The following is a 225,915-nucleotide window of genomic DNA, read 5'->3' as shown; positions in this document are numbered from 1 at the left end:
GTGTACTTGATCAGCGGGCGGGTCGCCGGGGACAGCTGGAATTCGTCGTAGAAACTGCGCAGCAATTCGAGGATCTCCCAGTGTTCCGGGCTCAACTCGATGTCTTCTGCAGCGGCGAGGGCGGCGGCCACTTCGGCAGACCAGTCACTCAGTTCGACCAGGAAACCGTCCTTGTCCAGTTCAATGGCGCGGGCGCCGACCGTCAGGGATTTCATAGCCAACTGTTGACCTTGTCGTAGTGAATCGACAGTTCGACGAAGGCCGGGTAATCGATGGCCTTGGCCCAATCCGGGACTTCCAGAGCCCGAGCTTGAGCATCTTCGCCCAGCACGAACAGTTTCAGGCTGCGAGCCTGCAGCGTGGTGAATGGTGCGGTGCCTGGCTGCAAGGCATAAGCCGCATCGCCACTCAGCAGCAGCGCATCGTTGGCACCGATCACGCGCAGGCAACTGCTCAGGCGGTCGTTGCCGAAAGGGGAATGAGACAACACATGCAAAGTCGACATCAGAGGGTGATCACCTGGTCGTAACGGTCAATAAGGGCGGTGATTTCCTGGGCGGCCAACACCTGGGCTTCTTCAAGCGACAGACCTTTTGGGTCCAGACCACGGGCCGCGGCGCTTTCACCGCACACGAACAGGTCTTCGACACCAAACATCGGCAAGGCTTGCAGGTTGGCGCTCAGGTCTTTCTGTTGCAGCGCCTTGGCGTCCTGTTTCGCGGCGAGCTGGAACACGCCGTCATCGAGAAATAGCAGGCCGATCGGCAGATCGAAGGCACCGCCGGCCAGTACGATGTCCAACGCTTCCCGTGCATTCGGCCCGGACCACGGCGCCTGACGGCTGATAATCAGCAAGGATTTAGCCATCTCACGCACCTCCGAAACAGATCAAGCGGTCAGCGTCCTGCACCGCATCATGCAACTGGCCGAGGCCGGACAATTCCCATGGCGCGCCTACTGCTACCGCTTCACGCTGATAGCGCTGGGCTTCTTCCTCGTTCAACACCCCACGGCGCAGGGCGGCGGCGATGCAGACCACGCCATCGAGTTGATGCTCAGTGACAAAGTTGCGCCATTGCTTGGGCAAGTCCTGCTCATCCTGAGGCGTGACCACGCTGCCGGAGGCGTTGTAGACGCCATCCTGATAGAAAAACAGCCGGACAATCTCATGCCCGCCAGCCAGCGCGGCCTGGGCGAACAGCAAGGCACGGCGCGAGGAGGGCGCATGGGCGGCGGAAAACAGCGCAATGGCAAACTTCATGACGGACTCGATCAGCAAAACTGCGGCCATGATAAAGCTTTATCGGCGGGGCGGCGAAGGGCGTTTACTCGTAGACCGAGTCGCTGCCTTCGCGAGCAAGCCCGCTCCCACACTCGATGTCTGTCGATCACAAAATCGTGATCCGCCGCAGATCCAGTGTGGGAGCGGGCTTGCTCGCGAAGACGGACTTCCCGGCAACATAAATTCAGGATCTGATCACCTGATCAGCGTGGCATATACCCCAACTGCCAACGCCGCGGAATCTTCAACGACAGCAATCCCAGCACCCCCGCCAGCAGCCCGCTGACAAACAGCGCCCCGAGCCCAAGGTGATGTTCCAGCAAAGCCCCAATCACCGCGCCGGCAAACATCCCGGCCCACGGGATCAATTGCACCCGCCAGCCGTTGCGCCGTTCGCCAAGCATCCATCGCCCCAGACCACGGCCAAACCGCGACAACGCGCCGGTGACGTAAGTCAGCCCGACCGGCAGGCCATTCACTTCTTCCACGGCGGCATTGAGCATGCCCATGGCGATGATCGTCGCCAGCAGCGCCGGCAATTGCGTTTCGTAGGGCCAAGCCGCAGCGCCGCAGAGCAGGGTGGCGATGCACAGCAGCAACGGCAACGCCCGACGGCCACCGAAACGGCTGACGACAATGCCCAGGGCGTTGCCGGCGACGAATGTGGCCACGAGGATTACCAGGCGCAGGGTCAACCCGAGGTCGCCATCGCTGATCGCCACGGCCAGACGAGTGGTGTTGCCGCTCATGAAGGACACGAAGTCGCCGCTGGCCATGAAGCCGATGGCATCGGTCATGCCGGCGAGCACCGACAAACTGGCGACCATCGACAGGCCGATGCGTCCGCGCCATTTATGGGTATGCAAATGGCCCGGTGTGGCCCGGGTACTTAAGGGCGAAGGCAGCATCGACGAAAGCTTCCTTGAGCAGCGATGATTACTTGGTTAACCCATATAACTCGCAATACTCCAGCCAGTCCATGCCGGCCATCTCCGCGACTTCCTTGTGCACCTCCAGGCGTTGGGCCTGGTAATCCTCAGGTGTGGCGGCAGTCAGTTGCAGCGTCAGCTCCCAGGCAAACAAACCCAGGCGCTCAGCCTCGGCTTCGAACGCTTCATGCAAGCGCTCGTCGCGGTATTGCGCCACTGTCACGCCCTTGGCTTGGGCCAACAGTGGATTCAGGTTATCCAGTTCGATGCGCAATTCAGGACGCTCATCGAGAAACTTTTTCAGCGCCTGCTCGTGTTGCTGTTCGGTTGCCGCCATGGTCACTCCTTAGAAGACTGCTTTTTGCTCGCCTTGGCGGCCGCGGCCAGACACTCCAGAGCAAATTGCTCGGGGTAGGTCATCTGGATCGGCGTGGTTTCGCCTTTGACGGTTCTTTCGCCATCGAGAATGTAACGAATCCGCTTGTCGGTGACGCCAATACGTTTGGCGATCCAGGAAGGCGTCTGACCGATCTGGCTGATCAGCTTGTCGGCGTATTCAGCGGTCGGTTTGTAGTATTCGGCGTTGGGTGTCATGACCTTTCCAGAAAAATGCGCCCGGAAAAATGGGCGATGCGGCGTTAATGGCGCGACAGGGTGCGCGAATCGTTGCGCGGTGTCGCGGTATAAATGAAGTAAAGCAGAACGATACGCCGCGCCGCGGTGATACAGTCCGCTTTTTCTTGATGAGCGAACGCAATGCGAATTCTGATGGTGGCGCTGGCCGCAACCTTGCTGGCGGGCTGCGCCGGATCGGCGATGAATGACGCCCGCACCAAAACTCCGTACAAAACCCTGACCTCGGACAAACCGGAAAAAGTCGTCGCCCAGTGCGTGCAATTTGCCTGGCAGGACGAAGCGGTATTCGGTGTTGATGCGGGCGCGTATTTGCAGCCGGGCAAGAAGGGTGGCTCGACGGTCTACACCCGTTCGGCCGAGTCCTTCGTGGACGTGACCACCGACGCCTCGGGTACAGCATTGAGCTACTACGCGCAGCATGACGATTTTGTCGCCAAGCGCCGTTTGGCGGCGTTGGCGACCTGTCTCTGAGCAGTCTGCAGTTTGAGGCTCAATCCCCAGACGATCGGCCGAGGCCATTCCAATGTGGGAGCGGGCTTGCTCGCGAAGGGGCCTTCAGGGGCGCCAAAAGCTTCGCGAGCAAGCCCGCTCCCACAGGTTGCGCGTCTTAATCAGTGTTAATGAGGCGCTTCTGGAAAAAGAAGCGCTTGTGGCCCGGCGGATAATCGGCAATGTGCCCCAACTCGCTGTAGCCGTGCTTCTTGTAAAACTCCGGCGCCTGGAAGTCGAAGGTGTCCAGCCAGATCCCCACGCATTCCTTTTCCCGCGCCAGGTCTTCGGCCATCTGCATCAGCTTCGAGCCCATCCCTTGTCCTCGGGCCAGCTCCGGCACCGACAATAACTCAATGAAAAACCACTGGTAAAACACTCGGCCATAAAGCCCGCCGAGAATCTCGTCGCTGTCATTGCGTACCAGCAAAGCAATCTGTTCCGACACCGTGGCCCCGGCCTTTGCGGCGTTGTAGGTGCGCAGTGGTGTGAGGATCGCCTCGCGCTCCTCCGGAGTGGCATTTTTCGACAATTCGATTCGCAGAGTCATAGGCAACACATCCTTATGGCAGTGAACACGGAGCCTATCCCGGTTGCGGCGATTGTTCTATCCCCCCGAAGCCCAAGGAACCCCCGGGGCTCCGGGAATGTCTAGCGTGAACAGCATCGTTGTTGAAAGCAGTCATTGAGGGCAGCCCGTGAACATTTTTGAAGCCTTGCGCGAAAGCCACGACCGTCAGCGCCGCTATGCCGATGCACTGATTCAAACCAGTGGCGACACCCCGGAACGGGTCGAGGCTTACAAACGGCTCAAATCCGAGCTTCAGGCCCACGCAACCGCTGAAGAACGCCATTTCTACATGCCGCTGATGGAGTTCGACAACGGCGTGGATCTTAGCCGCCACGCTATCTCCGAACACCACGAAATGGACGAGATGATGGAAGCGCTGGATGCGACCGAAATGTCCAGTCCATCCTGGTTGGCAACGGCGAAAAAGCTCTCGGAGAAGGTCCATCACCACCTCAAAGAGGAGGAGCAGAAGTTCTTTCAGATGGCCGGCAAGTTACTGGACGAACAACAGAAAGAAACCCTCGCCGGGCAGTATCAGAAAGAATACAAGGCGCAACTTTCCTGAGGATGAAAGCGCCGCAATGCGGTTCACGCCGTGCGTGATGATGATAGGCATCTCCAAGCCGCTGACCCGGCAACAGGGCGATGCCCTCAATGCCCAACGCACCAAGGTCGCCAATCTTCGCTGCGCAAGTGGCTAGGGGTGACGCTGGTGGTGGCAGGCGCAATCGGCTGCGTTGCAGTGAGCCAGACCCAGTTGCTGGGCTTTGACTTGGGATTGATGTCGGTCCTTGCCGTGCCGGTGGGCGCGGGGCTGTTCGTGACCAGGCGGCGGTTCGAGCAGATTGGCTGAAGGTCAGGAAGGTGTGTTGACCGGGCGGATACCTTGCTCCCGCTTGAGTGCATAGCGCTCACAAAAATCGCAATGGTTGTCAGATTTTTGGGGCCGCTACGCAGCCCAGCGGGAGCAAGCTCCCTCGCCACAGGTTTCTCTGGCTCAAGGTTCTCTTGAGTGCACAGCATTACGACAGTCGCCGGGCTTTTCTGTTTTCGCCTAATATGGACGCTTTCTGACGAACATAAGGATGGATTGTCATGTCGAACACAGCCGAGCGGGTCAACATCATCGAGTCCCGGGTGCTGTCCCACGACTGGTATCTGCTGAAGAAAATCACCTTCGATTATTTGCGCAACAACGGCGACTGGCAGCGTCAGACTCGCGAGGTCTATGACCGCGGCAATGGCGCGGCGATTCTGCTGTTCAATCGCGAGAAGAAAACCGTCGTACTGACCCGCCAGTTCAGGCTGCCGGTGTTCGTCAACGGCCACGATGGTTTGCTGATTGAAGTGGCCGCCGGGCTGCTGGAAGGCGCTGCGCCCGAAGAGCGCATTCGTGCTGAGGCCGAAGAGGAAACCGGCTATCGCGTCCACCATGTGCAGAAGGTTTTCGAGGCTTACATGAGCCCCGGTTCAGTGACTGAAAAGCTGCATTTCTTCATCGCCGAGTACGACGCCTCTTCGAAGGTCAGTGATGGCGGCGGGCTGGAGGAAGAAACCGAAGAACTGGAAGTGCTGGAGTGGAAGTTCGACGACGCGCTGGCGGCGTTTTATCGTGGGGAGATCTGCGATGCCAAGACCATCATGCTGCTGCAGTATGCGGCGATGAAGGATGTCTTCGGAGCGGTTTGAGCTGCGGGCGGCGATTTAGGTTCCCTGTCTTTTTGTAGGGGCCGTCAGATAAACAAATCATCCATTCTGCCGGCTCCGCGACACTCGTACCCCTCCAGCGTCAGCAACTGCTCTTTCGCCTCAAGCCCACCGGCAAACCCCGTCAGTTTCCCTGACGCTCCGATCACCCGATGACACGGCGCGACAATCGAAATCGGATTCTTGCCATTAGCCGCCCCCACCGCACGAACCGCACTGGGATTGCCGATCTGCCGGGCAATCTCGCTGTAGCTGCGCGTCTCGCCAAACGGAATCGTAAGTAGCGCCTGCCACACCTTCTGCTGAAATTCCGTCCCGGCAAAATCCAGTTCCAGCTCGAAACGGTTACGCGTGCCGGCGAAGTATTCCTGCAGTTGCTGTGCGGTACTCACCAGGATCGGGTTGTCCGCTGCTTCAGTCATCGGCCCAAGCCTTACCCGACCCGGTTTGTCGTTTTCCCAGAGGATGGCCGCCAGTCGCGCGCCTTTCGCCACCAGTTTCAATTCGCCGACCGGAGACGCCAGGGTGGTGAAGGTATAGGACATGCCGGCGGACTCCGTAAAAGTACTGAACAGGGGGCCCAGCATACTGCCTCGTCGGGGAGGCGCAATACGCAATCCCAGCCATACTTGCCTACTGCTCTTGAACCGTTCCCTCTGTTTTTGAACAGAACCTAAAAACAAAAAGAGACCGACTCATGAAGTTCGAACCTTTTACCAAATCGCTCGTGGCAACCACATTGGCGCTGAGTTGCCTGACCGCCCATGCGGCCTCCGTCGCCCCGGTCGCGGCCGAAAACGGCATGGTCGTCACCGCCCAGCATCTGGCCAGCCACGTCGGCGTCGATGTGCTCAAGAATGGCGGCAACGCCGTCGATGCCGCCGTTGCGGTGGGTTATGCGCTGGCGGTGGTGTACCCCGCGGCGGGTAACTTGGGCGGCGGTGGTTTCATGACGATTCAATTGGCGGACGGGCGCAAGACCTTCCTCGACTTCCGTGAAAAAGCCCCGCTGGCCGCGACACCCGACATGTACCTCGACAAAGAGGGCAACGTCATCCCGGAGCTGAGCACCCGCGGCCACCTTGCCGTTGGCGTGCCGGGCACCGTTTCGGGCATGGAACTGGCTCTGAAGAAATACGGTACCAAACCCCGCAAGGAAGTGATCGCCCCGGCGATCAAGCTTGCCGAAGACGGTTTTGTGCTGGAGCAGGGCGATGTCGACTTGCTGGAGTACGCCACCGACGTCTTCAAGAAAGACATGCGCGACTCGGGCTCGATCTTCCTGAGCAATGGCGAGCCGATGCAGGTCGGCCAGAAACTCGTACAAAAAGACTTGAGCAAAACCCTGCGGGAAATTTCCGAGAAGGGCGCCGACGGTTTCTATAAAGGCTGGGTGGCCGACGCCATCGTCACCTCCAGTCAGGCCAACAAGGGCATCATCACCCAGGCTGACCTCGACAAATACCAGACCCGCGAACTGGCGCCGATCGAGTGCGATTACCGCGGCTATCACGTGGTCTCGGCGCCACCGCCAAGCTCCGGTGGCGTGGTGATCTGCGAGATCATGAACATCCTCGACGGCTACCCGATGAAAGACCTGGGCTTCCGCTCGGCTCAGGCGATGCACTACCAGATCGAAGCGATGCGCCACGCGTATGTGGACCGCAACAGCTACCTCGGCGACCCGGACTTCGTGAAAAATCCGATCGCTCATCTGCTGGATAAAAACTACGCGACCAAAATCCGCGAAGTCATCGATCCGCAGAAGGCCGGCGTATCCCGCGAGATCAAACCTGGCGTAGCGCCTCACGAAGGCAGCAACACCACCCATTACTCGATCGTCGACAAATGGGGCAATGCGGTGTCGGTGACTTACACCCTCAACGACTGGTTCGGCGCCGGCGTCATGGCGAGCAAAACCGGGGTCATCCTCAACGATGAAATGGACGACTTCACCTCGAAAATCGGCGTGCCGAACATGTACGGTCTGGTGCAGGGTGAAGCCAACGCCATCGCCCCCGGCAAAGCGCCGCTGTCGTCCATGAGCCCGACCATCGTCACCAAGGACGGCAAAGTCGTCATGGTTGTCGGCACTCCCGGTGGCAGCCGCATCATCACCGCAACCCTGCTGACCATCCTCAACGTGATCGACTACGGCATGAACATCCAGGAAGCGGTGGATGCGCCGCGTTTCCACCAGCAGTGGTTGCCGGAAGAAACCAACCTGGAGAACTTCGCCACCAGCCCGGACACCAAGAAGATGCTCGAAAGCTGGGGGCACAAATTTGCCGGGCCGCAGGACCCTAACCATATCGCAGCTATTCTGGTAGGTGCGCCTTCGCTGGAAGGCAAGCCAGTGGGCAAGAACCGCTTCTATGGAGCGAATGATCCACGGCGTAATACCGGGTTGTCACTCGGTTACTGAAACAGGCGATCAGCGGCCACCTGAACTCCCCGGGTGGCCCCGATCTCCGATCCTCGAACGCAGCCTCGACAGCTGCTACAGACCAGAAAGGGAGTTGTAATCCATCGTTTTACCGACCTATCTAAGGAAGGAAGCCATGAGCACCGCACTCCTGATCATTGATGTCCAACGCGCGCTGTGCACCGGCGAGTATGAATGCTTCGACATCAAGCGCGTCATCGACACCATCAACGATCTCAGCACCAAAGCCCGGGCCGCCGACATCCCGGTCATCCTGATCCAGCACGAAGAAGAGGGCGACCTTCTGCAATACGGCAGCGAAGGCTGGCAACTGGCCGATGGTCTGAAGACTTCACCCCAAGACCTGCGGCTGCGCAAAACCACCCCGGATTCGTTCTACCAGACCCGCTTGCATGAACATCTGCAAGAACTGGAAGCCGACCGCCTGATCATCTGCGGTCTGCAAACCGACTACTGCGTCAACGCCACCGTCCGCCAGGCGCATCAATTGGGCTACGACGTCGTGCTGGTGGCCGACGCCCATTCCACCATCGACAACGGCATGATGAGCGCCGAAGACATCATCGCCGAACACAATAAGGATCTGGCGCACCTGACCGGCTCCGTGGCGCGGATCGATGTTATGCCGGCCAGTGAAATCAAAGTCTGAAAACAATGCCAGTCCCGTGGCGAGCGAGCTTGCTCGCCTGGTGCTGGACGCAATCGCTGCGCCTATGGCATGGTCAAAAAAATAATACGCCATGCAGCGAACGGGATCAGAACGATGGAGGAGGGTGATGAGGTCGGCGCCAAGGCGTCGATGGCAACGCTGCAAGCGTTCAATCTTTGCGTATTGCACCTGGGGCGCCTTGCCCGAGATCGCGGCGCATCCCGGTTCATCACCGATGGCCTGCAGGCATTCAGTCAACTGGTGCCCTTCGCTTCGGCCTGGTGGGGGGAGATGTCTGCATTAGGTGTCGATGTTTCGCCCAGAAACTGGATGCACGGGCGAATCAACCTGCCCGAGTCGTTTGCCGCCGAGTGGCACACGTGTGCGCGCAACGACAAATTCTCCCATGACACCATGAGTCGACCCGGTGAGGTCGTGCGCGACAGTGGCTTCACCGACCCCAATGAAGAAGTGAACGCCTTCGCTCGGCGCCACGATCTCTACTACCTGATGTGCATCACCTTCGAGTTACCCGAAAGCGGTTTGATGTTCTTTGTCTGTCTCTACCGAGGCATTGATGCCTCGGCTTTCAACTACAGCGAGGCCGATCTGTTTTCGGCCTTCTGCGATCATCTGTTGCAGCTATGGCGATTTCAGGTGCAGGACATGATCCGCTTTGACACGGGCAACGGGGCGTCGGACTTTGGCGTCGCGCGCATGGACGGCAGCTTGCTGTACGTGGGGGCAACGCTGTGTGCCGCCATTGAGCGTGAGTTACCCGGCTGGAACGGTTCAATGCTTCCCACGCAGGTGATCGCGCAACTGCAAAAGGCACCCTGCGTTATGCGCCTGGGCCGCTGCGCCCTGACACTGAGCCCAAACGCCGAGCACGTCATCCTGTCGCTCGAAGCCCAGTCACGCGGGGCGATGCTTGCGCCACGCGAGCGAACGGCAGCCATGCTGTTCGCCGCCGGCCATTCCTACAAGGAAATTGCAAAAATCCTGGAGTTGAGTCCTGCGACAGTGCGCACCTATCTGCGCAACTGTTACTTGCAACTGGGTGTGAAGAGCAAGGTGGAACTGGGTTCGGTGCTGCGTTCAGCGATGCCAGTCAGTTGAGCGCAATCCCTGTGGGAGCGGGCTTGCTCGCGAAAGCGGTGGGTCAGGCAACATCAATGTTGACCGTGCCGCCGTCTTCGCGAGCAAGCCCTCTCCCACAGGTTCCGCGGCTTAACTGACTGGCATGGAGGCTTGCCCGCGAAGGCATCTTTATGGCGAAGGCTTATTAAGCCGCCCATCAAGGGCAAAAGGTTCTTGCAACACCAACTCGTACAACCCATTAGCCAATTGCGGGTTCATCAACAAATTCCAGCTATGCGGCGAAACACTAGAAGGGACCAACACAAAGGGGTACACACTTAACAGGTCCGCACCGAACTGTTGCTGGCTGCGACTTGGGGTGCCCGGTACCAGCCAATTAGAGTTTGCAATGCTGTCGGGCTGCACCACATAAATCCTGGACGGGTTCAGCACACGTGCCTGCGTAAGGCGATGGGGCTTGCAATCCAGCGCGTCGAAATTTTTATGCACCGCAACTTCAAGGATGGCCGTAGAGGCATCCAGGGCTGCATAAACCGTGGCCATACCTTTAGGGTTCCAGCGCCCACCGACTTTTTCAGCCCCTACGCCCGAATTCCAGGTGGGGGCATGCTCAGCAGGATCAAGGCGCCAGAAGTGAATCTCACTGCTCAAAGGGTCTTTAGCCATCAATAGACCCCGTACTCAATGCGAGTCAGAAAGTCAGTCACCAACTCATACCCGACCGAATTTGAAATCAGGTCGATGGGCACCTCACCATCCAGACCCCGAGCAGGTTTGACCATCCACTGCTCGGCAAGCTCACGCGAACCCAGCACATCCGTTGCCTTTTCCAAGACCTCTGCATAGTTGAGCGCTCGCGTGCTTTGCTCCGCGGTCAACGCTTCATTGGGCGTTTTCAACCGCCGCGCTAGCGTGCGATCAGATGCACCAACGATTTTCGACAGCACTCCGCGTTGCTTATACACCTCGCTGTTTTCGATCATGTCGAGCACCGACTGCAGCGGGAAACCGTTTTTAACGGCCCTGTAAATCTCCATACGATCATCGCTATTTTTTCCAGAAAGCAAGACCGCAACCATTGGGGGCACGCGACTCGAACCCGGCATTGCCACCTTCGCCGCACGCTCGCCATTACTCAAGACGGTTACGGCAACATTGGATTCGCGTGGTTTAACCTTTCTTTTTTGGCTGGCATCTTTGACAGCCTCGTCGACTACAACATCTTTTTTCTTGGCGCTCATGGCAGCCTCCGCTGCTTTGTCATCTGGCATAAACTATAGTGCCAAATGGCAGAAAAGACCTAATCCAGCTACAACGCACCCCTGTAGGATCGCCGCACCGCTCGCTCCTACAGAGGAATGGAGCTCACGTTTCTAAGGCGTATCGATTTTATCCAGCACCCGGTTCGCCGTGATCTCCGCCACCATGATGCTGTTTGAAATGCCCAGCAGGGCGTAGCGCGATTCACCCTCCAGATGATCCACCAACTGATGGACCATCACATCGACCGAGGCCAGCGTCTCGACCAAAAAAACCGCCAGGGTTTCGGCTGTGGCTTCTGGGTTCACGGAAAGCATAGTGCTGGGTGTACGCGCGGTAGCTTTGATGTCGGCATTCGACGGGAAGTGGAAGTTGAGGGCGCGTTCGGCGGCCTCGTTGAGCTTTTTTGAATCGAGAGATTCGTAGGGGGAGGCCGGGTCTGTGACCGGCGGGTTGGGTGTGACTTTGAACATAGATGAAAACTCCTTGTTGCAGATTTTAAGGAGCATCACCCTCGCTACCAAACGAAGAGTGGCGGCCATACGCGGGTTGGTAGACCGGCTGCAACAGGAAACCCGGCGCTCACAAAGGAGCCCCACGCATGACCACCATAAAAGCAGAGTCCCAAAAAAGAGACGGCATAAGGTGTTGCCATACGGCTGTTACAAGGCGGGCTACCAAACCCGATCACTGTTTTTCAGTGACAGGGAAACGATATAGCCCGCCCCATAGCCGCACAAGCCGGCGGATTCTGGTGCAGCCGTAGGCAACGGCGCAAGGTTTTGTAGCTTTCAGGAAGTAACTTAGAGGTCTTTTAAACAAGCCTCTTCGATCAATGTTGACTGTGCCGCCGCCTTCGCGAGCAAGCCCGCTCCCACAGGTTCCGCCGCTACACCCGATCGGACCCCTGTCATTTAATTACCTCACCCCTCCTCATTTGTAGAGGTCCATCCGACGCCCGCGCCCTATAGGGTATGCCCTGCATATCAGAGGCTTGCGGCCGTCTGTTCGGGCCACTTCCAAAACTATAAAAATAGAGGTGAGGCAGTTGAAATTTTCCAGGCTGTTTATCGCCGTTGCGTCGACAACGGCATTTTCCTGCATGGCGCTGGTGGGGTGTCAGACACAGGGGTCGACACCGGCTGACATGGTGATGCGCAACGGCTATGTCTACACCGTCGATGGCAAGAACTCGGTGCAGCAGGCGATCGCCGTCACGGGCGGGAAAATCGTCTATGTCGGCAGCGATGAAGGCGTTGCTTCGTACATCGGCACGCAGACCCAGCTGATCGATCTGGCGGGGCGCATGTTGATGCCCGGCTTCGTCGATGCGCACATGCATCCGGGGGACGGCGGTCGCGCCATGACGTTGTGCGACCTGAAATACCAGACGATGACCCGCAAGGTTTTCCAGGAAACCATTCAGGCGTGTCTGGATGCCGACAAGGGTAAGGGCCCGGATGTCTGGCTTGAAGTGGGCAGTTGGGACCGCATGGGCATGACCGGGCTCGACGGCGATCCCGACAAGTCGACGCTGGATGCGCTCAAGACCACTCGCCCGATTCAGGTCCGTTCCACCGACTTCCATACCGTGCTGACAAACTCTCGCGGCCTGGCGGTCGCGGGTATCAACAAGCACACGGCCAATCCGGGTGATGGCAAGTACGTGCGCGACAGCGCCGGCAACCCGACCGGTATCTGCGAAGACGGTGCCGCCGATGCCATGGCCGCCGTGGTGCCGCCGGCCAGCGACGCAGAAAAACTCAACCAGACCCGCGCGGCGCTCGACGCCATGCGCCAGCAAGGCATCACCAGTTTCTTCGATGCCTTGTCGGGGCCTGAAAATGGTAAAGCGTTTACCACCCTGCAACAGTCGGGTGAGTTGACCGCACGGGCCTTGCTGGCGATCAAACTCGACCCTGCTGCCGCTGCTGCAGACCCGGCGAAAACCATTGCCGAGGCCAAGGCATTGGCCAACACCTATGACCAGGGCGAAGCCAAAGTCGCGCCGGGTGTGAGCATGCGCCACGTCAAATTGTTCATGGATGGCATCATCAACGCGCCGGCGGATACCGGGGCAATGCTGACACCGTACTTGCGCAATGCCGGCACGGATGCCGCGCCCAAGTGGACGCCTGGCAAGAATACCGGTGAGCTGTACTTCCCGCCGCAAGTGCTCAATCCGCTGCTGTTGCAAGCGGTGCAGGCCGGCCTCGATCCGCACCTTCACGCCACCGGGGACCGAGCGGTGCGTGACTCGTTGAACGGTATCGAATACGTGCGCCAGCAACTGCCGGGCAACGGTTTTCGTCCGGCCATTACTCACGCTGAATCGGTAGACCCCGCCGACTATTCACGTTTTAAAGCGCTCGATGTGACCGCCAACATGTCGTTCCAGTGGGCCCAGCAGGCGCCGTCCACGGTCGACGGCACCAGCGATCATCTCGGGCCTGCACGTTTTGCCCGCATGGAGCCATCGGGCAGCATCAGCCGCGCTGGCGGCCGGGTTGCTTATGGCAGCGACTGGCCCGTCGACCCGCTCGATGAATTCCTGGCGCTGAAAATCGGTGTCACCCGCTCAGGCGATCCGCTGAACCCGCACAGCTATGGCCCCAAGTATGCGGGCAGGTTGAATGCCGACCCGGCGCTGTCGCGCACCGACGTGCTGCGCACCATCACCATGAACGCCGCCGAGCAACTGAAACTGGACGCTGTCGTCGGTTCGGTCGAGGTTGGAAAATTCGCCGACTTGATCGTATTGGATAAGAACTTCATGCAGGTCCCGGAGGATGAGCTGGGCCGAAACGAGGTGCTGCTGACGGTGGTCGGCGGCAAGGTCGTGTGGGCCAAGGCGCCGTTCGTTGGACTTGACCCGAAGGCGTTGTCACAAGCGTCCACATCCCGAATCGCCCAATAAAAACAAGAGAGTATTCCGATGCAACTATTCATACCCAACCTGTTGGCCGCAGCCCTGGCCCTTTCCTCGGTGCAGGCCATGGCCGCTGCTGATCTTGTGCTGTTCAACGGCAAGGTCTTTACCGCCGAACCCGGTCAAGGACTGGTTCAGGCAGTGGCGGTGCAAGACGGCAAGATTCTAAAAGTGGGCAGCGATGACGAGATCAACGCCCTGGCCGATGCCCAGACGCAACGAATCGATCTGGCGGGCAAAGTATTGATGCCTGGAATGATTGATACCCATAGTCACCCGGTCGTTGCGGCCTTCAACAGCCAGGGGGCCAATCTGCTGGATGAAGTAAAGCCATTGCCGGAACTCGAGCAATGGGTGATCGAGCAGGATGAAGCGGGGCGTGCACGGGCCGGTGACGTGATCAGTATTGCCGGGGTGAGTTCGGCCTATTGGGAGAAAAGCCGCGAGCTCGGTCAGCGCTTCAATCAGGGACGCTGGGCGGACCAACCGGTGGTCCTCAGCGGGATTGACGGGCATACCGGCTGGGCCAACAACGCGATGCTCAAGCGTCTGAAGATCGACGCGGCATTGGTAAAAGGTCTGTCGGAACAGGACCGCAGCTTCGTGGGGCACGCAGCGGACTTCACCCCCAATGGTTTGTTCGCCGAGTCGCGCTGGGACAAGGTACGCAGTCAGATTCCCGCGCCCGGCAACGAGGTCATGTTGAAGGCTGCCCGTGAGGCGGTGAAGGTCAATAATCAATATGGCGTTACCGCCTGGATGGACGCGGCAGCGAATGCCGGAAGTGGTGATTCGCTGTTCGATTTCCAGGCCACCGAGCAGAGTTACGGTGTTCTACCGCTTTACCGCGAACTCGCAGAGAAGGGCGAGCTCAACGCCCACGTCGCGGCTCTGCTGCTGGCCAACCCAAAAAGCCGGTCGGCCGATCTGGAAGTGCTGGCCAAGGTGATGAAGAAATTCGAGGGCGTGCCCAACCTGAGCTTCCCTGGCATCAAGGTCTTCGCTGACGGCGTTCTGGAGTTTCCGGGGCAGACGGCAGCGGTGATTGTTCCGTTCACCAACAGTCACAAAAACGGTCAGCTGCTGATCGACCCGGCACACTTTGGTGAATTGGTAGTCGCGGCGGAGAAGCGTGACTGGATTGTGCACACGCATGCGGTCGGCGACCGTGCCGTACGTGAGTCACTCAATGGCTTTGAATACGCACGCAAGCTCAACCCGACACCGATGGCCCACAGCATCACTCACCTGCAACTGGTCAATCCAAAGGAATTCCCGCGCTTCAAGCAGCTTGGCGTGCTCGCTTCCATGCAACTGCTGTGGGCTACCGGCGAGTCTTACACGGTGGAGTTGGTCAAACCGTATATCAGCGCGTTCGCTTACGGATATCAGTATCCCGCCAGGTCCCTGCATAACGCCGGAGCGGTCATCGCCGGTGGCAGTGACTGGCCGGTGTCCAGCCCCAACCCGTGGAATGCCATCGCTCAGGCCAGCACTCGCAAAGGGCCGCTGGGTGTGTTGAATGCCAATGAACGCATTGATCGCCAGACCATGTTCTACGCCTACACCCTCAATGCCGCCAAAGTCCTGCGGCTGGAACAACAGATTGGCTCGCTGGCGCCCGGCAAACAGGCCGATCTGATCATCCTCGACCGCGATGTGTTCAAGGTCAGCGACGACGAGCTGTTCGACACCAAAGTGCTGAAGACTTTCTTCGCCGGCAAGCAGGTTTACGCGCCCGCGTCCTGACGACCGACCATTCGCCGGCAGCAGCCAAAAAATGCTCTTGCTCCTCGTATTGCGAGGGGCAGGGCAACGCCATGCCCGAAATCACCCGCTGATCCATAAAAATAAGAGACTTGTATGAACGTACGCTCAGCATTGACCCTTGCCAGCCTTGTATTGGCTCCCCTAACCAGCCAGGCACTAACACTTAACGACAACTTCAGCCTGGACATGACCCTGGGCGTTGTCAGTGACTACCGCACCCGTGGCATTTCGCAAACCCTGGGGGATCCGGCGGTTCAGGCTGGCGCCACGCTGGTGCACAGCAGCGGCTTGTACATGGGCGCCTGGACCTCGAATGTCGATTTCGGCGGCCCCTACAAGACCCGGCAGGAACTCGAGTACTACGCGGGCTACTACTGGCAGGCGACCGAGGCAATCAGTCTCGATCTGGGGTACCTCAAGTACGACTATCCAAAGGAAGGCCAATTCAACATGAGTGAGGTCTACGCCATCCTTGACGTTTATGGCGTGAAGCTCGGCGCCAACTACTCAAACGATACGCCGAACTTCTTTGGCGAGGACCAGGACACCCTTTACACCTACCTCAGCTACACAATCGAATTGCCGGCCGAGTTCGGCCTGGACCTGCGCGTGGGTCGCAACGATGTCAAAGACCCGGCTTTCTGGTCCACCAACGGTGAAAGCCGTGATGCCTACACCGAGTGGGAAGCCAAACTGACCCGTGATTTCGTCGGCGTGACCTGGGGCCTCAGCTACATCGATACCGACCTGTCGAAAAGCGAATGCGCGAGCTGGTACGGCTATGACGATCTATGCAATGCCACCGTGGTAGCCAGTGCCAGCAAGGCCTTCTAAGCGGGCGCGCCAATAACTGCCTTGTGTTCAAGCGTCTCCTATACTGATCCGCGTTGACAGGTTCAACGCAGATCCTGAAGGCCGTTGGAACAGCAGTCAGCGGCTTCCCTACGACTCAACAGTAAGGAGAACGAACATGGCAATCCGTATTGGCGACGAAGCACCGGACTTTACCGTCGAAAGCACCGAAGGTCCGCTGCATTTCCACGAGTGGATCGGCGACAAGTGGGCGATCCTGTTTTCGCATCCCAAGGACTTCACCCCGGTGTGCACTACTGAGCTCGGCTACATGGCGGGGCTCAAGCCAGAGTTCGATAAACGCAACACCAAGATCGTCGGGCTCAGCGTCGACCCTGTCAGTAACCACCAGACCTGGGCCAAAGATATCGAAGAGACCCAGGGGCATGCGGTCAACTATCCGATGATCGGGGACGAGAACCTGGTGGTGGCGAAGCTCTACGACATGATTCATCCGAATGCCAGTGGCGGCGCACGGACTGCGGTGGACAACGCTACGGTGCGTTCAGTGTTCATCATCGGGCCGGACAAAAAGGTCAAGGCGATGCTGATCTACCCGATGAGTGCCGGACGCAACTTCGATGAAGTGCTGCGTCTGCTCGATTCTTTGCAATTGAATGCCAAGCACACCGTTGCCACCCCAGTGAACTGGCGTCCGGGCGAGGACGTGATCATTCCCACTTCGGTCTCCGACGAGGATGCCAGGAAGAAATATCCGGATGGCTTCAAAACGGTGAAACCTTATTTGCGCACGGTGGCGCAACCGAAGTAACCGATCCGTTGGGAGACCCAATGCCAGTCAATTAGGCGAAATCCATGTGGGAGCGGGCTTGCTCGCGAAAGCGGTGTGTCAGGCGACATCAATGTTGACTATGCCGCCGCTTTCGCGAGCAAGCCCGCTCCCACAACCCGCCTGCGGCGGGGCTACTCGCCCTCAAGCGCGAGTTCGCTCGGATCAGCCCCACACATCTGGGCCAACACCTGAACCACCAAAGCATGATCCTCACGCTGGGGCAGCCCTGAAACGGTGACGGCGCCAATGCACCCCACGCCCTTGACCGACACCGGGAAGCTGCCGCCATGGTCGGCGTAATCACGCAGCGGCAACCCCATCAAACCTTCGAGTGAATCGCCCTGAAGCTTAAAGGACAGGCCTACGCGGTATGAGCTGAGTTCCATCAGTTCTACGACATTTCGCTTGCGTCGTGCCCAGTCGGCATTGCTGGCGGAGGTTCCTGGCATCGAGTAGAAAAACACCGTGTCTCGCGCCAGCCTGACCTCAATCGTGGCGGACACGCCTTGCTCTTCGCAGGCGGTTTTCAAACGGGTGCCCAAGTCCCAGGCCGTCGCTTTGTCGAAGCGCTCAAACTTCAGGGTTTCTTCCTGGAGCGCGATACGTTGCAGGTCGGTTTTGATGTCCATGATTTCTCCCTCATCCCTTTCGGGCGGTCGTACTGTTACGCACGGTTAATGTGAACGGCAGCACCATATGGCGGTCCGGGATGGGCTTTTTTTCGATGAGGGCGATCAGCATTTCAACGGCCTTTTGGCCAAAGATTTCGGCGGGTTGTGCAATGGTCGTCAACGCCGGATCACAGTAGGCCGCGAACGGAATGTCATCGAAACCGACCAACGAAATATCGTCGGGTACCCGCAAACCCTGTTGTTTGATGCGCTTCAATGCACCGATCGCCATTTCATCGTTTTCGCAAAAGAACGCGGTCGGACGGTCGGCCAAATCCAGAAGTATTCCCGCGCCATCAAAACCGGCCTGCAACGTGAAGTCCCCGTGGCAGACCAATTGCGGATCCGACTCGATACCGGCCTGGTGCAATGCATCTTGATAACCGGCCACGCGGTCGCGTGTGAGCGGGCTGCTTTTCGGGCCTTTGATCAGGCCGATCCGGCGATGGCCCAGATCGATCAGATGCTCCGTCATGGCTTTGGCCGCTGCACGATTGTCGAGGCTGATCGTCGGATGCCGTCCGCCTTGAATCACCTCGCAGGCGTTGACCAGCGGCAGTGACTCGCCGTGGGGGAAGGGCGATTCAAAAGGGTCGTAGGCGCGCAACTGAATCACGCCGTCGGCTTGGTGGGCGTACACCAGCGCGGCAAATTCCCGTTCGATTTCCTCGCGGCCCTGGGTGTCGCACAGCAGCAGTCGATATCCGGCCGCCTGCGCGGCCTGTTGGGCACCGCTGATCACCCGGGCGAAAAACGTGTTGGCGATGGCCGGGACCAGAATCACCAGATTGCCGGTTCTGCGCGAACGAAACTGTACCGCCATGAGGTTCGGCCGATAGCCGGCCTGTTCCACGGCTGCGTTGACCTTGTCTCGGGTTTCGGGGAGTACGCGTTCGGGCGACTTCAACGTTCTGGACACGGTGGCCACCGAGACGCCGGCCAGCCGGGCTACTTCACGGATATTGGACAAGACGACCTCGTTATCGAACCGGCAGATGTAAACATGGCCGGCGAGCTTACCGCAGTCGGGCCGTGCGCTGAAATGACCTTCATTTTTAATCCCGGGTTTGACACCTGAACTAACTGAGCTTAAATTTCCGGCATGATGTAACCGGTTACATCATAGTCAAACCTGAGCGCTAATCCGCCCCGAACAAGAGAAAATTCGCGATGAACGTTGTAACGGCAAAAATAAGAATGGGGTTTGTCGGGGGCGGCGAGGGCGCTTTCATCGGCAAAGCCCACCGCCAGGCCGCCGGTCTCGATGGTCGTTTTGAACTGGTGTGCGGTGCATTCAGCCGAGACGCCCGCAACAATCAGGACACCGGTGCCACGCTGGGATTGTCCGCTTCACGCTGCTACAGCGACTGGCAGCAGATGCTGGACAGCGAGCGCGCACTGCCTGCCGATCAGCGCATGGAGCTGTTGGTCATTGTCACGCCCAATCACTTGCACGCGCCGATCGCCAGCCAGGCACTGAGCACGGGTTTTCATGTGTTCAGCGAAAAGCCCGCGGCACTGAATCTGTCCGAGCTGCTGGCGCTCAAGGCCGTGGTAAAAAGCAGCGACCGCCTCTATGGGCTGGCCCACACGTATCTGGGTTATCCGATGGTCTGGCAGGCGCGCAAGATGGTGCGTACCGGCGTGATCGGCGCTGTGCGCAAAGTCATCGTCGAATACCCACAGGGCTGGCTGAGCCGGGATGTGGCCAAGCAGGGCAACAAGCAGGCGAGTTGGCGCGATCAGCCTGAGCAGTCCGGGCTGGGCGGCTGCATCGGCGACATCGGCACCCATGCCTTTTCACTGGCCGAATTCGTCGCGGACCAACCCATCGAACAGGTGTGCGCAACCTTGGGTTCGCACATTGCCGGGCGGCAACTGGACGATGACGCGGCGATGCTGTTCAAGATGGCCGCCGGGGCCAGCGGGGTGTTGATCGCCAGCCAGGTCTGCGCTGGCGAAGAGAACCCGTTGAAGATCCGCGTCTATGGCGACAAGGGCGGGCTGGAGTGGCGTCAAGAAGAGCCCGCGAGCCTGATCCATCGCTCCCTCGATCAACCGTTGAGCATCCTTCGTTCCGGTGTCGGCCAGCCCTGGTTATGCGAGGCCGCCAGCCAGCGCATGCGTTTGCCTGCGGGGCATCCCGAAGGTTATCTCGAGGCCATGGCCAATCTCTATGGTGATTTCGCCACCGCGATCCGCAGCAACGTCGAAGGCAACGATGCCCCCGGCGTGCCGGGCATCGACGTCGGGTTGCGTGGCATGGCCTTTATCGAGGCAGTGATCGCCAATCATCGCGGCGACGCGAAGTGGACCGAACTGGTCTGCAACCCATGAATCCGGAGAACGCTCTCGTGAACCACACCTCCCCAACACCGGCAGGCCTGCGCGGCCCGGGTATTTTTCTCGCGCAGTTCATGTCCGGCGAAGCGCCCTTCGACACCCTCGCCAACATTGCTCATTGGGCCGCAGCGCAGGGTTACAAAGCCATTCAATTGCCGACCCTGGGTACGCAATACATCGACCTGGCGCGCGCCGCCGACAGTCAGGATTATTGTGATGAATTGAAAGCCGTCTGCGCCCAGGCAGGCGTCGAAATCAGCGAGCTGTCGACGCATCTGCAGGGCCAACTGGTGGCGGTGCATCCGGCGTTCGATACGTTGTTCGATGATTTCGCCCCTGCGCATTTGCGCGGCCAGCCTCAGGCACGAACCGAGTGGGCCATCGATCAGTTGAAGCTCGCCGCGCGCGCCAGCCAACGCTTGGGGCTGAAGGCGCACGCGACGTTTTCCGGGGCGCTGCTGTGGCCCTATGTCTACCCGTGGCCGCAACGCCCGAGCGGACTGGTCGAGCAGGGTTTTGCCGAGCTCGCCAAGCGCTGGTTGCCTATCCTTGACTGTTTCGAGCAAGCCGGTGTCGACCTCTGCTACGAGATCCATCCCGGCGAAGACCTGCACGACGGCGCCTCGTTCGAGCGTTTCCTTGAGGCCGTCGATCACCATCCGCGCGCCGCGATTCTCTACGACCCGAGCCATCTGCTGCTTCAGCAAATGGACTATCTGGGCTTCATCGATCGCTACCACGAGCGCATCCGCATGTTCCACGTCAAGGACGCCGAGTTCCGGCCCGATGCCCGCTCGGGTGTCTACGGTGGCTATCAAGGTTGGGTCGATCGGCCTGGCCGCTTCCGTTCCTTGGGCGATGGGCAGATCGATTTCAAATCGATTTTCAGCAAATTGACGCAGTACGACTTTGCCGGCTGGGCGGTTCTGGAATGGGAGTGTTGCCTGAAGGATTCGGAGCAGGGCGCCGCAGAAGGCGCGGCCTTCATCCGGCAGCACATGATCAGCAAAACCCAAAAGGCATTTGACGATTTCGCCAGCGTGGCGTCCGACGAGCGTTTCAATCGACGGCTATTGGGTTTGCCCGACGCCTGAAAAATCTGTTTGCCCCTCTTTCCAAAAAAAACAATAAGACGGTGACTGATATGACCACGATGACTGCGCGATTAAGCGTAATGATGTTCTTGCAGTTCTTTATCTGGGGCGGGTGGTTCGTGACCCTCGGCACCTTCCTCTCCAGTAATCTTGGGGCCAGTGGCGGGCAGATCGGCATGGCGTTCTCGACGCAGTCCTGGGGCGCGATCATCGCGCCCTTTGTGATCGGTCTGATTGCCGACCGCTACTTCAATGCCGAGCGCATTCTTGCGGTGTTGCATCTGATCGGCGCGGTGCTGCTGTTGCAACTCTATCGAGCGCCTGACTTCAGCACGTTTTACCCCTTTGTGCTGGCCTACATGATGATCTACATGCCGACGCTGGCGTTGGTGAATTCGGTGGCATTCCGGCAGATGCGCGACCCGGCCCTGGAGTTCTCGCGGATCAGAGTGTGGGGCACCATCGGCTGGATCGTGGCGGGTGTGGTGATCAGCTTTGTATTTGCCTGGGATTCGCAACAAGCGATCTCATCCGGTGGCTTGCGCAACACGTTTCTGATGTCGGCCATCGCCTCCCTCGTGCTCGGGATCTACAGCTTCAGCCTGCCGCGCACCGCGCCGCTCAAACCTGAGCCGGGCAGTGTCGGCTTAAAGCAAATACTGGGGCTGGACGCCTTGGGTTTGTTGAAGGACCGCAGTTACCTGGTGTTCTTCATCGCCTCTATTTTGATCTGCATTCCATTGGCGTTTTATTACCAGAATGCCAACCCGTTTCTGGCGGAAATCGGCGTGACCAATCCAACCGCCAAGATGGCGATCGGGCAAGTCTCGGAAGTGCTGTTCATGTTGCTCCTGCCGCTGTTCATTCAGCGTTTCGGCATCAAGATCGCGCTGTTGGTGGGGATGCTGGCGTGGGCGTTGCGCTACCTGTTGTTCGCCTACGGCAACAACGGGGACCTCGCCTTCATGTTGTTCACCGGCATCGCCTTGCACGGCATCTGCTACGACTTCTTCTTTGTTTCGGGGCAGATCTACACCGATGCCAAAGCGTCGGAGCGCTTCAGAAGCTCCGCGCAAGGATTGATCACGCTCGCGACGTACGGCTTGGGCATGCTGATTGGCTTTTGGGTGGCCGGGGCGGTCACCGATCACTATGCGTCGGCTGACGGCCATGACTGGCAAAGCATCTGGCTGTTCCCGGCAGGGTTCGCGTTGGCGATATTTTTCTGTTTTTCGCTGGCCTTCAAAGGGCGGCAAAGCGCGCCAGCGCCGTCGAGCATTTGAATTATGACCCCCAGTCTGAAGAACACCAGTGGAAACCTGTGGGAGCGGGCTTGCTCGCGAATACGGTGTGTCAGGCGACGCCAATGTTGACTGTGCCGCCGTCTTCGCGAGCAAGCCCGCTCCCACAGGATTTGCGATTAACCGACTGGCATTTTAGGGGTTATGGAACGCGCTTCATTCAAGGCGCGCCAAACAGCATCGTCCAATAAACACCCTCATCGCTGCGCGAATCGGCGGCATAGGCCGCGCCCACCTGGGTAAACATCGGGTTCATCAGGTTGGCGCAATGCCCGGGGCTGGCCAGCCAGCCGGCCATCGCCTTGCTCGGTGAGCTTTGCCCGGCGGCGATGTTCTCGCCGATCTGCCGGCCTCGGTAGCCGGCGGCTCTGGCCCTATCTGCCGGCATATCACCGTCGGGATCGCGGTGGGCGAAGTAATTGCCGTAGGCCATCGCCTTGCTGTGGCCTTGCGCGGCGGCGCCCAGGGCGGCATTCCAGGTCAACGGTCGTGCGGCGGCAAAGCGTTGGCGCCCGCACAAGCGTGGCCTGGCCCGCGCCGCATTGACCTCGGCCAACAATGCCTTGCCCGCTGCTCGCGAATCGCCGACACGTCCGTCGAGCACCGGTTGCGCCAGCACCACCTGCCATTCGCTACGGGAGCGAGTGACGCCGATATCGGCGAACTGGGTATCGAGCAGCGCCCCGCAATGGTCGCTCTCAAGCATGTCAAACGCTTCATCGGCATCTTGCGCGCCGACCACGCGAATGGTGCGCACCGTCACCGCTTGATAGCCTTTAGCTTTCAAGGCGTTGCGCAAACCTCCGCCATAGCCGACCGGCAACGCCAGGTTCGATTTCAGCGACAACGGCCGCAATGGCTTGACCGTACGCCCCGCACAACGATCGGGATCGGCGCGGTAGTCGTTGATGACCTCCACCAGCTGCCGCTCCCCACTGGCATGGGCGGGGCTGGCGAGTAGCGGGAGGAAAGGCATCAGGCACAGAGAGATAAAGCGACAGCGGCGGACGGTTGGGCGCATGAACGGACAGCTCTGATGAGATGACGACGATAGGGGCAGGAACGAACAATGACCGTAGGAGCGCTTCGTTGGATGAGCTTCCCTTACGGCACGGCTAAGACTGCGGGTCTGAAGACTGGTTCACGAGGGGAAGAGACAAATTTAACGGCGCCACCGTGGGGGCTGATTCAGGCATGCACAGGTCAGTCCGCCGGGGGACATTAGCCCCGCTGGCTGGTACCGTACCGACATCCTTCAGGGGGTACAGGGACATGACGAAAACCAAGGGTGACAAAGACTGGGTAAAGCGCTCGGCTCAGCCGTTGAAGATGGAGCGCATCGAAGCCTTTTTTGGCGGCCATGGGTTTACCCCGCATCGCCACGATACGTACGCCATCGGACGAACGCTGTCGGGTGTACAAAGCTTTCAGTACCGCAATACCAAGCGTCACAGCCTGCCCGGGAAAACCATCGTTTTGCATCCAGACGAGGTGCATGACGGTGAAGCCGGTACCGAAGCGGGTTTTCATTATCGGATGATCTACATCGAACCCGCTTTGATTCAGCAAGTATTAGGCGGCAAGCCCTTGCCCTTCATCGTGGGTGGTATATCCAGCGACCCACGGCTTTGTGCCGCGACCCAGGTGCTGTTGCAAAACCTCGACGCTTGCATCGAGCCCCTGGAGGAAGACGATGCCATTTACGATCTCGCGCAAGCGCTGGATGTGCTCTCGGGTCCACGCGGGCGACGCAAGTCGTTTGACTTTGTAGCGGCCGAACGCGCGCGCGCTGATTCATGAGTCGCTGGATCGAGTCATTACCCTAGAGGAGTTAGCGCAGGCCAGTGGTCGAGACCGCTGGAGCCTGAGCCGTGATTTTCGTGCGCTGTACGGTACGAGCCCCTATCGATACATGACTCAACGACGTCTCGATCTGGCAAGAGCACTGATGTTCGGGGGCCACTCGATGGCGGAGGCGGCCGTCTCCGCAGGCTTTTTCGATCAAAGCCACATGACGCGCCAGTTCGTCCAGACCTATGGCGTCTCACCCGGCCGGTGGATGAAAAGGCTTGGCCTTGTTTAAGGGCGTTCGACTTGCACAATCATGCAATACGCAGTGCTGATCCTCTCCTAAAGTCAGACCTCGATAACGTGGCTAGTGAGGGCGACTCAAATGCATTCCCAACCCGGCGTGACAACCTGCACCGCGATTAACTTTGCCGAAAAATTTGCGTTGTTCAGTGAGCAATGGGCGCCCAAGGTCGTTGCCGAAATGAACAACTACCAGTTCAAGGTGGTGAAAATCGAAGGCGACTTTATCTGGCATTCCCATGCCGACACCGATGAAACCTTTATCGTCCTCGAAGGCGAGCTTCGCATTGATCTTCCAGAGGGCGCTGTCGTGGTCAGGCAGGGAGAAATGTACGTCGTCCCCAAGGGCGTCGAACACAAGCCTTATGCTGAGCGAGAGGTGAAGATGTTACTGATCGAGCCGCGTGGCGTGCTGAATACCGGCGATCAGGAGGGAGAAAGAACCGCCATCAATGATGTCTGGATTTAGACGTCTTGGTAGTTTCTTCATCTCTGGGTGAGCAGGGCGCCTGAGAGCCTCGCGATAGCTCAGACACATCTATCGCTACATCTGCCAGCGATCATTCAGGAGCGCAGTGTCATTCTCTGAATCAACGAATTAGCGGCGTTTTCGTTGAAAAGGCTCGATGACAGGTGGCGAAGTGCCTCTCGTCGGAAGACAACGCGGCTATTCCGCGCTTTTCAGCTATTCTTGCGGCATCTGGACGGTGGCCATGACGTACTGGCACACGATGCGCAAGGAAGGGAAGACAAAATGGATGAGGTGCATTGCGTGCAAGTTATCGCTGTGACTGGCGGTAAAGGTGGCGTGGGCAAGACAACGGTGGCGGTTAACCTTTCGTTGGCGCTGGCAAAAATGGGGCGGCGCGTCGTATTGCTGGACGCCGATCTGGGCCTGGCGAATATCGATATTCTGTTGGGGCTGACGCCGCGCTACACATTGGCCGATGTCATCGAAGGGCGTTGCGAGCTGTCTGACGCGCTGTTGCCGGGGCCTGGAGGCATTCGTGTTGTCCCGGCCTCTTCGGGCTTGCAGAGCATGATTCATCTGGAGCCGGCGCAATACCGTGCGCTGATCCAGTCCTTTAGCGATATTGGCGATAAGCTGGATGTGCTGGTGATCGATACGGCCGCTGGTATTGGTGGCTCAGTGGTCAACTTCATCCGCGCGGCGCAGGAAGTGATGGTGGTCGTGTGCGATGAACCCACCTCAATCAGCGGCGCCTACGGGCTGATCAAACTGCTCAACCTGAACTACGGTCTGCATCGTTTTCGCATATTGGTCAACATGACGGGAAGTCCGGCAGAAGGCCGCAATCTGTTTGCCAAGCTGGAAAAGATTACCGACATGTTCCTGGATGTCTCGCTGCAATACGTCGGCGCGATACCCAACGACGAATGTGCGCACAAAGCCGTGCAGAAGGGGCGTGCGGTGTTTGAAGCCTTTCCCCGTTCCAAATGCGCTCAAGCCTTCCAGGCCCTGGCTCACAACGTGGACTCCTGGCCATTGCCGACTCATCCGAGAGGGCATGTGGAGTTTTTCGTTGAGCAACTTGTGCAGAATTCGGGTAGGTGAGGGGCAAAGCCCGCCTTGTGCGGGCTTTTCCGTTTACACAGACTCAAATCACAACTTGTAGCCGATCTGCCGCAACAGATTCTTGCGCCACAGAATGTCTTCATCACCTTCAATGTCTTTGGCACAGAAGCCATCCACCACGCCCAGAATCCCGCGTCCCTGTTCCGTCTCGGCAACAATCACTTCGGTGGGATTGGCCGTTGCACAAAAAATACGGCACACCTCTGGAACCAGTTTGACGGCGTTCAACACGTTCAACGGATAGAAACCGTCGCCGAGGAAAATGATGAAGCTATGGCCCGCGGCAATGGTTTGCGCATTTTTCTGTGCAAGTTCGATCATGGCGGTATCGGTGCCGGACCATCGCACCAGGCATTTGCCGGAGGCTTCACAAAAGGCCACGCCAAACTGGATACCTGGCACGGCGTTGACCAACGCTTCGTGGATGTCCTCGACGGACTTGATGAAGTGCGTCTGACCCAAAATGAAATTCGTTGCTTCCGGCTTGTCGATTTTCAACGTGATGAGTTGCATTTCAAACGCCTCCTTTCACGATGCTGCGAACCAGGGGCTGGCCTCTAATCAAGCCGGGACGGTGTCTTGCTCAGCGGGCGGTGTCTCTGTGTAGACGCGAACTTCACCCAGTTTTCTTATCGTCGACTTAGGCAAGGTCGGCGCATCAAGAAGAATCGAATCAATGCGCTTGCGGATGTCAAAAACGATTGGGCCCAGGATAGCCTCGTCCTTGCCGCTGGCGATTTCGTCCTGAATCTCACGAGATATCGCTCCGAGTTTCTCGGCGGTGTCTTTGTGCCCGGCAGCCCGGGTATCAAAGTTCAGGAAGGTCTGAACCGAACTCAACACCAGGGTCAGGAGTGATAGCACGCCGGCTACGTATTGAAGCCATACGGGCGAGGAGTCACTGATTGAGCCAAAGACACTGGCGCTGACGATCGCCGACAGAACAACGCAGGGGATACCCAGTTTCCAGCTGAATTTCTCGAAATCCCGGGCACTGATTTCGTGTTCAATCTGCAACCGAACGATCATGCGATTCCATTTGGTCAGTAGCTCTAGCCGGCTCATGGTTGCAGTCCTTGGCAGGGGATTCAGAGGAATATTAGCTTCTATTTGGCCGCCTGTTAGGGTTCGCAGACAGTATGACGCTGAGGCGCCAGGCATTCTTCCTCTCGGAGCTGGCGGCTCATGTCGTCGCAGCTCTGCGACCAGGTTGTCAGCCACGTCGACATCTCGGGTGACTGTTCAGCCAATCCCAGCTCCCGGACAAATTCGGCTGGTGAGACCGTGCCTTTGGCCGCACGGAACAGGCCCCGCATGATGACGACGCCAACTACCCGTCCTTTGCTCACGAAGCGGTGTTCCATAAAGCTCCACTTATCGTCCCAGCCGAGTATTCGGGTATGAATCTCAAACGATTCGAACAGCTTCAGCTCCCGCCGAAACTTGCCCCAGGTATCCCCAACAATCGGCACGGCTCTATGGCGCAGGGCCACTCGATAGGCACCGCTGCGCAGGACGAAGTCCATGCGGCCTATGTCGGCCATAGTGAAATAACGGCCATTGGTGACGTGCCGGTTGAGGTCAAGATCGAGCGGCCAGACGCGCATGCGGATGACGGTAGTGGCCAGCCCATCAACCGGCTTGCGCCAAGGGCGACGAAACAGCATCAGGAACAGTCGAAACCAGAGATTCATAAATACGCCGAGGGCTGAGTAGATCGGTGCACTTTAGGGCGGAGAATGTGAGCGAGATAGGTGCGCAAATGACTTTTTTCATGTGAAAAGCGCAATTGGATCATTTCACGCGCGATGTCAGCCATTTCAGGCACTGCCCGCCAACAGGTATTCCGCTCAGGAATGCCCCCATAAAAATCATGAATTTTCTTTATGGCATTGGATCTCGTAGCGTGTCTGCTCACCATATGGAGATGATCCCGTGAATGATTCCCGCCTGCGCCTGTACGTTGATGCTCAATTCACCAGCCCCTATGCCATGTCGGTTTTCGTGGCCCTTCGCGATAAGGGCATCGAATTCGAACTGAGCCCGCTGGACCTCGACGCGTTCGAAAACCAGTCAGAAGACTATGCCAGCCTCTCGCTGACCCAGCGCGTACCGACGCTGGTGCATGGCGATTTTGCCTTGTCTGAATCGTCGGCGATCACTGAGTACCTGGAAGACGTTTTCCCTCAGACGCCGGTCTACCCACAAGACCTGATGCAGCGCGCGAAGGCACGACAAGTCCAGGCGTGGCTGCGCAGCGACCTGCTGCCCATTCGGCAGGAACGATCCACACTGGTGGTGTTTTATGGCCTCAAATCCGCGCCCTTGTCGCCGGCTGCCGAGTCGGCCGCGCGCAAACTGATCAGTGCCGCACAAGCGCTGCTGGCTGACGGCCGCGAGTACTTGTTCGGCCAATGGTCGATCGCCGATGTGGACCTGGCCTTGATGCTCAACCGGCTGATACTCAACGGTGACGCCGTGCCATCCGCCCTGGTGGAATACGCGCAGCGTCAATGGCAGCGGCCTACGGTGCAGGAATGGGTCAAACTGCAGCGTCCTGCGCTGTAGCGGTGTGAAGTCAGGTCAACTGCGCTCAATAAATTGCACGATGACCTGATTGACGACCTCAGGATGGGTAATCGGCCCCATATGACCGAGCCCCTCGAGTTCCACCACTTCAACGTTCGGCAGTGCGCCGGTTAGCAGCCGCGCCACTGCCCGTGACGATGCCGGTGAGTCCTTGCCGACCATGAAAAGTACCGGCAGGTTGAGCGAGCGGAACGCGTGTAATGGCGTCGGCTCGTTCAACAGTGCGTGAGCCCAGCCCTGCACATTGGCCACCGCGGCGGCGATGGAGGGCTTGCGTTGTTCCGGGGTTTGCTCCCAGGCCCCGGCACCCATCCAGTAGTCAATGAAGTGCTGGGTCGCTGCATCCAGGTTACCCGCCTCAAGCGCGAGCCCGGCGTTTGCGACGACTTCACGGATGGCATCTGCCTCATTGGGTGGAGGTGATTCGGCGTCGAGCAGGGCAAATAATGTGGGCTCATATAAAACCAGGGCGCGCACCCGGCCGGGGTTCTGCAGCGCCGCGATCAACGCCACTGCCCCGCCATAAGAGTGACCGACCAGAATGAGTGGTTCGCCGGCGCGGGCGAGCACCGGCTCGGCGAAGCGCGCTTCTTCACTGAGGGTGGTGACGATTCGATCGGTGGGCCATGCCGGGCTCTTGCCGGCGCCAAACGAATCGAGCGCCAGAACCCGAAACTTTGCGGCCAGATGATCTTGCAGTCCACGCCACTGCACCGAGTGACTTGCATTGGCATGAAAGCAGACAATGCCCGGGCCCACGCCAGCGTCCCGATAAAAGGGTTCGACGGGTTTCATTCTGGCTCTCCTGCAACGACATTAAAGAGACGAAGAGAGTTATAGATTAACTTCAAGGCTTCGGTGTAGCAGCCAGTCATGATGAAATAGCCGCCCGTTTTTGCTGTCAGCAACACCTGATTTGGAGCATCACATGAAAAACGCCGCCATCCTTACCTTCGCCTTGATGCTCAATACGGGGTTATTCAGCATGCAAGCAGAAGCGGCGGGTGATGCTGAAGCCGGTCAGAAACTGTTTAACCGTATTTGCGGCGGCTGTCATCAAGTCGGGACTTCGGCACGGGGTTCTTTTGGTCCGCAACTCAATGCCATCTTCGGACGCCCTGCGGGAAGCACGACGGACTATCAGTACTCAAGCGCGATGAAATCATCAGGCCTCATCTGGACTCGCGAAACACTTACCGCCTACATCGAAGCGCCAAAAGAAGTGGTCCCCGGAACCCGGATGATTTTCTGGGGCCTCAGCGATCCGCAGAAGATTGAAAACCTGCTGGCCTACCTTCAGACCTTTCAGCCGCAATAATCTGTGCCTCATCAAAATGTTTGCCGTGTAAAGGCTGTACAGATGATATCAATGAGCCATTCCATCCGTTAAAGTATGCGCCGCCCGAGAGACGGATCCCGGGTATTTCTAATGGAGTGACACAGTGAATTATCTCAGCAAAGTTGTTGCCGTAGCCCTGTTCGGTCTGGTTCTGGCGGGTTGCACCGGCACCCCGATGAAGACTCAGCAGTACGACAGCAACCAGTACACCGTTGTCGGCCACAGTGAAGCGACCGCCACTGGCCTCCTGCTGTTTGGCCTCATTCCGATCCAGCAGAACAACCGTTTCATCCGCGCTCAGAACGCCGCGATCAAGGCCCGTGGCGGCGACGCCATGATCAACACCCAGGTTCAGGAAAACTGGTTCTGGGCTTGGGCTCTGACCGGTTACACCACCACAATCTCCGGTGATGTGATCAAGCTGAAAACCGTTCAGTAAGCGACAGGCTCTGCCTTTGTGGCGAGGGAGCAAGCTCCCTCGCCACAGGTTTCTCACTTATTGATCGCACCTCACCCCCAGGCTTTTCCGAGCTCATCCAGACCCGCGTCTTGCAGGTTCTGCGCACTCATGACCACTCGGAATTTGCAGTTGGCCTGGAAGTTGAGAAAGAAGGGTTCCGCATATCCGGGAATTTCGGAAGGGTCCTCAATATCGATCAGAAAAATCCCACTTCGCATTCCATCCTGCTCAGTGAAATAAGTCGCCTCCGGCTTAATGGTTTCCAGCACGCGGTTCATGATTTCGCCGATTTTCCCGGACCTGACATGCGCGTTGAAAGGCTCATGGGGAAACTCGACCATCAGTAGCATTTTCATTATTCGATACTCTGTTGAGGTGGCGTGCTCCTTACCCGGATCCTTACTCCTGACGATGATGCCGCAAGCCGTGCGTTCAGCCGTGCCAGCGGTGGTGTGTGGTTAAGAATAGCGAAGGGTGAGAGGCTGCCGGGGCAGAGTTACGGACGGTCATTCTGGATGATTCAGCGGCGAGGTCTGGCAGCGTCAGGGTGTCTGTTCTTTTGAAAAGGCTAGAGGGTGTCATCACGGTGTCATCGAACGAATGGCAAGCTCCTCGCAAACCGTCTTGAGCGCTCAGACGGAACTCCGTCTGCGGGCTGATGAATTTGCCAGGAATCCCCCTTATGAAAGGAGACGCCTCCCTGTTTGCGGCCATTGACTTGGGGTCCAATGCGTTTCGCATGATGATCGGCCAGTCAGTCAGGCGCAATCAGGGGTTCATGATCCAGGAAGTGAAAACCTTGCGAGAGCCTGTCCGTTTGACGGAGGGGTTTCAGGGCGGGGCGCTGGACGAGTTAGCGCTGGATCGGGGATGGCAAGCGCTCGCGCGATTTGGCAAAAAACTGCGCGGCTTTGAGGCCGGTCGTGTGCGGGCAGTGGCGACCAGTGCCGTCCGCGAAGCCGATAATGCCCAACTGTTTCTGGCCAGCGCGGAGCGGCACCTGGGCTTTCGTATAGATGTCATCTCTGGGCATGAAGAGGCGCGACTGGTGTACGCCGGTGTTGCCCATACGATACCCAGTACAGAAAGCATGCGCCTGGTCGTGGATATCGGCGGCGGCTCTACGGAATTGATTCTGGGGCAGGGCACTCAGCCTCTTTTGACCGAGAGCATTGCCATTGGCAGCGGCACTTTTGGCGCGCGTTACTTTCAGGGCGGCTGTATATCGGCGAAGGCGCTCCTGGAGGCCGAGCGCGTGGCCACTCTGCAGTTTGAAAAAGTTACCCGACGTTATCGCGCGCTGGGTTGGCAGCAGACTATTGGTTCTTCAGGTACTGCACGGATGCTGGCCAAAGTGCTCAAGGCCAATGGTTTGAATGACGATGGTCAAAGCGGTATCACCTACGGCGGTCTGTTGCGCTTGTCGTTGCGTCTGCTGGAAGTGGGGCATGTTAAACAACTCAAATTGGCGGGCTTACCACCCCATCGGCTGAATATCTTGCCCGGTGGCCTGGTGCTCATGCTGGCGGCGTTCAAGGTGTTCGGCATCTCGCACATGAGTCCTTCCGAGCCGGGTTTAAGGTTGGGTGTTCTTCATGGCCTTATGTCCAAACACTAAATGACGCCGCTGTTGTAAGAAAAGAATTGTTATTTAGATCAGAAAGAATGTGAGGACGTGATGGCTGAGAAACTCCGGGTTCTGTTCGTTTGCGCAAAAAATGACGTTCGCTCACTGATGGCGCAAGCGCTACTTCGGCACACTGATTCCGAACACTTCGAAGCCTTTAGCGCGGGTCTTGTGGCCAGTGAAGTTGACCCCCGCACGCTGGAGTCTCTCGATCACGTAGGTATCGACACCACGGGGTTGCGCAGTAAAGCCATCGATGAGTTTGAGGGGCAGCCGTTCCATTATGTGATTACGCTGTGTGACAAGTCGTCCGAAGAGGCTTCGCGGATGCCCACCGCCGGAGAAGTGATCGTGTGGAATTTCGAGGATCCCGTCACCAGTGAAAAACATGATCCGTTCCGTCATGCCATTCAGGAAATCCACGATCGCCTCAAAATGTTCATCACTGTGAAGACCCGGTAGTGATGCTCGAGTGCTAGCGCTGATCATCTTTGACGACCCAGTCGGGCACTAAAAACGCATGAAAAAACCCGGCTGATGAGGCCGGGTTTTTTGGTTGAGTGTTGCGGTAAAACCATTCATTCATGCCACACGATTCTGAATCAGACGATCCGAACCACCTTCAGCGACGCGGTTTTCGATCAGACGATCCGAACCACCTTCAGCCACACGATTCTCGATCAAACGATCCGAACCACCTTCAGCGACGCGGTTTTCGATCAGACGATCCGAACCACCTTCAGCAACGCGGTTTTCGATCAGACGATCCGAGCCACCTTCAGCAACGCGGTTTTCGATCAGACGATCCGAGCCACCTTCAGCGACGCGATTCTCGATCAGACGATCCGAACCACCTTCAGCGACGCGATTCTCGATCAGGCGATCCGAACCACCTTCAGCGACGCGGTTTTCGATCAGACGATCCGAACCACCTTCAGCCAAACGGCTTTCAATCAAACGATCCGAACCGCCTTCGGCGACGACCGGATGAGCAGAGGAAGCAGCGAAAGCGTTAACTGCAAAAACCGAGAAAGCGATGCTGAGGAGGATTTGGCGTTTCATGATGGTGTGCTCCGGGGTGTTATTGGTTGGGTATGGAGCGGATGTTACGCCGAGGATTTTTTATGAGAACTTCATTGACGTGATGGTGACTATCGATGCCAGCAATGGTTGAAACGTAGTGGGTAAATGCCGTGTATACGCGTCTTTCCCCTGGTTTACAGGAACAGGTCGTAGGACAGTTTGCCGATCAGGATCACCAGCAACACCAGGAACAGAGCCCGGACAAAGGGCACGCCTTTATGAACCGCCAGCCAAGTGCCGGTCAGCGCGCCCAGGATGTTGAATGCCGCCATGGGGATTGCAATCAGGTAGAGCACATTTCCCGTCGGAATGAAGAATATTAGCGCCGCTACGTTGGTCGCGATGTTCACCAGCTTGGCCGATGCCGAGGCATGAAGAAAGTCGAAGGCGAAGCAGCGGATAAACAGGAAGATCAGGAAGCTGCCAGTGCCGGGACCGAACAGTCCGTCGTAGAAACCGATCGCACCGCCGATGACGATCGCCAGCAGTTTTTCCTTGGTGCCGATGCGCATGGGCTTGTGCAGGGCGCCGAAGTCCTTTTTCCAGAAGGTGTAGATCGCCATCAGCACGATCAACACCAGCACCGCCGGCCGGATCATCGACTGGGGCACGAACGACACCGTGGCCGCTCCGAAGAACGCCATGACAAAGGCTGAACAGGCGGCGGGGATCACCAGACCCCAGTCGATCACCACCTTGCGCACGAAGGACCGGGCCGCGAATGCGGTGCCACAGGCTGCCGCGACCTTGTTGGTACCCAGCAGCGCCGCCGGTTGTGCCGTGGGCAGCACGTTGAACAACGCGGGTATCTGGATCAGTCCGCCGCCGCCCACCGCCGCATCGATCAGGCCGGCGGCGAAGGCGAACACGCAAAGGATGACAATATCGACCATAAAATCAGGCTCTGACGATGAAGGGTTGATGAGGGGCTGCGGATCTCCCGACTATTTCATCCAGCTTCGGGTTGAACGGGAGGTTAACGGACGGGCCTTTTTTGTGTTGCAATGCCACGTTGTGAAAAGTGCAATGAGGTGGTCCGTGGCATTGAATATGTTGGGGGAGCTTGAAGCCTTCGCGACGGTGGCTCGCAAGCGCAGCTTCATCGCGGCGGCACGTACTCTGGGGCGCTCCCCCAGCGCGCTGACCCGTGCCGTTCAAGCCCTGGAGGAAAGCATCGGGGTCAAGTTGTTCAATCGCTCGTCCAATGCCGTGAGCTTGACCGAGGCGGGTGAACGCTTGTTGCCTCACGCTTACAAAATGCTGGATCTGCAACGTGAGGCGGATGAAGACCTGGCCGGTCTCAGCGGCCTGGCCTACGGCTGGATCCGCTTTTCCGCCCCCGAGTTTCTCGGACACGGGGTATTGCCCCAGTTGATCGCGCAGTACAGCGAGCGCTATCCAGACGTGAACGTCGATGTGATTTTTACCGATGAGATCATCGACCCGGTCAAGAGCAAGCTGGACTTCTCGATTCGCGGGGCGTTTGCGCAATCCAGTGAGCTGATCGGCTATCCGCTCTGGAACTACTCACGTTATCTGTATGCCAGCCCCGGGTATCTGGAGCGGCGCGGGATGCCCGACTCCATCGAGGCGTTGGAATCGCACTCGCTGATCCTGCATACGGCGCCGCGGATTCTCAAGGAGTGGAATTTTCGCAGTGAAGAGCAAGCCATCAGCTTTCGGGTTCATCCAAAGTTTCGTTTCAGCTCCGGTTTGGCGGTGTTCCAGGCGGCCCTGGCGGGCGTCGGGATCGCCCGTCTGGCGGACTGGATGGCAGAGCCCGAAGTGCAAGCGGGGCGCCTGCTGCGGGTCTGTCCCGAGTACAAACTCACCTCCAGCAGCGGTGAAAGCCCACAGATGCACGCGGTATACCCCGCCGGGAATCTGCCGCTGCGGGTGAAATCGTTGTTGGAAGTGATCCGTGGCTTTGGCGACAGCCTTGGTCGAAAGCATGCGGTGACGCTTTAGGTGGCTGGACGTTGATCCTCAATCAGTGTGAGGCGACCTTAGGCTGAGTCACCAATGAGCGTTTGTTCGCAGTTTCGCAATCGCCTCGCGGCACAAGCCTTGGCTTTACGCACATCACTCACTGGTTGAATCAATCAGCCCCTTTTCGTCATTGCGATCTGTGGGCAGCACGGTAGTGGCTGCATTGTCCCACGTCAGCAATATCTGGGTGATGGCCGCATCAATGATCTCATACGGCGTGTTATCCCGAGCGAGGATGGAAATGCCCTGCAGGAAACTGTCGAACACCGTAGCCATCGCGGGCGGGTGAATATTGCCCGGCAACTGACCGGCACTGACACCTCGCTCAACACACGCAAAAATCCCCGCGCGAGTGTGGGCGCGAGATTGGGTCAGGGCGTCGACTACCCGCGCATTCTCCGGGCTGGGCGCGCTCATCACGCCGAGGGACACCATGCAGCCCTTGGGATGGCCGTCTTCACACTGCATGCGCGCTGACTGGCGCAGCGCGGTCTCGATGGCTTGGCGTGGCGGCAGGCTCTCGTCCCACAGGCATTCGGTGACTTGGGCGAACGTCGCCAGGTAACGTTGCACACACTCATCAAACAACGCTTCCTTGGAACCGAACGCCGCGTAAAAACTCGGCGCGGAAATTCCGCCACCCAGTCTGGCTTTCAACTGAGCGAGGGAGGTCGCGTCGTAGCCGTGTTGCCAGAACAGGTGCAAGGCCTGTTCCACCGCGTGGTCGCGGTCGAAAGTGCGAGGGCGGCCCATTTGCGCCATTTCAAAACTCCTCAGGATGACGAGATAAATACTAGTCGATACATAAGTCGTTGACAACGAGCACTGCCTACCCTCAACATTTATATCGATCGGTATTTAAGTCTGAAATCCTCACTCAAGGAGTCTTCCGTGACACCCTCAATCACCTTATCGGTAGCGCCCGACCGCCTGCCCATCGGAGCCTTGCTCGCCTTGGCCATGACCGGTTTTATCTGCATCGTCACCGAAACCCTGCCCGCCGGCCTGTTGCCGCTGATCAGCGCAGGGCTGAAGATTTCCCCTTCCATGGCTGGCCAGATGGTCACCGCCTACGCCCTGGGTTCGGTGCTGGCGGTCATCCCCATGACCATCGCCACCCGCGGCTGGCGCCGTCGTAACGTGCTGCTGCTGACCATCGTCGGTTTCCTGCTGTTCAACTCCATTACCGCACTGTCATCCCACTACGGCGTGATCCTGGTGGCGCGCTTCTTCGCCGGCGTCGCGGCGGGGCTTGCCTGGAGCCTGCTGGCCGGTTACGCCCGACGCATGGTCGCGCCTCATCAACAGGGCAAGGCGCTGGCGCTGGCCATGGTCGGCACACCGATTGCCCTGTCTCTGGGCGTGCCTCTTGGCACTTGGTTGGGCAGCCTGGTGGGTTGGCGCACCACCTTCGGCATCATGTCGGTCCTGACCCTGGTGCTGATCGCCTGGGTACTGGTGAAAGTCCCTGACTACCCACCCCAAGCCGCGCATCAGCGCATGTCGCTGCGCACAGTACTGACCACGCCGGGCGTGCGCCCTGTGCTGGCGGTGGTGATCAGCTGGATGCTGGCACACAACGTTCTCTACACCTACATCGCACCGTTCGTGGCGCCGGCGGGGTTGGGGGATCGGGTGGATTTGGTGTTGTTGGTGTTTGGCATTGCGGCGTTGGTAGGGATTTGGGTGACTGCCAAACTGGTTGAGCCGTTGTTGCGCAAGACTGTGTTGGTGAGCTTGGCGGCGTTTGCGGCGGTTTCCGTGGTGTTTGGCTTTTTGAGTAGCGTGCCTGAGGTGATCTACATCGGCATGCTGGTTTGGGGGTTGAGCTTCGGCGGGGCTGCGACGTTGCTGCAAACGGCTCTGGCGGACGCGGCGGGGGATGGGGCGGATGTGGCGTTGTCGTTGAATGTGGTGGCTTGGAATAGTGCGATTGCGGGGAGTGGGGTGTTGGGTGGGGTGCTGCTGGACAGGTGGGGCGTCGCCTCTTTTCCGTGGGCAATGGTGGTGTTGGTGGCGGTGGGGTTTGTGATTGTCTGGGGCGCTCAGGCCCACGGCTTCAAATCGGGCCCGCGTGCGGCTGGCAGGCCAGCGGTGGCGGGGCACTGAACCACAAAAAAGTCAAAAAATGGTTCTGGATGGGGGGCTCGGGCGATCCAGTTGATGCGTACCAAGGCGTTCACATTGGAGCTTTCAAAAAACGTTGCTCATGATCAGGATCAGGCAAAAGGCACGTGTTGTATTTTCCGAAGAGCCAATAGCGATTCAACGCAATGCGATCGTATGCCCAATCGCGAAGCTTGCGTGGGAAGCTGCGCAAAAGGTTCACGGGATGCCAAGGGGTGGGCAGCTGGGCGATGACTTCGAAAAATGCATCCGAACGCACCCAGTAGTGTCGGTCGCGGATCACGGCCATGGTGTCGAATTGGTGCAAGGGCAAACCTGCCCAAGCAAGCAGGGCCTGCCCCTCGGGCGACTGTACTGCCGCCAACCGGACGCGCCGATGGCGGTCATGGCGGATCAAGAACCTCGCCCAGCCATTGCACAGCTTACATACGCCGTCGAACAAGAGCACCGTCTCGCCTTGCTTGAGCAACGGCGCGGGTGAGGGGCGAATTTGGGATGCTGGCATAAACATGGGTCCAATGGGCCTCGTTATCCGGATCATACCCGCACGCTAGAGTTGAAGTCTGTTTATGGTCCAGAGTGTATAAAAACGGCCACCACCTTCTACGAGGATCCCACCATGCGCAACTACACCCTGGAATACCTGTTCAACGGCGAACCTCGCACACACATGTTCGAATTCGAGCAGCTTCAACTGCCTGTCCATGAGGCGGCGATGCACCTGCTACAGCTGCACTATGGGGATGGGGAGAACAGCCTGATCATGCCCACCGCGGACGCGACGCCAGCGGAGATTTTAGAGCAGGCTGAGCGGGTAGGGCTGACGCAGATAAAAGTCGTCGATTAACCCGGTGATGCAAGGGGCTGCGGTCAGCAACACGCGCCTCGGCATATTTGAAGGACCGTTGTTGACCGATTGTTGCCGGTCGTGAAGGTCTGTAATCAACTGTGGATTCAACCGGTCGATGCAACAGATTGGCTAAATCGCTCAGCGGGTGTTTCGTAGTTTGGTGTTTTCCCAGGACGGCAGCTATCTACACGATAGTGCCCCCGTTATTCGATTCGCGGATGCTGCTGCACGAGATGCTCACGTTTAGCTTTCAGCTCAGCGATTTCTGCGTCGATGTCCTCGATCTTCTGCTCGATATTGTCGTGATGTTCCTCCAACAGTTCTTGCGCTTCCTCAATGTCGGAAGCCGCCGGAGCTGCACCACGCAGCGGTTTGTTCGCTGTTTCTTTCATCGTCACGCCGGTAATCAGACCCACCACGGCAATCACCATCAGGTAGTAGGCCGGCATGTACAGATTTTGCGTGCTTTCCACCAGCCAGGCCACAGCGGCAGGGGTCAAACCCGCGATTAACACCGAGACGTTGAAGGCGCTGGCCAGGGCGCTGTAGCGGATGTGAGTGGGAAACATCGCCGGAAGGGTGGAAGCCATCACGCCGATGAAAAAGTTGAGCAGCACCGCCAGCATCAGCAAGCCGGAAAAGATCAGGCCGATCTTGCCGCTGTTGATCAGCATGAAGGCCGGGATGGCGAGGAAGAATAGACCGACGCTACCGCAGATAATGAAGGGGCGGCGCCCAATCTTGTCGCTGATGAGCCCGATCATCGGCTGGACGAATAACATGCCGACCATGATCGCGATGATGATCAACACGCCGTGATTCTCGCTGTAGTGCAAGTTGTGTGTCAGGTAGCTCGGCATGTAGGTAAGCAGCATGTAGTAGGTGACGTTGGTAGCTACCACTACGCCGATGCAGGTCATCAGACTGCGCCAGTGCTGGGTGGCCACCTCCTTGAAGGACACTTTCGGGCCCCTGGCAAGGCCTTCGCGATCACCCTGTTCCAGTTGCTCGACATGCTGTTGGAACGCCGGTGTTTCTTCCAGCGCGTGACGCAGATAGAGCCCGATCATGCCCAGGGGCAGGGCGAGGAAGAAGGGCAGGCGCCAGCCCCATGCCTCAAACTGCTCTTCGCCCAGAATGGTGGAGATCAGCACGACCAAGCCTGCGCCGAATACGAAGCCGGCAATCGAGCCGAAGTCCAGCCAGCTGCCAAGGAAACCGCGCTTGCGATCCGGGGCATATTCGGCGACGAAGATCGAGGCGCCGGTGTATTCACCGCCCACTGAAAAACCTTGGGCCATTTTAGCGAGCAGCAGGAGGATCGGCGCCCAGATGCCAATCGAGGCATACGACGGAATCAGCCCGATGGCGAAGGTGCTGAGCGACATGATCACAATGGTGGCCGCCAGGACTTTCTGTCGACCGTACTTATCGCCCAACGTACCAAAAAACAAACCGCCCAGAGGTCTGATCAGGAAGGGAACCGAGAAGGTGGCCAACGCGGCAATCATCTGCACACCGGGATCAGCGCCGGGGAAAAATACCTTGCCGAGAACATAGGCAACAAACCCATAGACGCCGAAATCGAACCACTCCATCGCGTTGCCGAGCGCAGCGGCCGTGATCGCCTTGCGCATTTTCGCGTCGTCGACAATGGTGATGTCTTCCAATCCGATCGGATTGACGGTTTTCTCAGGTGATTTCATGCGAGCCACTCTGTAACTGATCTGTCCTGATGCAAACTGCTGAGCTCCGGTGTGGCACAGCCCAGACGGGTTTGCCGGCCAGACCGATTCTTCTAAGCGCGTGTCTAAACCAGCGACTTTTGAATTTGATGATCAAATGTATCTAGAAAATCATGCATGCTGATTTCTCCGAGATCTACAGCTTTAGCGCCGCCGGCCGCAATAAAGGTGACATCAGTGATACCTAGGACGTTCAGGATCAGTTTCAAATATTGGGTCGCAATGTCACGGTCTTTAATCGGGGAGTCGTTGGTGTATACACCTCCGGAGGCGAGCAGCACCGTTGCCTTTTTACCGGTCACCAGCCCTTTACCATCAAAGCCCAAGGTCAGGCCTTTACGAACCACATGATCCACCCACGCCTTGAGCGCCGCAGGAACGTTATAATTGTAGACCGGCGTTGAAATAACCACGTGATCGGTTTCCAGCAACTCGGCCCCTAGCGCACCGCTCATCGAAAGCCTGCGCGCTATCCGTGAGGCTTTTCCACATCTGGCAGTGAGTTTTTCCACAGAAGGCTTAGGCGGCGCAGAGCGTCGATTGCGCAACGGCGATGCGGCACTGGTGCTTTGCACATTGATTCCGACAGTGCCCGACGATATCACCGCACTGCCGCTGCTCAGCGTCGACTTGAGGCCAGTAGTAGCCAGTGGGCATCCCCTGGCTATGTCAGGCCGTCGGGCAACAAGTGCAGACCTCAAGCCTTATGTACAACTGGTACTTTCCGATCCGGTTTCTCCCGACAGCCCTAGCTATGGGGTGACGGGCAGTCACCAGTGGCGGTTTGTAGATTTGGCACGGCGGCTGGATTTTTTTCTCGCCGGGTTCGGTTGGTGCCGAATGCCAGAGCATCTGATTGCGGATCATCTGGCTTCAGGACGCCTCCTACCGCTTGAATTAACTGCCGAACTTCAGCGCACACCAGACACACTTACGATCTACGCAGCGCACATGCAAAATTGCTCTTTAGGGAAAGCAGGCCGATGGCTTCTGAATGATCTGACCCGTCGTCTGTGCATGTGATGATACGAAGACGACTAACGTTAGCGGTTTGGTTATCCCGTTGGCCAAAGGGCTGATGCGCGCCATAGGGTTTGGCACCCCAACGATCAGTCTTAATATGTCGTTGTTTGCTCGGCGCGCATCACTCTTCATTTTGGATATAGACAGTTAGCTTTTGTCGATACTTTGTCTCTGGGTCGTATCGTAATCGAACGGTTTAGTTCCATAAAAAGAATGGATTTCTGTTGCCCAAGACTCATCGGCCATATTGGGCCAATTGTCCTTGTCAAAGCCTGGTGCATTTTCCAAGCGTTCTTTCTCTACGTTGAGTACGAAGCGCTTGTTTATTGTGTCGAGTGTCAATGCATTCCAGGGTACTGCAAACAGTTTTTCTCCCATGCCAAGAAAACCACCAAAAGAGAGAACCGCATAACTCACTCTACCGCTGCGAACATCCAGCATGATTTCCTTAATATCCCCCAAATCTTCGTCATTATGGTTATAAACATCATTTCCAATGAGGGTGTCTGCCCCCATCAGGTCAGGGCCAGGCCCCTGTTCCTCGGAGCCGGCATCTCGTATGAGGTTGGTTTTGTACATGCCATAGGTATCGCGATCTTCGTAGTTCATTACTCTCTCCTATCAGCAATCGTCAATCAATCAGAAAATTTACCCACCGCCTTGATGGCTGTATTAGTGGGAGTCACCCGCTTTCGGAAAGGTTGAATTTTTTTTCTGCATGACGACGAGTGGCACGTGGGAAGTAAAAGAAGTTAATCAGCTTTTAATTAGTGTGCTATTCATGTGTGATGTTTGTATTGTTTTATTGTGGATGTTCATTAGATCGATATCGTAGATGCTTGGATGAAGCGATTTTCCGTTATGGCAACTACGTCTCCGGCTTGCATGTGACTTCATAAATATGAAGATTAAATTTGGGCCGCTACCGGGACCGAACTTGTTTGAATGGTAGTCAATCTAGTAAGTGCCCTGGAAATGGCGGAACAGACGGCCGTCTGACCACCCACTGCAACGGTCGAGACTAGACCGTCGCAGTCTCTTACCAGGCTCGAGGTCGACCAATGCCCGGCGAGGCACCAATCGCTGCAGATCTTTCATCGTGACGTTCCAGCTTTCCAGGCGTCTATGACTTTGTAGCCAAGGTTGGCTCTCATCTTGGAAGAGGGAGAACTTTTATGATCATTAAACCGCGCGTTCGCGGCTTTGTCTGTGTGACTACCCACCCCACTGGCTGCGAAGCCAACGTCAAGAATCAGATCGATTACGTTACTACGAAAGGATTGATCACCGGAGGGCCAAAGAATGTACTCGTGATCGGTGCATCGACCGGATACGGACTTGCTGCGCGGATAACGGCAGCTTTTAGTTGTGGCGCCAGGACTCTCGGTGTGTTTTTCGAACGTGCAGGTGATGAAGGCAAGCTCGGCACCGCCGGCTGGTACAACACAGCGGCCTTTCACACGTTTGCCGAGTCCGACGGCCTCTACGCCAAGAGCATCAACGGCGATGCTTTTTCCGATGAGATCAAACAGAAGACTATCGACGTTATCAAGCGCGACTTCGGGAAGGTCGACCTGGTTGTTTACAGTCTTGCCGCACCGCGCCGGACACACCCCAAGACGGGTGAAGTATTCAGTTCTACCCTCAAACCGCTCGACAAGGCCGTGACCTTGCGGGGCCTTGATACTGATAAGGAAGTGGTCAAGGACACCAATCTACAACCCGCGACCCAAAGCGAAATCGATGGCACGGTGGCCGTGATGGGCGGCGAAGACTGGCAGATGTGGATCGATGCCCTGCACGAAGCAGGTGTTCTGGCTGAAGGGGCTAAAACGACCGCGTTCACTTACCTGGGCGAAAAGCTGACTCATGACATCTATTGGAATGGCTCCATCGGTGCGGCCAAGAAGGACCTGGATCAGAAAGTCCTTGGTATCCGTGAACGGTTGGCTGTTCTTGGGGGCGATGCGCGGGTCTCGGTATTGAAAGCGGTGGTTACCCAGGCAAGTTCAGCTATCCCGATCATGCCGCTGTATCTGTCATTGTTGTTTAAAGTCATGAAAGCGCAGGGCACACACGAGGGGTGTATCGAACAGGTCTATGCGCTCTACAAAGACAGCTTGTACGGCCATTCTCCAGTGATGGATGAAGAGGGCCGCCTGCGCGCGGACTACAAGGAGCTGGCTCCCGAAGTCCAGGACCGCGTCAGGCAACTTTGGGATCAGGTTAGCAACGATAACCTCTATGAACTAACTGACTTTGTCGGTTACAAAGCGGAGTTCCTGCGTCTCTTCGGTTTCGGGATCGAAGGGGTTGACTACGAGGCTGAGGTAGATCCAGACGTCAAGATCTCTAACCTGCTCCAGGCTTAGGTCGTAAGTATGGACAGCTGCCTCGATGCCCCATGCAGAGGCAGCGGCTGCCCAAGAGGGGTTGTGATTCCCTGCTATCTGTTGGCTAGCTGCACCAAGATGCTCTCTTGAACCTGCGCGACCACCTATAATTTCCTCGGAAATCATCGCAAGGCTCGCCTATGAAGCGCTTTATTCAAGGTGAACATCGAGGCCAAAGTACTTTACTTCCCGAGAGCCTCGATGACTATTTCAGCGATACCAATCCGGTGAAGATCTACATCTACGGCTATCTCAACCGCATTCAGTCGAGCCGGCGCCTGGAACGAGAAGCCCAACGCAACGTCGAGCTGATGTGGCTGACTGGGCGATTGATGCCTTATTTCAAGACCATTGCCAACTTCCGAAAAGACAACAGCAAGGCAATCCGAGGCGTCTGTCGTCAGTTCGTCGTGCTCTGTCAGCAGCTCGGATTGTTCGCAGAAAAAATGGTCTGTCACTTCCTGCGATTTTCCTGGGAACGCATAGTTCGGGACTACGCTAAAGCAATGCGAATCGTCGATCAATGGTGACCCACTGTTCGCGCTGCGTCCGTCCCTGGAGCGCCCAATGCCGCCCATCACCACGCGCCTGGTGGCGCTGTTTGTTCTTTGCCTGACGCTTGAAGTGCCAGCCCAGACCAGCGCCTGCCCAGATGGTGAGAAACAAGTGTGCCTGGACGGCTGCCTCTGCCTGCCAGACGTGGGACAGGTGCTCGGTCCCCTGCCTGATGGCATCTACCAGATCGCAGCACCTGCCCTGGCGCTGTGGCTGACCCAAGCCCGCGCTGAAGCAGCCAACACCGGCATCCAACCGATTCCACCGCACATCCGCGAGCAACTGCTGCGCTGGTATGACCCCAGTGTCCTCGATACCGCGCGCTACAAATATAGCGACAACGGCCAATTCAACGCCGCTACTGCCATGCTGCAAAACCCCGATGTCGGTGCCGTGACGCTGATCGACATCATCCTCTTCCGGGACGCTCAAACCGCAGAACAGGACATCGCGCTCTGGGCTCACGAGTTAAAGCATGTGCAGCAGTATCAGGAATGGGGGGTAGAAGGATTTGCCCAGCGGTATACACAAGATTTCAATGCTGTGGAGGCGCCGGCTTATGCCATACAGGCTGAGGTCAGATGGCGGGTGCGGGAAGGGACTTACTGAAAAGCTGCCGGTCGGGATGGTTCAATCAGTTTCGCAAGTCACCCGCTTTGATGAAGTCGATGAGCGCTTTCAAGGCCGGTGGCACATGGCGCCGGCTGGAGTAATAAAGAAAGAATCGGCTTGGCGGTGCTTTCCATTCCTGGAGTATTTCTCGGAGATGTCCGTTGCGGATTTCGTCACGCGCCAGCTCTTCGTAGACATAAGCAATACCAGCGCCATCTTTCGCCGCCTGGATCATCAGCGCATCGTCTTCCAGAATGAGCGGGCCTGTGACGGACAACCGTATCGGTTGACCGTCTGCTTGATACTCCCAGGCGTAAAGTTTGCCACTGGGAAAACGCCTGGCAATGCACGAATGCTCGAGCAAGTTGCGGGGGGCGTGGGCGATCCCCTTTGCGGCCAGATAGGTATCCGAAGCAACCGTCACGAACGATTGAGGTGCGCCGACAGGGACTGCGATCATGTCACCGGCCAGGCTTTCACCAAAACGGACTCCAGCGTCAAACCCGCCGTTCACGATATCGGTCAATCCATCATCGGTGATCAGGTCTAACTGAATACGTGGATACCTGGCCACGAAGGGCGCGAGCACTTTCGCAAACACGATACGAGCCGCCGGACGCGCCACGTTGAGGCGAAGTTTGCCAGCGGGCACTTCCTGCATCGAGGTCAATTGCGCCAATACATCAGCAACCTGGTGCAGCGTCGGGACCAGCGTCGCCAATAGCTGCTGGCCGGCCTCGGTCGGGGTCACGCTACGAGTGGTTCGGTTCAGCAGCCTGATGCCCAGGCGTGTCTCCAACGCTCGCATTGCGTGACTCAACGCGGAAGCCGACACGCCACGCTCGTCGGCTGCCTTGCGGAAGCTGCGATGGCGAGCGACGGCGGCAAAGGCATCGAGTTCAGAGAGATCGGGGTGATTACTCATGAATGTCGTTCAGTAGTTCAAATACGATTACCCATCTTATCGCCATCAGATCTCTCCCGGATACTTCTCACATCATTTGTGGAGAGGTCGCTATGCAAAAGAATCGTCTTGGATCATCGGATTTCCTGATTTCGCCTATTGGCTTGGGGACATGGGCAATCGCCGGCGCCGGCTGGGAATACAGTTGGGGAGCGCAGGATGACCAGGACAGCCTGAGTGCACTTGAATATGCCGTCGAACGCGGCGTGAACTGGATTGACACCGCTGCGGTTTATGGCTTGGGCCATGCGGAGCAATTGGTGGGGCAATTGCTGCGTCGGGTGCCGGTCTCGCGGCGTCCTTTGGTGTTCACCAAAGGCAGCCTTGTCTGGGACCCGGTCACGAAACAGATTTCGCACTCCCTGGTCCCCCAATCCTTGCTCGCCGAGATCGACGCAAGCTTGCGCAGGCTCCAAGTCGAGACTATCGATCTGTATCAGATCCACTGGCCAGCCTTTCCTGCCGACGCAAGCAGTGAAGGTATTGAAATGGCGCTTTCGGCTTTGGCAGCCGCGCGCGATCAAGGAAAAATTCGCGCTATTGGCGTATCGAATTTCGATGTCGCTCAACTCAAGCGGGCGCAGGCGGTGACAGAGATCGTTTCGCTCCAGCCGCCGTACTCCGCCTTGATGCGGGACATCGAGAAAGACGTCCTGCCATTCTGTGAGCAGGCCGGGTTGGGTGTCCTTGCCTATTCCACACTTCAATCGGGGCTACTGTCCGGCAGCATGACGCGCGAACGCATCTCGCAATTGCCCGAAGACGATTGGCGCAAGGCCCGAAGTGCTGATTTTCAGGAGCCCCGTTTGAGTGCGAACCTGGCATTGGTTGACGTCATGGCGCGTATTGGAGAAAGGCACGGGGTGAGCGCTGCGGCAGTCGCCATCTCTTGGGTACTTCGCCAACCGGTAGTGACGGGCGCCATTGTCGGAGCCCGCCGTCCCGCACAAGTAGACGGGCTGATTGCAGCCTCGGAGTTGCGTCTTGGCGCCGCGGAAATCGACGAAATTCGACCGTTCCTGCCCTCGGGCATGGGAACAAATGTCCCCGGCGTCGCCTGACTCTGTTGAACAGAGGGTGAGCGTTCGCCGACCAATCTTGTCGCTCATGAAACCGATCATCGGCTGGCCGAATAACGACCGGTCCGGGTGCTCACATCGACCCATACGGCTAACACCAGAATGCTGCCTTTGACAATCATCTGCCAGTAGCTGTCTACGTCGAGCATGGACATGCCGTTGTCCAGACTGGTGATGACCAACGCGCCGAGAAGGGCGCCATAGACCGTGCCGGAGCCGCCGCGCATAGAGGTGCCGCCGATGAAGCAGGCGGCGATGGCGTCGAGTTCGCCCATGCTGCCGGCCGAGGGTGAGCCGGCGGCCAGGCGGGCAGTGTTGACCACGCCGGCGAGGGCGCACATCACGCCCATGATCCCGAAAATCCACAGTTTCACAGCCTGTACGTTGATACCGGACAGGCGCGTGGCCTCCATGTTGCTGCCCACTGAATAGACGCGTCTTCCGAAGACGGTCTGGCTGGTCACGTAGCTGAACACGCCCAGCAGAATCAACAGAAGCAGCACTGGAACCGGAATCCCGTCGTAGCTGTTGAGGGTATAGACGAACCCGCCCAGTACCGCGCCGATCAACACCACGCGCAATACGTCACGCATCATCGAGTGTGCCGCCAGGCCGTGGAGAGCACGATTGCGGCGTTGTTTCCAGGTCAGCAAAAGTGTCAGCGCGAACAGCAGCACGCCCAAGCCGGTGCCTACCGCGTGCGGCAGATAACCCTGGCCAACGTAGACCAGCTCCGGCGATACCGGGGCGATGGTGGTGCCGCCGGTAATTCCCAGCAGGATGCCGCGAAAGGCCAACATGCCACCCAGCCCGACGATGAAAGACGGGATCCGCAGGTAGGCGGTCATGTAGCCGTTGGCCAAACCGATCATCAATCCGCACAGGGCGACCAGGCTCAGGTTCGCCAATAGCGGTATGTGATAGACCACGTCGAGAATTGCCGCCAGTCCACCCAGCAGGCCCAGCAATGAACCGACCGATAAATCGATCTCGCCGCTGATGATGACCAGCACCATGCCGCAGGCGAGAATCCCGGTGATGGACATCTGCCGCAGCAGATTGGAGAGGTTGCGCGGGGTCAGAAATCCGCCCTCGGTCTGCCAACTGAAGAACAGCCAGATAATCGCCACAGCAATCACTAGCGCGAGCATTTTGTAGCGGGTGAAGAGCTGTTTGATCTGATTCATCTACACGGATTTCCGATCATTATTGTGATGGCCAGCGGGGTGGCTGAGCGCGGCGGCGAGCACCTGTTCCTGGGTGAGTTCGTGGTTGACGAAATCGCCGCGCAATTGGCCTTCGCCGATCACCAGGACGCGGTCGGAGACGCCGAGCACCTCGGCCAGTTCCGAGGACACCATGATGATCGACACACCTTCAGCCGCCAGCCTCCCCATCAACTTGTAGATTTCATACTTGGCGCCGACATCCACACCTCGGGTGGGCTCATCGAGAATCAGTACCCGGGGTTTGGTCAAAAGCATTTTCGCCAGCACGGCTTTTTGTTGATTGCCGCCAGAGAGGCTGGTGATTGGCAGGAACGGGCTCGCGGTTTTGAGATGCATGCGCGAGATTTCCCGGTCGATGCTGCCCAGTTCGGCTTCGGCGTCGATGCGGGTCATTTTCGAGTAATTGTCCAGCACGGCCAGGGTGATGTTCTGGCCGACACCCAGATCCGGAATGATGCCCTGGCGCTTGCGGTCCTCGGGCACCATGCCCAGGCCGGCGCGGATTGATTTGCGCGGCGTGCGTGTGTCGATCGGTTTGCCGTCCAGCCAGACCTCGCCTTCGTGGCGACCGGGGTAAGCGCCGAACAGCGCCGACACCAGCTCCGTGCGTCCGGCGCCGACCAGACCGGCGATGCCGAGGATTTCACCGCGTTTGAGGACGAACGAAATGTCGTCGACCCGTTTGCGTTTCGGTGTATCGACGTCGTAGCAGGTGACGTGGCGCGCCTCGAAAATCACCTCGCCAATTTCGTGGGGCTCGGTGGGGTAGAGGTTGCTCATTTCCCGTCCGACCATTTGGGTGATGATCTTTGGAATGTCCATGTCCACCATGGCGGTCGTGGCGATGTGTTGGCCGTCACGGATCACCGAAATGGTGTCGCATACGGCGGCCACTTCATCAAGCTTGTGAGAGATGTAAACGCAGGCAACGCCCTTGGCCTTAAGGTCGCGGATGATATCCAGCAGCACCTCGATTTCCGAACGGGTCAGGGCCGATGAAGGCTCATCGAGGATCAGCAGACGCGCTTGCTTGTTCAGTGCCTTGGCGATTTCCACCAGTTGCTGGTAGCCACCGCCGTACTGCGAAACCGGTAGCGATACGTTCATGTCCGGTACTTTCAGTTCACGCATCAGGGCTTCGGCGCGGTGGATCATCGCCGGGTAATTCATGCGCCCGCCGGGCAGCATCAGCTCATGGCCCATGAAAATGTTTTCGGCCACCGACAGGTCGGGAACCAGCGTCAATTCCTGATGAATGATGACGATACCGGCGGCCTCGGTCTCGCTGATCGATTGCGCCCTGAGCGGCTGGCCGTCCCAGAGGATTTCACCGTCCCAGGTACCATAGGGGTAGACCGCCGACAGAATTTTCATCAGCGTGGATTTACCGGCGCCGTTCTCGCCGCACAATCCCACGCATTCACCGGGCTTGACCCTGATGTCGATGCCATTGAGGGCTTTGACACCGCCGAAGGTTTTGACGATGCCGTTCATTTGCAGCAGGTAGTCGGACATGGCGAGGGCTCACACAAAGGGCTCACACATAAGCAACAGACGGGAGGCCAACCCTGCGGGAACGGATTGGCTCGCCCCGCAGGATTGCACTCAAGCTTGCTCTCGAGTCTGTACCGCTCGATGGTTCACTGTCCGGCAATCTGCGCCTTGGTGTAGAACCCGTCCTGTTCCAGCAGGTCGATGTTGTCCTTGGTCAATGGGGTCGGGGTGAGCAAGATGGTGTCGACTTTTTTACTGCCATTGTCGTACTGCGAGCTGTAGGTGGGTTTCTCGTTACGCGCCAGTTGCACTGACAGCTTGGCAGCTTCGGAGGCGATGAGTTTCAGAGGCTTGTAGACGGTCATGGTCTGAGTGCCATTGATCACTCGCTTGACCGCTGCCAGGTCCGCGTCCTGGCCCGAAATTGGCACCTTGCCGGCCAGTTTCTGCGCGGCCAGAGCCTGGATCGCACCGCCTGCAGTGGCGTCGTTGGAGGCGACGATGCCATCGATTTTGTTGTCGTTGCGGGTCAGGGCATTTTCGACAATGCTCAGCGCTTCGGTGGGGTTCCATTCCTTCACCCACTGTTGGCCGACGATTTTGATATCACCCTTGTCGATGGCCGGTTGCAGCACTTTCATCTGACCTTCGCGCAGGACTTTTGCGTTGTTGTCGGTCGGCGCGCCACCGAGCAAAAAGTAATTGCCCTTGGGCGCTGCTTGCAGCACGCCGCTGGCCTGCATCTCGCCGACCTTTTCGTTATCGAAGGAAATGTAGGCGTCGATATCGGCGTTGAGAATCAGGCGGTCATAGGACACGACCTTGATTCCGGCCTTCTTGGCTTCGGCGACGGCATTGGTCAGTACGGTGGCGTTGAATGGCACGATGACGATCACATCGACGCCACGGGAGATGAGGTTTTCGATTTGCGAAATCTGCTTTTGCTCGTTGGCATCGGCCGATTGCACGAAGACCTTGGCGTCCATTTTTTCCGCCGCCGCGACGAAGTAGTCCCGGTCACGTGACCAACGTTCCAGCCGCAGGTCATCAATGGAGAAACCGATTTTCGGGTGGGCAGAATCGGCCATGACCGAAAGGGATAGCAAAGACAGGGCGCCGGCGAGTAGCGTGCGTTTTAGTTTCTTCATGATGGTGCGTCCTTTTATTGTTGTTTGAAAGACACTGCCTGACGATGAATATCGTGCCGGTAGAACTGTAGAGAGTCGCCAGGTGCCGCGGGCATAGATTTGTCGCGCGAATGTCACAGCGCCGCCAGCGGACGTTGTTGACCGTCAGTTGTAGATAAACCGGTTGACGACGTTTTCGAGCATCTCCTGCCTGCCGCTGACGGCCTGCGGATTCAGTTCGTTGGCGAAGGCATGTTCGGCCAGTGATTGGAGGCTTAACTCACCCGCCAGTACCGCTAGCCCCAAGGGCTGCTCCCAGCCGGCATAGCGTTGATCCTTGAATTGCTGGAGTCGGTCGTTCTGCACCATGGCCGCCGCGCGCTCCAGGGACAGGGCGAGGACGTCCATCGCGGCGACGTGGCCATGGAACAGATCGATCTCGTCGAGGCTTTGGCGGCGAACCTTGGAGTCGAAGTTGAACCCGCCATTCTTGAAACCACCGACTTTGAGAATTTCGTAGGTGGCCAGGGTCATCTCTTCGACGCTATTGGGAAACTGGTCGGTATCCCAGCCGTTCTGCGGATCACCACGGTTGGCGTCGATGCTGCCGAAGATCCCCAACGAGGCTGCCGTTGCGATTTCGTGATGGAAGCTATGACCCGCCAGGGTCGCATGGTTGGCCTCGATGTTGACCTTGATTTCGTTTTCCAGGCCGAACTGATGCAGAAAGCCAAAGACGGTGGCGCTGTCGTAATCGTATTGGTGCTTGGTCGGCTCCTGCGGCTTGGGTTCGATCAGCAGGTCACCTTTGAAACCGATCTTGTGCTTATGCTCGACTACCATGCGCATGAAACGACCCAGTTGTTCGCGTTCGCGTTTCAAGTCGGTGTTGAGCAGGGTTTCGTAGCCCTCGCGACCGCCCCACAACACGTAGTTGGACCCTTTGAGGCGCTGGGTAGCGTTCAAGGCGCTGAATACCTGAGCAGCGGCACAGGCGAACACTTGCGGGTCCGGGTTGCTGGCGGCGCCTGCGGCGAAGCGCGGGTTGCTGAAGCAGTTGGCAGTTCCCCACAGCAGCTTGATCCCGCTCTGTTCCTGATGGCGCTCCAGATGGTCGATCATCTGCGCGAAGTGGTTGCGGTAATCCTTTAGCGAACTGCCTTCCGGGGCGACATCCGTATCGTGGAAGCAGTAGTAGTCGATACCAAGTTTGGAGAAGAACTCGAATGCAGCATCCGCCTTGCCGATGGCCATCTCCATCGGATCTGCAGCTTGCTGCCACGGGCGCTTGAAGGTACCTGCACCGAACACATCGGAGCCCGGCCAGACGAAGGTGTGCCAATAGCAGACAGCCATGCGCAGGTGCTCGCGCATCGGTTTGCCGAGGATCAGCTTGTTGGCATCGTAGTGGCGAAAGGCGAGGGGAGAGTCGCTGGCGGGGCCTTCGTAGAGAATCTTGTCGACATCGGGAAAGTACGGCATTGGCAATGTCCTTGTTGTTCTTGGCGGTGTCTCGATACTAGCAACGGCCTTGTGGCTGCTGATTATGAAAGTCACCAACACAGGGTGCGATTTTGAGTATTGAGATTCGTCGTATGCACGCCTAGTCTGTGCCGACCGCCTCGGTGTTGACCGGCCCAGGATAAGAACAATGAAAACCGTACCGCCCGTTCACCGCATCGCACTGCTGTTCAATGGCAGCAAGATCTACGACCGCGGCATCATCAGTGGCATCGGCAACTACCTGAGCAGCACCCGCGCATCCTGGGACTTGTTTCTTGAGGAGGATTTCCTCTGCCGGTTGAAAGGGATCGAGCGCTGGCAGGGTGACGGGATCATTGCCGACTTCGACGACCCGTTGATTGGCGAGGCGCTGGCCGCAATCAAGTTGCCCGTGGTGGCGGTGGGCGGTTCTTATCAGGATGTGCGAGCCTATCCGAAAGGTATTCCGTACGTCGCCACCGACAATGCCGCGCTGATGACGCTGGCGTATGAGCACCTGATCGAAGCCGGGCTGACGCGTTTTGCCTGCTTCAGCCTGCCTGAAGCGCAAGCCAATCGTTGGGCTCAGGAACGGGAAAAAGCCTTTCGCCAGCTGATGCAACGCGATGGCCTGCACGCGGAGGTCTATCGCGGCATGGGCACCAGCGCGCCGCTCTGGGACAGCGCCGTCGAACAGCAGATCGCCTGGCTGCAGAGCCTGCCCAAACCCATCGGCATCATCGCCGTCAGTGACGCGCGCGCCCGGCAGCTACTGCAAGCCTGCCTTACCGCCGGGATCGCCGTGCCGGAGCAGGTGGCGTTGATTGGCATCGACAACGACCCGCTGACCCGCAGTCTGACCCGGGTGCCACTGAGCTCGGTCATCCAGGGCACCGAAACCATGGGGCGAACCGCTGCGCATCTGCTCCATCAGATGCTGCACGGCATGCCGTCCACAGGCACGCAAATACTGATTCCCCCTGATTCGATCAACGTGCAGGTATCAAGTCTGCATCAACCATTAGGTGACCCCTACGTCATGCAGGCGCTGCTGTTCATTCGTCAATATGCCTGCCAGGGCATCAAGACGGCGCAGGTGGCGGCTTATGTCGGCATATCGCGCTCGTCGCTGGAGTCGCACTTTCGCAAAGTGCGAGGCTGCAGCGTGCATGACGAGATCCTGCGCTTCAAACTGGCGGCCGCGACCAACGGGCTGGAGAACAGCGATTCAGCGATTGCAGACATTGCGTCCAGCTGCGGCTTCAAATCTGCGCAGTATCTGCACACTGTGTTCCGTCGCGAGTTTGGCTGTACGCCCCGTGAATACCAGCAGGGCGTCAGCGTCGCGATGCAGTGATCGTTGGGGTGAGTCATCGCCCTGGTCGTATAAATTTGAAATGTACGGCGTTGCTCTACAGAATCTCCCCCCCGATCCGGCCAAAGGTGCCGGACACTCGTGGTGAAAAGGAGCTGCAGTTGAACGAACAGACATTGTCCATACGCCTGGAGCGCGTGGCGGCGCATGTGCCACCAGGTGCGCGCCTGGCCGATATCGGCTCGGATCACGGCTACCTGCCGGTGGCGTTGATGCGCCGTGGCGCCATCGCGACGGCGGTGGCCGGCGAGGTGGCATTGACGCCGTTCCGCTCGGCCGAACGCACCGTGCGCGAGAACGGCCTGGACCAGCGGATCACCGTGCGCCTGGCCAATGGCCTGGCGGCGATCGAGCCGGGTGACGGGATCACGGCGATCAGCATCTGTGGCATGGGCGGCGAGACAATCCGCGACATCCTCGACAGCGGCAAGGCGCACCTGAGCGGCCAAGAGAGATTGATCCTGCAGCCCAACGGCGGCGAGCAGCCACTGCGCCAATGGCTGATGGAAAATGGCTACCGCATCCTCTGCGAGGAGCTGCTGCGGGAAAATCGCTTCTACTACGAGATCATTATCGCCGAGTGCGACGGGCCGGTGATGTACACCGCCGAGGAGCTGTACTTCGGCCCGCTGCAGATGCAGGCGCGCCGCCCGGCGTTCCTGTCCAAGTGGCAGCGCCTGTTGCGCCAGAAGCAGAAGACCCTGACCAACTTCGCCCAGGCGCGACAGGCCGTGCCCGAGGAGAAGGTGCAAGACACCGAACGGCAGGCCCGGTGGATCAGCGAGCTGCTGGCTTGAACTCACGGTGTTAGCCGCTTTAGAGCCCCCCGAAACCGATAAACCAGGGAAGCGTATCCCTGCCTCTATGCCCTTTATACTCCGATTTTCTTGCAAGCTGCTTTCGACAATAAAACAAACTGATCATGGCTGGGATTAAGAACAAGTTGAACAACCATTGAAACGCATCTGTTGATTTCAAGGTGATCGCCGCAAGTAAGTTGATTAGAACCAGACCAATGATTAAAAGGTTGTATCTAATATGTCGACGCTTGATTAAAGCAAAGCTTTCCCAGTCATAAATCAGCCATTCGTGGGAAAATTCGTCGCATTTAGGGCACTTATGGGTTGGCGGAAGTTTGTCTCCGATATAACCACAGCCAGGGCATCGAACTTTCATGGCGCTATCCACTATTAGGTGACATGCCATGTCGCGTTTCTTGTCGCGGTAAGTGCGGGGAAACATGACTGAGGTGACGGCAAGCCCGACTATGGTAAAGAGGGTAGCAGGACACCACCCGTTTGCCACCAGTCTGTCCACCGACTGCTTTGTGGTCGATTGCGGCCTGTCACGAAGGGCTGCAATCGACCTATAACTCCCTGTCGCAAAGGCGAATTCAATATTCCTGGCAGGAATGCATCTCATAAAATTAATGAATTTTTATTATTTAAGTATGTGGAGTAGCTTAATTCAAGGACATGGAGAACCGCCTTGAAATCATCACCTCTGAAAGCAATTGAAAAATTCGATACCTCTCGGGCCAATGAATATGGACGACAGAGCCGCATCGCATTAGCAGGGTATGACGCCTGCCACGATCTTACCGCGTGTATGTTGGCGGCAAGCCTTGGTAATACAAGCTCCGCGAGAATATTGGCAGTCGGCGCTGGTGGTACCGCCCAAGAGATTATTGCTATGGCAGCATTGGAGCCAAGTTGGCATTTCACTGCCATAGATCCGTCTGAGCCAATGTTGGAGGCTGCGGCACAGCAGTTGAAGGCAAACAAGTTGCTTGAAAGAACGAATATGCACCTTGGGCAAGTCGACGATCTGCCTGAAGATAAGTTATACGACGCGGGCACTTTGATAGGCGTACTCCATCATCTCGAGGGAGATGACGCCAAGCGAAAACTTTTGCAATCCATCCGGACTCGTCTAAAGCCGGGTGCGCCGCTGATTGTGGCAGGAAATCAATATGCTTATGCCAGCCAACCGTTGTTGCTTGATGCCTGGGGGCAACGGTGGCGGCAACATGGAGCCAGCCCGGATGAAGTGAAGGCCAAGTTAGGAAAAATTCTACAGGGAGCTGACCCGCCACATTCCGAGGCTGCGGTTCAACAATTGATGCATGACTCTGGATTCGGAGACGCTACTCGTTTCTTCAGTAGTCTGTTCTGGGGTGCCTGGCTAACGCGTAAGACCATTTAAAACGGAACCGTAGACTGCTCTGGCCGTTTTCTGCCTGCTACGACGCAGCTATCGGGCCAAGATCCAAAACGCTGTCAGCACAACGACTTCTGGTAATAGAACCCACACATCGACTCGGGAACGCTGACACACTGCTTGAAGAGAAACAGCTGGAGGCATTTATCAAGGATGCATTTGCCGAGGAACCTGCACAAATCTTCTAAACGTTCTTTTCCATTGCGCGGTAATTTAGTCGTCCGCACAGATCAACACTGAGCCATGACCCAGGGAGCCTTGCGTGGATAGACGCAACTGGATTGAGCTGTCCCAGGACGCCGATACCGGGATTGAATCGATTCGTGCCCATTTTCAGGGGCATGCCTACGATCCGCATTGGCATGACAGTTTTCTGGTCGGGGTCACCGAGCAGGGGGTGCAGCAGTTCAATTGCCGGCGCGTTCGCCACCTCAGTACGCCGGGCAAGGTATTCATGCTGGAGCCGGGGGAAATCCACGATGGGCATGCGCCGACCGAGGAGGGGTTTACTTATTCGATGCTCTACCTCGATCCGCACTGGCTGGAGCGGGAGTTGCACGCGTTGTTCGAGCACGCGCCGGCCAACAGTCAGCCGGGTTTTGCCGACACCCTGAGCCAGGATCCGCGCCTGGCCATTGCCATTTTTCAAGCCTTCCACGCGCTCCATGAGGGCGACTTGCGCATTGTGCGCCAGAGCGCCATCGACACCTTGTTGGGTTCGCTCACTTGCCACCTTGATTGGCGCAAGCGTCAGGCCTTTGATCCGCGCCTGCCGTGGGTGGCCCAGGTTGCACGTGACTATTTGCATGCCCATGTCTACGAAGACATCGGGCTGGATGATCTGGCCCAAGCCTGTGGTGTTGATCGCTTTCGTCTGACGCGGGCCTTCAAGGCGGCCTTTGGGCTGGCGCCTCATGCTTATTTGATCCAGCTGCGCCTGGCCAAGGCGAGACAGTTGCTGGCGCGGGGCGAGTCGCCGGCCCAGGTGGCCAGTGCGCTTGGGTTCGCCGATCAAAGCCATATGGGGCGCTGGTTCCGCCGTGCCTACCAGCTCACACCCGCGGATTACCGCAAGCGCTGCTCAAACCTTCCAGACTGAATCCCGCTGACCCGCGACCATGGTTTCCTAATTGATCAAGGAGTCCATGCCATGGAATCGTTGTTGCCTTTCCTGCTGTTTGCGTTCGTTGCCTCGATTACCCCGGGACCGACCAATATTCTGGTGTTGAGCCACAGTTCGCGGCGGGGGCTGGGTGCCACGCTGCCTATCATTTTTGGCGCATGCGTGGCGGCGGCGCTGATTGTGTTTGCAGTCGGGCTCGGCGTGGGTGAGACGCTGCTGCGGTTTCCCCGTGTGCAGCAGGCGATGGCTTGGGCCGGGGTGCTTTGGTTGAGTTGGCTGGCCTGGCAGATCTTTCAAAGCGCGCCGCCGTCCCTGGACCCGACCACCCCGCGCGATGAAGGGCTCAGCGTGTTCGGCGCCGCCACCCTGCAATTGGTCAACCCCAAGGTCTGGATGATGGCGATGGCGGTGGTCAGCGTATTTGTCGGTGGCGGCGACAAGACCCTGCGGCTGGTGGTGTTGTCGCTGATGTTTCTGTTGGTCTCTTTGCCGTGCATGACCCTGTGGGCGTTGCTCGGCGTGGGTAGTGCCCGGGCTTTTGGTTCGCCACAGGCGTTCAAACGCATGAACACGGCGCTGGCTTTTTTGCTGCTGGTGTCGGCCTGGTTGACGGTGCTGGTGTAGGTCGAACATTGCCTGGGCAGGGCGAAGCAAGTCACAGCTTGCTGTCACTCATCTATATCAAAAGGCTAAACCGATATTCGTGCTCTGTCCCTTCCTGCCCAGATATAGGTTCAATCAAGAAGCCGCACCGGTTGAGCACTTTTGCCGAGCCGATATTTGCAGCGTATACGTTGGCAACCAGTTGTTTAAGGTTCCAATGCAGCTGCGCCTCCTGGATCAGATGCTTCACCGCCAACGTTGCCAGACCCTGTCCGCAAGCGCTTTGAGCAATCCGATAGCCGACTTCAGCCGACCGTTCGGAGATGTCGATACCTTTCAGGTTCGCCCGACCCACTATTTTTCCGTCAGCATCTTCGATGACAAATGGGTGCCAGGTTCCGGCGGAAAAGTCAGATAAATAAGCCGCAATGTGGTCGGCGACGCCCTGCACCGAGTAAAAAGCAGCGTCGCGCGCGTCAATGAAACGCTCGAACCACTCGCGATTGTCCATTTCAAAGGTCAGCAACGCCTCAGCATCAGTACTTTGTAGGGTACGAATTCTGACGGGTTTCATAAGATCGCTTCCTTGGTAGAACCACTTGGTAATTGTGCAGTGGAACAACTGTCCGCTCTCGGCCGATTCTTACCTGCATCGGTCGGTTGAATCCACAACCCAAAGCGGACAGCCCGGACATCAGAATCAGGTTTCGGATTGATTAGCCGCCCAGTGTTTCATCTCTTCGGCAATGAAGTGGTTCACCAGGTCGCTGTACATCTTCTCGATTGCATCCGGGCTCAGGCCCTCGGCCTTAGCCCACTCGCGACGTGTCGCCAGCATCGCCTTGAAACGCTCCGGTGCACGCACCGAAGTCGCTGAGGTCTTGAACTTCGAGGCCGCCAGCACGTAATGAAAACGCTTGCCCAATAGCTTGATAACGGCCTGATCAAGGGCATCGATTTCGCGTCGGATGTCCTCCATGCCTGCACACTCTGCGGGCTGCAACTGATTGATGACTTCCATGTAAGTGACTCCGTTTGCTGAAAAAGATCGTGAGGTATCTCTTAAACACCGCCGTATTGATACACCGTCGCACTCCAATACTGGCTGCCGTTACGTTTTTGCCGAGTCCATCCATCTGCCACCAATTGTTTGGCAATCATTCGATTCATAAAGCCATGACCGAGCAGCAGAACCGGTCCTTCGCTGGCAAGGGACTGAAGTCGTTGAGCTGCCGTGCTGGCGCGCATCTTTGCAGTGGCGACGGATTCGACTCTGCGTGAGTAACCGCACAACCATAAGACTCGAAGGATAAATGCCCAGGTAAACGGTGATAGCCGTGGCAGTTTCCAGTGACCATAAGGCAGTTGCGCTTCACAGAAAAGCGCGTCGACGAGGGCGGGTTTCAGGCCAAGAGCCTGGACGGAAGTCAGCGCACGAGGCGCGTTGCTTGAGACAATCACCGTGGCGGATGCGGCGAGCTGCATGCTGGCGTCCGGGACGGGTTGGTTGGTGATTTCGGACCGGTTGTATTGTTCGATCCAGTCTTTCATATCGAGCGCTGACATTTTGTCGGTTGCGACCAACTTTGGCTGGCCGTGACGCATCAGGATTATTTTCCTACTCACAGTATGTTTACGTCCTTGTCCTGGTATGCGGTGAATGTGGGACTCGACGGTAATCTTATCTGTGAAAGTCAGTCGTCGGCCATGACGGATGTGCGTTTTTCCTGCGTTGGAGGCGCACTGTTTTCAAACCAATCGTGATCGCGGTACCACGCCACGGTGTCAGTGAGTGTCAGCTCCAGCGGCCGGAAACTCAGGCCAAGCTCTTGTTCACTCTTGCTGTGGTTGAAACAGGTGCGGTCCTTCTCTCGTACCAACAGGCGCAACGTGGCCATGCTCAGCAGAATGGGCTTGCCGGTAATACGCGCATAGATCTCCTGCACCGCCGCCAAGGTGTATAGAAAGGGCAGTGGTAGTTGTCGAACGGGTGTCTTGACGCCCGCTATACGTCCCAGAACAGGCACCAGCTCACGCATTGTCATATGCCGGCCCGCCGCGAGATAGCGCTCACCGCGCCGTCCATGTCTGGCAGCGGCAATTTGCGCCAACGCCACATCGCGAGCATCGACAACGGAGAAACTACCGGGGATCAGTCCGGGCAATTTGCCACGCACGACATCGTTAACCAACTGTCCCGAGGAGGTCGGGCCCATGTCGGCAGGGCCCCACATCCAGCCAGGCAGAACCATGCAGGCATGCATCTTGGGATGGCGTTCCAGGAACGACAAGACGACGCGGTCGGCGAGGATCTTGCTACGGTAGTAGTCATCCGCATCGGCGTCGGCCCGCAGGCAAGTTTCATCGATTGACGTGCCGGGTGCGCCGTCGAGCACGGCAATGGAAGACGTGTGGATGAAGCGTCGGATACCGGCGTTGTAGGCCTGGGCAAGCAGGCGCCGCGTACCCTCCACGTTAATCTTTTCGAGTTCCTTCCAGTGACTGCCGCCCTTGTAGTTGTCGCGAAAGAACGCGGCGGTGTGAAACACCGTATCGCAGCCTTGCAGCGCCGTTGCGAACGCGTCGACATCGGCCATGTCACCAACGACCAGTTCCACACCCTGCAAATGCTTGAATTGTTGTTCACCTTTGGCTCTTGAGCGAACCAGGGCTTTGACCGCGCAGCCTCGAGCGACCAGTTCTCGCACCAGGTTGTTGCCCAACAAGCCGGTCGCGCCAGTGACGAATGTACTATGCATAGGTCAACCCTCACTCTGATCGGCTAAAAAATGACATCAACACCGCACTGTCGAAGAAGGCCTCTTCACGGATGGCCAGCCCGTCTTTGAAGGTGAAGTGTGCGGCGTAGTACACGGCAATATGGCGGCCATGGGGTGGAATCACCCGGTCCGGCATCACTAATGGTGCGGTGAAGGTGCCGGTCAGGAAGGCGGTCAGTGCTAAACGATCGTTATCGACGGCAAATGGGCCGAAGGTCAGCTGGGCATCGGGGAAGGCTTCGAGTAATGCGGTTTCTCGTTTGCGCATGGATTCGCGACCGGTTTGCATCCCCATCCCATCGAAGTAGATGAAGTCTTCGCAAACCAGCGTCAGCATCGCTTCCACATCACGGCGATTGAAGGCGCTGGCGGCGCGTTCCGCAAAGTCGTTGGGGCCAGTAGTCATACAGTCCGTTCCATTCCATTCGTTTCGAGGGCTTGTAGATATACCTTTGAGGCCTCTGCCGAAAAACAGCGACTGCTGCATAATGGCTTTGCAAATTTGCAAATCAGGGAAGATATGAAGCATGGCTTTGCAAGCAAACTGGGACGATCTTCGTCTGCTGTTGGCAGTCTCGCGACGTGGCAGCTTTCTTCAGGCCGGCCAATTGCTGGGGATCGCGGCGTCTACTGTGTCGCGACGGCTGACCCAACTTGAAGGTGCACTTGGCGAGCCACTCGTCGAGCGGGGAGTTGAAGGATGCTGGTTGACCCCGCGAGGCCAATCCCTCGTGGACGTTGCCCTGGCTGCAGAAGCGGGCTTGAGGCGTCAAACCGTTACGGGCATGTCCGAGCTACACACAGCGCTATCTGGCACTGTCGTGGTCAGTGCAGGGGAGGGGTTCTCTTCTTGCGTGCTCGAGGCCGCGAGTCGCTTCACCTCTGTGCACCCGCGATGCTCGGTGGAATTGCTGATAACAGCCGACTTTCACAAGATTGTCCGCGGCGCCGCAGACATTGCAGTACGCACAGCTCATCTGGGCGAGCCGTCGCTGATTTATCGCCCCATAGGCAGGCTCGCTTACGGTGTCTTCGCCGATGCAGGTTATCTGAAGCGGTTTCCAGGAGTGACGCCGGCCACTGCGGTCAATATTGCCTTGCTTCCTCCGCTGGATATGTTGCCGCAAATGTGTGTGGCAAAGGCGGCGGGCCTGGAACGCATGCAGATCAGCGTGAACTCGTTCGCGGCTCAGCTCGAATCGGTGAAGCGAGGTATGGGCGTGGCAGTGCTGCCCTGTATTCTGGCGAAGGACCTGATCGAGCTATTCCCGGATATCCAGCTTCCAGATATGGAGGTCTATCTGGTGACCCGGCCGCAGGCGTTGAAACAGGCTCACATCAAATGTTTTTTTGTCATCCTGGAGCAGGTGCTGCTTGAAGCCATTTCCATAGAAAGTGTCGAAGATTACCCTTTGGGGGAGGTGCCCCGAAATGGGTGAATAAGGGTAAATACATCTTCTCAAATTCAGTGGTTTTGACATTGCAACCTGGTACGGGCACAGTCTGGCGCTACGTGAGGATGGATGCCTCGGTGAAGCTTAAGGAGAATGCCGTGTTTCCGATCAATATCTGGTTTGCCTATACTGCCGCGTGCTTGCTATTGGTACTCGCACCTGGCCCGGACAATCTGCTGGCCGTAGGCCGAGGACTCAGTCAGGGCAGGATAGCCGCTATCGTATCGGGCATGGCATCCGGGGCGGGAATTCTCTTTCATGTGGCAACCGCTTCACTCGGACTGACTTTGCTGATGCAGACGTCTGCAGTTGCCTTCTGGGTCGTCAAGCTCATCGGCGCCGGTTATCTACTTTGGCTTGGCATAAAAGTCCTGCGCTCTCGTAGCCTGATTAGCTTCCAGCCAGCGACTCGGCAATCACTGCCGAGCATTTTCCTCACCGGATTACTCTCGGCAGCACTCAATCCGAAGCCCGGGTTTTTCGTCCTTGCGTTCATCCCGCAGTTCGTCGACCCACAACGCGGCTCAGTGAGCGTGCAAATGCTGGTGTACGGCATATGGTTCGCCGCACTGACGGCAGTGGGATTCGCACTTATGGGCGTATTTGCCACTGCACTGTCCCGATTTTTGCGTCAGAGGCCACGACTGGTAAATGGCCTGAACGTAGGGGCAGGACTCACCTTCGTTGCTTCGGGAGTATCGATAGCGGCACTCAGCCAAAAATAGGATCAGTATATTGGCGTCGCGAGGCTAAGATTTCAGCCTCGCTGAGCCCCGGTAATTATGAAAGCTGACGATTTTAAGACATCCGGCTGTGATTCGCTCCACACGCCTGCCGACACAGCGAACGAGTGAGATCGGGCAACTGCTGTTGCATCAGTGAAGGGCGGCGCGTCGGTTGATCACACCTTGCTACGTTGGGCCTCCGGATAAAAATCGTTTGGTGATCATTGCCACTGCCTCCGCTGGAGATGTCAGGGCTGTGTCTATATTAAACGGGGCGTTATCCCACCCCTCATATTCATGATCCAATACAGACTGCCAGGTTGGTGGCGTCAGCCCGGGAATATCAATCTTTCTGGTTTCTACCCGTCTGCGGTGTTCATGTATATCAGAGCAAACCACCTGGATATTCACTAATGGAGCGCCAGAGCGTGTGGCTATTTCGCTCCATGCCTTTCGGCTTTCGATTACTGGGTTAACGCAGTCGACTATGACTGTGCTGCCAAAGCGAAGATTGCTCAGAGCAAGCTCATTAGCGACCATGTAACCGCTCCGCCCCACGTCTTGTGCCAGAGCACCGGAATTTCGGATAGCCTGCTCAATCGTATCGATCCGCAGATACACAGCACTTGTTCTGGTGGCAAGGTCACTTGCGATAGTCGTCTTTCCGGTACCCGGAAGGCCGCTGAAGACAATGAGCATTTTATGTCCTTCGGTTAGTGAGTTAACCCAGTCTAGGCGGTTGCCAGTTATGCGGCAGCAATAGCGGCCAGCGCTCTCCTGCCATGACCATCTGCCCCCGACCTTCATAGGGTCACCGACGATGCCTATGTGGCAGTAGCCCGGCAATTTCATTCGCTTGATACGTTGGCAGACGGGCCAATACATCCTTCACACACATTTGTGCCATCAAGCCCTTTTCTGTCGTTCATCCATTAAAAAAAGCCCCCCTTAGCCCCAGATAACATGATTTTTCACACGATCAAGCCTTCCATATAGTCATCGCAAGCCCAATCGGAACACATCTGTGTTTCATCGATGCGAGATAAATTTATGGATGACAAGATAAAACCCGGTCAGAGCCAGAATGCTGGTTTGGGGACGCGAGTGGTTTGGGGCGGGGAGCAAGTTCAACATCCCTACAACGCCACCCAGACTCCCATCGTAGTCAGCGCCGCCTACGGTTACCATGACATCGATGAATGGTATGACGTGGCATTGGGTAAAGAACCTGGCTTCATTTACAGCCGCATGGGTAACCCAACTGTCACTGTCCTGGAAGACAAACTTTGCGAGCTGGAAAGCGCTGAATCGGCTGTCGCTTTCAGTACCGGGATGGCTGCCATCAGTGGTGTGCTGCATACCTTCCTGTCCTGTGGTCAGCGTGTGGTTTCTACCCGCGACAGCTACGGTGGCACAAACAAAATCTTTGAAGAGTTTCTCCCTCGCATGGGAGTCGAGGTCATGCTTTGCGATACCCTCGATATAGAAGCTATCGAGCATGAGATCGCTAAAGGCTGCAATGTCCTCTACCTGGAAACCCCGACGAATCCAACACTCAAGGTTCTGGATATCCGACGTCTCGTGGCGACGGCGAAGCGTGTTGGGGCTTTGGTCATAGCAGACAATACGTTCGCGACGCCTTTGAATCAGAATCCCCTTGCTCTTGGGGTTGATGTGGTAGTGCACAGTGCTACCAAGTTCCTGTCCGGTCATGGCGATGTGCTTGGCGGTGTGGTCTGCGGCACCGAGCATCTCATGTCTCAAGTTCGTCATTACCGCGAAATCAATGGGGCCTCGCTGGACCCGTTCTCGGCTTATCTCATCATCCGGGGCATCAAGACTCTGGCTTTGCGTCTTCGCCAGCAACAGGCGAGCGCACAAGTATTGGCCGAGTACCTATGCACCGAGCCCTTGGTGGAATCTGTGAACTATCCGGGACTTCCTCAACATCGAGGTCATGTCATTGCCCGTTCGCAAATGCGCGGATTTGGCGCAATTGTCAGCTTTGTGCTGGTGGGGGGCATGGACACAGTGACTCGTTTGTTACCGCTGCTCAAATATGCACATCGTGCGGGCAACCTGGGAGCGGTTGAAACCATCTACGGGCCGGCACGGACAACCAGCCACGTGGAAAACACCTTGGAGGAACGGGAGGCACTTGGGATTTCCGAGGGCTTGGTCAGGGTCTCCGTGGGTATTGAAGATACGGCCGACTTGTTGGCTGACCTTAAACAAGCATTTGCGTTAGTTCGCAGTAAACAAGGTGATGCAATCCTCCATGCTGGCAAAACCGAGCGTTTCACCGAGGTGGGAACCTGAACTCGGTAAGACTTCCGATTTTATGATCGGATCGTCCTTCATGAATAGTGAAAACAATAACAACTAGCGACAATTTAATTGTGCTGCCTAATAGTCGGTTACAAGAAATATTTGTCCGTGCATTTCATGAGAACATAGCGATGACTATCCAAACAAAAAATGATCAGTCCGATCCAGCCTTAAATTTCAAGAAAGAAATGCAAACCCGCCACATTGTCATGTTGGCGTTGGGCGGTGTAATCGGTACGGGATTATTCCTTACCTCCGGCTACACCGTTAATCAGGCTGGGCCGCTCGGCGCAGTGATTGCTTACATCATCGGTGCGGTGATGGTGTATTTGGTAATGGTCTGTCTCGGTGAATTAGCGGTACAGATGCCAGAAACCGGATCTTTCAGTAGCTACGCAACTCGATACCTGGGCCCAGGTACGGGCTATACGGTGGCCTGGCTATATTGGCTCACTTGGGCAGTCGCTATTGGCTCTGAGTTTACGGCTGCGGGAATCCTGATGGTTCGGTGGTTCCCTGATACACCGGTCTGGATCTGGAGCGCTTTTTTTGCCATTGCAGTCTTTTTAAGCAACGTTGTATCTGTTCGTTTGTTTGCGGAGACTGAATTCTGGCTTTCGCTGATTAAAGTTCTGACTGTTATCACGTTTATCGTCATTGGTGGTGGGGCTATTTGCGGTCTCTTCCAAGTACAGCATTTGCAAGGTGCCGGGCTCTCGAACTTTACCCGTGAGGGGCTTTTCCCGACAGGGTTCTTACCCATTGCGATGACACTTCTAGCTGTCTCCTTTGCATTTTCCGGAACTGAGCTTATCGGGATTGCGGCAGGTGAAGCGCAAGATCCTCAGACCAGCGTACCCAAGGCGATACGGACGACGGTGGTACGTCTGGCGCTGTTCTTCGTGGGCACGATTTTCGTACTTGCTACCTTATTGCCCCGAGAGCAGGCGGGCGTTATAGAAAGTCCGTTCGTGATGGTGTTCGAGCTGATTGGCATCCCATATTCAGCTGACATTATGAACTTCGTCATTCTCACAGCCCTGATATCCGCCGCTAACTCGGGACTGTATGCGGCTTCGCGCATGCTTTGGACATTGAGTGATCAAGGGCACATGCCTAAGCGCTACGCCAGGCTTTCGCGCCAGGGCACACCGGTTAATGCGATCGTTTTGAGTATGGCGGGTGCGATGGCGTCACTGCTCAGCAGCGTGCTTGCCCCTGATACGGTTTACTTGGCTCTGGTGTCGATTTCGGGTCTCGCGGTGGTGATCGTCTGGATGAGCATCGCTGCGAGCCAAATCGCCTTCCGACGCCAATATGTCGCCAATGGCGGGCGAGTTGAGGATCTGCATTTCCGTGTGCGCGGCTACCCTTGGGTTCCTATTGGTGCTCTGTTGTGTTGCTTGCTGGCCTGTGTCGGCATTGCTTTTGATCCTGAGCAGCGAGTGGCGCTTTACTTCGGACTTCCGTTTATCGCGTGGTGTTACTTCGTTTATTGGATCACTCGCAAGAAGCGGGAAGAGCGGTTGGCATTAGCAGCGGCTGCACATCATTCTGCTGGTGCGGCGTGAGTAGCTCAGGCGATGATTGAGCAGAGATAAGTCCCAATGAGGTTGCGCCGATGAGTCAAAAATCACTACCGCCCTTGAATTGGCTGAGGGCATTCGAAGTATCGGCGCGGTATTTGAATTTCACCCATGCAGCGCTGGAGCTGCACCTGACTCAAGGTGCAGTAAGTCAGCAGATCCGTCAGTTGGAGGGCCACCTCGGGGTGGCGCTATTCAAGCGCCTGCCCCGAGGGCTTGGCTTGACTGAAGAAGGGCAGTCGTACCTGCCGGTAGTACAAGACGCGATCAGCCGTCTTGCAGTGGGTACAAACGAGATTTTTGGCCAGCACAATCGAAGGCATGTGAAGGTGCGTGGCAGCCTTTCCTTTCTTCACTATTGGTTGGCCCCGCGGCTCGCAGTTTTTTGTCGAGAGTATCCCCAAATCGACATCCGATATATCAGCAACATTTGGGTGAAGGAACCGGACGGAGAGGATGACCTGGAGATTCGCTGGGGATGCGGTGAGTGGTCGGGATTGCACTCTCAGCGATTAACGTGGGACATCCTCCAGCCCGTTTGCTCGCCTGAACTTATGACCCGTTCACCGATACGTGAGCCTCGCGATTTGATGAACCATTCTTTGCTGCATGTATTGGGGTACGAGGAAGGTTGGGGTTACTGGTTGAAGCGGGTTGGAGCAGACGATGTCGATTATTCCCGTGGTCTTCAGTTCGACACACTGATTTCCACAATCCGCATGGCAGAACTGGGTCAGGGCGTTGCCTTGGCGCGGTCTTCCGTCGTGGAAGATTTGCTGAAGAGTGGGCACCTGATTGCTCCATTCAGTCACCGAATCGAGGCCAGCGAGTCTTTTTATCTAGTGCGTGAGCAGGCCGAGATGCTTTCGCCTGATGCCGCGACTTTTTCTACTTGGTTGGTGGCTCAAGCCCACCGCCTTTTGTAATTCTGTTCTGGAGTCATCATGCATTACGTAAGCACACGCGGCGGTGACGTGCGGGCGGACTTTGGCAGTGTGGTTCTGTCGGGGCTTGCCGAAGATGGCGGTCTCTACGTCCCTGCAAGTTTGCCTGTCTTCACTGAGAAACAGATTACCAGTTGGTCGTGGTTACCTTTCGAGGAGCTGGTCTGGCGAGTGGTCTCACCCTACGTTGGCTCTTCCATGGACGAAAGCACCCTGCGTGCTTTGCTGAGCGACAGCTATCGAAACTTTAACCACCGCGCTATTACGCCGCTTGAGCAGATAGGCCATAACGAATGGATACTCCAGCTGTTTCATGGCCCGACCCATTCTTCCAAAGATTTCGCTGCGCAACTGCAATCGCGTTTGGTAGAACACTTTTTGGGGGAGGTCGGTGGAGAGGCGCTGATCGTCGGGGCGACTAATGGCGATACTGGGCTGGCTGCGCTCGAGGCGTTTTCCAACTGCGCTGGTACTCGCATGGCGATATTGTATCCGCGCAATGGGGTAGCGCCTGAGCAACTCTCTGCCTTGCAGGCGGCAGACCCTGATCGGGTTCAGCTTTTTCCAGTAGACGGCAATTTCGACGACTGCCAGACGTTGGTCTCTCGACTCTTGCGCGACTGGCCGTTAGACGGGGTAATACCGATCAGCTTCAACTCCACCAACTGGGTCGGCGTCCTCGCACAGATCGTTTTTTATTTCCACGCTGCCTTGCAGCTGGGTGGCGGGACACGTCCTGTAGGTTTCAGCGTTCCAGCAGCCAGCTCTGCTGAGATCTGCGCTGGCTACATGGCTCAGAAAATGGGATTACCCATCAACCAGGTGATCATTTCTACTAACAGTAATGATGCACTTCACCAATTTATTCATCGCAATCGCTACTCGACCCGAGTCAGTAATCGAACATTGTCTCCTGCGATGGATTTCTCCCTGTTCTCCAACTTGGAGCGGTTCATTTGGGAGCTGTATGGGCACGATGGGCGTTCAGTAAAGGCGCTAATGGAGCACTTTGAAGGCTGCGGCGAGTTAAGTATTGGCAACCAGCAATGGCTCCGGGCCCGCGTTCTGTTCGACTCCTATGCAGTAGACGAATCACAGGTTCGCGACGAAGTCGTCAAGTTGTTCCGTGAGACCGGGTCTGCAATCGATCCACATACCGCTGTGGGCGTACTGGCTGGCCGAATTCATCGACGCAGTCTGGGGGCTCCGATGGTGACCTTTGGGCAAATTGCTCCGGCCAGGTCTGCGGCCCTATTGTCCGAATTAGGTGTCTGGCAGGCAGAGGTGCCAACGACTCCTGACATTTTTGCTCAGCCACCGTACTTGGCCAAAGGCGATCTGGACGGTCTGTGCCAGGCCCTCTTGTTGGCGCAGCAGAGGCCTGTATGAAGCGCATTCTGGATCCGCTGGACGAGCGCATACTTGCCGAACTCACAGCGAATGCTCGAATCGCCCATGTTGAACTGGGCGCCAAGGTCAACCTGTCTCGCAATGCTGTGCGGCAGCGCATCGAGCGTCTTGAGCGAGACGGCGCCATCCAGGGTTATACGGTACGTCTCGGTGATTCCCGAGGACCTTCATCGCTGATCAGTGCGGTGATCTTTGTCTATCGCTACGACCGCATGCGTGGAGAGGAGGTACTTGCTGTGCTGCGCTCCATCCCCGAGGTGGTTCAGTGTGAAGTATTGAGCGGTGAATTCGATTTGATGCTTCGAGTCAATGCTGCCTCTCCCGAACGTGTCCACCTCGTTTGGAAGGAAATCTCTGCGATGCCCGGGGTGGAAAATACCGTCACTTCCTTCGTCCTTTCTGCCGTGTTCTGAGCACAAAAAAAGGGGCTTTCTGCCCCTGTATACCTCGTCTTTCTGTACGGGCAAAACGGCCAACAAATACAGCACTCTGCCATATTCAACTGCCAGAGCTCGACTCTTACGATCTTCCTATCGAACAACGTCTAAGAGGACTGCTTTCATGACTGAATACAAAATTGCCCTGGTGGGTTTTGGTGGCGTCAACCGTGGCCTGGCTCAACTGGTTGCAGATCGTAATGCCGAGTGGAAAGCCTCTCTGGGTTTTGGTATCAAAATCGTGGGTGTGACTGATCTTTTTCTCGGTTCCATCGTTGCTAAAGAGGGGCTGGATGCAAAGCAGTTGGTCGCTCTGCCTCTCGAGAAGGGGGCGCTCGCTCAGATGCCTGGAGGCACCGCTGAGGCGTTGAACGAAGCGGTCATTAAGCATTCTGGTGCGGACATGATTGCTGAAGCCACCTTTACCAACCCTGTCGATGGTGAGCCCGCTACTACGTTCTGCCGCTGGGCACTGGAAAGCGGCATCCATGTTGTGACCACCAACAAGGGGCCAATTGCGCTGCACGGCGCTGAGCTTAAGGATTTGGCCCGTCGTAAGGGAGTTGCCTTCGAGTACGAAGGTTCGGTTATGAGCGGTACGCCCGTGATTCGCCTGGCACGACAGGCTCTGGCAGGCGTGGAGGTTCAAGGCTTTGAAGGCATCCTGAACGGGACTTCCAATTATGTGCTGACCCGCATGAAGGACGGCCTGACTTTTAACGACGCAGTCGCTCAGGCTCAACAGCTCGGCTATGCCGAGGCCGATCCAACTGCCGATGTCGAGGGGTTTGACGTCCGCCTCAAGGTGGTGATTCTCGCCAACGAACTGCTCAACGCTCGATTGAGCGTCAGCGATGTGGCTTGTTCAGGGATTAGCAGCATCAGCCCAGAAGACGTCGCCCAGGCAAGTGCCAACGGTGCAAGTTGGAAGCTGATCGGTTGTGCAAATCGCGAAGCCAATGGCTCGGTTCGAGCGAGTGTGGAAGCTCGACTGTTGCCGAATGCGCATCCTCTTGCAGGTATTTCCGGCGCCACGAACGCGGTGTCGTTCAATACTTCACTGCTGGGTGCCGTCACTGTATCCGGCCCTGGAGCAGGTCGTATCGAGACTGCCTATGCGTTGCTGTCAGACATCATCGCCATCCATACCACCCACGGCAAGTAATAGGAGAGTAGTCATGAGCGTATCCAGCATGGCCAGCATCCAGCTTGTTGATGCCAAACAGATTGATGTGTTCAGTCCATTCGATGGTCGCCTGGTGGGAAGCGTACCTTGCCTCGATGCAACCGCTGTTCCTGGCTTGCTGGAGCGTGCGCGAATTGGCGTGCGTGAGAGTGCGGCAATGCCTCGTCACCTTCGTGCACGCATCCTTGAGGAAACGGCACGGCGTGTAGAGCTTGAGGCTGAAGCGTTTGCCAAACTCATTGTTGCAGAGGCGGGAAAGACGCTGCGACAAGCAGAGAAGGAAGTGAAACGTTGTGTGAACACGCTGAAGCTATCGGCGCAAGAGGCTCGTCGTAACGCCGGGGAAGTGATTCCATTCGAGGCTTATGAAGGCTCCGAATCGCGCCAAGGCTGGTTCACTCGTGAACCGTTGGGGCTTATCGTCGCGATCACCCCATACAACGATCCGCTGAACTTGGTCGCCCATAAATTGGGCCCGGCCATCGCCGGTGGCAATGCTGTGATCCTGAAACCCTCAGAGCTCGCACCGTTGTCGGCTCTCAAGCTGGTTGAGTGCCTGGTGGAAGCGGGTTTGCCTCCGTCCGTGGTAACCCTGGCGACCGGAGGCGTCGATCTGGGTAAAGCATTGGTGGAACTGCGCGAAGTGCGGATGATTTCCTTCACGGGTGGTTTTGCAACGGGAGAGTCCATTGCTCGTAGTGCAGGCTTGAAGAAGCTGGCCATGGATCTGGGAGGGAATGCACCGGTTCTCGTGCTCGAAGACTGTGATCTTGAACCAAGCGTAGAGTCTTGTGTATCGGGTGCCTTCTGGGCAGCAGGACAGAATTGCATCGGCACGCAGCGCATCCTCGTACACAGTTCAATCTACGAAGATTTCCGTGAGCGTTTTGTCAGCCAAACGCGTGCATTGGTGCTTGGCGATCCTGATCAGCGAGCAACGGATGTTGGCCCGATGATTACGGAGCAGGCGGCTCGTCGCACCGAACAATGGGTGAATGAAGCGCTGGCCGAGGGTGCTCTTCTTCTGTGCGGACACCATCGCCAAGCGGGAAGCTATGCCCCGACCGTACTGGAGCGTGTAAGCCATAACAGTCGGATTTGGCAGCAGGAAATCTTCGCGCCGGTGGTCATCCTGGAGCCTTTTGACCACCTGGATGACGCCGTTGCTCTGGCCAACGCGCCAGAATACAGCTTGCATGCGGGACTCTTCACCCGTGATCTTTCCAAGGCCCTGAAATTGGCGCGCCAAATTGAAGCCGGTGGCGTGATGATCAATGATTCTTCTGATTATCGTTTTGATGCCATGCCTTTCGGTGGCTCCAAGTACGGAAGTCTGGGGCGAGAAGGTGTTCGATTTGCCTACGAGGACATGACGCAACCCAAAGTGGTCTGCATCAACGAAATGGGTTGAGCGCTTAAGGCGATGGTGTCCATCTAATTTTTTTTAAGTGGACACCATTTTTAGCTGTGTAAAAGCGTAAGCAGTCGTTGAGATCTATTTGTTGTCACTTTATGTTATTCGTTTCCATGGAGGATTCTGACTGATGGCACGCGTGGGCTTGATACTGACACCCGGTTTTGCGGACTGGGAATACGCTTTTATTGCAGGAACCGCATCCCCGTTTTATGGGATCGACGTCAGGTTTTTCGCCCCTACTACGGGGCAGTTCCGCTCGCAGGGTGGATTGGCAGTAACTGTGGATAGCAGCTTGCAACAATGCCTGGACTGGAAGCCGGACGTTGTTGTCGTCATCGGTGGAATGATCTGGGAACGTGCAGATGCACCGGATATTCGGGACTTTCTGCTTGCGAGTCGTTCAAGTGGAGCGACAATTGCCGGTATCTGTGGGGGGACGCTGGCACTTGCGAGGGCCGGGCTTCTCAACACGGTTTCTCATACCTCGAACAGCGCTGACTTCTTACAACAGAATGCCGTAGGTTATGAAGGCGCCGCGCTTTATCGAAGCAGTCAAGTAGCTGTGGTTGCCGACCGCATCATCACGGCTCCAGGCCCTGCACCCGTTAGCTTTACCTGTGCAGTGTTTGAAGCTGCCGGACTCTCTTCAGAGAACGTTTCGCAGTTCAGGTCATTGTTGGCAGCGGAACACGTTTTTTGCCGGTCGCGCTGAAGAATTGTCTGGATCGAATCTAACCACTGAATCGTCAAGGAGCGCGCCCGAACGGAAGTTGATTTGCAGGACCAGGCCTGGCCGACGTACGGTCGGCCGCTCCCTGTCGATCAATTGCTCATGATTGGCGCCAGTGCGGTCTGGATCGTGGACATCTGTGCGGGTGTTGTCATGTGCGTAAGCAGCCGGCCAAAGTGTGGATGCTCCACGCCCGAGATTATGTATTTGGATTCCTCTGCTCTGAAACACCCTTTAGTCCGTTGCTTAAGGCAGCGGTACGATGAACGCAGAGTGTATTCATCGTACTGATTTTTTCAGCGATGAGGCTTACATCTGGCTTTGTTGCTCTAAAGCTGAGGTTTCGACGTTATATGAATGCAATTCACTCATTGCTGCACAAAAAGTGAGAACGTCCTCCTTGACGTTTAGCGGACTAAAAGAGACTCGTAGGGTGGAGCTCATTTGGGTGTGACTGAGCTTCATCGCGCTTAACACCCGGGAAGGTGTAGGAGACACACTGCTACAAGCTGAGCCTTTAGAGACGCAAATACCTCTTTGCGAGAGAAACTTGATCGCCCTGCTGGCATCGATACCGTTAAAGCAAATAGAGAGTATGTAACCTGAAGTTTCTCCATCCTGGGTATTGATCGAAAATGAGATGTCTGACTGCTCAAGAGTCTTTTGAAGGAGCAGGCTCAAGGCGCGAACGTGATTATGGTACTGGTCAGCGTTTTTTTGGTGATGTACGAGAGCTCTATATAAAGACTCTATGCCGTAGATGTTTTCCGTTCCTGGCCTGACGCCAGCCTCCTGCTCCCCTCCAAATAGCAAAGGGGAGAGTCGAAAACGATGGTTCAAATAAAAAAAACCGACCCCCATTGCCGCTCCGAGTTTGTGTCCAGAACCAATAAGGGCATCGATATACGTTAAGTCGGGAGAGGAGACTTTTGTCAGTGCCTGTACACCGTCACAAATGAAGGAGATTTCCGGATCTATGGCTTTTATTTTTTTAGCGATATCGTCGATAGGTTGGCGTGCCCCAGTTTCATTGTTAACGCCCATGACCAATACCATTGAAGTATGTTCATTGAGTAAATCATATATGAAAGAAGTCTCTATAATTCCTCGGTGATCAACTGGAACAATATGGACGATAAAGCCGGACTGCTGCATGTGTTTTACGGTATTGAATACAGCAGGGTGTTCAATGGCGCTGACAATTATTTCGTTTCTTGTCGAATTGGCCATCTTAAGAAAATGGCATCTTCCTTGAATAATCAAATTAGCAGCTTCGGTGGCGCCTGAGCAGAAATGATACTCGCTTGACCGCCCTCCGAACATCGCGCTCAGCAGCGATCTGGTTTTTTCAAGCACTGCGTTAGCTGCATAGCCTGCAGAATGAGCGCTTGAAGGGTTTCCAGGTTCAGGGGAGAAAGTCACAGCATCTTCAAAAGGTAATGCAGAGGCAGCGCTGTCAAGATAGATCATATATGTCCTTATATTATTCTCATGTTATTGTTGTGCAGCATATCTTGTATCTGGTTCGTAAACTCTATGCTGTCTGTGCTTGAACGGCCAATCAGATTTTTTTCAATGAAGGTGTACTCGATCAATTCTTCTTTGTTGATGATGATCTGCGCGCAATTTCTGGAAAAGTTTTCGATCAGTAAGTTGGCCGATATAACGCCGCGATACACCTTTTCTCCAATGAACTCGTCATCTGCTCTTGCGTAAATAGCGATATGATCCACGGAGTTGTCAAATTGACAAAGCAAGCCACCGTAGGTCGCAGGGCAAAGAACTCGTCCTCCTGTTTCGTAGAGATTGATCACCGGGTTCTTTTTCAAACGGGCCAAAGGGCAATTTTCCAGGTCGCTCTGTTTAATCTGGTTCTCGTTGTTCTTCCACCATGAACCTCCAAAATAGGAGTCCTCATCGTGTGTGTCGAACAGGTAGGGAGTGGTCAATGAGAATAGACCCTGATCTTCGTTAGAGAGGAATAGTGCGTTTGTTTTATTGAATACCTCGTGGATGTAGTTTTGACTGGTTGACTTGAGTTGTTCAATTTCGGAGCGAGTCCGACGCATGATTTTCCGGAAGTGATCGTTGCCTTTGGATTGCAAATGAATTGCTACTTTTTCTAAAGATATTTCACTTGCGGCGAGTAATTTTTGATAGGCGCTGGGGATATAAACGGCTTTCTCACGGTGTTGGATGTCTTGAGTGATTTTCCGTCGTTCATCATTCCCACCTTTGATGCCTATAAGGTCAGAAAGGTACAGGTTTATGGATACGTTTTTGTTATGACGCTTTAAGGCGTCATGTAATGCAATCCCCAGCTCGAATGTGCGAATCTCCGTCGGACTCGGTTCTCCTTGTATGCCAAATGAATAGCCGTCGTGAGATGAGAATATGGTCGTGTGACCGCAGTCGATTACAATGTTTTCTCTTAGATTTTTCTGTGAGGTGATGGTGTGAACTATTGAGTCAATATCCATTTTGTGTTCTCAGTTCAGGTTAAATAGTTTTTTTCTAATGAGTGCTCTATAGATTCCGTAAGGTCTGCCAACAAAACCTGCAATAATACAAAATATCAAGGCGGCCTTGATGGCTTGCATTAAGGTTGCACCGCTTATGCTCATGTTTATTATGTAGAGTGGTAACTCGAACGAGAGATAGGCCAAGGTATCGACAAGGTAAGGTTTTATACCTTTATCCCTGTCGGAAATCTTGAATTTTTTAAAGACATAGTCGCGCCATATACCGAAGGGGCGAGCAGTGCTGGTGATAATGAACAGCCCTACGAGTCTAGCACTTAGGTGTGTGCTAAGTGTCATCTGCGCAAAACCTAGTTCGATAGGTATGGAGATTAAGTAGCAAAACGTATTTAGCGCGAAGGTGTCGGCCCAAAAATTTTTTAGAGACTGGGTGTTTTGTTTTATAGATAAATCACTGTTGGTAGAAGGCATAGTTGAGCCTCGCTATAACGTCACCGGTTGAAATTACGTGCAGCAACAAGCAATGAACTGTTCCATTGGTCGCGGCGCTTAAAAGTCTATGTTCGCGGTCGAGTATTTAGATAGTCGAACCAGGAGGCTTGTTTTTAATTAGAGATCGTGCGCAATAGTGTCTGGCACCTAGACGCATGAGCGGAACGGAGTAAGGTTTTTTGGCGGGAGTTAAGACGTATACACATAAATGCCTCCATGGCAGCAATGCTCTCTGATACGACAGCACTCTAATCTATGGGCGATAGCGTCGTCTACCCCTCACTATCATTCTGCTACGTTCGGGCTTTGTTCTGGTGTTGATCACCACTGTTGCGGTATTTCGAAAGCCTAAATCGTTTAGTTTCAGCTCATTCTAAATTCTGTGCAGTTTGCCCCTGTTCCGCCTCGGCCCTTAGCGACAACCCCATATCGAATAGCACTCGCAGTTTACTTGGTTTGAGTTGAGATCAAGTATCGCGAGGCGCTTATAGTCCAAACGATGATACTTACCAAAAATCATAAAACTCACCAGGATTTTCAAAATAGCTTCTATTTTGTGGCGCAAATCACCCTCTAACGCCTGCAATTTGCAATTTTTTCACACTAAACTCTGATTCAAATCAGTTTTAATGCGGCGCAGGCGTGCCCGATTATCGCTCGGGAATACTGAAAATGACTTCCGGATTTGGTGCGCGCCACACACGAATTGAACGGAGAGCCCCTATGAAACACCTGGCCTTCGCATGCTGAGTGTGCCGACGAACGTAAGCAAAGCCGTCTGGACCGGAGATTCACAAGCATGTGCTGGCTGCGCGTAAACGCAGTGGCAAACATGCGGCGGCGATCATGAGTTTGATCCAGTCGGCGCGGCTCAATCGGCAGGGCAGACGCTCACGCCCTATCAGCTCCTTGTTACCGGAGTTACAAGCCCGACTCCCTTACGCCGCCTGCCGCCGCATGGTCAGGATAGCAGCACCGAAACCGATGAATGTCGACCCCACCACCCGGCTGACCCAACGGGACAGCGCAGGCCGGGTCAGCACACCCTTGGCCCGCGAGGCGAGCGCGGCATAGAGGCTCAGGGACGACACCGACAATGCCATGAAGATCGAGGTGAGGATCAGAAATTGCGGCAGCAATGCCGCACTCTGATCGATGAACTGCGGGAACAACGCGGTGAAAAACATCGTCGCCTTGGGGTTGGTCACCGCCGTCAGGAAGGCCGCTTTGTACAGTTTGGAACGAGTCGGCCGGCTTTCCTTCAAGTCGTCCTGAATTCCGTCCGGGAGCATCGGGCCCTTTTTGAACAATTGTCTGATGCCCAGGTAGAACAAATAACCGGCACCGATGAACTTCACTGCGTTGAACAGCCATTCGGAGCTGGCAAGTAGCGCCCCCAGCCCCAGCATGGCAGCGGACGACAGGCAGAACAGGCCACTGGCGTTGCCGAGCGATGACCATATGGCGCTGCGCTGCCCATGGGCCAGGCTATTGTTGATCGCCATCAAAGTCGCAGGCCCAGGGCTGGCAATAGCAATCGCGGCGACCAGTGTAAACGTCAGAATCGAGTGAGAATCCATTTTCAAAGCTCGTGGTGGTGGGGCTGGCATGTTACAGGAACGAGCGGGACAACAAGTTAAGTGGTACCCGTCTTCACCAGCGACCCATATTACTGCGGACTTGGCTTAGTCAAAAAAGTCGGGACTCAGGAGAGCATTCAGGGCGTTCCAGCGGCCGCTGCTTGGCGAAAGCAAACAATACTCATGCTCCCCAAATCCGCAAAATAGGAGCGCGTTATTCCCGGTTCCGTAGCGTAGAATTTCCCAAACGCCAGCCCCCACCCGAGACGGAACCTCAATGCAAACCCCCACCACCCAACACCCTCTCTGGCAAACCTACCTCCTATTCCTTGCCCCCATGGTCCTCTCCAATTTCCTCCAATCCATGTCGGGCACCATCAACAGCATCTACATCGGCCAAATGCTCGGCACCCAGGCTCTCGCGGCGGTATCGGGCATGTTCCCCGTGGTGTTCTTCTTCATCGCCCTGGTCATCGGCCTCGGCGCTGGCGCCGGGGTGTTGATCGGTCAAGCCTGGGGCGCTCGCGAGTTACATTTGGTGAAGGCGATTGCGGGTTCGACGTTGCTGTTGGGGGCGATGATCGGGTTGGCGGCGGCGGTGTTGGGCAGTGTGTTTGCCCGGCCGGCGTTGCAGGGTTTGGGCACGCCGGTGGATGTGCTGGACGATGCGGTGGCGTATGCGCATGTGATGATGTGGATCTTGCCGTCGCTATTGGTGTTTGTGTTGTTCACGCAGTTGCTGCGTGGGGTGAGCGATACGGTGTCGCCGTTGTTGGCGCTGGTGGTGTCGACGTGTGTTGGGCTGGCGCTGACGCCGGCGTTGATCCTCGGGTGGTTGGGGTTGCCGCCGATGGGGATTCAGAGTGCGGCGTGGGCGGGGTTGGCGGGTAACTTGTCGGCGATGGGGTGGCTGGCGTGGCGGTTGATTCGCAAGGGCCATCCGTTGGCGCCGGATCGGGAGATGTTTGCGGCTATGCGGCTGGATCTGGAGATCCTCGGCAAAGTGTTGCGCATCGGGCTACCGACCGGGCTGCAGATGGTGGTGCTGTCGTTATCGGAGCTGGTGATTCTGGCGCTGGTGAATCAGCACGGTTCTCAGGCGACGGCGGCGTACGGGGCGGTGACGCAGATCGTCAATTACGTGCAGTTCCCGGCGCTGTCGATTGCGATCACGGCGTCGATCCTCGGCGCGCAGGCCATCGGGGCGGGGCGCATCGAGCGCATGGGGCCGATTTTGCGCACGGGGCTGTTGATCAACGTGTGCCTGACCGGTGGCCTGGTGGTGTTGGGTTACCTGCTGTCGCACTGGTTGCTGGGGTTGTTCCTCACGGATGATTCCACGCGGGCGATGGCCGAACACCTGTTGCACATCATGCTCTGGAGCCTGTTGGTGTTTGGTTTTCAGGCGATTGTCGGCGGCATCATGCGCGCGAGCGGCACGGTGTTGGTGCCGGTGGCGGTTTCGATCGTTTGCGTGGTCGGGGTGCAGTTGCCGGTGGCGTATCTGCTGGATGCGCGTTTTGGATTGCAAGGTGTGTGGATGGCGTTTCCGGTGGCCTATCTGGGCATGCTGGTGCTGCAGACGCTGTATTACAAAATGGTCTGGCAGCATCAGAAGATCGAGCGGTTGGTGTAGGGCCTCGGTTTGAGTATCAAGCGCTGCTCTTGAGCCAGGTCTCGAAGCGCGTCGGCCCGATGATGGGGTGCTCTCCCGGCGTAAGCGAATGGTCATCGATGGGCGCACCGAAGTAGGGGACAGTGTCGTCCGCTTGGGCTTGGCGTGGGTCGTTGGTGTGTTGCAAAAACAGGCGCACGAACTCTACCAGCGGCCAGCGCTCTGGCCCGGCCACTTCCAGGGTCTGATTGCTCGGCGCTTGCACGGCGACCTTCGCCAACGCCATCGCGACATCGACTGCGGCAATCGGTTGCAGCTCGGCGGAGGTCAGGCGCACGGTATCGCCTTCCTGCACGCCCGAGTGCGAAATCGCCCCGATGAATTCGAAGAACTGCGTGGCCCGCAATATGGTGTAGGGGATGCCTGAGTTTTTGATGAGTTTTTCCTGCGCCATTTTCGCCCGGAAGTAACCGCTGTCGAGCATGCGCTCGGTGCCCACCACCGACAGGGCGACATGGTGTTTGACGCCGGCGGTTTTCTCGGCGGCGAGCAGGTTACGCCCGCAGGTTTCGAAGAATTCGAGCACGACAGCGTCTTCGAAGGAGGGCGAGTTGGCCACGTCGACCACCACATCGGAGCCTTGCAAAGCGGTTTGCAGTCCTTCGCCGGTGAGGGCGTTGACGCCGGTGCTGGGTGACGTGACCAGGGTTTCATGCCCCAGGCCTTGCAGGTTTTTGCAGAGGTGTCTGCCGATCAGCCCGGTACCGCCAATGACGACGATTTTCATGACGAGTCTCCCGATCCGTGCGCAGTGGGTTGCGGTGGCTTGGAATCCTGCAACCATTAAAGACCCGGAATGCGCGAGAGGGTGGCGGGGGCGACGATCGGGTTATCGGGAAAAAGCGCGGCTGGTTCACAAAAAGATCGGAAAACTGCACTGCTGGCAATGTTATATTGCCGGCCTCTGGCCTAATGCCAGTCAGTTAAGCGCAATCCATCCATGTGGGAGCGGGCTTGCTCGCGAAGACGGCAGCACAGTCAACATTGATGTCGCCTGATACACCGCTTTCGCGAGCAAGCCCGCTCCCACGTGGATTACGTTTAACTGACTGGCATTAGCGTCTGCACCATCATTTTTTTGAAGTTCGAAGGCTTGTTTGAGGCTACTCAAACGCCTTCCCAGCAGTCAGATCAAACACCGCGCCGAGGATCGGGCGCCAGGTTTCGTTATGCATGGCAGGAGGCGTTACATGCGTTGTGTTCTTTCACTGCTGATCACGCTGGTCTGCGCCCAGGTTGCATGGGCCGAGCCCACGGCTGAGTTGTCGGAACCGGTGGGCGGCTGGCGCTACCATGGCTTGCTGGATCGCAGTGAACATCCTCGAGTCGCTTATCCCACCCCACCCATCGACCGGGGCGTGCAGCGCAATCGCACGATGATCGAAGGCCAGCTCAAGGCCCTCCGCACGCTCCGACCGCCGCACAGCCTGGCGGTCAACGGCAATCCCCTGAATTTGTACACCGACGACCAAGGGCGTTTTGCCCGGCCGTATGCGTTCGGCGCCGGGTCCAACAGCGTCGAAGTGCGCAGTTCCGAGGGCAAGTCGCTCAAGCGCGTTCAATTCTATGAAGCCAACAACCTGCGCACGCCGGCGCGCATTCGCGTGGTGCTGGGGTGGGACGATCCCAAGGCCGAACTCGATCTGCACATCATTACCCCCGACGGCCAGCATGCGTTCTGGGCTCGCCCTGCGATGAGCAATGGCGGCGGCCTCGACCCGGACGGGGTCGATGGCCCCGGCCCGGAAATGTTCACCATGACCGCGCCGATGCATGGCACTTATCTGGTTTACGTGAACTATTGGGGCAACTTCGGCAGCGGCGGCTATAACTTCGATGAGACCAGCAACCAGAACGAGGTGATCACCTCGCAAATCAATCTGGTGCTCTACGAAAACACCGTCGACGAAAAACGCGAGACCTTCATCGTACCTTTGCGGGCGATCGGCGACCTGCTGCTGGTCAAGACTTTCAACTATTAAACATCCCGCACCACGGTTGAATTCAGCCTTGTGAAAATGAGCGTGAACATGAGCGATAACACTGTTTCCCCGGCCGCCGACGCACCTGCTGCCAACACTTCCCGTCGCTGGCCGGCGCTGCTGGTCGGGCTGTGCCTGGTGGCCGGCGTGGCAGGCGGGTTGGGGTGGTTCCTGAACAAACCCAAGGCTCCGCCTGCGGAACTGGCCAGTGACAAACTGGGCATGAGCCGGCCGGACGGTTTGCTCGAAACCCACTCCCTGAGCCAACTGCCAAAAGATCTGCTGGCGGTGCCGTTTCTCAAGGAAACCCTGACCGAAGATTTCGTCTTCTATTACGAAGCCCACGCCGACCGTCTCGGCTTGATCGGCAGTCTGCGGCGGATCATTTACGAGCATGACCTGAAGTTGCAGGACAGCCTGATCGAGCAGCTATTCGATCAACCGGCGGATGTGGCGCTGTGGCGCGGGGCGGATGGGCGTCTCAAGGATTTTCTGTTAGTGATGGATCGCGGCGGGCTGGCCAAGGTGCTGGAGCCGCTGGCGAAAGTAGCGCTGGGTGATACGCAGCTGAGCAAACTCAGCGAGGTGAAAGTCGGCACCGACGCCGTCACGCTGTATCAGCTCAACTACAACGCCAGCAAGTCATTGGTGTTCGCTTCCCATGGCGACAAACTGGTGGTGCTGTCCAATCCGGCCAAGCTCTACGATCCGGAAAACGGCGCATCAGAGGACACCGGCAGCGTTTCGACCAAGGCCATCGCCGCCTTGCTCAACGGCGACAAACTGTTCCCCGAAGCCTTCGGCCTGCCACCGCGTGCGCCCGAGGTAAAACAGCGTCTCTCGGTCAATTCCAGCGTTTTGGCCATGGGTTACCAGCGCTTCATCCCGAACTTCGCCGGCCTGCGTTTCGACATGGACGACAAGGGCTGGCACAGCTTCCTCGCCATGGACGAACTGGAAAATCAGCCAGACTTCGACTTCAAACCGATCTGGCAAGCCATGCCCATGGGCGCCAGTGCCTGCGTGGCCTTGCCACTGGCCGCCGAACAACAGAAACCGCTGCTGGTGAAGCTCGGTGCCGACGACGCCGTGGCCCAGGCTTTGACCGAACACATGGCCGGTGCCGCCGGCTTGTGCTGGTACGCCGATTCGCGGCTGTACACGCCGCTGCTGGTGGCCAGCCTGAATGACGATGACAGCGCCAAACTCGACGGCGATCTGGGCAACCTGTTCGGCTCGATGGTCGGCGCCTACGAAGGCAACGTCGCCGATCACGCGTTCCCGGTGGTCGAGAAACAGGAAGGTCAGACCCATCAGTGGCAGCGCCAGGTCAGCTCCAATTTCGGCCCCTATAAGGCCAAGGATGCCGAGCAACCGGACGCGATCACCGGCAAAGCCTTTATGCGCGTAAGCCTGGCTCGCCACGGTTCGACGCTGCTGTTCTCCCTCGACGACAAACTGGTCGACAAAGCCCTCGGCACTCTCGACAAACGCTTTCCACCGTTGGCTGACGTGCTGCCGAAAGACCTGCTGATGCCGATCTATTTCGGCCCGGATTCCATGGCGCAGCTGATGCAACAGGAAACCCTCGACAGCCTGCCGCAGGACATGGAACCGGTGTTCTACAACGCCGCGCAAACCTACCTGATTCCGAAACTGCGCACCCTCGGCGGCTATGGCAAATACGCCCTGACCTTGCCCAAAGGCAGCGAGCCCGACGGCCATTGGCAGTGGCTGCCGCTGGAGTGGAAAGCCCTGTGACCGCACTCATCCGAGGCCTCGGCCTGCTGGCGTTGTTGCTGGGGACCCGCACCTTTGCCAGCGAAGCTCCGGCGCTCGACCCGCAGCAATCCCAGGTATTCCGCGCCTGGTTCGTGCGCATCGCCCAGGAACAACTGACCCAAGGCCCGAGCCCGCGCTGGTATCAGCAGGACTGCGCCGGGCTGGTGCGGTTTGCCGCCAACGAAGCGCTGAAGGTTCATGACGACAAATGGCTGCGCAGCAACGGCCTGTCCAATCGCTACCTGCCGCCGGAACTGCAACTGAGCGACGCCCAACGCGGCCTCGCCCAGCAATGGCAGCAGGGTGGCGGCAAGGTCGGGCCTTACGTCAACGCGATCAAACTGATTCAGTTCAACAGTCATCTGATCGGCCGTGACCTGTCCCAGGCCCGGCCCGGCGACTTGATGTTTTTCGATCAGGGCGACGACCAGCACCTGATGATCTGGATGGGCCGCTTCATCGCCTATCACACCGGCACCACCACCCCCACTGACAACGGCATGCGCTCCGCAAGCCTGCAACAACTCATGACATGGAAGGACACCCGATGGATACCCGACGCAGCCAACCCCAACTTCATCGGCGTCTATCGACTGAACTTCCTCTCCCAATGATCGGTGCCCGCATGCTGCGCATTTGCTCAAAACTGCCTTTGTTGTTGGCCTTGTTCATGCCGCTGGCCGCGGTCAATGCTGAAGACACCGCCGAGCCAAGCGGCTATACGCCGGTGGCCGGTGAGAGTTTCTTCCTGCTGGCCGACAGCAGTTTCGCCAGCGACGAACAGGCGATGGTTCGTCTCGAAGCGCCGGGCCGCGATTACCGCCGGTTTCGCATGGAACCTTACGGCGGCGCGGACATTCGCGTGTATCGCATCGACAAGCCGCTGGATTTCCTCAAGCGCCAGAAGAACCTGCACCGCGTGGTCAGCGATGGCCAGTTCAAGGGCGAAGGCCTGTCGAACACCCTCGCGTATCTGTGGGACAACTGGTACCGCAAATCCCGTCGGGTGATGCAGCGGGCGTTTTCCTACGAGTCGCGCAAACAAGTCACCGAGGAAGTGCCGGAACTGAAGATGGGCACCGCCATCGCCGCGCCAACACCCTACGACGCTCAGCCGCAGTTCGCGTTGATTCCGGGCCTGCCGGTGGTCAGTCAATTCCGTTATCCGTTGTGGCAAGCCAAACCGATCCAGCCGCCTGAGGGCGTGAACCTGGCCGGTTCTTCCAGCGAGTTCGTCAGTGTCTCGCCGGGCAACGTGTACATCCCGTTGGGCAACCTGAAGCCGGGCCTGTATCTGGTGGAAGCGCTGATCGGCAAGTACCGCGCGACCACCATGGTCTTCGTCTCCAACACCGTGGCCGTGAGCAAAATTGCTGGCGATGAATTGCTGGTGTGGGCTGCGCGCAAACACGAAGGCAGTTCGGTGTCCAAGGTCAATGTGCTGTGGACCGACGGCCTGGGCGTGATGAGCAGTGGTGCTACCGATACCGATGGTTTGCTGCGTCTGAAACACGTCAGCCCGGAGCGTTCGTTCGTGATCGGCGAGGACGAAGAGGGCGGGGTGTTCGTCTCCGAAAACTTCTATTACGACAGCGAAATCTACGACACCAAACTTTATGCATTCACCGACCGACCGCTGTATCGGCCGGGGGATTGGGTGTCGCTGAAAATCGTTGGCCGCGAGTTCAAGAATGCGCGGGACTCCGTGGCACCGACCGCTGCCGACGTCAACGTTACCGTACTCGACGCCACTGGCACCGCGCTGCAATCGCTGGCGCTGAAGCTCGATTCCAAGGCTGGTACTCAGGGCCGTTTCCAGTTGCCGGACAACGCAGTAGCGGGCGGCTATGAGCTGCGTTTCAGCTACAAGGATCAGGCCTACAGCAGTGCCTTCCGTGTCGCTGAATACATCAAGCCGCACTTCGAAATCTCGCTGAACCTGACCAAGCAGGATTACCGCACCGGCGAACCGGTGAAGGGCAGTCTGGTGCTGCTGTACCCGGACGGCAAACCGGTGGCCAACGCCAAGTTGAGTCTGAGCCTGCGCGCCCAGCAACTGTCGATGGTCGATAACGAACTGCAATACCTCGGGCAATTCCCGGTGGAGCTGACCAGCGCCGAACTGACCACCGATTCCAAGGGCAACGCGAGCCTCGATCTGCCCGCCGCCGAGAAACCGAGCCGCTACATGCTCACCGTGTTCGCCAGCGACGGCGCGGCGTATCGGGTCAAGACCACCAAGGAAATCCTCATCGACCGTGGCGCCGCCAGTTTCCGCTTGAGCGCACCGCAGCGGTTCAGCGCGGTGGGCGGCAAGGTTGCATTCAGCTATGCCAACGAAGGTGGCAGCGAGCAGAGTAAAGCGGTCAACCCGAGCAGCTACAGCTGGGTGCGACTGGAGGATCAAACCACTGGCGAAGGTAAACTCGCCGCAAAAGATAAAGGCTTCACCCTGGCCTTCGACCGTCCGGGCACTTACAACCTGACGCTGAAGGATGACCATGGCCGCGTGCTTGGCGCGACCGGTCATTCGGTCACCGGCGACGGCGTCAAAGCCGTGCCTGGTACCGTGGAAATCGTCCTCGATAAACCCGAGTACAAGGCGGGCGACGAAGCCCTCGCGTTGATCACTTTCCCCGAGCCGATCATCGATGCGCTGTTGTCGCTTGAGCGTGACAAGGTCGAGGCCACGGCGTTGCTGTCCAAGGGCAGCGACTGGCTGAAGATGGAAAAACTCAGCGACACCCAATACCGCGCGCGCATCCTGGTGAAGGACAACTTCGCGCCGAACCTGACCTTTTCCGTGCTCTACACCAAGGGCGGTCAGTACAGTTTCCAGAACGCCGGCATCAAAGTGGTTGCGCCGCAAATCGACGTGGCAATCACCACTGACAAAGAGGCGTATCAGCCGGGCGATACCGTATCGGTTGACCTGACCACGCAGTTCGCCGGCAAGCCGATTCCGGCGCACCTGACGGTCAGTGTGGTCGATGAAATGGTCTACGCGCTGCAACCAGAAGTCGCGCCAACCATCGATCAGTTCTTCTATCACCCGCGCCGCAACAACGTGCGCACCAGCGCCAGTTTGTCGTTCATCAGCTACGACGTGGCATTGCCGGGCAGCCCAGGCGCGCCGGGCAAAGCCAACCGCAGCGAGCGTGGCGTGAAAGTGCTGGAGCGGCCACGTCGCGAAGACGTCGACACCGCTGCATGGCAGCCTGAATTGATCACCGATGCGAATGGCAAAACCCGCTTCACCTTCAAAATGCCGGACTCCTTGACCCGCTGGCGCATCACCGCCCGGGCCATCGCCGATGACGGCCAGGTCGGGCAGAAGAAGCAGTTCGTGCGCTCGGAAAAACCGCTGTACCTGAAGTGGAGCGGCCCGACCAAATTCCGCAACGGCGACAAACCGGATCTAGGTGTGTTCGCTTTCAGTCAGGCCGAGAAACCGGTCAAGGCTGAGCTGGTGATTCATTACGCGGGCGCCGAACAACGTGTGCCGGTCACTTTGAACAACGGCATCAACTACATCGCATTGCCGGCGTTCACAGTGGCCAATGGCGAGTGGACCGCCGAGCTGGTGCAGGACGGCAAAACCGCTGATGCCCTGGCGGTGCGCCTGACCGCGACCGGCGAAGGCTGGCAGGTGACTCAGAGCCAAAGTCTGGACGTGGCCAGCGGTGATACGCCGCTGACCTTGCCGGCAGACGCCACGGATATTCGCCTGCGTCTGGATGACAGCCCGCAAGCGCTGTTCCGTTCGGCGCTTGATGATCTGCTGAGCTATCCGTACGGCGGCGTCGAACAGACCGCCAGCCGTTTGCTGCCGCTGAGCATCGCTTATCCGACCTTGTCGTCGAACCCGCAGATCCGCGATCGTTTGCGTTTGATCATGCAGAACAGCCGCCTGCGCCTGGTGCAAATGGCCGGCCCGTCGGCGAGCTTCACCTGGTGGGGCTATGACGGTGAGCCGGATGCGTTCCTCACCGCGTACGCCTATTACGCCGACTGGCACGCCAGCAAAGCGCTGGAACTGAGCCTGCCGCCGGAGCATTGGCAGCGGGTGCTGGAGGTGTACGCCAAGCAGTCGCAGAACACGCCGCTGTTGCAGCGGGCGTTGATTCTGTCGTTTGCCAAGCAGATGCAATTGCCGGTGAACACGCTGCTCAGCGGTTTGATCGACGACTTGGTGAAAGCCGGCGAAGGCCATGCGGCGAGCATGATGGACGATGGCGAAGAAAGTCTGGTCATGAGCGATCCGGATTCGGCGTTGGGGCTGGCCAGCGCTCGAGTGCTGACCGCATCGATGGCGCGTCAGGCCAAGGTCAATCTGCCGTCGGCGTTCAATGGTCAATTGGAGGCTGCGCAACAACAAGTGGCCGCCAGCTCTCAACCGTTTGTCGAAGCGCTGAACCTGTCGCTGCAAGCCTTCGATCAGTCTCACGCTCAAGCGTTGTTGCAACGTTTGTTGCCACAGCAATCGACCCTGGAACGCGCCTTGGCGCTGACCTGGCTGCAACGCAGCATCGAGCAGGCCTCGCCGACCATCGCGCTGGCACCGGGTGAAGGCTGGAAGAAAGAGCACAGTGCTACCGGTGAGATGTATTGGACGTGGCAGGGTGCTGCGCCCGTGCCGACAGTGTTGTCGCTGACCGGGGAGCAAGAACGCCCGCTTCGCGCCGCGTTGAGCTTCCAGAGCAAGCAACCGCCAGTGGACCCGATGGCCGTGACCATCACTCGTCGTCTGTCGCGTCTGGTGCCGGGTGACGAAGCGTTTGAATTCAAACTCGAAGCCGTCGGCAGCAAACCGTTGTCCAGCGACAGCCTGTACCTGGACGAAGTGATCATCACCAGCAAAGCCGCAAAACCGCTGCGCTACGGCATGCTCGAAGTGCCGCTGCCACCGGGCGCGGACGTCGAGCGCACCACGTGGGGCATCAAGCTGATGGGCAAGGCCGGCACCGAGCCGACCTCGCTGGAGAAGGCCCGTTTCGAACCGGGGCAAATGGCCTACGCGATCCCGGTGGATGCCCTGAGCGGTGAATTGCGCCTGCGTCATCTGGTGCGTTTCTCGCAAAAGGGTCAGTTCAACTTGCCGCCGGTGCGTTTCACACAGGTCTACGCGCCACAGCATCAGGCCCAGGAACAGAAACCGGCGCTTGGTCAGGTCACGGTCCACTGACATGACCCGGCGCTTGGTCTGGTGGCTGCTGTGTTTGATGCCTGCGCTGGCGACAGCGCAGGACGAGCCGTTGCGGCTGGGCTTCAAGGGTGTGTTGCTTGCGTTGAGCCAGACGCAGGTGATTTCGCGTGAGCCATTGCCTGCTGATTTGCAGACGCCGCTGGGTAGTTTGTGGAAGCTGTTTGTCTACGGCTGGCTGGTGGATACCGGCGCGCGTGAACCGGCTTATGAGTGTCGCGGGCAATCGAAGGAAGAAGTGTATTGCTGCACGGCGGGCGGCAGGATTGAGCGCGACCAGGCATTGGTGAAGTCTTGCGGGTTGTATTTTGAGCCTGCGCGCCTGGGCATTGCTGGCGCTGATTGGCGCGAGTATTGGCAGGCGAGACAAGCGCCGAAGTGGTTGCTGGACTTGCCGTCGTTGCAACCGCAGACCCGGGTTTCGGTGGCTGAGTTGTTGAAGGCATTGGCCGTGATGCCGGCGCAGGATCAAGCCCGGCGAGTGTTGCTCGATGTGGTGCTGAATGCTGCTGACGGCAATGTCGTGGGCGAACTCGGTGGTCGGTTGCGGGTGAAAACCTGGAGCTGGTTGGGGGATCAGGATCCTTCGTCGCGTCAGGGCGGATTCGCGGGCTGGACGGCGGACGGCACACCAATCTGGGCCGGTGGGCGCGGCACCAGTCAAATGGTTTTGCGCAATTACGGTCAGGCACTGGCGACGGTGTTGCCCACGTCATGGCCCGCGGAGGCTGGGAAGTGCGTCGAGGTCGGCCTGTTCGCGCGTTATCCGCTGAAACGCGTGCTGTCGGGGGATCGCGTGTTAGCGACCGGGCCCTTGCAAGGCGACTATCGCGTCGAATTCGCCAACGGCAATCAACTCGATATCCACAGCGACGGTGAGTTGTTCTTGCTCAAAGACAAACTCGTCGCCCGCCTGGACCGCGAAGAATACGTCGCCCGCGTCCTGCAGCGCGAAGCCAGACCGGAACCTGCCGAAGCCGCCAAAGCCCTGAGCGTCGCGATCCGCACCTACCTGCTGCAAAACGCTACCCGCAACGGCGACTGCCTGAGCATCGATGACAGCAGCAGCCGACAGCGCGTTGCCCCGCGCCCGGCCGCGACCGAGTCGCGCAACATCGCCGCGTGGACCAGCGACCTGGTCCTTGCCGGCAGCAACGTCACCTATCACTCCGACCAACCGGGGCCGGACAAACTCTCCTGGCAGCAAGCCGTCGAACAGGCCAACGCCGGTCAACGCTACGACGCCATCCTGCTGCACGCTTATCCGCGCGCCAGCCTCAGCCGCTGGGACAATCCCGTCGCTTCCTGCGACGCATTGCCCGCCGCGCAAGACTGGCTGCAAAAGCAACGTCGCGGCTGGCGTCCACGGCTGGAAAGCGAAGTTGGCTACAACGAAGTCAACACCTTAGCCGTCTGCCGCCTGGCCTTTGGCCGTCCTTTTGTCGATCGCGAACGCCAGCGCATTTACGTGCGTGGCGTGCTGTCGCTGCAAGACCGCCTCGACCTGACTCACGAATACCTGCACCTGGCCTTCGAAGCACACCCCAACGGCCAGGATGAAACCTACATCGAAGGGCTCGCCCGCCACCTCTTGCTGGAATAGGCCATGAAACTCCGTTACCCACAGGTCCTCCTGTTCCTTTGTTCTTTTTGCGTATGGCCGACCACGTTCGCCACCGATAGCGCAGTCAAACTCGACACCCCCGTCGGTGGCTGGCGCACGGGCGCACCCGAAGGCGAAGGCGAAAGCTTTCGTCAGACGGTTAATTACCCGGCTTCGTCGGTCAACACACCGGTGGGGCAGGCCAACACCGCTCGCATTACTGGCCAGATCAAATCCGCGCCTAAGGGCAATGAGCCCGGCAAGCTGATCGTCAACGGCGTCAGCATGCCGCTGAAAATTGACCCCGCCGGTCGCTACGATCGCCCGTTCTCATTCCCCAACGGCAGCAACAGCGTTGAAGTCCGCAGCCCCGATGGCCAGCAGCGGCATCGCACCCAGTTCCTCAACACCAGCGGCGGTGCCACCCCGGCCAAGTTGCGAGTGCTGCTGGCCTGGGACAGCGACGGCACCGACCTCGACCTGCATGTCGTCACGCCTGACGGCGGCCACATCTGGTACGGCGACCGCGTCGCGGCCAACGGCGGCGCACTCGACGTCGACGTCACCACCGGCTACGGCCCGGAAATCTTCGCCATGCCCGCGCCGATCAAGGGGCAATATCTGGTGTACGTGAACTACTACGGTGGCGGGTATCGCAGTGATGAGGAGGGGCAGGAAGAGGCTGTTCAGGCCCTGACCACTGCGCACATCACGGTGATTACGGAGGAGGGGACGCCGAACGAGAAGATGGAAACGTTCCTGGTGCCGATGCGGGCGGTGGGGGAGTTGACGTTGGTTAAGGGGTTTAGTTATCCGTGAATGCAAATAGTCTCAGCAGTGCTGAGACTATTTGTTTGGCATTTGTCGCAGCGGTGCTGCGACAAATCAAAACTGGCAGCAGACTTTATTCAATCTGTAGCAGCTGCCGAGCCCGCGAGGCTGCGTTCGAGGACGAAGTCCTCGCAAATCGGTGTACACGGTCCTTCTGAAAGAACCGGTTACCTGATTTTACGACTGCTTCGCAGCCGAACGCAGGCTTCGCCAGCTGCTACAAGGGAGTGCGTCTGCTGTTAACTGGCTGGCAGAAGTGGTCGAGCCGGGAGCTCGAACGCCTGTTTGAGGGGGTTCTTGCGAGCCTCATCGCGAGCAGGCCGGCCTATCCACTACAAAACCCACAGTAAGACCGATAAACAAGCACTGTTTAATCGACATCTCCAGATACTCACTCAGGCTACACATCCTTTCTACCGCGAGCCGGTTTCAGCCCGACCAGCCTTTCGTCTCGCTCAAGGAGAAAGCTGCCGCAGATCGTTGTCGTATCACCTGCAGGCCCCACCGTTACGATCAGGGCGCTGATACGGTGGGCTGTGGGAAGTCCTGGCCTGTCACATAGTCTTTAATTGCAGAGGAAGTGAAATGAGCGCGAGACCCATGCTGGGCCTGTGGGTGGTGGCTGCGATGAGTTCAGTCATCTTGACGCCGGCGTCAGCGGATCACTGGCGAGGCGGGCGCGAGGGTGGCGAGTGGAAGGACGAGTACTGGGACGGGCCATGCAAGGTAAAGATCGAATCCAAAAACGATGAATACAAGGAAGAAATCAAATGCCCAAACGGCCGCGGTGCCAATTGGCGTCGTGGCGAGTGGAAAGACGAGTACCGGGAGCGTGGCTGCAAGGTCAAGATCGAAGCCAAGCGGGATGAGTACAAGAAAGAGGTCAAATGCGACGACGATTGATCGGTTGTTCGGGCTACGCTGTTCTCGCATGACTGATGTTAATCAATGACTGCAACAGGAGGACCGCATCATGAAAGCCTTGCTCAGGAGCATTGGACTGTCATCGCTGCTGGTGGCCACTGCGGCGTTCGCTCATCACGGCTGGAGTGAGTATGACTCCAGCAAATCCATGCAGTTGAACGGAACGATCGAGGAATCCGGCTATTCCCATCCACACGGGCTTCTGCGTCTCAAAACAGCCGACAAGACGTGGATCATCGTTCTGGCGCCGCCATCGCGCATGGAGAACCGTGGGCTGTCGAAGGACATGCTGAAGGTCGGTACGACGGCTACCGTGGTCGGCTACCCGAATCGAAACAAACCTGATGAACTGCGAGCAGAACGCATCATCATCGGCGATAAAACCACTGAGTTGCGCTGATGGACACCATAGGTGCCCGCGCGGGGACAGGTCCGGATAGCTGGCTGGACTGGTTGGATGACTCGCGACTTGGTCTGGCCATGCGAAGCGAGCTGTGGCTTTACCCGATAGTCGAGGTGGTTCACATCATTGGCTTCGTGTTGCTTGTCGGCTCAGTGGTCATGTTCGATCTGCGGGTGCTTGGCCTGTCCAAAGATATTCCGGTGACGGCGCTGGCTCGGCATCTGCTGAGATGGTCCGTTGCTGCCCTGGTGTTGATCGTACCGGCCGGCCTGATGATGTTTACAGCCCATTCCCATGACTTCGCCACCAACAACATTTTCATTTTAAAGTTGTGCCTGATCGCTACGGCGGGCATTAACGCAGGCCTTTTTCACGTCGGTGTTTACCGTTCAGTCGCCCGGTGGAACACAGGCATCGCGGCACCGGCAATTGCCAGAGTGCAGGCAGTGTTCTCGATGGGGTTATGGGGCACCGTGGTGTTGTGCGGCCGACTGTTGGCTTACACCTGATTCACAGCGCGGAACCCAGCAGTTTGAGGTACTGCGGGCTTTCGGATATCGAGTTGTGGCCCGAGCCCGGTATCACCTGCAGCGTGGCCACGCCCTTGGCGAAATTCGTGTAGAGCTTTTCCGTGCTTGAGCGCGGTATGACTTCGTCGTGCTCGGCGGCGATCAACAGCGTCGGTACGGTGATGTGAGCGGCGTATCTCCAGGATTCGAACCTGTCCCGAAGCAGCCACTTCACCGGGAACCAGCGGAACTGCCGGGCGGCGAGGTCTTCAAGGCTGTTGTAGGGCGTGATCAAAATCAGCCGAGAGGCCGGGCGTTGGCTGGCGAGGCGCAGGGCGACGCCCGAACCCAGGCTGCGTCCGACCACGGCGATAGTGGGATGGGTGTTGTAGACCATGTCGAACAAGGTCATGGCATCGCGCTGAATCGCTTCTTCGGACGGCGACCCGGAGCTGCCACCGTAGCCTCGGTAATGCAGCAAGTAGATCGCATGATCCGCAAAGGCCTGCGAAAAATCGGGCAGGCTGCGGGAAACGTCCTCGGCATTGCCGCCGAAGTAAATCAACGCCTTCGGTCCGTCGTGCGGCCTGACCGTCACCAACACCTGCGCATCGGCGACTTGCAGCGTGAGCAGCGTTTCGGGTGCGTCGATGGCGCGGGGTTGCGGGTAGTAGATGAGGGCGCGTTGAAACACGAACAGCGCGGCGCAAAGCACCAAGTACGCAACGACAAGGAATGCGAAGAGAGACATCAGGGTTCGCGACATTCGGCTAACTTTAGTGGACGACATGGACTGCTCTGGGCCTGACGACGGCTATCGCTTGAGCGCTGTCAGAGTGTAGTACATCGATATTTGCCGCACGGGAGCGCACCGATGTCCAAGGTTCGACGCTTGTATCCGATTGCTGCGCCATGACGGCCACCGGCGCGTTGAAATGGGTCAAGGTTCTGCCGTCTGAACGAACGGCCCTGATGCTGGGTTTCGCCTTCCATTTCTGCGTGCTCGCCAGTTATTACCTGGTGCGACCTTTGCGCGATGCCTTGGGCCTTGAGGGCGGTGCCGACAAGTTGCAATGGCTGTTCACCGCCACATTCGTGGTGATGCTGCTGATGGTGCCGCTGTTTGGCGCGCTGGTTTCGCGTCTGCCTGCCATGCGCTTCGTGCCGTTGATCTATCGCTTGATAGCCTTGTCGATGCTGGTGTTTGGCGTGTTAATCGCTCAGCGCATTGCGCCGGTGACAGTAGGGCGGGTGTTTTTCGTCTGGATCAGCATCTACAACCTGTTCATCGTTTCGATTTTCTGGAGTGTGCTGGTCGACCGCTTTTCCAGCGAGCAAGGGCGGCGACTGTTCGGTTTCATTGCGGCGGGTGGAACCCTGGGCACGTTTATCGGGCCATTGCTGGCCGCGACCATGGCCACAAATCTTGGGCCGGTAGCGTTGACCGTCGCGGCGGCCGTGCTGCTGGAGTGTGCGGTGCGTTGCTATCGGGCGCTGTTGTCGCGCACAGCGTCGCAGTCCGGCAGCCGTTGGCTGGATGAGCGGCGCATGGGCGGCAGCATGCTGGCCGGGGTCACGCTGATCCTGCGCTCGCGCTATCTGATGGGGCTGGTGCTGTTCATGCTGTTGCACACCAGTGCCGCGACCTTGCTGTATTTCGAACAGGGACGAATTGTCGCTGGCAGCTATGCTGATGTGGCCAGCAGGACGCAATTCTTCGCCGTCGTCGATTTGATCGTGTCGGCGCTGACCCTGCTATTTCAACTGTTGCTGACCGCGCCGTTGATCCGCCTGATCGGCATCGGCGGGGCGCTGGTGGCGTTGCCGTTGGCGACAATCATGGCGTTTAGCGCCATGGCCCTGGCACCCGTGCCGGCAACCGTCGCGCTGGCGCAAGGGCTGCGCCGCGCCGTCGAGTTCGCCATCGTGCGCCCGGCGCGAGAGGTGCTGTGGACGGTGGTGAGCCGCGAGGAAAAGTACAAGGCCAAGAATGTGATCGAAACCCTGGTGTATCGCGGCGGCGATGCCGCCAGTGGCTGGCTCTCCGCCGGGTTGACGGCGCTGGGCGCGGGGTTTGGGCTGGTAGCGGTAGTGATCATGCCGTTTGCCGGGCTGTGGGGCTGGTTATGTCTGTGGCTGGCCAGACGACAAGAGCAAAGGGCGAGCATGAATGAACAGCCAGGGGGAATTCCATGACAGATCCTGCTGTCTTCACGCGTAGAAGACTACTTACGTTGGCTGCCGGTGTTTCGGCGGTCTTCACCTTCGATCCGGCCTTTGCCGCATCGGCGCCGTCGACGGAAACAGGAGGCAAGAACATGCTGACCCGAGCCATTCCTTCCAGCAACGAGCCGTTACCCATGGTCGGGTTGGGCACGTATCGCGGCTTTGATGTCGCGCCTTCCGACGCAGCCTACAAGCAACTGCCCGCCGTGCTCATCGCGTTGTTTGAGAAGGGCGGCACAGTGATCGACAGCTCGCCCATGTACGGTCGCGCCGAGCAGACGACCGGGGAATTGCTGTCGATCCATCGGCCTCGTTCGCCTGCGTTTCTGGCCACCAAGGTCTGGACCCAGGGGCGCGAAGAAGGCATTGCGCAGATGGAGCAGTCGTTCAAGCTGTTGCAGACCGACCGTATCGATCTGATGCAGATTCACAACCTGCTGGATTGGAAAACCCACCTGCCCACCCTGCGCCAATGGAAGGCAGAAGGGCGCATCCGCTACATCGGCATCACCCATTACACGGCGTCGGCGTATGACGAAGTGGAGGCGGTGTTGAAAGCCGAGCCGATGGACTTTTTGCAGATCAACTATGCCCTGGACGACCGCGGCGTCGAGAAGCGAATCCTGCCGCTGTGTCGCGAGCGCGGTGTGGCGGTGATCTGCAATCGGCCTTTCGGCGGCGGTGGCTTGCTCGCTCGATTGAAAGGCAAACCGCTGCCGGGATGGGCCGCGCAAGTGGGGGTCAATAGCTGGGCGCAACTGGCGCTCAAGTTCTTGCTGGCTCATCCAGCGGTGACTTGCGTCATTCCCGGCACGAGCAACCCGCGCTACATGGCGGAAAACGCCGGTGCGGGTTTCGGCCCGATGCTCACGGATGCGCAGCGTCAACAGTTGATGGTCTTGGTGGGGTAGTCGTGTTGACGGGACGGCTAATGATAGTGAGTAAAACCACAATCCATGTGGGAGCGGGCTTGCTCGCGAAGGCGGTGTGTCAGGCAACATTAATGTCGACTGACACTCCCTCTTCGCGAGCAAGCCCGCTCCCACAGGTTCTGCGCTTAATTGACTGACATTCCAGCGGTCGGCAATACGTCAGCAGTCTCCAGCGGAATCTCCAGGGTGAAAACCGCTCCGTGGCCTGGTCCATCGCTATGGACGCGAAGATGCCCGTTCATCTCTACCGCCGCGAGCGCGCAACTGTGCAGGCCAAAACCATGACCTTCCTTGCGCGTGGTGAAGCCGTGATTAAAGATGCGGGTCATGTTCTCCGCAGCGATCCCTTCGCCCTGATCCTCCACGCTGAGGCGCAGCGTTGTGTTATCGATAATCTTGACGCCCAGCGTCATATGGCGCTGACGGTCGCTGACCTTGGTCATCGCATACTTGGCATTGCTGATCAGGTTGATCAGGATCAACAGCAGTCGGTGTTTGTCGCCGATGATCGTCGGCGTGTCCTGATAGTCCTTGGTGACTACGACATGGTGCCGACTCAAGGCGCCGGAATTCATGCGCAATGCATCTTCGAACAGATCGACGACGTTCAACGGTTCGACCAGCCTGGCGGCACCGGCATAGGCCTGTTGGGTGGAAACGATGTCCTTGATGTGATCGATGCTTTTGGTGAGTTGTGACAGTTCGTCAACGATGCTCGATTGCTCGGCCGCGATAGAGTCGACCAATTGATTGAGGTAAAGGGGAAGCAATTTGCCCTTTTCATCAAGCGTGATGAACTGCCCCAGGTCTTCGGCATGCTCGTTCATCATTTTCACCGCTTTACCCAGGCCCAGGGTTTTGCTGGCCGCCAATTTGCGGGTAATCAAGTCTGCCGAGACGTTAACGCTGTTCAGCACATTGCCGACGTTGTGCAGCACATTGGTCGCGATCTCCGCCATGCCGGCCATCCGCGCGGCTTCGACCAGTTCGCGCTCGGCTTCCAGCAGTTCGCGGGTACGTTCTTCTACGCGTTGCTCCAGTCGCTCGTTTGCCGTTTGCAACTCATTGTTCATCTTGTTGATCAGGGCATAACTGCGAATCAGGCGGGCGGCCAGGTACAACAACAGTAGTGCCATGATGCCGGCGCATATTCCGAGATACAGGTGATATTGGCGGTATGTCGCACCGGCGCGCCGTTGTGTCTCGTTCAATAACTCGTTGATGCTGTCCAGTTGCTGTGCGACTGGCATCACACTGATGCGATCAAGCAGGTCATTGACGATGGGCTGCTCTCGAACGATCGCGTTCACAGCGTCGACAAAGGCAGTGAAAGGCGGGCGCTGCTCCGGCGGCAGTTGATTGATGTATTCATTTAGATCGTTCAGATGTCCGGAGATTTCCTCGGCCCTTTCGGTGGAGACATAGAGGGCGTATTCGAGGGTGTCCAATGTAAGATCGAGCACCAGTGCGGCCGCTGCAAGATGCCCCTCCGGGTGTTTGTCGTTGAAATCTTCCCCCAGCGCCTGAATGTCATCTTCCAGCTCAGGCAGGGCATCCAGTGAAGTTCGCAACACCGTGTTGTGCTGTTTGAATTGCTCAACCAAGCGGGTTTTGTTTTCCACCGCATCCAGATAACCCTGCCGTCGAGATTGCCAAAGGGTCGAAAGCGGGCCGGTCGCGTTGAGGTTGTCGAGCTGCTCCCATCGCTGCTCTGCTTCAGGATGCGCCACCAGAAGCAAATTGTTGTTTATGCCGATTTTGGCTCGCAGAATCTTCACGTTCCAGTTGGCATCGAACTGCTTGAGTTGGCGAACGAAGTCGCGCGACTCGAAGTAGGTCGACGTGTCGTACGAGAAGGATTTGATCAGCAAAAATATCAGTACGCTGAAAAGGGTCAGCGCAATGGCGCCCAAGGCAGTCCATTTGTAATGATTGGAGAGCTTCATTGGCAATCCTCCCTTGGCCATCCTGGGGAAGAGAGACTGCCAACGGTTAATGAGTTCCATTTTTGCGCTCCCTGCAAAATGGCGATAATCACCACATTGTTTGTAAGCCTAGCGTTGTTGGCGAACAGTGTCGGAAAAAACACTGAACGGGGATCAGTGGCGTCACAGCCGCGGTAATGCCGGGGCTGGCTTTAACGGCAGCAGAGGCGGGAATTCCTCGGGGGTGAGGGTTTCCTTTTCCAGCAACAGGCGGGCGCCCTCATCCAGGTCGGCCCGGCGACTCTCCAGCAATGCCTTGGCCCGTTGGTAGGCTTCATCGAGCAGGGCACGAATACCCAGGTCGATTTCCCGGGCGGTCTGTTCCGAATAATCCTTCTCGCCCACCGTGGCCATGCGGTCTCCCAGGTACGTTGCGTTTTGCCGCTCCAGCACCGATTGCCCGAGTTCGGCGCTCATGCCGAACCGGGTGATCAATTGGCGGGCAATATCGGTCGCGCGGCCCAGATCATCGGCTGCCCCGGTGGAGATCTGGCCATAGACCAGATCTTCGGCGGCGCGCCCGGCCATCAGCACAACAATCCGGTCCTTGAGGGTCTGGCAACTGATCAGGAAGTGATCCTCGGTCGGTCGCTGCAGGGTATAGCCGAGCGAGCCGATGGCGCGGGGCACAATCGACACTTTATGCACCGGGTCCATCGCCGGCAGCGTGCTGGCGGCCAGGGCATGCCCCATTTCGTGATAGGCCACCACCCGGCGTTCGTCGGGATCGAGCAGGCTGCTCTTGCGTTCGAGCCCCGCGATGAGGCGTTCTACCGCCGCGGTGAAATCGTTCAGGCTGACCGCTTCGGCGCCGCGCCGGGTGGCGACGATGGCCGCTTCGTTAACCAGATTGGCCAGGTCGGCGCCGGTGAAACCGGTGGTGATCTCGGCGATACGCGCGCCATCGAGCCCCGGCTCCACGGTGATTTTCTGCATATGAACCTTGAGGATCGCCTCCCGCCCTTTGCGATCGGGGCGGTCGATCAGAATCTGCCGGTCGAAGCGCCCGGCCCGCAACAGCGCCGGGTCGAGGACCTCTGGCCGGTTGGTCGCGGCCAGCAACACGACGCCCTCACGGGGATCGAAGCCGTCCAGTTCGGCCAGCAACTGGTTGAGGGTCTGTTCTTTTTCGTCATTACCGCCCAGCGTACCGACGCCGCGCATCTTGCCCAGCGCGTCGAGTTCATCGATGAAGATGATGCAGGGCGCCGCTTGTCGTGCCTGTTCGAACAGGTCGCGCACCCGGGCCGCACCGACCCCGACGAACATCTCGACGAATTCGGACCCCGAGATCGAGAAAAACGGTACACCGGCTTCGCCAGCGATAGCTTTGGCCACCAGGGTCTTGCCGGTGCCTGGCGGGCCGACCAGCAAGGTGCCCTTGGGAATGTGCGCGCCCAGGCGTGCGTATCGCTCCTTGTCCTTGAGAAACGAGACGATTTCCACCAGCTCGGCCTTGGCTTCGTCAATGCCCGCGACATCAGCGAAGGTCACTCCGGTATCGCGTTCGACAAACACCTTGGCCCGGGATTTGCCGACATTCATCAGCCCGCCAAGGCCCTGTTTATCCGCCATCCCGCGAAACAGGAAATGCCAGAACACCATGATCATGATGAACGGCAACAACCAGCCCAGCAGGCTGTTCATAAAGGTATTTTCGGTGGTTCCGGTAAAACCGACGCCCGATTGAGAGAGTTCGGTTGCCAGTGCCGGATCGACCCGCACCGTGGAAAACCGCTCGCGTCCGTCGATGGGCTCTTGCAACTTGCCGCTGATCTGGTCCTTCTCGACCCGCAAATCACTGACTTTTTGCTCGCTCAACAGTTGCAGGAATTGGCTATACGGGAGGGGCTGCACGGCCTGGCGCTCGCCAAAGAATATCTGCATGAGGCTCAGCACGATAAAAGCGATCGCGAAGTAGGACAGGTTCCACTGGTCGTTCTTTTTCATGGCCTTGGCTCAGAGTGGGAACGCAGGGTCGTTTACAACGGGCCGCGACCGCGCGGTCAGGGTTGTTCCACGCCCAAGGGATGAAAAGTCGTTGAAAAACGACACCCTGTTTCTGCAGGCCAGCGGCCGACCCCTTTTATAAAGATAGCCTGCTTCAGCTTCTCCCTCGCGGGTGAAGCGCTACACCGTGCGCCCCCTGCCAATAGTGGGGTGACCGACTGTCGGTTGTTGGCCCGAATTGATAATTATCAACCTGTGCAGCAAGGAATCGGGTCCAAATTAAGTCTTGAAGTTCACGGTGTTTTCAATGCGCGCCGCTGCAAGAGGGGCGATTTGAAAACACGGCTTCGCGTGGGATTTTTATCCAAGTCATTTGTGAGGAAAAGACCATGGACAAGTATCAGCAAAGTCAAAAAAACAAGCTGTTCAAAACCTCGGCGCATGATCCGTATTGTTTGCCGCGAGTCGAAGGTTCTGCCATCTGCTCGGAGTGTGGAGCCGCTTATCAAGCGGGTAACTGGACCTGGAAGATTCCTGAAAACACGGTGATTCATGACGCGCAATCGATGATCTGCCCTGCCTGTCGGCGTACCAATGACAACAGGCCTGCCGGTACGCTGACGCTATCGGGCAGCTTCTTGCTCGATCATCTGAATGAAATCGTCAACCTGATCAAAAATACCGAGGAACAGGAAAAAGCAGAACATGCCCTGGAGCGCCTCATCAGCCTGACCGATTCAGAGGATGCGCTGATTGTGACCACCACCGGTATCCATCTCGCGAACCGCTTGGGCCATGCCCTTGAAGCGGCGTTCAAAGGACACTCCGATTATCAGTACAACGATGACGAGTACGGGCTGAGCGTCAGCTGGACGCGTGACGACTAGAACCAGGCAGCGAGTCAGCGGGCGGCGCCATGACGCAGCACTTCAATGCAAAACTCCATTTCGTAGGGGGGCACGTTGCATTCGACGATGTCATGGGCGGCCACTTGCAGGTGCACGCCGACAATATTGGCATGGATCGGCTGCTGGCAGACATGCCGGTCGACCAGGACTGCCGTGTAGACCCGACGAGCACCGAGTTGCGCCAGGTACGCGCAGGTGCGCAGGAGCGAATGGCCTTCAAACAGCACATCATCGACAACCAGCAGGGTGGTATTGGCAAGGTCCAGCGTGTTGAGAAGCGGATTCTCGGTCAGTGCAGTCTGTGCATGCAGCACCTTGAGGTCATCGGCATAGCGCTTGACCTTCAGGGGGTAGAGAGGCAGTTCTGGCTGGCCGGTCTGACGTGACAGATGTTGCCGTAAACGCTGTGCCAGCGGCTCACCGCGGCGCTGGATGCCAATCAGTGCCGCTTGAGCGGGCGGCAACAGGGTTGCGGCTTGGCGCGCCATCGCCTGCAGCACCGAATCGAGTTCATCGCTGTCGTACAAGCGCAACCGCTGACTCGCAGGCAGGTCAGGCATGGCAGTCTCCCGTCGAGGGCCGATGGGTGAATCATAGCGTAAGGGTTGTGTGGGGCATGGGCGTGGGAGGACCAGTGGACAGCCTTGTGCAGGGAGTTGATATAAATCAACCACAAAGGGACTTCAGGAGCGGAGTCTAAACTTGATTCAGTGAGGATCCGACGGCTGCCCACGGTCTGGAGAAGCCAGGGCACGGTGATACGAACCGACAGGCGTGATCGCCCGGGGAGGTTTCAAGTGATTCAGAGTCCTTCGTCACAAACCATCTTGCGCGACCGGGTTGATGCCGGTCGAAGACTGGTAGAACCGTTGCTCAAATACGCACATCGACCCGATGTCATCGTTCTCGCCTTACCCCGTGGCGGCGTTCCGGTCGCCTATGAAGTGGCCACAGCCCTGGAAGTTCGCCTTGACCTGATGCTGGTCCGCAAGCTCGGGGTGCCCTCTCACGAGGAGTTCGCCATGGGCGCCATTGCCAGTGGCGGCATACAAATCGTCAATGAAGAGGCGCTGCGGGCAAACCGTATCGATCAATGCACACTCGATAACGTGGTTGCACGGGAAACGCAGGAACTGTTGCGTCGCGAGCGTGCATACCGTGGGACGCGCACGCCGGTGCAACTCAAGGATCAGGTGGTGATTCTGGTCGACGACGGCCTGGCGACCGGGGCCTCGATGATGGCGGCGATACACGCGGTGCGCCTGCAATCACCGTCCCGCATCGTCGTTGCGGTGCCAGTGGCACCGCTTGATACGCTCGAAGCCCTGTATAGCGAAGTCGATGAGGTGATCTGCCCGCTCATTCCTGAGTGGATGATGTCGATCGGTTATTGGTACATGAACTTTTCCCAGACCTCGGACGATGAAGTCATCGATCTGTTGCAACGGGCCTGGCACAGAGAATCCGGCGGGAGCGTTCCCGGCCAGGAGGATTGAAATGATTGAAGCTCGCTATCGAAAGCTGGACCTGGGGGACGTGGCGCTGTCTGCCGACCTGCGTCTGCCCAAGAACGCTGTCGGCCTGGTGGTCTTCGTCCATGGCAGCGGCAGCAGTCGTTCAAGCCCGCGCAATCAACAAGTTGCCGAGTCGCTGGCCCGGCGAGGGCTGGGCACATTACTGTTCGATCTGCTCACGGAACCGGAGCAACGCCTGGACAATCAGACCCGGAAATTGCGTTTCGACATCGAGCTGCTTTCCGGACGGTTGGTGAAGGTGATCGACTGGATTGGCCAGGATGCCGAACTGCAACAGCTTCGGATCGGATTGTTCGGCGCCAGCACCGGTGCCGCTGCGGCGCTAATGGCAGCGGCCGAGCGTGCGGACGTGGTGCATGCCGTGGTGAGCCGAGGAGGGCGGACCGACCTGGCGGGGGCGGCGCTGGCCCGCGTGAAGGCACCGACCCTGCAGATTGTCGGTGAGCAGGATCCGGTGGTGCTCAGTCTTAATGCGCAAAGCAGTCATGCACTGCACTGTGAGAAACGTCTGGAAGTCGTGCCGGGCGCTACGCATCTTTTTGAAGAGTCAGGTGCGCTTGAAGCAGTCGCCAGGCTGGCTGGCGACTGGTTCGAGCGGTATTTGCACGGTCCGGGAACCGGCTGAGGCCAATCGCGACACTGAATGGCAGTTTGAGAGACGCAGTCAGCGATGCTCAGCTGGAGGCCTTCGAAGTGCTTGCCGAGCGCTACGGAATCGAGAAACAACAGCAACATTTACTGCCTGGGATCCCCCCTGAGGTGATCGCACATTTTGCGCAACGACATGCCTTCGACATGGTGGTATTGGGGACGACCTACCATCACGGGATCGATATTTTTATCGGCAGTACGGCCGAAAGTGTGTTGAACCGGGCGCCCTGCAGTTTGACGATCATCAAGCCATTGCCCCAGGTCGGCTGACTGGTCTCTTTCGCGAAACAACAAAAAGCCCCCGGCCGGTTTCCCGGTAAGGGGCTTTCTATTGCGTGAAGGGCGATTCAACTGGATTTGATTTGCACCTTTTTGTCCGCGTTCATGGCTTCGGGCTTCTTGGGCAGCGAAATACTCAGCACGCCTTTGCTGAAGTTCGCCTCGATCTTGTCGGCATCGACACCTTTGGGCAGGCTGAACGCCCGCTGGAAGGAGCCATAGTGACGCTCTGACAGGTGATAGCCCTTTCTTTTTTCTTCCTTATCCTCTTTCTTTTCACCCTTGATGATCAGATTGCCGTTGGATAATTTGATGTCGATATTTTCCTGATCCATGCCTGGCAATTCAGCGGTGATTTCGAAACTTTCCTCCTTCTCGGTAATGTCCACCGCAGGCAGGCTGCGACCGATAAACTCCCGACTCCAGAACGGTTCGACATCGAACAGCCCACGCCGGAAAGGCGTCAGCGCCGAGCCACGATTGAAGTCTTCGAACAGGTGATCGACCTGCTGGCGCAGTTTTTCCAGGGGGCGCCAAGGGTCTGTTGTCATCTGTTGCTGATCGGTTTTTTCGTCGTCGGTGTGCACCGGCATTTTCTTCTCGAAATTGGCCATTTTTCATTCCTCCTTTCCAGTACGGCGGTGGGCCGGGAACATCTCGGAGGCCGGTCCACCACAACAGATTCAGGCCTTACCTCAAAAGGTTAGTATTCCTGTGGCTCAGAGGCCGACCAACAGTCGGTTTCTGACCACGAGCCGTCTATTTCGAGAACTTGCGCGCACCGACCACGCAAAGGATCACCGCAATGGTCACACCCAACATGCCAAGGCTGACTTGCTCATGCAGCAGCGTGGCCGCCAGCGCCAGGCCAAAAAACGGCTGTAGCAACTGAAGCTGACCGACGGCGGCAATCCCGCCTTGGGCCAGCCCGCGGTACCAGAACACGAAGCCGAGAAACATGCTGAACAGCGAGACGTAAGCCAGGCTGAACCACGCGGTCGGGGTGATTCCCGAGAGTGAAGGCGGGGCCAGGAACCAGGTCAGCGGAATCATGACGGGCAACGACAGCACCAAGGCCCAGGAAATCACCTGCCAGCCACCCAGTGTTCTTGAAAGCTTCGCGCCTTCTGCGTAGCCCAATCCGCAGGCGAGGATGGCCAGCAATATCAGGATGTCCCCCGCAGGAGAAGCGGTCAGGCCTTGGGAAACGGCAAACCCCACCACCAGCACGCTTCCGAGCACCGAGAAAAACCAGAAAACCGGCCGCGGACGCTCGCCACCGCGCCAGACCCCGAAGGCTGCCGTGGCCAGTGGCAACAGGCCAACGAAGACGATGGAATGCGCAGACGTCATATATTGCAGCGCCAGCGCAGTCAGCAGCGGAAACCCGAATACAACGCCAAGAGCGACGATTGTCAGGGAGAAAAGCTGACTTTTGGCTGGCCGTTTTTCGTTGAAAAGCAGCAGCATGCACAGCGCCAAAAGGGCAGCGATGCTGGCCCGCGCAACCGTCAAAAAGACCGGGTCAAATTCCAGAACGGCCACCCGTGTCGCGGGCAGCGAGCCGCTGAAAATGAGCACGCCAATGAACCCGTTGAGCCAGCCGCTCGCGGTCTTTTCCGGGGTGTGGGTTTGCAGGTTCGATGTACGTTCCATTGAGGACTCCCTTTATGCAGGTTGCATGGGAGGCATCGTATGGACGAAACTCAATACAATCAAAATATTGTCATGGATACACTTGCGCATGCCTCGTTCACGCTACAAATCACTGGTGGATGAATTTGCCGCGGACATCCGCTCCGGACGACTGTTGCCGGGTACGCGCTTGCCGACCCACCGTCAGTTGGCCGTAACCGAAGGCCTGGCGCTCGTGACGGCCTCTAGGGTGTATGCGGAGCTGGAAGCCATGGGCCTGGTCAGCGGAGAGATGGGGCGGGGCACCTTCGTCAGAGAAACATCGTGGTCGCCAGGCCAGAACATCGACCAGCATAGCGTGGCGGCTGGCATGACGGACCTGAACTTCAATTACCCGGCGCTTCCCGGGCAGGCAGAATTATTGCGAAATGCCCTGCGCCAACTCGCCTCGGCCGGCGATCTGGAATCGCTGCTGCGCTATCAGCCACACGCGGGGCGCGCGCATGAACGCGCCGCTGTGGCACGCCATCTGCGCGTCCGAGGCTTGGCGGTTGAGGCGGAGCAGGTGCTGATCGTCACCGGTGCCCAGCAGGGGCTGGCCGTGACGATGATGGCGCTGTTGCAACCCGGTGACGTGATTGCAGCGGACGCGTTGACCTATTCGGGCTTCAAGGCCTTGGCCGACTCACTGCACCTTGAAATCGTGCCCATTCCGGTGCTCGATCACGGCCCGGATCTGGAAGCGCTGGAAAGTCTTTGCCGGCATCGGCGCGTGCGGGCCGTGTACACGATGCCGACCCTGCACAATCCGCTGGGATGGGTAATGAGTGCCGATCAACGCGACGATCTGGTGACGGTTGCGCGCCGTCATGGGCTGCTGATCATCGAGGATGCGGCTTACGCCTTCCTGGCGGAAAATCCCCCCGCGCCGCTGGCGGTCCTCGCCCCCGAGAGGACGGTCTACGTGTCAGGGCTCTCCAAGAGTGTGGCCACCGGCCTGCGCGTCGGCTTCGTCGTCGCCCCCCTCCAACACGTCCCCGCGCTGGAGCGCACGATCAAAGCGACCACCTGGAATACCCCGGGCGTGATGACGGCAATCGCCACTGCATGGCTCGACGACGGCACCGTCATGCAACTGGAAGCCGAAAAGCGCCAGGACGCGCAAGCGAGGCAAGTCGTGGCCGGCGAGGTACTGGCGGGGCTGCGCTGCATTCGCCATCCCTCGTCGTATTTTCTTTGGCTGCCGTTGTCGGAAGACGCAAGGGCCGACCAGATCGCCATGGCGTTGATGCGCGAAAATGTGTCGGTTTCAACTGCTGAACCGTTTGCCACCTCGGCCAATGTTCCGCACGCGTTTCGCCTGGCGCTGGGCTCGGTGGAGATGGGCGCATTGAGGGAGGCGCTGGAAAAGGTGAAGTGGATGATTGGGGCTTATTCGTAGCCAGCTCTACAGACGAATTCTTAAGTTGTAATGTAGAGCTCTCGTATGAAAAAAAACCAGGGAAGTCCTCAGTGCTGAAGACTTTCCGACGGCCAGTAAAGAGCCTTATTCCGACACCTAGCGCATGACAATCTCACTGAATTTGACGGTAAGCGCCTCATCATTCCCATCCCGAAACACCAACTTGATCGCAGGCGTTTTGCTCAGCTTGCTGTTGCTCTGCTGGAAGATCAGCGTAACGCGTGTCGGTACATTGCGAATCAGCGGGAAGCGTAGCCAGGCGTTGTCCTCGACCTGGCCTACCCGGATCGACTCGAACTTGAGTGGGCCGCCGGACTCGTCGAATAGCCGGGTGCCGTCGTCGAAGCGAAAGCTGCGATCTATATTCAGGTTGGTCAGTTCAAACGTACAGGTGGGCAAACGGCCGATATTTTCGCAGCCCTCCAGTTCGATGCGAACGTTATCCAGCACTTCCATACGCTTGCCGAGCAGGTTGTTGCCTTCGTTTTCGACGATCTTGGCTTGCAGTTTGGCGAATTCGAAAGAGGGCTTGGCGTATTCGGTGCCGAGGATAAAAAAGCCGAAAGACAAGCCGGCAACCATGAAGAACTGCAATGTGCCTCGGAGCATCGGCGTGAAGTTACGAATCTGCCAGCCGATTGAAACGGCTCCCAGAAACAGAAAGGTACTCACCAGCAATACCACGTTTTTCCAGCTGATGAAGCTGAAGCCGAACACGCTGGGGTCCGGCACCGCATAAGTGATCAACGCCCACATGGCGCCGAGCACGACGCTGAGGCCTGCCATGCCGCGGGTGATTAATGAGGTGATTTTCTGAGTGCGGGTAAGCGGTATTGCTGAATCTTGCGGGGATATCACAGTGCTGACTCCTTGTTCCATAGCCGATCGTCCATCCTTGAAGGCGACTGTCAGGCTGTAGCGATAGAAAACCTTGAGACATCAAGGTTCGGGCCTGATTGTGGCGGGGTGCCATTATCCAGTAATGGTGGGGCGGGTAAAGGCGTGCGGTATGGCTTCGCTGGAATAAACAGCGAATATTTGCTTAAGTCCAGCTATCGCAGCCACGTCGGTGAGGTACTTCAATCCCTGACGGGCGCTTCAACCGGAGAATCCCATGCCCCCTCGATTCCCGCGTTTCGCCGCATTGCTCGCCATCCTCACGGTCGGCACTTTGCCCTGCGCCCATGCCGTCGAATACACCCAGGTCAACACCACCGCCAGCAAAATCTCGTTCACCTATAACCAGTTCGGCACCAGGGCATACGGTACCTTCGGCAAGTTCGACGTCACGCTCGATTTCGACACCACGAACCCCACCGCGGCCCGCGCCTCGCTGACCATCGACCTTGCCAGCATCGAAGCCGGGGGCAGCGATGCCAACAGTGAGCTGCAAAAACCTGCCTGGTTCAACACGGCGAAGTATCCGGTGGCGACCTTTGAATCGACCGGGGTGGAAGCACTGGGCGACCACCGCTACTTGATCACCGGCAATCTCACGCTCAGGGGCATGACGCGCGAGTTGCAGGTCAAGGTGCTGTTGAAGCCGGAACATGCCATCGGGATCTTCGATGGCGACATCGTTGTGAAACGCAGCGACTTCAACATCGGGGAAGGAGAGTGGGGCGACAAGGTGGTCTCCAACGACATCAGCATCCGCTTCCGCATCGTCGCGCCCGAGCGGTGATTTTCCTGTGAGGGGCTCGATCTGTGACAATAGCGGGGCTGATGCTCAGTAAGCCTTAACCCGGAGTCAGAAACGCAATGCCCCAGCTCACCCACTTTGCCACCCCATGCCCAGAGCCCATCAACAGCCAGATCCTGCAGATGGTCGTCGACAACCTGACCGACATCAGCATGGTGGGCATCGCGCCGAGCAACCCGTTGTACAACGTCTATCAATACACGGTGGGCTATGAGGTTCATCTCTACCTCGAAGCGCTCAGCGGCGCCAAAGGCATTGCTGTCGAACTGATCGTGGCAACGGATGACGAAGACCCCGAGACAGTCATCGGCTTTCTGCTGTACCTGCCGGTCAAGGACGATCCCGAAGCGTGCGGCGTGGCGTATATGGCAGTGCAGGCCAGCCACCGGCGGCGGGGCGTCGCGCGGGCGATGCTGCAAGACATGCTCGCCCGCTATCCGCATGCCGAGTTGACCTGCACCGTTGCCAAGGTGCCCTGGTTCGAGTCGATGGGCTTCCAGGTGGTGGGCGTGCGCGGCACTCAGGTGCTGATGAACACCCGTGATCACGGCACCGAAGGCTTGATGGGCTTATTGGATGTCACTTCGATCTACAGTTCTTTGGAGGTGCGGCAGATACATACGTATCTGCTGCAGAAACACGGCAAGCGGGCGATGATCGATGCAGAGAAGCAGCGCGACCGGCATCTCGACCAGATGACGCGCAACGCCAAGGCGTTTGTGCTGGATCGTTTGAGCAAAGACGCCGATCACGGACCCCGTCCCGACTAGACTGATGAGTCCTTTCGGGCTCGCAGGCTGGCCGAGGCGTGATATTCTGTCGCATTAACTTGGTTTGACTTATTCGGTTCGTACGTCCACAGACGTCCGACAGAATCAATGTCGCTCAAAGTAGCTGAGCCAATAATGATAAAAATCAGTACGCGAGGGACATATAACTGAGGTCGATGGAGTCACGTCGGCCTTGTGTGCCCACCTTCAAATCCTTGTAAGTGCAGGAACCCACGGCACGCTGCCTGCGTATCCGTACTCTTGGGTTGCTCATGTTGAGGATTGGGGGCGGATGGCGTTTATCATAGGTGCTACAGATGTTTAAGAAACTGAACACAGCCCTGCTGGGGCTGGCTTTGTCGATGGGGATCACGTCCGCCTACGCGGAAGAGGCAAAGAAAGTCGATGTGCTGCTCATTGGCGGCGGCATCATGAGTGCAACGCTGGGTGTCTGGCTCAATGAGCTGGAACCTGGTCTGTCGATGGAAATGGTCGAGCGCCTCGACGGCGTCGCCCAGGAAAGCTCCAACGGCTGGAACAACGCCGGTACCGGTCACTCCGCCTTGGCCGAGTTGAACTACACCCCGGAAGACGACAAGGGCAATGTCCAGATCCCGAAAGCCGTTGAAATCAACGAAGCCTTCCAGATCTCCCGTCAGTTCTGGGCCTGGCAAGTTCAGCAAGGTGTGCTGAAGAACCCGCGTTCGTTCATCAACTCCACTCCGCACATGAGCTTTGTGTGGGGCGATGACAACATCAAGTTCCTGAAGAAGCGCTACGAAGCCCTGCAAGCGAGCCCGCTGTTCGCCGGCATGCAGTACTCCGAAGACCCGGCTGTGATCAAGAAGTGGGTTCCGCTGATGATGGAAGGGCGTGACCCGAACCAGAAAGTCGCGGCCACCTGGAGCCCGCTCGGTACCGACATGAACTTTGGCGAGATCACCCGCCAGTTCGTCGCACACCTGCAAACCACGCCGAAGTTCGACTTGAAACTGTCTAGCGAAGTGCAAGACATCACCAAGAACGAAGACGGCAGCTGGCGCGTCAGCTACAAAAACCTGAAAGACGGCACCAAAACCGAAACCGACGCCAAGTTCGTCTTCATCGGCGCGGGCGGCGGTGCACTGCACCTGCTGCAGAAGTCCGGCATTCCTGAAGCCAAGGAATACGCAGGCTTCCCGGTTGGCGGCTCGTTCCTCGTGACCGAAAACCCGACCCTGGCCGAACAACACCTGGCCAAGGCCTACGGCAAAGCCTCCGTTGGCGCACCGCCAATGTCGGTTCCGCACCTGGACACCCGTGTTCTGGACGGCAAGCGCGTCATCCTGTTTGGCCCATTCGCGACCTTCAGCACCAAGTTCCTGAAAGAAGGCTCCTACCTGGACCTGCTGACCACCACGACCACGCATAACGTGTGGCCAATGACCAAGGTCGGCATCAAGGAATACCCGCTGGTCGAGTACCTTGCAGGCCAACTGATGCTGTCTGACGAAGACCGCCTCAACGCCCTGAAAGAATACTTCCCGAACGCCAAAGCCGAAGACTGGCGCCTGTGGCAAGCCGGCCAACGCGTGCAAATCATCAAGCGTGATGAAGCTGCCGGTGGCGTGCTGAAACTGGGCACCGAAATCGTTGCTTCCGCAGACGGCACCATCGCTGGCCTGCTGGGCGCATCGCCAGGTGCTTCGACCGCTGCGCCGATCATGCTGACCGTGCTGCAGAAAGTGTTCAAGGACAAGGTTGCCTCGCCAGCCTGGCAGGAAAAGCTGCATCAGATCGTGCCGAGCTATGGCACTCAGCTGAACAGCAGCCCTGAGAAAGTGGCTCAAGAGTGGGCTTACACCGCCAAGGTGCTGGAGCTGACTCCGCCGCCGGCGATTGGTCAGGTGGCGGCTCCGGCTGCTGCTCCGGCTGCTCCGGCTAAGGCGCCGAAGGCTAATGCTGCGACGGATATGGCTTTGTAAGTAGAAGCGTAATCGGAAAGCCCACTGGATCGGTGACGGTCAGTGGGCTTTTTTGTGGGGGCGTGTTTTCTGCAAAGGAATATTCATTTCTGCTCACATGTCTGCTTTCGAATGCGGCCCTTCGCGACGGGCAGCAATCGGCCAAAAGCGGACCTTTGCGCATCTGTACTTGCGGCCATTAGCAGCCATTCGTGACCGGCAGCAGTCGGCCAAGACCGGTCCTTCGTGGCACCTAATCGCTACTGATGAAGACTCTCAACTGCCGCGACATATTCCTCGCTACCAATTCCGATCTACCCCCACACCTCACGTTCTTCTCCGCCTTGACGATCGTATTGTTCGTCGGCGTCCCAAAGTGTAAGAATTTGGTTCGGAAAACAGTATTCATACCGGTCGAACACATGCGGGCCGGAGTCGTCCGCAACAGCCATAAAAGAAAATAATTCTGTAGCGGTGGAAAAAACATCGATTCCATGGTTTTTATCCCAGGCGATGACTGATTCTGTGCGCCTCGATACTTAAAATTTTCATGTTCAAGGCTTCCAAAAGTGTGATTAGGAACGGTTAACCAACAACCCAGCGCGGTATGCGTTGAGATTGGAGACAGTGTGCCTTTTGTTTCACGCCTGGGGCTTCTGAATGTCTCGTATTTAGTGCAGAACGTCTTTATTCATCAACAGGTTTTGGAGGAGTGATCATTCGTATCTAGTTAACCAAGAAAAGCCTCCGCAAAAGGCGGAGGCGATTTCACGAAAAGGTAGTATCACTCTTTTGTCGAAAATAGACCTTTTGGCAACTCTTTACCATTTTCGTTGTAAGCGGCCTTGACGCTAATATAAGACTCCATTTCGTCGATATAGCCATCTTTATTAGTGTCTTTCTTTGCAAATACTGCTTGAGCGCCTGGTGCAACAACTAGGAACTCTGCAAGCGAGACTCGAGCATCATGATCGGTATCAATCGAATTGAAAATCGCGTCGCCACACTTGCCTTCACCGCATTTTCCTTCAGCGGTAGTTGCCTTCGAGGGCTTGGCGTTGGTTTCACTGGAACCGCATTTGCCCTCGCCACATTTACCTTCCGAGGTTTTATCTGCAGCGGCTAGTTGATAACCCTGAGGCAATGCTTCCACGGCAAAGGCGGCGGATGACGCTAAGCTAATGCCGGTCAGGGCGAGAGCTGCCAAGCCGAGGCTAGTTTTATTCGAGAACGAACGGGACATATTATTTCTCCGGATATTGTTGCGCGACCAAGCCGCGCAGGACATGCAAGAAAGGGAAAAACCTTATAGAAGGCAAAAGGCAAAGCGGATGAAACCAGAAATCTCTGGCGACATACGCGCAACCACTTTACTTCAACAGGCAGATCTCATTTGGGCGAAATCATTTAGCCGTAGCCGTGTATCCTTGATGTATCGGTAAAATGGGGATTTGTAAGTCAATGTTTAAAAATTTCTTCGGGATACAATAAAATACATATATATGATTCAATTCAGCAACAGATACTAAATTTTGAATTAGGGTTCTGGGTCTCTTCACCCAGTATGACCTTTTGCCTCTCATTTCATGGTTAGTACAGATGGCAGTGATCGGCTAACCGTTCAAAAATCCAATTACGCTGGGTTTGCATTGCACAGAGCAAACCACCGTGGTCAGACGGGTATTTGGCAGCAGGCAGAGAAGGCTCTGCTTCGGCTCGATTTATGTAAGGAGGTCCGCAGAGGAGAAAAAAGATAGTGAACAGCTCAATGACTGCGAAGCTGGCTTCGAGCACTTCAACAAGAGTTATTACTACCAACAGGCAGTAAGACTATTCAAATCTTGAATGACGTAGAACGCAACGTGCCGCACTTGCACACACGGTTGTGACTCCATAAAAAATCCGGAGTCTGATTAAGGCTCCGGATTTTTTTGTGAACTATTGGACACCATCGCAAGCAGCAGGCTTTATCGTGCGGGCCGAATGACCGAGCTGAATTGAACGCCACTGCTGAGCTTACTCCGCAAGTGTGGCCTTCGCAGTGGGCGCCTTGCGTGCGCGCATGACCCGGAAGGCTAAGAAACCGGCCACGGCGAAGGCGGCATTCAGAGCGACCATCGGCAAGGCCGAGTCGTCCTGAAGTCGACTGAGCAATAGGCCGGAAATAGTCGCGCCAGCCATCTGGGCAAAACCGATAAAGCCCGCCGCCAACCCTGCGCGAGTCGGGTTGGGAATCACCGCGCCAGCGACCGAACCCGGCAAGACCATGCCCGCGCCCAGAGTCAGCACCATCTGTGGCAGCATCAAGCCGAGCACTGATGGGCCGTTAAGTTCATGGAGCACTAGGACCAGGCTGGCGCCAACCGCAACTAGGCTGGTGCCGATACCCACGATTTTTTCCGGACCGAACTTCATGATCGTGCGGTTGGTAAAAATCGCACCAGCGATCATCCCCGAAACGATGCCGCCGAAAACCAGGCCATACTGGGTCGGGCTCAAGCCGAGTTGCCCAACGAACACCCGCGAGGAGCCGGCAATAAAGCAGAACATCGCGCCATAGGTGCAGGTAATGGCCATGGAAAAGCTGCGCAAGGATGAGCTTTTAAGTAACACAGCGTAGTTGCTTAAAAGCGTTTTCAACCGACCCGCCTGTGGGTCGCGTTGCAGATTGGTCTCCTTGAAGAACAGCGAGGCGATCAGCGCAAGTGCGCCAAACAATACAGTGGCGAACACAACCGTGCGCCAACCTCCAGCGTGGGTAGCGATCAGCCCGCCAAGCACCGGTGACAGCATGATCGCACTGAGCATGCCAATCACCGTGATGGCCATTATTGGGCCCGCTTTCTCTTTCCAAACATCGCGCACGATGCTCCGCGCCACTACCAACGCAGCGCAGGCACCCAACCCCTGAAGCGCTCGGCCACCGATGAACTCGGCCATATTCCCTGCAAACGCCATCCATAGAGAAGCAAGCACATAAATGGCGACCCCGACGAGCAGCAACGGCCGGCGACCGATGCGGTCGGATAGCGGGCCTAAGAAAAGTTGCCCGAGGCCAAAGACAGCGACAAACACTGATAAAGCCGCCAAGGAGGCACCCGGCGCGGCGTTAAGCCCCATCTCAAGGTCTCGCAGGCTAGGGATCAGCAGCTGGGTAGATATTTCACCTAGGCCGCAAAGCCCAATTAGGAGGGCAAGCAACACGCTGGAACGACTAGGATGTTTCATGGCGATTTCCAAGGTGACGTGAGGGAGGCACGCTCAATTTGTTGGGGTTTCTAGCTGGGGTTATGGCGCATTAACACGAGGTCGCAAGCGCAACAAACCCGCAGCATTATGATCATAATAATTTATTGCTGTAAATATGATGGTCGTAATTTTATTTGCCGTTTATCTCCTCAGGATCCCTTGGGCACCTTCGCATGCGGGACGCGTTAATAGCTTTCCGTAGAGACTGGCTTAAGCGCCCTGGATCACGACATTGAAAAAATGTGGGCTCAGTTGCCTAGAGGTGGTGGCTGGCTAAGTAAAGTTACGCTGCTACGCTTGAATGGTCGGAGCTGCCGACAAAAGACGACATGTTTCGGTCAGCCAAAGTGTCCCGAGTGATTCGGGATAGATCAACCAGCCTACCGTTAACAACTCTGTCGACACCTGTCCCCTACCGCCGATCGTGCCCAGCCGATTTAAGGCGCTTATGCACGAAACCAATGCATGTATTTACTCGCGAAGGAATCGAGCGAAGGGGCGTGAGTTTTAGCGCGCTTCAATTACTACGCAGGCTGCGCACCGCTCAAGCGGGGACCCGCATGCTTTTAGGCAAATCTCATGGAGATTCATATGAGAATTCAGTTGCTTACGGCTGCATTGATCTTCGTTTGTGCGGCGTCATCAGGTGCGGTACTCGCCGGTGACTCCCCCCTTAGTGCGGTTAAACAGGAAATCAAGCTCACGAAGGTCACACCCCAGTACTGGCGTGTCACGTTTCACAACCCTCCGTACAACATCTACGGGCCGGAAACCATGCCGCAGTTGAACGAGGTGGTGACGGCTATCGAGTCCGATCCGAAACTGGTGGTCGTGGTGTTCGACAGTGACGTGCCGGATTTCTTCCTGACCCACTATGACTTCGTGCCGCCGTTGACTGATACAACCAGCATGCCCAATGGGCCGACCGGCCTGCCACCGCTACCCGACATGCTGGTGCGATTGAGCAAGGCGCCAGTGGTCTCGATTGTGTCGATACGAGGCCGTGCGACTGGCGTCGGCAGCGAACTCGCCCTAGCCAGTGACATGCGTTTCGCCAGCCGAGAAAAAGCCATTTTGTCGCAATGGGAAATCGGCGCCGCGCTGGTTCCCGGAGGTGGCCCGATGGCTCGCTTGCCGCGGCTGATGGGACGAGGGCGGGCACTGGAAGTCCTTTTGACCGGCAATGACATCAATGGCGAGCTCGCCGAGCGTTATGGCTACGTCAATCGCGCGCTACCCGATGCCGAACTCGACACATTCGTCGACACCATGGCTCGCCGCATCGCCCGGTTCGACAAACAGTCAATTGCCGACATCAAGAGACTGGTCGACGCGGCCAGCCTTCCACCCAATGAAGCCATCGCCTCAGAATGGGAAGGTTTCATCGGTTCAGTGAAACGTCCGGCGGCGCAGACGCGGATCAAGCAATTGATGGAGCTTGGATTGCAGACGAAAGCCGACGTTGAGAAACGCCTAGCGCATTACACCGGCACCTTGGGTGAGGAATCGAAATAGTTTCCACGCTTTTTTGAAGGAGTCGAATGCAATGTTTGCATAGCTGAAAGCAGGGCTTCGCCTTGCAGATGTAGTTTTTGATTTTTCCAGAGGCTGAAAACGCAACGCCCCGAATCAAACGGGACTTTGTGTCGGCGCCCAAACTTCCTACCGGGCATCACAGCCAAAACCTTCTCCTAATTTGGAGGTATTCGATGAGTACTAGCACCGAACTCGACTCTTTCACCGGTTGGGCTGCTATGGCGGCCGGCGCTCCACTGGAGCTCTATAGCTATAATCCCGGTCCGTTGGGAGATGAAGAGGTAGAGGTCGCTATTGAGTATTGCGGCGTCTGCCACTCTGACCAGTCGATGATCGATAACGAATGGGGGCTGAGCCAATATCCTTTTATCCCCGGTCACGAAGTGGTCGGCAGCATCGTGCGAATGGGTACGCACGTGCGCGGGCTCGATGTAGGGCAACGCGTGGGGATTGGTTGGTACAAGGGCAGTTGCATGCATTGCTCCTCGTGTATCGGTGGCTCACACCACTTATGCAGTACCGTCAAACCCACCATCATTGGTAGCAACGGTGGCTTTGCGGATTACTTGCGTTCGCACTGGGCCTGGGCCGTTCCGTTACCGAAAGAACTCGACCCAGCCATGGCCGGGCCACTGTTCTGCGCTGGCTCGACGGTCTTCAATCCACTTCTGGAATTCGAAGTCAAACCCACTGACCGCGTCGGCGTAGTGGGCATTGGTGGCCTCGGTCATCTGGCACTTCGCTTCCTTAACGCCTGGGGGTGCGAAGTCACGGCCTTTACCTCGACCTTGAACAAAAAGGACGAAGCCAAGCGTCTGGGTGCACACAACGTGATTGCCTCGACCGATAGCAATGCACTGAGAGCCATTGCCGGCACCCTGGATTTTCTCTTAGTTAGCGCCAGCGCGGATCTCGACTGGCCGGCCATGCTAGAAACGCTGCGCGGCAAAGGCCGACTGCATTTTGTAGGTATCGTGCCGAGCGCTATTCCAGTACATGTTTTCAACCTGATACCACAACAAAAAAGCTTGTCCGGCTCACCGATCGGTTCGCCCAATAACACGGCAACCATGCTGGAATTTTGCGCACGTCATAATATCCTGCCGCAGGTAGAGATATTCCCCATGAGCAGAGTTAACGAAGCCATCGATCATTTGCGCAGTGGCAAGGCCCGATACCGCGTCGTGCTGGACGCGAACAAATGACAAACCGACGTGGCAAGTGCGCTACAAACGCACTATCAAATTCGCGCTTGCGATGTATTAACCGCGCGTCTTAAGTACTTGCCCGCCGCCATCTACCTGAGAGGACAATCTCATGCCTTCGATCTCGCTCAAATTGTCGGGTCCACGCAATCCCAACTTGGGTCAGCAAGCTATGGTTGTTATCAATCAGCTCACTGCCACGGTATTGGGCAAACAGCCTGAACTCATGGCAACGACCGTCGAATATATCGCCAATGAGGATTGGTTCATCGCGGGGAAACCGTTATCGCAGGCAGGGGGTAGCGCGTTCCATCTTGTTATCAGCATCACTGACGAGACTAATACAAAAAAAGAAAAAGCGCGTTTTCTCTTTGAGGTTCATTCCGCTATGAAAAAACTACTTCCAGACCTGCATGACATTTCCTACGTGTACCTCATCGATGCACGCGCAGCAGCCTATGGCTATGGCGGCCGCACGCAGGAATGGCGCCATCAGCAACCCGTCGTGTGAACAATCCCGTTTCCTAGTCGATTACCCGGATCGGCAGTTGATGGTTATGGGCATTGGCGATGTGAGACCGCTGGCTTTTGAAGGCATGTCATTTGCGACGCAATGTTGCCAGCCTGGCCGCGGTCTCCTCAACATTTTCAATTGTCACCATATGTTATTGGCATTCATGGAGGATTCTGACTGATGGCACGCGTGGGTTTGATACTGACACCCGGTTTTGCGGACTGGGAATACGCTTTTATTGCAGGAACCGCATCCCCGTTTTACGGGATCGACGTCAGGTTTTTCGCTTCTGCCACGGGGCAGTTCCGCTCGCAGGGGGGACTGGCTGTAACTGTGGATAGCAACTTGCAACAATGCCTGGACTGGAAGCCGGACGTTGTTGTCGTCATCGGTGGAATGATCTGGGAGCATGCAGATGCACCGGACATTCGGGACTTTCTTCATGCTAGTCGTTCAAGTGGAGCGACAATTGCCGGTATCTGTGGGGGAACGCTGGCACTTGCGAGGGCCGGGCTTCTCGACACGGTTCCTCATACCTCGAACAGCGCTGACTTCTTACAACAGAATGTCGTAGGTTATGAAGGGCGCACGCTTTATCGAAACAGTCCAGTCGCTGTGATTGCCGACCGCATCATAACTGCTCCAGGCCCTGCGCCCGTTAGCTTCACCTGCGCAGTGTTCGAAGCTGCCGGGCTATCTTCAGAGATCATTTCTCAGTTCAGGTCAATGTTGGCAGCGGAACACGGGTGAAGCGGGTGTTGGATCAGGTCGATCCGCAGGAGTAGGTGAGGGCGTTGTTTCAGCGTGATGTGTAGTAAGAAGCTCTGTCCCATTTAGGTGGGGCGGGGCTTTTTTGTTTTTCAGATCGGAAGATCAAAAGATCGCAGCCTTCGGCAGCTCCTACGGTCAGCCCTTCGCAGTTCACCGCACCGCAGTCACTCCGGCAACCCAACCAGCCGCAACCCATCAGCGATGTGTTGCAGGCGGTTGATCCCGTGGCGTCGCGCTAGCGACGATAGTAGCGGTGATCGTCTTCGTAGCGGTACCGCATGGCCCGATCTTGACGGCGTTCCCAATCACGATGGCGTTCTGCTTCTCGGCGGGCTTGCTCTCTACGCCAGTTATCTCTACGCCAGTCGTCTCGGCGCCAATGGTCTCTACGATCATGCCGACGGTGTTCATGCCAGTATCGGTCATCATGGGCAAGCAACGGCCCTGGCTGCTTGTCGGCCATACTGGCCAAGGTCGGCCAAGGGTTGCCGGCAGACTGGACCGGAACCTGAACTACTGCGACTTCAGTTGCGATAACAGGGGTTGAGGTCTTCATCTGCGTTGCTGATGCCGAGCCCACTGCCGCGAATGCGAACAGGCCGAAGAGCACCATCCGTGGGTCATGGAATTTCATGAGCGAAGGCAACCTCTGATTGATAACTGGGCGTGTGGCCATCTGACTGCGGGAGCCTGCGGGTTCGCGCTTACCGAGCGGATGTGCCTATCCAAATAGACCGATAAATAAGGAAAAGTTCTAGGGGGGCGCTGCTTAAATAGCCAAAGGCATTCTTCTTTGAAATTTGCTATCTCGATGTCCACTTTTGGCCGCTTTTTGCCCTGCGTGAAGTGCAGCTGATGCTGGTTGTGACGGCCGTTGCAGCAGGAACTTCAGGGTATTGGCCAGGTCAATAGCGGCCCTATATCGGGAATGCCGAGCAGCGCTGTGGTCTGTTTTACGGCAGTGCCTGCGAGTTCAGTCGAGTCCGCCCCCTGATGCCAACCAAGAGTTTTCTGCCCGGCCTCATCCTGGTGTTCTGCACCGTCGCGTCGTTTTGTTCTGTCGCTGCCGAGCGAAGAGCGCCCGCGCAAAGCAACAGCGCATCAACCGCCCTGATCGAAACAGCCTCGCGGCAGTATGAAAATGGCCAATTGGACCAGGCCGCCGCCACGCTGGAGCGTGCCCTGCATATCCAGCCGAACAATCCCGCGACTCTGCATTACCTCGGTGTGTTGCGTCTTCAGCAGGGGGAGTACCAGCAGGCTGAAACCTTGGCGGTGCGCTCGAACATGCGGGTTGGTCGCAACGTCGAGTTGCGCAACCGCAACTTCCAATTGATCCAGGCGGCGCAGCAGGCCCGGTCTTCGGGGACCCCACCCAATGCCAAAGAGGACCTGGTCGCGGTACAGAAGGGGCTGGAAGAGGAGACCCAAAGGCGCCGCGAAGTGGAAATGGCGGCTGTTGAGCAATCCACTCCGGACACTGGGCGCGACGCTGGCAACTTCGCTAGCGCAGAGACAGATCGGGTTTCGGATGCACCGACGGCTGGCAGAGCCGGGCCCGAAGGAAAATTGCAAATGGCTAATGTCGAGCCAGAGCGGGCATACGCTGAGGTTGAGATTCCCCGCGGCCATATGCCGCCTCCGGGCAAATGCCGAATCTGGTTTCCTGATCGTCCGCCGGGGCATCAGCCTGCACCCGGCAAATGCAAGAAGCTGCGATATCGAGTTCCCTCAGGAGCCTACCTGGTGCGCGGTTTCTGAATGTCCAAATCTGGCCGACCATTTGTCCCGAAACTTGCGCTTGCTCGGTGAGGTTCTAGACGGTATCTACGGTAGGGAATTCCCGCGTTGGTTTTAGCAAGCAATTCGCAGCTCACCGAACCGCAGTCACTCAGGCAACCCAGCCAGCCGCAACCCATCAGCAAACCGCGCAAAATCCTCAGGACGCTGGATTGGCAACCAGTCCTTCAGGTTGGAAACACGCAAAGACGGATCCAGCTCGTGCAAACGCTGCATCGCTTGCTTCGCTTTGTCCATGCGTCCGCTGAGTGCGTGACTGGCCGCGATCAGGGCAACCGATGCCAGGAGGCAGGGCAGGTTCCTCAGCGCCTTTTCCGCCCAATCAGAAGCGGCATCGAAGCGCCCGGCGACGAAGTGCGCGAGCGCCATCCCGACTTGCATCCTGAACATTTCCGGATCCAGCGGGCTCAAGCGAACGGCATGGGTCAGATGCTCAATGGCGGCGTCTGTTTCACCGCGCAGTGCGCGCAGGATACCGCCCAGGAACCAGGCGGGGGCGAGGTTGGGGTTGAGCAGGCGTGCCCTGTCGAGCAGGGCGATGCCGCCATCGACATCGCCGGCGAGATGGGCAAGTGCATGTCCGGCTCGCGTCAGCGCCACCGCATCATCCCGGCCGAGCTCCACCGCTAAACGCGCAAGTCGTGCGCCCTCGGCGATTTCTTGAGTCCGATCGGTCATCCAGCCATTCAACTTGCGCCAGAAGTGGCACCAGGCTGCCATGCCATAGGCCGATGCAAACTCCGGATCGAGCTCGATGGCTTTGTAGAACAACGGCAGCGCTTGCTCGATGGCTTCGCGGGTGCCGTTGTGCAGTTTGGCCATGCCGCGCAGGTAATAATCGTATGCGTCCAGGCTTTCCGTCGGTTTGCGCTTGGCGCGCTCGATTTCCGCCCGTTCCAGCTGCGGTGCTATGGCGCCGACGACGCTTTCGGCGATTTGATCCTGCAGCTCGAAGATGTCGTGGAGCATTCCTTCGAAGCGCTCCGCCCAGATATGCGTCCCGGTCGTCGCGTCGATGAGTTGCCCGGTGATGCGTATCTTGTTCCCGGACTTGCGCACGCTACCTTCCAACACGTAGCGCACGCCGAGCGTCTGGCCGACGCCCTGGACGTCCACGTCCCGACCCTTGTAGGTAAAGCTTGAATTGCGCGCGATGACGAACAGCCAGCGGATACGCGACAGGGCGGCGATGATGTCCTCCACCATGCCGTCGGCGAAATATTCCTGCTCCGGATCGCCGCTCAGGTTCTGGAAGGGCAGGACCGTAATGGAGGGTTTGTCCGGCAGGACGAGCGTGGGCGGAGGCGTTTGCTTCAGGTCCACGGGCGTGGGTTCTTCGATGTCAGGCTGTCGCGTTTCCCCGACCTCATCCACCTTGATCTCGCCGACGAAGCGATAGCCCTTACGGGGGACCGTGCGCACCAGGCGCTGCTCTTCGCCGGTATCGCCGATGGCCTTGCGCACCGCGTTGATGTGGCTGGTGATGGTCGATTCCGAGACGATCCGGCCGCTCCACACGGCGTTGAGCAGGTCGTCCTTGCTGACGACGCGATCGCGGTTGCTGACGAGTTGCAGCAATAGATCAAAGACCTGCGGCCCGACAGCAACCACGTGTCCGCGCAAGGTCAGTTCCCGGCGCTCTTGATCGAGCACGTAGTCTTCAAACACGAATGGCAAGGTGAGGATCCCCTGGTCGAGCGCCCCCGACTCCGTGTCCGAGCTGGCGATGGGTAAGTGGTATCGATAATACGGCAGCGCCCGCGGCAAGGGATACCCGTCGAATAACTGTTTTTCTGGACGAAAAACCAAGCTTCCTTGAAGGCAAACCCAAGGCCGGTACAAGGACTTCCCTGACACGCGCTGGCACTCTGAATCTACATCGACGGCAATGGTTGCAGTCGAGAAACGGAGAGAAACCATGAAGATCGTCGTCATTGGAGGCACCGGCCTCATCGGATCGAAACTTGTGAATATCCTCCGCGAGCGCGGCCATGACGCGCTCGCAGCCGCCCCCAGCACGGGCGTGAATAGCATCACCCGCGAGGGCCTGGCCCAAGCGATGGATGGCGCCGATGTCGTTGTCGATGTGGCGAACGCGCCTTCGTGGGAAGACCAGGCCGTTCTCGATTTCTTCGAAACGTCGAGTCGTAACCTGCTGGCTGCCGAAGCGGCTGCTGGCGTTCGCCATCACGTTGCCCTGTCGATCGTCGGCAGTGAACGGCTTCCCGAGAATGGCTATTTCCGGGCCAAGGTCGCGCAGGAAAACCTCATCAAGGCGTCCGGCATTCCTTACACCATCCTGCGCGCCACGCAGTTCTTCGAGTTTGTCGGCGGCATTGCGCAGGCAGCCACCGTTGGTGAAGAGATTTGCCTGGCGCCGGCGCTGATCCAGCCGATGGCGTCCGACGACGTGGTCGCGGCGCTCGCCGAGGTCACGCTGGCAACGCCGGTCAATGGCACGGTCGAAGTCGCCGGTCCCGAGGCCATGCCACTCGACGAACTGGTCAGGCGCTTTCTGCGGGCAACCCAGGACACGCGCAAGGTCGTGCCGGACGTGCATGCGCGCTACTTCGGTTCGGTGCTCGACGATCAATCGCTGACGCCCGGCAAGAACTCGCGCCTGGGCGCGATCCGCTTCGAGGACTGGCTCGGTCAGTCGACGGCTCGGTAACGCGCTCACCGTAAAAACATATCCACCAAGGAGCATTGCCATGTTTACCCGATATCTCTTGGCCGCTGTCTTCGCGGCGCTGTCGATCAGCGCAGCGTCGGCCGCCGAGCCGCCCGCAGGCAAGGTGACGGTCGTATTCGACCGGCCCATTCCCAACCTCCCTGGCAAGAGCATGAAGGGCGTGTTGGTCGAGTACGGGCCGGGCGCCGCGTCGCCGTCCCACACCCATCCGAAAACGGCCTTCATTTATGCAACGGTCCTGGAGGGCTCGTTTCGCATCAAAGTCAAAGGCGAGCCGGAAAAGATCTACAACGTCGGCGAAAACTTCGTAGAGGAGCCGGGCTCCGTGCACGAAGTCAGCGCGAACGCCAGCGACACGAAACCCGCACACCTGCTGGCCGTGTTCGTCCTCGACAGCAACGAAAAGGAGCTCGTCACACCCATCAAAAAGTGAGCCGATCAACGCGCTCATCGACGCGCGACAGCCGGGCGGCAGGTCACTGCCGTCCTGCGGTTGTTGTAGGTCCTTGGCATTGAACAGGAAACAAGAACATGAACTCGCTTCAGGACAAGGCCGCCATTGCCACCGGCGCAAGCGACGAGATTGTGGCGGCGCGGCATAGCAAGAAAAAGATGATCGGCATCCTGCTGTGCATCGGCGCCGTGGTGGTCTTGGCGGGCGGATGGGCCATGGCGTTTTCGAGCGGTTCGACCTCCACTGATAACGCTTATGTGCGCGGCGACCTCACCTCGATCGCCGCCAAGGTTGCCGGCTATGTCACGGCGGTAGAGGTCGAGGACAACCAGACCGTCCGGGCGGGGGATGTCCTGTTCCGGATTGACGATCGGGACTATCGCGCACGGCTCGCACAGGCGGTTGCCAATGTCGCCGCTGCCCAGGCTCGCCTGACCCATGTCGATGCCGAAACCCAGCTTCAGCGTAGCCTGATTCGACAGGCCGAAGCCCAGCGACGCTCGGCCTCCGCCGAGATGAATCTGGCAACCAAGACCCATGATCGCAGCCGCAAACTGATCGTCAGCAACGCAGTCAGCCAGGCCCTCGTCGATGAAACCGGCACGGCACAATCCAGAGCCGAGGCGACGGTCTCGGCGGCTTCGGCAACGGTCGAGGCTCAACAGCAACGCATCACCGTCCTTGTGGCCCAGCGAGAAGCTGCCGTTGCTGCTGTGGCGCAGGCACAGGCCGCGCGCGATCTCGCCCAGATCGATCTCGACAGCACCGTGGTACACGCGCCTGTTGATGGCGTTATCGGTAACCGTCAGGTCCGCGTCGGCCGGTTCGTTACGCCGGGCGTTTCGTTGCTCGATATCGTGCCGGTCAATGATGTGTGGGTCGTGGCGAATTTCAAGGAAACCCAGCTCGAACATATCCGCCCCGGTCAGCACGTACGCATTACGGTCGACGGCTACCCCAACAAGGTACTTGAAGGCGTGGTCGACAGCTTTGCACCGGGTAGCGGGTCGGCGTTTAGCTTGCTGCCCACAGACAATGCAACAGGAAACTTTGTGCGTGTTGTGCAGCGGGTTCCGGTAAAGATCCGCCTTGCCCATAACCCGTTGCCGGGTCGTATCGTCCCTGGCCTGTCCGCGCGTGTCGAGGTTGCGCAAGGGGAGGGCTCATGAGCACGGTTGCCAGCGCCACGCGGAGCAACGCCAGCGCTACGACCGGTGTCCTGCTCATGGCGGGCATCGTCCTTGCCACTCTGACGGAAGCGATCGCCAGCACCGTTCTGTCGCTCGGACGCAGCGACATCATCGGCGACACCTATGCAACGCCTGATGAGTTTGCCTGGCTGGATATCGGCTACATCGCGCTCAAGCTGATCGGGTTCATGACCGCCCCTTGGCTGCTGAAGCGTTTTAATCCGCGTCATGTGATGATCAGCTCAACCCTGGTCATGGGCCTGGCGTGCGGCATTGCCGCCATCACCGCTCGGCTGGATCTGCTGGTTGCACTTCGGGTGATTCAGGGCTTCGCTGGCGGCACCCTGCTGGTTGGGGGCCAGGCGATCATCTTTCGCGCTTTTCCACGGTCCCTTCAGCCAATCCTCCAGGCCCTGTTTGCCATGGGCTCCGTTGTTGCGCCCGCGACGCTCGCCCCGGCGCTTCAAGGGTGGTTGATCGATAGCCAATCCTGGACATGGATCTTCTTCAGCATTGTTCCGATTGCCTTGGCGGCTAGCGGACTTGTACTGATCGCAGGCAGCCCAATGCCTGCCAAGGTCCGGCGCCGTCCGTTTGACTGGATCGGCTTCTCGCTGATCTCCGCCACCCTGTTCTGTTTCACCTACGTTCTCAGCCAGGGCAGCCGATGGGACTGGTTCGAGGAGCCTCGCATCCTGTGGCTAACCGTGATCGGCGCAGCCGCTCTGCTGGCATTTCTCGGTCAACAAGTGTTGGCCAAAGGGCAGGGGCTGCTGGACTTCACCCTGTTCAAATCGAGCGATTTTTCCTTCGCTTTTATCGTCAGTTTTGTTGCCGGCGCCGCCTTGTTCGGCAGCGCGTTCCTGATCCCAGCGTTCGCCCTGTCGGTCCTCGGATTCACGCCTACCGATGCCGGTCAGCTGCTGTTGCCCAGTGGCGCGTTTTTTGTCGGCGCGCTTCTCATATCTGCTTGGCTCATGCAGGCCCGCCGCGTTGCGCCGTTCGCCACGGTGCCCTTTGGAATCCTGATGATCATGGTTGCGATGTGGATGCTGTCCGGTTCGACCAGCGAAAGCGGCGCGGACGACATGATGGTCGCCATCCTGTTGCGCGGCCTGGGGCTTGGCTTCCTGTTTCTATCGATCACGCTGATCGCTTTCAGCCACCTCAACAGCCGAAACCTCGCTAGCGGAATAGGCCTTTTCAATACGGGTCGCCAGCTAGGTGGCCTTATTGGAGTCGCAGGGCTGCAGACCCTGATCGACCATAACGTCGTCACCAATGCCGTGGTCCTCGGCGCCAACGTCACCCCAGGCGGGGCCGCGGTCATCGAACGGATGACGACCACGACAGCCATGCTGAACGCGAAAGGAATGGATGCAGTGGCCGCTGGCCGGGCAGCGACGAGCCTTCTGGGCCGGTTAGTGACAAGTCAGTCCACGGTGATTGCCTTCGACACTGCGTTCATCGCAGTGGCCCTGCTTTTTGTAATCGCCGCCCCCATTCTGGTCGGCATCAAGATCGGATTCTCGCGATACGAGAAAGTGCGCGCTTCGCGAGCAGTAGCGTGATACATCCCCGGCCCGAGCCTTCCACAGCTCCTACAGTCACCCGCTACCGTAGGGAATTCCGTACTTTTCAATGCAGTGCCTGGATGCGTCAGACTGCGGTCGGCTAATGCTCATGAATGACATTGATCGCCCTGCCAACTGTTTGGCAACCGACAGCAATCGGGCCAATAGAGCCATACCCATCACTTCACATAACCCTCAGAGCTACCTTTAAATGGCAGAATCCCCTTAACTTGATCGTTTCGGAGACCACCATGCTTCGCGCATTTGAACAAAGACTCGACCCCTTTCCGCCCGACGAGGTACCACCGCCACCCGAAGGCCTGGCTCGGTTTCTTTGGGCATGCACACGGGGCGCCCGCCGCTATATCCTTGCGTTTGCGCTGCTCAGTGCCGGTGTGTCTATCTACGAAGCCTGGTTGTTTTCTTTCCTTGGGCAGGTCGTGGATTTGCTCTCGACCTGGCAGGCAGGTGGTGATGCGGCCGCGCAGGAAAGTCGCGTGTTGTGGGGCATGGGCATCGTAATGGTGGCCAGCATCGGACTGGTAACGTTGCGTACCATGGTGCAGCACCAGATATTGGCGATCAATCTGCCGTTGCGGCTGCGTTGGGACTTCCACCGCCTGATGCTGCGGCAAAGCCTTTCGTTTTTTTCCGATGAGTTCTCCGGCCGGGTCACCACCAAGGTGATGCAGACTGCGCTGGCCGTGCGCGACGTGCTGTTCACCCTTATCGAAATCGCACCCGGGATCGGGGTGTATTTCATCGCAATCATTGCACTGGCCGGCGGCTTCGCACTGAAGCTGATGCTGCCTTTCGTAGCCTGGATCGTGTTGTTCGGGCTGGCCATGCTGTACTTCGTGCCTCGCTTGGGGGCAGTCGGGCAGGAACAGGCCAATGCGCGGTCGATGATGACCGGGCGTATTTCGGACGCCTACACCAACATCACTACGGTGAAGCTGTTCTCCCACTCCAATCGAGAAGCGCACTTTGCGCGTGCAGCGATGGAGGACTTTAAGCAAACCGGCTTCCGTCAGATGCGCCTGGTCAGCCAGTTCGAGATCGTCAACCAGGCATTGGTGGTGGCGTTGATCATGGCAGCAGGTGGTTATGCGCTGTGGCTATGGCACCAGGGTGAGGTCGGCGCCGGCGCCGTGGCGGCAGTTACCGCCATGGCGTTGCGTATCAATGGCATGTCGCACTGGATCATGTGGCAAATGACCTCGCTGTTCGAGAGCATCGGCACCGTACAGGATGGCATGGCGACGCTGACCCTGGGCGCCAAGGTACAGGATGCGCCGGGGGCGGGCATGCTAGTGACCTCTGGCGGCGCAGTAACCTTCGATAATGTGAGCTTCAATTACAATGGCGAACGCCAGGTGCTCAATGGCCTGAGCCTGAGCATCCGCCCGGGCGAAAAAATCGGCCTGGTTGGCCGCTCTGGCGCCGGCAAATCCACGCTCATCAACTTGCTGCTGCGCTTCTATGACGTCGACAGCGGGGAGATTCGCATCGACGGTCAAAACATCGCACAAGTGACGCAAGACAGCCTGCGCGCCGCCATCGGCATGGTCACCCAAGACACTTCCCTGCTGCACCGTTCCATTCGCGACAACATCGCCTACGGCCGTCCCGACGCGACCGACGCGCAAATCCGCAGCGCCGCGGCCAATGCTCAAGCTGATGGGTTCATCAGCCAACTGAGCGACCGGCAAGGTCATACCGGCTACGACACCCTGGTGGGCGAGCGCGGCATCAAGCTTTCGGGCGGTCAGCGCCAGCGCGTCGCGATTGCCCGAGTGATGCTCAAGAACGCCCCGATCCTGCTACTTGACGAGGCTACCAGCGCGCTGGATTCGGAAGTCGAAGTGGCCATTCAGGAATGCCTCGATGAAATGATGGAGGGCAAAACCGTCATCGCCATCGCCCATCGGCTGTCCACGATTGCGGCGATGGATCGACTTATTGTCATGGATGATGGACGCATCATCGAACAGGGCACCCATACCGAATTGCTCGCCAAGAATGGCATCTATGCACGGCTGTGGCACCACCAGAGTGGCGGATTCCTGGGTGAGGATCGGGGGGTGGCCGAGGTTATGGATCAAGAATGAGCGTGAACGGCCCGGGGGGATGATCTGCAAGCAGCTGCTTTGGGTCGCTTTTCTGGTCGTCGTGACAGGCGGCTATCGGCCTGGACGTTCGGCCTACATCCGCTTTTGATGCAAACCTGCCATTCGCTACGAGCTTGTGGCGAAGTAAGCATTGTTTCGATTGAGGAGTGGCTTCAACCATTTCTCGTTACTGCTCCAGCATCAAGCTACGCCAAATGATCATCGGCTTTTCTAGAGGTGCGACTTCCGGTTGCACCTGCTCCTGCGTGTGTCTGTTGTGCGGTGGCTGGTCCTCTGGTTCAGGCGCTGGAATGTGATACTTGGCGGCATGCACGTTATCTACGGACATTTTTTGTAGTGCGCTTATTGGATTGTTATGGTGACTTTGCCTTTTGATCTGCCCTGCTCGACGTACCGCAACGCCTCTGCAGTCGATTCAAAAGGGAAGGAACGATCGATGACCGGTTTGAGGACGCCAGCTTCGATAAGCGAGGTGATTTTTTGCAGTTGTACCCCGTCGGCACGCATAAACAAAAATGCATAGCTCACCCCATGCTTGCGGGCTTTTCTACGAATACCGCTGCTCAGCAGGCGCATGACTTGCCGTAGCATCCAGGACAAGCCTTGCTCTTGGGCAAATTCTGCTGTCGGTGGTCCGGAGAGGGAAATGAGCTGTCCGCCAGGCTTGAGAACCTTGACCGATTTCTCCAGTACATCGGCGCCGAGGCTGTTCAACACCACGTCGAAATCGCGCAACTCGTTTGCAAAATCCTGCTGTTTGTAATCGATGACCACATCCGCCCCGAGCGCCTTCACCCATTCGACATTCGCCGTACTGGTGGTCGTCGCAACGAAGGCGCCGAGGTGTTTGGCGAGCTGGATGGCAAACGTGCCGACACCGCCGGATCCGGCATGAATCAACACCTTCTGGCCTTTTTTCACCTGGGCGGTCTCAACCAGCACCTGCCAGGTCGTCAAGGCGGCCAAGGGGATGGAAGCCGCTTCGGCCATGTCGAGATTCGAGGGTTTCAGCGCGAGCGCGTTTTCGTTCACGGCGATCAGTTCGGCAAACGTCCCGATCCGATCCTCGGGAGGGCGTGCATAGACTTCATCTCCTGGCTTGAATCGCTTCACCGCCGAGCCCGTGCGAACGACCACACCCGCCAGGTCATTGCCCAATACCAATGGAAATGTATAGGGCAGGATCAGTTTGAATTCCCCGGTTCTGATCTTCGAGTCCAACGGGTTCACGCTCGTTGCATGCACCTGGATCAGAACGTCATGCTCACCGACCGCAGGGTCGGGCACTTCGCCAATCATTCCGTTCTGCTTGCCGTAGCGGTCGATAAAAAATGCCTTCATGTTGCAGCTGCTCTTATTGGTGGAATGAGAATAGGGCGCGGCCCCGGCAACGTTGATTCGATGAGACGTTCAGGCTGTCAGGCGTCGAGGAACGCCAAAGCCTTGGCCACGAAATCGGTATGGTGCTGGAAAATGCTGCCGTGCCCGGCGTCCTGGTAAATGATCAGTTGCGCGTTGGGGATTCGCTTTGCCAGCTCAAGCGAGTTGACAGTGGGCACCATGATGTCGTTGTCTCCGTTGGCTATCAGCGTCGGCATATGCAGGCGACCGAGTTCTTGCGGCGCCTGCTTGCCCCACGCAGTAATGGCTTTCAATTGCCGTAAAAACGCGCGGGGTGTCGGGCCTTTGTCCCGGTCTTGCCGGCGCTCTTTCAATCGTTGCAAATACTCGGACGCGGCGCGTTGTCCGTTGGCCGTGGTGGTAAAGAACAGGTAGAACTTGGGATCTCGTAGCGTCAGCAGACCCTTGATCATTAACGGCCAGGTCACCGAGCCGACGTTGTCGATACCTGTGCCGCCGGCCGGTCCGGTTCCGGTGAGGATCAGCCTGCGCACGCGTTCGGGTGCTTTCAGGGCGATGTCTTGAGCGACGAAGCCGCCGAGTGAAAAGCCGAGCAGGTCAACCTTGTCCAAACCCAACGCACGAATAAAGCCGATGGCATCGTCAGCCATCTCACCGACGGTCAATGGCGCGGCGCCGCCCGAGCCACCGATACCGCGGTAATCGGTGGTGATGACACGCCGGTTTTTTGCCAGACCATCAATGATCCAGGGGTCAAAGTTATCCAGCACTGCCCCCCAATGGTTGAACATGACCAGCGGGACCTGCGTTCTGGGTCCCAGATCACGATAGGCGAAAGGTATCCCGCCAACCAGAACCGACTGGTTCGCTGCGTTGATAAATGACGACTGCGAACCTGGATGATTGCTTCTAGCCAAAAGAGTCATGTTTATTGCGTCCGATTGCGGGGCGAGGCCGACCTGCTCGACAGGGTTCAGACTTGAGTCAAATAGCGTTGCGCCACGGCGGACTGTCTGATCTGCGACAAAAGACCCTGACGTGCGGTTTGCAGGGCATCCCAGCGCTCGCCTTCTTGCAATGGAGGAATGGTCACCGGTTCGCGGCGGTCGAAGCCGACCAGTGCGGCATCGACCAGATCATCCACTTCCATGATTTCGCTCAAGGTGTTGATGTCGATACCAGCGCGGTCCCAAATCTCCGTGCGGGTGGCGGCGGGCAGTACGGCTTGCACATAAACACCCTGAGGCGAAAGTTCCAGGCTCAGGCCTTGGGAAAGGAACAGCACAAACGCCTTGGTCGCCCCATAGACCGACATCCCGAACTCAGGCGCCAGACCCACCACCGAACCAATGTTGATGATCGCGCCTTCACCTGCTTTGGCCAGGCGTGGCGCGATGGCGCTGGCGAGTCGCACCAGCGCAGTGGTGTTGAGGGCCACCAGTTGCGCAACGCTGTCGGTGCTTTGCTCGATGAAGGTGCCTGACTGTGCGGCGCCGGCATTGTTGACGAGGATGCCGATGCGCGCGTCATCCCGCAGGCGCGCTTCGACAGTGTGCAGGTCGCTGAGTTGAGTCAGGTCGGCCTGAAGTACTTCAATGGCGACGTTGTGTTCGCCACGCAACTTTGCGGCGAGTGTTTCCAGGCGCGAGTGGTCGCGGGCGACCAACACCAGATCATGCCCACGTTGGGCGAAACGCTCGGCGTAAACCGCGCCGATGCCAGTGGAAGCGCCAGTGATGAGAACGGTAGGGCGAGTAGTCATGATGTCAGCTCTTTTTTCGGGAACATGAATGGGGATGGATGCACGATCAAAATCAGGCCCGAGCAGCTTGTGCCTGGTTCGCGACAGCGCTGGATTCGGCAAGCGTCGGGTAGTCGATGTATCCCGCCGCACCGCCGCCGTAGAGTGTGGAAGGGTCAAAGGCGGACAGTGGCGCACCGGTTTTGAGCCGCTCCACCAGATCAGGGTTGCCGATAAAAGGACGGCCAAAGGCGATCAGGTCGGCCTTGTCATGCGCAAGGCGTTCCGTGGCCAGGCCCAGGTCATAGCCATTGTTGGCGATGTAGGTGTTCTTGAAGCGCAGACGCAAGGCGCCGAAATCAAAGGGCGCCACGTCGCGTGGCCCACCGGTCGCGCCTTCGACGACGTGCAAATAAACGATGTCCAGGGCATTGAGTTGGTCGACGATGTAATCGAACTGAGCCTGTGGATCACTGCTTGATACACCATTGGCCGGCGAGACAGGCGAAAGGCGAATGCCCGTGCGATCAGCACCAATCTCGGCGGCCACGGCAGCCGTCACTTCCAGCAGCAGACGCGCACGGTTTGCGATCGAGCCGCCGTAGGCATCAGTACGCAGGTTGGAGCCGTCCTTGATGAACTGATCCAGCAAATAGCCGTTTGCGCCGTGGATTTCTACGCCATCGAAGCCTGCCGCAATGGCGTTTGCCGCCGCTTGGCGGAAATCGTTGACGATGCCCGGCAGTTCGTCAGCCTCCAGCGCTCGCGGCTCGGAAACGTCCTCGAAGCGGTTGTTGACGAACACCTTGGTCGCGGGACGAAGCGCGGAAGGGGCTACCGGCGCCGCACCTTGCTGTTGAAGATCGACGTGGGAAACACGGCCCACATGCCACAGTTGCAGGAAAATCCTCCCGCCCTTGGCGTGCACGGCATCGGTCACCTTGCGCCATCCCTCTATCTGAGCCGGTGTGTAAATGCCTGGCGTGTCCTGATAGCCCTGTCCCTGCTGTGAGATCTGCGAGGCTTCGGAAATCAGCAAGCCCGCGCTGGCTCGCTGGCTGTAATAGGCAGCAGCAAATTCACTCGGTACAAAGCCTTTTCCGGCGCGATTGCGCGTCAGCGGGGCGAGAACCACGCGGTTTGACAGTTTCAGTGTGCCAAGCGTGTAAGGGATAAACAGATTCTGGTCGCTCATGGGTGTTTGTTCCGTGCCCGTTGGTGATTGCTAGTATTTAGGATGATGATCGAAATCTAAACTGTCAACAATTTTGATTATGGGCAACATCTATGTATCATCAACCCATGAATTTCCAAGCGGTAACGAGGTATCGAACATGCGAGTGACCAAGGCCCAGGCCCAGGCAAATCGGGAACACATCGTCGAAACGGCCTCGGTCATGTTTCGCGAACGTGGTTTTGACGGTGTCGGCGTGGCCGACTTGATGGCCGCTGCTGGTTTCACCCATGGCGGTTTCTACAAACATTTCGGTTCGAAGGCCGACTTGATGGCTGAGGCCTCGGCCAACAGCCTTGCGCAATCGCTGATCAGCGTTGAAGCACTGAGCATCAAGGATTTCATCGATGTGTATGTGTCCAGGGATCATCGCGACGGGCGCGCCACGGGTTGCACCATGGCGGCGTTGTGCGGCGACGCTGCGCGTCAGTCCGGCGATTTGAAGTCAGCATTCGCTGAGGGCATTGAGCGCACGCTGCAAACTCTCGGCGAAAAATACCCCGCCGGGCCGGATGCGCCAGCGGGTGAGGCCAGGGAGAAAATGATCGACCTGCTGGCGCGCGCGGTCGGTGCGATCATGTTATCGCGCGCCTGTCCTGACGACTCGGCGCTGGCGGATGAAATTCTGGCGGTGTGTCACGCGAAGATGACCGCATCATTATCTATTCAATCGTAGGTTCATTTCGTATAGGGAATAGATGGTTGTCAGCACAGGACGTGCTGACTTGCTTCATTTCGTCTTTGGCCTACACGAATGAATGTCTACGTTTAGCCGATTTCTGCTTGTTGCCGCCGTCTGCTTTGGGGCGCGAGCGGCCCTTCATTACCGGCGGCTCTCGTTCCGAAGTGGTCATCAAACCTTGCGGCATCCATTTTGCCCTCTGTTTACTCCTTCAATCCCAACTTCAAGGACCGAACCTGTGATTGCATCCCCCGCCAAACTCCTCTTTCTGCCCGGAGCCTCAGGTAACACCCGGTTTTGGTATCCGGTTGCTGAGCGCCTGGCCCACCCGGCGCAGCAGGTCCATATCGGCTGGCCCGGCTTTGGAGACACTCCGCCCTTGCCTAGCGTGACCGGCATGGATGATCTGGTGACTCGCGTGCTGGCCGAGATCGACCGGCCCACAGCGCTGGTGGCGCAGTCCATGGGCGGTATAGTCGCTGTGCTTGCAGCGCTTGAACGCCCTGAGCTGATCACGCACCTGACGCTGACCGTCACCTCTGGCGGGGTGGATATGTCTGCTCTGGACGCGCATGACTGGCGCCCGGATTTTGCTGCCGCCAACCCGACACTGCCGAGGTGGTTTCTCGACGAACGCACCGACCTCACGCTCCGGTTGGTCGAGTTGCGCATGCCAGTCCTGCTCCTCTGGGGAGATTCTGATCTGATCAGCCCCGTTCGCGTCGGCCAGCGCCTTGCTCAACTGTTACCCCGCGCGGAACTACACGTTTTCCCTGGCGCCGATCACAGTCTGGGCTTTACTCACGCAGCCGAGGTGGCGAGGTTGATCGAGAGACATCTGGCCTGCTGGTGAGCGGAACACTTGTTGCCACCGCGTGGGACTGATTGTGGGGCCCCGTGCGTTTCAAGACATCTTGGATTGCGGACAGACAACCGGAAGGCCAAAAGCGGTCGATGACGAATGAGCCGATCACCCTTAGCCTATATGGTTGGTGCGGCCCATCGTGTTCATCCTTTGAGTGAATACTTGACAAGCAATCCACGCTCATCCGGGGGGCATTCTAGAGCAGGGCCTTTTGAATCGCCCCTGATTTCGTAGACACGCCACCGTCTGCTTTGTCGATTGCGGCCCTTGGTGACGGGCCGCAACCGGTCAAAAGAATCATCCTTTGGTATTCTTCATTCCGCTTTTTAGCTGCCTGAAGTAAGAAGTATGCCCATTACGGAATAATTAAAAATGGTCAAAAAGGTAACTAGCAATGCCAGATAACAGTGACAAATCATTCTACGATCGTGCAGACGCGCATATAAACCTATCAAACGAGCAGCTAAGGGAATTCGAAAACCTTGGCAAAGTAAGCGCATCGATGATGTTTGGCACCACACGATTCAATGCTTGGGTAAGCGCTCGGGGCTTCAAATCCGGCGCGGAGATGGCGCAGGCTCGCGAAGAGATGTTGAACTATTTCTGTGAGCAGTACCGGATGATGCTTGAGGATAATCTCGACGACCACATCAACAATTTCAGTAAGTACATGAACGCGACAAGCGCTTAATTATCCTGGTCCGTCGACCTCGGTGATCTCCCGCTTTGGGTCGATTTCGGCCAGTCATGACAGGCCGAAATCGGCCAGAGCGGTCGCTGGTGACGGGGGCTACGAGCTTGGCTGTCGGTGCCGGGCATAGAGTATTGAACCACCCACTCCCGACGTTCCTCTAGTTTGCAGTTCAAACGTATCCGGATATCCCTTGATCAACTCACTGAGCTTTTTATAACCATGGGTGCGAGGGTCGAACTCAGGTCTCAATTTGCTGATGTTGGTGCCCAGCGCACCCAAGTGAGCCCAGCCGTCCTCGTCGGCAATGTCATCCAGGATTTTTGCGATGAAACTTACTGGTGCCTTGGGTAGCTTTTTTACTTCGGGCGTACTGGCGACTTTGACGGCCTCGATTTCGGCGGGTGGCTCAGGTTCGGGTCGACCATGTCCATTGCTTGCAGTAACAAGCACTTCACCGCGCAGCAATTCGGTATAGATGAACTTGTCGCAGGCCGACACGAACGGTCTCGGGGTTTTTTCTTCACCAAACCCGTAGACCGTCAAACCTTCTTCTCGTAACCGCGAAGCGAGGCGGGTGAAGTCACTGTCGCTCGAAACCAGGCAGAAACCGTCGAAGCGTCGGGTGTACAGCAAGTCCATTGCGTCGATGATCAAGGCACTGTCTGTTGCGTTCTTACCTTTGGTGTACGCGAACTGTTGGATAGGTTGAATCGAATGGTCGAGTAGCACCTTTTTCCATCCACCCAACTGAGGGCCAGTCCAGTCGCCATAGATCCGCTTGACGTTGGCGACACCGTACTTGGCGATTTCTTCGAATAAACCTTCAACAATTGCTGCGGGGGCATTGTCGGCGTCGATTAACACTGCCAAGTGTTTTTGCGTGGGGGTGGGTGCGTGGATGGCCATGGGTCGTCCTTGAGTTGAGGACTTCAACATACCGTTAAATCACGGATGAACAAAGGGATCACCGCTTCGCGCTAGAGAGCGTGTTTTGCCAATGGCAACGGGTTTGCGGTGATGTGCAAAGCGGAACGATTAGCCAATGACTTTTAATCGACCGATAGCAGCCGCTGGACAGACTAGTGGCAAATAGTTAGCGTCGACCTTCTGCACTGAATCTTTACCGCAGCTGAGCTTGGCGTCTTCCATGTCCCGTTTCTCCTTGGGCTATGTCGCGTTTGCTGCAATTCCTCCAGGCTAGACAAGGGCTTGCAGGACGACAAGGAACGTTATACGACATCACTGTCGCGTTTAAACGCGACAGTGATGTCGCCAAATAGTAGTTAGGCGTATTAGTTGGAGGAGTTGCAATGACAACAATCGATGTGAAATCCCGATTCGAAGCAAAGCTTCTTCGTCCGGCAAAGCCTGGTAATGATACGTCGTGGGCGTTCGTAGTACTGCCAAGAGACGCGAGTGAACAGCTTCCGAGACGAGGAAGGACGACAGTTGAAGGTACAATCAATGGGCACCATTTCCAGGCAACCCTTGAGCCGGATGGTCAGCTGAGCCATTGGCTGCAGGTAAGTAGAGAGTTACACGAAGCCGCAGGCGCGGCCGTTGGGGATATCGTTACACTAGAGCTAACCCCTGTGAAGAAGGAACCCGAGCCTGACATCCCACCAGATTTTCAGGAGGCACTGGCAGCCACTCCTGAGGCTCGTAAAGTTTGGAACAATACGACGACCATCGCACGAGTAGACTGGATACACTGGATTACTTCAGCCAAGCAACTTAAGACGCGCGCAAAACGAATTGGTGATGCCTGCGATATGCTTGCATCCGGCAAGAAGCAGGTTTGCTGTTTCGACCCGTCTGGCTACTACAGTAAGGCCTTCCGTGCGCCCGAGGCAGAAAATTTTTAAATGGAACATTCCGTTGAATACGCCTAACAAGGCGCTCAACACCGCTCGCTTCGCTCACTGCACTCGCAAAAGCTACGCTTTTGCTCGCCTGTTAGCGAGCCCGATGTCCAGCCCTTTCCCGGCGCCTGCAGTGATACTGAATGCCTGCTCCTCCAGACGGGTTTGTATCAACGCAGCCAGTTGTCGGGTGGCAGGCGCCAGGTGTTCTGCTCCACGATAAAGCACATAGCCGAGGGTCGGCAGCGTGGGTAGGCCAGCAATGACAGCGAGATGTCCTGGCAGCCCCATGCGGGTTCGCAACGTGAGGCCCAAACCGGCAGCAACGGCCGCCCAGATTCCACCAACGCTGGGGCTGGTCAGCGCGATTCGCCAAGGGATCCGCGCCTCATCCAATGACTGGGTTGCCGCGCTGCGCAACACACAAGGGGCGTCGAACATGATCAAGGGCAGGGGAGAATCTATATCGCAGTTGAGCGGTGGCGTGTCACGAGACCCGATCCAGTGCATCTGCGTTTCACCCAGGCGCGTGGCATAAGGGGACTTGTGCCCTGTGTCCCACGTCAGGGCCAGGTCCAGGCCACCGCTGTCGATCAATGCAAGCAGTTCGGTATTACGCGCGATCCTGACTTCGAGGCTCACCTTCGGGTACATCTTGACGTAGCGTCGCAGGATGTCGCTGAGAAAGTGTTCGCCAAAGTCTTCCTGCAGCCCCAGACGTACCGTTGCGGCGGTCTGGCTTTCGTGCAGGGTCTGGAAAATGCTGTCGTTCATTTCAAGCAGTTGGCGGGCATGGCTGAGCAGGGATTCACCCACCGGCGTCAACACCAGCCCTCGACCGGATTTGGACAGCACTGGCGCGCCTATCTGTTCCTCAAGCTTCTTGAGTTGTGCGCTCACGGCAGACGTCGAGCGATTGAGCCGATCCGCCGCTTTGGCAAAGCTGTTGAACTCCACACCGGTCACGAAAGTACGCAGCACATCAAGATCGAAGGTCGGACGGCGCATCGAATCATCCACTCATTCAGGACTATGGTCGCCATTAAATCGGATATTCGGAATTATCGCGACTTGATAGTTTTCTCCTGTCAGTGGGTTTTTCAGGAGTAGACCGTTATGCCATTTGCACGTATTTCATTGCACCGGGGAAAGTCGGCCGAGTATTTACAGGCCCTCTCACAGGGGCTGCACGACGCGTTGGTAGAAAGCTTCGAAGTGCCGATGGCCGACCGGTTCCAGGTCATTCACCAACATGAAGTGGGCGAACTGATATTTGATCCCGGCTACCTGGGCGGTCCGCGCAGCCATGATTTTGTGCTGATCGCGATTACTGCCGGTCGCCCTCGAGACATCGAGACGAAACAGCGTTTCTATCGCACCTTGGTCGAGAGACTGAGTCGAGCGCCAGGCATCGACCCTGAGGACGTCATGGTGGTGATTACCACTACCGCGGCAGATGAATGGTCGTTTGGTGGCGGGCGGGGCAACTAGTTTTCTATCAGGTGGGCAACAGCACGAGGGGCACCGGTCGCTCACCACCATCGGTGCCGAAGTTGTTCATTCAAACAGGTGCCCTGCGCAGATATCGCCGATACAAAACAACACCCATAACAACCGAAAGCAACCCAACCCCTACATTACCCAAAAGCCAAATTGCAAAGTTCCGACTTTGGTCCGCATCACCCTCGTAGAACGGCCAAAAGTAGCTAGACACTGCCACGAATATCAAATTAAACGCCCCGATGGCCAAGGCAACGATAAGGATGACGAACAATGTCCCTTTAACAATTTTCATATGACCTTCCAAAACCAAATAACCCCTGACGGCTAGCCTAGCAGAGGGTTCATATTGGCCGAAGACCTCTCAGAGGCCCTTTGAAAAATCGGAAAGTTCCTACCCCACATGAAGACTACGCCGATCGGATAGTCGATACGGTAATGATCGATCTTTTGATTTTCAGCGGTTTCGCAGATGCCAATTATTTAGGGTCACGCCATCGACTTCGGGCATGGAGATAGGCAGTCAAATCGCTGTAGCCCAATTGAGCTGCAATCTCCGTCAACGACTCGCCTTGCAACTCAAGATGCAGTTCCAGTTCCGCCCGAATCTGATCGAGTAATTGCCTGAAGGTCGTGCCTTGTTCTTCCAGGCGTCTGCGTAATGTCCTGGGCGTCTGGTGCAGCGCCTTTGCCAGATCGTCCAGATTCGGAGTTTCACCTCTCGCCAGAGACCGTCGCGCACCTTCGGCAACCTTGGCTGACCAACCGTTGAAATTGCGATGCGCGGCAATCCGTCGATCCAGTTCCTGAGTCAATAACTCCAACATCCCGTGATGACGGGTTTGCATTGGCAGACTCAAGCTTTGCGCATGGAAATAGAAGCGGTTAACCGGGCAGTCAAACTCGATGCGGTCTCCAAACCACTGGGCATATTGCTTGTAATACGACGGACGCGAATGCATGAATTTTGCCAGAATTGGCTGCACATCCTGCCCCGTTCCACGTCGCAATTGCGCGATGGACATCACCCCATAATGTTCGATGACATACCGCGCCAACTCTCTTGGCGCATCGACGCACAACTCAATTCCGACGCCGTTTTCGTCATTCACCAACCTCACATTGTCGGTGTCCGATGCAAGCGGTGCGTATCGGGCCCAAAGCTGCATGGACGACAAAACGTCGGGGCTATACAGGCAAAGATAAGCCAGGACGTGCCAGTCCTGAGGCGTGAACAGCGCGAACAGTTTTAACCCGATCGCCGGATCAATGCGCGCCGCCTCGCGCCACAGCTGATCCAGCTCGATCAGGCTGTAATCCGTACTTTTTCGGGCAACCTGGCTGTCAAGAAAGCGCTCCAGCACTTGGCCCAGCCTGCCTCGATGAAAGCGCTGGGGCGGGCGATTGGCCGGTTCTAGCTCAATTCTGTCCATTTCGCGCATTGGGAGGGCTGACTCCTGGGTTTCTAATGACATGGCATTGCCCGCAAGGGCCTAAATCGAGAGTGCCATGAATACAATAATGCTCGCCAATAACCCTGCGTTGATAGTGGCCGGGATTTTCCTTGCCTTCATTTTGCTAGAGCTTGCCTGTTCCTCGTTTCGTCAGTCGTCAGGCGGCAAACGTGACGTACTCATTGAAGTCGTCGGCTCCGGCATACTGCTGGCGGTTACATTCCCTCTAGTCATGTGGCTAAGTGGCAAGATACTAAGTCAGGCTGTACCGGACATGAAGGACGCGTTGGCTGGAATCCCGTGGATTGCAGGATTTGTATTGTTTTTACTGCTCGATGACATGACCCAATACTGGTGGCATCGCCTGACTCACCGGGTTCCCGCACTTTACGCATTGCACCGAGCACATCATTCCGCGCCTTACATGAGTGTTCGAATTGTTTATCGAAATAACAGCTTTTACTACCTTCTGATGCCCGGGATCTGGCTGTCTGGCATGCTGATATATCTCGGTCTTGCTCCCATTTATTATGTTTATTTGATTGTAAAGATGACTGTAATTTTCGCAGCGCACAGCAGCGTTGCATGGGACGACAAACTTTATCGCATCCCCGCGTTACGCCCACTTGTTTGGGTTTTGGAGCGAACCTTCTCCACACCCTCCACTCACTCTGCGCATCACGGTTTGACTGCCGAGGATGGCGTTACCCATTACAAAGGCAATTTCGGCAACCTGTTATTTTTTTGGGACATCCTGTTCGGAACCGCAAAAATTACCCGTCGGCGCCCGCCAGCCTACGGAATCGAACACTTGTCACCGATAAGCTGGAAAGAAGAATTGTTCTGGCCCATCGTGCGTCCCCGCCGTTCCATACCCAAGGTAAACGCTAACCAGAAGGTGGCGCGATGAGTCGTCATATTGTTCTGCTGTCTGGATCGAACAGATCAAACAGTCAGTCAATCAAGGTCGCTAGGTATCTGCGCGACCGATTAGAGAAACTTGAGTTGTGTGACTCAAGCGAACTGATAGACCTGGCTTCCAGTCGGCTACCGCTTTGGCCAGAAGAAGACACCGACAGAGTCTGGAATGCCCAGCAATCCATTCTCAAAAAAGCGACGGCACTGATCGTGATCAGCCCTGAGTGGAATGGCATGGCTTGCCCGGCCCTGAAAAACTTCTTTTTGTACGCAGGGCTCAGCGAACTTGGACATAAGCCTGCGCTCTTGGTGGGCGTTTCGGCAGGACTTGGCGGGGCATATCCAATTGCTGAATTACGCGCATCGAGCTACAAAAATAGCCGGATCATGTATTTGCCTGAACAACTCGTCATTAGAAACGTAGAGTCGATGTTAAACAGCGAAAGGCCTGCAGACGAAAATGATCGTCGCATTCGGACGCGTGCCGACTGGGCTCTGCAGATACTTTGTCAATACGATGCAGCTTTACGCACCACACGACCTGCAATTGAACACCCGCCAGAGTTCTCTACCGGGATGTAAAGCCACGGATGCTGAAGATCAAAAGATCGCAGCCTTCGGCAGCTCCTCGTGGTGGGGGCTGCGTCGTTCTGATCCGTATTTTTTTGGGTTATCTGCATCTGTAATGGGATCAGCCTGCGGCTCACAATGACAGCACGGTCAGCAGTTGTGGTAGCCGCTGCACCGCAAACTCATAACGTAGGAGGCCCCATGGGCAAGATGGCATTTTTCCTGGGCGGATTTCTGGTGTTGACCATTTTGATTGGTGCGCTTGCCACGATTTCTCCGGTGTAAGGAGAAGGTGGGGTGCCCATATTCCAGTGAGTTGCGCAGTAAAAAGCCCCGTCCCATTTTTAGGTGGGTGGGGCTTTTTCTTTGAAGATCAAGCGCGGCCCGAGCCTGAAAATGACTGTTCCTGGCGTAAAAATACAACCATGCCGAAAAGCCCTGTATCGAATTATTATTTCGTTGTACGTTGAGTCCGCGGGCGGCCTTGATCTGAAAGACTGTCCCTGGGCACAACACTCGCAAGGAATGCAGATGATCGATGGTCCCGCCGTTTTGACAGTCTTTTTGGTTTACCTGGCCGGTGTCGTTATTCCAGGGCCAAATTTCGTTGCCGTAGTTCACAAAGCGGTGGCTGCTACGCGGTCAGAAGCTTTGGCCTTGGTAGCAGGCATCGTATTGGTCAATTTGTTCTGGGCCACCTGTGCAATCGCAGGTATCGGCGTTGTATTTGCTGCGTTCCCTTGGGCGGCGCTGATCGTAAAAGTTCTGGGGGCAGCCTACCTGATGTGGTTTGGATTCGGACTGCTGCTCAAGGCCGGGAAGAGCGCGCTTGCCCCCTGTAACAATGCAGTCGTCGGTAACTTTCGGCAGTCATTCATTCAGGGGGTTGTGACGAACATTGGCAACCCTAAATCCATGGCCTTCTATGCCGCTATTTTCTCAGCCGCAGCCCCCACCCACGTTGCACCAGGCACGTTTTTGTCGATGCTGGCAGTCGTAGTTGTGGTTTCGATGACTTGGTATGGAGTGGTCGCAATCGCTCTTTCGCAACCTGAGATCGCTTCAGCGTATCGACGGAGAAAAAAAGCTATTGATCGACTGTGCGGCGGTTTGATTTTGTCTCTGGGAATTCGGCAGCTGATTCAATAAGCCCACGATTGAGTGTCTATCCTGGCCGATAGATCAGCAAAAAGCCAAACGCCTCCACATAGGGAGGCGTTGCGGGTTTTCAGCAATATTGCTCAGTTCATCTCAAATCAAACCGATCCAGATTCATCACCTTGACCCAAGCCGCAACGAAGTCTTTCACAAACTTCTCCTTCGCGTCGTCGCAGGCATAGACCTCAGCCAGCGCCCTCAACTGCGCATTCGAGCCAAACACCAGATCGACACGCGTACCCGTCCATTTAAGGTCGCCGGTTTTCCGATCGCGTCCTTCAAACTCTTCATTGGCCTCCGACACTGGTTTCCATTCCACGCTCATATCGAGCAGGTTTTTGAAGAAGTCGTTGGTCAACGCTTCTGGCTGCTTCGTGAACACACCATGCTGGGTTTGCCCGACGTTGGTGTTCAACACGCGCAGGCCGCCGATGAGCGCGGTCATTTCTGGCGCGGTGAGTGTCAGCAGTTGCGCCTTGTCGATCAGTAAGGCCTCGGCCGGTACGCTGTAGCGGGATTTGAGGTAGTTACGGAAACCATCGGCGACGGGTTCGAGGAACCCGAAGGATTCAACGTCCGTTTGTTCTTGCGAGGCGTCCATCCGGCCCGGTGTGAAAGGTACCGTCACAGTCTGGCCAGCATTTTTCGCTGCTTGTTCGACGCCGGCACAACCAGCCAGCACGATCAGGTCTGCCAGCGAGATTTTCTTGCCGCCGCTGTTGAACTCGTTCTGGATGCTCTCGAGTTTCGCCAGTACGCTCGCCAGTTGTTCAGGTTGGTTGGCCTGCCAGAATTTTTGCGGAGCCAGACGCAGACGTCCGCCGTTGGCGCCGCCGCGTTTGTCGGAGCCACGGAAGGTGGAGGCCGCTGCCCAAGCGGTCGATACCAGTTGCGAGACCGACAGGCCGCAGGACTGGAGTTTACCTTTGAGAGCGGCGATGTCGCTGTCGTTGACCAGGGCATGGTCGACCTCCGGAATGGGGTCTTGCCACAGGAGTTCTTCGTTCGGCATTTCCGGGCCGAGGTAACGGGAGAGGGGGCCCATGTCGCGGTGGAGCAGCTTGAACCAGGCGCGGGCGAATGCGTCGGCCAACTGGTCCGGGTTCGCCAGGAAGCGCCGTGAAATCTGCTCATAAATCGGGTCGAATCGCAGGGACAGGTCCGTGGTCAGCATGGTCGGATTACGCCGCTTCGACGGGTCGTGAGCATCCGGAATAATGCCCGCGCCAGCACCGCCTTTCGCCGTCCACTGGTTGGCGCCCGCCGGGCTCTTGGTCAGTTCCCACTCGAAACCGAACAGGTTTTCCAGGTAGTTGTTGCTCCACTTGGTGGGCGTGGTGGTCCAGGTCACTTCCAGGCCGCTGGTGATGGTGTCGCCGCCCTTACCGCTGCCGAAGGTGCTCTTCCAGCCCAAGCCTTGAGCTTCGAGGCCAGCGGCTTCGGGCTCGGCGCCGACGTTGTCGGCAGGGCCGGCACCGTGGGTCTTGCCAAAGGCGTGGCCGCCGGCGATCAGCGCGACGGTTTCTTCGTCATTCATCGCCATGCGCCCGAAGGTCTCGCGGATGTCCACCGCAGCAGCGACCGGATCCGGGTTGCCTTCCGGGCCTTCCGGGTTGACGTAAATCAAGCCCATTTGCACCGCGGCGAGCGGGTTCTCCAGGTTGCGTCCTCCGTCGGTACGGCTGTCCTCATTTTCCCCCGGCTCAGCAACGAGTGGGCCTTCGCCGGGTTCTTGCATGGGTTCCTTTTTGTCTTTTTCATAGCGGGTGTCGCCGCCCAGCCACTTGTTTTCCGAGCCCCAGTAGACGGCCTCATCCGGTTCCCAAACGTCTGGCCGACCGCCGGAAAAGCCGAAGGTCTTGAAGCCCATGGATTCCAGCGCGACGTTACCGGTGAGCACGATCAGGTCGGCCCAGGAGATGTTGCGACCATACTTTTGCTTGATCGGCCAAAGCAGCCGGCGCGCCTTGTCGAGGCTGACGTTGTCCGGCCAACTGTTGAGTGGTGCGAAGCGCTGCTGACCGGAACCGGCACCGCCACGACCGTCACCGGTGCGGTACGTGCCGGCGCTATGCCAGGCCATGCGAATAAACAGCGGCCCATAGTGACCGAAGTCTGCCGGCCACCAGTCTTGTGAATCGGTCATCAGCGCGTTCAGGTCTTGCTTGAGCGCCTGAAAGTCCAGGTTTTTGAACGCTTCGGCGTAGTTGTAGCCCTCATCCGTGGGGTCGGACAGCCGCGAATTCTGGTGCAGGATCTTCAGGTTCAGTTGGTTCGGCCACCAATCGCGGTTCGTCGTGCCACCGCCCGCGGCGGCGTGATTGAACGGGCATTTCGATTCATTTGCCATGTGTGCGCTACCTTTGGTCGTATTCATCCGGCTATCCGGCCCGGGGTGGGCGCGCAATAGCGACGAGCGAAATCAATGACATAGGCTGCAGGGCCAGCAGTTCGATCAATTGATCGTCGTGGTCACACGGGAAATCTGGAGAACAGCAATCGAGTTGCCAGCACGGTGGCCCACGGCAAGCCTAGTACGCTTCTGACTCATTCGTATCTTTTATCAAGTCTCAACCGGCCAGCTCACGCCAGCGCTCCAATAAGGTTAGACGCCTATAAAGCAGTCAGCTAATAGGTGGAGTATTGGGGGGTGATAGGTATTTTCTTTTATCTGAGCCGTCGGGATGGAGCCGATCAAAAGATCGCAACCTTCGACAGCTCAGGTATGCATCGTTTACATGACCATGTTCCAACACAAAACCTGTGGGAGCGTGGCTTGCCCGCGATGACGGCGGCACAGACGCAGCAACTCTCGGATCAGCCCGAAATTCAGGTCCACCGTTATTCACTGAACGATATCGTATGATGAGCCCCTTCCATCGCCGCCCACCCAAGGACCCTTACCCGATGTCTTTAAGCAAACGCGATCAGGCCCACATCGAACGTCGCCTGGTCGCCACCCTGACCGAGGCGTGTGAAATCGCCAAATCGGAAATAGTCGGGTTCTGCTGGCTGACCCACGAAGTCGATTACGACGTCTTTCCTTCCAGCCTGCGGGTGGTCTGGGTCTTCGATACGCAGGCCAACAAGGATCAGGCGCTGGCGAGCGGGCAGGGCGAGCGCATGGTCGAACTGACGGCCGTGGCGTTAAGCGAAGCGGACGTTCTCGTCAGCCCGGTAGCGGCCCATGTGCAGTTTGATTCTGAAGAACAATGTCAGCGCGCCAATGCCGGCAACTGGCAGCAACGCCTGGCGCCCAAGCGCTCGACGCGGGGTTGAAACGTGGCCAAGGATATCGAAAATCCGTGTGTTTCTATTTGCCAGCTGAGCGGTGAACTGTGTGTCAGTTGTGGCCGCACTAAGGACGACATCAGAAAATGGAAACGCATGAAGCGCCCGGAAAAAATGGCGGCGGTGCAGCGGGCGAGTTTGCGGTTGAAGGGGCTGCAGAAAAAATGAAGCGGTCAGGTGTGAAACTCTAGGACTGCGCACAAACCTCTCGAACACATTCACGCAGCCACCGATGTGCAGAGTCGGCATCCATGCGTGGGTGCCAGAGCATCGAAATGGTGATCGGCGGCAGGTCGAACGGAAGGGCGAAACTGTGCAGGCCGGCGCGCAGGTTTCGGGTGTGTTGCGCAGGCACGGTGGCGATCAGGTCCGAGGCGCGAGCCAGCGCCAGCGCAACCGAAAAGCCGCCGACAACAGTAGTGATCTCGCGCTCCAGTCCTAGCCCTTCCAAGGCTTCATCCATCGGCCCTCTAGCGAGCCCGCGTCGCGAGACCAGGATGTGCCTGCCAGCGGCATAACGGGAGGCGGTGACCTCGCCCTGGCTCAGCGGATGCCCTGTGCGCACGACGCCGATGAAGCGATCTTCGAACAACGCACGGGTGCGCACTTCCGGGCTCGTTGTGCCGCCGACCACGCCGGTTTCCAGGTCGACGGAACCGTCGCGAAGCGCGGCGCTGTCCTTGTTCAGCTTCTGCACAAAGTGCAAGCGTACGCCGGGTGCTTCCTCACTGACGCGGGCTATCAGCGCCGGTCCGAAGTTTTCGACAAAACCGTCACTGGTGCGCAGCGTGAATGTACGCACCAGTTGCTTGAGGTCGAGCTGTTCGGCGGGGCGCAGAACAGCTCCGGCATCTTGCACCAATCGACTGACCTGTTCGCGCAGTTCCAGCGCTCGGGGCGTCGGCACCAGCCCGCGTCCGGCCCGGACCAGCAGCGGGTCGCCCGTCGTTTCGCGCAATCGCGCCAGCGCCCGGCTCATGGCCGACGGGCTCAGGCGCAGTCGTTGGGCGGCGCGTGCGACGCTGCCTTCGGCGAGCAGCACATCCAGGGTAATCAGCAAATTCAGGTCGGGAGTCGTCATGCCTCAACGTTAGCACGGCGTGCGGGTGACATGGCGTCAAGCGCATCTATAAAGTGCAAATGCTGCGCCTTCCGCCTTGTCACGCACGGGAATACGCTGCTGATCTACCTTTCAGATGTGGCCAAACCATGAAACTCATCACTCAATCAGGCTCGGTTCGCTGGGCGCTCGCGAGCCTTTCACTGTCGATGTTGATGCCCTCACTCGACACCAGCATCGCCAACGCGGGTTTGCCGATATTGGCCGAGGCATTCGATGCGTCCTTCCAGCAAGTGCAGTGGATTGTTCTGGCGTATCTGCTGGCGATCACCACGCTGATTGTCAGCGTCGGACGACTCGGTGACCTCGTCGGCCGTCGACGTTTGCTGCTGGCGGGCATCGGCATTTTTACCCTGTCATCGCTGGCGTGTGGTGTCGCGCCGTCGCTTGGGTGGCTGGTCGGTGCCCGGGCCGTGCAGGGGCTCGGGGCGGCGATCATGCTGGCGCTGACCGTGGCGTTTGTCGGTGAGACGGTGCCGAAAGCGCAGACCGGCAGCGCCATGGGATTGCTCGGCACGATGTCGGCGGTCGGCACCACGCTGGGACCGTCGCTCGGTGGGATGTTGATTGCAGGCGCGGGTTGGCAGGCGATTTTTCTGATCAACGTGCCGCTGGGTGTTCTGAATATCTGGCTCGCGTATCGCTATTTGCCGGCGGATCTTCAGCGGTCGAAATCGCAGCGGGTGGGTTTCGACAAGGCAGGCACGTTGCTGCTGGCGTTGACGCTCGGGGCGTATGCGCTGGCCATGACGATCGGCCAGGGTGAGCTGGGGCCTCTCACTATTGCGCTGCTGATGACGGCTGTTGTTGGCGTTGGGCTTTTCATAATCGTCGAGGCCAAGGTTGCCTCGCCATTGATTAAATTGGCGCTGTTCCGCGAGCCAGGATTGAGCGCAAGCCTGGCCATGAGCACGCTCGTTTCGACGGTGATGATGGCGACGCTGGTGGTCGGGCCGTTTTATCTTTCGGGTGCGCTTGGCCTAGGTACAGCGCTTGTCGGACTTGCCTTGTCGGTCGGCCCGTTGGTGGCGGCGCTGACCGGTGTGCCGGCCGGTCGCCTGGTGGACCGTTTTGGCACTCGGCGCATGACCCTCGTCGGGCTCGTCGCAATGACGCTCGGCACGGGGGGGTTATCCATGATGCCGGTGGGTTTCGGCATCCTCGGCTACCTCGCGCCCATCGCGGTGATCACGGCCAGCTATGCGTTGTTCCAGGCTGCCAACAACACCGCGATCATGACCGATATCCGTCCGGATCAGCGCGGCGTGATTGCCGGCCTGCTCAGCCTGTCGCGCAATCTCGGACTGATCACCGGGGCCTCGGTCATGGGCGCGGTGTTCGCCTTTGCCTCGGCGACGGCAGACATCACCACGGCATCTCCCGCAGTCATCGCCAACGGGATGCGGATAACGTTTGCCGTCGCTGTAGTCTTGATCGTTCTGGCCCTTGTTGTCGCGCTGACGCTGCGCGTTTCACACTGCTGCACCGTGTGCAGTAATGAACTGCAGTAAAGCTGTATTGTTCACTTTAAATCGAGTGCCGATACTTCCCGTACATTGCGCAGATGGGCTGCGCTGAAGTGAAGGAGTCAGGCATGGTTTCTGTCGTTCGTATCGCACACACCGGCGCACCCGAGGTGATGACCATCGAGCAGGTGCCGGCGCGTGAGCCGGGGCCGGGTGAAGTCTGGCTGGAGCAGGAGGCGATTGGCGTCAACTTCCTCGATGTGAGTCAGCGCAAGGGCGCCGTGCCGCTGCCATTGCCGTCGGGTCTGGGCCTTGAAGGGGCGGGCCGGGTTGCCGCCATCGGCGCGGGAGTGAACAACGTCAAGGTGGGTGATCGGGTGGCCTACGCAACGGGACCTGTTGGCGCTTACGCGAGGGCGCGGCTGTTTCCGGCCGAGCGGCTGGTGCCGATCCCCGATGGGTTGACGGCTGAAGAGGCCGCCGCGGTGTTGTTCAAAGGCATTACCGCGCAGTACCTGCTGAAGACGACTTATCCGGTCGGCCCCGGCACCACTCTGGTTCTGTATGGCGTAGCGGGCGGCCTCGGGCAGATCATGGCGACGTGGGCCAAACACCTGGGAGCCTTTGTCATCGGCATTGTGTCCCGGGCCGAGAGTATCGAGACAGCCAAGGCGTTGGGCTGCGATGCGGTGCTGGTGTTCAATGCACAGACACTGGCCGCGGATGTGGCGGAGATCACCCACGGCAAGAAAGCCGATGTGGTCTACGATCCCATCGGGCGGGTGTCGTTCGAAGCGTCGCTCGACTGCTTGCGACCGCGTGGGTTGATGGTGTCTTTCGGGGCATCCTCCGGGGCGCCGACAGCGGTCGAAGTGGGCACGCTCAATGCCAAGGGCTCGTTGTTCCTGACCCGTCCTTCACTCGCCGCGCACTCCACTGACATCGCTGAATACCAACAACGGGCCGAGGATGTACTGGCCGCGGTCGAGGCGGGCATAATCAAGCCCGGTATCTGGGGCCGCTATGCATTGGCCGATGTGGCCAAAGCTCATGCCGATCTGGAAGGCGGCCAATCTCGCGGAGCGATCGTCCTCAAACCCTGATCGTCTGTTATCTGAAAAAAGAGTGTTTTGTGAACCCACTGGACAGCCGCCACATCGATGAAATTGCAGCACTTCTTGCGGTCGCTTCGGCGCATTCGTTCGTGGCTGCCGGACGGTTGCTGCAACGCCATCCGACGGTGATTTCAAAGCGCCTGGCGACGATGGAAAAGCGCTTGGGCGTGCGGCTGATGGAGCGCACGACGCGCCAGGTGCGGTTGACTGATGCCGGCAGCCGCCTCGTCGAACGTCTGCGCTCTGCCACGGGGTTGATCATCGAGGCCGAACAGGAAGCGTCACTGGGCGCGGCGCAGGTTCGTGGCGTTTTGCGCCTGGCTTTTCCTGCCGCGATGGGGCGCTTGTGGCTGGCGTCGATGCTGCCGGAATTTCTGGCGGCTCATCCACTGGTCTCCGTCGAGGTGGATTACAGCGATCGCGTCGTCGACATTATTGGTGAAGGATTCGATGCGGCGATTCGTATTGGCGAATTGAACGACAACCGCCTGGTTGCGAAGAAGCTCAGTGATCATCGCCGCATTCTCTGCGCCTCACCGAGTTACATAGGACAGCATGGTTTACCGGCCAGCCCGAAAGAACTGACCGAGCACAACTGCCTGGGCTTTACCGGCCTTGCGGCGTTTCCTGAATGGCGTTTGTCGAAGGGTGATCGGCAGGAGAGGGTCATCACCAGGGGAACCTTGACCTCGAACGACGGCGAGGCGTTGCTCGCCGCGGCCAAGGCCGGCGTCGGTATTTTGGGCGCTGGCGAGTGGCTGATGAGCCGGGATATCGCCAACGGCCAGATGGTTCGCGTTCTGCCGGAGTGGGACCTGGATGCTCAGGGCGGGATCTATCTGGTGCGAGCATCCGCCGCGTTCACACCGGCAACGCTCATGGCCTTCAAGGAATGGCTGGAGGCCAGATTTGCGCAAGGGCCGCCTTGGCAAATGCCAGCCAGTTAAGATGCGATACCTGTGGGAGCGGGCTTGCTCGCGAAAGCGGTGTGTCAGGCGACATCAATGTTGACTGTGCCGCCGTCTTCGCGAGCAAGCCCGCTCCCACATGGATTGCGCTTGACTGACTGGCCATTACTCCCTTACATCAAGGTATTTTGCGGCAACCCCAGCAGGCCGGTCAGGGTGTTGATTATCGCTTGTTGCCGCGCACGGTCTGTCTGGTGCACGGCTTCTGCGGCGGCGACATCGGCATCGCAGTGAGGGCAAGTCACTTCGTGCGCATGGATGTACTGCAAGCAGCCGCGACACAGCGCCAGTTGCGGTGGAATGCGTCCTTCGTCCGGCGATTTCTGGCCCTGGTTCGCCCAGGCCAGTTTGATCACCTGGCCGCTGTCGCTGACGCTGCTGACCTTCTCGCCGGTGTCGATGCGTTCGGTGATCAGGTCAAAACGTCCAACGGCGAAGGAAGTCTTTGCCGCGTCTTCGAGTTTGACGATGCGCTCGCGCAGCCCGCGTTTTTGCAGATCCAGCGCGCGGTAATGGCAGTAGGGATTGTTGCCGGGTTTGCCGAGCAGGGAGTGCGACGTCCAGGTGCAGCCGCCACGGCAGACGTCGTTGTAGTAACAGCTTCGGCAGTAACCCCACAGGTCGTCGACGCCACGCAGTCGGCCAAAGTGCATGCCTTCGCTGTAGTGCCAGATATCGTGCAGGCTCATGGTGCGCACGTTGCCGCCCGAAAACCCCACCGTTGCCAATGACGGGCAACCTTTGACGGTGCCGTCGGCTTCCAGTGCCAGCACGGTCTGGCCGGCGGCGCAGCCGCTCCAGTGCACGCGCTCGTCACCGAAACCACGCCACATGTGTTCATAAGGACCGTAGTAACCAATGTTGTTGCCCACGTTCATCAGCAGGCCGCGATCGACGCCTTCGCGATACAGGCGCGCCAGCAATGGCATCACTTCCAGCAGTTGATAAGGCTGCAACAACAGCTCCGGGTGATCGACGGCATTGCCCATCGCGACCGTCAGCTGGATCTGCCAGTGAGTGGCGCCGAGGCCGATGATCAGGTCCATCAACTCGGGCAGATCGGGCAACGTGGCCGCGCCGATTTGGGTGTTGACGCTCACCGCAAGCCCGGACTGTTTGGCCCGTCGCAAGGTGTCTACCGCCTTGTCGAACGAGCCCGGAACATTGCGCACCGCGTCATGCAGCGGGGCCAATCCGTCCAGTGAAACACCGACGCCATTGAGCCCGGCATCCACCGCTGCCTGCATTTTTGCGGGCGTCAGGTTGCGTCCACCGGTTTGTATGGCGCAGTACATGCCGTGATCGTGGATGGCCTGGATCAGTTGCGTCCAGTCCTTGCGCAAATAGGCTTCACCACCAATCAGGGTGATCTCGCGAGTACCGAGGGCGGCCAGGGCATCGATGACGTCCAGGCATTCCCGGGTGTTCAATTCGTCGGGTCGTCGATGGCCGGCACGTGAGCCGCAGTGCAGGCATTTGAGGTCGCAGGCCAGGGTGATTTCCCAGACCACATGCACCGGCACGTAGCGTTTGAGGTCGGTTTCACTGAGGTAGCGGGCAGGGCGACTGTCTGACATGGGAAATCCTTGCGCACCAACGCGTGCGCGGCACGAATCCATCGAAGTGTTCGCGCCTTCCTTGGGCCAGTGGCGCGACCGGATTTACCTTTATGTTGTTGAAATGAACCGGGGCCAGTCAGTTAAGCGCGGAACTCTGTGGGAGCGGGCTTGCTCGCGAAAGCGGTGTGTCAGGCGACATCAATATTGACTGTGCTGCCGCCTTCGCGAGCAAGCCCGCTCCCACATGGATTGCGCGTAACTGACCCGTATTACCCGGGGTTAGCGAGCCTCCAGCCGAGCGATTTCAACGTTCAACTGATCCAGTGCATTGCGCAGCGCACCGCTGTGGGCCAGTTGCTGTTCACCCTGGCTGACCACGGCTTTCAGTTGTGCCAGGTCACCGCTGGCTTGCGCTTGCTGGACCGCGACGGCGTAGAGCGGTACCGCATGGTGCGGATGCTCTGGGCGCACAATAACGGGAGCCTGGCTGACAGCGGCGTGTTTCACGTAATGCCAATGGCCCTGTTCCTGGTATTTGTAGTCGGCATAACCGCTCGCCCAATCACCGCCCAAAATGCCCTTCAAACCGAAGGTCTGGGCGATCTGGCTGAGAGGGCCGCTCGGGCTGCCAGCCAGGGTGAGGATGATGTGGTTCTCGGCAGTCGGAACCAGTTTGGCCTCGGAGTACTCACCCCATACACGGGCACGGAAGTTGAGGGGTGGGTAGGTGCTTTGGAAAATACTCGCTATCCCGCTGACTTTTTTCTTTGCGGTATCCACCAGCAGATCGAGGGTTAAAACCGGTGCGCCCAGCTGGTGATTGCTGACGTTGAGGCGGGTATGAAAAAGTCCGATTGACATGGTGCTACTCCCTTATTTGTATTCAAGACAAGTCGGGCATATTTCGTGGTCGAGTCAGCGGCGTTCCTGGCGGCTGATTTCTTCCTTGGCCGTTTCAAGCGCACTCTGCAGTTGGGGTTGCTGATCCAGTTGCTGCTGGGCCAGGCGCGACAGGTTTTTCATCTGGGCCAGGTCACCACTGGCCATTGCACTTTGAATCGGTGCGGCGTACAGCGGCATGATGGGCGGATAAGATGACTCCGGCGGAATCACCGGGCCGGGCTCCAACGGCAACGGGGAGACGTGGGACGGCACCGCCTCAATGAGATGGGCGGGCGCATTGTTGACCTCGACCCACTGCTGCTGACCATTCAAGTACGAATAGTTGGCGACGCCTTCTTTCCAGTCGGTGCCCACCACCAGTTGCAACTTGAAATTCACGATGGAGTTCGAGCCTGAGCCGCCATGATTGCCTTGTGCGGTGATCAGGATTTTGCTGACGCCGGGTGACATGACCGTCAGGTAGGTGTACTCGCCCCAGACATCGGAATGCACATCCAGCGGCGGGTTGGTCGCCTGAGTGATTGCAGCGGTGCCGTTTACAGTCTCATCAGGGGTAAAGACCAGAAGATTGAGTGCCAGACTTTGTGCACCCGGCATCGAAGTACCAATTCGGTAGCCGAGCGGGAACAAACCGACAAGTTGCTGATTAGAACCAGACATGGTTATTGCCTCCATTGCAATAAGGGGAGCGGAAATAGCTGTTAGTGCTTTTCCAGGCGTGCGACTTCCTTGGCCAACTGCTCGTAAGCAGTACTTAGCTCTTTGTTTTCTGGTGTGGATGCATCGCGTTGTTTCAATAGCGTCTTCATTTGCGGCAGGTCGCCTGCCTTGATCGCGCTTTGGATGGCCACCCCATAGGGGGGCATGCTATGGCGAGTTGAACTGCTCATAACGATTCCTTCCGTGGTGTTTACGGGCACTGCTGTCATCAGCAGTTTTTGCAGTTAAGCAGGCGCCGATAAATATGCAATGGGCAATGGAAGAGTAATTTTTAATATTATTTTATCAATCGCGATGGGTTAGGAGGCGATATGTTCAATATTAAGATTGGCGATGAAGGAAGACCTGTTAAGTTACTTGTTCATAAGCGTTAAGTTCCTTATCGCCATTATTCGTGTTTGATTAATCAAGCCAAGTAACGCCGAAACCAGGCCAGGGTTCGGTCCCAGGCAAGCCTGGCGGCGGCATCATCGTATCGAGGTGTAGAGTCGTTATGAAAACCGTGGTTAGCGCCAGGATAGATATAGGCTTCATAGGTCTTGGCGGCCGCTTTCAACGCCTGCTCGTAGGCGGGCCATCCTTCATTGATGCGTGTATCCAGTTCGCCATAGTGAAGCAATAAAGGCGCCTTGATTCTGGGGACATCTTCTGCCTTCGGCTGACGGCCATAAAAGGGCACGGCAGCCCCTAACTCTGGATAGGCCACGGCCGCGGCATTGGCAACCCCACCGCCATAACAGAAACCAGTGATGCCGACTTTTCCACTGGTGGCGTCATGTTTCATCAGCCATTCGATGGCGGCGAAAAAGTCATTCATGAGTTTTTCCGGATCGACTTTCTGCTGCAGTTCCCGGCCTTTGTCATCGTTGCCGGGATAGCCGCCTACCGACGTCAGGCCGTCAGGGGCGAGTGCGATGAACCCCGCTTTGGCGAGACGCCGGGCGACATCCTCGATGTAAGGGTTGAGCCCACGGTTTTCATGCACGACCACCACCGCCGGCACGTTGCCGGTGGCTTTGGCAGGGCGCACCCAATAGCCACGAACCTGCCCGTGACCCTTGGGCGAGGGGTAAGTGATGTACTCGGCAATGATGTCCGGGTCGGTAAATGGCACCTGTTCGGCCAGCGCATAATTCGGGCTCAGGGCGGCGAGGAGGGCCGAGGCCGTCAAGCCGCCCAAGGTGAACAGCGCCGCACGATCAAGAAACTCTCGCCGGTTGATTTTGCCGTGGGCGTAGTAGTCGTAGAGTTCGAGCAGTTCAGGGGCAAAATCTTTCGCCGTGAGACGGTCCATCTGCGTGCTTCCTGTTGGTTGATCCCGATTGCGCCACTTCATAAAAAGCGGAGGGGCAGCGCCTAATGCCAGTCAGTTAAGCATGCGAAACCTGTGGGAGCGGGCTTGCTCGCGAAAGCGGTGTGCCAAGCGATATTAATGTCGACTGACACGCCCTCTTCGCGAGCAAGCCCGCTCCCACATGGATTGCTTAACTGACTGGCATTAGCGCTCAGCCCCCCGCTTTTGGGCTATGGCAATTAGCTCCCAGCCTGTTTATTCAACGCCTCTTCAGCCGCTGCGATTTCTGCCTGACGCTTGATGATCATCTCGCCCACGGGCGGGCCCTGGAAGCGTCGGGCTTCAAAGGCGAACCAGATGATTGCCGTCAGAATCAGGAAACCGAGCGTGATGTACAGCGCCCAATCGTTCGGTGGCTGAATGCCGATGACAAAGATCAGCACCATCGAGAGGATCGAGAGGATGGCGAAAAACGAATACAACCCGCGCCCCATGTTCCACGGTCCCATGGTCGGCCACTTCGCAGTCCCGTAGGTAAACAGGCCCAGCACGATGGGAATGATGAAAGAGAAGAACAGGAAGATCACCGTGCAGGAGACCACGATCGTGTAAACCGGCGTTTCACCGATCGATACCAGGGACGATCCCCACACGAACAACACCGCGAGAGTGGCACCGGTCCAGATCGCCGCCACCGGGCTGCGATGGGTCGGAGAGACCGAGGCCAATGCTTTCGAGAAGGGCAGGCCGCCGTCACGGGAAAACGCGAAGATCATGCGTGAAACCGAGGTCACGGTCGCCAGCCCGCAGAGAACCTGCGAGATGAAAATCGCCAGGTAAAGCACCATTTTGATCGCCGGGTTCACCTGAGTGTCCATCGCCCAGAAGAACACATTCCAACCCTGCTTCGCCGCTTCGTCCATGCTCGGCAACATCAGTACAAACGAGCAGAGCATGACCCAGCCGAACAGCAACGACCAGGCCACCGAGCTGACCATCCCGAGCGGCACCGACCAGGCTGCCTGACGAGTCTCTTCGGAGGTGTGCGCGGAGGCGTCGTAGCCGGTGATGGTGTAGATCGGCAAGAGCAGGCCGAGCATGAAAATCCAGCCGTTCGACACCTGTGGCCAGACGCTGCCGCCGGCCTCGCCGGAATAGTTGCCGAAGGTCACCAACCGGACGAACTCATAGCTGGGTGCAGCGATCAGGCAGACGATGGTCAGTGCGAGCGCCGTGGCGAAGATCAGGTAGCCCGAGAAGTCGGTGAGCTTTGCCGTCAGGCCGATGCCGAAATGGTTACACAAAGCCTGGATGCCGGTCAGGATCGCCAGGAAAATGATCCGTGTGGTGATGGTGTCTTCCATTCCCAGGGCCGGTCCGAAGGCACCGAAAAAGAAGTAATAGGTACCGACGTTGATCGCGCCGAGCACCGTGATCAGCCCTAGCAGATTGAACCAGGCCGTCAGCCAGCCGGTGAAGCGGTTACCGAGAATCGAGCCCCAGTGATAGAGACCGCCGGCCGTTGGGTAGGCCGAGGAAATCTGTGCCATGGCCATGGCGAAAACCCCGGAGATCAGGCAACCGAGTGGCCAGCCGATACCGATGGCTGCACCGCCCGCACCCGAGGTGCCCTGGGCCAGCGAGTTGATGCCACCCGAGAGGATGCAAATGATCGAAAAGGAAATGGCAAAGTTTGAGAAAACGCCCATGCGTCGCGAGAGTTGCTGGGCATAGCCCATGCTGTGCAACACCTTGAGGTCGTCGTCTTGTGGCGCGGTGGCGCCGGGTTGGCTTACTGGACTCATAGCGTGTGCTCTTGTTCAGGTTTTGATCCACATCCATCCGCGTGGTGCGTTGCCGAATGGGTTTGTCTTCAACCCCCTGTCGTACTGCTCCTGCCTCTAACGGTTGAAACCCATCCAGGTTGCGTGCTCACACGTTGGCCATGGACAGGCGATTGCTCTAGAGCCGGCCGTGAAACGCCGCGTCGAAAATTTCTGCCGCGCCCGTTCGTGTCAACGGCAACGGGTTGCCACCGGCGCAGGGGTCGACAATCGCCATGTCCGCGATCAGATCGGCCTGTTTGTCATCCACGCCCAGCTCAAACAGCGTATGCGGCACGCCGATGTCTTTGCGCAGCTTGAGGACGAAGGCCAGAAAGCTGTCGAAGCCCGGGGAGGGCAGGCGCAAATACGCCGCCAGACGGGTGATGCGTTCCTCAATGGCCGGGCGATTGAACTTCAGCACATAGGGCATGAAAGTGGCATTGGTCATGCCGTGGTGGGTGTCGTACAGGGCGCCCACCGGATGCGCGAGTGCGTGCATGCCCCCCAGACCTTTCTGGAAAGCGGTGGCGCCCATCGCGGCAGCCGCCAGCATTTGCGCGCGTGCGTCGAGATCGGAGGGGGTGTGTACGGCTCGCACCAGCGCATTGGCCACCAGGCGCATGCCTTCCACCGCAATGCCTTCGGCCATGGGATGGAAACCGGGAGCGCAGTACGATTCCAGGCAATGGGCAAACGCATCCATGCCGGTGCCGGCGGTGACTTTTGCCGGCATGCCGATGGTGAGGGCCGGGTCGCTGATGACCACCCGCGGCATCATCTTCGGGTGGAAAATGATGCGTTTGGTGTGCGTACGTTCGTCGATGATCACCGCTGCACGGCCGACTTCGGAACCGGTGCCCGCGGTGGTCGGCACCGCAATGACCGGGGCGATGCTGCTTTCGTCGGCGCGTGTCCAGTAGTCGCCGATGTCTTCGAAATCCCAAACCGGTCGGGTCTGGCCGCTCATGAACGCGATGAGCTTGCCCATATCCAGGCCGCTACCGCCGCCGAAGGCGACCACGCCATCGTGTTTGCCGGCGCGCCAGGCATCGAGCCCACCCGCGAGGTTGGCTTCAATGGGGTTAGGTTTGAGGTCAGAAAACAGCGCTACACCGAGACCGGCAACGCGCAAGGATTCCAGCGCCGCCGCGGTGATCGGGGCACGCGCCAGGCCACTGTCGGTGACCAGCAACGGTCGCTGGATCCCTTGGCTGCGGCAAACCTCCGCCAGTTCGGCGATGCGGCCGACACCAAAGCGGATGCTCGTGGGGTAGTTCCAGTTCGCGGTCAGGCTCATGGCTCAGATCTCGTGGCGCAGATGGAAGGATTTCGCGCGGGTCAGGTGTTCATAGCCAAGGCGCGACAGGGTTACGCCGCGCCCGCTGTTTTTCACCCCGGTCCAGGCCAGGGCCGGGTCCAGATAATCGCAGCGATTCATGAACACGGTGCCGGTGGCGATCTCGTCGCCGATGCGTTCGGCGGCGGCGAGGTCTTGCGTCCAGATAGACGCGCTGAGCCCGAACTCACTGTCGTTTATCAAGGCGATGGCTTCGTCGTCGCTGGCCACCGACATGATGCCGACCACCGGGCCAAAGCTTTCCTCGCGCATCACCGACATTTGGTGGGTGACGTCCACCAATACTTGCGGCGCGAGGTAGGCGCTGCCCGGTGCGTCGGCAGGAAAGTCCTTTGGATCGATCAGCGCCCTGGCCCCTTGTGCCAGTGCATCGGCGATCTGCCCGCGAACGAATTCAGCGGCGCTCGGTGTGATCAAGGGGCCGAGGGTGGTGGCTTCGTCCAGCGGATTGCCGAGTACGTATTGGCGGGTCAAGGCGACGAAGCGCTTGATAAAGGCCGGGTAAATTTTTTCATCGACATAGATGCGTTCGACGGCGCAGCAGCTCTGCCCGGAGTTGAAGAAGCTGCCATCCACCAGGTTTTCCACCGCATGTTCAAGGTTGGCGTCTGCCCGGACGTAGGCGGGGTCTTTGCCGCCAAGCTCCAGGCCTACGCCGAGGAAACCTCCGACGGCCGCTTGTTCCATGGCCTTGCCGGCGTCCACCGAGCCTGTGAAGTTCACCTGTTGTACGCGTCCAGAGGCAATGATCGCTGCGGTATAGAGATGACTAAGCAGCAAGTTCTGAAACAGTCCTTCGGGCAGATTGGCGCGGCGAAAGGCCTCGGCGAAACGCTCGCCCACCAGCAACGTTTGCGTGGCGTGCTTGAGGATGACGCTGTTGCCCGCCATCAGCGCCGGAATGATCGTATTCACCGCCGTCAGATAGGGGTAATTCCACGGTGCGACGACCAGCACCGTACCCAGCGGTTCACGTTTGATACATCGCCGAAAACCGGCGATGGGTGCAGGTTCAATCGCTGCCAATGCCTCAGGCGCAATGGCGATCATGTGCCGCGCACGTTCTCCGAAGCCGCGCAGTTCGCCGGCGCCGAAGCGTATCGGGCGGCCCATCTGCCAGGCCAGTTCCGGCACGATCTCGTCTTTCATCGCCAGCATCGCGTCCACGGCGGCGCTGCATAAGGCTGCGCGTTCGCTCAGTGGTCGGCGCTTCCATTGCGCCTGGGCGGTTGCGGCAGCTGCCAGAGCCTGCTCGATCTGCGCTGCATCGGCACGGCGGCGTTCGGCGTAGACCCGGCCATCGACCGGGGAGATAAGTTGAACGATCTCAGTCATGGTGTGTGCTCAATAACGCTCGAAGCCGCGCTGCAGTTCCCAGTCGGTGATGCGCCGGTCGTACTCTTTCTGTTCCCACTCGGCGGTGTGCACGTAGTGGTCGATCACCTCATCGCCGAACGCCTCGCGCAACATGCTCGACGCCTTGAGTGCGGCGCAGGCCTCGCGCAGGGTTTTCGACACTTCGGGCAAGTGCTCGTCGACGTAAGCGTCGCCCTCGAAGGGCGGAGCAAGGCTGAGCTTCTCGTCGATACCGGCCAGGCCAGCAGCAATCAACGCAGCGAAGGCCAGATAGGGGTTGAGGTCGGCACCGCCGATACGGCATTCGATGCGGATGGCCTTGCTGCCTTCCGCGCATAAACGAAAGCCTGCGGTGCGATTGTCCCGACTCCAGACGGCCCGCGTCGGCGCGAAAGTGCCGGCCTGAAAGCGCTTGTACGAATTGATGTAGGGCGCAAGAAAACAGGTGATGTCGTTGGCGTATTTGAGCTGTCCGGCCACCCAGGAGCGCATCAGCTTCGACATGCCAAATTCGGCCTTGGGATCAAAGAACAGCGGCTTCTTGGCATTTTTGTCCCACAACGAATTGTGCACATGGCTGCTGGAACCGGCGGCGTCATAGCGCCACTTGGCCATGAACGTGATCGCCTTGCCCTGCAGTTGCGCGATCTCTTTGCAGGCGTGTTTGATGATCACGTGATGGTCAGCCATGGTCAGGGCATCGGCATAACGGATGTTGATCTCTTCCTGCCCTGGCCCCCATTCACCCTTGGAGTTTTCCACCGGAATGCCGGATGCCTGCAGGTGTTTGCGAATCGCCCGCAGCACCGGTTCCTCGCGGGTAGTCTGCAGGATGTTGTAATCCTCGATGTAGTGACCGGCAGTCTTTGGCTTGTGGTAGTTGCGCTTGTGAATAGCCTCGTAACTCTCGTCAAACAGATAGAACTCCAGCTCAGAGGCGAACATACCGGTATAGCCGCGTTCGCGCAGTCGTTCGACCTGCTTTTTCAGGATCGCCCGTGGGCTATGGGGCAGGTCGCGCCGATGGTGATGATCGAGCACGTCGCAGAGCACCAGCGCCGTGCACTCAAGCCAGGGCACCCGACGCAAGGTGGCCATGTCGGGTTTCAGGACAAAGTCGCCATAACCTTTGCTCCAGCTGGCCGCGGCGTAACCCGGCACCGGTTCCATGTCGATGTCGTCAGCCAGCAGGTAGTTGCAGCAGTGGGTTTCTTCGTGGCCGCTGTCGATGAAAAACTCGACCTGGAATCGCTTGCCGACCAGTCGCCCTTGCATGTCGACCATGCAGACCAACACGGTATCGATCTCGCCTGCGGCAGCGGCGCGCTTGAGTGCATCAAAGCTGAGGAGGGGCTCGGTCATCACGTCAATCCTGCGTGAAAGGTTTGGGCCTGTCTGAAATAGCTGTTGCAGACGCTCTCCAGAACAAACCAAAACCTGCAGAATCGAGCATCGTGAGCAATGAGCTGCTGAAAGCTTAGCCTACTGTTGCTATGCGCAAGTTTCGGCCTGATGTGAACGGCGGTTATCTGGTCTGAACCATGGCTCGGGTTGCGACTCCGAGCCATGGTTAACAGCGGTCGCCTTGGTTAATTCCCGCCCACCACCATATGGCTGAACGGCGCCACATACGCCTGCAACGTCACCAGCCCGCCGACCAGAATCGCCAGCACCACGGAGTGGAAAAACACATAGCGCAGGATTTCACCTTCATGGCCGTACCAGCGGGTGGCGGTGGACGCGACCACGATCGACTGGGCATCGACCATCTTGCCCATGACCCCGCCGGAACTGTTGGCCGCGGCCATCAATACCGGGCTCAGGCCCAATTGCTCGGCCGTTACCCGTTGCAAGCCGCCGAACAGCACGTTGGAGGCCGTGTCCGAGCCGGTCAGGGCAACGCCAAGCCAGCCGAGCAGCGTGCCGAACATGGGGTAGAAAATGCCCGTTGCGGCGAAGGCCAGACCCATCGTGGCGTCGAGGCCCGAGTAGCGGGTCAGGAAGCCCAGGGCAAGCATGGCCACAATGGTGATGAGCGAGTAGCGCACCACCCATATTGTTCGCAGGTAATGGTGCAGCAGCTGCGGGATGGAATAACCCATCAACAGCCCGCCAAGGATCGCCGCCAGCAAGATGCCGCTGCCGGTGCTGGTGAGCCAGGTGAACTTGTAGATCGCGTCCTCTTTTTTAGGCGTGGGTACAACGGGCGGGACCTTTTCGATCTGTTGGTGAATCGTGGCGAAGGTCAAGGTCGGGGCAAAGATCGGGTTGGCCTCGCGCATCGGCTTGCCTTGGGGATCGAGCTTGGCCGAGTGGGTTTGCGGATCCATGACCGGACGGGTATCGAACAGGTTTTTGAAGCTTTGAGTGCCCCAGGCAAAGACGAAGACCGTGAGGATGATCCACGGCATCCATGCGCGCATTACGGCGGGTTTGGCGTCGCGGGCAAAGGTCGCGCTGGGTTTCTCGTCCGGGTCCGCCTCCACCGTGGAGTTGTCGGCCCGGCCTGACAACGCGGCGGAGGTATGCACAGTGGCCGGCTTCCAGACCTTGAGGAAACCGGTCAGGCAGGCCATGGAAATCAGCGCGGCGATCACATCCACCAGCATCGGCCCGTGGTAGTTGGACACGAGGAACTGCGGTATGGCGAAGCTGACGCCAGCGACCAGGATCGCCGGCCAGATTTCCAGCATCTTGCGCCAGCCGGCGAAGGCCCAGATCAGCCAGAACGGCACGATCACCGAGAAGAACGGCAGTTGCCGGCCGACCATCATCGACAGCTCCATTTCATCCAGCCCGGTCACTTTGGCCAGGGTGATAATGGGCGTGCCCAAGGCGCCGAACGCCACGGGCGCGGTATTGGCGATCAACGCCAGGCCAGACGCGGCCAAGGGTGAAAAGCCCAGCCCGATCAGAATGGCCCCGGTCACCGCCACGGGGGTGCCGAAACCGGCGGCCCCTTCGAAGAAGGCACCGAAGCAGAAGGCAATCAGCAGCAGTTGCAGACGTCGATCGTCAGTGATGCGCGCCAGGGAATCCTGCAGCACTTTGAACGAACCGTTCTCGGTCGTCAGCCGGTGCAGGAAAATGATGTTGAGCACGATCCAGCCGATCGGCAACAGACCGTTGGCGGCGCCGTAGAGTGCGGCCGAGCCTGCCATGTCCGCCGGCATGCCGAAGGCGAAAATCGCAATCAGCAAGGCCGAGCCCAGGGCCAACAACGCCGCCAAATGCGCCTTGATGTGGAAAAACGCCAGGGAGACCAGCATCACCACCACCGGCACCGCCGCCATGATGGTTGATAGCATCGGGTTATCGAAAGGGTCGTAGATTTGCTGCCAGACCATGTTCCACCTCTGCTTTTTATTGTTGTAGCGCAGGCCCCCAGGGGGGAAGGTGGCTTCTAGTATAGGTGGCATTACGCTGCTGTCCTGGCGGGGCTTGTCTCACGCTGAAGTTGCTTGCCAGGCGTTGAACGCTGTTCAGTCTTTGAGGCTGCTTCCAGTGCGTGCGCTCCTTTCGACCATCGCCACGATCGTTGCGAACAGTTCGTCCTGTGCCTGCACGGGCGTGATCTCGCCAGTCGCGGCGGCATGGGACAGCGCCTCCGCTGCACCGAGCATTGCCCGAAGACTCGCTGGCGCGATTTCACCCGTTCCGGCGAAGGGAAGGAGGGCGTTGCGGCACTTGTCCATAAAGATCACTTCGTACTCGCGCTTGATCTTTTCCAGCTCGGGCGAGCTGGTCAATGCGGCGATCACGCCGGGTATCTCGCGGCCCTGAAGAAGGACGCAATCAACATAAGACGAGGCGATGACCATTGCCTTGCTGGCCAGCGTCGGTTCACTGGTTTGAAGCGCGGCGTCCAGGAGTGCGGTCTGACGCGCGTCGAACTCCTGATAAAGCGCCGCCAGCAACCCGGGGCGGGTGGTGAAATGGTCGTAAACCACCGGTTTGGTAACCCCCGCCTGTTCGGCGAGCCGCCCCAGGGTCAAGGCTTCCGTGCCTTCTTCTCGAACCAGCTGCCAGGCGACATCCAACAACTGGCGCTGGCGCTCTTCTCGTGACATCCGGCGGCGCGGTTGCGGGCTGGAATCCTGCTCAGGTGTTTCGGTGCTTGACATGCTTATGTACCAAAAGTAGCTTACTGATCGTAACTTACCAAGAGTATATAAGGCTCGTCTCTAGCCCTCAATCACTCATTCCGTAGCAGGAGGTTTCGATATGCATGCACTCATCGTTGTGGCTCACCATGACCCTCAGTCGCTCACCCATAGCCTCGCGAGGCAGATCGCCGAAGGTGTGTCCGGGGCTGATTCCGACCACTCTTTCGAAATCGCAGACCTTTGGGCGCAAGGGTTCGATCCGAGGTTCGGCGCGGCCGATCTCGCCGTCCATCATCGGCAAGCACCGCCTCCCGCCGATGTTGCGGCCGAGCAGGCGAGGATCGATCGCGCCGATGCACTGGTGCTGGTGTATCCGGTTTATTGGTGGTCGATGCCGGCGCTGCTCAAAGGCTGGATCGATCGGGTGTTCGCCAACGGCTGGGCATTCGATTTCAGTGCGGATGCCAAATTGGAGAAGAAGCTTCGCCACCTGCGGGTTCACCTTGTGGGTGTCGGTGGCGCCGATGCTGGAACCTACGCGCGCCATGGTTATGCCGACGCCATGAAGACGCAGATCGACCATGGGATCTTCGATTATTGCGGTGCCAGCGTTGTGACGTCCGAGCTGCTGCTCGACTCGGAAATCCAGGCGCCGACGGTTCATCTGGAGGCTGCGCGGGTGATCGGTCGTGATCTTTTCGATGCATCCAGGTGCAGCGACGCGGCCCAGGATGTTCACCACTGCCAACCGGCCAGCGCCAATGCTTTTTGAAAGACAAAAAAAGAGCCTCGAAGCTCTTTGATGGGGAGGAAGTAGAGCCGGAGGCTCAAGATGCGCATGAAACAAGTGGTGAGCTTATTGGGGTTCAGTTCACTCACCACCTACGCAACGGCTTAAACCTCCAACCGCCACGTATCAACATCGTAAGAAGCCGGGGGCTGGCACTCAAGTACCATTAGTCTAATCCTCCCGGCCAACCGGCCTGGCGCAGCGCTTTGAGCAAGGTGTTGGAGTGCTGCCGAAGGCTGCGATCTTTTGATCGTCAATTAACCCTGCTTGAACACCAACGCCTTCAACCCACACTCAACATCGGCATCGGGAAATTCCGGCGGATTCTCCAACCGCTGCTCAAACCGCAAACTCGGCGCTTCGCGGGTGACGCCATCAATGAGAAAGTCCGCACCGAAAGCCGGATCGTTCATGCAGGCCAGCACCGTGCCCTGAGGGCTGAGCAGTTCCGGCAGGCGGCGCAGCACGCGCTGATAATCCTTGGTCAGCAGAAAACTGCCTTTCTGAAAGGACGGCGGGTCGATAATGACCAGGTCGTATGGACCCTTGCCGATCACCTTGCCCCAGGACTTGAACAGGTCATGGCCGAGAAAACTCACCTTGCTCAGGTCATGGCCGTTGAGCCGGTGATTCTCGCGGCCACGGCTCAAGGCCGGGCTGGACATGTCCAGATTGACCACATGCAACGCGCCCCCCTCGATGGCCGCTACCGAGAAGCCGCAGGTGTAGGCGAACAGATTCAAAACGCGTTTGCCCTGAGCATTGGCCCGCACCCAGTCGCGGCCGTAGCGCATGTCGAGGAACAGGCCAGTGTTCTGTTTGCGGCCCAGGTCCACGCGATAATGCAGGCCGCCCTCGGTGATCGTCATCTCGTCGATCGGCTCCCCTAGCAGCCATTCGGTGGTGCTTTGCAGCAGATAGCGATGTTGCAGCAGCAAGGTGTGCGCGCCGGATTGTTTCCACGCCGGCGCCTGAGTGATCTCCATCAGCAACCGCTTCAAATCCTCCAGTTGCGCAGGGTCTGGCTCCTTGAACAGCGAGACCAGCACCACGCCCTGCAGCCAGTCGACAGTCAATTGCTCCAGCCCCGGCCAGCAGCGGCCACGGCCGTGGAACAGCCGACGGGTTTCTGCGGGTGCAGCCGCAAGCGCAGTCAGCAAATGGGCGTGGAGGACGGAGAGGGCATCTGGGTTCATCGGGCAAGGTCGGCAATGTAAAGGGGGCGGCATTTTAACCACAATTCGCCCCCCACGAACCAACAGCGCGCGCGGTTACCAATCCACCGAATAGCTGACCGCCAATCGACGCCCTTCGGCATGAGGGTAAGGCGCGGCCGCATTGGCCTGCATGTAGAGCGTTTCATAGTTGCGATCGCTCAAGTTGTAGACGCCCATGTCCAGTTTGCCCACCGGTAGCTCCACGCCGGCCAGCAGGTCGACCGTGGTATAGCCTTCGATTTTACGACCGTTGCCATCCTGAAAACCGGCGTCGTAACTGTCCAGGCGCATCGCCTGCAACCGCAGGTTGTAGTCGTCCTGCTCATAGGCGACGAAGGCAGTGGTTTTGGCCGGTGAGATGCGCGTGGCCGGCAGGTCGAGCCATTCGCCGTTCTGATGGGTTTCGCCTTTGGTCCAGGCATAGGTTCCGCCCAGCGACCAGGCTTGATCGAGGTGATAAGTCAGGCTGGTCTCGATACCGCGCACGCGTTCTTTCTGATCGATCAGCCGTTGCGCACGGGTGACGGAGTCGTAGTACTGCGTCACGTCCGAGCGATTCTCGAACAGGGTGACGTTGGCCTGCAATGACTCCCAGTCGCCGCGCCAACCGAGTTCGTAACTGTCGACCTTGATCGCTTGAGCGTTGAGGTCCTGAATGTTGTAACTGCCGCGCACATCACGCAGGAAGCGCTGCACATCGGGCAGCGAGAAGCCCTGGCTGAAGTTGACGAACACATCCTGCGCACTGCTGATGTGGTAGACCGCACCGAGGTTGTAGAGGGTGTCTTCGTACTTCAGCGTGCCGCCGGGCAACACCTCGGTCACGCCCGCTTGGGAAATGCCGCCAAAGGCGATGCTGTCGGCAACATCGCTGTGTATCCATTCGTGCCGCGCACCGCCGCGCAGGGTCCAGTCGCCGATGTCCCAACTCGATTGAGCGAAGAGTGCCGTGGTGTTGGTTTCAATGTCCGGGCCGAAGGCGTAGCGCTCGCCTGTCGGCGTGTAGGCCAAGCCGTCGACGCGATAGCGGTCGCCCTGCTGGCTGATTTGTTCGTTCTCGAAGTCGGCGCCCCAGACCAGGTTGCCGGTAGCGCTGCCAATCGAGGGCAGGGGGCTTTCCACGGCGGTGCGCAGGCCATAGACCTCGGCTTCGCTCTCGGAAGCCACAACCCCGGCGTTGGCGCCCCAGTTGTAAGGGAAAAACCGCGCCTGCTGTTTGCGCCAGTAACTTTCCACCATCAAGTGCTGGCCGAACAGATCGCGATCGGTGTAATTGAAGTTCACGGCCTGGTTATGGGTGAACGGCTGGTCGCTCAACTGCAAGCCTTTGATCGCCACCGACTCGCCATTGCGAGAGCCGGCCACATAGCCGGTGTCTTGTTTGTCCTCATACTCCTGCACGGACAGGCTCAGGCGTCGGTCGTCATCCAGATCGAAGCCGAATTTGGCGTGCAGGTCATGGCTCTCGGTGTCCATGTTGCTGCCCTGAAACGCTTCCTGGGCGATGCGGTTGCCATTGCCGTCGAACTGGTCATTGCGTTGCAACAGGTCGGCGGACAAATACCAGTCGAAGGCGTTCTGGCGCCCGGTCACGCTCTGGAACACTTCGTAGGCAAAACCTTTGCGATTGAGGTTGTCGGCAGTGCTGAGGCCTACGCGGCTGCTCATTGCCAGGGCTTGCCCCTCGTTACGCTTGGTGATGACGTTGATGATGCCGCCCGAGGCGCCCGCGCCGTAGAGGCTGCTGGCACCGGAGACCACCTCGATGCGTTCGATACTCGATGGCGCAATGCTGTTGAGTTGGCGTGAAACGTCGCGACTGGCGTTCTGCGACACACCGTCGATCAGCACCAGCACGTTACGCCCGCGAATGGTCTGGCCGTAGTTGCTCATCGTGCCGGAAGAGGGCGCCAGACCGGGCACCAGTGTGCCGAGAACATCGGCCACCTTACGCCCGGCAGCGGATTGTTGCGCGATCTCCTTTGCCTGAATCAACTGCACGGTGCCGGGAATCGAGGCGATGCTGGCCTCGCTGCGTGTGGCGGACACCACGGTGTCGGACAGTGACAGCGAGCCGCTGCCCAGTTCCAGCGGCGCCGGAGCCGGTTGTAGCGTGACGCTGTTTTTACCGCTGAAGCGCCATTGCAGGCCACTGTCGCGCAACAGGCTATTGAGTGCCTGTTCGGTGCTGTAATCACCCTTGAGCGACGGCGCCATTTTGCCGCGCAACAGCGCCGCGTCGACGCCGATGGACAGCCCGGTCTGCGTGGCCAGTGCCGTCAGTGCCGAGTCCAGTGGCTGGCTCGCCAGTTCGAAGTGAAAAGTGTCTGTCGCGGAGTCGGCGAAGGCCGGTACAGCGCAGCTCAAGGCAAGTGCCAGAGCGCTCAGGCGAAAGAAGGAAAAGGTCTGATTGGTCATTGTTGTTGCTCATGGAATCGACTGTATTAACTCCAATGACCGGGCTGAAATGAAATCGGGCAGTTGTCTTGAAGATTTTTTTGCTCAGCGCCGCCGCACCTGCACCACGTATTTGCTGTAGGTCTCGATACGAATCGGCAAGGCCGCCTGCAACAAGGCCAATGCGGCATCGCTGTCTTGCGCGGGCAGCACGCCGGTAAAGCGCAGGGTTTGCAATTGCGCATCCGACGCCCAGATAACTCCCCGACGATGCTGATCAATTTCGGCCAGTACTTCGGGCAGTGGCCTGTCGTGGAAAATAAGCCGGGCGGAGGGCGAAGTGATCGTCTGCGTGGCGGGCGCCATCCAGCTCTGCACGGGCAGCCACTGGCCGACGGCAATCGCCGCTGGCAACACCAGAGCTGCGCCTATCAGGCGGGCGCGACGAGGCCGGGTTTTCGGTGGCGGCGAGAAGGATTGCCAAAGCTGCTGAAGTTGTTCGAACAGTTGCGCATGGCGCACATCGGCGGCGTGCCAGGTGTTGAATTCGGCCAGAACTTCTGGCGAGGGCGCCTCATCCAGACGCACCAGCCAATGGGCCGCCTGCTCGCGGATCTGATCCTGGGTGAGGCTTTCAGTCATCGCTCAACCCCTCGGGCAAGGCGTCGAACAAACGGGCATGGCAATGCGCGAGCGACTTCGCCAGGTACTGCTTGACGCTGCTTTCGGAGACCTGAAGGTGCCTGGCAATGTCGGCATAGGAACAGCCATCGACACGCGCCATCAGAAAAGCCTTGCGCGGTTTCTCTTCCAGCTCTTCGAGCAACAGCAACAGCACTTTGCCGAGCAATTGGCGCACGGCAATGATCTGTTCCGGGCCTTGTTGGACCTGATGATCGAGTAGAACGACCATGCTGCGCAGGGTTTCTTCCTCGACTCGGCGCCGATGATACTGATTGATCAACAGCCGATTGGCTGCCACCAGTAGATAGGCCCGTGGTTCCTGCAGTGTCGGCAAAGCGTCCAGGCCCAGCAGTTTGACGAAGGTGTCATGGGCCATGTCGGCCGCATTGTCGGGGCAGCCGAGCTTTTTGCGCAGCCAGCCGAACAGCCAGCCGTGATGCCCACGGTAAAGCTCGGAAAGGGACGAAGCGGACTGACCCGACACGACGAAACCTCGAACGAAGATAATTCGCAAATGGGAAGCTGTTGCAATTGCGAATGCTGTCATGTTGGCGCGCGACGTTCAAGTCTGAGGCGAGAACCTGAGCCAGGACGCAATGAAAATCGCCAGCTGCTCCAAGGAATCCGCTTCAGCCGATTTCGTCGTCTGACTGTATCAAAAATGAATTTCCTCGAAGTCCGCTGCTCATACCTGTAAGTGGCGGATTTGAGCCTGCGAAATCATTTATGCAATCAGGGAGTGGCACGGTCATGGGTCCAGTATCGACGGCGGGCGGGCACTTGTCTGACGGTTTGATTCTTGTGGTTGAGGATGACCCGTTGATCCTGGAGTTTCTGTGCGAAATTCTTCAGGAGGAAGGCTTTGCGGTTGAACCACAGGTCAGCGCGGACGCCGCGTCGCAGTTTCTGGAGCAGCACGCGCCGGAGGTAGGCCTGTTGCTGACGGACATCACCATGCCGGGCAAACTCAATGGCGCGGACCTGGCCAATCAGTTCGGCGACCGTTGGCCAGACAAACCGATCATGATCATGTCCGGTTTCGAAACCCCGAAAAGCTCCGGGGTCAAGCATCAGGTTGCGTTCATCAAGAAGCCCTGGGCGGTAGGGCAATTGCTCGATTGTGTGCAAAACGCCTTGCACTCGAACCGACTCGCGTAGGCGCTGCCGCAAGCTGCTATCTTTTGATCTTCGCTTTTAAAAAGCAAAATCAAAAGATAGCAGCTTGCGGCAGCGCCTACGCGAGTGATGTACATTGCCTGACAACATTCGCCTGGTTCTGGAAATCGCCCTTTGTCCGTTCAAGCCTCCGTGTTCAACACCTCGTACCGCGCCTTTCTGTTCGATATGGACGGAACTGTCCTCAACTCCATCGCCGCCGCCGAGCGGATCTGGACCATCTGGGCCCTGCGCCACGGAGTCGATGTCGATACCTTCCTGCCAACCATCCACGGCGTTCGCGCCATCGACACCATCAACCGCCTGGCATTGCCCGGGGTAGACGCCGAAGCTGAAGCCGCGTGGATCACCGAGGCGGAAATCGAGGATGTGGAAGGGATTGTCGAGGTGGCCGGCGCGGCGAGTTTCCTCAAGTCGCTGCCCGCCAATCAATGGGCCATTGTCACCTCCGCGCCACGGGCGCTAGCCCTGCGCCGAATGGCGGCGGCAGGCATTCCCGCACCTGGCGTGATGGTCACCGCCGAAGACGTCAGTGCCGGCAAACCTGACCCTGCGGGTTATCGGCTGGCTGCCCATCGGTTAGGGGTCGAGCCCACTGATTGCCTGATCTTCGAAGACGCCGCCGTGGGGATTCGCGCAGGTGAAGCGGCGGGTGCCCACGTCATGGTCATCACCGCGACGCATGTTCATCCGCTTCAGACCCCGCATACTACTTTGGCCAGTTATGACTCGGTCAAGGCGCGAATGGATCTCCACAGCCAGATCAGCCTGTACACACTTTAATGTGGGAGCGGGCTTGCTCGCGAAGGCGGTTCATCATTCAACATTGATGTCGACTGATACACCGCTTTCGCGAGCAAGCCCGCTCCCACAGTAGATTGTGATGGGTTCAGTAGATTCCGGGAATCAATCGCCAGCTTCGGGCGCAATAAGCCTCATATTCACTGCCAAACTGCGTGCGTAACAGCGCTTCTTCGGAGCGAATGCGGGCAATCAGCGGGATCAACGTCAGTGCCACCAGCAGCAACCCGACCCCGGAACGAAAGGCCAGCGCCCAGCCCACGCCATTGATCAGCAGCCCCAGATAGCTGGGGTGGCGCAAGGTCCGATAAATCCCGTCGGTGACCAGGCGATGCCCCGGTTGAATCGCCACCAGTCCGCTGAAGCGTTTGCCCAGTACAAACACCGGCCACATCCGCAGCGCGCCGCCGCCGATGAACAACAGCACGCCGAGCCAACGCACGCCCTCACCACCGAAGGTCCAGAAATCGATCCGGTCGGTGTAGGCCGGCAGATACCCACTCAGCAATCCCAGTACCCCAAAAACTGGCAACACCCAGCGATTGGCCCTGTCTTCACGTTCGCCGGAGCTCAGGTTGCCTTCGCTGAACAAAGACACGACCGCCATCACCAGGGTTGCCAACGCAATGACCGCCAACGGCGGGCGGGAGAAAAAAGCCGCCAACCCGCCCATGCCGAACACCGCGAGCGCGAGGTAGGCAAGGGTGCTGACGAGGGTGAAAAAGGCGAGTTTGGGCGAGATGTTCATGACTGACTTCGCAAAGGACGTAAAACCAGTGTAGGAGCTGCCGCGGGGCATCGTGTCATGGCCAGAACGGTAGCCGCGGGGCTGGGTGAACTAAGCTTTGGATAAGGATGATTTCTATCTATTCACTCCCTGCTCGCTGAACATCTCGACGAGCCGGGAGCGTCACCAGGAGCACACGATGCTTCACATCAGAACGCCCCTGATTCTGCACCCGGGCCTGTCGACACCGGCCCGGCGAATCTGGCTCAAGCTGGAAAACCTGCAACCCAGCGGCTCGTTCAAACTTCGCGGCATGGGCCTGCTGTGCAGCCAGGCAGCGGAGCAAGGCAAGCGCAAAGTGGTTTGTCCTTCCGGGGGGAACGCCGGGTTGGCCACCGCCGTCGCCGCCGCCAGCCTTGGGCTGAAAGCCTGCATCGTGGTGCCGAAAACCACCCCGGAAACCACCCGCGCCAGGATCAGGAAAACCGGTGCCGAGGTGATCGTCCATGGCAAGGTCTGGGACGAAGCCAATCAACGGGCGAAAGAACTCGCAAAGGGCGCGGACACTGAATACGTGCCAGCCTTCGATCATCCGGTGCTGTGGGAAGGGCACAGCACGATGGTCGATGAAATCCTCGAGGACTGTCCTCAGGTCGATGTGTTGGTGACGTCGGTGGGCGGCGGCGGTTTGCTGGCGGGCCTGCTCACTGGTCTGATCCGTCATCAGCGCATGGATTGTCGAATCGTTGCTTGCGAAACCCAGGGCGCAGCGTCTTTCGCGGCCGCCGTGAGTGCAGGTCACCCGGTCAGATTGCCGCGCATCGATACCGTCGCTACGTCACTCGGGGCGGCGCAAGTGGCGGCCTGGCCGGTGCAGCACATCCTCGACTTTGCCCACGAATGCGTGGTGCTCAGCGATGATGAGGCGATCATGGGCGTGGTGCGTTACGCCAACGACCTGCGTCAGTTGGTCGAGCCGGCGTGCGGCGTTTCATTGGCGGTGGCGTACCTGGACCATCCCGCGATTGCCGAGGCCCATGATGTGGTGATTGTGGTGTGTGGCGGCGTCAGCATCAGCGCACAGTTAGTGGCCGGCTGGGCGCGCCTGTCCGCTGGGGCGCAAGCAACCTAGGGCCCGAACACTATCCAGTGTTGCGAGCCCCACGGCTGACTTTTACAGGTTTTAGCGACCGATTGGACCTTATTGAGCGAGGATCGCTTTGGCCAGGTCCTCGTCGCTTGCCTTGAGGTCGGGATGATTTTGTCGAATCTCCTTCAACACCGACTCCAGGTAAACGCCGCGAATCGTACCGCCACTCGCCACGAAGCTAGAGGCGTCATCCCGTGCGGGAATCACGATTTTGTCATCTTTGAACGTCGAGTACAGCGATGCGGAGACCCCAGCCGAAGTGGCGACATCTTTTGCATCTACATCGGCCATGGCCGAACCAACGGGCAAACAAAGCACTAGTGAAGATATGAGCAATAGACGGCGCATGACGGCGTCCTCCGAAAGCGTAAAGGAAGTAACACATAATTTAGGATGCCTGACAGCGCCCAGGAGTTCCCTGCCGATTCGATATATGCACAGGCGCCCTGTAGCAGCTGCCGAGCCTGCGAGGCTGTGTTCGGCTGCGCAGCAGTCGTAAAATCAGAGATTGCGGTGTATCAGGCAGACCGCGTTAGCCGGATTCACGACTGCTTCGCAGCCGAACGCAGCCTCGCAGGCTCGACAGCTGCTACAGCGGGTGCGTTGCGGTTGAAGTTGCTTGATTGATCGGCATCAGGATCAGCCCCGATCTCCGACCGATAAGGTTTGCAAACCGGTCGCCCGGGCTTGGGCGACCAGTTCTTCGGTGTCTTCGCCGCCGGGCAGTGCGATCACTACGTCCGGTCGGCTGTCGAGCAGCATGAAGTGGTTGCGCAGGCGTTCGGCTGACTTGCCGTGCCGCTGCCAATTGGGTGGGTAGCGCACGATGTCGGCGCCTTGTTCCCGGGCCCACTCTTCTATTTCGCCGCCCAGAAAGCGGTTACCGCCATGAATCAGCACGTGCACCGGGTGCATGCGCTGGAAGGCGTCAAGTACTCGTCGGCACAGACGTTTATCGGCGTAATGACGCCCGGCACAAATCAGCAGGCGCATGACGGGTTCTCCTTCACCAGATCGATGTTCTCAATCGTTCGCTCACCCGCGCGTTCGAGCAGCGGATATGCCAGCGCGGCGATGTGGTGATGCACACGCCGGTAATCACGCAGGACCCGCTGGAAAATATCGCCGGATTCCGCCCAGGTATTTTTGTCTTCCTGCAACTGGCGAAAGTGCTCGCGGCTGGCTTCTGCTTCGAGTCTTCTGACAGTCTCTTTGCGTTGGATCAATTGGTGCGCGGTGGCGATGTCTTCGCGCAGGAACACGGTGATCGCCAGGCTCAAACTGTCCAGCACGGCGTCGTGCAGCGGGGCGATGTTGCCCAGTTCGAAGGGCGAGAACTGTTCACCCCGGCGCAAGCGGCGCATGGCCAACTGCGCGAGGCTGCTGGAAAGAATGTCCGCGGCATGTTCGAGGTTGATCACGAAGGTAAGGATTTCCTGGGAGCGATCGGCATCGCTGTCGCTGATGCCTTCCTTGCCAATGTCGGCCAGATAAGCCCGAATCGCCGCGCTGAGCAGGTCCAGGGATTGATCGATTCGCCGCACTTCATCGGCGCAGGCCAGTTGCGATGTGTGGAACAGCTGGAGCATCCGGCCGAGCATGGCCGAGAGCATGTCAGCCATGCGCAAGGCTTCGCGGGCGGCATTCGACAAGCCGATGTTCGCCACTTCCAGACCGGCCTCATCCAGGTAGTGCGGCATGCCAGGGTCGACATCCCGCTCAGGCGCTGGCAGCAAGCGGGTGAGGGCATTGGCGAGCACGTCGGTCAAGCCGATGAACGCCAATCCCAGCAGCAGATTGAAACCGGTGTGCAGGCACACCACCAGCGTCGAAGGCGCGAGCGGCGCCTGAGCGAGCAACCCGGCAAACGGCAAGACCACCAGGGCACCGACCGCCCGCACCAGCAGATTGCCCAGCGGCAGGCGTCGGCCGATGCTCGAACCGGCATTGATGACCGAAGGCAGCGCACCGCCAATGTTCACCCCCAGTACCAGCGCGACAATCGTGCTGGCCGAGAGCATGCCGGTCGCGGCCAACGAGACGATCAGCAGCACCACAGCCACGCTGGAGTGGCAGAGCCAAGTGAGGATCAGCGCCACCAGCAACGCAATCAGCAGGTCGCCATCGAGGCTCTGCATGATGAGCTGGAAGATTGGCGTGCCTTCGACTTCCGCCAGCGTCGAACCGAGCATGTGCAGGGCCAGCAGCATCAGCCCCAGGCCGATCAGCGCGCAGCCGACGCTTTCGTAGCGCGAGTCATCACGCAGCCGAAAGACGATCAGGCCCGCCAGCAGAACGATCGGTGTGAGCATCGACACATCGGCGCTGAGCAGTTGCACCACCAGGGTCGAACCGATGTTGGCGCCGAGCATCACCGCCAGTGCCGGCGCCAGTGCCAGCGTCCCGGCAGCGGTGAATGAAGTCGCCATCAGGCTGACGGCGGTGCTGCTTTGCAGGACGCCGGTGATACCTACGCCGGACAACAAAGCCATCCAGCGGTTATTCAGGTTGTGGCCCAGCCATTGACGCAATGGCGTGCCGAAGCCGCGCAACAACGCCGAAGAAATCATGTGAGTGCCCCACAGCAACAGGGCGATGGCGCCTGCGAGGTTGATCAGTAGAGTAGTTCCCGACATGAGGACTCTCCCTTTTTACGTACTGCACTTATTGACGGCCCGAGAGCCGGAGGGATGGTGCGGTAAACACGAAACCTGTGGGAGCGGGCTTGCTCGCGAAAGCGGTGTGTCAGGCGCCATCGATGCCGACTGACACTCCCTCTTCGCGAGCAAGCCCGCTCCCACAGGGATTGCGGTGTTCAAGTCATTTGGGTTTGCTCCCTCGCTTCGGGGGCTTACACCATCAGAACCATTGCTTGAAGCGACGGATGTAGAGGGTCTTCATGACCTGCGCGAACACGCAGTAGCTGAGCAACGTGCCGACCAGCCATGGAAAGTACGCCCACGGCAGCGGTTGCAGACCGACCAGCGTGCCCAGTGGCGAGAACGGAATGTAGATGCCCAGCACCATCACCAGCCCGGTCATCAGGATCACCGGCAACGCCGCAGTACTCTGGAAGAACGGGATTTTCTGGGTGCGCAGCATGTGCACCACGAGGGTCTGGGACAGCAGCCCTTCAATGAACCAGCCAGACTGGAACAAGCCCTGCATTTCCACGCTGTTGGCGGCGAACACGTACCACATCAGGGCGAAGGTGGTGATGTCGAAGACCGATGAGGTCGGCCCGATCCACAGCATGAAACGGCCGATGTTCTTCGCATCCCACTTGCGTGGCTTGCGCAGGAATTCCTTGTCCATTTTGTCCCACGGCAGCGCCAGCTGAGAGATGTCGTACATGAGGTTTTGCAGCAGCAAGTGGATCGACAGCATCGGCAGGAACGGAATGAACGCGCTGGCCACCAGCACCGAGAACACGTTGCCGAAGTTGGAACTGGCGGTCATGTTCAGGTACTTCATGATATTGCCGAAGGTTTCGCGGCCCTTGAGCACGCCTTCTTCGAGCACCATCAGGCTCTTTTCCAAGAGGATGATGTCGGCCGATTCCTTGGCGATGTCGGTGCCGCTGTCCACCGAAATACCGACGTCGGCATCGCGCAGGGCAGGGGCGTCGTTGATGCCGTCACCAAGGAAGCCCACGGTGTGACCGTTGGCCTGCAACGCCTTGAGTACCCGGGATTTCTGCAGTGGCGTCAGCTTGGCGAACACCGTGCGTTCCTCGACTCGCACCTTGAGGGTGGCGTCGTCCATTTTCTCGATGTCTTGGCCGAGCAGCGGCGTGCCGGGTTCCAGGCCGACTTCGCGGCAGATCTTGCAGGTCACCACGGCGTTGTCGCCGGTCAGCACCTTGACGGTCACGCCCATATCACGCAGCGCGGCAATCGCCGGGCCGGCGGTTTCCTTCGGTGGATCGAGGAAGGTCAGGAAACCGAGAATCACCAGTTCGCGTTCGTCAGTGGTTGCGTACTGGTTTTTCGTCTGTGCCTTCGGGATCTCGCGGGTAGCGACCAACAGCACCCGGAAACCGTCCTGGTTGTACTCGTTGGCCAGGGCCAGCAGCGCCTGGCGACGCTGATCATCCAGTGCCACGACAGTGCCGTTTTCGTGGAGGTGGCTGGCGATGGTCAGCATTTCCTCGACCGCGCCTTTGCACACCATCAGGTGATCATCGCGGCTGTCCTTGACGATGATCGACAGGCGCCGACGCACGAAGTCGAACGGCAGTTCATCGACCTTACTGTAGGCGAACGGCACCCGAAACTTTGGGTTGTTGTTGGCGAACTGCACCACGGCCTGGTCCATCAGATTTTTCAGGCCGCTCTGGTGATGGCTGTTGAGCCAGGCCAGCTCCAGCAGCGAATCGTCGCGTTGGCCATTGATGTCGACGTGGTGCTCAAGAATGATCTTGTCCTGCGTCAGGGTGCCGGTCTTGTCGGTGCACAGCACGTCCATCGAACCGAAGTTCTGAATCGCATTAAGGCGCTTGACCACCACTTTGCGCTTGGCCATGGCCATGGCGCCTTTGGCCAGGTTGGCGCTGACAATCATCGGCAGCATTTCCGGGGTCAGGCCGACCGCCACTGCCAGTGCAAACAGGAACGCATCGCTCCAGTCACCTTTGGAGAAGCCGTTGAGCAGGAACACGATCGGCACCATGACCAGCATGAAACGGATCAGCAACCAGCTGACGCTGTTCACCCCGCGGTCGAACGCGGTTTGCACCCGCGAGCCGACAATGGCTTTGGCCAGTGAGCCGAAGTAGGTGCGCGAACCGGTAGCGACCACCACTGCTTTGGCGGTGCCGCTGACCACGTTGGTGCCCATGAAGCAGATGTTCGGCAGGTCAAGCAGGTTGGACTGATCGGCTGCGCTGCCGGTCGCTGACTTCTGCGCCACGTTCCCCAGCGTGTCGTACTTCTCGACGGGCAAGGCTTCGCCAGTCAGCACGGCCTGACTGATGAACAGGTCGCGGGATTCGATCAGACGGATGTCCGCCGGGATCATGTCGCCAGCGCTGAGTTGCACGATGTCGCCGGCCACCAGTTCGCGCATCGGTACTTCGCGCAGCACTGGCGAGCGGTCCTTTTGCTGGCGACGCAGGACGGTGGCAGTGGTGCGTACCATGGCTTTGAGGGTATCGGCGGACTTGGCCGAGCGGTATTCCTGCCAGAACCGCAGCAGGCTGCTCAGGCTGACCATGGTCGTGATGATAATGACCTTGGTCAGGTCGGCGTCGTCGCTTTCACCCTGGCTGATCGGCAGCCAGTAGTCGGTGAAGAAGCTGATACCGGCCAAGGTCAGCAGTACGTAGATGAAGGGGTTGTTCAGGGCTTTGAGCAGTTGGACGATGGCGTGAGGCGGCTTGTCGTGGGCGACTTCGTTGTGGCCTCCACGCGCCAAACGGCCTTCGGCTTCGAGTTCGGTCAAACCGTCAGCGGTGGCGTTGAGGTTGGTGAGGGTTACGGCCAGGCCGTTTTGCGCTTCCCGGGCGGCACGCATCGACAGCTTGGCGTTGTCGCTGGAGGCGCCCCGGGTGGTTTTCTTTGCGGTTTTTACAAGGGTCATTGCTGTGCTCCTGCCGCAGGCTTGCGGCACGACACACAGGTACTCAGCTAATCAAAGACGAGCGCACGTATGTCGAGCCGCAAATAAGCGATCGAGTCGGATGATTGTGTTTTGAAGTTTTAACGTTCGCTGTCCATCAACTAACACGTGACAGGCAGCGAACCGACTACTGGCTTCGTCCATAACTTAATTCCAATAAAGTTGTTTTTAACAGGCAATAAGAAGTTGTCGGATTTCGTTTTAAGAAAACCGTTCAGGAAGGACTTGAAAGCTCCTTAAAATCAAAAGTGCCTTCAGATCAACTGAAAGTGCGCGCCCAGGCCGAGCATCAGGCTCGCCTGCTGGAAAAGGTGCGCGATGCGCCGACTCGGTGGGTCCAGGCTTTCGTCGAAGCTCCAGCGTTGCTGAAGCCGGCCCGTCGTCGGGCAGACGCGCCAGTTGGCACGAGGTTGTGCCTTGGCGTGGGCAGAAGGGGCGGAAAACGGGGCGCTGGGCCGAGTCGTCAACAGACGCTCACGGCAAAGCTTGACCCGCATGGTCGATGCAAAGGCGCGTACGCCCGGCATTACAGTGGTTTTGAAGTTCATAACATGCCTCTGGGCCGGACTGATTCCGGTGAGGCAAGTTACGGTGGAGCCTCAGGCTCTAGCGCAGCTCACCCGACCGAAAAGTCGAGTCCCGTCATTGTCTGGGTTATGTGCCAGATCCTGCATATCTGCAGTCATCCGACAGCGGCTAGATACTGTGTCCATTGAATTCTTTTGTGAGTTGATAAAAGGCCGTTGTTACCGGCCCGGGCAATTTACTGAGCGAGGCGGGTGAAGTCAATCGTAAAAGTTCACTTAATGGCCGGTTAAACGGGGTTCGGTTACTGAAGTATGCAGTGGTTCAGCTAATTGACAGTTAGTTGTCGTTTTGATGACCGTTGGATGGAACGGACTGTATGTAACCCGTGACGGGATCTTCGTGGTCATGCTGGCGATAATCTCCAGCGTGGTCGATTATCGGGAGCGAGGGCTGGCTTGAATGTGTGGAGGGCAGGTGAGCGTCGATATCGAATGCGTGGTGGTCGGGGCCGGTGTGGTCGGGCTGGCGGTAGCCAGGGCGCTGGCTCGGGCCGGGCGAGAAGTGATTCTGGTCGAGGCGGGCGAGGGGATTGGCGTGGGCATCAGCTCGCGCAACTCGGAAGTGATCCACGCCGGTATCTATTACCCGAGCGGCAGTCTCAAGGCGCAATTGTGCGTGGAGGGCAGGCAACGGCTGTACGCTTTCTGCGATGAGCGCGGCGTTGATTACCGGCGTATCGGCAAGCTGATTGTGGCCACAGATGAACGTCAGCGCCATGCCTTGCAGGCATTGCTGGAGCAGGGCAGGCGCAACGGCGTCGATGATCTGCAATGGCTGAGTACCACGCAGGCGCGGGCGCTTGAACCGGCGTTGTCCTGCGTTGCCGCGCTCTGGTCGCCGTCCACCGGCATCGTCGATTCCCATGCCCTGATGTTGGCGCTTCAGGCAGACGCCGAAGCGTGCGGTACTTCGATAGCCTTTCACACGCCATTGGAATCGGCCCGTAGCACCGGGCACGGTTTCGAGCTGCACATGGGTGGGGCTCAGCCGATGACGTTGAGCTGTCGTCAGTTGATCAACTGCGCCGGATTGTCCGCGCCTGAAGTGGCGAGCCGGATCGAAGGCTTGCCAGCGCAGCACGTTCCCAAGGCCTGGCTGTGCAAGGGCAGCTATTTCAGTTTCAGCGGTCCGGCGCCGTTCCGGCATCTGGTTTACCCGGCACCGGAAAGCGCCGGGCTGGGCGTGCACATGACCCTGGACCTGGGCGGTCAGGCGCGTTTCGGGCCGGATGTCGAATGGGTCGAGCACGTCGATTACCGCGTCGATCCCCGCCGTAGCGAAAGTTTCTATCAGGCGATCCGGCGCTACTGGCCGGCGTTGCCCGATGGCAGCTTGCAACCTGCCTACAGCGGCATTCGACCGAAAATCAGCGGGCCGACCGAACCGGCCAGCGACTTCGTCATCAGCGGCCCGGATGTGCATGGTGTGCCGGGGTTGGTCAACCTGTTCGGCATCGAATCGCCGGGACTGACCAGTTGCCTGGCGCTGGCCGAACGGGTGGAGCAGCGTCTGATCTTGATTTAATTCGCAACGAAATCCTGTGTTCGCTAGAGATTTAATGTGGGAGCGGGCTTGCTCGCGAAGGCGGACTGCCAGTCGATAATGATGTTGCCTGACACACCGCTTTCGCGAGCAAGCCCGCTCCCACATTGCGCCAGTTGCTACACAGGTCGCGTTGCGCGAAGGTGCCGGTTATCAGTGTCTGCGATGCCGTTCACCGCGAGGACTATTCTTGGCAATGCGCCCATCGATATGGGAGACCTCTGATGATCAACGTACGCACTGCCCGCATGCTCGCCGATTACAGGCGATGGGCCGATCAGCGACTCTTCGACAGCCTCATGGCGCTGCCACCGGAAGAGCTCAACCGCAAACGGGTGTCGGTGTTCAACAACATCATCGGCACCTTGAACCACATCTACGTGGTGGACTGCATCTGGCAAGCCCATCTGGAGGGCCGAGGGCACGACTTCAAAACCTCCCATGACCTGCTCCACACCGAACTCCCCGAGCTGCGAATGGCGCAACAGGAGATCGATCAATGGTTCTGTGGATGGACCTCGGCCCAGACCGACGATTCGCTGGATAAACCTATCGAATTCACCTCCGTCTCGGAGGAAAGCGGGGTCATGAGTGCCGGCGCGATGCTGTTACATGTGGTCAACCATGCCAGTTATCACCGAGGCTGGGTGGTCCAGATGTACGTCGAGATTCCGGCCCTGCCGCCGATCACTGATCTGCCGGTGTTTCTGCGCGAGGTTCCGGGGTACTGAATCGAGTTCCCGGCCCAAGCAAATCTAATGTGGGAGCGGGCTTGCTCGCGAATGCGGACTGCCAGTCGACAGTGATGTTGTCTGACACACCGCCTTCGCGAGCAAGCCCGCTCCCACACTGGAGCTTCTTTGTGATGGAGATAGTGTCAGGCCTGGGGAATCAGACTCTGTCGGCAATCAAGCACCAACAGCGCACCACCCAGTTCGCTGTTGCCCACTTCCAGCGTAAACCCATGCAGGCTGACAATCGCCGCGACGATCGACAGGCCCAGCCCGAATCCGCTTTGCGGGTTTCCGCCCTCGGCGCGATAGAAGCGCTGGAACACCGCTTCACGTTCGGCCAGCGCAATGCCGGGGCCGGAGTCGAGTACTTCGATTCGCGTATGCCCAGCGTCATTCAACCCACGTAAAATCACCTTGCCACCCGGCGGTGTGAATTTGATCGAGTTGCTCAGCAAATTCGCCACGGCTTCGAACAGCAGCGCCCGGTCGCCGTTGAGCCGGGGCAGGGACTCGGGCAGTTGCAGTTCAAAAGTCAGTTCGCCTTCTTCCGCCAGCGGCAGATAAAAGTCATGCAACTCTTGCAGCAACGGCACCGGGTCCAGTTGCACGAAACCCGAACGGCGCTGGCGATCCTCCAGCTCGGAAATCCTCAACAAGCCACGAAAACGCGCCATCAAGGTATCCGCCTCGCCGAGCACCGAATCCAGTTGCACGGCCAGCGTCGAACCGTCATCGGCCTGCTGCTGAATCCGGTACAGCTGCGCCCGCAAGCGCGTCAGCGGTGTGCGCAGGTCATGGGCGATGTTGTCGCACACGCCCTTGACCTCGTTCATCAAGCGCTCAATGCGTTCGAGCATGGCGTTGACGATGGCGGCGAGCATGTCCAGCTCGTCACGGCGGTTGGACAGCGGCAGGCGCCGGGTCAGGTCGCCGGCGACGATGGCTTCGGCGCTGGCCTGGATCGCCCGGATCCGCCGCAGCGGTCGCCGTCTCAATAAGTGCCAGCCAGCGATGCCGGGCAGAATGGTCAGCGACACGCCCCACAGCAGCGCGCGCAGGATGATCCGGGTCACGGCAAACAACGAACCGTTGTCCCGCACCAGCACCAGCCAGCGTCCGTCCAGGGTTCGGGTCGCCACGGCGTCGCAACTGTCGGCGGGCAGGGTCGGGTCGTCGGCGTCGACGCAGTCGCTGAGGATGTGAATCTTGCCGTCCAGCGGCAGACCTTGGGGGATCTGGCGCAAGGGGCCGATGAGGTAGCGCTGCTGGTCGTCGAACAAGCCATAGGCATCGATGCCGCGAATGTCGAAGGTCACGCTGGCGGCGAGGGCGTCCTCCAGTTGTTCGCCCTGGAAGCGTGAAAACAGATGCTGACGTTGCATCAACGAATGCTTGGCCAGGGTGTCCAGGTAGCTGGATACCTCGTAGTACATGACGCCCATGAGAATCCCGCTCCAGGCCACGAACAGCGAACTGTAGAGCGCCAGCAAGCGGCTGCTGGAGGAACGCCAGCCTTTAGAGGGGTTCAGCAATGACATAACCCGAGCCTCGCACCGTCCGAATCAGTGGGACTTTGCCTGGCGGATCGATCTTTTTGCGCAGACGACCGATGTGCACGTCGATCAGGTTGGTACCGGGGTCGAAGTGATAACCCCAGACCTCTTCGAAAATCATCATCCGCGACAGAATTTGCCCTGTGTTGCGCATCAGGAATTCCAGCAACTTGTACTCGGTCGGCAACAGCGTCAGCAACTGGCTGTCGCGGCTGGCCTCGTGGCTGATCAGGTTCAGCTCCAGATCGGCCACGCGCAACGTGGTGGCCTGGGCGGTCACGGTGTTCTGCCGGCGCAGCAAGACTTCGACCCGGGCGGCCATTTCATCGGTGGCGAATGGTTTGGTCAGGTAATCGTCGCCGCCGGCGCGTAGACCGCGCACCCGTTCATCGACGTCGGAGAGGGCGCTGATCATTAGGATCGGCGTGGCCACGCCCATGGTGCGCAGGGTGGTGACAATTGCCAGACCATCGAGCTCCGGCAGCATGCGGTCGAGGGTGATCAGGTCGTAGTCGCCGCTGACCGCGCGCTCCAGGCCTTCACGGCCATTGTCGACCCAATCCACGTCGAGGCCGTGGCTACTCAGTTCGGCGACGATTTCCCGGGCGGTCACAGCGTCGTCTTCGATGGTCAAGATGCGGGTCATAGGGCTTGCCTGATTAGGTGTTCAAGACGTTGCGCGGTATTTTGCCAAGAAATGATCGATGGTTTTCTAAATAAAACTTCATGCAGGCACCATTTTGATCAATGCATAAAACCCGCCGATATGGCCGGCTCCTTGCAAACTGCATGACCCTGAGAAGTTCATTGTTTTCAACTATTTGAAATAGAACGATTTATTTAAGTAGTGCGACTGGCACGTTGACTGCAATTGCTCGTTTGACGAGTTGTAACACCTGCCTGGAGCACTACAACAATGAACAGATCCTCTGATGGTTTTTATCCTGTCGCAGATGAGTTCAGCACGCTCTCGGGCGTGTCCTGGGCCGCGATCTTCGCCGGGGCCGCGGCGGCCGCGGCGTTGTCGCTGATCCTCGTGCTGCTTGGTTTTGGCCTGGGTTTTTCGGCGGTTTCGCCGTGGGCCCATGAAGGCGTCAGCGCCAAGGGCCTGGGTATCTCGACGATTGTCTGGCTGGCCTTTACCCAGATCGTGGCGTCCGGGCTCGGCGGCTACATCGCCGGTCGCCTGCGGGTGAGATGGGCTTACATGCACGGCGATGAGGTTTACTTCCGTGACACGGCCCATGGCTTCCTGGCCTGGTGTATTGCGACGCTGGTGACCGCAACCCTGGTGGTCGGCTCGGTCAGCAACATCGTCAGCGGCGGCGTGCAGGCCGGGGCAACGGTCGCCGGCGGTGCCGCCAGCGCCATGACCCAGGCTGCCGGCAGCGCGGTCGGCAATACCGACAGTGACCCGTACGGTTACTTCATCGACAGCCTGTTTCGCGATGATCGGCCCGTCGCCGTCAGCGAAGACGCCGTCAATGGCACCGTTACCCGGATCTTCGCGCGCAGCCTGCGTAACGACGGTCAACTGGCGCCCGAGGATCGGACCTACCTGGCGCAACTGGTCGCCCAGCGGACCAACCTCACTCAAGCGGACGCCGAACGTCGTGTCGACGAAGTCTATGCCCGCACCCAAAAAGCCGTCGCCGACGCCAAACTGGCCGCGCAACAAGCGGCCGACACCGCAGCCAAAGTCGCAGCCTTGACCGCGTTGTGGATGTTCGTCGCGTTGCTGGCCGGTGCATTTTTTGCCAGCCTCGCCGCGATCTTCGGCGGTCGTCGTCGGGATGCCGTGGAGTACCTGGAAACCGATGCCTACGTGACCACCACCACAACCACGACACTGCCACCTATTCGCTAACCCAGGAGAACTATCATGCGCTCTATATTGCTGTTCTTTCTCGGCGTACCGATCCCGATCATCATTCTGATTGCCTTGCTCACGTGACCCCTTTGAGGCATTTGCCTGCGCCGCTTCTATCCAAGGTAGAAGCGGCGTTTTGCTTTTCGGGTGCCTAAGCAGCGAGAATCGCCTCAGTGGGAGCACAACCGCTCCCACTTTTGATTTTGTGTTGCCTGACAGGAGAAATACCTTGGACAAAAAGGAAAGCAAACGGCAACTGGTGGCGATGCTCGAAAGCGGGCGTTCGAAGACCGAAATTTTCAAGACGCTGTCCGGCGGGGAGGTCAAGGATCGCGTGTTGGCGTACTGGATCGGTGCCTATGCGGACCCCGCACTCTGTCAGCGGCACTCCGGCAAGATTAAGACTTTACTTGCCCTGACGATTGCTCAAGCGTTGCTCGGTGCAGTCTTCGGTTACTTCCTGGGCTCGATGATCGGGCCAGGTGCCGCCGTGTTTTTTACGCTGTTTGCCGCAGGGGTGCCGCTGTTGTTCGCCTGGGGCTTTTACAGGAACGTCGCGCAGGCTTATACGATTTACGTGATTCTGTCCCTGAGCCAGTTTCCCCGAATGTTCCAGGGGTTTGAAGAGGATCCGCTGCTGACGCTCGTTGGTGCCGGGATCACTCTGGGCATGGTGTTTTTCGTCGCTTACCTCAAAACGCTGTTGTTCCCGGATCTGGGCTTCCTGGGCTCGAAGAAGGTCAAAGGGCACTACGTGTTTTCAAGCTGACGATCGGTGCCGAGCGCGGAAGAAATGGAATGCTTGAGGACGCCTTCGCGGGCAAGTCGGATCGCCGCACCGCTCGCTACAGGTCATGCGCCGATCATGTGGGCGCTGACGATCGTTCCCACGCAGAGCGTGGGAACGATCGTTGTGGCTCAGTTAATCGGCGTACCGACAAACACCTCAAGCCCCTCGGCATACTCTGTGAACGCGCTGATCCGCGGAAACTGCGCGGCCTGCACCTGATCCGGTACCACCAGGTTGGTAAAGCTCCAGGCCACCGCCAGGGTAATCCCGTCTTGCGCAATCGAACCGTCGGTCTTCAGCGGCTGTTTTTCCAACTCCCGCTCCAGCGCCGAATACGCCGCGGCCAATTGCCCTTCGACCCGGTCCACCCAGGGCGCGTATTGAATCTCCGCTGGCCGCAGGTTGCGTTCGTAGTAAAGCTGCACCGATTTTTCGCACGCTGCCAACGCCAGGCCGATCAGCCGTAGCGAGCGCAAGCGTTGATCCGGATCGTTGGGTATCAGGCTTTTACCCGGCGCGGCCAGAGTCTCCAGGTAGTCGATGATCAGCGTCGAATCCATCAACACCTCGCCATTATCCAGCACCAGTGTCGGGGCCTTCACCACCGGGTTGATTTGCTGGAATTGCTCGAAGTTTCTGAACACCGAAACCGACTCGTGCTCCAGCGGTATGCCCAGGCATTTGGCGGAAATGGCGACGCGTCGCACGTAGGGCGAATCCAGCATGCCGATCAGTTTCATTGAGCCTTTCCTTCAGACGGTCCTTGGGGGATGGACAACCTTAGCTGAGGTTCAGCGACCTGCAAACGGCCTCGCGCTAATCCTCAAAGCCTGCCTGTTCATGAATCTCATCGACCTTCAATTCCAGTCGATAAGCCACTGCGATAAACAGCGCCTGGCACAGGCACAAGGTCGCACTCAGCGAGCGGAAGGCAAACGAGCTGCCTTCGTTGACCAGCAGCACGGTGTTGGCGCGTTTGGCCAACGGCGAGAGGTTGCTGTCGGTGATGATCAGGGTTTTCGCCTGATTGTGCTGGGCAATACGCAGGCAGTGCTGGGTTTCCTTGCCGTAGGGCGTGAAGCTGATGGCGATCACCAGGTCATTGGCGCGCACGCTGCGCATCTGCTCGCGGTAACTGCCGCCGAGGCCCGACACCAGGTGGATGCGCTTATTGGTGTGTTGCAGGTTGTAGACCAGGTAATCAGCCACCGCGAACGAGCGGCGCACCCCCACCACGTAGATGTTATCGGCATTCACCACCAGGTCCACGGCTTTGTCGAAGGCCTGGTCATCGAGTTCCAGCCCCAGCCGTTCAATGCCAGACAGGGTGGCGTTGATGCATTCGCGCGCCAGATCGCCGCCACTGGCCTTCTGGGACTTGTTGGCGATCATGCTGCGGATGCGTTGCTGGTAGTTCTGCACCGGCGTGGTTTTGTGGGTGTAGGCCTCGCGGAACAGCGCCTGCATTTCGCTGAAACCACTGAAGCCGAAACGCTGGGAAAACCTCACGATGGCCGACGGGTGCACTTCGCATTCGCGGGCGATATCGCTAATGCGGTCGACCATGATCCGGTCGCTCTGCTGGCTCATGTAGCTGGCGATGCGTTTGAGCTGGCGCGGCAGGCTTTCATATTCATCGGTGATCAGCTGCAACAAACGCTCGGCATTGATCGGAGGGCTGGCGAGATCGCTATCGGGCGTGCTCTCGGTCGTAGCCGGCTGATCGGTGCGGGACATAAGGAATCCTTCTGGCTTGTGCTTATAGAGATGACAGGCAGGTCATCCCCTGACAATAGGTTGGCTGTGCGCAGTCTACAGGGTAGGCCGGAATAAAATCTTGAGCTTGCGGCCGTCATCGGGTCTGCTGAAACGATGCACCGTGTCTGGAGCGCTTGTGTAGAAGTTTATTGGAAAAAATATTCCACGTAAAAAATATTTAGAATAATTATTGATTGTTCGGTCCCGGTCGTTTTAGTCTGCATCCACCAAGAGTGTTCGGCGCCTTCATCGCCCCGAACGCAGGCTGATAAAAATAACAGGAGCCAGCATGGGCCAGACTCGTTTTGCCAGTGGGCGTCAATTGGATCTGATTTGCCTGGGGCGCCTAGGCGTCGACCTCTATGCGCAGCAAGTCGGGGCGCGGCTGGAGGATGTGAGCAGCTTCGCCAAATACCTCGGCGGTTCGTCCGCCAACATCGCTTTCGGCACCGCTCGGCTGGGTCTGAAGTCGGCGATGCTGAGCCGGGTAGGGGACGACCACATGGGCCGCTTCCTCGTTGAATCTCTGACCCGCGAAGGTTGCGACGTCAGCGGTATCAAGGCCGATCCGGAACGCCTGACCGCCATGGTCCTGCTGGGCCTCAAGGACCGCGAAACCTTTCCTTTGGTGTTCTACCGCGAAAACTGCGCCGACATGGCGTTGCGCGCCGAAGACATCAACGAAGCCTTTATCGCCTCCAGCAAAGCCCTGCTGATCACCGGCACCCATTTCTCCACCGACGGCGTCTACAAGGCGAGCATCCAGGCGCTGGACTATGCCGAGAAGCACAACGTCAAACGGGTGCTGGACATCGATTATCGCCCGGTGCTCTGGGGCCTGGCCGGCAAGGCGGACGGCGAAACCCGGTTCGTCGCTGATCAGAACGTCAGCCAGCACGTGCAGAAAATTCTTTCGCGTTTCGACCTGATCGTTGGCACTGAAGAAGAGTTTTTGATTGCCGGCGGTTCCGAGGATTTGCTCACCGCGCTGCGCAATGTTCGGCAACTGAGCGCGGCGACATTGGTGGTCAAGCTCGGCCCGCAAGGCTGCACGGTGATTCACGGGGTGATTCCGGCGCGTCTTGAAGACGGCGCGATCTATCCCGGCGTGCGCGTCGAGGTGCTGAATGTGCTGGGGGCCGGCGATGCCTTCATGTCGGGTTTCCTCGCCGGTTGGCTGGAGGATGCGAGCGACGAGCGCTGCTGCCAGTTGGCCAATGCCTGCGGCGGTCTGGTGGTGTCACGCCATGCCTGCGCCCCGGCCATGCCGACCCGCGCCGAACTCGACTATCTGTTTAACAGTCCGGTGCCGATTACCCGGCCGGACCAGGACGCCGTGTTGCAGCGCCTGCATCAGGTCAGCGTGCCACGTAAACAGTGGAAGCAGCTGTTCATCTTCGCCTTCGATCATCGCGGGCAATTGGTGGAGCTGGCCCACAAGGGCGGGCGCGATCTGAATGCTATCGGCGAACTCAAACAACTCTTTATCAAAGCCGTGGAGCGGGTCGAAACGGATTTGCGTGAGCAGGGCGTCGAGGCTGATGTCGGCTTGTTGGCCGATCAACGCTTCGGTCAGGACTCGCTGAACGCTGCCACCGGTCGCGGCTGGTGGGTGGCACGGCCGGTGGAAGTGCAGGGCTCGCGGCCATTGGCGTTCGAACACGGTCGTTCGATTGGCAGCAACCTGATCGCCTGGCCGCAAGAACAAATCATCAAATGCCTGGTGCAATTCCACCCCGACGACGAGCCGTTGCTGCGTCTGGAGCAGGAAGCACAGATCAAGGGTTTGTATCAGGCCTCCCAGGTCAGCGGTCATGAACTGCTGCTGGAAATCATTCCGCCCAAGGATCACCCGTCGACGCATCCGGACGTGCTGTATCGCGCGTTGAAACGCCTCTACAACCTGGGCATTTACCCGGCGTGGTGGAAGATCGAAGCGCAAAGCGCCGAGGAATGGAAACAACTCGACGAGCTGATTCAGGAACGCGATCCGTATTGCCGTGGCGTGGTGCTGTTGGGCCTGAATGCGCCAGCGGCGGCCTTGGCCGAAGGGTTTCAGCAGGCCAGCCAGAGCCAGACCTGCCGAGGTTTCGCCGTAGGCCGGACGATTTTCCAGGAGCCGAGCCGCGCGTGGTTGGCCGGTGAAATCGACGACGAAACGCTGATCCGCCAGGTGCAGGGCACGTTCGTCGAACTGATCGACGCCTGGCGCACGGCCCGGGCCTGATGAGTTAACGCAACTCCAATGTGGGAGCGGCGGTGCGACGATTCGACTTGCTCGCGAAGACGGCGGCACATTCAACATCGATGTCGCCTGATACACCGCTTTCGCGAGCAAGCCCGCTCCCACAAGGGTTCAGCGTCGTTCTTACTGATTTGTGTAAAACAATAAAAGGTGCAGCCATGCCCGCTATCCGAATTGGCATCAACCCGATCTCCTGGAGCAACGACGACTTGCCGTCCCTCGGTGGCGAGACGCCGTTGAGCACCGCCCTCAGCGAAGGCAAGGAAATCGGCTACGAAGGTTTCGAGCTCAACGGTAAATTCCCCAAGGATGCCAAAGGCGTCGGCGACGTGCTGCGGCCTTACGATCTGGCGCTGGTCTCCGGCTGGTATTCCAGCCGTCTGGCCCGCCGTTCCGTGGCCGAGGAAATCGACGCCATCGGCAGCCATGTCGAGCTGCTGGCAAAGAACGGCGCCAAGGTGCTGGTCTATGGCGAAGTCGCTGACTCGATTCAAGGCCAGCGCATTCCGCTGGTCGAGCGCCCACGTTTCCATACCGAGCAGGCGTGGCAGGAATACGCCGACAAACTCACCGAACTGGCACGCTTCACCCTGTCCCAGGGCGTGCGCCTGGCGTATCACCACCACATGGGCGCCTATGTCGAATCCCCGGCCGACATCGACAAACTGATGGCGCTGACCGGCAGTGAAGTCGGCCTGCTGTTCGATTCGGGTCACTGCTACATGGGCGGCGGTGAACCCTTGCAGGTGCTGCGCAAACACATCGAGCGCATCTGCCACGTGCATTTCAAGGACGTGCGCAAACCGGTGGTGCAACTGGCGCGCAACAACCTGTGGAGCTTCCCGGACTGCATCATCAACGGCACGTTCACCGTGCCCGGCGATGGCGACATCGACTTCGGCGCCTTGCTCGACGTCCTGCTGGGCGCCGATTACCACGGCTGGTTGGTGGTCGAGGCCGAGCAGGATCCAGCGGTGGCACCAAGTTACGTCTACGCCAAAAAAGGCTATGACACCTTACGTGCACTGCTCAACGAGAGGACCGCGCGATGAGCCTGTTGGTCAAAAGCAATGCACGCGGGCGAACCATGGTTGAGTTGGGGCAAGGGGAGCTGGAATACGTCGGTTTCGCTGCTTACCGCCTGAGCCTCGGCGAAACCCTGCCAGTCAACGCTGGTGACAAGGAACTGTGCCTGGTGCTGCTCAGCGGCCGGGTCAGCATCAAGGGTGAAGCGCCGGGGCAGGGCGCGTTCGACTGGGACAATATCGGCGATCGCCAATCGGTATTCGAAGACAAATCCCCGTTCGCGGCGTATTTGCCGCCCGGCAGCCAGGCGCAGGTGGTGGCGTTGAGCGATGTGCAAATCGCTGTCTGCGCCGCGCCCGGTTCGACCGCCGAGAACCTCGGTCCACGGCTGATCAAACCCGACAGCATGAAACGCAGCGTGCGCGGCAAGGGCGCCAACACCCGCTATGTCTGCGACATCCTGCCAGACACCGAGCCAGCCCATTCGCTGCTGGTGGTGGAAGTGCGCACGCCGTCCGGGCACTCGTCGAGCTATCCGCCGCACAAGCACGACACCGACGATCTGCCGCACCAGAGCTTTCTCGAAGAAACCTATTACCACCAGATCAACCCGCCCCAGGGCTTCGTGTTCCAGCGGGTCTACACCGACGACCGCAGCATCGACCAGGCCATGGCCGTGGAAAACAGCGACCTGGTGGTCGTGCCCAAGGGCTATCACCCGGTCAGCGTGCCCTACGGCTACGAGTCGTATTACCTGAACGTGATGGCCGGACCGAAACGCGTCTGGCAGTTCCATAACGATCCGCAGCACAGCTGGTTGCTGCATCTCTGAACTAAAAAGCCTGAATTTAAACATTCGAACGGAGAACAAGAACAATGAGTGACGCCCCGGTAATAGGTCATTACATCGACGGTCAGGTGCAGGACAGCGGCAGCGAGCGGTTCAGCAATGTCTTCAACCCGGCCACCGGCAGCGTTCAGGCGCGAGTCGGGCTGGCCAGTCAGAAGACCATAGATGAAGCCGTCGCCTCGGCTTTGAAGGCGTTCCCGGCGTGGTCCGAGCAATCGTCCCTGCGCCGTTCGCGGGTGATGTTCAAGTTCAAGGAACTGCTCGACCGCCATCACAACGAACTGGCGGAAATCATCAGCCGCGAACACGGCAAGGTGTTCTCGGACGCCAAGGGCGAAGTGACGCGCGGCATCGAAATCGTCGAGTACGCCTGCGGTGCGCCGAACCTGCTGAAAACCGAGTTCAGCGACAACATTGGCGGTGGCATTGACAACTGGAACCTGCGCCAGCCGTTGGGCGTTTGTGCCGGCGTAACCCCGTTCAACTTCCCGGTGATGGTGCCGCTGTGGATGATCCCGATCGCGCTGGTCACCGGTAACTGCTTCATCCTCAAACCGTCCGAGCGCGACCCGTCGGCCAGTTTGCTGATGGCGAAATTATTGACCGAAGCCGGGTTGCCGGACGGTGTGTTCAACGTGGTTCAGGGTGACAAGACCGCGGTCGACGCCTTGCTGCAACACCCGGACATCGAGGCGATTTCCTTTGTCGGTTCGACGCCGATTGCCGAGTACATCCACCAGCAAGCGACTTCGCGCGGCAAACGCGTACAGGCGCTGGGCGGGGCGAAGAACCACATGATCGTCATGCCCGATGCCGATCTGGATCAAGCGGCAGATGCATTGATCGGCGCCGCTTACGGCTCGGCCGGTGAGCGCTGCATGGCGATTTCGATTGCCGTGGCGGTTGGTGATGTCGGCGACCAGTTGATTGCCAAACTGCTGCCGCGCATCGATCAACTGAAAGTCGGCAATGGCATGCAGGGCGACAGCGACATGGGGCCGCTGGTGACCGCCGAGCACAAAGCCAAGGTCGAGGGCTTTATCGGCGAAGGCGTGGCCCAGGGCGCGCAGCTGATTGTCGACGGGCGCAACTTCAAGGTGCCGGGCGCCGAGAACGGTTTCTTCGTCGGCGCGACGCTGTTCGATAACGTCACGACCGAGATGAGCATCTACCAGCAAGAGATCTTCGGCCCGGTGCTGGGCATCGTGCGCGTGCCGGATTTCGCCAGCGCCGTGGCGCTGATCAACGCCCATGAGTTCGGCAACGGCGTGTCGTGTTTCACCAGCGACGGCGGCATCGCCCGCTCGTTTGCCCGCAACATCAAGGTCGGCATGGTTGGCATCAACGTACCGATCCCGGTACCGATGGCCTGGCATTCGTTTGGCGGCTGGAAGCGCTCGTTGTTCGGTGATCATCACGCGTACGGCGAAGAAGGCATCCGCTTCTACAGCCGCTATAAAAGCGTGATGCAGCGCTGGCCCGACAGCATCGCCAAGGGCCCTGAATTCAGCATGCCGACAGCCAAATAATTCACTTGTGCGGAGAACAACAAAAAATGAGCAAACCCCTGCGTTTCGCCCTGAACCGTATGGTCGCCCCACGTTTGTCCCTGCCCGCGTTCATCGAGTTGGCGGTGACGCTCAAGGCCGACGCCATCGAGATCCGCAACGACCTCAAGGGCGTCGAGATCGAGGACGGTACCGCGCCCGAACACGTGCGTGAGTTGTGCGCGGCCAAAGGCATCACCGTGCTGTCGATCAACGCGCTGTATCCGTTCGATGTGTGGAATGACGAGCGCCGTGCACACGCCCTGAAGCTCGCCGCTTATGCCCGTGATTGTGGCGCGCAGGGTTTGGTGATGTGCCCGTTGAACGACCGCGCCGATCCACGAACCGAAGCGCAGCGTGCTTCCGGGCTGCGCACGGCGTTGAGTGAACTGGCGCCGATCCTGCGCGATCACGGCATCCTTGGTTTCATCGAGCCGCTGGGTTTCGAAGAATGCTCGCTGCGGCGCAAACGCACCGCGGTCGACGCGATCAAGGCCATCGGTGGGCTGGATGTGTTCCGTCTGGTGCATGACACCTTTCACCATCACCTGGCCAGCGAACATGAATTCTTCCCCGAGCTGACCGGGCTGGTGCACATCTCCGGCGTCGAAGATGCCGAGGCACCGCTGGCGACCATCCGCGACGGCCATCGGGTGCTGGTGGGCGAGGGCGACATCCTCGGCAACGCGGTGCAGATCGAAACCTTGCTCGCTACCGGCTACAGCGGCTACCTGTCGTTCGAACCGTTCGCCGACAGCGTCCATGGCCTGGCGGATATCCAGACGGCGATTGGCGCGAGCATGGAACACCTGCAGAAATCCCTGGCCTGACACTGCTTTTGAACTGATGGAGATCAACTGTGGGAGCGGGCTTGCTCGCGAAAGCGGTGTGTCAGGCGGCTTCAATGTTGAATGTGCCGCCGTCTTCGCGAGCAAGTCGGATCGCCGCACCGCCGCTCCCACATTGATCGGATTTGCATTCACAAAAAGGTGCAAGCATGACCACAACAAGACTGACCATGGCCCAGGCCCTGGTGAAATTCCTCGATAACCAGTACATCGAAGTCGATGGGGTTCAGAGCAAATTCGTCGCCGGGATCTTTACCATTTTCGGCCACGGTAATGTGCTGGGTCTGGGGCAAGCCCTGGAGCAGGACAGCGGCGACCTGATCGTCCATCAGGGCCGCAACGAGCAAGGCATGGCCCACGCCGCCATCGGTTTCGCCAAGCAACACTTGCGGCGCAAGATCTACGCCTGCTCTTCATCGGTGGGCCCGGGTGCGGCGAATATGCTGACCGCTGCCGCGACGGCCACCGCCAACCGTATTCCCTTGCTGCTGTTGCCCGGCGACGTTTATGCGTGCCGCCAACCGGACCCGGTGCTGCAACAGATCGAGCAGTTCCACGACCTGAGCATCAGCACCAACGATGCGTTCAAGGCCGTGAGTAAATATTGGGACCGGATCAACCGTCCCGAGCAACTGATGACCGCGGCGATCCACGCCATGCGCGTGCTCACCGACCCTGCCGAAACCGGTGCGGTGACCCTGGCCTTGCCGCAAGACGTGCAGGCCGAGGCTTACGACTATCCCGATTACTTCCTGCAAAAACGCGTGCACCGCATCGAGCGCCGCCCGGCCACCGAAGCGATGCTCGGTGATGCTGTGGCCCTGTTCAAAGACAAGCGCAAGCCGCTGATCATCTGCGGCGGTGGGGTCAAATACTCGGGCGCCAATGCAGCGTTACAGGCGTTTGCCGAGCGCTTCGATATTCCCTTCGCCGAAACCCAGGCCGGCAAAAGCGCGGTGGTGTCCAGCCATCCGCTGAACGTCGGCGGGATCGGCGAAACCGGTTGCCTGGCGGCGAATCTGTTGGCCAAGGATGCTGATTTGATTATCGGTGTCGGCACTCGCTACAGCGATTTCACCACCGCGTCGAAGTCCTTGTTCAAGCACCCGGAGGTGCAATTTCTCAACCTCAATATCAGCCCCTGCGATGCACTGAAACTCGATGGCGTGCAACTGCTGGCGGACGCCAAAACCGGTTTGAACGCCTTGGCCGATCTGTTGGGCGACTATCGCTCCAGCTGGGGCGATCAAACCCGCCAAGCCAAGGCGCAGCTGGATGAGGAAGTGGATCGCATCTATCAGGTTGAATACCAGGCGAAGGATTTCGTCCCGGAAATCAACGACCACATGGACCCGGCGGTGCTCCGCGAGTTCATCGAGCTGACCGGTTCCTGCCTGACCCAGAGCCGGGTGCTCGGCGTGCTCAATGAAACCCTGGCCGATGACGCCGTGATCGTCGCCGCCGCCGGCAGTTTGCCCGGTGACTTGCAGCGCAGCTGGCGCAGCAAGGGCGTGAACACTTACCACGTCGAGTACGGTTATTCCTGCATGGGTTACGAGGTGAACGCCGCACTGGGCGTGAAGCTCGCCGAGCCTGAGCGCGAGGTCTACGCACTGGTGGGCGACGGCTCCTACATGATGCTGCACTCGGAACTGGCAACCTCGATCCAGGAGCGACGCAAGATCAACGTGGTGCTGCTGGACAACATGACCTTCGGTTGCATCAACAACCTGCAAATGGAACACGGCATGGACAGTTTCGGCACCGAGTTCCGGTTCCGTAATCCGGAAACCGGCAAGCTCGATGGCGGCTTCGTACCGGTGGATTTCGCCATGAGCGCGGCGGCTTATGGCTGCAAGACTTACAAAGTGAACACCGTTGAAGAGTTGCAAGCTGCATTGGCGGACGCGCGGCTGCAGACGGTGTCGACGCTGATCGATATCAAGGTTTTGCCCAAGACGATGATTCACAAATACCTGTCGTGGTGGCGGGTCGGCGTGGCGCAAGTCTCCACCAGCGTCCGCACCGACGCGGTGGCCAAGACCCTCAACGAACGACTGGCCAAGGCCCGTCAATACTGATTGCCCTGAACGAACCCACAGGAGTGTTTATATGTCTTTGCTTTCCAATTCGTTGCGGATCGGCGTTATCGGCACCGGGGCCATCGGCCAGGATCACATCCGTCGTTGCAGCCAGACCTTGCTCAATAGCCAGGTCGTCGCGGTTACCGACATCAATTTGCAGCAAGCGGCCAAGGTCGTTTCCGATCTGAAACTGACTGCCGAGGTCTATCCTGACGGTCATGCGCTGATCAAGGCACCGGAAGTCGACGCGATCCTCGTGACCTCCTGGGGCCCGAGCCACGAAGAATTTGTGCTGGCGGCGATTGCCGCCGGCAAACCGGTGTTTTGCGAGAAGCCGCTGGCGGTCACCGCCGAAGGCTGCCGCAAGATCGTCGAGGCCGAAGTGGCCCACGGCAAACGGCTGGTGCAGGTCGGTTTCATGCGCCCATACGATGAAGGTTATCGGGCGTTGAAAGCCGTGATCGACAGCGGCCAGATCGGCGAACCGTTGATGCTGCATTGCGCCCACCGCAACCCGACCGTGGGCGAAAACTACAAGACCGACATGGCGATCACCGACACGCTGATCCATGAACTGGACGTGTTGCGCTGGTTGCTCGACGACGATTATGTGTCGGTGCAAGTGGTGTTCCCGCGCAAGACCAGCAAGGCCCACGCCCATTTGAAAGACCCGCAGATCGTGCTGCTGGAAACCGCCAAGGGCACGCGCATCGATGTGGAAGTGTTCGTCAACTGCCAGTACGGCTACGACATCCAGTGCGAAGTGGTGGGGGAGACCGGCATCGCCAAACTGCCGGAACCGTCGCAGGTTCAATTGCGCAGCGGGGCGAAGCTGTCCAATGCGATTCTGATGGACTGGAAGGACCGCTTCATCGCCGCGTATGACGTCGAGTTGCAGGCGTTCATCGATGGCGTACGGGCCGGGAAGGTGGGCGGGCCGTCGGCGTGGGATGGTTTCGCGGCCGCCGTGGCTGCGGATGCATGCGTCGAGGCGCAGAACAGCGGCCAGATCGTCAAAGTCAGCCTGCCAGACCGCCCCCGCTTCTACGGCTAACTACAAATCCAATGTGGGAGCGGGCTTGCTCGCGAAGGCGGAGTGTCAGACAACATCCTTGTCGACTGAAAGACCGCTTTCGCGAGCAAGCCCGCTCACACAGGGTTGGTGTCTGGGTTCAGACCCTGGTTAAGGAGAACAAAAAAATGCGCATCGCACTAGACCCCTACATGTACCGCAACCTGTCCCTGGGCAAGATGGTCGACAAGGTTGCCGAGCTCGGTTACGAACACATCGAGCTGTCGCCCCGGGAAGATTTCCTGCCGTTCTATAAAGCCCCGCGGGTCGACAAGGCGCGGATCAAGGAGTTTCGCAAAGCCCTGAGCGACACCGGGGTCAAACTCTCTTCCTTATTACCGATGTACCACTGGGCCGCCGCCGATGAAGGTTTGCGTGTGGCCGCCGTGCGTAACTGGAAGCGCGCGATCCAGATTGCCGTGGAGATGGACTGCGAGCTGGTCAACACCGAGTTCACCGGCCAGTCGGACAACCCGCTGGTGTGCGAAAACCAGTTCATGCGCTCCATGGACGAGCTAATCCCCGAGTTCGAACGCGAAGGCATCAAGCTCGACATCCAGGCCCACCCTTATGATTTCTGCGAGCGCAATAACGAGTCCGTGGACATCATTCGCGGACTGGACCGTGACTGGATCAACTACCTCTACGCCGCGCCGCACACATTTTTCTATGACGACGGTGTCGGTGATATCGCCTCGATGCTCAAGTACGCCGGCTCAAAGCTGAGCCACCTGATCATCGCCGACACCTACAACCACAAGGCATCCTCGGGCTTGCGCTACATCGTCAACCCGCCGGGCGTCACCGCCACCGTGCACCAGCATCTGGACATCGGCCAGGGCGAGGTCGACTGGGAAGCGTTTTTCAGCACGTTGCGCGAGATCAAGTTCGATGGGATCGCGACCGTCTCGGTATTCGCCTGGGAAGACCGGCCGGACGAGTCCAACCGCATGATGCTCGAACGCGTGACCCGCGAACTCTGCCAATAACCGCGGCATACACAAAACCTTGTGGGAGCGGGCTTGCTCGCGAAGACGGTGGCACATTCAACATTGATGTCGCCTGACACACCGCTTTCGCGAGCAAGCCCGCTCCCACAAGGTCCGTGTACATCCGGTAACTAACTATAAGGAGAATGTTTTCATGCGTATCGGACTTGTCGGTTACGGCCATGGCGGCCGGTTTTTCCATGCTCCGCTGATCAGCAGTTTGCCGGCGGCGACTTTCGTGGGCGTGGTCACCCGTTCTGCCGAGCGCCGACAAATGCTGGCGGCGGAACATCCCGGTGTGCCTGCCTTCGACAGCATCGGCCAACTGGTCGAAGCCGGGGTCGATGTGTTGGTGATTTCCACACCGCTCAAAGGTCTCCCGGCGCTGGTGCTCGATGCCATCGAACACGAGGTGGCGGTGGTCAGCGACAAGCCGTTCGCTGCTGATGCGCAACAGGCGCAAACCCTGATCACCATGGCCGAGCGCCAGGGCGTGCAACTGAGCGTCTACCAGAACCGGCGTTGGGATTCGGACTTTCTCACCGTGCGCAAACTCATCGAGTCCGGTGCGCTGGGGCAGGTCACCCGTTTCGAATCGCGGATCGAGCGCTATTCGCCGCAGTCGGTGAACAACGGCAGCGGCGGCGGTTTCCTGCGCGATCTGGGCAGCCATCTGGTGGATCAGGCGCTCTTATTGTTCGGCCCCGTCACCCGGGTTTACGCCGAACTGGATTACCTCGAAAAAGGGCAACCCTTCGACAACGGCTTCTTTATATCCCTGACCCATGCCAACGGCGTGATCTCGCACCTGGGCGGCAGTTGCCTGCAAAACACCCCCGGCCCGCGCTTTCGCGTGACCGGCACCCAAGGCTGCTACAGCGTCGACGGTCTGGATGGGCAGGAGGCGTCGACCCTTGCCGGGCTCACACCGAAATCCGAAGGCGAACGCTGGGGTGTTGAAGAGCATCGGCGTTGGGGCTGGTTTGAGCAGGGCGAGGTGCGTGAGCGGGTGCCGTCCGAGCGTGGCTGCTGGAATCAATTCTATCTACAGCTACAAACCGCGTTACAGAGCGGTGGCCCACTGCCGGTCGACGCCCGTGATGCACTGGCGACCACCCGCGTACTAGACGCTGCGCGGCTAAGTTTCGAGCGGCATCAAGTGGTAGCACTGAGCCCGTTCGAGAGTCATGGAATAAAATCAGAATAAAATTCTAAAATGAGTTGATATAGAAATTATTTTCCAATAAAGTCATTTCCAGGTTGCCGACTATCAACGTCCGATCACGCTCAAGCAGGCCTTGAACGAGTGAAGGACGCACCAAAAACAAGAAACAAAAGCCAGGTACCGTCGATGAAAACCTTCAACTCTGCTCTGCATGCTTTACGTTCCTCGCTGCACCTCTCTCGCGACCTGCCTCGCGTCTCGTTCCATTCCTTCTTTCGCTTGCTTTGCGTCGAACGCAACGGCGCCCTGGTCTGCTGTATTCCGGGGGCACCGATTGTCCGCTTGCCCACTCACTGAAATCGTCACGCCTTATCCATAAAACCAACAAGAATGTGGAGAAAGACTTTTCATGAAGACCAAGATCCGTTTCGCCTCACTGGCCTTGTCCCTGATGTTCGCCAGCGGCGCCGCACTCGCTGACATGAAGATTGGCGTCAGCATGTCGCAGTTCGATGACACCTGGCTGACCTACCTGCGTGAATCCATGGACACCAAGGCCAAGTCCTATCCCGATGGCGTCAAGCTGCAGTTCGAAGACGCCCGCAGCGACGTGGTCAGGCAGCTGAGCCAGGTAGAAAGCTTCATCAGTCAGAAGGTCGACGCCATTGTGGTCAACCCGGTGGATACCGCCGCCACCAAAAAAATCACTGAAGCAGCAGTCAAGGCCGGTATTCCGCTGGTGTACGTCAATCGTCGTCCCGATGACCTGAACCTGCCCAAAGGCGTGGTCACTGTCGCCTCCAACGATCTGGAGGCCGGCCAGATGCAGATGCAGTACCTGGCCGAAAAAATGGGCGGCAAGGGCGACATCGTGATTCTGCTTGGTGATTTGGCCAACAACTCCACCACCAACCGCACCAAGGGCGTAAAAGAGGTGCTGACCAAGTACCCGAACATCAAGATCGAGCAAGAACAGTCCGGTATCTGGTCGCGGGACAAGGGCATGACCCTGGTCAACGACTGGCTGACCCAGGGCCGCAAATTCGACGCGGTCGTCTCTAACAACGACGAGATGGCGATTGGCGCGGCAATGGCCCTGCAACAGGCTGGCGTCGCCAAAGGCAGTGTGCTGATCGCCGGTGTCGACGGTACGCCCGACGGTTTGAACGCGGTGAAGAAGGGCTCTCTGCTGGTCTCGGTGTTCCAGGATGCCAAGGGGCAGGCGGACGGATCGATCGACACGGCGGTGAAAATGGCCAAGAACGAACCGGTCGAGTCGGCCGTGTGGGTGCCGTATCGCTTGATCACGCTGCAAAACGTCGACACCTTCAAATAGCCCGTCCGTTCGATAACAACAATAAGCACGCAAGGTTGCGACGCGACCTTGCTGATGGAGGACCTGATCATGTTCGCTTCAGCGACTGCTTCGAGCACCCCGTTAATGGGTGTCCAGCCAACTGCAACACCTGTCGATGAGCCGTACCTGCTGGAGATCATCAACGTCAGCAAGGGTTTTCCCGGTGTGGTGGCCTTGTCCGACGTGCAGCTTCGGGTGCGTCCCGGTTCTGTGCTGGCACTGATGGGCGAGAACGGCGCCGGCAAATCCACCCTGATGAAAATCATTGCCGGCATCTACCAGCCGGACGCCGGCGAGTTGCGCCTGCGGGGCAAGCCGGTGGTCTTTGAAACACCACTGGCTGCGCTCCAGGCCGGGATCGCGATGATCCACCAGGAACTCAACCTGATGCCGCACATGAGCATCGCCGAGAACATCTGGATCGGCCGCGAGCAGCTCAACGGCCTGCACATGATCGACCATCGCGAGATGCACCGTTGCACCGCCAAACTGCTGGAACGTCTGCGGATCAACCTCGACCCGGAAGAGCAGGTGGGCAACCTGAGCATCGCCGAACGGCAGATGGTCGAGATCGCCAAGGCTGTGTCCTATGACTCCGACGTCCTGATCATGGACGAGCCAACCTCGGCCATCACCGATAAGGAAGTCGCGCATCTGTTCTCGATCATTGCCGACCTCAAGAGCCAGGGCAAAGGCATCATCTACATCACCCACAAAATGAACGAAGTGTTCAGCATCGCCGATGAAGTGGCGGTGTTCCGTGATGGCGCCTACATCGGCCTGCAACGGGCCGACAGCATGGACGGCGACAGCCTGATTTCAATGATGGTCGGTCGTGAGCTGAGCCAGTTGTTCCCGGTGCGCGAGAAGCCGATCGGCGATCTGTTGCTGTCGGTACGCGACCTCAAGCTGGACGGCATTTTCAAAGGCGTCTCCTTCGACCTGCATGCCGGTGAGATTCTTGGCATCGCCGGGTTGATGGGCTCGGGGCGGACCAATGTCGCCGAAGCTATTTTTGGCATCACCCCAAGCGACGGTGGCGAAATCCGCCTCGACGGCGAGGTGGTGCGCATCAGCGATCCGCACATGGCGATCGAGAAGGGCTTCGCGCTGTTGACCGAAGATCGCAAGCTCAGCGGCCTGTTCCCGTGCCTGTCGGTGCTGGAGAACATGGAAATGGCAGTCTTGCCCCATTACGTCGGCAACGGCTTCATCCAGCAGAAAGCCCTGCGGGCGTTGTGTGAAGACATGTGCAAGAAGCTGCGGGTGAAAACGCCGTCGCTGGAGCAGTGCATCGACACGCTGTCCGGCGGTAATCAGCAGAAGGCCTTGCTGGCGCGCTGGTTGATGACCAATCCGCGCATCCTGATTCTCGACGAGCCGACCCGGGGCATCGATGTGGGCGCCAAGGCCGAGATCTACCGGCTTATTTCCTACCTCGCCAGCGAAGGCATGGCGGTGATCATGATTTCCTCGGAACTGCCGGAAGTGCTGGGCATGAGCGACCGGGTCATGGTCATGCACGAGGGCGACCTGATGGGCACCCTCGACCGCAGCGAAGCGACCCAGGAACGGGTAATGCAACTGGCCTCGGGCATGTCCGCGGTTCACTAATGGATGCTGGCGGTGGCCATGGCTGCCGTCGCGACGTAATAGAAGGGTGAGTGGTTATGAACGCGATACTGGAAAACAAGCCTGCAGTGGCACCGGTCAAGAGTCGCCGGCGCCTTCCGACCGAGTTGAGTATCTTCCTGGTGCTGATTGGCATCGGCCTGGTCTTCGAAATGTTCGGCTGGATCGTGCGGGACCAGAGCTTCCTGATGAACTCCCAGCGTCTGGTGCTGATGATCCTGCAAGTGTCGATCATCGGCCTGCTGGCGATCGGGGTGACCCAGGTCATCATCACCACCGGTATCGATCTGTCCTCTGGTTCGGTGCTGGCGTTGTCGGCGATGATTGCCGCCAGCCTGGCGCAGACCTCGGACTTTACCCGGGCGGTGTTTCCGTCCCTGACTGACTTGCCGGTGTGGATTCCAGTGATCGTCGGGCTTGGGGTGGGATTGCTGGCGGGGGCGATCAACGGCAGCATCATTGCGATCACCGGGATTCCGCCGTTCATTGCCACCCTCGGCATGATGGTCTCGGCCCGCGGCCTGGCACGCTACTACACCGAAGGTCAGCCGGTGAGCATGCTCTCGGATTCCTACACGGCCATCGGACACGGCGCGATGCCGGTGATCATCTTCCTGGTGGTGGCGGTGATCTTTCACATCGCCCTGCGCTACACCAAGTACGGCAAGTACACCTACGCCATCGGCGGCAACATGCAGGCGGCGCGCACCTCCGGGATCAACGTCAAGCGGCATCTGGTGATCGTCTACAGCATCGCCGGGTTGCTTGCAGGCCTGGCCGGGGTGGTGGCGTCGGCGCGGGCCGCGACCGGGCAGGCGGGGATGGGCATGTCTTATGAGCTGGACGCGATTGCCGCGGCGGTCATCGGTGGCACCAGCCTGGCCGGTGGCGTAGGGCGGATCACCGGCACCGTGATTGGTGCGTTGATCCTCGGGGTCATGGCCAGCGGCTTTACCTTTGTCGGTGTTGATGCTTATATTCAAGACATCATCAAGGGGCTGATTATTGTGGTAGCGGTGGTCATCGACCAATACCGCAACAAGCGCAAACTCAAGCGCTGAAGCCGGACTAAACGCGAAAATGCGCCACGCCTGACCCGCGTGGCGCAGCCGTTTGTCTTCTATATACAGCCGCTCGACTGAATTTCTTGCTATAAACGCACTCCGATAAGCGGCTCAAAGCCTGCCGTAGCGCACTTTCAGGGCTTTGTCGGACAGATTTGCTGTCTTTTCAGTTGCTGAGGCCTCAAGTCGGCCTTAGACTGCCGCCCCTCGTAAATTGAGTGCCGGGTGGCGCTTGGAATAAACGGCGCCTTTCCAATGACCGCTTCAGGTTCAACGGATCGCTCCCTAATTCGCCTTAATGCACGTTTTTTTATAGAGATATCAATGACAAAGGACAAGTTGCTGGCCATGCCGGCGGATGACTACATGAATGCCGAGCAACATGCTTTTTTCTCCGAGCTGTTGCAGAACATGAAAGTCGAAACCCATGAGCGCATCGAGCAGAATCGCATCGCCATCGAGAGCCTGGACACCCCGGCCGATCCGGCTGACGCGGCTTCCGTCGAAGAAGAGCGCACCTGGCTGGTGAATGCGATCGATCGCGACCAGCGCATGCTGCCTCAGTTGGAACAGGCCCTGGAACGCATCAAGGAAGACAGCTTTGGCTGGTGCGACGACAGCGGCGAGGCCATCGGCCTGAAACGCCTGCTGATCAGCCCGACCACCAAGTACTGCATCGAAGCTCAAGAGCGTCACGAGCAGATCGACAAGCACCAGCGTCAGGCCTGATTCAGTAGCGCCCCCATCGCGGGCAAGCCTCGCTCCTACGGATGTCTGTAGGAGCGAGGCTTGCCCGCGAAGCTTTTTGTCGCCCGAAAAATCACACTCACTTCTATTGATCTGCTTCAACCCCCCACTACTAACGGACCATAGATAATGGCGTTGTAGTGGCGTTTAATGCGATCACAACAACTAGAAGACGCGTGGGGTGACGAAGATGACGAGGGACGGATCTCTGGTTGAGGCAATGCCTGCACCAGTACTTTTGCCGAAAAACCTTTGGCTGACGCCGACCCTGCAAAGCATCGCCCTGATGCTGTTGCTGTGCGGCATGGCATTGGCTGGCTGGTCGCTTTACCTTGGCCTGCCATTGGCCGTGCTGATTATCTGGCTGCCGCGCCTGCGCTCGCGCACTCTCCCTGATGCAACCCCTGCGGACAGTTCCAGCGCCATCGCCGAATTGACTCGCGATCTTTCCTACACCACCAGTCATAACGCGTTGTCGGCCGCCGGCGTGGCCTATTCGGTCAAGCAACTGGCGGACAAACTGCAATCGCAGCTCAACGCCGCGGCGCAGATTGTCAGCAGCGCCGAAGTGATGATCACCACCGAACACGCTACATCGAAACTCAGTCGAGAAGCCTTGAGCGCAGCCAGTGAAGCCCATCAGAGCAGCGCGGCAGGGCGCACGGAACTGGTCGAGTCCATTGCGCGCATGCATCAACTCAGTCAGCGCGCCAGCAGCAGCCGTGAGCTGATCGAAGCCCTGAGCCTGCGCAGCGACGATATCCAACGGGTAACGCTGGTAATCCAGTCCATCGCCAGCCAGACCAATTTGTTGGCGTTGAACGCGGCCATTGAAGCGGCGCGGGCCGGCGAGCACGGTCGCGGCTTTGCGGTGGTGGCCGATGAGGTACGAGGGCTGGCCGCGCGCACGGCGACGGCGACCGGTGAAGTCGGGGAGATGGTTGCCGACATTCAACAACGCACGGCGCAAGTGGTGGAACAGATTCGTCAACTGGCGAGCGATCTGAATACTGGCGTCGCGCAAGTCGAGCATACCGGACAGCACCTGGAAAACATCGCGCGCCTGGCCGCCGGCGTCGAAAGGCAGGTCGGGGAAATCGCTCAGGGCGCAGACACCAACCGCGAGCAACTCGACAGTCTGTTCCATGCCATCGAACAGATGCGCAGCGATCTGGCGATCAGCGACCAGCAGACTCAGCGGCTCGCCCAGGCAGCGGTGCAAATGGAAGGGCAGGCCGAAACCATCAGCGAACGTCTGGCCGAAGTCGGACTGGATGACTATCACCAGCGAATTTACGACCTGGCCCGCGAAGGGGCGAGTCAGATTGCGGCACGCTTCGAAGCGGATATCGATCAGGGCCGGATCAGCCTCGATGACCTGTTTGATCGCAATTATCAGGCGATCCCCAACACCAGCCCGGCCAAATACCAGACCCGCTTCGACCGCTACACCGATCAGGTATTGCCGGCGATTCAGGAACCGTTGTTGCCGCGCCATGAAGGTCTGGTATTCGCCATCGCCTGCACGCAGCAGGGTTATGTGCCGACCCACAACACCGTGTTCAGCAAACCGCTGACCGGTGATGTGCAGGTCGATACCCTGCAAAACCGCACCAAGCGCAAATTCGCCGACCGCACCGGGATCCGCTGTGGCAGCCATCAGCAGGCCGTGCTGTTGCAGACTTACACCCGCGACACCGGTGAACTGATGCACGACCTCTCGGTGCCGATCATGCTCAAGGGCCGGCATTGGGGTGGTTTGCGCCTGGGTTACAAGCCGGAAAGTCCTCGCTGAGAGGAAGCGTGCAGGGCTGCCTGGTTGGCGCAATTGAGTGCCGAAATGCCCGACAGCCTGCATTGAACCCAGGCTAGTGGATCTGGTGCATGCGCAGGTTCAGGTCGTCGACCACATGCGCCCAATCGGCGTCTTCACGCAGTTGTTCTTTGAGGAAGCCGGCTTGTTGCGGGGTCCAGAACTCGGCGTCGATGAGTTTCTTGTCATCGGCCAAAGGTGAATGACGGGCGATGAAATCGTCGATGGCCTTCTCGCTGGAGTCCAGACCGAGCTGGTCGAACAAGCCTTTCAAATCATGTGTGGGTGAGTCCATCTTCATCTCCTTGCAGATAATCCGTCGCGTCGAGTGCGAGATCCGAGGTGCGGCTTCGTTGCATCTGAGAGGCATCTGAGAGGCATCTGAGAGAGCCGCGCTTCAGGAGTTCGATAGCGATATTCAAAAGCAGGGATCAGCATAGACTGCAAATCCGATGATCAGGCTTTCAATGCCCCTTCATCGACGGCAAGCTTCAGGGCTTTCGCGGCTTCCTGGGCGGCGACGGTCGCGACATCCGCGGTCTTGAACCAGCGATCCTTTTCGACCTGGTGATACGTCACAGTGGTCAACGGCGGTTTGGCGCGCATGATAATGACGGCCTGGAATTCGCCTTCGACCTCTCTGGCTTCGCCCCGGATAAAAAATTCACCGATATCAAATTCCGTCACGTAGCAGTCTTCCCTTGGAAATAGTTGTTGTGTTGAACGCCGTCCGCCCTGGGGACGGGTTTCATTGGTCGGGCAGTATGGCAGTAGTTGCCTGCCGGCGGCTGAGTTAAGTCGCCGGTGTGACGAAACGTCTATAGAAGTGAATGCGGCAGGTGTCTTAGCTGCTTGCCTCGAGTGAACGGGCAAGGGCGCAGGCATCGTTATGATTGCCGCGGAAACCTCTTACACGTCCGGTGGATATTTCCCTGATGTGGAAAAAGGCGTTGCCGGCCAATACCACCTGAAAACGTGGGAGTAGACGCTCTTCAGGCAGGAAGTCTTGCTGGCAAAGCACCATCGAATGCAGAGGTGACGAGCCGTTTGTGTGCCGTGTGTGAGGCTGGGCAAAGTGAGTCAGTGTGCACATATGAAGTCCTTTTCGTGGTTTTACCGACGTGTGTACGTTGTTATGGGTAGTCTCGGTGAGCATGGCTGCTCTAGAATCGCCATCAATGGTTGGCGATTGATGCCCATCTAAAGCAATTTTTTACTGGCGATATGTCGGAAAAGTGCTTTTTTTAAAGAGATTTTTCCCTAAAGTTGGTAATCCGGTTTTATCTGGCCGTCAGAAGGGCGTTTTCCTTCAACATCTGACGACCGCCAGGCAAGACGACGTGAGGGATGTTCCAGTAATCTTCTCAAACCTCGCGATGAATGGGCCCTCTGCTCATTCCAGGATTCGACCCGGGTCATTTGGCTACACCTCGGCATTGCCGCTTTTTTCTGCTGTGCGCATTTCCGGTGCATGGCGTCATTTTCAGATGTGGGGATGTTTCCTTGGCAGTAAGTAATCTCGATATGCATGCTTTGTTCGTACTGGGTGATTTGCGCGCAAAGCTGGTTAAACAGTTTCAGTCACGTTTCGTCTACATCACCGAACAGAACGCTGAAGGCATTTACATTGCCGAGCTCGACACCGAGTCAGCGCTGGTGGTGGATGACAAACCAGGGCTTAAACTCAAGGTCGGCGATCATTTCAGCGCTTCCGTATTGCCCAGTCGTGAAGGCGGCAAGCTGGACATCAAGTTCCGCGAAATAAAACTGACGGTGTACGGGCTGGGGGATTACGCGTTCGTGACCACCGCAGACGGCCACGGCATTGTGTTCAAGGAAGGTCATAGCGTGGTGATGGTGTTCGCCGCCCATCAACAATTGCAGGAAGGCCTGACCAAAACCCTGAAAGCCGTGACTGCCAAGGCCGCCAAGTGGCGCAAGGGCGAACTGGTGACCTTCAAGGCCAGCGAGTAATGACCCTGACCCGCGCCGACTTCCACGAACAGAACCAGGCCAGTGCCCACGCCGAGGCGCAGCGGCTGTTGGCTCAAAAGGCCGTTCTACAGGGAACCTGGCTGAGTTGGGTGGCGTCACAGATCTACCTTTTGCGTCCGGCGGCGTACGCCAGCATGGTCAGAAGAGAGCTTGCACGCTTGCAGGAACCTTCCGAAAATTAATCCTCGCCCCTCGAAAGCAGGAACCTCAACTACAGTCAGATGACTGAGTATTCAGAGGCTTGCGGTCTTCTTTGTCAGGCCATCCTGCTATTTGCTGTGAACAGCACGAGGTGCAAAAGCATGAAGGGATTTCGACGGTTACTGGCCGCTACCCTGGCCACGTTCGGTTTATTGGCTTCACCCGTTCCGGTGTTCGCTGCCCAGGCGCCGATCCACTTCGCCGACCTGAACTGGGAAAGTGGCAGCCTGATCACCGATATCCTGCGGATCATCGTCGAGAAGGGCTATGGCTTGCCGACCGACACCTTGCCGGGGACGACCATTACCCTGGAGACCGCACTAGCCAACAATGACATCCAGGTCATTGGCGAAGAATGGGCCGGTCGCAGCCCGGTCTGGGTCAAGGCTGAGGCCGAGGGCAAAGTCGCGGCCCTGGGCGATACGGTCAAAGGTGCCACCGAGGGCTGGTGGGTGCCGGAGTACGTGATCAAGGGCGACCCGGCCAAGGGCATCAAGCCGATGGCGCCGGATCTGCGCAGTATCAGTGATCTGCCACGCTACAAAGACGTGTTCAAAGACCCGGAAACTCCGGGCAAGGGGCGTTTTCTCAACAGCCCGATCGGTTGGACATCGGAAGTGGTCAACAAGCAAAAGCTCAAGGCGTATGGGCTGGACGACAGTTACGTGAACTTTCGCAGTGGTTCGGGGGCAGCACTTGACGCAGAGATCAGTTCGTCGATTCGTCGCGGCAAGCCAGTCCTGTTCTACTACTGGTCCCCGACGCCGTTGCTCGGCCGTTTCAAGCTGATTCAGCTGCAAGAGCCACCGTTCGATGCCGAAGCCTGGAAAACCCTGACCGACGCCGACAACCCCAATCCGAAACCGACTCGCTCGCTGCCCTCGAAGCTATCCATCGGCGTGTCCACGCCATTCCAGAAACAATACCCGCAGATTACCGAGTTCTTCAGCAAGGTCGATTTGCCGATCGAAGCGTTGAACAAGGCCCTGGCTGACATGAGTGAAAAACACACCCCGCCACGTCAAGCGGCGGAGGCGTTCATGAAGGCGCACCCGGACGTGTGGCAGGCCTGGGTGCCGAAGGATGTGGCAGACAAGGTGTCTGCCGCCCTGAAATAAACTGATTCATGAACACCCCGGGTGACATAAATCCCGGGCGCCTTTTAACCGCGTTTGCAGCCGAGCTACCGTTCGATAGCAAATGCCCTTACAAAAACGCGCAAGGAAGTTCATCCTGCTGCGACATTTCACGCTGGATCTCTGAATATGAGCCTTTTGGTCGCGCAATGGATTGCGGCAATCTTTCTATTCATCAGCCTGGTGCATCTGTACTGGGCGGCAGGTGGCAAGTGGGGCAGCGAGGCGGCGGTGCCGCGAGTGCCCGGGGAGGGCGGTGAGGCATCAAGGCCCGCATTCAAGCCGTCGGGCTTTGCCACGTTGCTGGTGGCGGTGGGTTTACTGCTGATCGCGATGCTGGTGTGCCTGCGGGTCGGGCTGTATCTGCCCACGGTGCATCACTGGTCGTTACAATGGGTGATCAGCGCGATTGCGATGCTGATGTTCGCCCGGGCGATCGGCGACTCGAATTTGGTGGGGTTCTTCAAGCAGGAGAAGGGCTCGAGGTTTGCCCGGCTGGATACGTGGGCGTATTCGCCGTTGTGTGTGGTGTTGGGAGCAGGATTGTTGGCAGTGGCCTGGATTTGAGGGCGACCGGGCTATCGCCTTCGCGAGCAAGCCCGCTCCCACATTGAATCTGTGTCGTACACATCACGTGTGTTCACTGAACATCTAATGTGGGAGCGGGCTTGCTCGCGAAGAGGCCCTTACAACCCATACAAAACTGCGGATTCAACCTCCGCTTTCGGTGCGCCGACTACTCACCTCAGCCGGCACATCATCCCCCGCCATGCGCTTGCGAAACAGCGCCGCCCGGGCCAGCAGCAGCGTGGTCACCGGCACGGTGATCGACAATAGAACCGGAATCAGCCAGGCATGCAGCACCGGCGCCGACTTGAGCGCCGAAAAGTAAATGATCGAAGCCAATGCCACGCACCACGCGCCCAAGGTCGAGGCCAGCGCCGGAGGGTGCATGCGCTGGAAATAATCCTTCATCCGCAGCAGCCCGACCGCGCCGATCAGCGTAAACAAGCTGCTCAGCACCAGCAGAATCGCCACCGCAATTTCCACCCACAGAGACAATTCAGGCCTCATTCGATCACCTCGCCACGCAGCAGGAATTTGGCCAGGGCAAACGAGCCGACGAAGCCGAACAGGGCGATCAGCAGCGCCGCCTCGAAGTAAGTGTCACTGGCATAACGAATGCCCAGTGTAAGCATCATCAGCATGGCGATGAGGTACAGGTAGTCCAGCGCCAGAACCCGGTCCTGGGCCGACGGGCCCTTGAACAGGCGGATCAGGGTCAGAATCATCGCCACCGAAAAGATGAACAGACTCAGCAGGATCGCGTTCGACAGCAATGCACTCATTCGAAGATCTCCATCAAGGGGCGCTCGTAGGTGGTCTTGAAGTGCTGGATGAATTGGCTTTCGTCATCCAGATCGAAGACGTGCAGCAACAGAATGCTGCGATCCAGCGCCAGTTCCGACCAGACCGTGCCGGGCACCACCGTGCAGATCATCGACAGCGCCGCCAGGCCGTTGGCATCGCGCAAATCCAGCGGCACCTTGATGAACCGCGAGTGGGGTGCACGACGGCCCGCGTTGAGTACGCCCCAGGCCACGGCGAGGTTGGACACGATCACGTCGCGCCCGACCAGCAAGAACAAACGCAGGATCACCCCGGGACGACGAATGCGGATTGGCAGCGGCCGCAGCTTGCGCATCATCAACGGTGCGCAGAACCCCAGCATGGCGCCCAGCAGTAGATTGCCGGGGCTCATCGACAGGTTCAACACCAGCCACAGCAGCCACAACGCCAGCGACAGCCACGGTGCAGGAAACAGACGCTTCATGGTTGCACCTCCAGCAGCGCTGTCTTGGCTTGCGGGCCTGGAATTACACGGGTTTCGAGCACCGCCATCACGTATTGCTGCGGGTTGTTCAATGCATCGGCCGCCGCTTGGGTGTAGCGCAGCAGCGGTTCAGCCTTGAACGTCAGCGCAATGCCCAGCCCCAGCAGAATGACAATCGGCACGCATTCCAAGCGCCGCAGCAATGGCGACGGCCGCTCTTGCGGGGTCCAGAAACGCTGGATGCCCAAACGCGAGAAAGCGATCAGCGAGGCCAGCCCGGACAGGATCAACAGGACGAGCAAACCCCACGCGCCATTCGATATCGGTTCATCGCTGCCATTACCCAGACCCAACGGATTGAGTAGGGCGCTGAGCAGACTGAGTTTGCCGATAAACCCTGAAAGCGGCGGCATGCCGATGATCAGCAGGGCGCAGGCGATGAAGCTCAAACCGAGGAAAGCCATGGTCCAGGGAATCACCTGTCCGACCACGGCTTTGCGGTCGTCATCGAGGTTGAAGCCTTTGGGCGGCTGCAAAGATTCCAGGGGCCGTGGAAGCAGTTCGCCGTCATCGAACAGTGGCATTTCGTTGGCCGAACGCGAGCGCTCGATCAACTCGGCCAGCAGGAACAGTGCGCTCAAGGCCAGGGTCGAGCTGACCAGATAGAACAGCGCCGCGCCGATCAGGTTCGGCTGGGCGAAACCGATGGCCGACAACAGAATGCCTGCCGATACCAGAATGCTCAGGCTGGCCATGCGTTCCAGGCGTTGTGCGGCGAGGATCGCCACGGCGGCGCAGACGATGGTCGCCATGCCGCCGTAGATCAGCCAGTCGCCACCGAAGTACGCGGATGCCCCGGCCTGCCCGGAGAACAGCAGCGTCCACAAGCGCAGCAAGGTATAGACGCCGACCTTGGTCATGATCGCGAACATCGCCGCCACCGGCGCGCTTGCAGCGGAATAAGCCGGCACCAGCCAGAAGTTCAGTGGCCACATCCCGGCCTTGGCCAGGAACGCCACCGCCAGAATCGCCGCGCCGGCATGCAGCAAGCCGCGATCGGCTTCCGGCACCAGCGGGATTTTCAGCGCCAGATCGGCCATGTTCAGCGTGCCAGTAACGCCGTAGATCAGCGCCGCGCCAATCAAAAACAGCGACGAGGCCAGCAGGTTGATCGAGATGTAATGCAGCCCCGACGACACCCGCGCCCGGCCCGAACCGTGCAGCATCAGCCCGTAAGAGGCAGCCAGCAACACTTCGAAAAACACGAACAGGTTGAACAGGTCTGCCGTCAGGAAGGCGCCGTACAGGCCCATCAACTGAATCTGGAACAGCGCGTGGAAACTCGAACCGGCGCCGTCCCAGCGGGCCATGGCGAACAGCAACGCGCTGACGCCGATGATCCCGGTCAGCACCAGCATCAGCGCCGACAGACGATCGACCACCAGCACAATACCGAACGGCACCTGCCAGTTACCCGGCAGGTACACGCCGATGGAACCGGGCACGCCGGTGGTTTGCGTCCATTGCAGCAGCATCACGGCAATGCCCAGCCCCAGCAGGCTGGAGAACAGATTGATTTTGGCCTTTAACGGACGGTGTTTCTCGCCCAGCATCAGCATCACCGCGGCGGTCAGCAGCGGTAGCAGAATCGGTGCCGCGATCAGGTGCGCCATCGAATTCATTCTTTAGGCTCCCGGCCATCCACATGGTCGGTACCGGTCAGGCCCCGGGAGGCGAGCAGCACCACCAGGAACAGCGCGGTCATGGCGAAGCTGATGACGATCGCGGTCAGCACCAACGCTTGCGGCAACGGGTCGGTGTAGTGCAGCAAATCCTGAGGCACGCCGTCCTTGATGTTCGGCTCCTTGCCGATGAACAGGCTGCCCATGCTGAAGATGAACAGGTTGACGCCGTAGGACAGCAGGCACAGGCCCATGACCACCTGGAATGTCCGTGGCCGCAGCACCAGCCACACGCCGGACGCGGCCAGCACCCCGATGGCGATTGCGATGACTTCTTCCATCAGATGGCTCCTTGCGTGGCAGCCGCTTTGGCCATGGGCTTGGGTTGCGCGCTGGTTTTATGACCACGGACCGATTGGTGGGCGAGGGCGGTGAGGATCAACAGCGTCGAGCCGACCACCACGGCGTACACGCCAATGTCGAAGAACAGCGCGCTGGCGATGTGAATGTCGCCCAGCAGCGGCAGTGTGAAATGCCAGGTGTGGGTGGTGAGGAATGGATACCCAACCGCCATCGCCCCGAGCCCGGTGACCGTGGCGACCAGCAGCCCGGTGCCCATCCAGCGCAGCGGTCGCAGGCTCATTTGCGCCTCGACCCACTGGGTGCCGGCGACCATGTATTGCAGGATGAACGCCACCGACATCACCAGACCGGCGACGAACCCGCCACCGGGTTGATTGTGCCCGCGCATGAACAGGTAGACCGACACCACAAACGCAATCGGCAGCAGCAGACGGACTAGCACTGCCGGCACCATCATGAAACCGAGGGCGGTGTCGCTGGCGTGACGCGGGTTGACCAGATCGGTAACCACATCCGGCGCGAGCAAACGTTGCTGCGCCGGCAGCTGCAGGCTTTCTTTCGGCGGGCGGAAGCGTCGCAGCAGGGCGAACACGGCCAGGGCCACCGCCACCAGCACGGTGATTTCGCCGAGGGTGTCGAAGCCACGGAAGTCCACCAGCATCACGTTGACCACGTTGCTGCCGCCGCCTTCGGGCAGGGCGCGACTGAGGTAGAACGAGGAAATGTCGTTGGGCGTCTGGCGGGTCAGCATGGCGTAGGACAGCAGCGCCATGCCGCCACCGACCGCGATCGACAGCGCCAAGTCGCGGATGCGGCGGATGCGGGCCTTGCGCAGACTGCTCGGCAATGGTGAGACCTCTTCGATCCGTCGTGGCAGCCAGCGCAGGCCGAGGAGGATCAACACCGTGGTCACCACTTCCACAGCCAGTTGCGTCAGCGCCAGATCCGGCGCCGAGAACCAGACGAAGGTCACGCAGGTCATCAGGCCGCAGACGCTGACCATGGTCAGGGCTGCGAGCCGGTGATACTTGGCTTGCCATGCCGCGCCAAGGGCACAGGCAATCGCCAGCAGCCAGAGGGTCACGAACACGATCGAGCCCGGAATTTTCGGCCGGTCGCCCCAGCTCAAGCTGCTGTGCAGCATCGGGATCAATCCGGCGAGCACTGCGGCGAGTACCACCAAAAACAGTTGGGTTTGCAGGCGCCGAGTGCTAATCCGCCGCTCCAGGCGACGGGCCAGGCGCATCATGATCACCAGGCCGCGCTCGAACAGGCGCTTGCCGTTGAAGTGGCTGATCACCGGCGGGTGCGTGAAACGCCCGCGCTTGAGCTGCTTGCGCAGCAGCAGATAGAGGATGATGCCGCCGGACATGGCGATCAGGCTCATGATCATCGGCGCGTTCCAGCCGTGCCAGATCGCCAGGCTGTACTCGGGCAGCGTCCCGCCCACCACCGGCAATGCCGCCGCCGTGAGCAACGGGCCGACCACTTGCGCCGGGAAGATCCCCACCACCAGACAGGTGAACACCAGCAACTCCACCGGCGCGCGCATCCAGCGTGGCGGTTCGTGCGGGGTGTGCGGCAGGTCGGTGGCGGTCGGGCCAAAGAATACGTCGACGGTGAAGCGCAGGGAGTAGGCCACGCTGAACGTCCCGGCGATGGTCGCGACGATGGGCAGGGTCATCTCGATCCAGGCCGTCGCGTTGATAAACACGGTTTCGGCGAAGAACATCTCTTTCGACAGGAAACCGTTGAGCAACGGCACGCCAGCCATCGACGCGCTGGCGACCATGGCCAGGGTGGCGGTGAACGGGATCAGTTTGATCAGACCGCTGAGTTTGCGAATGTCCCGGGTGCCGCTTTCGTGGTCGATGATCCCGGCGGCCATGAACAGCGAGGCCTTGAACGTGGCATGGTTGAGAATATGGAACACCGCGGCCACGGCGGCCAGAGGACTGTTCAGCCCCAGCAGCAAAGTGATCAGGCCCAGATGGCTGATGGTCGAGTAGGCCAGCAAGCCCTTGAGGTCGTTCTGAAACATCGCGCAGTAAGCACCGAGCAACAGCGTACAGGCGCCGGCCCCGCTGACGATGTAGAACCATTCTTCACTGCCGGACAGCGACGGCCACAGGCGTGCGAGCAGGAAGACCCCGGCCTTGACCATGGTCGCCGAGTGCAGATACGCCGAAACCGGTGTCGGCGCCGCCATGGCGTGGGGCAGCCAGAAGTGGAAGGGGAATTGCGCACTTTTGCTCAGGGCGCCGATCAGGATCAGGGGAAGCAGAATAGGGTAGAGGGCATGTGCGCGAATCAGATCGCCGGCGGCCAGGACCTTGTCCAGGTCATAGCTGCCGACCACATGGCCGAGCAGCATGACCCCCGCCAGCAAACATAAGCCGCCGGCACCGGTGACCATCAACGCCATGTAGGCGCCACGTCGCGCATCGGCGCGGTGGTGCCAGTAGCCGATCAACAGGAATGAAAAGAGGCTGGTCAGCTCCCAGAAGAACACAATCTGGATCAGGTTGCCGGAGATCACCAACCCCAGCATGGCGCCCATGAACGCCAGGAAAAACGCGAAGAAGCGTGGCACCGGATCGTCCGGCGACATGTAGTAGCGGGCGTATAGCGAAACCAGCGTGCCGATGCCCAGCACCAGCATCGAGAACAGCCAGGCGAAACCGTCCATGCGCAGAACGAAGTTCAGACCAAGGCTCGGTAACCAGAAGAATTCTTCGCGGATCACGCCGCCATGGGCGATTTGCGGGTACAAGAGGGCGACCTGGATGGTGCCGATCAGGGCAACCAGGCCAGCCAACAGCGATTCGGTGTTACGCGCGTTGTGCGGCAGCAAGGCTGCCAGACAGCTGCCGATAAAAGGCAGAAGCAGTAGAACTATCAGAGACATAGGCTTCTAATCTGCGGAAGTTTGTGAAGCATCATACGTGCCAGCTCCCGGATCACCAAACGCCAAGCTGTCGCAGAATCCTACAAGGTAAGCGGAAAATTCCGGTTTATCATTGTTTCGAAAGACCGGTTTCAACCGTCCCGGCGCCTTCGCGAGCAAGCCCGCTCCCACATTGGATTGCCGGTGTACACGTAATTGCGACACACCACAGATCCAATGTGGGAGCGGGCTTGCTCGCGAAGGCTATCTGTCAATCACCGCAGACTTCCTACCTCTGTGTTTCTTGTTCCAAATCTTCCTCAGTCACTACCGCCTTACCCTTGGTCTTCAACTCACTGACAATCACCGCCGCCACAATCAACCCTGCGCCCACCAACGCAATCGCCGGCAACCGCTCTCCGGCAATCCGCCCGACAATCCCGGCCCATACCGGCTCCCCGGCATAGATCAGCGTCGCCCGCGTCGGCGACACACTCTTCTGCGCCCAGTTCATCGCCACCTGAATCGCCGCACTCGCCGCGCCCAGCCCCAATGCACTGCACAACAGCAACCAGGAGAACCCCGGAATCACTTCCTGAGTCGGCACCACCATCAGAAACGCCAGCACCGAAGTCACCGCCAGTTGCACCACCGTCACCCGGCGCACGTCGACCTGGCCGGCATAGGTGCTGATCAGAATGATCTCCGCCGCAATCGCCACGGCGCTGATCAATGTGGCGATTTCACCGGGGCTGAAATTGAACGAAGCGCCGGCCGGTCCCGAGAGCAACATCAACCCGGTAAAGGCCAGCATGATCCCGATGCTCGGCATCAACCCCGGTCGCCGACCCAGCACCAGCCATTGCAGCAACGGCACGAACGGCACATACAGCGCAGTGATGAACGCCGACTGACTGCTGGGGATGCTCTGCAAACCGACGGTCTGCAAGCCGTAACCGAGCATGATCGCCACACCGATAAACGCCCCGGCCTTGAGCTCGAACAGGGTCAGTTCGCGCAGATGACGCCAGGAGAACAGGGCAACGATGCTCGCCGCCGCGGCAAAACGCAGACCGACGAAAAACATCGGCCCGCTGACGGTCATTGCATGCTGCACCAGCAAAAAGGTCCCGCCCCAGACCATGGTGATCAGTACCAACACGCACTCAGCTTTGCTGAACCGTGAGAAACGGGAGGAAGCAGGGGAGGAGTTCACCGACGTCATGACCTTGCGCGCTACCTGAGGGAGACGCACAATGCGCCGGAAGTTGGGCAGTATACTGCGCAACACCATCAAGTGAGCAATATAGTGCACAAAGATTCCACCCAACGGGCGTCGGTTCTCCAGCACGTCAGCCAGAACGTCCGACGTCTGCGCCACGCCGCCGACATGAGCCAGACCGCTTTGGCCGAAAAGTCCGGGGTCAGCCGCCGGATGCTGGTGGCCATCGAGGCCGGCGAGAAGAATGTCAGCCTGACCACCCTCGACCGCGTTGCCGAAGCGCTGGACGTAGCCTTCAGCGACTTGATCCAGGCTCCCGACGCCCGCGACCCGAGCCGCATCAACGAACTGGCGTGGGCTGGCACCATCCCTGGCAGTAAAGCGGTGCTGTTGTCGAAAGCCACCGCCACCCGCGAAGTTGAACTGTGGGAATGGCGCCTCGAACCGGGCGAACATTACCCATCGGAACCGGATGCGGAAGGCTGGAGCGAACAGCTCTATGTGTTCGAAGGCTGCCTGACCCTGATGCTCGGCGACCGGCCGCAGCAAATCGCTGCCGGTGAGTTCTTCATGTTTGCCAGCAACCAACCGCATTCCTATCGCAACGACGGGGAAGTGGCGGCGCGGTTTGTGCGTAATGTGGTGATCTGACTGTTTGCCGACCAACACTGGATAAGCACTTTGCTGTTTTAAAGCTGCAAGTGTTTCTCAGTTAATTAAGCTATTGAAATAAAACAAATTTAATTTCAGGCACGACTCCTGCAAAAGCGCTGGGGCATTCACCAGAATCCCGGAGTCGGCCCATGACAGCCTCTGCCCAACCCCCTCGCACCGCCCATGTGATCCACTCGGACGCCGAGGCGATTGCCGTCGCTCACAAGCTCGCCGCACGCTTCGCTATCGAGGCCAGCGCTCGTGACCGCGAGCGACGTCTGCCGGTCGCCGAACTCGACGAGTTCTCCGCCAGTGGTTTATGGGGCATCACCATTCCCAAAGAATACGGCGGTGCCGGCGTGTCTTACGTGACAGTCGCCGAGGTGATCAAGATCATTTCCGCCGCTGACCCGTCCCTCGGCCAGATCCCGCAAAACCATCTGGGCGTGCTCGACATCCTGCTGCAAACCGCCACCGAAGCGCAGAAGCGCTATTACTTCGGCAAAGTCCTCCAGGGTTATCGCTTCGGCAACGCTTTCTCCGAATCGAAAAGCAAGAATGCCGGTGCCTTTGAAACCCGTATCCGCTTCGATGAAGACACCGCGCAAATCGACGGCGAGAAGTTCTACTGCACCGGCGCCTTGTTCGCGCACATCGTGCCGGCGGTGGCGGTCGATCAAGAGAACAAGGCTTTTATCGCCTTCGTCGAGCGCGACAATCCCGGGTTGACGGTGATCGACAGTTGGGACGGTTTCGGCCAGCGCACCACTGCCAGCGGCGGCGTGAATCTGGACGCGGTGAAGGTGCCGTTGAGCGCGGTGATCCCGGCCCACAAGGCGTTCGATGAACCCACCGCCGACGGCCCGATCTCGCAAATCATCCAGGCTGCCGTGGATACCGGCATCGCCGTCGGCGCCCTGGAAGAAACCAAGCGCTACGCTCGTGAAGCCCGACCATGGATCGACAGTCAGCAGGATCATGGCTGGCAGGACCCGTTCAGCATCGCCGCCATAGGCGATCTGGAATGGCGGGTTCATGGCACCGAAGCCATCCTCAAAAAAGCCGGCCAGGCCATCGACGCCGCATTGCGCAAACCCAATGAAGACACGGTTGCCCGAGCTTCGGTGGTGGTCGCACAGGCGAAAGTCCTCTCTGCCGAAATCGCCTTGCTCACCAGCAGCAAACTCTTCGAACTCGCCGGCACCCGCTCGGTGCTTGGCAAGTACAACCTCGACCGTCACTGGCGCAACGCCCGGACGCACACCCTGCATGATCCGGCGCGCTGGAAATATCACTTGATCGGCAACTACCTGCTCAACGGCGTGAAGCCTGCGCGCCACGCCTGGAACTGAGGAGCGACCCATGAACGCCTTGACCCAACCGATTGTTGCCGGGCAGCCCCTGGCCAAGCCTCAGCACGACCTGCACAACGCTCGTACGTTGCTCGACGCGACCCTGCGTTTCGTCCGTCAGCAGGCTCAACCCTGGGCCGGCAGCGGCTTCGCCAAAGCCACCGATGATCCTTACGTCATCAGTCGTTTCGGCGACTTGCAGATCCGCATTGAAGTGGCAGCCGCCTTGCTCCAACGCGCCGAAGAGTTTCTGAACAATGGTCAAGAGGATACGGAAACCACTATTGCCATCGCCGAGTCGCACCTCGCCAGCGCCGATGCTTTAAACGCCGTAAGCAACGCCGAATTCGAACTCACCGGCCAGCGCACGCCTTTGTCGGGCTCAGTGACCGATCCGCTGCGCTGGAAACTTCACTTGATCGGCAACTTCCGCCTCAACGGCATCCATCCACCCAGCGTGCGGAGTGTCGTTTGATGGCCCGTCAAATTCGTCTCAACGCCTTTGACATGAACTGCGTCGGCCACCAGTCGCCGGGTTTGTGGGCGCATCCGCGGGATCGATCCTGGCAGTACAAGGACTTGGAGTACTGGACCGATCTGGCGAAAATCCTTGAGCGCGGCAAGTTCGACGGTTTGTTCATTGCCGATGTGCTGGGCATTTATGACGTCTACAACGGCAGCGGTGACGCGGCGATTCGTCAGGCGGCGCAGGTGCCGGTCAATGATCCATTGCAACTGATCCCGCCGATGGCGCTGGTCACCGAGCATCTGGGGTTCGGCCTGACCGCGTCGCTGTCCTTCGAGCACCCGTATCCGTTCGCCCGACGCCTGTCGACTCTCGATCACCTGACCAAGGGCCGCGCGGGCTGGAACATTGTCACCTCGTATCTTGAGAGCGGCGCGAAGAACCTCGGCCAGAAAGCCCAGACCGAACATGACGCCCGTTATGACTTCGCCGAAGAGTACTTGGAGGTTTGCTACAAGCTGTGGGAAGGCAGCTGGGAAGAGGGCGCGATTCTGCGGGATCGCGAGCGGCGAATTTTCAGTGATCCGAGCAAAATCCACGAGATCCGACACGTTGGTAAACACTTTCAGGTGCCGGGCATTCACCTCTGCGAGCCTTCACCGCAACGTACGCCGGTGCTGTATCAGGCCGGCGCCTCGAGTCGCGGCAAGCAGTTCGCCGCCGAACATGCCGAGTGTGTGTTTGTCGCCGCGCCGTCGAAAGTGCTGCTGAAGAAAACCGTGGGCGACATCCGTCGCCGGGCGGCCGAGGCGGGGCGCGATCCGTCGAAGATCCTGATCTTCAATCTGCAAACGGTGATCCTCGGCGAGACCGACGCCAAGGCCAAAGCCAAGTTCGAAGAATACAAAACCTGGGTCAGTTATGAGGGCGCCATGGCGTTGATCTCGGGCTGGACCGGGATCGATTTCAGCCAGTTCAAACCGGATGAGCCGCTCAAACACGTCCACACCAATGCCATTCAATCGGCGGTGGAAGCGTTTTCCACGGCGGACCCGAACAAGGTCTGGACGCCGAACGAACTGGCCGATTGGGTCGGGATCGGCGGTTTCGGGCCGCTGTTTGTCGGCAGTCCCGAGACCGTCGCCGATTTGCTGCAGGAGTGGGTCGACGAGACTGATGTGGATGGTTTCAACCTGGCTTATGCATTGACCCATGAAACGTTCATCGATGCCGTTGAGTTATTGGTGCCGGAGTTGCAGAAGCGTGGGGTGTACAAGACCGAATACGCACCGGGGACCTTGCGCGAGAAGTTGTTTGGCGAAGGGGCGCGATTGCCGGAGATACATCCGGGGGCGGGCTATCGAGACCTGGCGGGGTTGCGGCGGCAGGAGAAGAAAGTGGTGTCTGCGTAGACGCCTTCGCGGGCAAGCCCGCTCCCACAGGTTTCGTTTCGCCGGCGATATTTGTGGACGACACAAAACCCTGTGGGAGCGTGGCTTGCCCGCGAAGAGGCCGGCACATTCAACATTGATATAGCCAGTTACATCGGTTTCGCGAGCAAGCCCGCTCCCAAATTGGGACGGTGGTGTTTTACAGATTCCAGCCCAGCGGACCACCGCACGCTTTTGCCCATGGATAAGAGGTAAGCCAATGAGCGTGCATGAACTCAAGCGTCCGCCCATCGCGGACACCGCCGAATGGCAGGTCAAGGTGCCTCGCGCCCTGGAACAGTTGCAGCACTGGGCGCAGGTCAGTCCGTTGCAGCCGGCCTTGCGACACAAGCGCCACGGTCAGTGGTTCGTCTGGCGCTGGATCGATGTTTTGCGCGATGTCGAGCGGTTGGCCGATGGCTTGCGTCAGCAGGGTTTTACCGAAGACTCGCGCCTGGCCTTGAGCGGTGTGTTCGAGCCAGATCTGTTGCTGCTCGCATTGGCCGCCCGGCACATCGGCGCCGAACTGCTGACGCTGCCGGACAACCTTGACTCCGAAACCCTGCACAAAACCCTGTGGCGCAGCCGTCCGACCCACGCGTTCGTCCAGGGACGACAGACGCTGCAACTCTGGATCAACCAAGGCCTGACGCTGCTGGATTTCGCCGACCTGCTCGGCCCGGTGGACCCTGCGCAACGCCTCAACCGCTGGAATCAAGGCGCGCAACTGTGGAGCGAAGAGGGCACCCAGTGGCAGCACGGCCTGACGGTGCTGCTGGAACAATGGCTGACCAGCGGCCAAACCCTGGCTTTCCCGGAAAGCCCCGGCAGTGCCAGCCGCGACCGTCGTGAAGTCGCGCCGTCCGGGCTGCTGCTGTCGGCCGAACGCCTGCAACTATTGGCCGCGGAAATCGAAAGCCGCCTCGCCCCCAATGGCACTTGGCGTCGACGCCTCTGCGACTGGGCCATCGCCCATCCCGAAAAAGGCCTGCAACGCTTGATCAAGAACCGCGTTCGCCGCCTGTTGGGCTTCCACAACCTGCATTTCATCTGGCAAGCCACCCGCATTTCCGATGCTCAACCCAAGCCGACCTGGCTCGCCGAATTCAAACGGGACATCGCATGAGCTCGACCGACTCCATTCTGCAAGTCAGCGGTATTTCCCTGTCCTTCAAAGGTGTGAAGGCGATCAATGAACTGTCGTTCGATGTGCGACGGGGCGAGATCTGCGCGCTGATCGGCCCCAACGGCGCGGGCAAGAGTTCGTTGCTCAACGTGCTGAACGGCGTGTACCGCTTCGATGCCGGATCGATTGTGTTCGAGCAACAGCCGTTCAAGCGTATCGACCCGTTGAGCGCCGCACGCCGGGGTATCGGTCGCACGTTCCAGAACAACGCACTGTTCAAGAAAATGAGCGTGATCGACAACATCCTCACCGGCCTGTCACGGCACCTGCGCAGCCGTTTCATTGAGCAGGCGCTGAACCTGCCAAGAGCCCGGCGTGAGGCTGAAGACTTCCGTCGGCAGGCCCAGGGCATTCTCGAATTCCTCGAACTGCAAGCCCATCGCGATGTGCCGGTGGGCAAGCTGTCCTACGGCCTGCAAAAACGTGTGGAGCTTGGCCGTGCCTTGATCGCCGGCCCCAGCCTGTTGCTGCTCGATGAGCCGATGGCCGGGATGAACGCCGAAGAGAAGCAGGAAATGGCCCGCTTCATCGCCGACATCAACCGCGACCTCGGCACCACGGTGGTATTGATCGAGCATGACATGAGCGTGGTCATGGGCCTGTCCGACCATGTGGTGGTGCTCGATTACGGGCGCAAGGTCGGTGACGGCACGCCGGCCGAGGTGCAGGCCAATGCCGACGTCATCGCGGCGTATCTGGGAGTGGTGCACTGATGACGTTCTTCTTCGAAACCCTGCTCGGCGGCTTACTCGCCGGGACCATGTACTCGCTGGTCGCAATCGGCTTCGTGCTGATCTACAAAGCCAGCGGCGTGTTCAATTTTGCCCAGGGCGCGATGCTGCTGTTCGCCGCGCTGACCTTTGTCAGCCTGCACGATCAAGGCGTGCCGTTCGCCTTGGCGCTGTTGCTGACCGTTGTGGTGATGATCATCGGCGCGTTACTGATCGAACGGCTGGTGTTGCGGCCCCTGGTCAATCGCTCACAGATCACCCTGTTCATGGCCACTCTCGGGTTGTCGTTCATCATCGAAGGCCTGGCTCAGGGCTTGATGGGTTCGCAAGTGCGGGCGCTGGATCTGGGCATCGACGACGTGCCGCTGTTTATCGGCGGGATGATGGTCAGCCAGTTCGACCTGATTGCCGCAGCGGCCGCCATCGTGCTGGTGACGGTGCTGGCGCTGCTGTTCAACAAAACCCGCATTGGCGTGTCCCTGCGCGCGGTGGCGGATGACACCACCGCCGCGCTGTCGATCGGCATCAACCTCAACCGCATCTGGCAGATCGTCCGGGCGGTGGCCGGCATCGTCGGGCTGGTGGCGGGATTGTTGTGGGGCGCGCGCCAAGGCGTGCAGTTCTCGCTGTCGCTGGTGGTGCTCAAGGCCTTGCCAGTATTGATCATCGGCGGCTTCACCTCGATTGGCGGGGCGATTGTCGGCGGGTTGATCGTCGGTGCGGCGGAGAACCTCGCCGAGGTGTACATCGGCCCGCTGATCGGCGGTGGCATTACCCCGTGGTTCGCTTACGTCCTGGCTTTGGCCTTCCTGTACATCCGTCCCGCCGGCCTGTTCGGCGAGCGCGCCATCGAGCGAGTCTGAACCCATGTCGATTTCCCTTACCCGTGAAACCGCGCCGGCGGTGTTGATCCAGCGTCGTGTGCCGATTGGTTTGATTGCGCTGTTGTTGATCGCCTTCGTGGTCGTGCCGCTGACCGGCAACGACTATTGGCTGAACGCGATTCTGATCCCGTTTCTGGTGCTGTCCCTGGCCGGGCTTGGCCTCAATCTGCTCACCGGCTACACCGGCCAGACCTCGGTCGGCGCGGCCGGTTTCATGGCGGTCGGCGCCTTTGCCACCTACGGTTTTCTACTGCGTTTGCCAGAGCTGGGCTTGCCGGTGGCGCTGCTCGGCGGCGGGCTGATCAGCGCGGTGGTGGGGTTTGTCTTTGGCCTGCCGAGTTCGCGGATCAAGGGCTTTTACCTGATGGTTACCACCTTGGCCGCGCAGTTTTTCCTGGAGTGGCTGTTCGTCAAGTTCCCCTGGTTCTACAACTACGGTTCGTCCGGAACCATTTCCGCGCCGAAACTGGCCCTGTTCGGCCATGACCTCAACACTCCATTGGGCCGCTATCTGCTGACCCTGACCACAGTGCTGCTATTGACCTGGGTCGCGGTGAACCTGGTGAAAAGCCAGATCGGCCGCAACTGGATGGCGATCCGTGACATGGACACCGCCGCGGCAGTCATCGGCATTCCGGTGGTGCGCTACAAGCACCTGGCGTTCGCCGTCAGCTCGTTTTACCTCGGCATCGCCGGGGCGCTGTGGGCCTTTGCTTATCTGGGCACGGCCAGCGCCAGCAGCTTCGATATCAACCGATCGTTCCAGATCCTGTTCATCATCATTATCGGTGGCATGGGCAGCATCGCCGGCAACTTCGTCGGCGCGGCGTTTATCAGCTTGCTGCCGATCCTGCTCAGCCATGCCGGGCAAGCCTTGTTCGGTGGTTCGGTGGACGCCGGCCAGTTGCAGAACCTGCAAAAAATCATCTTCGGCGTGCTGATCATCCTGTTTCTGATCAAGGAACCGGAAGGCCTGATTCGCCTCTTGAGCAACCTTCGTGAACGGCTGAGTCACTGGCCGCTGCGCTTCTGAATCCCCAACCTGGTAGAGAGACAACATGCGTGCATCCTTGAAACGTTCATTGGCCGGTGTCGCTCTGACGCTGGCGATTTTCGGCAGCGCAGTGCCACAGGTTTTGGCCTCGCCAGACCAGCAGTTCTTCCCATTGGCCACTTACCGGGTCGGCGCTTACGCCTCCAGCGGTGTGCAAGTGTGGGCCGGCATGCTCGATTACCTGAACTACATCAACGATGTGGAAGGCGGGATCAACGGCGTCAAACTGGTCTGGCAGGAATGCGAAACCGAGTGGACGGCGGAGAAGGGCATCGAGTGCTATGAGCGCTTCAAGAAAGGCCTGGATGGCGCCCCGGTGGCGATCTATTCACCCAACGGCGCGCCGGCGGCGTATGCGCTGAGCGAGCGGGCGGAAGTCGACAAAATCCCGCTGATCACCCTCGGCTACGGTCGCACCGAAGCCACCGACGGCACGGTGTTCCCTTACAACTTTCCGGTGATGCTGACCTTCTACAGCGAGGCCTCGAGCCTGATCAACTACATCGCCCAGCGCGAGGGCGGGTTCGACAAACTCAAGGGCAAGAAAATCGCCACGGTTTATCACGACTCGGCTTACGGTCGGGAAACCCTTGGCCCGTTGAAATTGCTGGCTGAAAAATACGGCTTCGAAAACATCCAGATCCCGGTAGCCGATCCCGGCAACGAGCAATCGTCGCAATGGCGGCAAGTGCGCCAGGTCAACCCGGACTGGGTGTTCCTGCGCACCTGGGGCGTGTCGACGCCGGTGGCGGTCAAGACGGCGGCGCGTTTCGGCTTCCCGGTGGACCACATCGTCGGCGACATCTGGGCCAGTTCCAGCGAAGACGTGTTGCCCGCGGGCGCCGCCGCCAAAGGGTATCTGGCGCTGACGCCATACCCGGCCGGCAGCGAATTCGAGATCCACAAACGCCTCAAGCAAGCCATCCTCGACAAAGGCAAAAGCGACCTCAAGGACCTGAAGAATTTCGGCAGCGTCTATTACAACTCCGGGCTGGTGAACGCGGCAGTGATGGTGGAAGCGATCCGCACCGCCCAAGGCAAATTCGGCAAGCGGCCGCTTAACGGCGAAGAAGGGCGCTGGGGCCTGGAGCACCTGAACATCGACGACGCGCGGCTCAAGGACATGGGCTACTTCGGCCTGATGCAGAACCTCAAGCTGTCTTGCAAGGATCATGAGGGTGGCGGATCGGCGCGGGTTCAACAGTGGGACGGCGCCAACTGGACGCTGATCAGCGACTGGATCCCCGCCGACCGCGCCTTGCTGCGGCCATTGATCGATGAAAAATCCGCCGCGTTCGCCAAGGAAAAAGGCCTGACGCCACGCACCTGCACCGGGGATGAATAACGTATGAGCCAAGCCGCCAGCGACATTGCCGTCAATGACCTGTTGCAAGTCAAAGACATTGAGGTGATCTACGACGGGGCGATCCTCGCCGTGGCCGGGGTGTCGCTGACGGTGCCCAAGGGCGGCATCGTCGCGTTGCTCGGGGCCAACGGTGCGGGCAAAAGCACCACGCTCAAGGCGATTTCCGGGTTGGTGCGGGCCGAGCGCGCGGAAGTCAGTCGAGGGACGATCGAGTTTCTCGGGCGCGATACCGCAGGGGTTAATCCGAGCGTTCGCGTGCGCCAGGGCATGGTGCATGTACTGGAAGGCCGGCACGTATTCCCACAACTGACGGTGGAGGACAACCTGCGCAGCGGCAGCTTCGTTCGCGGTCTGAGCCGCAAGGACCTGGCGGCGGATCTGGAGCGTATCTACGCCTGGTTTCCACGCCTCAAAACCAAGCGCAAGACCCGGGCCGGGCTGACCTCCGGTGGTGAACAGCAGATGGTCGCCATTGGCCGGGCGTTGATGACACGTCCTACTTTGGTATTGCTCGATGAACCTTCCATGGGTTTGGCGCCTATTATCGTCCAGGAGATTTTCGAAATCGTGGCGCAACTCAATCGAGACGAGCAGGTGAGCTTCCTGATTGCCGAGCAAAATATTAACGTGGCACTCAAGTACGCCTCAAAGGCCTACGTCCTCGACACTGGTCGCGTGGTGCTGTCCGGCACTGCCGATGAGTTACTGGCACGGGGCGATCTGCACGACTTCTATTTAGGTAAACACTGATCAATGAGAACGCCATGACTGACACCCCACGCGGACAGGCGACCGACGCCATCCGCCACGCGGACATCCTGATCATCGGTGGCGGCCTCAGCGGCGCGATGCTGGCGGCGCAGTTGCTGCGCTTGCCGGGCAAGCGGCAGGTGCTGGTGATCGAACCCCGCGCCGAACTCGGTCGGGGCGAAGCGTACAGCGCGGTGGAGTTGGGCCATACGCTCAACGGCAACGCGGCGCGGATGAGCGTCGATCCCGACAACGCTGATGATTTGACCCAATGGCTGACCGAGTACATCGCGGCGGGTGGTTGGCCGGAGTCGGATCAGCAGCATGTGCCGATCAGTGAGCTGTTTGCGCCGCGCGGGCTGTTTGGCGTTTATGTGCAGCAGCGTTTGGCCGAGGCGCAGGCGGTGGGCGCATTGAATGGTTCGAGTGTCGAGCATGTACGGGCCGAGGTGGTCGACCTGCAAACCCGGGACAACGCTGTATTGCTGACCTTGAGTAACGGCCAACGTTTGCAGGGCGCCTATGCGGTGCTGGCCACTGGTATGTTCCCCGCCGCACGCACGCCGCAAACCGAGTCCAGCGGCTTGAACGCAGCGGCGCTCGACCCATGG

At 58.4% G+C, this 225,915-nt stretch carries 222 protein-coding genes and 3 pseudogenes (2 of these 225 cut by a window edge); 126 read left to right on the top strand and 99 right to left on the bottom strand.

Annotated elements, in window-relative coordinates; genetic code table 11:
• From AB7M29_RS24100 to AB7M29_RS24070, 7 genes are all read right to left on the bottom strand, one after another.
• Positions 1-215 carry the 5' portion of a TusE/DsrC/DsvC family sulfur relay protein gene (locus AB7M29_RS24100; RefSeq protein WP_048396941.1) on the bottom strand. Its footprint begins 121 nt before the window's first position, so the window shows 215 of its 336 coding nt (coding positions 1-215); it begins with the start codon at positions 213-215; its stop codon lies off the left edge, out of view.
• The gene (tusB, locus tag AB7M29_RS24095) at positions 212-505 is read right to left on the bottom strand and encodes a sulfurtransferase complex subunit TusB (protein WP_050682729.1); all 294 of its coding nucleotides are present in this window, start codon (positions 503-505) and stop codon (positions 212-214) included. Before tusB ends, AB7M29_RS24100 begins: the two co-directional genes overlap by 4 nt.
• Positions 505-867 carry a sulfurtransferase complex subunit TusC gene (gene tusC / locus AB7M29_RS24090; RefSeq protein WP_052967905.1) on the bottom strand — a complete coding sequence of 121 codons (363 nt, stop codon included), beginning with the start codon at positions 865-867 and terminating at the stop codon, positions 505-507. The genes tusB and tusC overlap by 1 nt, the downstream gene beginning before the upstream one ends.
• 1 nt (position 868) lies before the next feature.
• Entirely contained in the window at positions 869-1,261 is a 393-nt protein-coding gene (gene tusD / locus AB7M29_RS24085) for a sulfurtransferase complex subunit TusD (protein WP_048396957.1), read from the bottom strand.
• 224 nt (positions 1,262-1,485) lie between these two features.
• Positions 1,486-2,190 carry a YoaK family protein gene (locus AB7M29_RS24080; RefSeq protein ID WP_454248175.1) on the bottom strand — a complete coding sequence of 235 codons (705 nt, stop codon included), beginning with the start codon at positions 2,188-2,190 and terminating at the stop codon, positions 1,486-1,488.
• A 28-nt stretch (positions 2,191-2,218) separates the two neighbouring features.
• A complete protein-coding gene (locus tag AB7M29_RS24075) occupies positions 2,219-2,548 on the bottom strand; it encodes a DUF6388 family protein (RefSeq protein ID WP_038982575.1) in 330 nt (109 codons plus the stop codon).
• 2 nt (positions 2,549-2,550) lie between these two features.
• Entirely contained in the window at positions 2,551-2,805 is a 255-nt protein-coding gene (locus AB7M29_RS24070; RefSeq protein WP_008008546.1) for a hypothetical protein, read from the bottom strand.
• Between the two features lie 162 nt (positions 2,806-2,967).
• On the opposite strand from AB7M29_RS24070, the gene AB7M29_RS24065 reads away from it, so the two are divergent.
• Positions 2,968-3,318, top strand: a complete 351-nt coding sequence (locus tag AB7M29_RS24065) for a hypothetical protein (protein WP_007904889.1) — start codon at positions 2,968-2,970, stop codon at positions 3,316-3,318.
• 136 nt (positions 3,319-3,454) lie between these two features.
• Here AB7M29_RS24065 and AB7M29_RS24060 read toward each other — a convergent pair whose 3' ends face one another.
• On the bottom strand, positions 3,455-3,886 hold the full coding sequence (locus tag AB7M29_RS24060) for a GNAT family N-acetyltransferase (RefSeq protein WP_454248174.1): 432 nt from the start codon (positions 3,884-3,886) through the stop codon (positions 3,455-3,457).
• A gap of 148 nt (positions 3,887-4,034) precedes the next feature.
• Here AB7M29_RS24060 and AB7M29_RS24055 point away from each other — a divergent pair, with 148 nt between their 5' ends.
• The 3 genes from AB7M29_RS24055 (at position 4,035) to AB7M29_RS24045 (ending at position 5,596) form a co-directional block, all read left to right on the top strand.
• Complete coding sequence (locus AB7M29_RS24055) at positions 4,035-4,472, top strand: hemerythrin domain-containing protein (protein ID WP_217857136.1); 438 nt, start codon at positions 4,035-4,037, stop codon at positions 4,470-4,472.
• A 138-nt stretch (positions 4,473-4,610) separates the two neighbouring features.
• Positions 4,611-4,760, top strand: a complete 150-nt coding sequence (locus tag AB7M29_RS24050) for a hypothetical protein (protein WP_454248173.1) — start codon at positions 4,611-4,613, stop codon at positions 4,758-4,760.
• 242 nt (positions 4,761-5,002) lie between these two features.
• Complete coding sequence (locus AB7M29_RS24045; RefSeq protein WP_123722043.1) at positions 5,003-5,596, top strand: NUDIX domain-containing protein; 594 nt, start codon at positions 5,003-5,005, stop codon at positions 5,594-5,596.
• A 44-nt stretch (positions 5,597-5,640) separates the two neighbouring features.
• Here AB7M29_RS24045 and AB7M29_RS24040 read toward each other — a convergent pair whose 3' ends face one another.
• Positions 5,641-6,159: a methylated-DNA--[protein]-cysteine S-methyltransferase gene (locus AB7M29_RS24040; RefSeq protein WP_454248172.1), complete on the bottom strand. Its 519-nt coding sequence runs from the start codon at positions 6,157-6,159 to the stop codon at positions 5,641-5,643.
• A gap of 152 nt (positions 6,160-6,311) precedes the next feature.
• On the opposite strand from AB7M29_RS24040, the gene ggt reads away from it, so the two are divergent.
• The 3 genes from ggt (at position 6,312) to AB7M29_RS24025 (ending at position 9,828) form a co-directional block, all read left to right on the top strand.
• Positions 6,312-8,039, top strand: coding sequence for a gamma-glutamyltransferase (gene ggt / locus AB7M29_RS24035; protein WP_217857134.1), 1,728 nt, complete (start codon positions 6,312-6,314; stop codon positions 8,037-8,039).
• A gap of 136 nt (positions 8,040-8,175) precedes the next feature.
• Positions 8,176-8,709, top strand: a complete 534-nt coding sequence (locus AB7M29_RS24030) for a cysteine hydrolase family protein (RefSeq protein WP_217857133.1) — start codon at positions 8,176-8,178, stop codon at positions 8,707-8,709.
• A 114-nt stretch (positions 8,710-8,823) separates the two neighbouring features.
• On the top strand, positions 8,824-9,828 hold the full coding sequence (locus AB7M29_RS24025) for a helix-turn-helix transcriptional regulator (RefSeq protein WP_454248171.1): 1,005 nt from the start codon (positions 8,824-8,826) through the stop codon (positions 9,826-9,828).
• Between the two features lie 150 nt (positions 9,829-9,978).
• Here AB7M29_RS24025 and AB7M29_RS24020 read toward each other — a convergent pair whose 3' ends face one another.
• The 3 genes from AB7M29_RS24020 to AB7M29_RS24010 form a co-directional block, all read right to left on the bottom strand.
• Positions 9,979-10,476: an RES family NAD+ phosphorylase gene (locus AB7M29_RS24020; RefSeq protein ID WP_237886973.1), complete on the bottom strand. Its 498-nt coding sequence runs from the start codon at positions 10,474-10,476 to the stop codon at positions 9,979-9,981.
• Positions 10,476-11,051, bottom strand: a complete 576-nt coding sequence (gene parS / locus AB7M29_RS24015; protein ID WP_454248170.1) for a type II RES/Xre toxin-antitoxin system antitoxin — start codon at positions 11,049-11,051, stop codon at positions 10,476-10,478. Before parS ends, AB7M29_RS24020 begins: the two co-directional genes overlap by 1 nt.
• Positions 11,052-11,183: 132 nt before the next feature.
• Complete coding sequence (locus AB7M29_RS24010) at positions 11,184-11,543, bottom strand: DUF6124 family protein (RefSeq protein ID WP_454248169.1); 360 nt, start codon at positions 11,541-11,543, stop codon at positions 11,184-11,186.
• Positions 11,544-12,118: 575 nt separating this feature from the next.
• Here AB7M29_RS24010 and AB7M29_RS24005 point away from each other — a divergent pair.
• The 4 genes from AB7M29_RS24005 (at position 12,119) to AB7M29_RS23990 (ending at position 17,393) form a co-directional block, all read left to right on the top strand.
• The gene (locus AB7M29_RS24005; RefSeq protein ID WP_454248168.1) at positions 12,119-13,987 is read left to right on the top strand and encodes an amidohydrolase; all 1,869 of its coding nucleotides are present in this window, start codon (positions 12,119-12,121) and stop codon (positions 13,985-13,987) included.
• An 18-nt stretch (positions 13,988-14,005) separates the two neighbouring features.
• Entirely contained in the window at positions 14,006-15,748 is a 1,743-nt protein-coding gene (locus AB7M29_RS24000; protein ID WP_454248167.1) for an amidohydrolase, read from the top strand.
• Positions 15,749-15,862: 114 nt separating this feature from the next.
• Positions 15,863-16,603 (top strand): TorF family putative porin, encoded by a 741-nt coding sequence (locus tag AB7M29_RS23995; RefSeq protein ID WP_454248166.1) that lies wholly within the window; start codon positions 15,863-15,865, stop codon positions 16,601-16,603.
• 136 nt (positions 16,604-16,739) lie between these two features.
• Entirely contained in the window at positions 16,740-17,393 is a 654-nt protein-coding gene (locus AB7M29_RS23990) for a peroxiredoxin (RefSeq protein ID WP_038982589.1), read from the top strand.
• 152 nt (positions 17,394-17,545) lie between these two features.
• Here AB7M29_RS23990 and AB7M29_RS23985 read toward each other — a convergent pair whose 3' ends face one another.
• Both AB7M29_RS23985 and AB7M29_RS23980 read right to left on the bottom strand, forming a co-directional pair.
• Positions 17,546-18,043: a heme-degrading domain-containing protein gene (locus tag AB7M29_RS23985; RefSeq protein WP_217857125.1), complete on the bottom strand. Its 498-nt coding sequence runs from the start codon at positions 18,041-18,043 to the stop codon at positions 17,546-17,548.
• A 10-nt stretch (positions 18,044-18,053) separates the two neighbouring features.
• Entirely contained in the window at positions 18,054-19,055 is a 1,002-nt protein-coding gene (locus AB7M29_RS23980; RefSeq protein ID WP_217857124.1) for a LacI family DNA-binding transcriptional regulator, read from the bottom strand.
• Positions 19,056-19,255: 200 nt separating this feature from the next.
• Between AB7M29_RS23980 and AB7M29_RS23975 the strand changes: the two genes are divergently transcribed.
• The 3 genes from AB7M29_RS23975 to AB7M29_RS23965 are packed head-to-tail and all read left to right on the top strand — an operon-like array spanning position 19,256 to position 22,805.
• On the top strand, positions 19,256-20,422 hold the full coding sequence (locus AB7M29_RS23975) for a Gfo/Idh/MocA family protein (protein ID WP_454248165.1): 1,167 nt from the start codon (positions 19,256-19,258) through the stop codon (positions 20,420-20,422).
• Positions 20,419-21,522: a sugar phosphate isomerase/epimerase family protein gene (locus tag AB7M29_RS23970; RefSeq protein WP_217857123.1), complete on the top strand. Its 1,104-nt coding sequence runs from the start codon at positions 20,419-20,421 to the stop codon at positions 21,520-21,522. Before AB7M29_RS23975 ends, AB7M29_RS23970 begins: the two co-directional genes overlap by 4 nt.
• 50 nt (positions 21,523-21,572) lie before the next feature.
• Complete coding sequence (locus AB7M29_RS23965) at positions 21,573-22,805, top strand: nucleoside permease (RefSeq protein WP_217857122.1); 1,233 nt, start codon at positions 21,573-21,575, stop codon at positions 22,803-22,805.
• A 178-nt stretch (positions 22,806-22,983) separates the two neighbouring features.
• Here the strand turns inward: AB7M29_RS23965 and AB7M29_RS23960 are convergent, their stop codons facing one another.
• Positions 22,984-23,844, bottom strand: coding sequence for a CAP domain-containing protein (locus tag AB7M29_RS23960; protein ID WP_454248164.1), 861 nt, complete (start codon positions 23,842-23,844; stop codon positions 22,984-22,986).
• A 251-nt stretch (positions 23,845-24,095) separates the two neighbouring features.
• Here AB7M29_RS23960 and AB7M29_RS23955 point away from each other — a divergent pair.
• The 3 genes and pseudogenes from AB7M29_RS23955 to AB7M29_RS23945 all read left to right on the top strand — a co-directional run bounded on the left by AB7M29_RS23955 (position 24,096) and on the right by AB7M29_RS23945 (position 26,490).
• Positions 24,096-24,906 (top strand): annotated as a pseudogene (locus AB7M29_RS23955) (AraC family transcriptional regulator).
• Between the two features lie 90 nt (positions 24,907-24,996).
• Positions 24,997-25,383, top strand: a complete 387-nt coding sequence (locus tag AB7M29_RS23950; protein ID WP_217857119.1) for a cupin domain-containing protein — start codon at positions 24,997-24,999, stop codon at positions 25,381-25,383.
• Between the two features lie 285 nt (positions 25,384-25,668).
• The gene (locus AB7M29_RS23945; protein ID WP_217857118.1) at positions 25,669-26,490 is read left to right on the top strand and encodes a MinD/ParA family protein; all 822 of its coding nucleotides are present in this window, start codon (positions 25,669-25,671) and stop codon (positions 26,488-26,490) included.
• 48 nt (positions 26,491-26,538) lie between these two features.
• On the opposite strand, the gene AB7M29_RS23940 is transcribed toward AB7M29_RS23945, so the two are convergent.
• From AB7M29_RS23940 to AB7M29_RS23930, 3 genes are read right to left on the bottom strand one after another with little or no spacing between them, the layout of a single operon-like run.
• Positions 26,539-27,024: an adenosine-specific kinase gene (locus tag AB7M29_RS23940; RefSeq protein ID WP_217857117.1), complete on the bottom strand. Its 486-nt coding sequence runs from the start codon at positions 27,022-27,024 to the stop codon at positions 26,539-26,541.
• 48 nt (positions 27,025-27,072) lie between these two features.
• Complete coding sequence (locus AB7M29_RS23935; protein WP_123722066.1) at positions 27,073-27,576, bottom strand: SLATT domain-containing protein; 504 nt, start codon at positions 27,574-27,576, stop codon at positions 27,073-27,075.
• A 56-nt stretch (positions 27,577-27,632) separates the two neighbouring features.
• Complete coding sequence (locus AB7M29_RS23930) at positions 27,633-28,205, bottom strand: thioesterase family protein (protein ID WP_454248163.1); 573 nt, start codon at positions 28,203-28,205, stop codon at positions 27,633-27,635.
• 241 nt (positions 28,206-28,446) lie between these two features.
• On the opposite strand from AB7M29_RS23930, the gene yfcF reads away from it, so the two are divergent.
• Entirely contained in the window at positions 28,447-29,079 is a 633-nt protein-coding gene (yfcF, locus tag AB7M29_RS23925; protein ID WP_454248162.1) for a glutathione transferase, read from the top strand.
• Between the two features lie 15 nt (positions 29,080-29,094).
• On the opposite strand, the gene AB7M29_RS23920 is transcribed toward yfcF, so the two are convergent.
• The gene (locus AB7M29_RS23920; RefSeq protein WP_454248161.1) at positions 29,095-29,895 is read right to left on the bottom strand and encodes an alpha/beta fold hydrolase; all 801 of its coding nucleotides are present in this window, start codon (positions 29,893-29,895) and stop codon (positions 29,095-29,097) included.
• Between the two features lie 133 nt (positions 29,896-30,028).
• Here AB7M29_RS23920 and AB7M29_RS23915 point away from each other — a divergent pair, with 133 nt between their 5' ends.
• On the top strand, positions 30,029-30,418 hold the full coding sequence (locus tag AB7M29_RS23915) for a c-type cytochrome (protein WP_217857113.1): 390 nt from the start codon (positions 30,029-30,031) through the stop codon (positions 30,416-30,418).
• Positions 30,419-30,542: 124 nt separating this feature from the next.
• Positions 30,543-30,878 (top strand): hypothetical protein, encoded by a 336-nt coding sequence (locus tag AB7M29_RS23910; RefSeq protein WP_123722072.1) that lies wholly within the window; start codon positions 30,543-30,545, stop codon positions 30,876-30,878.
• 71 nt (positions 30,879-30,949) lie between these two features.
• Here the strand turns inward: AB7M29_RS23910 and AB7M29_RS23905 are convergent, their stop codons facing one another.
• Positions 30,950-31,255, bottom strand: coding sequence for a hypothetical protein (locus AB7M29_RS23905; protein WP_052967935.1), 306 nt, complete (start codon positions 31,253-31,255; stop codon positions 30,950-30,952).
• 326 nt (positions 31,256-31,581) lie between these two features.
• Here AB7M29_RS23905 and AB7M29_RS23900 point away from each other — a divergent pair, with 326 nt between their 5' ends.
• Both AB7M29_RS23900 and AB7M29_RS23895 read left to right on the top strand, forming a co-directional pair.
• Positions 31,582-32,517, top strand: coding sequence for a Ppx/GppA family phosphatase (locus AB7M29_RS23900; RefSeq protein WP_217857325.1), 936 nt, complete (start codon positions 31,582-31,584; stop codon positions 32,515-32,517).
• Between the two features lie 60 nt (positions 32,518-32,577).
• Positions 32,578-32,988, top strand: coding sequence for an arsenate reductase ArsC (locus tag AB7M29_RS23895; RefSeq protein ID WP_217857112.1), 411 nt, complete (start codon positions 32,578-32,580; stop codon positions 32,986-32,988).
• A gap of 120 nt (positions 32,989-33,108) precedes the next feature.
• Here the strand turns inward: AB7M29_RS23895 and AB7M29_RS23890 are convergent, their stop codons facing one another.
• Positions 33,109-33,588: a phage infection protein gene (locus AB7M29_RS23890; protein WP_454248160.1), complete on the bottom strand. Its 480-nt coding sequence runs from the start codon at positions 33,586-33,588 to the stop codon at positions 33,109-33,111.
• Between the two features lie 155 nt (positions 33,589-33,743).
• Positions 33,744-34,502: a sulfite exporter TauE/SafE family protein gene (locus AB7M29_RS23885; protein WP_217857110.1), complete on the bottom strand. Its 759-nt coding sequence runs from the start codon at positions 34,500-34,502 to the stop codon at positions 33,744-33,746.
• Positions 34,503-34,647: 145 nt separating this feature from the next.
• On the opposite strand from AB7M29_RS23885, the gene AB7M29_RS23880 reads away from it, so the two are divergent.
• On the top strand, positions 34,648-35,577 hold the full coding sequence (locus tag AB7M29_RS23880; protein WP_454248159.1) for a LysR substrate-binding domain-containing protein: 930 nt from the start codon (positions 34,648-34,650) through the stop codon (positions 35,575-35,577).
• 114 nt (positions 35,578-35,691) lie between these two features.
• Here AB7M29_RS23880 and AB7M29_RS23875 read toward each other — a convergent pair whose 3' ends face one another.
• Complete coding sequence (locus tag AB7M29_RS23875; protein ID WP_454248158.1) at positions 35,692-36,360, bottom strand: TetR/AcrR family transcriptional regulator; 669 nt, start codon at positions 36,358-36,360, stop codon at positions 35,692-35,694.
• Between the two features lie 129 nt (positions 36,361-36,489).
• Here AB7M29_RS23875 and AB7M29_RS23870 point away from each other — a divergent pair, with 129 nt between their 5' ends.
• Positions 36,490-37,707 (top strand): MFS transporter, encoded by a 1,218-nt coding sequence (locus tag AB7M29_RS23870; protein WP_454248157.1) that lies wholly within the window; start codon positions 36,490-36,492, stop codon positions 37,705-37,707.
• A gap of 70 nt (positions 37,708-37,777) precedes the next feature.
• Here the strand turns inward: AB7M29_RS23870 and AB7M29_RS23865 are convergent, their stop codons facing one another.
• On the bottom strand, positions 37,778-38,230 hold the full coding sequence (locus AB7M29_RS23865) for a thiol-disulfide oxidoreductase DCC family protein (RefSeq protein WP_454248156.1): 453 nt from the start codon (positions 38,228-38,230) through the stop codon (positions 37,778-37,780).
• A 114-nt stretch (positions 38,231-38,344) separates the two neighbouring features.
• Here AB7M29_RS23865 and AB7M29_RS23860 point away from each other — a divergent pair, with 114 nt between their 5' ends.
• Complete coding sequence (locus AB7M29_RS23860; RefSeq protein WP_123722083.1) at positions 38,345-38,572, top strand: hypothetical protein; 228 nt, start codon at positions 38,345-38,347, stop codon at positions 38,570-38,572.
• Between the two features lie 206 nt (positions 38,573-38,778).
• Here AB7M29_RS23860 and proP read toward each other — a convergent pair whose 3' ends face one another.
• Positions 38,779-40,281 (bottom strand): glycine betaine/L-proline transporter ProP, encoded by a 1,503-nt coding sequence (gene proP, locus AB7M29_RS23855; protein WP_217857107.1) that lies wholly within the window; start codon positions 40,279-40,281, stop codon positions 38,779-38,781.
• A gap of 104 nt (positions 40,282-40,385) precedes the next feature.
• A complete protein-coding gene (locus AB7M29_RS23850; RefSeq protein ID WP_454248155.1) occupies positions 40,386-40,832 on the bottom strand; it encodes an FMN-dependent NADH-azoreductase in 447 nt (148 codons plus the stop codon).
• Here AB7M29_RS23850 and AB7M29_RS23845 point away from each other — a divergent pair.
• Positions 40,774-41,343 (top strand): substrate-binding domain-containing protein, encoded by a 570-nt coding sequence (locus tag AB7M29_RS23845; protein WP_454248757.1) that lies wholly within the window; start codon positions 40,774-40,776, stop codon positions 41,341-41,343. The genes AB7M29_RS23850 and AB7M29_RS23845 overlap by 59 nt on opposite strands.
• 147 nt (positions 41,344-41,490) lie before the next feature.
• Here the strand turns inward: AB7M29_RS23845 and AB7M29_RS23840 are convergent, their stop codons facing one another.
• Positions 41,491-41,952 (bottom strand): PRC-barrel domain-containing protein, encoded by a 462-nt coding sequence (locus tag AB7M29_RS23840; RefSeq protein WP_217857106.1) that lies wholly within the window; start codon positions 41,950-41,952, stop codon positions 41,491-41,493.
• A gap of 566 nt (positions 41,953-42,518) precedes the next feature.
• On the opposite strand from AB7M29_RS23840, the gene fabV reads away from it, so the two are divergent.
• From fabV to AB7M29_RS23825, 3 genes and pseudogenes are all read left to right on the top strand, one after another.
• Positions 42,519-43,715 (top strand): enoyl-ACP reductase FabV, encoded by a 1,197-nt coding sequence (gene fabV, locus AB7M29_RS23835; RefSeq protein ID WP_454248154.1) that lies wholly within the window; start codon positions 42,519-42,521, stop codon positions 43,713-43,715.
• A 161-nt stretch (positions 43,716-43,876) separates the two neighbouring features.
• Positions 43,877-44,188 (top strand): annotated as a pseudogene (locus AB7M29_RS23830) (transposase); the annotation flags it as partial.
• A 115-nt stretch (positions 44,189-44,303) separates the two neighbouring features.
• Positions 44,304-44,900, top strand: coding sequence for an eCIS core domain-containing protein (locus AB7M29_RS23825; RefSeq protein ID WP_454248153.1), 597 nt, complete (start codon positions 44,304-44,306; stop codon positions 44,898-44,900).
• Between the two features lie 25 nt (positions 44,901-44,925).
• Here AB7M29_RS23825 and AB7M29_RS23820 read toward each other — a convergent pair whose 3' ends face one another.
• A complete protein-coding gene (locus AB7M29_RS23820) occupies positions 44,926-45,828 on the bottom strand; it encodes a LysR family transcriptional regulator (protein WP_217857103.1) in 903 nt (300 codons plus the stop codon).
• A 92-nt stretch (positions 45,829-45,920) separates the two neighbouring features.
• Here AB7M29_RS23820 and AB7M29_RS23815 point away from each other — a divergent pair, with 92 nt between their 5' ends.
• The gene (locus AB7M29_RS23815) at positions 45,921-46,928 is read left to right on the top strand and encodes an aldo/keto reductase (RefSeq protein WP_454248152.1); all 1,008 of its coding nucleotides are present in this window, start codon (positions 45,921-45,923) and stop codon (positions 46,926-46,928) included.
• Positions 46,929-46,984: 56 nt separating this feature from the next.
• On the opposite strand, the gene AB7M29_RS23810 is transcribed toward AB7M29_RS23815, so the two are convergent.
• The 4 genes from AB7M29_RS23810 to xylA form a co-directional block, all read right to left on the bottom strand.
• Complete coding sequence (locus tag AB7M29_RS23810; protein WP_217857101.1) at positions 46,985-48,133, bottom strand: sugar ABC transporter permease; 1,149 nt, start codon at positions 48,131-48,133, stop codon at positions 46,985-46,987.
• Entirely contained in the window at positions 48,134-49,690 is a 1,557-nt protein-coding gene (gene xylG / locus AB7M29_RS23805; RefSeq protein ID WP_454248151.1) for a D-xylose ABC transporter ATP-binding protein, read from the bottom strand. It abuts the gene before it with no gap.
• 125 nt (positions 49,691-49,815) lie between these two features.
• Complete coding sequence (gene xylF / locus AB7M29_RS23800) at positions 49,816-50,817, bottom strand: D-xylose ABC transporter substrate-binding protein (RefSeq protein WP_123722092.1); 1,002 nt, start codon at positions 50,815-50,817, stop codon at positions 49,816-49,818.
• Positions 50,818-50,961: 144 nt separating this feature from the next.
• On the bottom strand, positions 50,962-52,278 hold the full coding sequence (xylA, locus tag AB7M29_RS23795; RefSeq protein WP_454248150.1) for a xylose isomerase: 1,317 nt from the start codon (positions 52,276-52,278) through the stop codon (positions 50,962-50,964).
• A gap of 169 nt (positions 52,279-52,447) precedes the next feature.
• On the opposite strand from xylA, the gene AB7M29_RS23790 reads away from it, so the two are divergent.
• The 5 genes from AB7M29_RS23790 (at position 52,448) to AB7M29_RS23770 (ending at position 57,620) form a co-directional block, all read left to right on the top strand.
• Positions 52,448-53,635: a XylR family transcriptional regulator gene (locus AB7M29_RS23790; RefSeq protein WP_454248149.1), complete on the top strand. Its 1,188-nt coding sequence runs from the start codon at positions 52,448-52,450 to the stop codon at positions 53,633-53,635.
• Between the two features lie 119 nt (positions 53,636-53,754).
• Complete coding sequence (locus tag AB7M29_RS23785) at positions 53,755-54,450, top strand: tRNA (adenine(22)-N(1))-methyltransferase (RefSeq protein WP_454248148.1); 696 nt, start codon at positions 53,755-53,757, stop codon at positions 54,448-54,450.
• A gap of 691 nt (positions 54,451-55,141) precedes the next feature.
• The gene (locus tag AB7M29_RS23780; RefSeq protein ID WP_217857097.1) at positions 55,142-55,858 is read left to right on the top strand and encodes a class I SAM-dependent methyltransferase; all 717 of its coding nucleotides are present in this window, start codon (positions 55,142-55,144) and stop codon (positions 55,856-55,858) included.
• Positions 55,859-56,135: 277 nt separating this feature from the next.
• On the top strand, positions 56,136-56,972 hold the full coding sequence (locus tag AB7M29_RS23775; RefSeq protein WP_454248147.1) for an AraC family ligand binding domain-containing protein: 837 nt from the start codon (positions 56,136-56,138) through the stop codon (positions 56,970-56,972).
• A gap of 51 nt (positions 56,973-57,023) precedes the next feature.
• Positions 57,024-57,620 carry a LysE family translocator gene (locus AB7M29_RS23770; protein WP_217857095.1) on the top strand — a complete coding sequence of 199 codons (597 nt, stop codon included), beginning with the start codon at positions 57,024-57,026 and terminating at the stop codon, positions 57,618-57,620.
• A gap of 52 nt (positions 57,621-57,672) precedes the next feature.
• On the opposite strand, the gene AB7M29_RS23765 is transcribed toward AB7M29_RS23770, so the two are convergent.
• The 5 genes from AB7M29_RS23765 to AB7M29_RS23745 form a co-directional block, all read right to left on the bottom strand.
• Positions 57,673-58,173 carry a GNAT family N-acetyltransferase gene (locus AB7M29_RS23765; RefSeq protein WP_454248146.1) on the bottom strand — a complete coding sequence of 167 codons (501 nt, stop codon included), beginning with the start codon at positions 58,171-58,173 and terminating at the stop codon, positions 57,673-57,675.
• Positions 58,174-58,299: 126 nt separating this feature from the next.
• Complete coding sequence (locus AB7M29_RS23760) at positions 58,300-58,620, bottom strand: isochorismate lyase (protein WP_454248145.1); 321 nt, start codon at positions 58,618-58,620, stop codon at positions 58,300-58,302.
• Between the two features lie 41 nt (positions 58,621-58,661).
• The gene (locus tag AB7M29_RS23755) at positions 58,662-59,204 is read right to left on the bottom strand and encodes a histidine phosphatase family protein (RefSeq protein WP_217857092.1); all 543 of its coding nucleotides are present in this window, start codon (positions 59,202-59,204) and stop codon (positions 58,662-58,664) included.
• Between the two features lie 89 nt (positions 59,205-59,293).
• Positions 59,294-60,358 (bottom strand): SDR family oxidoreductase, encoded by a 1,065-nt coding sequence (locus AB7M29_RS23750; RefSeq protein WP_217857091.1) that lies wholly within the window; start codon positions 60,356-60,358, stop codon positions 59,294-59,296.
• A 10-nt stretch (positions 60,359-60,368) separates the two neighbouring features.
• Entirely contained in the window at positions 60,369-60,785 is a 417-nt protein-coding gene (locus tag AB7M29_RS23745; protein WP_454248144.1) for an ester cyclase, read from the bottom strand.
• Between the two features lie 121 nt (positions 60,786-60,906).
• Between AB7M29_RS23745 and AB7M29_RS23740 the strand changes: the two genes are divergently transcribed.
• Entirely contained in the window at positions 60,907-61,818 is a 912-nt protein-coding gene (locus tag AB7M29_RS23740) for a LysR family transcriptional regulator (protein WP_454248143.1), read from the top strand.
• Positions 61,819-61,898: 80 nt separating this feature from the next.
• Complete coding sequence (locus AB7M29_RS23735) at positions 61,899-62,558, top strand: LysE family translocator (protein WP_123722110.1); 660 nt, start codon at positions 61,899-61,901, stop codon at positions 62,556-62,558.
• Positions 62,559-62,744: 186 nt separating this feature from the next.
• On the opposite strand, the gene AB7M29_RS23730 is transcribed toward AB7M29_RS23735, so the two are convergent.
• Entirely contained in the window at positions 62,745-63,257 is a 513-nt protein-coding gene (locus AB7M29_RS23730) for an AAA family ATPase (RefSeq protein WP_454248142.1), read from the bottom strand.
• Positions 63,258-63,608: 351 nt separating this feature from the next.
• On the opposite strand from AB7M29_RS23730, the gene AB7M29_RS23725 reads away from it, so the two are divergent.
• The 8 genes from AB7M29_RS23725 to AB7M29_RS23690 all read left to right on the top strand — a co-directional run bounded on the left by AB7M29_RS23725 (position 63,609) and on the right by AB7M29_RS23690 (position 72,578).
• Positions 63,609-64,877 carry a cystathionine gamma-synthase family protein gene (locus AB7M29_RS23725; protein ID WP_454248141.1) on the top strand — a complete coding sequence of 423 codons (1,269 nt, stop codon included), beginning with the start codon at positions 63,609-63,611 and terminating at the stop codon, positions 64,875-64,877.
• 140 nt (positions 64,878-65,017) lie between these two features.
• Positions 65,018-66,457: an amino acid permease gene (locus tag AB7M29_RS23720; RefSeq protein WP_052964720.1), complete on the top strand. Its 1,440-nt coding sequence runs from the start codon at positions 65,018-65,020 to the stop codon at positions 66,455-66,457.
• Between the two features lie 50 nt (positions 66,458-66,507).
• Positions 66,508-67,398, top strand: a complete 891-nt coding sequence (locus AB7M29_RS23715) for a LysR substrate-binding domain-containing protein (RefSeq protein WP_454248140.1) — start codon at positions 66,508-66,510, stop codon at positions 67,396-67,398.
• A gap of 18 nt (positions 67,399-67,416) precedes the next feature.
• On the top strand, positions 67,417-68,805 hold the full coding sequence (thrC, locus tag AB7M29_RS23710) for a threonine synthase (protein ID WP_454248139.1): 1,389 nt from the start codon (positions 67,417-67,419) through the stop codon (positions 68,803-68,805).
• Positions 68,802-69,239 carry an Lrp/AsnC family transcriptional regulator gene (locus tag AB7M29_RS23705; protein ID WP_052964723.1) on the top strand — a complete coding sequence of 146 codons (438 nt, stop codon included), beginning with the start codon at positions 68,802-68,804 and terminating at the stop codon, positions 69,237-69,239. The genes thrC and AB7M29_RS23705 overlap by 4 nt, the downstream gene beginning before the upstream one ends.
• 148 nt (positions 69,240-69,387) lie before the next feature.
• Positions 69,388-70,428, top strand: a complete 1,041-nt coding sequence (locus tag AB7M29_RS23700) for a homoserine dehydrogenase (protein WP_454248138.1) — start codon at positions 69,388-69,390, stop codon at positions 70,426-70,428.
• 13 nt (positions 70,429-70,441) lie between these two features.
• Positions 70,442-71,860 (top strand): aldehyde dehydrogenase family protein, encoded by a 1,419-nt coding sequence (locus AB7M29_RS23695; RefSeq protein WP_217857082.1) that lies wholly within the window; start codon positions 70,442-70,444, stop codon positions 71,858-71,860.
• 133 nt (positions 71,861-71,993) lie between these two features.
• Positions 71,994-72,578, top strand: a complete 585-nt coding sequence (locus AB7M29_RS23690) for a DJ-1/PfpI family protein (RefSeq protein WP_454248137.1) — start codon at positions 71,994-71,996, stop codon at positions 72,576-72,578.
• A gap of 327 nt (positions 72,579-72,905) precedes the next feature.
• On the opposite strand, the gene AB7M29_RS23685 is transcribed toward AB7M29_RS23690, so the two are convergent.
• The 4 genes from AB7M29_RS23685 to AB7M29_RS23670 all read right to left on the bottom strand — a co-directional run bounded on the left by AB7M29_RS23685 (position 72,906) and on the right by AB7M29_RS23670 (position 77,148).
• Entirely contained in the window at positions 72,906-74,066 is a 1,161-nt protein-coding gene (locus AB7M29_RS23685; RefSeq protein WP_454248136.1) for a cysteine desulfurase family protein, read from the bottom strand.
• Between the two features lie 8 nt (positions 74,067-74,074).
• Positions 74,075-75,076 (bottom strand): hypothetical protein, encoded by a 1,002-nt coding sequence (locus AB7M29_RS23680; protein WP_454248135.1) that lies wholly within the window; start codon positions 75,074-75,076, stop codon positions 74,075-74,077.
• Between the two features lie 9 nt (positions 75,077-75,085).
• Positions 75,086-75,547: an L-alanine exporter AlaE gene (alaE, locus tag AB7M29_RS23675; RefSeq protein ID WP_454248134.1), complete on the bottom strand. Its 462-nt coding sequence runs from the start codon at positions 75,545-75,547 to the stop codon at positions 75,086-75,088.
• A 959-nt stretch (positions 75,548-76,506) separates the two neighbouring features.
• The gene (locus AB7M29_RS23670) at positions 76,507-77,148 is read right to left on the bottom strand and encodes a LysE family translocator (RefSeq protein WP_052964729.1); all 642 of its coding nucleotides are present in this window, start codon (positions 77,146-77,148) and stop codon (positions 76,507-76,509) included.
• A gap of 277 nt (positions 77,149-77,425) precedes the next feature.
• On the opposite strand from AB7M29_RS23670, the gene AB7M29_RS23665 reads away from it, so the two are divergent.
• On the top strand, positions 77,426-78,784 hold the full coding sequence (locus AB7M29_RS23665) for an MATE family efflux transporter (RefSeq protein ID WP_454248133.1): 1,359 nt from the start codon (positions 77,426-77,428) through the stop codon (positions 78,782-78,784).
• Positions 78,785-78,800: 16 nt separating this feature from the next.
• Here the strand turns inward: AB7M29_RS23665 and AB7M29_RS23660 are convergent, their stop codons facing one another.
• Complete coding sequence (locus AB7M29_RS23660) at positions 78,801-79,550, bottom strand: SDR family oxidoreductase (RefSeq protein ID WP_454248132.1); 750 nt, start codon at positions 79,548-79,550, stop codon at positions 78,801-78,803.
• Between the two features lie 463 nt (positions 79,551-80,013).
• Here AB7M29_RS23660 and AB7M29_RS23655 point away from each other — a divergent pair, with 463 nt between their 5' ends.
• The 9 genes from AB7M29_RS23655 (at position 80,014) to AB7M29_RS23615 (ending at position 92,060) form a co-directional block, all read left to right on the top strand.
• Positions 80,014-80,805: a YfaP family protein gene (locus AB7M29_RS23655; RefSeq protein WP_454248131.1), complete on the top strand. Its 792-nt coding sequence runs from the start codon at positions 80,014-80,016 to the stop codon at positions 80,803-80,805.
• Between the two features lie 48 nt (positions 80,806-80,853).
• Complete coding sequence (locus AB7M29_RS23650; RefSeq protein WP_454248130.1) at positions 80,854-82,566, top strand: DUF2138 domain-containing protein; 1,713 nt, start codon at positions 80,854-80,856, stop codon at positions 82,564-82,566.
• Positions 82,563-83,201: a DUF1175 domain-containing protein gene (locus AB7M29_RS23645; protein ID WP_407682157.1), complete on the top strand. Its 639-nt coding sequence runs from the start codon at positions 82,563-82,565 to the stop codon at positions 83,199-83,201. Before AB7M29_RS23650 ends, AB7M29_RS23645 begins: the two co-directional genes overlap by 4 nt.
• The gene (locus AB7M29_RS23640; RefSeq protein WP_217857321.1) at positions 83,198-87,772 is read left to right on the top strand and encodes an alpha-2-macroglobulin family protein; all 4,575 of its coding nucleotides are present in this window, start codon (positions 83,198-83,200) and stop codon (positions 87,770-87,772) included. The genes AB7M29_RS23645 and AB7M29_RS23640 overlap by 4 nt, the downstream gene beginning before the upstream one ends.
• 1 nt (position 87,773) lies before the next feature.
• The gene (locus AB7M29_RS23635) at positions 87,774-89,393 is read left to right on the top strand and encodes a DUF2300 domain-containing protein (RefSeq protein WP_454248129.1); all 1,620 of its coding nucleotides are present in this window, start codon (positions 87,774-87,776) and stop codon (positions 89,391-89,393) included.
• 3 nt (positions 89,394-89,396) lie between these two features.
• Positions 89,397-90,212, top strand: a complete 816-nt coding sequence (locus tag AB7M29_RS23630; protein ID WP_454248128.1) for a YfaP family protein — start codon at positions 89,397-89,399, stop codon at positions 90,210-90,212.
• A 597-nt stretch (positions 90,213-90,809) separates the two neighbouring features.
• Positions 90,810-91,127, top strand: coding sequence for a hypothetical protein (locus tag AB7M29_RS23625; protein ID WP_454248127.1), 318 nt, complete (start codon positions 90,810-90,812; stop codon positions 91,125-91,127).
• Positions 91,128-91,197: 70 nt separating this feature from the next.
• Entirely contained in the window at positions 91,198-91,548 is a 351-nt protein-coding gene (locus AB7M29_RS23620; RefSeq protein ID WP_454248126.1) for a DUF6152 family protein, read from the top strand.
• On the top strand, positions 91,548-92,060 hold the full coding sequence (locus AB7M29_RS23615) for a DUF6644 family protein (protein ID WP_454248125.1): 513 nt from the start codon (positions 91,548-91,550) through the stop codon (positions 92,058-92,060). The genes AB7M29_RS23620 and AB7M29_RS23615 overlap by 1 nt, the downstream gene beginning before the upstream one ends.
• Before the next feature lies 1 nt (position 92,061).
• On the opposite strand, the gene AB7M29_RS23610 is transcribed toward AB7M29_RS23615, so the two are convergent.
• On the bottom strand, positions 92,062-92,850 hold the full coding sequence (locus AB7M29_RS23610; protein WP_217857067.1) for an alpha/beta hydrolase: 789 nt from the start codon (positions 92,848-92,850) through the stop codon (positions 92,062-92,064).
• A 122-nt stretch (positions 92,851-92,972) separates the two neighbouring features.
• Between AB7M29_RS23610 and AB7M29_RS23605 the strand changes: the two genes are divergently transcribed.
• Both AB7M29_RS23605 and AB7M29_RS23600 read left to right on the top strand, forming a co-directional pair.
• The gene (locus AB7M29_RS23605; RefSeq protein ID WP_454248124.1) at positions 92,973-94,256 is read left to right on the top strand and encodes an NTP/NDP exchange transporter; all 1,284 of its coding nucleotides are present in this window, start codon (positions 92,973-92,975) and stop codon (positions 94,254-94,256) included.
• Positions 94,257-94,378: 122 nt separating this feature from the next.
• Complete coding sequence (locus AB7M29_RS23600; RefSeq protein ID WP_217857320.1) at positions 94,379-95,197, top strand: aldo/keto reductase; 819 nt, start codon at positions 94,379-94,381, stop codon at positions 95,195-95,197.
• 146 nt (positions 95,198-95,343) lie between these two features.
• Here AB7M29_RS23600 and AB7M29_RS23595 read toward each other — a convergent pair whose 3' ends face one another.
• Complete coding sequence (locus tag AB7M29_RS23595) at positions 95,344-97,164, bottom strand: DAHL domain-containing protein (protein ID WP_454248123.1); 1,821 nt, start codon at positions 97,162-97,164, stop codon at positions 95,344-95,346.
• A gap of 162 nt (positions 97,165-97,326) precedes the next feature.
• The gene (gene ftsH, locus AB7M29_RS23590; RefSeq protein WP_454248122.1) at positions 97,327-99,153 is read right to left on the bottom strand and encodes an ATP-dependent zinc metalloprotease FtsH; all 1,827 of its coding nucleotides are present in this window, start codon (positions 99,151-99,153) and stop codon (positions 97,327-97,329) included.
• A gap of 389 nt (positions 99,154-99,542) precedes the next feature.
• Between ftsH and AB7M29_RS23585 the strand changes: the two genes are divergently transcribed.
• Positions 99,543-100,040 (top strand): BCAM0308 family protein, encoded by a 498-nt coding sequence (locus tag AB7M29_RS23585; protein WP_454248121.1) that lies wholly within the window; start codon positions 99,543-99,545, stop codon positions 100,038-100,040.
• 14 nt (positions 100,041-100,054) lie between these two features.
• On the opposite strand, the gene AB7M29_RS23580 is transcribed toward AB7M29_RS23585, so the two are convergent.
• The gene (locus tag AB7M29_RS23580) at positions 100,055-100,621 is read right to left on the bottom strand and encodes a phosphoribosyltransferase family protein (RefSeq protein ID WP_454248120.1); all 567 of its coding nucleotides are present in this window, start codon (positions 100,619-100,621) and stop codon (positions 100,055-100,057) included.
• Positions 100,622-100,861: 240 nt separating this feature from the next.
• On the opposite strand from AB7M29_RS23580, the gene AB7M29_RS23575 reads away from it, so the two are divergent.
• The 3 genes and pseudogenes from AB7M29_RS23575 to AB7M29_RS23565 all read left to right on the top strand — a co-directional run.
• A complete protein-coding gene (locus AB7M29_RS23575) occupies positions 100,862-101,557 on the top strand; it encodes a phosphoribosyltransferase (protein ID WP_454248756.1) in 696 nt (231 codons plus the stop codon).
• 1 nt (position 101,558) lies between these two features.
• Positions 101,559-102,221 (top strand): dienelactone hydrolase family protein, encoded by a 663-nt coding sequence (locus AB7M29_RS23570; protein ID WP_454248119.1) that lies wholly within the window; start codon positions 101,559-101,561, stop codon positions 102,219-102,221.
• A 2-nt stretch (positions 102,222-102,223) separates the two neighbouring features.
• Positions 102,224-102,517 (top strand): annotated as a pseudogene (locus tag AB7M29_RS23565) (universal stress protein); the annotation flags it as partial.
• Between the two features lie 77 nt (positions 102,518-102,594).
• Here AB7M29_RS23565 and AB7M29_RS23560 read toward each other — a convergent pair.
• Both AB7M29_RS23560 and AB7M29_RS23555 read right to left on the bottom strand, forming a co-directional pair.
• Positions 102,595-103,140, bottom strand: coding sequence for an Hsp20/alpha crystallin family protein (locus AB7M29_RS23560; protein ID WP_454248118.1), 546 nt, complete (start codon positions 103,138-103,140; stop codon positions 102,595-102,597).
• A gap of 145 nt (positions 103,141-103,285) precedes the next feature.
• A complete protein-coding gene (locus AB7M29_RS23555) occupies positions 103,286-104,182 on the bottom strand; it encodes a DMT family transporter (RefSeq protein WP_454248117.1) in 897 nt (298 codons plus the stop codon).
• 88 nt (positions 104,183-104,270) lie between these two features.
• Here AB7M29_RS23555 and AB7M29_RS23550 point away from each other — a divergent pair, with 88 nt between their 5' ends.
• The gene (locus AB7M29_RS23550) at positions 104,271-105,602 is read left to right on the top strand and encodes an aminotransferase-like domain-containing protein (protein ID WP_454248116.1); all 1,332 of its coding nucleotides are present in this window, start codon (positions 104,271-104,273) and stop codon (positions 105,600-105,602) included.
• A gap of 117 nt (positions 105,603-105,719) precedes the next feature.
• Here AB7M29_RS23550 and AB7M29_RS23545 read toward each other — a convergent pair whose 3' ends face one another.
• Positions 105,720-106,481 (bottom strand): hypothetical protein, encoded by a 762-nt coding sequence (locus AB7M29_RS23545; RefSeq protein WP_454248115.1) that lies wholly within the window; start codon positions 106,479-106,481, stop codon positions 105,720-105,722.
• Between the two features lie 256 nt (positions 106,482-106,737).
• Between AB7M29_RS23545 and AB7M29_RS23540 the strand changes: the two genes are divergently transcribed.
• The 3 genes from AB7M29_RS23540 (at position 106,738) to mqo (ending at position 110,059) form a co-directional block, all read left to right on the top strand.
• A complete protein-coding gene (locus AB7M29_RS23540; protein ID WP_454248114.1) occupies positions 106,738-107,307 on the top strand; it encodes a YceI family protein in 570 nt (189 codons plus the stop codon).
• 77 nt (positions 107,308-107,384) lie between these two features.
• The gene (locus tag AB7M29_RS23535; protein WP_454248113.1) at positions 107,385-108,095 is read left to right on the top strand and encodes a GNAT family N-acetyltransferase; all 711 of its coding nucleotides are present in this window, start codon (positions 107,385-107,387) and stop codon (positions 108,093-108,095) included.
• Positions 108,096-108,412: 317 nt separating this feature from the next.
• On the top strand, positions 108,413-110,059 hold the full coding sequence (gene mqo / locus AB7M29_RS23530) for a malate dehydrogenase (quinone) (protein ID WP_454248112.1): 1,647 nt from the start codon (positions 108,413-108,415) through the stop codon (positions 110,057-110,059).
• A gap of 763 nt (positions 110,060-110,822) precedes the next feature.
• Here the strand turns inward: mqo and AB7M29_RS23525 are convergent.
• Together AB7M29_RS23525 and AB7M29_RS23520 are read right to left on the bottom strand one after the other, a co-directional pair.
• A complete protein-coding gene (locus AB7M29_RS23525; RefSeq protein WP_429426297.1) occupies positions 110,823-111,281 on the bottom strand; it encodes an HvfA family oxazolone/thioamide-modified RiPP metallophore in 459 nt (152 codons plus the stop codon).
• Positions 111,282-112,054: 773 nt separating this feature from the next.
• Positions 112,055-113,266 (bottom strand): multidrug effflux MFS transporter, encoded by a 1,212-nt coding sequence (locus tag AB7M29_RS23520; protein ID WP_454248111.1) that lies wholly within the window; start codon positions 113,264-113,266, stop codon positions 112,055-112,057.
• A 612-nt stretch (positions 113,267-113,878) separates the two neighbouring features.
• Between AB7M29_RS23520 and AB7M29_RS23515 the strand changes: the two genes are divergently transcribed.
• The 4 genes from AB7M29_RS23515 to AB7M29_RS23500 all read left to right on the top strand — a co-directional run bounded on the left by AB7M29_RS23515 (position 113,879) and on the right by AB7M29_RS23500 (position 117,292).
• Positions 113,879-114,802 carry an enoyl-CoA hydratase/isomerase family protein gene (locus AB7M29_RS23515; protein WP_454248110.1) on the top strand — a complete coding sequence of 308 codons (924 nt, stop codon included), beginning with the start codon at positions 113,879-113,881 and terminating at the stop codon, positions 114,800-114,802.
• 194 nt (positions 114,803-114,996) lie between these two features.
• A complete protein-coding gene (gene ahr / locus AB7M29_RS23510) occupies positions 114,997-116,028 on the top strand; it encodes an NADPH-dependent aldehyde reductase Ahr (protein ID WP_454248109.1) in 1,032 nt (343 codons plus the stop codon).
• Positions 116,029-116,140: 112 nt separating this feature from the next.
• Entirely contained in the window at positions 116,141-116,539 is a 399-nt protein-coding gene (locus AB7M29_RS23505) for a tautomerase family protein (RefSeq protein WP_454248108.1), read from the top strand.
• A gap of 183 nt (positions 116,540-116,722) precedes the next feature.
• Complete coding sequence (locus AB7M29_RS23500) at positions 116,723-117,292, top strand: DJ-1/PfpI family protein (protein WP_454248107.1); 570 nt, start codon at positions 116,723-116,725, stop codon at positions 117,290-117,292.
• Positions 117,293-117,548: 256 nt separating this feature from the next.
• On the opposite strand, the gene AB7M29_RS23495 is transcribed toward AB7M29_RS23500, so the two are convergent.
• Positions 117,549-117,947 (bottom strand): hypothetical protein, encoded by a 399-nt coding sequence (locus AB7M29_RS23495; protein WP_454248106.1) that lies wholly within the window; start codon positions 117,945-117,947, stop codon positions 117,549-117,551.
• Between the two features lie 359 nt (positions 117,948-118,306).
• On the opposite strand from AB7M29_RS23495, the gene AB7M29_RS23490 reads away from it, so the two are divergent.
• Positions 118,307-119,074: a tetratricopeptide repeat protein gene (locus AB7M29_RS23490; RefSeq protein ID WP_454248105.1), complete on the top strand. Its 768-nt coding sequence runs from the start codon at positions 118,307-118,309 to the stop codon at positions 119,072-119,074.
• A gap of 126 nt (positions 119,075-119,200) precedes the next feature.
• Here AB7M29_RS23490 and AB7M29_RS23485 read toward each other — a convergent pair whose 3' ends face one another.
• Complete coding sequence (locus tag AB7M29_RS23485; RefSeq protein ID WP_454248755.1) at positions 119,201-120,790, bottom strand: winged helix-turn-helix domain-containing tetratricopeptide repeat protein; 1,590 nt, start codon at positions 120,788-120,790, stop codon at positions 119,201-119,203.
• Positions 120,791-121,031: 241 nt separating this feature from the next.
• Here AB7M29_RS23485 and AB7M29_RS23480 point away from each other — a divergent pair, with 241 nt between their 5' ends.
• The 5 genes from AB7M29_RS23480 to AB7M29_RS23460 all read left to right on the top strand — a co-directional run bounded on the left by AB7M29_RS23480 (position 121,032) and on the right by AB7M29_RS23460 (position 127,134).
• On the top strand, positions 121,032-121,784 hold the full coding sequence (locus AB7M29_RS23480) for an SDR family oxidoreductase (RefSeq protein ID WP_454248104.1): 753 nt from the start codon (positions 121,032-121,034) through the stop codon (positions 121,782-121,784).
• Between the two features lie 40 nt (positions 121,785-121,824).
• Positions 121,825-122,238: a cupin domain-containing protein gene (locus AB7M29_RS23475; RefSeq protein WP_454248103.1), complete on the top strand. Its 414-nt coding sequence runs from the start codon at positions 121,825-121,827 to the stop codon at positions 122,236-122,238.
• 98 nt (positions 122,239-122,336) lie between these two features.
• Positions 122,337-123,428 (top strand): HlyD family secretion protein, encoded by a 1,092-nt coding sequence (locus tag AB7M29_RS23470; RefSeq protein ID WP_454248102.1) that lies wholly within the window; start codon positions 122,337-122,339, stop codon positions 123,426-123,428.
• Positions 123,425-125,020, top strand: coding sequence for a DHA2 family efflux MFS transporter permease subunit (locus tag AB7M29_RS23465; protein ID WP_454248101.1), 1,596 nt, complete (start codon positions 123,425-123,427; stop codon positions 125,018-125,020). The genes AB7M29_RS23470 and AB7M29_RS23465 overlap by 4 nt, the downstream gene beginning before the upstream one ends.
• Before the next feature lie 254 nt (positions 125,021-125,274).
• Positions 125,275-127,134, top strand: coding sequence for an ABC transporter ATP-binding protein (locus tag AB7M29_RS23460; RefSeq protein ID WP_454248100.1), 1,860 nt, complete (start codon positions 125,275-125,277; stop codon positions 127,132-127,134).
• Between the two features lie 363 nt (positions 127,135-127,497).
• Here the strand turns inward: AB7M29_RS23460 and AB7M29_RS23455 are convergent, their stop codons facing one another.
• The 4 genes from AB7M29_RS23455 to AB7M29_RS23440 all read right to left on the bottom strand — a co-directional run bounded on the left by AB7M29_RS23455 (position 127,498) and on the right by AB7M29_RS23440 (position 131,453).
• Positions 127,498-128,496 (bottom strand): NADP-dependent oxidoreductase, encoded by a 999-nt coding sequence (locus AB7M29_RS23455; RefSeq protein ID WP_454248099.1) that lies wholly within the window; start codon positions 128,494-128,496, stop codon positions 127,498-127,500.
• 77 nt (positions 128,497-128,573) lie between these two features.
• A complete protein-coding gene (locus AB7M29_RS23450; protein ID WP_454248098.1) occupies positions 128,574-129,443 on the bottom strand; it encodes an alpha/beta fold hydrolase in 870 nt (289 codons plus the stop codon).
• Between the two features lie 47 nt (positions 129,444-129,490).
• Positions 129,491-130,279, bottom strand: a complete 789-nt coding sequence (locus AB7M29_RS23445; RefSeq protein WP_454248097.1) for an SDR family NAD(P)-dependent oxidoreductase — start codon at positions 130,277-130,279, stop codon at positions 129,491-129,493.
• A 52-nt stretch (positions 130,280-130,331) separates the two neighbouring features.
• Positions 130,332-131,453, bottom strand: coding sequence for an alkene reductase (locus AB7M29_RS23440; RefSeq protein WP_454248096.1), 1,122 nt, complete (start codon positions 131,451-131,453; stop codon positions 130,332-130,334).
• 139 nt (positions 131,454-131,592) lie between these two features.
• Here AB7M29_RS23440 and AB7M29_RS23435 point away from each other — a divergent pair, with 139 nt between their 5' ends.
• The 3 genes from AB7M29_RS23435 to AB7M29_RS23425 all read left to right on the top strand — a co-directional run bounded on the left by AB7M29_RS23435 (position 131,593) and on the right by AB7M29_RS23425 (position 133,730).
• Positions 131,593-132,168 (top strand): TetR/AcrR family transcriptional regulator, encoded by a 576-nt coding sequence (locus AB7M29_RS23435; RefSeq protein WP_454248095.1) that lies wholly within the window; start codon positions 131,593-131,595, stop codon positions 132,166-132,168.
• An 82-nt stretch (positions 132,169-132,250) separates the two neighbouring features.
• The gene (locus tag AB7M29_RS23430; RefSeq protein WP_454248094.1) at positions 132,251-133,027 is read left to right on the top strand and encodes an alpha/beta fold hydrolase; all 777 of its coding nucleotides are present in this window, start codon (positions 132,251-132,253) and stop codon (positions 133,025-133,027) included.
• 406 nt (positions 133,028-133,433) lie between these two features.
• Positions 133,434-133,730, top strand: coding sequence for a DUF3144 domain-containing protein (locus tag AB7M29_RS23425; protein ID WP_217858444.1), 297 nt, complete (start codon positions 133,434-133,436; stop codon positions 133,728-133,730).
• Positions 133,731-133,829: 99 nt separating this feature from the next.
• Here AB7M29_RS23425 and AB7M29_RS23420 read toward each other — a convergent pair whose 3' ends face one another.
• Positions 133,830-134,639, bottom strand: coding sequence for an NYN domain-containing protein (locus AB7M29_RS23420; protein ID WP_123722197.1), 810 nt, complete (start codon positions 134,637-134,639; stop codon positions 133,830-133,832).
• 404 nt (positions 134,640-135,043) lie between these two features.
• Between AB7M29_RS23420 and AB7M29_RS23415 the strand changes: the two genes are divergently transcribed.
• Positions 135,044-135,598, top strand: a complete 555-nt coding sequence (locus AB7M29_RS23415) for a YdeI/OmpD-associated family protein (protein ID WP_008070764.1) — start codon at positions 135,044-135,046, stop codon at positions 135,596-135,598.
• Between the two features lie 72 nt (positions 135,599-135,670).
• Here AB7M29_RS23415 and AB7M29_RS23410 read toward each other — a convergent pair whose 3' ends face one another.
• Positions 135,671-136,603, bottom strand: coding sequence for a LysR substrate-binding domain-containing protein (locus AB7M29_RS23410; RefSeq protein ID WP_217858445.1), 933 nt, complete (start codon positions 136,601-136,603; stop codon positions 135,671-135,673).
• A 108-nt stretch (positions 136,604-136,711) separates the two neighbouring features.
• Between AB7M29_RS23410 and AB7M29_RS23405 the strand changes: the two genes are divergently transcribed.
• Entirely contained in the window at positions 136,712-137,086 is a 375-nt protein-coding gene (locus tag AB7M29_RS23405; RefSeq protein WP_217858446.1) for a tautomerase family protein, read from the top strand.
• A gap of 70 nt (positions 137,087-137,156) precedes the next feature.
• Here AB7M29_RS23405 and AB7M29_RS23400 read toward each other — a convergent pair whose 3' ends face one another.
• Together AB7M29_RS23400 and AB7M29_RS23395 are read right to left on the bottom strand one after the other, a co-directional pair.
• Positions 137,157-137,390 (bottom strand): hypothetical protein, encoded by a 234-nt coding sequence (locus AB7M29_RS23400; RefSeq protein ID WP_454248093.1) that lies wholly within the window; start codon positions 137,388-137,390, stop codon positions 137,157-137,159.
• 184 nt (positions 137,391-137,574) lie between these two features.
• Positions 137,575-138,537 (bottom strand): AraC family transcriptional regulator ligand-binding domain-containing protein, encoded by a 963-nt coding sequence (locus AB7M29_RS23395; protein ID WP_454248092.1) that lies wholly within the window; start codon positions 138,535-138,537, stop codon positions 137,575-137,577.
• Positions 138,538-138,604: 67 nt separating this feature from the next.
• Between AB7M29_RS23395 and AB7M29_RS23390 the strand changes: the two genes are divergently transcribed.
• From AB7M29_RS23390 to AB7M29_RS23380, 3 genes are all read left to right on the top strand, one after another.
• Positions 138,605-139,459: a sterol desaturase family protein gene (locus tag AB7M29_RS23390; RefSeq protein ID WP_454248091.1), complete on the top strand. Its 855-nt coding sequence runs from the start codon at positions 138,605-138,607 to the stop codon at positions 139,457-139,459.
• Entirely contained in the window at positions 139,456-140,049 is a 594-nt protein-coding gene (locus AB7M29_RS23385) for an NADPH-dependent FMN reductase (protein WP_454248090.1), read from the top strand. Before AB7M29_RS23390 ends, AB7M29_RS23385 begins: the two co-directional genes overlap by 4 nt.
• Before the next feature lie 519 nt (positions 140,050-140,568).
• Positions 140,569-141,186 carry a LysE family translocator gene (locus AB7M29_RS23380; protein ID WP_454248754.1) on the top strand — a complete coding sequence of 206 codons (618 nt, stop codon included), beginning with the start codon at positions 140,569-140,571 and terminating at the stop codon, positions 141,184-141,186.
• 97 nt (positions 141,187-141,283) lie between these two features.
• Here the strand turns inward: AB7M29_RS23380 and katG are convergent, their stop codons facing one another.
• Complete coding sequence (katG, locus tag AB7M29_RS23375) at positions 141,284-143,572, bottom strand: catalase/peroxidase HPI (RefSeq protein WP_454248089.1); 2,289 nt, start codon at positions 143,570-143,572, stop codon at positions 141,284-141,286.
• A gap of 273 nt (positions 143,573-143,845) precedes the next feature.
• Between katG and AB7M29_RS23370 the strand changes: the two genes are divergently transcribed.
• From AB7M29_RS23370 to AB7M29_RS23360, 3 genes are read left to right on the top strand one after another with little or no spacing between them, the layout of a single operon-like run.
• Entirely contained in the window at positions 143,846-144,061 is a 216-nt protein-coding gene (locus AB7M29_RS23370) for a hypothetical protein (RefSeq protein WP_217858452.1), read from the top strand.
• Between the two features lie 41 nt (positions 144,062-144,102).
• Positions 144,103-144,474, top strand: coding sequence for a hypothetical protein (locus tag AB7M29_RS23365; protein ID WP_454248088.1), 372 nt, complete (start codon positions 144,103-144,105; stop codon positions 144,472-144,474).
• 3 nt (positions 144,475-144,477) lie between these two features.
• Positions 144,478-144,654, top strand: coding sequence for a DUF1289 domain-containing protein (locus tag AB7M29_RS23360; RefSeq protein ID WP_038982653.1), 177 nt, complete (start codon positions 144,478-144,480; stop codon positions 144,652-144,654).
• Positions 144,655-144,673: 19 nt separating this feature from the next.
• Here the strand turns inward: AB7M29_RS23360 and AB7M29_RS23355 are convergent, their stop codons facing one another.
• Positions 144,674-145,567, bottom strand: a complete 894-nt coding sequence (locus AB7M29_RS23355) for a LysR family transcriptional regulator (protein WP_454248087.1) — start codon at positions 145,565-145,567, stop codon at positions 144,674-144,676.
• A gap of 128 nt (positions 145,568-145,695) precedes the next feature.
• On the opposite strand from AB7M29_RS23355, the gene AB7M29_RS23350 reads away from it, so the two are divergent.
• The 3 genes from AB7M29_RS23350 (at position 145,696) to AB7M29_RS23340 (ending at position 149,134) form a co-directional block, all read left to right on the top strand.
• Positions 145,696-147,117, top strand: coding sequence for an MFS transporter (locus AB7M29_RS23350; RefSeq protein ID WP_454248086.1), 1,422 nt, complete (start codon positions 145,696-145,698; stop codon positions 147,115-147,117).
• An 83-nt stretch (positions 147,118-147,200) separates the two neighbouring features.
• Complete coding sequence (locus tag AB7M29_RS23345; protein ID WP_454248085.1) at positions 147,201-148,175, top strand: quinone oxidoreductase family protein; 975 nt, start codon at positions 147,201-147,203, stop codon at positions 148,173-148,175.
• A 29-nt stretch (positions 148,176-148,204) separates the two neighbouring features.
• Positions 148,205-149,134 (top strand): LysR family transcriptional regulator, encoded by a 930-nt coding sequence (locus tag AB7M29_RS23340; protein WP_454248084.1) that lies wholly within the window; start codon positions 148,205-148,207, stop codon positions 149,132-149,134.
• Between the two features lie 134 nt (positions 149,135-149,268).
• On the opposite strand, the gene AB7M29_RS23335 is transcribed toward AB7M29_RS23340, so the two are convergent.
• The 11 genes from AB7M29_RS23335 to AB7M29_RS23285 all read right to left on the bottom strand — a co-directional run bounded on the left by AB7M29_RS23335 (position 149,269) and on the right by AB7M29_RS23285 (position 162,294).
• On the bottom strand, positions 149,269-150,732 hold the full coding sequence (locus tag AB7M29_RS23335; protein ID WP_454248083.1) for a GDL motif peptide-associated radical SAM/SPASM maturase: 1,464 nt from the start codon (positions 150,730-150,732) through the stop codon (positions 149,269-149,271).
• A 261-nt stretch (positions 150,733-150,993) separates the two neighbouring features.
• Positions 150,994-151,575, bottom strand: a complete 582-nt coding sequence (locus AB7M29_RS23330; protein ID WP_454248082.1) for a DUF1842 domain-containing protein — start codon at positions 151,573-151,575, stop codon at positions 150,994-150,996.
• Between the two features lie 54 nt (positions 151,576-151,629).
• Positions 151,630-152,277: a DUF1842 domain-containing protein gene (locus tag AB7M29_RS23325; RefSeq protein ID WP_217858460.1), complete on the bottom strand. Its 648-nt coding sequence runs from the start codon at positions 152,275-152,277 to the stop codon at positions 151,630-151,632.
• A 41-nt stretch (positions 152,278-152,318) separates the two neighbouring features.
• Positions 152,319-152,507 (bottom strand): DUF1843 domain-containing protein, encoded by a 189-nt coding sequence (locus AB7M29_RS23320; RefSeq protein ID WP_217858461.1) that lies wholly within the window; start codon positions 152,505-152,507, stop codon positions 152,319-152,321.
• A gap of 236 nt (positions 152,508-152,743) precedes the next feature.
• Positions 152,744-153,631 (bottom strand): YghX family hydrolase, encoded by an 888-nt coding sequence (yghX, locus tag AB7M29_RS23315; RefSeq protein WP_454248081.1) that lies wholly within the window; start codon positions 153,629-153,631, stop codon positions 152,744-152,746.
• 239 nt (positions 153,632-153,870) lie between these two features.
• On the bottom strand, positions 153,871-155,436 hold the full coding sequence (locus AB7M29_RS23310) for an amino acid permease (RefSeq protein WP_217858463.1): 1,566 nt from the start codon (positions 155,434-155,436) through the stop codon (positions 153,871-153,873).
• 157 nt (positions 155,437-155,593) lie between these two features.
• Entirely contained in the window at positions 155,594-156,754 is a 1,161-nt protein-coding gene (locus AB7M29_RS23305; RefSeq protein ID WP_454248080.1) for an iron-containing alcohol dehydrogenase, read from the bottom strand.
• A gap of 3 nt (positions 156,755-156,757) precedes the next feature.
• Positions 156,758-158,149, bottom strand: coding sequence for an aldehyde dehydrogenase family protein (locus AB7M29_RS23300; protein ID WP_454248079.1), 1,392 nt, complete (start codon positions 158,147-158,149; stop codon positions 156,758-156,760).
• 9 nt (positions 158,150-158,158) lie between these two features.
• Positions 158,159-159,532: a glutamine synthetase family protein gene (locus AB7M29_RS23295; protein WP_315866172.1), complete on the bottom strand. Its 1,374-nt coding sequence runs from the start codon at positions 159,530-159,532 to the stop codon at positions 158,159-158,161.
• 227 nt (positions 159,533-159,759) lie between these two features.
• Positions 159,760-161,517 carry an L-lactate permease gene (locus AB7M29_RS23290; RefSeq protein ID WP_217858545.1) on the bottom strand — a complete coding sequence of 586 codons (1,758 nt, stop codon included), beginning with the start codon at positions 161,515-161,517 and terminating at the stop codon, positions 159,760-159,762.
• Between the two features lie 135 nt (positions 161,518-161,652).
• The gene (locus AB7M29_RS23285) at positions 161,653-162,294 is read right to left on the bottom strand and encodes a TetR/AcrR family transcriptional regulator (RefSeq protein WP_217858467.1); all 642 of its coding nucleotides are present in this window, start codon (positions 162,292-162,294) and stop codon (positions 161,653-161,655) included.
• 100 nt (positions 162,295-162,394) lie between these two features.
• On the opposite strand from AB7M29_RS23285, the gene AB7M29_RS23280 reads away from it, so the two are divergent.
• Positions 162,395-163,048 (top strand): NAD(P)H-dependent oxidoreductase, encoded by a 654-nt coding sequence (locus AB7M29_RS23280; RefSeq protein ID WP_217858468.1) that lies wholly within the window; start codon positions 162,395-162,397, stop codon positions 163,046-163,048.
• A gap of 275 nt (positions 163,049-163,323) precedes the next feature.
• On the opposite strand, the gene AB7M29_RS23275 is transcribed toward AB7M29_RS23280, so the two are convergent.
• The 4 genes from AB7M29_RS23275 to AB7M29_RS23260 form a co-directional block, all read right to left on the bottom strand.
• The gene (locus AB7M29_RS23275) at positions 163,324-164,262 is read right to left on the bottom strand and encodes a class I SAM-dependent methyltransferase (protein ID WP_454248078.1); all 939 of its coding nucleotides are present in this window, start codon (positions 164,260-164,262) and stop codon (positions 163,324-163,326) included.
• A gap of 75 nt (positions 164,263-164,337) precedes the next feature.
• Positions 164,338-166,701 (bottom strand): TonB-dependent receptor domain-containing protein, encoded by a 2,364-nt coding sequence (locus tag AB7M29_RS23270; protein ID WP_454248077.1) that lies wholly within the window; start codon positions 166,699-166,701, stop codon positions 164,338-164,340.
• Between the two features lie 84 nt (positions 166,702-166,785).
• Entirely contained in the window at positions 166,786-167,322 is a 537-nt protein-coding gene (locus AB7M29_RS23265) for a FecR family protein (RefSeq protein WP_217858471.1), read from the bottom strand.
• On the bottom strand, positions 167,315-167,911 hold the full coding sequence (locus AB7M29_RS23260; protein ID WP_454248076.1) for a sigma-70 family RNA polymerase sigma factor: 597 nt from the start codon (positions 167,909-167,911) through the stop codon (positions 167,315-167,317). Before AB7M29_RS23260 ends, AB7M29_RS23265 begins: the two co-directional genes overlap by 8 nt.
• Positions 167,912-168,114: 203 nt before the next feature.
• On the opposite strand from AB7M29_RS23260, the gene AB7M29_RS23255 reads away from it, so the two are divergent.
• Both AB7M29_RS23255 and AB7M29_RS23250 read left to right on the top strand, forming a co-directional pair.
• The gene (locus AB7M29_RS23255) at positions 168,115-168,522 is read left to right on the top strand and encodes a response regulator (RefSeq protein WP_454248075.1); all 408 of its coding nucleotides are present in this window, start codon (positions 168,115-168,117) and stop codon (positions 168,520-168,522) included.
• 132 nt (positions 168,523-168,654) lie between these two features.
• The gene (locus tag AB7M29_RS23250) at positions 168,655-169,323 is read left to right on the top strand and encodes an HAD-IA family hydrolase (RefSeq protein WP_454248074.1); all 669 of its coding nucleotides are present in this window, start codon (positions 168,655-168,657) and stop codon (positions 169,321-169,323) included.
• Between the two features lie 106 nt (positions 169,324-169,429).
• Here AB7M29_RS23250 and AB7M29_RS23245 read toward each other — a convergent pair whose 3' ends face one another.
• Positions 169,430-170,089: a methyltransferase family protein gene (locus AB7M29_RS23245; protein ID WP_217858473.1), complete on the bottom strand. Its 660-nt coding sequence runs from the start codon at positions 170,087-170,089 to the stop codon at positions 169,430-169,432.
• A 178-nt stretch (positions 170,090-170,267) separates the two neighbouring features.
• Between AB7M29_RS23245 and AB7M29_RS23240 the strand changes: the two genes are divergently transcribed.
• Positions 170,268-171,200: a pyridoxal-phosphate dependent enzyme gene (locus AB7M29_RS23240; protein ID WP_052966856.1), complete on the top strand. Its 933-nt coding sequence runs from the start codon at positions 170,268-170,270 to the stop codon at positions 171,198-171,200.
• Between the two features lie 69 nt (positions 171,201-171,269).
• Here AB7M29_RS23240 and AB7M29_RS23235 read toward each other — a convergent pair whose 3' ends face one another.
• The 5 genes from AB7M29_RS23235 to AB7M29_RS23215 all read right to left on the bottom strand — a co-directional run bounded on the left by AB7M29_RS23235 (position 171,270) and on the right by AB7M29_RS23215 (position 177,385).
• A complete protein-coding gene (locus AB7M29_RS23235; protein WP_008012177.1) occupies positions 171,270-171,566 on the bottom strand; it encodes a DUF2388 domain-containing protein in 297 nt (98 codons plus the stop codon).
• Between the two features lie 291 nt (positions 171,567-171,857).
• Positions 171,858-172,211 (bottom strand): SLOG family protein, encoded by a 354-nt coding sequence (locus AB7M29_RS23230; protein ID WP_454248073.1) that lies wholly within the window; start codon positions 172,209-172,211, stop codon positions 171,858-171,860.
• On the bottom strand, positions 172,199-173,854 hold the full coding sequence (locus AB7M29_RS23225) for a Na/Pi cotransporter family protein (protein ID WP_454248072.1): 1,656 nt from the start codon (positions 173,852-173,854) through the stop codon (positions 172,199-172,201). The genes AB7M29_RS23230 and AB7M29_RS23225 overlap by 13 nt, the downstream gene beginning before the upstream one ends.
• A gap of 223 nt (positions 173,855-174,077) precedes the next feature.
• Entirely contained in the window at positions 174,078-176,798 is a 2,721-nt protein-coding gene (gene mgtA, locus AB7M29_RS23220; RefSeq protein ID WP_454248071.1) for a magnesium-translocating P-type ATPase, read from the bottom strand.
• A gap of 293 nt (positions 176,799-177,091) precedes the next feature.
• Positions 177,092-177,385, bottom strand: a complete 294-nt coding sequence (locus AB7M29_RS23215) for a hypothetical protein (protein ID WP_217858477.1) — start codon at positions 177,383-177,385, stop codon at positions 177,092-177,094.
• Between the two features lie 454 nt (positions 177,386-177,839).
• Between AB7M29_RS23215 and AB7M29_RS23210 the strand changes: the two genes are divergently transcribed.
• Both AB7M29_RS23210 and AB7M29_RS23205 read left to right on the top strand, forming a co-directional pair.
• Positions 177,840-178,949 (top strand): NAD(P)/FAD-dependent oxidoreductase, encoded by a 1,110-nt coding sequence (locus tag AB7M29_RS23210; RefSeq protein ID WP_454248070.1) that lies wholly within the window; start codon positions 177,840-177,842, stop codon positions 178,947-178,949.
• Between the two features lie 242 nt (positions 178,950-179,191).
• Entirely contained in the window at positions 179,192-179,698 is a 507-nt protein-coding gene (locus tag AB7M29_RS23205; protein WP_052966857.1) for a DinB family protein, read from the top strand.
• A gap of 146 nt (positions 179,699-179,844) precedes the next feature.
• Here AB7M29_RS23205 and AB7M29_RS23200 read toward each other — a convergent pair whose 3' ends face one another.
• Together AB7M29_RS23200 and AB7M29_RS23195 are read right to left on the bottom strand one after the other, a co-directional pair.
• Positions 179,845-181,239 carry a sensor histidine kinase gene (locus AB7M29_RS23200; RefSeq protein ID WP_454248069.1) on the bottom strand — a complete coding sequence of 465 codons (1,395 nt, stop codon included), beginning with the start codon at positions 181,237-181,239 and terminating at the stop codon, positions 179,845-179,847.
• Positions 181,217-181,900, bottom strand: a complete 684-nt coding sequence (locus tag AB7M29_RS23195; protein WP_052966859.1) for a response regulator transcription factor — start codon at positions 181,898-181,900, stop codon at positions 181,217-181,219. Before AB7M29_RS23195 ends, AB7M29_RS23200 begins: the two co-directional genes overlap by 23 nt.
• Positions 181,901-182,170: 270 nt before the next feature.
• Between AB7M29_RS23195 and AB7M29_RS23190 the strand changes: the two genes are divergently transcribed.
• Positions 182,171-183,121 carry a hypothetical protein gene (locus AB7M29_RS23190; RefSeq protein WP_454248068.1) on the top strand — a complete coding sequence of 317 codons (951 nt, stop codon included), beginning with the start codon at positions 182,171-182,173 and terminating at the stop codon, positions 183,119-183,121.
• Positions 183,122-183,353: 232 nt separating this feature from the next.
• Positions 183,354-183,893, top strand: a complete 540-nt coding sequence (locus AB7M29_RS23185; RefSeq protein WP_454248067.1) for a hypothetical protein — start codon at positions 183,354-183,356, stop codon at positions 183,891-183,893.
• A gap of 149 nt (positions 183,894-184,042) precedes the next feature.
• On the opposite strand, the gene AB7M29_RS23180 is transcribed toward AB7M29_RS23185, so the two are convergent.
• Positions 184,043-184,654 carry a glutathione S-transferase gene (locus AB7M29_RS23180; RefSeq protein WP_454248066.1) on the bottom strand — a complete coding sequence of 204 codons (612 nt, stop codon included), beginning with the start codon at positions 184,652-184,654 and terminating at the stop codon, positions 184,043-184,045.
• Positions 184,655-184,730: 76 nt separating this feature from the next.
• Complete coding sequence (locus tag AB7M29_RS23175) at positions 184,731-185,651, bottom strand: MurR/RpiR family transcriptional regulator (protein WP_454248065.1); 921 nt, start codon at positions 185,649-185,651, stop codon at positions 184,731-184,733.
• 310 nt (positions 185,652-185,961) lie between these two features.
• On the opposite strand from AB7M29_RS23175, the gene AB7M29_RS23170 reads away from it, so the two are divergent.
• The 14 genes from AB7M29_RS23170 (at position 185,962) to AB7M29_RS23105 (ending at position 204,093) form a co-directional block, all read left to right on the top strand.
• On the top strand, positions 185,962-187,899 hold the full coding sequence (locus AB7M29_RS23170) for a bifunctional 5-dehydro-2-deoxygluconokinase/5-dehydro-2-deoxyphosphogluconate aldolase (protein WP_454248064.1): 1,938 nt from the start codon (positions 185,962-185,964) through the stop codon (positions 187,897-187,899).
• A gap of 176 nt (positions 187,900-188,075) precedes the next feature.
• The gene (gene iolE, locus AB7M29_RS23165; protein ID WP_201060779.1) at positions 188,076-188,969 is read left to right on the top strand and encodes a myo-inosose-2 dehydratase; all 894 of its coding nucleotides are present in this window, start codon (positions 188,076-188,078) and stop codon (positions 188,967-188,969) included.
• Positions 188,966-189,775 (top strand): 5-deoxy-glucuronate isomerase, encoded by an 810-nt coding sequence (gene iolB / locus AB7M29_RS23160; protein WP_454248063.1) that lies wholly within the window; start codon positions 188,966-188,968, stop codon positions 189,773-189,775. Before iolE ends, iolB begins: the two co-directional genes overlap by 4 nt.
• Before the next feature lie 44 nt (positions 189,776-189,819).
• On the top strand, positions 189,820-191,322 hold the full coding sequence (locus AB7M29_RS23155; RefSeq protein WP_217858485.1) for a CoA-acylating methylmalonate-semialdehyde dehydrogenase: 1,503 nt from the start codon (positions 189,820-189,822) through the stop codon (positions 191,320-191,322).
• Positions 191,323-191,348: 26 nt separating this feature from the next.
• Positions 191,349-192,170, top strand: a complete 822-nt coding sequence (locus AB7M29_RS23150) for a TIM barrel protein (protein ID WP_217858486.1) — start codon at positions 191,349-191,351, stop codon at positions 192,168-192,170.
• Between the two features lie 167 nt (positions 192,171-192,337).
• Positions 192,338-194,269, top strand: coding sequence for a 3D-(3,5/4)-trihydroxycyclohexane-1,2-dione acylhydrolase (decyclizing) (gene iolD / locus AB7M29_RS23145; protein WP_217858487.1), 1,932 nt, complete (start codon positions 192,338-192,340; stop codon positions 194,267-194,269).
• A gap of 31 nt (positions 194,270-194,300) precedes the next feature.
• Positions 194,301-195,326: a Gfo/Idh/MocA family protein gene (locus AB7M29_RS23140; RefSeq protein ID WP_217858488.1), complete on the top strand. Its 1,026-nt coding sequence runs from the start codon at positions 194,301-194,303 to the stop codon at positions 195,324-195,326.
• 146 nt (positions 195,327-195,472) lie between these two features.
• Positions 195,473-196,333: a sugar phosphate isomerase/epimerase family protein gene (locus AB7M29_RS23135; protein WP_063343275.1), complete on the top strand. Its 861-nt coding sequence runs from the start codon at positions 195,473-195,475 to the stop codon at positions 196,331-196,333.
• Between the two features lie 154 nt (positions 196,334-196,487).
• Complete coding sequence (locus AB7M29_RS23130; protein ID WP_454248062.1) at positions 196,488-197,540, top strand: Gfo/Idh/MocA family protein; 1,053 nt, start codon at positions 196,488-196,490, stop codon at positions 197,538-197,540.
• 367 nt (positions 197,541-197,907) lie between these two features.
• Complete coding sequence (locus AB7M29_RS23125) at positions 197,908-198,834, top strand: sugar ABC transporter substrate-binding protein (RefSeq protein ID WP_048397052.1); 927 nt, start codon at positions 197,908-197,910, stop codon at positions 198,832-198,834.
• A 69-nt stretch (positions 198,835-198,903) separates the two neighbouring features.
• On the top strand, positions 198,904-200,469 hold the full coding sequence (locus tag AB7M29_RS23120) for a sugar ABC transporter ATP-binding protein (RefSeq protein WP_217858490.1): 1,566 nt from the start codon (positions 198,904-198,906) through the stop codon (positions 200,467-200,469).
• Positions 200,470-200,525: 56 nt separating this feature from the next.
• On the top strand, positions 200,526-201,548 hold the full coding sequence (locus tag AB7M29_RS23115; protein WP_217858491.1) for an ABC transporter permease: 1,023 nt from the start codon (positions 200,526-200,528) through the stop codon (positions 201,546-201,548).
• Between the two features lie 327 nt (positions 201,549-201,875).
• On the top strand, positions 201,876-202,280 hold the full coding sequence (locus AB7M29_RS23110) for a TraR/DksA family transcriptional regulator (RefSeq protein WP_007907888.1): 405 nt from the start codon (positions 201,876-201,878) through the stop codon (positions 202,278-202,280).
• Positions 202,281-202,488: 208 nt separating this feature from the next.
• Positions 202,489-204,093, top strand: coding sequence for a methyl-accepting chemotaxis protein (locus AB7M29_RS23105; RefSeq protein WP_454248061.1), 1,605 nt, complete (start codon positions 202,489-202,491; stop codon positions 204,091-204,093).
• Between the two features lie 73 nt (positions 204,094-204,166).
• Here the strand turns inward: AB7M29_RS23105 and AB7M29_RS23100 are convergent, their stop codons facing one another.
• The 3 genes from AB7M29_RS23100 to AB7M29_RS23090 form a co-directional block, all read right to left on the bottom strand.
• Positions 204,167-204,406 (bottom strand): DUF2789 domain-containing protein, encoded by a 240-nt coding sequence (locus AB7M29_RS23100; RefSeq protein ID WP_007907886.1) that lies wholly within the window; start codon positions 204,404-204,406, stop codon positions 204,167-204,169.
• Positions 204,407-204,567: 161 nt separating this feature from the next.
• On the bottom strand, positions 204,568-204,798 hold the full coding sequence (locus AB7M29_RS23095; protein WP_052966877.1) for a hypothetical protein: 231 nt from the start codon (positions 204,796-204,798) through the stop codon (positions 204,568-204,570).
• A 157-nt stretch (positions 204,799-204,955) separates the two neighbouring features.
• Positions 204,956-205,204, bottom strand: a complete 249-nt coding sequence (locus AB7M29_RS23090) for a hypothetical protein (RefSeq protein ID WP_454248753.1) — start codon at positions 205,202-205,204, stop codon at positions 204,956-204,958.
• Positions 205,205-205,614: 410 nt separating this feature from the next.
• Between AB7M29_RS23090 and AB7M29_RS23085 the strand changes: the two genes are divergently transcribed.
• From AB7M29_RS23085 to AB7M29_RS23070, 4 genes are all read left to right on the top strand, one after another.
• On the top strand, positions 205,615-206,085 hold the full coding sequence (locus AB7M29_RS23085; RefSeq protein WP_007907879.1) for a hypothetical protein: 471 nt from the start codon (positions 205,615-205,617) through the stop codon (positions 206,083-206,085).
• On the top strand, positions 206,085-206,288 hold the full coding sequence (locus tag AB7M29_RS23080; protein ID WP_030130591.1) for a hypothetical protein: 204 nt from the start codon (positions 206,085-206,087) through the stop codon (positions 206,286-206,288). The genes AB7M29_RS23085 and AB7M29_RS23080 overlap by 1 nt, the downstream gene beginning before the upstream one ends.
• Positions 206,289-206,408: 120 nt before the next feature.
• Positions 206,409-207,425 carry an ABC transporter substrate-binding protein gene (locus AB7M29_RS23075; RefSeq protein WP_052966878.1) on the top strand — a complete coding sequence of 339 codons (1,017 nt, stop codon included), beginning with the start codon at positions 206,409-206,411 and terminating at the stop codon, positions 207,423-207,425.
• A gap of 147 nt (positions 207,426-207,572) precedes the next feature.
• Complete coding sequence (locus tag AB7M29_RS23070) at positions 207,573-208,010, top strand: DUF3995 domain-containing protein (protein ID WP_217858493.1); 438 nt, start codon at positions 207,573-207,575, stop codon at positions 208,008-208,010.
• Positions 208,011-208,154: 144 nt separating this feature from the next.
• On the opposite strand, the gene AB7M29_RS23065 is transcribed toward AB7M29_RS23070, so the two are convergent.
• The 7 genes from AB7M29_RS23065 to AB7M29_RS23035 form a co-directional block, all read right to left on the bottom strand.
• Positions 208,155-208,517, bottom strand: a complete 363-nt coding sequence (locus tag AB7M29_RS23065) for a Na+/H+ antiporter subunit G (protein ID WP_217858494.1) — start codon at positions 208,515-208,517, stop codon at positions 208,155-208,157.
• Entirely contained in the window at positions 208,514-208,792 is a 279-nt protein-coding gene (locus AB7M29_RS23060) for a K+/H+ antiporter subunit F (protein ID WP_454248060.1), read from the bottom strand. Before AB7M29_RS23060 ends, AB7M29_RS23065 begins: the two co-directional genes overlap by 4 nt.
• On the bottom strand, positions 208,789-209,277 hold the full coding sequence (locus AB7M29_RS23055; RefSeq protein ID WP_448724527.1) for a Na+/H+ antiporter subunit E: 489 nt from the start codon (positions 209,275-209,277) through the stop codon (positions 208,789-208,791). The genes AB7M29_RS23060 and AB7M29_RS23055 overlap by 4 nt, the downstream gene beginning before the upstream one ends.
• Entirely contained in the window at positions 209,274-210,959 is a 1,686-nt protein-coding gene (locus tag AB7M29_RS23050) for a monovalent cation/H+ antiporter subunit D (protein ID WP_217858495.1), read from the bottom strand. Before AB7M29_RS23050 ends, AB7M29_RS23055 begins: the two co-directional genes overlap by 4 nt.
• On the bottom strand, positions 210,956-211,300 hold the full coding sequence (locus AB7M29_RS23045) for a Na+/H+ antiporter subunit C (protein WP_008029186.1): 345 nt from the start codon (positions 211,298-211,300) through the stop codon (positions 210,956-210,958). The genes AB7M29_RS23050 and AB7M29_RS23045 overlap by 4 nt, the downstream gene beginning before the upstream one ends.
• Positions 211,300-214,230: a monovalent cation/H+ antiporter subunit A gene (locus tag AB7M29_RS23040; RefSeq protein WP_454248059.1), complete on the bottom strand. Its 2,931-nt coding sequence runs from the start codon at positions 214,228-214,230 to the stop codon at positions 211,300-211,302. Before AB7M29_RS23040 ends, AB7M29_RS23045 begins: the two co-directional genes overlap by 1 nt.
• Before the next feature lie 268 nt (positions 214,231-214,498).
• Positions 214,499-215,503 carry a DMT family transporter gene (locus AB7M29_RS23035; protein ID WP_217858546.1) on the bottom strand — a complete coding sequence of 335 codons (1,005 nt, stop codon included), beginning with the start codon at positions 215,501-215,503 and terminating at the stop codon, positions 214,499-214,501.
• A 15-nt stretch (positions 215,504-215,518) separates the two neighbouring features.
• Here AB7M29_RS23035 and AB7M29_RS23030 point away from each other — a divergent pair, with 15 nt between their 5' ends.
• From AB7M29_RS23030 to AB7M29_RS22980, 11 genes are all read left to right on the top strand, one after another.
• On the top strand, positions 215,519-216,082 hold the full coding sequence (locus AB7M29_RS23030) for a helix-turn-helix domain-containing protein (RefSeq protein ID WP_217858497.1): 564 nt from the start codon (positions 215,519-215,521) through the stop codon (positions 216,080-216,082).
• Positions 216,083-216,234: 152 nt separating this feature from the next.
• On the top strand, positions 216,235-217,437 hold the full coding sequence (locus AB7M29_RS23025) for an SfnB family sulfur acquisition oxidoreductase (RefSeq protein ID WP_217858498.1): 1,203 nt from the start codon (positions 216,235-216,237) through the stop codon (positions 217,435-217,437).
• Positions 217,438-217,447: 10 nt separating this feature from the next.
• Positions 217,448-217,912 (top strand): acyl-CoA dehydrogenase, encoded by a 465-nt coding sequence (locus AB7M29_RS23020; RefSeq protein ID WP_038982595.1) that lies wholly within the window; start codon positions 217,448-217,450, stop codon positions 217,910-217,912.
• Positions 217,912-219,315: an LLM class flavin-dependent oxidoreductase gene (locus AB7M29_RS23015; protein ID WP_454248058.1), complete on the top strand. Its 1,404-nt coding sequence runs from the start codon at positions 217,912-217,914 to the stop codon at positions 219,313-219,315. The genes AB7M29_RS23020 and AB7M29_RS23015 overlap by 1 nt, the downstream gene beginning before the upstream one ends.
• A gap of 238 nt (positions 219,316-219,553) precedes the next feature.
• On the top strand, positions 219,554-220,459 hold the full coding sequence (locus AB7M29_RS23010; protein WP_454248057.1) for an AMP-binding protein: 906 nt from the start codon (positions 219,554-219,556) through the stop codon (positions 220,457-220,459).
• Positions 220,456-221,232 (top strand): ABC transporter ATP-binding protein, encoded by a 777-nt coding sequence (locus AB7M29_RS23005; protein ID WP_454248056.1) that lies wholly within the window; start codon positions 220,456-220,458, stop codon positions 221,230-221,232. Before AB7M29_RS23010 ends, AB7M29_RS23005 begins: the two co-directional genes overlap by 4 nt.
• Entirely contained in the window at positions 221,232-222,113 is an 882-nt protein-coding gene (locus AB7M29_RS23000; RefSeq protein ID WP_454248055.1) for a branched-chain amino acid ABC transporter permease, read from the top strand. Before AB7M29_RS23005 ends, AB7M29_RS23000 begins: the two co-directional genes overlap by 1 nt.
• Before the next feature lie 4 nt (positions 222,114-222,117).
• The gene (locus AB7M29_RS22995; protein WP_217858502.1) at positions 222,118-223,167 is read left to right on the top strand and encodes a branched-chain amino acid ABC transporter permease; all 1,050 of its coding nucleotides are present in this window, start codon (positions 222,118-222,120) and stop codon (positions 223,165-223,167) included.
• A gap of 25 nt (positions 223,168-223,192) precedes the next feature.
• Complete coding sequence (locus AB7M29_RS22990) at positions 223,193-224,533, top strand: ABC transporter substrate-binding protein (protein ID WP_454248054.1); 1,341 nt, start codon at positions 223,193-223,195, stop codon at positions 224,531-224,533.
• 3 nt (positions 224,534-224,536) lie between these two features.
• Positions 224,537-225,304, top strand: a complete 768-nt coding sequence (locus AB7M29_RS22985) for an ABC transporter ATP-binding protein (RefSeq protein ID WP_454248053.1) — start codon at positions 224,537-224,539, stop codon at positions 225,302-225,304.
• Positions 225,305-225,318: 14 nt separating this feature from the next.
• Positions 225,319-225,915 carry the 5' end (the start) of an FAD/NAD(P)-binding protein gene (locus AB7M29_RS22980; RefSeq protein ID WP_454248052.1) on the top strand. Its footprint extends 831 nt past the window's final position, so only the first 597 of its 1,428 coding nucleotides appear in the window; it begins with the start codon at positions 225,319-225,321; its stop codon lies off the right edge, out of view.

It is taken from the genome of Pseudomonas sp. F-14 TE3623 (genome assembly GCF_053629015.1).
The sequence above is the reverse complement of the archived record's forward strand: the minus strand, read 5'-3'. Positions and strand labels throughout refer to the sequence as shown.

Excerpts from the sequence above, each read along its gene's own strand:
- tusB (WP_050682729.1), bottom strand. The coding sequence starts at position 505 with ATGTCGACTTTGCATGTGTTGTCTCATTCCCCTTTCGGCAACGACCGC.
- tusC (WP_052967905.1), bottom strand. The coding sequence starts at position 867 with ATGGCTAAATCCTTGCTGATTATCAGCCGTCAGGCGCCGTGGTCCGGG.
- tusD (WP_048396957.1), bottom strand. The coding sequence starts at position 1,261 with ATGAAGTTTGCCATTGCGCTGTTTTCCGCCGCCCATGCGCCCTCCTCG.
- AB7M29_RS24080 (WP_454248175.1), bottom strand. The coding sequence starts at position 2,190 with ATGCTGCCTTCGCCCTTAAGTACCCGGGCCACACCGGGCCATTTGCAT.
- AB7M29_RS24075 (WP_038982575.1), bottom strand. The coding sequence starts at position 2,548 with ATGGCGGCAACCGAACAGCAACACGAGCAGGCGCTGAAAAAGTTTCTC.
- AB7M29_RS24070 (WP_008008546.1), bottom strand. The coding sequence starts at position 2,805 with ATGACACCCAACGCCGAATACTACAAACCGACCGCTGAATACGCCGAC.
- AB7M29_RS24065 (WP_007904889.1), top strand. The coding sequence starts at position 2,968 with ATGCGAATTCTGATGGTGGCGCTGGCCGCAACCTTGCTGGCGGGCTGC.
- AB7M29_RS24060 (WP_454248174.1), bottom strand. The coding sequence starts at position 3,886 with ATGACTCTGCGAATCGAATTGTCGAAAAATGCCACTCCGGAGGAGCGC.
- AB7M29_RS24045 (WP_123722043.1), top strand. The coding sequence starts at position 5,003 with ATGTCGAACACAGCCGAGCGGGTCAACATCATCGAGTCCCGGGTGCTG.
- AB7M29_RS24040 (WP_454248172.1), bottom strand. The coding sequence starts at position 6,159 with ATGTCCTATACCTTCACCACCCTGGCGTCTCCGGTCGGCGAATTGAAA.
- ggt (WP_217857134.1), top strand. The coding sequence starts at position 6,312 with ATGAAGTTCGAACCTTTTACCAAATCGCTCGTGGCAACCACATTGGCG.
- AB7M29_RS24030 (WP_217857133.1), top strand. The coding sequence starts at position 8,176 with ATGAGCACCGCACTCCTGATCATTGATGTCCAACGCGCGCTGTGCACC.
- AB7M29_RS24025 (WP_454248171.1), top strand. The coding sequence starts at position 8,824 with ATGGAGGAGGGTGATGAGGTCGGCGCCAAGGCGTCGATGGCAACGCTG.
- AB7M29_RS24020 (WP_237886973.1), bottom strand. The coding sequence starts at position 10,476 with ATGGCTAAAGACCCTTTGAGCAGTGAGATTCACTTCTGGCGCCTTGAT.
- parS (WP_454248170.1), bottom strand. The coding sequence starts at position 11,051 with ATGAGCGCCAAGAAAAAAGATGTTGTAGTCGACGAGGCTGTCAAAGAT.
- AB7M29_RS24010 (WP_454248169.1), bottom strand. The coding sequence starts at position 11,543 with ATGTTCAAAGTCACACCCAACCCGCCGGTCACAGACCCGGCCTCCCCC.
- AB7M29_RS24000 (WP_454248167.1), top strand. The coding sequence starts at position 14,006 with ATGCAACTATTCATACCCAACCTGTTGGCCGCAGCCCTGGCCCTTTCC.
- AB7M29_RS23995 (WP_454248166.1), top strand. The coding sequence starts at position 15,863 with ATGAACGTACGCTCAGCATTGACCCTTGCCAGCCTTGTATTGGCTCCC.
- AB7M29_RS23990 (WP_038982589.1), top strand. The coding sequence starts at position 16,740 with ATGGCAATCCGTATTGGCGACGAAGCACCGGACTTTACCGTCGAAAGC.
- AB7M29_RS23985 (WP_217857125.1), bottom strand. The coding sequence starts at position 18,043 with ATGGACATCAAAACCGACCTGCAACGTATCGCGCTCCAGGAAGAAACC.
- AB7M29_RS23975 (WP_454248165.1), top strand. The coding sequence starts at position 19,256 with ATGAACGTTGTAACGGCAAAAATAAGAATGGGGTTTGTCGGGGGCGGC.
- AB7M29_RS23970 (WP_217857123.1), top strand. The coding sequence starts at position 20,419 with ATGAATCCGGAGAACGCTCTCGTGAACCACACCTCCCCAACACCGGCA.
- AB7M29_RS23965 (WP_217857122.1), top strand. The coding sequence starts at position 21,573 with ATGACCACGATGACTGCGCGATTAAGCGTAATGATGTTCTTGCAGTTC.
- AB7M29_RS23960 (WP_454248164.1), bottom strand. The coding sequence starts at position 23,844 with ATGCGCCCAACCGTCCGCCGCTGTCGCTTTATCTCTCTGTGCCTGATG.
- AB7M29_RS23950 (WP_217857119.1), top strand. The coding sequence starts at position 24,997 with ATGCATTCCCAACCCGGCGTGACAACCTGCACCGCGATTAACTTTGCC.
- AB7M29_RS23945 (WP_217857118.1), top strand. The coding sequence starts at position 25,669 with ATGGATGAGGTGCATTGCGTGCAAGTTATCGCTGTGACTGGCGGTAAA.
- AB7M29_RS23940 (WP_217857117.1), bottom strand. The coding sequence starts at position 27,024 with ATGCAACTCATCACGTTGAAAATCGACAAGCCGGAAGCAACGAATTTC.
- AB7M29_RS23935 (WP_123722066.1), bottom strand. The coding sequence starts at position 27,576 with ATGAGCCGGCTAGAGCTACTGACCAAATGGAATCGCATGATCGTTCGG.
- AB7M29_RS23930 (WP_454248163.1), bottom strand. The coding sequence starts at position 28,205 with ATGAATCTCTGGTTTCGACTGTTCCTGATGCTGTTTCGTCGCCCTTGG.
- AB7M29_RS23920 (WP_454248161.1), bottom strand. The coding sequence starts at position 29,895 with ATGAAACCCGTCGAACCCTTTTATCGGGACGCTGGCGTGGGCCCGGGC.
- AB7M29_RS23915 (WP_217857113.1), top strand. The coding sequence starts at position 30,029 with ATGAAAAACGCCGCCATCCTTACCTTCGCCTTGATGCTCAATACGGGG.
- AB7M29_RS23905 (WP_052967935.1), bottom strand. The coding sequence starts at position 31,255 with ATGAAAATGCTACTGATGGTCGAGTTTCCCCATGAGCCTTTCAACGCG.
- AB7M29_RS23900 (WP_217857325.1), top strand. The coding sequence starts at position 31,582 with ATGAAAGGAGACGCCTCCCTGTTTGCGGCCATTGACTTGGGGTCCAAT.
- AB7M29_RS23895 (WP_217857112.1), top strand. The coding sequence starts at position 32,578 with ATGGCTGAGAAACTCCGGGTTCTGTTCGTTTGCGCAAAAAATGACGTT.
- AB7M29_RS23890 (WP_454248160.1), bottom strand. The coding sequence starts at position 33,588 with ATGAAACGCCAAATCCTCCTCAGCATCGCTTTCTCGGTTTTTGCAGTT.
- AB7M29_RS23885 (WP_217857110.1), bottom strand. The coding sequence starts at position 34,502 with ATGGTCGATATTGTCATCCTTTGCGTGTTCGCCTTCGCCGCCGGCCTG.
- AB7M29_RS23875 (WP_454248158.1), bottom strand. The coding sequence starts at position 36,360 with ATGGCGCAAATGGGCCGCCCTCGCACTTTCGACCGCGACCACGCGGTG.
- AB7M29_RS23865 (WP_454248156.1), bottom strand. The coding sequence starts at position 38,230 with ATGCCAGCATCCCAAATTCGCCCCTCACCCGCGCCGTTGCTCAAGCAA.
- AB7M29_RS23860 (WP_123722083.1), top strand. The coding sequence starts at position 38,345 with ATGCGCAACTACACCCTGGAATACCTGTTCAACGGCGAACCTCGCACA.
- proP (WP_217857107.1), bottom strand. The coding sequence starts at position 40,281 with ATGAAATCACCTGAGAAAACCGTCAATCCGATCGGATTGGAAGACATC.
- AB7M29_RS23840 (WP_217857106.1), bottom strand. The coding sequence starts at position 41,952 with ATGAACTACGAAGATCGCGATACCTATGGCATGTACAAAACCAACCTC.
- fabV (WP_454248154.1), top strand. The coding sequence starts at position 42,519 with ATGATCATTAAACCGCGCGTTCGCGGCTTTGTCTGTGTGACTACCCAC.
- AB7M29_RS23825 (WP_454248153.1), top strand. The coding sequence starts at position 44,304 with ATGCCGCCCATCACCACGCGCCTGGTGGCGCTGTTTGTTCTTTGCCTG.
- AB7M29_RS23820 (WP_217857103.1), bottom strand. The coding sequence starts at position 45,828 with ATGAGTAATCACCCCGATCTCTCTGAACTCGATGCCTTTGCCGCCGTC.
- AB7M29_RS23815 (WP_454248152.1), top strand. The coding sequence starts at position 45,921 with ATGCAAAAGAATCGTCTTGGATCATCGGATTTCCTGATTTCGCCTATT.
- AB7M29_RS23810 (WP_217857101.1), bottom strand. The coding sequence starts at position 48,133 with ATGAATCAGATCAAACAGCTCTTCACCCGCTACAAAATGCTCGCGCTA.
- xylG (WP_454248151.1), bottom strand. The coding sequence starts at position 49,690 with ATGTCCGACTACCTGCTGCAAATGAACGGCATCGTCAAAACCTTCGGC.
- xylF (WP_123722092.1), bottom strand. The coding sequence starts at position 50,817 with ATGAAGAAACTAAAACGCACGCTACTCGCCGGCGCCCTGTCTTTGCTA.
- xylA (WP_454248150.1), bottom strand. The coding sequence starts at position 52,278 with ATGCCGTACTTTCCCGATGTCGACAAGATTCTCTACGAAGGCCCCGCC.
- AB7M29_RS23790 (WP_454248149.1), top strand. The coding sequence starts at position 52,448 with ATGAAAACCGTACCGCCCGTTCACCGCATCGCACTGCTGTTCAATGGC.
- AB7M29_RS23770 (WP_217857095.1), top strand. The coding sequence starts at position 57,024 with ATGGAATCGTTGTTGCCTTTCCTGCTGTTTGCGTTCGTTGCCTCGATT.
- AB7M29_RS23765 (WP_454248146.1), bottom strand. The coding sequence starts at position 58,173 with ATGAAACCCGTCAGAATTCGTACCCTACAAAGTACTGATGCTGAGGCG.
- AB7M29_RS23760 (WP_454248145.1), bottom strand. The coding sequence starts at position 58,620 with ATGGAAGTCATCAATCAGTTGCAGCCCGCAGAGTGTGCAGGCATGGAG.
- AB7M29_RS23755 (WP_217857092.1), bottom strand. The coding sequence starts at position 59,204 with ATGCGTCACGGCCAGCCAAAGTTGGTCGCAACCGACAAAATGTCAGCG.
- AB7M29_RS23750 (WP_217857091.1), bottom strand. The coding sequence starts at position 60,358 with ATGCATAGTACATTCGTCACTGGCGCGACCGGCTTGTTGGGCAACAAC.
- AB7M29_RS23745 (WP_454248144.1), bottom strand. The coding sequence starts at position 60,785 with ATGACTACTGGCCCCAACGACTTTGCGGAACGCGCCGCCAGCGCCTTC.
- AB7M29_RS23740 (WP_454248143.1), top strand. The coding sequence starts at position 60,907 with ATGGCTTTGCAAGCAAACTGGGACGATCTTCGTCTGCTGTTGGCAGTC.
- AB7M29_RS23735 (WP_123722110.1), top strand. The coding sequence starts at position 61,899 with ATGGATGCCTCGGTGAAGCTTAAGGAGAATGCCGTGTTTCCGATCAAT.
- AB7M29_RS23730 (WP_454248142.1), bottom strand. The coding sequence starts at position 63,257 with ATGCTCATTGTCTTCAGCGGCCTTCCGGGTACCGGAAAGACGACTATC.
- AB7M29_RS23725 (WP_454248141.1), top strand. The coding sequence starts at position 63,609 with ATGGATGACAAGATAAAACCCGGTCAGAGCCAGAATGCTGGTTTGGGG.
- AB7M29_RS23720 (WP_052964720.1), top strand. The coding sequence starts at position 65,018 with ATGACTATCCAAACAAAAAATGATCAGTCCGATCCAGCCTTAAATTTC.
- AB7M29_RS23715 (WP_454248140.1), top strand. The coding sequence starts at position 66,508 with ATGAGTCAAAAATCACTACCGCCCTTGAATTGGCTGAGGGCATTCGAA.
- thrC (WP_454248139.1), top strand. The coding sequence starts at position 67,417 with ATGCATTACGTAAGCACACGCGGCGGTGACGTGCGGGCGGACTTTGGC.
- AB7M29_RS23705 (WP_052964723.1), top strand. The coding sequence starts at position 68,802 with ATGAAGCGCATTCTGGATCCGCTGGACGAGCGCATACTTGCCGAACTC.
- AB7M29_RS23700 (WP_454248138.1), top strand. The coding sequence starts at position 69,388 with ATGACTGAATACAAAATTGCCCTGGTGGGTTTTGGTGGCGTCAACCGT.
- AB7M29_RS23695 (WP_217857082.1), top strand. The coding sequence starts at position 70,442 with ATGAGCGTATCCAGCATGGCCAGCATCCAGCTTGTTGATGCCAAACAG.
- AB7M29_RS23690 (WP_454248137.1), top strand. The coding sequence starts at position 71,994 with ATGGCACGCGTGGGCTTGATACTGACACCCGGTTTTGCGGACTGGGAA.
- AB7M29_RS23685 (WP_454248136.1), bottom strand. The coding sequence starts at position 74,066 with ATGATCTATCTTGACAGCGCTGCCTCTGCATTACCTTTTGAAGATGCT.
- AB7M29_RS23680 (WP_454248135.1), bottom strand. The coding sequence starts at position 75,076 with ATGGATATTGACTCAATAGTTCACACCATCACCTCACAGAAAAATCTA.
- alaE (WP_454248134.1), bottom strand. The coding sequence starts at position 75,547 with ATGCCTTCTACCAACAGTGATTTATCTATAAAACAAAACACCCAGTCT.
- AB7M29_RS23670 (WP_052964729.1), bottom strand. The coding sequence starts at position 77,148 with ATGGATTCTCACTCGATTCTGACGTTTACACTGGTCGCCGCGATTGCT.
- AB7M29_RS23665 (WP_454248133.1), top strand. The coding sequence starts at position 77,426 with ATGCAAACCCCCACCACCCAACACCCTCTCTGGCAAACCTACCTCCTA.
- AB7M29_RS23660 (WP_454248132.1), bottom strand. The coding sequence starts at position 79,550 with ATGAAAATCGTCGTCATTGGCGGTACCGGGCTGATCGGCAGACACCTC.
- AB7M29_RS23655 (WP_454248131.1), top strand. The coding sequence starts at position 80,014 with ATGCGTTGTGTTCTTTCACTGCTGATCACGCTGGTCTGCGCCCAGGTT.
- AB7M29_RS23650 (WP_454248130.1), top strand. The coding sequence starts at position 80,854 with ATGAGCGATAACACTGTTTCCCCGGCCGCCGACGCACCTGCTGCCAAC.
- AB7M29_RS23640 (WP_217857321.1), top strand. The coding sequence starts at position 83,198 with ATGATCGGTGCCCGCATGCTGCGCATTTGCTCAAAACTGCCTTTGTTG.
- AB7M29_RS23635 (WP_454248129.1), top strand. The coding sequence starts at position 87,774 with ATGACCCGGCGCTTGGTCTGGTGGCTGCTGTGTTTGATGCCTGCGCTG.
- AB7M29_RS23630 (WP_454248128.1), top strand. The coding sequence starts at position 89,397 with ATGAAACTCCGTTACCCACAGGTCCTCCTGTTCCTTTGTTCTTTTTGC.
- AB7M29_RS23625 (WP_454248127.1), top strand. The coding sequence starts at position 90,810 with ATGAGCGCGAGACCCATGCTGGGCCTGTGGGTGGTGGCTGCGATGAGT.
- AB7M29_RS23620 (WP_454248126.1), top strand. The coding sequence starts at position 91,198 with ATGAAAGCCTTGCTCAGGAGCATTGGACTGTCATCGCTGCTGGTGGCC.
- AB7M29_RS23615 (WP_454248125.1), top strand. The coding sequence starts at position 91,548 with ATGGACACCATAGGTGCCCGCGCGGGGACAGGTCCGGATAGCTGGCTG.
- AB7M29_RS23610 (WP_217857067.1), bottom strand. The coding sequence starts at position 92,850 with ATGTCGTCCACTAAAGTTAGCCGAATGTCGCGAACCCTGATGTCTCTC.
- AB7M29_RS23605 (WP_454248124.1), top strand. The coding sequence starts at position 92,973 with ATGACGGCCACCGGCGCGTTGAAATGGGTCAAGGTTCTGCCGTCTGAA.
- AB7M29_RS23600 (WP_217857320.1), top strand. The coding sequence starts at position 94,379 with ATGCTGACCCGAGCCATTCCTTCCAGCAACGAGCCGTTACCCATGGTC.
- AB7M29_RS23595 (WP_454248123.1), bottom strand. The coding sequence starts at position 97,164 with ATGAAGCTCTCCAATCATTACAAATGGACTGCCTTGGGCGCCATTGCG.
- ftsH (WP_454248122.1), bottom strand. The coding sequence starts at position 99,153 with ATGAAAAAGAACGACCAGTGGAACCTGTCCTACTTCGCGATCGCTTTT.
- AB7M29_RS23585 (WP_454248121.1), top strand. The coding sequence starts at position 99,543 with ATGGACAAGTATCAGCAAAGTCAAAAAAACAAGCTGTTCAAAACCTCG.
- AB7M29_RS23580 (WP_454248120.1), bottom strand. The coding sequence starts at position 100,621 with ATGCCTGACCTGCCTGCGAGTCAGCGGTTGCGCTTGTACGACAGCGAT.
- AB7M29_RS23570 (WP_454248119.1), top strand. The coding sequence starts at position 101,559 with ATGATTGAAGCTCGCTATCGAAAGCTGGACCTGGGGGACGTGGCGCTG.
- AB7M29_RS23560 (WP_454248118.1), bottom strand. The coding sequence starts at position 103,140 with ATGGCCAATTTCGAGAAGAAAATGCCGGTGCACACCGACGACGAAAAA.
- AB7M29_RS23555 (WP_454248117.1), bottom strand. The coding sequence starts at position 104,182 with ATGGAACGTACATCGAACCTGCAAACCCACACCCCGGAAAAGACCGCG.
- AB7M29_RS23550 (WP_454248116.1), top strand. The coding sequence starts at position 104,271 with ATGCCTCGTTCACGCTACAAATCACTGGTGGATGAATTTGCCGCGGAC.
- AB7M29_RS23540 (WP_454248114.1), top strand. The coding sequence starts at position 106,738 with ATGCCCCCTCGATTCCCGCGTTTCGCCGCATTGCTCGCCATCCTCACG.
- AB7M29_RS23535 (WP_454248113.1), top strand. The coding sequence starts at position 107,385 with ATGCCCCAGCTCACCCACTTTGCCACCCCATGCCCAGAGCCCATCAAC.
- mqo (WP_454248112.1), top strand. The coding sequence starts at position 108,413 with ATGTTTAAGAAACTGAACACAGCCCTGCTGGGGCTGGCTTTGTCGATG.
- AB7M29_RS23525 (WP_429426297.1), bottom strand. The coding sequence starts at position 111,281 with ATGTCCCGTTCGTTCTCGAATAAAACTAGCCTCGGCTTGGCAGCTCTC.
- AB7M29_RS23520 (WP_454248111.1), bottom strand. The coding sequence starts at position 113,266 with ATGAAACATCCTAGTCGTTCCAGCGTGTTGCTTGCCCTCCTAATTGGG.
- AB7M29_RS23515 (WP_454248110.1), top strand. The coding sequence starts at position 113,879 with ATGAGAATTCAGTTGCTTACGGCTGCATTGATCTTCGTTTGTGCGGCG.
- ahr (WP_454248109.1), top strand. The coding sequence starts at position 114,997 with ATGAGTACTAGCACCGAACTCGACTCTTTCACCGGTTGGGCTGCTATG.
- AB7M29_RS23505 (WP_454248108.1), top strand. The coding sequence starts at position 116,141 with ATGCCTTCGATCTCGCTCAAATTGTCGGGTCCACGCAATCCCAACTTG.
- AB7M29_RS23500 (WP_454248107.1), top strand. The coding sequence starts at position 116,723 with ATGGCACGCGTGGGTTTGATACTGACACCCGGTTTTGCGGACTGGGAA.
- AB7M29_RS23495 (WP_454248106.1), bottom strand. The coding sequence starts at position 117,947 with ATGAAATTCCATGACCCACGGATGGTGCTCTTCGGCCTGTTCGCATTC.
- AB7M29_RS23490 (WP_454248105.1), top strand. The coding sequence starts at position 118,307 with ATGCCAACCAAGAGTTTTCTGCCCGGCCTCATCCTGGTGTTCTGCACC.
- AB7M29_RS23480 (WP_454248104.1), top strand. The coding sequence starts at position 121,032 with ATGAAGATCGTCGTCATTGGAGGCACCGGCCTCATCGGATCGAAACTT.
- AB7M29_RS23475 (WP_454248103.1), top strand. The coding sequence starts at position 121,825 with ATGTTTACCCGATATCTCTTGGCCGCTGTCTTCGCGGCGCTGTCGATC.
- AB7M29_RS23470 (WP_454248102.1), top strand. The coding sequence starts at position 122,337 with ATGAACTCGCTTCAGGACAAGGCCGCCATTGCCACCGGCGCAAGCGAC.
- AB7M29_RS23465 (WP_454248101.1), top strand. The coding sequence starts at position 123,425 with ATGAGCACGGTTGCCAGCGCCACGCGGAGCAACGCCAGCGCTACGACC.
- AB7M29_RS23460 (WP_454248100.1), top strand. The coding sequence starts at position 125,275 with ATGCTTCGCGCATTTGAACAAAGACTCGACCCCTTTCCGCCCGACGAG.
- AB7M29_RS23455 (WP_454248099.1), bottom strand. The coding sequence starts at position 128,496 with ATGAAGGCATTTTTTATCGACCGCTACGGCAAGCAGAACGGAATGATT.
- AB7M29_RS23450 (WP_454248098.1), bottom strand. The coding sequence starts at position 129,443 with ATGACTCTTTTGGCTAGAAGCAATCATCCAGGTTCGCAGTCGTCATTT.
- AB7M29_RS23445 (WP_454248097.1), bottom strand. The coding sequence starts at position 130,279 with ATGACTACTCGCCCTACCGTTCTCATCACTGGCGCTTCCACTGGCATC.
- AB7M29_RS23440 (WP_454248096.1), bottom strand. The coding sequence starts at position 131,453 with ATGAGCGACCAGAATCTGTTTATCCCTTACACGCTTGGCACACTGAAA.
- AB7M29_RS23435 (WP_454248095.1), top strand. The coding sequence starts at position 131,593 with ATGCGAGTGACCAAGGCCCAGGCCCAGGCAAATCGGGAACACATCGTC.
- AB7M29_RS23430 (WP_454248094.1), top strand. The coding sequence starts at position 132,251 with ATGTCTACGTTTAGCCGATTTCTGCTTGTTGCCGCCGTCTGCTTTGGG.
- AB7M29_RS23425 (WP_217858444.1), top strand. The coding sequence starts at position 133,434 with ATGCCAGATAACAGTGACAAATCATTCTACGATCGTGCAGACGCGCAT.
- AB7M29_RS23420 (WP_123722197.1), bottom strand. The coding sequence starts at position 134,639 with ATGGCCATCCACGCACCCACCCCCACGCAAAAACACTTGGCAGTGTTA.
- AB7M29_RS23415 (WP_008070764.1), top strand. The coding sequence starts at position 135,044 with ATGACAACAATCGATGTGAAATCCCGATTCGAAGCAAAGCTTCTTCGT.
- AB7M29_RS23410 (WP_217858445.1), bottom strand. The coding sequence starts at position 136,603 with ATGCGCCGTCCGACCTTCGATCTTGATGTGCTGCGTACTTTCGTGACC.
- AB7M29_RS23405 (WP_217858446.1), top strand. The coding sequence starts at position 136,712 with ATGCCATTTGCACGTATTTCATTGCACCGGGGAAAGTCGGCCGAGTAT.
- AB7M29_RS23400 (WP_454248093.1), bottom strand. The coding sequence starts at position 137,390 with ATGAAAATTGTTAAAGGGACATTGTTCGTCATCCTTATCGTTGCCTTG.
- AB7M29_RS23395 (WP_454248092.1), bottom strand. The coding sequence starts at position 138,537 with ATGCGCGAAATGGACAGAATTGAGCTAGAACCGGCCAATCGCCCGCCC.
- AB7M29_RS23390 (WP_454248091.1), top strand. The coding sequence starts at position 138,605 with ATGAATACAATAATGCTCGCCAATAACCCTGCGTTGATAGTGGCCGGG.
- AB7M29_RS23385 (WP_454248090.1), top strand. The coding sequence starts at position 139,456 with ATGAGTCGTCATATTGTTCTGCTGTCTGGATCGAACAGATCAAACAGT.
- AB7M29_RS23380 (WP_454248754.1), top strand. The coding sequence starts at position 140,569 with ATGATCGATGGTCCCGCCGTTTTGACAGTCTTTTTGGTTTACCTGGCC.
- katG (WP_454248089.1), bottom strand. The coding sequence starts at position 143,572 with ATGAATACGACCAAAGGTAGCGCACACATGGCAAATGAATCGAAATGC.
- AB7M29_RS23365 (WP_454248088.1), top strand. The coding sequence starts at position 144,103 with ATGTCTTTAAGCAAACGCGATCAGGCCCACATCGAACGTCGCCTGGTC.
- AB7M29_RS23355 (WP_454248087.1), bottom strand. The coding sequence starts at position 145,567 with ATGACGACTCCCGACCTGAATTTGCTGATTACCCTGGATGTGCTGCTC.
- AB7M29_RS23350 (WP_454248086.1), top strand. The coding sequence starts at position 145,696 with ATGAAACTCATCACTCAATCAGGCTCGGTTCGCTGGGCGCTCGCGAGC.
- AB7M29_RS23345 (WP_454248085.1), top strand. The coding sequence starts at position 147,201 with ATGGTTTCTGTCGTTCGTATCGCACACACCGGCGCACCCGAGGTGATG.
- AB7M29_RS23335 (WP_454248083.1), bottom strand. The coding sequence starts at position 150,732 with ATGTCAGACAGTCGCCCTGCCCGCTACCTCAGTGAAACCGACCTCAAA.
- AB7M29_RS23330 (WP_454248082.1), bottom strand. The coding sequence starts at position 151,575 with ATGTCAATCGGACTTTTTCATACCCGCCTCAACGTCAGCAATCACCAG.
- AB7M29_RS23325 (WP_217858460.1), bottom strand. The coding sequence starts at position 152,277 with ATGTCTGGTTCTAATCAGCAACTTGTCGGTTTGTTCCCGCTCGGCTAC.
- AB7M29_RS23320 (WP_217858461.1), bottom strand. The coding sequence starts at position 152,507 with ATGAGCAGTTCAACTCGCCATAGCATGCCCCCCTATGGGGTGGCCATC.
- yghX (WP_454248081.1), bottom strand. The coding sequence starts at position 153,631 with ATGGACCGTCTCACGGCGAAAGATTTTGCCCCTGAACTGCTCGAACTC.
- AB7M29_RS23310 (WP_217858463.1), bottom strand. The coding sequence starts at position 155,436 with ATGAGTCCAGTAAGCCAACCCGGCGCCACCGCGCCACAAGACGACGAC.
- AB7M29_RS23305 (WP_454248080.1), bottom strand. The coding sequence starts at position 156,754 with ATGAGCCTGACCGCGAACTGGAACTACCCCACGAGCATCCGCTTTGGT.
- AB7M29_RS23300 (WP_454248079.1), bottom strand. The coding sequence starts at position 158,149 with ATGACTGAGATCGTTCAACTTATCTCCCCGGTCGATGGCCGGGTCTAC.
- AB7M29_RS23295 (WP_315866172.1), bottom strand. The coding sequence starts at position 159,532 with ATGACCGAGCCCCTCCTCAGCTTTGATGCACTCAAGCGCGCCGCTGCC.
- AB7M29_RS23290 (WP_217858545.1), bottom strand. The coding sequence starts at position 161,517 with ATGGTCTGGCAGCAAATCTACGACCCTTTCGATAACCCGATGCTATCA.
- AB7M29_RS23285 (WP_217858467.1), bottom strand. The coding sequence starts at position 162,294 with ATGTCAAGCACCGAAACACCTGAGCAGGATTCCAGCCCGCAACCGCGC.
- AB7M29_RS23280 (WP_217858468.1), top strand. The coding sequence starts at position 162,395 with ATGCATGCACTCATCGTTGTGGCTCACCATGACCCTCAGTCGCTCACC.
- AB7M29_RS23275 (WP_454248078.1), bottom strand. The coding sequence starts at position 164,262 with ATGAACCCAGATGCCCTCTCCGTCCTCCACGCCCATTTGCTGACTGCG.
- AB7M29_RS23270 (WP_454248077.1), bottom strand. The coding sequence starts at position 166,701 with ATGACCAATCAGACCTTTTCCTTCTTTCGCCTGAGCGCTCTGGCACTT.
- AB7M29_RS23265 (WP_217858471.1), bottom strand. The coding sequence starts at position 167,322 with ATGACTGAAAGCCTCACCCAGGATCAGATCCGCGAGCAGGCGGCCCAT.
- AB7M29_RS23260 (WP_454248076.1), bottom strand. The coding sequence starts at position 167,911 with ATGACAGCATTCGCAATTGCAACAGCTTCCCATTTGCGAATTATCTTC.
- AB7M29_RS23255 (WP_454248075.1), top strand. The coding sequence starts at position 168,115 with ATGGGTCCAGTATCGACGGCGGGCGGGCACTTGTCTGACGGTTTGATT.
- AB7M29_RS23245 (WP_217858473.1), bottom strand. The coding sequence starts at position 170,089 with ATGAACATCTCGCCCAAACTCGCCTTTTTCACCCTCGTCAGCACCCTT.
- AB7M29_RS23240 (WP_052966856.1), top strand. The coding sequence starts at position 170,268 with ATGCTTCACATCAGAACGCCCCTGATTCTGCACCCGGGCCTGTCGACA.
- AB7M29_RS23235 (WP_008012177.1), bottom strand. The coding sequence starts at position 171,566 with ATGCGCCGTCTATTGCTCATATCTTCACTAGTGCTTTGTTTGCCCGTT.
- AB7M29_RS23230 (WP_454248073.1), bottom strand. The coding sequence starts at position 172,211 with ATGCGCCTGCTGATTTGTGCCGGGCGTCATTACGCCGATAAACGTCTG.
- AB7M29_RS23225 (WP_454248072.1), bottom strand. The coding sequence starts at position 173,854 with ATGTCGGGAACTACTCTACTGATCAACCTCGCAGGCGCCATCGCCCTG.
- mgtA (WP_454248071.1), bottom strand. The coding sequence starts at position 176,798 with ATGACCCTTGTAAAAACCGCAAAGAAAACCACCCGGGGCGCCTCCAGC.
- AB7M29_RS23215 (WP_217858477.1), bottom strand. The coding sequence starts at position 177,385 with ATGAACTTCAAAACCACTGTAATGCCGGGCGTACGCGCCTTTGCATCG.
- AB7M29_RS23205 (WP_052966857.1), top strand. The coding sequence starts at position 179,192 with ATGATCAACGTACGCACTGCCCGCATGCTCGCCGATTACAGGCGATGG.
- AB7M29_RS23200 (WP_454248069.1), bottom strand. The coding sequence starts at position 181,239 with ATGTCATTGCTGAACCCCTCTAAAGGCTGGCGTTCCTCCAGCAGCCGC.
- AB7M29_RS23195 (WP_052966859.1), bottom strand. The coding sequence starts at position 181,900 with ATGACCCGCATCTTGACCATCGAAGACGACGCTGTGACCGCCCGGGAA.
- AB7M29_RS23190 (WP_454248068.1), top strand. The coding sequence starts at position 182,171 with ATGAACAGATCCTCTGATGGTTTTTATCCTGTCGCAGATGAGTTCAGC.
- AB7M29_RS23180 (WP_454248066.1), bottom strand. The coding sequence starts at position 184,654 with ATGAAACTGATCGGCATGCTGGATTCGCCCTACGTGCGACGCGTCGCC.
- AB7M29_RS23175 (WP_454248065.1), bottom strand. The coding sequence starts at position 185,651 with ATGTCCCGCACCGATCAGCCGGCTACGACCGAGAGCACGCCCGATAGC.
- AB7M29_RS23170 (WP_454248064.1), top strand. The coding sequence starts at position 185,962 with ATGGGCCAGACTCGTTTTGCCAGTGGGCGTCAATTGGATCTGATTTGC.
- iolE (WP_201060779.1), top strand. The coding sequence starts at position 188,076 with ATGCCCGCTATCCGAATTGGCATCAACCCGATCTCCTGGAGCAACGAC.
- iolB (WP_454248063.1), top strand. The coding sequence starts at position 188,966 with ATGAGCCTGTTGGTCAAAAGCAATGCACGCGGGCGAACCATGGTTGAG.
- AB7M29_RS23155 (WP_217858485.1), top strand. The coding sequence starts at position 189,820 with ATGAGTGACGCCCCGGTAATAGGTCATTACATCGACGGTCAGGTGCAG.
- AB7M29_RS23150 (WP_217858486.1), top strand. The coding sequence starts at position 191,349 with ATGAGCAAACCCCTGCGTTTCGCCCTGAACCGTATGGTCGCCCCACGT.
- iolD (WP_217858487.1), top strand. The coding sequence starts at position 192,338 with ATGACCACAACAAGACTGACCATGGCCCAGGCCCTGGTGAAATTCCTC.
- AB7M29_RS23140 (WP_217858488.1), top strand. The coding sequence starts at position 194,301 with ATGTCTTTGCTTTCCAATTCGTTGCGGATCGGCGTTATCGGCACCGGG.
- AB7M29_RS23135 (WP_063343275.1), top strand. The coding sequence starts at position 195,473 with ATGCGCATCGCACTAGACCCCTACATGTACCGCAACCTGTCCCTGGGC.
- AB7M29_RS23130 (WP_454248062.1), top strand. The coding sequence starts at position 196,488 with ATGCGTATCGGACTTGTCGGTTACGGCCATGGCGGCCGGTTTTTCCAT.
- AB7M29_RS23125 (WP_048397052.1), top strand. The coding sequence starts at position 197,908 with ATGAAGACCAAGATCCGTTTCGCCTCACTGGCCTTGTCCCTGATGTTC.
- AB7M29_RS23120 (WP_217858490.1), top strand. The coding sequence starts at position 198,904 with ATGTTCGCTTCAGCGACTGCTTCGAGCACCCCGTTAATGGGTGTCCAG.
- AB7M29_RS23115 (WP_217858491.1), top strand. The coding sequence starts at position 200,526 with ATGAACGCGATACTGGAAAACAAGCCTGCAGTGGCACCGGTCAAGAGT.
- AB7M29_RS23110 (WP_007907888.1), top strand. The coding sequence starts at position 201,876 with ATGACAAAGGACAAGTTGCTGGCCATGCCGGCGGATGACTACATGAAT.
- AB7M29_RS23105 (WP_454248061.1), top strand. The coding sequence starts at position 202,489 with ATGACGAGGGACGGATCTCTGGTTGAGGCAATGCCTGCACCAGTACTT.
- AB7M29_RS23100 (WP_007907886.1), bottom strand. The coding sequence starts at position 204,406 with ATGGACTCACCCACACATGATTTGAAAGGCTTGTTCGACCAGCTCGGT.
- AB7M29_RS23090 (WP_454248753.1), bottom strand. The coding sequence starts at position 205,204 with ATGTGCACACTGACTCACTTTGCCCAGCCTCACACACGGCACACAAAC.
- AB7M29_RS23080 (WP_030130591.1), top strand. The coding sequence starts at position 206,085 with ATGACCCTGACCCGCGCCGACTTCCACGAACAGAACCAGGCCAGTGCC.
- AB7M29_RS23075 (WP_052966878.1), top strand. The coding sequence starts at position 206,409 with ATGAAGGGATTTCGACGGTTACTGGCCGCTACCCTGGCCACGTTCGGT.
- AB7M29_RS23070 (WP_217858493.1), top strand. The coding sequence starts at position 207,573 with ATGAGCCTTTTGGTCGCGCAATGGATTGCGGCAATCTTTCTATTCATC.
- AB7M29_RS23065 (WP_217858494.1), bottom strand. The coding sequence starts at position 208,517 with ATGAGGCCTGAATTGTCTCTGTGGGTGGAAATTGCGGTGGCGATTCTG.
- AB7M29_RS23060 (WP_454248060.1), bottom strand. The coding sequence starts at position 208,792 with ATGAGTGCATTGCTGTCGAACGCGATCCTGCTGAGTCTGTTCATCTTT.
- AB7M29_RS23055 (WP_448724527.1), bottom strand. The coding sequence starts at position 209,277 with ATGAAGCGTCTGTTTCCTGCACCGTGGCTGTCGCTGGCGTTGTGGCTG.
- AB7M29_RS23050 (WP_217858495.1), bottom strand. The coding sequence starts at position 210,959 with ATGAATTCGATGGCGCACCTGATCGCGGCACCGATTCTGCTACCGCTG.
- AB7M29_RS23045 (WP_008029186.1), bottom strand. The coding sequence starts at position 211,300 with ATGGAAGAAGTCATCGCAATCGCCATCGGGGTGCTGGCCGCGTCCGGC.
- AB7M29_RS23040 (WP_454248059.1), bottom strand. The coding sequence starts at position 214,230 with ATGTCTCTGATAGTTCTACTGCTTCTGCCTTTTATCGGCAGCTGTCTG.
- AB7M29_RS23035 (WP_217858546.1), bottom strand. The coding sequence starts at position 215,503 with ATGGTGTTGCGCAGTATACTGCCCAACTTCCGGCGCATTGTGCGTCTC.
- AB7M29_RS23025 (WP_217858498.1), top strand. The coding sequence starts at position 216,235 with ATGACAGCCTCTGCCCAACCCCCTCGCACCGCCCATGTGATCCACTCG.
- AB7M29_RS23020 (WP_038982595.1), top strand. The coding sequence starts at position 217,448 with ATGAACGCCTTGACCCAACCGATTGTTGCCGGGCAGCCCCTGGCCAAG.
- AB7M29_RS23015 (WP_454248058.1), top strand. The coding sequence starts at position 217,912 with ATGGCCCGTCAAATTCGTCTCAACGCCTTTGACATGAACTGCGTCGGC.
- AB7M29_RS23010 (WP_454248057.1), top strand. The coding sequence starts at position 219,554 with ATGAGCGTGCATGAACTCAAGCGTCCGCCCATCGCGGACACCGCCGAA.
- AB7M29_RS23005 (WP_454248056.1), top strand. The coding sequence starts at position 220,456 with ATGAGCTCGACCGACTCCATTCTGCAAGTCAGCGGTATTTCCCTGTCC.
- AB7M29_RS23000 (WP_454248055.1), top strand. The coding sequence starts at position 221,232 with ATGACGTTCTTCTTCGAAACCCTGCTCGGCGGCTTACTCGCCGGGACC.
- AB7M29_RS22995 (WP_217858502.1), top strand. The coding sequence starts at position 222,118 with ATGTCGATTTCCCTTACCCGTGAAACCGCGCCGGCGGTGTTGATCCAG.
- AB7M29_RS22990 (WP_454248054.1), top strand. The coding sequence starts at position 223,193 with ATGCGTGCATCCTTGAAACGTTCATTGGCCGGTGTCGCTCTGACGCTG.
- AB7M29_RS22985 (WP_454248053.1), top strand. The coding sequence starts at position 224,537 with ATGAGCCAAGCCGCCAGCGACATTGCCGTCAATGACCTGTTGCAAGTC.